A 218,968-nucleotide genomic window follows, 5' to 3' on the forward strand; every position below is an offset into this window, starting at 1 on the left:
GTTCACCGACTACATCGAGCGGGTCGAGGTGCTGAAGGGGCCGGCCGCGCTGCTGTACGGCATGTCGCCCAACAGCGGCGTGGGCGGCGTCATCAACATGGTGCCCAAGCGCTCGCTGCCCGAGGATCTGACGCGGGTGTCGGCCGATTACGCGGGGGCCTCGCAGTTCGGCGGCCGCGTCGACCTGAGCCGGCGCTTCGGCGACGATGGCGCCTGGGGCGTGCGCGTCAACGGCCTGCATCGCCAGGGCGACACGCCGCTGGACAACCTGCATTCGCGCACCGACATCGGCGCACTGTCGCTGGACTACCAGGGTGAAAAGCTGCGCGCCTCGCTCGACCTGCTGATCCAGGATGAAAAGGTCGATGCGCCCACCCGGCCGTTCCTGGTGGCGACGGGCCTGCGCGTGCCGGACGCGCCGGACGGCCGCCGCAACGCCACCCAGGCGTGGAGCTGGTGGAAGTCACAGGGCGAATCCGCGCTGCTGCGCGTCGAGTACGACATCAGCGACCGCCTGACGGTGTTCGCCGACGCGGGCGGCTCGACCACCACCATCAACCGCCTGTCCGACCAGACGCCGACCATCGTCAACGCCGCCGGCGACACGCTGGTGACGCCCAACCATTTCAAGTTCCAGGTCGACCGCGGCACCTACAACGCCGGCTTGCGCGCCAAGCTGGACACCGGCCCGGTGCGCCACGCCATCACCTTCATGGGCACGCTGTACAGCGATCGCAACCTGCAGGCCAGCGTCAACGGCACGCCGCTGTCGTCGAATATCTATGATCCGGTGGCGCGGCCCCGCCAGGACATCGCCGCCCCCGCCAGCGTGCCCAAGGTGTCGTCCTCGGACCTGACCGGCTTCGCGCTGGCCGATACCCTGAGCGTGCTGGACGAGCGCGTCCAGCTGACGCTCGGCGCGCGCCAGCAGCGGGTCGAGTCGCGCAACTTCAACCCCGTCTCCGGCGCGCGCACGCTCAGCTACGACGAAAGCGCGGTCACGCCGCTGGCCGGCCTGGTGCTCAAGCCCTGGCAGAACGTCTCGTTCTACGCCAACTACATCGAAGGCCTGAGCAAGGGCGACGTGGCGCCGGCCACCGCATCGAATGCCGGCCAGGTGTTCAAGCCCTACAAGTCCAAGCAGAAGGAAGTAGGCGTCAAGTTCGACTTCGACAGCGCCATGCTGACCCTGAGCGCCTTCGAGATCACCAAGCCCAGCGGCCAGCTGACGGCAGGCGTGTATGCCGCCGACAGCGAGCAACGCAACCGCGGCCTGGAGCTGAACCTGTCGGGCGAGCCGCTGCGCGGCCTGCGCCTGCTGGGCGGCGTGACGTTCCTGGATGCCGAGCTGACGCGCACCGGCAACCCCGCCACGCGCGGCAACCAGCCCGTGGGCGTGCCGCGCTTCACCGCCAACCTGGCCGCGGAATGGGATACCCCCTGGGTCGCCGGGCTGACGCTGACCGGCGGGGTGATCCACACCGGCAAGGAATACGTCAACCAGGCCAACACGCAGTCGGTGCCCTCGTGGACCACGTTCGACCTGGGCGCGCGCTACGTCACGCGCGTCGATGGCAAGGCAGTGACCCTGCGCGCCAATGTCGTCAACGTGTTCAACCGCGCCTATTGGTCGGGCGTGGCGTCGTACGGCACCATCTCGCAGGGCGTGCCGCGCACGCTGATGCTGTCGGCGTCGATGGATTTCTGATGGCTTCGCGGCGGGCCGCCAGGCGGCCCGCTTGCCTTGATTCGCTGGCCGCCTAGGCCGCCAGGATGCCGCGGATGCGCGCCAGGTTGTCGAGCGTGCTGCGCAGGTGGCTGGCCAATGCCTCGGCGGCCGCTTCGTTGCGCTCGCGCTCCAGCAGGTCGAGGATTTCCAGGTGCTGCTCGCAATGCTGGCGATAGCGGCTGCGGTCCTGCATCGAGCGGTACGACAGCAGCCGGCGCACGCGGTTGACGCGCTTGATGGTGTCGATGAAGAACGGGTTGCCCGAGGCCTCCACCAGCGACTCGTGGAAACGCACGCCGCGCTCGTGCAGCTGGTCGGCGCTGTCGCTGTCGATGCCGCCGTCGAGCAGGTGGCGTTCGGCGGCGCGGCAGCGCGCCAGCACGCTCTTGTCGATGCGGTAGGTGGGTTCGAGCAGGGCCGCGGGTTCCAGCGCCAGGCGCAACCGGTACGACTGCAGCAGGCTGTCGGGCGTGGTCATCATGGACGAGAATTCCCAGCCATAGCCGGGGCGCCGCTGCGCCCAGCCTTCCTGCGCCACGCGTGCCAGCAGCGCCTGGGTCTGCGCCTGCGTCAGGGCGTAGCGGGTGCGCAGCAGCGCTTCGCTGCACTGCATCGGCAGCACGCCGCGCAGCAACTCGTCGGCCAGCCGGAAATAGCTTTGCGTGACGATGTCCTCGGCTGCTGGCGGCGCCAGCTCGGCGGACGTGCGCGCCAGCGCGTCGTGGTCCCGCTGCAGGAAGTAGCCGCGGTTGGGCTTGCGCGCCACGATGCCGTGCGCTTCCAGCAGGCCGAGCGCGTCGTTGACCGGCGAGCGCGACAGGCGCAGGCGGTCGGCCAGTTTCTGCGCGCTCAGGTGCGCGCCGTCGGGCAGGCGGTCTTGCCGGATCAGCTCCAGGATCTTGCTGGCGGTATGGGTCTGCGCGCTCATGGGGGATGGAAAGTGGGCCTCAGCCCTGCGGGGCCGTCTCGGACGGCGCCAGGTTCGCGGCGCCAAGCGTATCCGCGAGGATAGCCGGAATCACGCCGCCCATCCGCAGCAAGTGCAGTTCCAATTGCGTTTCCACCGCGGCGGTGGCCTGCAGGGCCTGCTCGCGGCCATCGGCGCGCAAGAGGCGCACCGCGACCGGCTGGCGCGGCGCCAGGCGCTGCGGCGGGCAATCGATCTCGAAGCGGTCGCCCGGCTGGATGGCCAGGCTGTGCGGCGTGACGCCCGCCGGCAGGCGCAGCGGCAGGATGCCCATGCCGATCAGGTTCGAGCGGTGGATGCGTTCGAAGCTGACCGCCAGCACCGCGCGGATGCCCAGTAGGCGCTGGCCCTTGGCGGCCCAGTCGCGCGACGAACCGGTGCCGAAGCGTTCGCCCGCCAGCAGCACCACCGCGTCGCCGTCGCGGCGATAGTGTTCCGCGGCTTCCCAGATCGGCTCGATGGCGCCGCTGGGCGCGTGCAGCGTATGGCCGACCGGCGCGCCGGGGCTGAGCAGGTTGGCCAGGCTCTTGCTGTAGAAGGCGGCGCGCATCATCACCTGCCAGTTGCCGCGGCGCGAGGCGAACACGTTCAGGTCGTCGCGGTCGTCGCCCTGCGCCACCAGGAAATCGGCGATCAGGCTGTCGCGCGGAATGGCGCTGGCCGGCGACAGGTGGTCGGTGGTGACGTCGTCGCCCAGAACCAGCAGGGGATAGGCGGCATAGCGGCCCAGCTGGCTGGCGGGACCGGCGCTGGCGAACGGCGGCCGCCGCAGCGCGGTCGAGGCCGGGTCCCACGGAAAGCGCGGCGTGTCCGGCGACTGCAAGGCCTGCCAGCCGGGGTTGGCGCCGGCAATGCGGAAGGCGCGCTGGAAATCGTCGGCGCGCAGGCCCTGCGCCAGCGCCGCGTCGATCTCGTCCTCGCGCGGCCACAGCTCATGCAGATGCACCGCGCGGCCGTCCGGCGCGACCTGCACGGGCTCGCGGCTGAAGTCGCGCTCGGCGTCGCCGGCCAGCGCGAAGGCGATGACCAGCGGCGGCGACATCAGGAAGCCCAGGTCGAGATCGGGGTGGATGCGGCCGGTGAAGTTGCGGTTGCCTGACAGCACCGCGACGGGATGGACGGCGCCGGCGTCCATGCCCGCGCGCACCGCGTCCGGCAGCGATCCGGAATTGCCGATACAGGTGGTGCAGCCGTAGCCCACGATGCCGAACCCGACCGCTTCCAGGTCGTCGAGCAGTCCGGCGCGTTGCAGATAGTCGGCGGCGGCGGGCGAGCCGGGGCCGAGCGAGGTCTTGACCCAGGCTGGCACCGTCAGGCCGGCGTGGCGTGCCTTGCGCGCCAGCAGTCCGGCGGCGATCAGCAGGCGCGGGTCCGAGGTGTTGGTGCAACTGGTGATGGCGGCGATTGCGACGGCGTGGCGCGGCAGCGGCGAGGCCGCCTTGGGCGTGAAGGCCAGGCTGGCGAGGATCTCGCGCGTCTCGCCGTAGGGACGCAGGTCCTGCGGCCGAGTGGGGCCGGCCACGTGCATCCGCACCTGGTCCAGCGCGATCTCGATGACCCGGGTGTAGCGCGGCGTGGCTGTCGGATCCAGCGCCAGGCCGGCGCTGACCGCGTAGGCGCCGACCCGCGCGACGTGGGCCGCGTCGCGGCCGGTCTGGCGTAGGTAGGCAAGGGTGGCGTCGTCGATCGGGAAGTAGCCGGTGGTGGCGCCGTATTCGGGCGCCATGTTGGCGACCACGCAGCGGCTGCCGGCCGACAGCGTGGCGACGCCGGGGCCGAAGAACTCCACGAACTCGCCCGATACCTGGATCGCGCGCAGCCGCTGGGTGACGGTCAGCGCCAGGTCGGTGGCGGTGACGCCGGCCGCGAGCGCGCCGGTCAGGCGCACGCCGATCACGTCCGGGATGCGCAGCATGGTCGGCATGCCGAACATCACCGTCTGCGCTTCCAGGCCACCCACGCCCCAGCCGAGCACGCCGATGCCGTTGATCATCGGCGTGTGGCTGTCGGTGCCGATCATCATGTCCGGGTGCAGCGCGCCGTGGTCGTCGCAGACCACGGTCGCCAACTGCTCCAGGTTGATGGTGTGCATGATGCCGGTGCCGGGCGGATGGATGCGCACGTTCGACAGCGCCTTCGAGGCCCAGCGCAGGAAGCGGTAGCGCTCGGCGTTTCTGCGCAGTTCCAGGGCCAGGTTGCGCGCGGCCGCGTCGGGCTGCGCGTACGCCTGCACGGCCAGCGAGTGGTCCACCGAGACGTCCACCGGCAGCACCGGATTGAGCGCGCGCGGATCCACCCCGGCCTCGTCCAGCGCGTCGCGCATGGCGGCGATGTCGACCAGCGCCGGCGTGCTGGTGGTGTCGTGCATCAGCACGCGGCCGGGCTGGAAGGCGATCTCGGCCTCGCTGGTGCCGTCAGCCAGCCAGGCGAACAGCGCGGCCACGGCGGCATCGCGTTCGGCGCCGCGCATGTTGCGCAGCGCGTTTTCGAGCAGCAGCCGCAGCACCACGGGCAGGCGGTGGTAGTCCGGGCCGTACATGTCGGCCATGTCGATGTGGGTGTAGGCGACGCCGTCGAGCGTGAAGCCGGCGTGGCGCAGGGAGGGGGCGGGATTTTCCATGGGCGCTAGTTTTGCATATTGATTATGCAAAATGCAATCTAGAAAGACCGATAGACCCTGGAGCGAGGGTGTTATTCGGGGACGGATTCGTGGCCGTCCAGGGGCAGCTCCAGGCCACGGCGTTCGCCGCCGCGTACCCGGCTGACGGCGTGGCGCAAGGTGGCGCGGTAGTCGTCGCGCGCGCCCCGGATGGGGCGGTGGGCCGCGGCGATCAGGGCGGCGTCGCCCAGGCTCAGCGGCAGCACCAGGGGGCGGGACTGCTGGCGCGGGCGTTGTTCTGTCATGACGAATTCGCCGCCGCTGAAGTCGTGGGCGGGATCGGACAGCAGCGCCACCAGCACGAAGGGGAACGCGGCCTCGTCGCCCGCGTGCCGCAGCGCTTCGTAGCCGTCCGGCCGCAGGCGTGAGAGGACGGCCGGGGCGGCGCCCGGTCGTGCAGGGGCGGCATCCGGATCAGCCGGACAGGGGGTGTCGCGTCCCAGCCGCCGCGCCCAGGACTGCGCCAGCGGCGCCAGCCGCGCATGCAGCGCGCTCGGCAGGTCGTGCAGCGGCGGCGGCGCGGGCGGGCGCAGCGTACGGTGTTCGTCCTGTTCGCCAGTGATGTGTACGGCGGCCGGATCGTCGAAGGCCTGCGCCAGCGTGCGCGCCTGCGGCGCGCTGAACAGGGCGGGCAGCGGCGCCCAGCCCTCGGCGTCCAGATGGTCGATGATCCGGTCCCAGTCATAGCGCTCCAGCGGATGGCCGGCGGCGTTCATGGCGTTGCCGTCGGCGCGGCGGGCATGCGCCACAGGTACCACGCCGCGATGGTGCGATACGGGCTGAAGGCTTCGCCAATCGCCCGCATCTGGGCGGGCGACGGCGCCTTGTCCAGGCGCTTGAGGCGGCGGTAGCCTTCGCGCACGCCATAGTCGTCCACCGGCAGGATGTCCATGCGTTCGAGCGTGTAGATCAGCAGCATCTCCACGGTCCAGCGGCCCACGCCGCGCAGCGCCACCAGGCGTTCGATCAGGGCTTCGTCGCTCATCGCCAGCGCTTCCTCGCGCTCGGGAATGACGCCGTCGAGCGCCGCCTGCGCGATGCCGCGGATGGTGGCCAGCTTGGTCGCCGAAAAGCCGCAGGCGCGCTGGGCCTCGGGGTCGGTGTCCAGCAGCGTCCGCGGCCGCGGGAAGGTCTGGCCGGGATACAGCGCCAGCAGGCGGCCGAGGATGGCGTCGCCGGCGCGCGCGTGCAGTTGCTGGTAGGCGATGGCGCGCACCAGCGCTTCATAGGGCTCGCGCGCCGGCCGCGACGCGTGCAGGCAGGGGCCGATGGCCTGGACGTGGCGGGCCCAGTCGGCGTCGAGCGCGGCCAGGTGGCGGGCGGCGCGCTCGAACAGGACCGGCGTCGGCAGGGTTTCCGGCGCGGCGGCGGCCTTGCGGCGCCGGGCGGCGGTCGGGGTGGTATCGGGTGGCGTCATGGGAGGCGGGATTCGGTGGGCTGGGCGGGGCGGGACGCCGGCGAAGGACAGCATAACGGCTCACGCCGCCGCCGGCACTCCGTTGCTTGCGGCCGCGGCGCGCGCCCGTGACTGCGGCGGGCATGGGCCGTGCAGTATGCTTGTCGGCTTCATGGACCCCTTTCCCGCTGCCTGCAATGACTGATTTTCCGTTTGACGCCGTGCTGTTCGATTGTGATGGCGTCCTGGTCGATTCCGAGCCGATCACCGCCCGCGTCCTGACCGCGATGCTCAACGAACTGGGCTGGGCGATCACCTTCGAAGAGGCCACCCGCATCTTCACCGGCAAGGCGGTGCGCGACGAACTGCCGCTGATCCAGGCGCGCACCGGCGTGGCGCTGTCGCCCGACTGGTTCGCGCAGTTCCGCGAGCGCCGCAACGCCGCGCTGGACCGCGAGCTGCTGGAAATCCCCGGCGCGCCGGACGCGGTGCGCGCGCTGCACCGGACGCTGGACGGCCGCATTGCGGTGGCCTCGGGCGCCGACCGCCGCAAGGTCGAACTGCAACTGGCCAAGGTCGGCATCGCCGACTGTTTCGCCGAGCGCGTCTTCAGCGGCCACGAAATGCCGCGCAGCAAACCCTATCCCGATGTCTACCTGGCCGCCGCCAGCGCGCTGGGCGTGGACCCGCGCCGTTGCGCCGTGGTCGAGGACACCGTCACCGGCGCCACCGCCGGCGTGGCGGCGGGCGCCACGGTGTTCGGTTACAGCCCCGGCGACAACGGCCACAGCGGTCCCGAGGCGTTGCGCGACGTGGGCGTGGCGCATGTGTTCACCGACATGGTGCAACTGCCGGCCCTGCTGGCCGGCTGGGCCGCGACGCGCTGACGCGGGGACCGGATCAGCGGCCGGCGTACTGCTCGCCGCCGTCCAGGTCGATCACCGTGCCGCTCAGGTAGCCGGCGCGCGGCGACGCGCCGAACACCACCATGTCGGCCACCTCGGCCGCTTCCATCAGGCGGCCGAAGGGCAGGTCGTGCAGGGTTTCCTGCCAGCGCGATTCATCGCCCCAGCGGGCCTGCGCGCGTTGCTTGGCCAGCGTCAGCACGCGGTCGGTGCGGGTGCGCGACGGATTCACGCCGAACACGCGCACGCCGTGGCGCGGCCCGTCGCCGCCCAGGGCGCGCGTGAACGCGATCAGCGAGGCGTTGGCGGCCGCGCCGCAGATGTAGTCGGCGCGCGGCGCCGCGCCGGCCATGCCGATGATGTTGGCGATGACGCCGTTGCCGGCCGTGCGCATCAATGGGTAATAGTGGCGCGCCAGGTCGATGTAGCCATGCACCTTCAGGTCCCAGCCGGCGCGCCAGCGCGCGTCCTCTACCTGATCCAGCGCGCCGCCGGGCACCGCGCCGGCGTTGTTCACGAGGATGTCGATGGCGCCGGTGTGTTCGACCACGCGCGCCGCCGCGCCCGGTTGCGCCAGATCGACCGCCAGCGTGCGGGCCTGCCGGCCGGTCTGCGCGGCGATCGCGGCCGCGGCGGCTTGCAGCGCCGCGTCGTCGCGCGCCGCCAGGATCGGCTCGGCGCCTTCCCGCGCGAACGCCATGGCACAGGCCAGGCCTATCCCCTTGGACGCGCCCGTGACCAGTACGCGTTTGCCCTCCAGCTGCAGATCCATTCCAAGCTCCTCGCGATCGCGTCCGTCGTAGCGCGGACCAGGATGACGTTGTAAACCAGATGGCCGGCGCCGCGCCAGCGCCGGCCTGCTATGCTGGACGCGCACACCTGCAGGCGGGAGACGGCGATGGCGGAAATCTGGCTGGAAGTCTGGAGCACCTTGCGCAGCGAGTTCGCCGACATTCCCGATGTCGGCGAAGCCACCCGCATCGTGCTGCGGCTGGGCATGGCGGTGATCCTGGGCGGCCTGCTCGGCTACGAGCGCGAACGCATGGGCAAGGCCGCCGGGCTGCGCACCCACATGCTGGTGGCGCTGGGCGCGGCCATCTTCGTGCTGGTGCCGCTGCAGAACGGCATGGAAGTCGGCGACCTCAGCCGTGTGCTGCAGGGCGTCATCGCCGGCATCGGCTTTCTCGGCGCCGGCGCCATCATCAAGCTCAGCGACGAACGCGAGATCCGCGGCCTGACGACCTCCGCCAGCATCTGGATGACCGCCGCCATCGGCGTGGCCGCCGGCATGGGCCGCGAGGCCACGGCCGTGGCCAGCACGGCGATGGCGCTGTTCGTGCTGGCGGTGCTGCGGCGGGTCGAGGCGCGCATCGCCGGCAAGAGCGAGAAGCGGCTGATCGAGTCCGACCGTCCCTGAACCGGCCTCAGATCCAGACGTCGTTGGGCGCGCTGCGTTCGCCACCCTGATCCCCGGTATTGCGCACGCCGCGCGGCTCGATCAGCATGGCGTGCACTTCGTGTTCGGCACAGGGCTTGTGTTCGACGCCCTTGGGGATCACGGCCATCTCGCCGGGGCCCAGGTCGATGTGGCCGTCGCGCAGTTCGATGCGCAGCCGGCCTTCGAGCACGATGAACGTCTCGTCGGTATCGGCATGGGCGTGCCAGACGAATTCGCCGCGCAGCTTGACCAGCTTGAACTGGTAGTCGTTCATCTCGGCGATGACCTTGGGCGTCCAGTGTTCCTGGATCAGCGAGAGTTTGCGGGCCAGGTTGATGGCGGTGGCGGACATGCGGGGCTCCTCGGCGGAAAATGGAAAGCCCCAGCTTAGGGGCGCGCGCGCCGCCCGTCTTGTACGTTTGTGCGGCGCGCGTCAGCGCCGCAGGGTGCCGCGCCAGTGCGCCGGCGTCATGCCGAACGCCTGGGCGTGGCGCCTCGTCATGTGGCTCTGGTCGGTGAAGCCGGCCTCGGCCGCGGCGTCGGCCAGCGGCCGTCCCGCGGCGATCAGGCGCCGCGCCAGGTCGAGCCGGCGCAGCAGCGCATAGCGGTACGGGCTGGTGCCATACAGCGCACGGAAATCGCGCGACAGGCGCCAGCGGTCGATGCCGGCCGCCCGTTCCAGGTCGTCCAGCGACACCGCCATGCCGTGGGTGTCGTGGATGTACTGGCGGGCGCGTTCGCCGGCGGCGTAGTCGGGCAGGCGGGGGGCGGGCGCCTGCCCGGCCGCGGCGCATAGCGCCAGCGTCAGGTCGTAGAGCGCATCGTCTTCCCGCAGCGGATCGGCGTCGTCCTCGGCGTTGCGCAATAGCGCGGCGCAGGCGGCGCCCAGCCGCGGGTCGCTGGAGATGCCGTTGCGGATGAAGGGCAGCGGGCGGCCGCCCAGGATGCGCTGGATCAGCGCGGGCTGCACATAGGCCATGCGGTAGTGGAAGCCGGCGTCGGTGCCGGCCTGGCCGTCGTGCGCCTCGTCGGGATGCAGCACCAGCACGCCGCCCGGCAGGCTGTGCCGCAGGCCGCGGCGATAGTGGAAGCTCTGCACCCCCGCCAGGGTGCAGCCGATGGCGTAGGTGTCGTGGCGATGCAGGCCGTAGCCGCGGCCGCCGAAATACGCCTCGATGCGCTCGAACCGGTCGGCCGGCGCGCGGCGCAGGATCCAGTCGCGGGAAGCGGGGCGGGCGGACATGGCTGCCTACGGCCGGATCTGCACCAGCACGAACTCGTTGCCGTACAGGTCGATGAAGTGCGCGTACACCGTGTTGCCGTCGTCCACCGGCTCCCGGGTGAAGCGCACGCCGCGCCCGGCGAAGCGGGCGTGGTCGCGCACGACGTCGTCGGTGTAGAACACGCCCACCGGCTGGCCGCCGGTCTGGTCGCCGACGCGGTCGCGCTGGGCCTGGGTCTGGGCCTGCAGCAGCCAGACGCCCACCGACGGCTGCTCGTGCAGACGCAGGTGCACATAGCGTTGCTGCCCCACGGCCATGTCGACGAATACCTCCATGCCCAGCTTGTCCTGGTAGAAGGCGATAGCGGTGTCGTAATCGTTGACGAGCAGGACGAGACGGCCCAGCGAATGCATGTCGGGACTCTTTTGAAAGTTTTGCTTGCGGCTATGCTAACCGGTCTACGTTAATCCACTTCGCGCAGCAGCCGGAATCCGACCAGCGGATAGCGCGTTTCCACCGTATTCCAGTTGCGGTAGGCCGAGCGCACGTACAGCGCCCAGGTGTGCCAGGAGCCGCCGCGCCGCACTTTGACGTTGCCGCTGGCGGGGCCCTGCGGATCATCCTGGGGCGAATGCGCGTAGTAGTCCTCGCCATACCAGTCGGACACCCATTCCCAGGCGTTGCCGTGCATGTCATCGAGCCCGAACGCGTTCGGCGCGTAGCTGGCGACCGGCGCGGTGAAGGCATGGCCATCGCGCCGAGCGGCGGCGAACGCCTGCCATTTCGGCCACAACGGCGCGGCGTCGGCGTCGAAGGTGTTGGCCACGTCCGGCAGGGCGGCCGGATCGTCGCCGTTCTGGTAGCGGCCGCGGCCGCCGGCGCGGGCCGCGTATTCCCATTCGGCCTCGGTGGGCAGGCGGTAGACGCGGCCTTCCTCGCGGCTGAGCCAGCGCGCCATGGCGGTGGCGTCGTTCCAGCTGACGTTGACCACCGGATGCGCGTCGGTCTGGGCGAAGCCGGGGTTGCGCCACGAATAGCGGCGGTCGCGCCCCTCGAAGGCGTCGCCGCGCTCGCTGGCGTCCGGATCATAGGCGGCGTTGTAGCCATAGCCACCGGTGCCGTCCGCTTCCGATTCCGGCACATAGCCCGAGGCCTCGAGGAAGCGCCGGAACTGGCCCACGGTGACTTCCGTGCGCGCCATCAGAAAGGGGCGGGTGATGCGCACCGTATGCACCGGCGCTTCGTCGAACAGCTGCGCAAAGCGTTCCTTCGGGTATTGCGGATAGTCGCGCGCCAGCGCTTCGGGCGTCTCGTCGCTGCCCATCTGGAAGGTGCCCGCCGGCAACGGCACCAACACCATGCCCAGCGAATTCTCGATCGGTGCCGGCGGTTCGGCGGCCGCGACGGACAGGCTGGCCAGCGTAGACAGCAGGGCGAAGGCAAGGCGCATGGAATTCCTGGGAAGGGCGCGAGGGTGCCCGATAGTAGGGCCGCCGCGCGGCCGCCGCCAGTTCTGGGGAACCCGCATGGCGGGCGGTCTCAATCGTCCGGTTGTTCCCGCCAGGCGCGCGGCGAGGCGCCCAGCTTGCGGCTGAAGGCGCGCGACAGCGCCGAGGCGTTGGCGTAGCCCAGCTCGGCCGCGATCGACTTGACCGGCCGCCCTTCGCGCAGCCGCGCCTGAGCCAGCGCCAGGCGCCAGTCCGCCAGGTAGTCGGCCGGCGGCTGGCCGACCGTTTCGTGGAACGCGGCGGCGAACGCGCTGCGCGACATGCCGGCCTCGGCGGCCAGCGCGGCCAGGCTCCAGGACGCGCCGGGCGCCTGGTGCATGGCGACCAGCGCGCGCGCCAGCCGCGGGTCGGCCAGGCCGGTCATCAGCCCGGCCTGGATGCCGGCCTGTTCGGGATGGTCGATGAGCCAGCGCAACAGCTGGATCAACACCACCTCGAACAGCTTGTCGGCCAGCAGGCGCTGGCCGCAGCGCACCGATTCGGTCTCGGCGAACAGCAGCGCCAGCGCTTGCGCCAGCCCGTCGACCCGCGCCAGCGGCAGGGCGATCAACGGCGGCAGCGCGCGCACCAGCGGATTGCGCGCGCCGCCGTCGAAGTCCAGCGTGGCGCAGGTGAAGTCCGAACCGTCTTGTGGCGGGTTGTGGAAGTCGTGCCGCGCCGGCCGCGGATAGAACAGCAGCGTCGGCTCGGCCAGTTCCAGCCGCCTTGGCAGGCCGCTGCCCGGCGGATGGCGCACCTCCATGCGGCCGCGCCGCAGCACGTGCAGGAAGCCCCGGCCGGTTTCCGGCGCGAACCGGGTCAGGCCGCACATGGCGCCGCTATGGAACAGCCGGGCGCGGGCGCGGAACTGCTCCAGCAGGGAAGACAGGCGGTCGACGGGAGGCGTCATGACGGGCTTGGACGATTGGATATGTTTGATGGACGTTGAGTATCCAATGGTACTGCGGGAAGGGGAATACTGGGTGCCAGGCGCCGGCCCTCCGTGCCGGTTTCCCGCCCACTTCCCTTCATTCAAAGGAAACCATCATGTCCCGCGTTCCCCTGCTCGATACCGCCTCCGCCCCGGCCGCCAGCCAGGACCTGCTGCGCCAGATCCACGGCGCGTTCGGCGCCACGCCCAACATGTTCCGCGCGGTCGCCAATTCGCCCGCGGCGCTGGGCAGCATGTGGGCCGCGTTCGGCGCCCTGGGCGGCGGCAGCCTGTCCGCGCAGCTGGGCGAGAAGATCGCCGTGGCCGTGGCCGACAGCAACCGCTGCGAATACTGCCTGGCGGCGCATACCGCGCTGGGCCGCAAGGCCGGCGCCAGCGCCGAGGAAATGGCCGCGGCGCAGGCCGGCCGCGCCGACGATCCGCGCACCGCCGCGGCGCTGGCGTTCGCGCTCAAGCTGGTGCGCGATCGCGGCCAGGTGGGCGATGCCGATGTGGCCGCCTTGCGCCAGGCCGGTTTCGACGACGGCCAGATCGTGGAGCTGCTGGCGCACGTGGCGCTGAACCTGTTCACCAACTACGTCAACGTCGCCTTCGACGTGCCGGTGGACTTTCCCAAGGTGGCGTTGCGCGCCGCCTGAGCGGCGGTCGGGGGCGGCGCGGGCCGCCTCAGCCCGCCTTGCGGATGGTGAAGTTGATCCGCACGCTGCCCAGCGTGGGGTGGGGGCGGTCCTTCAGCGGCAGGACGCCGTGATAGCGCAGGCGGTCGACGCCGCCCCACACCACCACGTCGCCATGGAACAGCGGCACGTGCACGGCCTTGTCGCCGCGCTCGTGGCCGCCGAACAGGAACACCGCCGGCATGCCCAGCGACACCGAGACGATGGGCGCCGAGTAGTCGCGCTCGTCCTTGTCCTGGTGCAACGACAGGCGCGAACCGGGCTGGTAGCGGTTGACCAGGCAGGCATCCGGCGCGAAGCCGGGAAAGCCCGCCGCCAGCGCGGCCTCGCGCGCCAGGGTGTCGAAGGCTTCCGGCATCGCCGGCCATGGCCGCCCCGAGCGCGGATCCTCGCGGGTGTAGCGATAGCCGTGTTCGTCGCTGGTCCAGCCGAAGTCGCCGCAATTGGTCAGCGCCACCGACATGGGCAGCCCGCCGGGCGTGACCATGTGGCGAAAGGGCGCCGCCTGGCGCACCGCGTCCACGCCGGCCAGCAAGGCCCGCGCCGCCGGCAGCGCAAAGCCGCGCAGCACCACCGACTGCGCGCCGATGCGCTCGCGGCCGGTCTGCGCGGTTTCCTCGTCGTTGAACAGGTTCAGGCTGGTTCCCATGTCAGGTCGCGTCGTGGAAGATCACGCCGAGCGTATGGCGGCGGCCATCGCGCAGCGCGCTGACCCCGTGGCGCATGGCCACGCGGCGCCAGCCGCGCGCGCCGGCGACCGGGCGCTGGTTGACGGTGAAGACCAGCGCGTCGCCCTGGCGCAGCGGCAGCACTTCGGCGCGCTGCCCGGCGCTGTCGGTCTCGGTCATGACGAACTCGCCGCCGGTGAAGTCCTGGTCCGGCCGCGACAGCAGCACGGCGACCTGCAGCGGGAACACGTGTTCGCCATACAGGTCCTGGTGCAGGCAGTTGTAGTCGCCCGGCCCGTAGCGCAGGATCAGCGGCGTCGGCCGGCGCTGGCCGGCCTGGTGGCAGCGGGCCAGGAAGTCGGCATGCGCATCGGGGTAATCCACCGCGATGCCCATCAGCCGGTTCCAGCGGTTGGCGATCGGCGCCAGGCGCGGATACAGCGCGGTGCGCAGGTTGTGCAGCAGGCGCGGCAGCGGATAGGCGAAATACTTGTACTCGCCGCGGCCGAAACCGTGGCGGCTCATGACGATGCGGCTGCGGTAGCGGTGGTCGTCGTCATAGCCGGCCGCCAGCGCCTCGCATTGCGCCGGCGTCAGCAGGCCGGCGGCCACGGCGTGGCCGCGCGCGTCCAGGTCGGCGGCGATGCGGGTCCAGTCCAGGGTGTCCAGCTTGCTCATGCGGTGCGATGGGTGGGAGGGCGATAGTGTCCAGTCTAGCGCCATCGGGGCGGCGCCGAACTCCGTATGTTGCCGCCGCCTACAACAGCGACTCGATCGGCAGCAACGACACGAACCAGACCGAAAAGCGCTGCCAGACGGTGGTGCCCGGTTCGGTGTCATGGCGGAGGGTGCGGCCGTCGCGCTGTTCCAGCCAATACAGCCTGCCGTTGTCGTCCAGGCAGACGCGATAGGCATTGCGTGGGATGTCGTGCTCGAAGGCGTCGGCGATGTGGCGCGCCAGGGTGGGACTGTCGATCACGAAGCCCAGTTCGGTGTTCAGCCGCGCCGAGCGCGGATCGAAATTGAACGAGCCGACGAACACGCTGCGTCCGTCCACCGCGAAGGTCTTGGCGTGCAGGCTCGAGCCGGAGCTGCCGAACGGCCCCAGGCTCTTGTTGCGCTCCGCGCCCGTCTGGCGCTTCATCTCGAACAGCTCGACGCCGGCGGCCAGCAGGTCGTGGCGGCGCGAGGCGTAGCCCGAATGCACCACGGCCACGTCGGTGGCCTCCAGCGCGTTGGTCAGCACCCGCACCTTGACCCCGCCCTGCGCCATGCGCGCGAAGGCCTCGGTGCCGCTGGCCGTGGGCACGAAGTAGGGCGAGACCAGTTCCAGATCGGTCGTGGGCGTGCCAACGATGTCGTGCAGCTGGTGCGGCAGCATGGCCTCGGGCGGCGCGGTGCCCAGCGTCTTGCGCGGATCGTCGCTGACCATGCGCGTATCGGCCCACTCCAGCGCCAGTTCGCCGCGCAGCAGTTGCTGGATGAACGGCAACTGGCGCATCGCCTCGGCGTAGGCGGCGGCCTCGGGCGACCGCTCGACGTTGCCGGCCCTGCGTTCCAGCGCGGCCAGTTCATCCGGGCCGGCGGGCTTGAGCAGCCCGGCCACTGGATAGGCCGACTGGCTGGCCCAGTAGCGGTCGAAGTCGGCCGAGACGTCCGGCACCACGGCGCCCACCGCCAGCACGTCCAGGTCCGAGAACAGCACGCCGTTGGTCGCGCCGAAGTACTCGTCGCCGATGTTGCGGCCGCCGACGATGGTGGCCTGGTTGTCGGCGGTGAACGACTTGTTGTGCATGCGCCGGTTCAGGCGGCGAAAGTCGGTCAGGTAGCCGATCGGCTTGGGCCAGCGCACCACGAACGGGTTGTACAGGCGCACCTCGATGTTCGGATGCGCGTCCAGCGCCGCCAGCACCGTGTCCAGCCCGGCGGTGCCGTTGTCGTCCAGCAGCAGCCGCACGCGCACGCCGCGGTCGGCCGCCGCGTGCAGCGCCTCCAGCAGCATGGTGCCGGTCATGTCGTCGTGCCAGATGTAGTACTGCACGTCCAGGCTGCGCTGGGCGGCGCGCACCAGCATCATGCGCGCGGCGAAGGCGTCGTGGGCGTCGGACAGCGGGTGGATGCCCGACTTGCCCGGGTGCTGCGCCGCCAGCGGCGCGATGGCGCGGCCCAGCGCCGTATCGCGGGCCACGTCGGGCGCCAGCGCCTGCGAGGCGCCGCGCGATTCCAGGGGCGGCAGGCTGCAGCCCGTCAGGATGCCTAGGCAGAGGACGGTCATGGAAACGAATCGGGCTGTGTGCATACGCCGTATTGTGCCGAATAGTCGTCGGGCCGGGGCGCGCCGCGCGCATCGCATGGGTGATTGAATGATTTCCATATTTGAGATAAATTCCCTGATATGGAAAATTCACCCGCTCCCGATATCGACCTGGACCAACGCCTGGCCGGCCGCCTGAAGGCCTTGCGCGCCGAGCGCGGCTGGTCGCTGGACGAACTCGCGTCGCGCGCCGGCATCAGCCGCGCCACGCTGTCACGCCTGGAAAACGCCGAGGTCAGCCCCACCGCCAGCGTGCTCGGCAGGCTGTGCGGCGCCTATGGCATGACCATGTCGCGCCTGATGCGCATGGTCGAGGACGACTTCGCGCCGCGGGTGCCGGCCGCCGCGCAGGCCGTGTGGGTCGATGGCGCGACGGGCTTCCGGCGCCGCTCGGTGTCGCCGCCGTCGCAGAAGCTGGCCGGCGAAGTGCTGGCCTGCGAATTGCCGGCCGGCGCCCATATCGAATACGAACAGTCGCCGCGCGCCGGGCTGGAACACCACCTGGTGATGCTGGAAGGCGAGCTCTCCATCCGCGTCGACGGCCAGGCCCATGCGCTCGGGCCGGGCGACTGCCTGCGCTACCAGCTCTATGGCGCCAGCGCGTTCGATACCCCGCCGCACAGCGGCGCCCGCTACCTGTTGTTCATCGTCTGAGTCCGCCATGTCCATCGAAACCCCTGCATTGACCGCCGTTACCGCCGATGAGGCCCACGCCCTGCTGCCCGGCCTGGGCGACCTGCTGCATGCCTGCGTGCAGGACGGCGCCAGCGTCAGCTTCGTGCTGCCTTTCGGCCCCGAGGCGGCGCGCGCATTCTGGCTCGACAAAGTGCTGCCGCCGCTGGAAAGCGGCGGCCTGGTGCTGTGGGTGGCGATGCGCGAAGGGCGGGTGGCCGGCGCGGTGCAGCTGGACTGCGATACGCCGCCCAACCAGCCGCATCGCGCCGAGATCCGCAAGCTGCTGGTGCACCCCGATTTCCGCCGTCGCGGCATCGCCCGCGAACTGATGCAGGCGGCGGAGGCCACGGCCGTGGCCGCCGGCCGCAGCCTGATCACGCTGGATACGCGCACCGGTGACAACGCCGAGCCGCTGTATACCTCGCTGGGTTACCGCACGGTGGGGGTGATTCCGGGATTCGCCCGGGATGCGCGCGATCCGAACCGGCTGGACGGCACGACCATCATGTACAAGCCGTTGTAGCGCGGCCCGGCGGGCGCCGGGCGCGGCAGGCCGCTCAGGCGAGCGGCTTCAGGCCCACGCTGTAGGGCGGGGCGTTGCCGCGCGCGGCGGCCTTGATCTTCAGCATCGAGCCGCCCGGGGTGAATTCGAAATCCTGGAACGGCACTTCGAACCACTGGTGGAAGCTGGTGCGCGAGAACTCGGGCACCCAGACCTTGGGGCGCTTGCTGTCGCAGTGGAATTCCACCAGGGTGCAGTCGATGCCCAGCGGACGGGTGTTGCCGATGCGGTAGCTGGCGCGCAGTTCGGCGCTCTGGGTGCGGCCGGGCTGCCAGGTCAGGCCGATGGATACCATGAAGTGTTCGATCGCCTCAATGCCGCGATACATAGCTGACTCCGAATGCTGCCGGGCGCGAACGCCCGCAAGAAGCCGCCGCGATGGCGGCGGGAAATACCGCGATTATCCGCCATTCCCCGTTTTCCTGCCGGGCGCCGCGCCTGCGCGTCAGTCCGCGGCGGGCCCGTCCGCGTGGAATTTCAGCAGCGCCGCGGCCACCGCCTGCGGCGCTTCGCGCTGCGGAAAGTGGCCGACGCCGTCCAGCACCCGCCGTTCATAGCCGCCGGTGAAATACGCTTCGCGGCCTTCGGACGTGGCGGGCAGGTTGCAGCTGTCCGAGCCGCCGTGCAGCACCAGGGTCGGCAGCGCCAGCCGCGGCGCGGGCGTGAGCCGCGCGCTGTCGTCGGCGTAGGCCGGGTCGCCGGCCTCGAAGCCCCAGCGCTGGCGGTACGAATGCAGCACGACGGCGGGCCAGTCGGGGTTGTCGAAGGCGCGCGCGGCCTCGGCGAATGCCTCGGGCAAGTACCAGCCGGGCGGCGACCAGGTGTCCCACAGATAGCGGGTGAAGCCGCGGGCGTCCTCGCGCAGGGCCGCCGCGCCTCGGGGCGTGGCCATGAACCAGTGGTACCAGTAGTTGCGCGCCTGCGGCAGCGGCAGGGCCTGCGCGGGATCGTTGGTGCCGTAGCCGACCGACAGCAGCGCCAGGTGCGAGGCCACGCCGGGTTGCAGGCCGCAGGCGTTGGCGGCGGCGCGCGCGCCCCAGTCGTGGCCTACCAGCAGCGGCCGGCGCAGGCCGAGCGCGGCGATGAAGTCCAGCAGATCGCGGCCCAGCGCCGCCAGCTCGCCGCTGCGCGGCGTCGCCGCGTCCAGGAAGCGGGTCGGGCCGAAGCCGCGCAGCGCCGGGCACAGCACGCGGTAGCCTTCGTCCGCCAGGCGCTGCGCCACCGGGCGCCAGCATTCGGGGCTGTCGGGCCAGCCGTGCAGCAGCACGGCGGCGCGCTCGCCGCCGGGGTTCCATTCGAGATAGGCGATCTCCAGCCGGGGCGTGCGGAGGGTGGCGTAGACGGTCATGGTCGTGTGTCCTTGCGGTATCGGGAAAGGCCACGATAGCGGCGCCAGCAATCACGATTGGTGAATAATGTGAAGTTATTATCAATGAATCACGTATTGAGGAATCGCCCATGGACACCCCCGCGGCGCCGGCCGGCGCGGTGCTGGACCTGACCCTGCTGCGCACCTTCCTGGAGGTCGTGGACCATGGCGGCTTCGCGCTGGCGGCCGATGCGCTGGCGCTGACGCCGTCGGCGGTCAGCGGCCACATCAAGCGCCTGGAGTCGGCGGCCGGCGCCGTGCTGCTGGAGCGCACCACCCGCAGCTTCGAGCTGACCGCGGCGGGCGAGACGCTCTACGCCTACGCGCGCAATATCGTCGACCTGGAACGCGAGGCCCGCGCCCGCCTGCGCGGCGCCGGCCTGAAGGGACGGTTGCGCATCGGCTCCTCGGAAGACTTCGCCGGCGCCTGGCTGGCCGAGGTGCTGCAGGCGTTCCATCGCGCGCATCCCGGCGCGTCGATCGAATTGAAGGTGGGCGTCACGGCCGACCTGCTGCGCCAGCAGGAACGCGGCAAGCTCGACGTGGTGTTCGGCAAGCGCTGCGCGCGCGTGCACGATGACGGCGAACTACTGTGGGAAGAGGAACTGGTGTGGGCCTGGGGCGAGGACAAGCCGTGGAAGCCGGGCGAGCGCATGCCGCTGGCGGTGTTCCCGGATCCCTGCGTCTACCGCGAGGCCGCGATCGCGGCGCTGGGCAAGGCGCGGCGCGCCTGGCTGCCGGCGTTCGAAAGCGCCAGCATGGCGGGCTGCCTGGCCGCGGCGCAGGCCGGCTTCGCGGTGGCGCCGGTGGCGCGCAGCCAGTTGCGTCAGGGCCTGCGCGCGCTGTCGCGCGAGGACGGCATGCCGGCGCTGCCGAACGCGCGTTTCTATGCCTTCGCACGCTCGGCCGAACCGGCGGTGCGGGCCCTGGTCGCGGCCGTGCGCGAGACCGGACAGCGGCGCCGGTTCGCGCGCTGAGCGGCGGGCTTGGGTTATTTCAATCGCCTTGATTGAGTAAACCAAATGGACGCGTGGCGCCGCGTCCCGCACGATGGTGCCCATGTCTTATATAAGACCGACGCAGCCGCCGCCGGTCCGGGCATTTGAATCGAAGGAATCATCATGGCAAATTTCCTGCTTGCATTGGTCACCGCTGAACTTTCCCTCTTCGGCGTCGACGCCGCCGCCGCGCCCGTGGTCGCCGCCCCGGCCGAGGCGCCGTCCGCCGACACCTCGCCGCGCTTCGACAGCGAGCACTACCGCAGCGCGCTGGGCTGAGGCGCAAGGCTGTAGAAATAGGCAGGTTTCACGCAAGAACGAGCCTGTACGCTGCACCACGCGATTCTTAATATCCCTCTCACGCCCGGGGTCGATGGTTTCCGCGTGAATCCATGGACGACGGCGGGTCGCCGGCGTGTTGCCGGCGGCTGCAAGCAGAGGGAGATCGCATGAGCACCGAAAAAATCTGGTTTGTCACAGGCGCCGCGGGCGGCCTGGGTCTGGCGCTGGTCAGGATGCTGCTCGATCAGGGGTGCCACGTCGCGGCCACGGCGGACGATGTGGATGTGTTGATGGAGGCCGTGGGCGCCAAGCTCGAAGGCCGCTTCCTGCCGCTGGAAGTGGATCTGGCCGATGAAGGCAACGTGCGCCGCGCGGTCGACACCGCCATTGCCGCGTTCGGCCGCATCGACGTGGTGGTCAACCACGCGGGCCACGGCCTGTCCGGGCCGCTCGAGACGCTGTCCGACGATGCGTTGCGCGGCAGCTTCGATATCAACGTCTTCGGCGTGCTGAACGTGGTGCGCGCGGTGATGCCGCGCCTGCGCGCCCAGCGCGCGGGGCATGTGTTCAATATTTCGTCGATCCTCGGTTTCGATGGCGGCCGCGCCGGCTGGGGCGCCTACAGCGCCGCCAAGTTCGCGGTCAGCGGCCTGACCGAGGCGCTGGCGCTGGAAGCCGCGCCGCACGGCGTGCGCGTGTCGCTGGTGTATCCCGGCGCGATGCGGGCGGGGGTCGACGAGGCCGGCGGCCATCCCGAGGCGGGGCAGGCGGTGGTGGCGGGGCATCCCGCCGCCGGCGATCCGGCCAAGGCGGCGCGCGCGCTGATCCAGGCGGCCGACGGGCAGTATGCGCCGCTGCACCTGTTCCTCGGCCGCGACGCCTTCGACCAGGCGCGCGGCAAGATCCAGTCGGTGCAGCAGGAGCTGGCGCGCTGGCGCGAGATGTCGGTGTCGATCGGCTTCGTCGACGAGCGCCGCATGGCGGCCTGAGGGGCGGCGCCTACCCGGCCAGGCCCTGCGCCACCTGGTAGGCGCCCAGCAGCGCCAGGCTCACCATGAAGCATTGCTTGAAGGCGCGCGGCGACAGCCGGTCGCGCAACCATTGCCCCAGCGCCATGCCGGCCAGCGCCGGCAGCAGCATCAGCACCGAGGCGCCGGCGGCGTCGGGGGTGTAGCTGCCGTTCAGCCACAGGCCCGCCGCCAGCGCTACCGTCGACACCGTGAACGAGATGCCCATGGCCTGGATCAGGCCGTCCTTGTCCAGGCGCAGCGCCTGCAGATAGGGCACGGCGGGTATCACGAAGACGCCGGTGGCCGCGGTGACGACGCCGGTGGCCAATCCCACCACCGCGCCCAGCGCGCCCTCGCGCTGCGCGGGCACGGTGGGAGGCTTGCCGAACAGCCCCCAGGCCGCATACAGCACCAGCGCCACCCCCAGGCACACGCTGGCCCAGTGGCCGGCCGGCGCGCCCAGCCACAGCGCGCCGGCGATCGTACCGACGCACACACCCGCCTGCAGGGAGCCAGTACGGCGCAGCACCTGCATCAGGGTCGGCCAGGGCCGCGCCTGCCACAGGTTGGTGATGAGCGATGGCACGATCAGCAGCGCGGCGGCCTGGGCCGGCGCCATCACCAGGGCCAGCATGGCCATGGAGATGGTCGGCAGGCCCAGGCCCACCACGCCCTTGACCACGCCGGCCAGGATGAAGACGGCGACGGTGGTCGCGAGCAGCGCCGGCGTGCCGATGACGGACAGGTCATGCAGGTTCATGCGGCCTCGCAATGCGCGGTGAGCGGGTCGCGCGGCCGGCCGAACAGCGCATAGGCGACGTCGTCGGCGCCGCCCTGGCTGGCGGCGCGCAGCAGCCATAGGCGGCCTTCGCACAGATCGGCGGGCTGGCCGGTGCCATACAGCGCCGGACCGCCGAGCAGGGCGATGCCGAGCATGCGCTGGGCCGGCGCATGCCCTTCGCGCGCCGCCGCCCGCAGCCATGTCAGCATGGCGGGATAGTCGCCCTGCGTCTGGGCTTCCAGCGCCAGGGCGTATTTCTGCACCGGCGTGGCATAGGCCGACAGGCCGTTGTTGGCTTCGGCGCGGCCTGAGGAATGCAGCGCCAGGGCGATCAGCAAGGCGGCCGGCCAGGCCACGGCCATGCGCCGCGTGATGGATTGGTTCATGGATATTCCCCGTCATGGAAGGTCTATGGCCAGATTCTGCGCGCGACGCGTCGCAAAGCCATATCGGGATCTCGCTGAGTCTGCCTATGGAACAGCCTGAGCCTGGCGTGCTACGCTTTTCGCATGCGCTTCGACCTGACCGATCTGCGGCTTTTCCTCAACGTGCAGGAAACCGGCTCCATCACGGCGGGCGCCCGTCGTTCGCACATGACGCTGGCGTCCGCCAGCGAACGCATCCGCGGCATGGAAGAAACGCTGGGCGTGCCGCTGCTGCTGCGCGAGCACCGCGGCGTGCAGGCCACGCCGGCCGGCCGCACGCTGGCGCATCACGCGCGGCTGGTGCTGGCGCAGATGGACCGCATGCGCGGCGAGCTGGACCACTACGGCCAGGGGCTAAAGGGCCATGTGCGGGTGCTGTGCAACACCACCGCGCTCAGCGAGTACCTGCCGCAGGTGCTGGGCGAATTCCTCAAGGACCATCCGCGCGTCTCGGTCGACCTGGAAGAGCGCCTCAGCTACGAAATCGCCGATGCCTTGCGCGCCGGCACCTGCGATATCGGCGTGCTGGCCGATTCCACCGACCTGCACGGGCTGCAGGTGCTGCGCTTTCGCCATGATCCGCTGGCGCTGGTGCTGCCGCCGGGCCATCGGCTGGCGGGGCGCGAGACGGCGCTGCTGGCCGACGTGGCGGACGAGGAGTTCGTGGGGCTGGTGGAAGGCAGCGCATTGCAGGAGCACATCGCGCACCATGCGCGCCGCGGCGGCAAGGCGCTGTCGTACCGCGTGCGGCTGCGCAGCTTCGACGCCGTCTGCCGCATGGTGGGGCAGGGCGTGGGCATCGCCATCATGCCGAAGGTGGCGGCGGTGCGCTACGGCCGCGCGGCCGGTGTGCGGCGGGTCGCGCTGGTCGACGACTGGGCCGTGCGCGACCTGGTGCTGTGCGTGCGCGGCGAGCTGCCGGCCTATGCGCAGCAGCTGGTGGCCTACGCGCTGCGCGATGCGCCCAAGACCTAGCGGCCAGTGTGTGGCGCGTGCAGCCCCCCGCGCGCCCTCAGCGTTGCGCCAGCCCGGGCTTGCGCAGGTGCCCCCGCTCGAACCATGAGCCCGACGCCACGGCGGTCAGGATAATCAGGCCATACAGGCACATGGCGGCCGCGGCGATCAGGAAGAACAGCGTCAGCGATCCGGTCAGGTGCAGCGCCACGCCGCCGATGCCCGCGCCCACCGCCAGGCGCAGGAAGCCGGCCCACAGCGGCCATTTCAGGCGGCCCGCGCCCTGCGAGGCGAAGTACATCGAGAACCCGAGCGCGAAGAAGCCGTACACCGGCCCGACGATGCGCAGATAGGCGCTGCCGGCTTCCAGCATGTGGTCCTCGGCGCCGAACAGGCGCAGCCACGCTTCGGGAAACAGCGCCGCCGCCAGGCCGAGCGCCTCGGCCAGCGCGAACGCCATCGCGCCGCCCGTGAGCGCCACGCGCAGGGCGCGTTCCGGCTGGCCCGCGCCGATGTTGGAGCCGACCATCGCCACCATCGGCGCGCCCAGGCCGAACGCCAGCGGCATCATCAGGTATTCCAGCCGCACCGCGATGCCGTAGCCGGCCACCGCGGCGGTGCCGGCATAGGCGCCCACCAGCGCCGCCGTCAGCGCCACCAGGCCGTTGGTGAGCAGCGGGTTGAGCGTGGCCAGCGCGCCGACGCTGAGGATGTTGCGCATCAGGCTCAGGTGCAGGCGGCAGCGGGTCAGGCGCGCGGCGTTGCGGCCGCTCAGGCAATAGCCGCCCAGCACCAGCGTGCCGACGGCGTAGTAGGTGACCAGCGCCCAGCCGCCGCCGGCCACGCCCAGCGCCGGGAACGGGCCCCAGCCGAAGATCAGGCAAGGCGACAGCGGCACCAGCAGCAGCGCGCCGCCGCAGATCACCGCGCCGGGCACCAGCATGTTGCCGGTGCCGCGGATGACGCTGGCGAACGCGTTCATCAGCCACATCAGCACGATGCCGCCGAAGATGACGTTGGAATAGGCCAGCGCCGCCTCCAGCGCGGCACCCTCGGCGCCGAGCGCGCGGTACAGCAGCGGCCCGAAGGCCAGCAGCAGCACGCAGAACAGCAGGCCCAGCGCGGCGTTCAGCACCACCGCGTGCAGCACCAGCTGGTCGGCCTCCTGCTGCCGTCCGGCGCCCAGCGTGCGCGCCACCGCGGCGGAGATGCCGCCGCCCATGGCGCCCTGCGACATGTTCTGCATCAACATCAGCACCGGCACCACCAGCGCCACGCCCGCCAGCACCGGCGTGCCCAGCCGCGCCAGGAACCAGGTCTCGATCAGGCCGGTGGCGGACTGCGCCAGCATCATCAGGATATTGGGCCACGCCAGCCGGGCCAGCGTGGGGGCGATCGGCGCGTGCAGCATGGCCTGCAGGCGGGCATTGGCGGGGCGGGGCGCGGAAGAGGCGGACATGGCGGACGGCCGGAGGGGGAGTCCGCAAAATTTACGTGCATATGCCAATATCTGTCAAGATTGCGCTAGACTCGAACCCGGCGCGGCAGTAGCGTTATGGGCTTGCCAGCGGCCCCTTTCCTGGCCGTGCCGGCGCGCGCCGCCCTGGCGTACCTTTTTCCCCTTGCCGTCCGAAGCCATCATGCCCGACGCCGATTCCTCCGCCATTCCCCAGGACCCGCTGATCTGCAACGGCGCCGCGCTGCGCAAGGCGACCCGGCGCGTCTCGCAGCTGTACGACACGGTGCTCGCGCCCTGCGGCCTGAAAGTGTCGCAGCACTCGATCCTGGTGCACATCGCCCGCGCCGGCTCGCCGTCCATGACCGACCTGGCGCGCGCCATGGTGCTGGACCGTTCCGCGCTGGCGCACAACCTCAAGCCGCTCGAGCGCGATGGCTACGTCCACATGGCCCGCGACGAGCGCGACGGCCGCAGCCGCCGCGTGGCGCTGACCGACGCCGGCCGCGACAAGCTGGCCGAATCCAGGCGCCTGTGGAAGGACGCGCAGCGCCGCTTCGAGGCCGCATACGGCGCCGAGCGGGCCGCGGCGTTGCGGACCTCGCTGGCGGACATCTTCTCCGACGAGTTCGCGCTGGCGTTCAGCCGCGGCTAGCGCGCGCGGGCCAACACCAGCACCGCGCCTAGCACGCAGGCCATGCCGGTCAACTGGCTGGCCGACAGCGCCTCGCCCAGCAGCAGCGCGGCCAGCAGCACGGCCGAGACCGGCGCGATCGCGGTGAACAGCGCGGCGTCCGAACCGCTGACGCGCTCCGAGCCGGCGTACCACAGCACGAAGCCGCCCACGGTCGGGACCACGGCGTAGTACGCCACCGCGAGCAGCGCGTCCAGCGGCACCGGCCGCGTCCACGGCGCTTCGGCCAGGGCGGCGGGCAGGCACACCGCCAGGCCGATGGCGACCATCAGCGTCGACAGCGCCAGCGGCGGCACCGGCGCCCGCAGCCGCTTGTGCAGCAGGATGAACAAGCCCTCGCACAGCACCGCGCCCAGCACCAGCGCGTTGCCCAGCAGCGTGCCGCCATCCTGAGCCACGCCGCTTCGCGTCATCAGCCAGACGCCCGCCGCCGCCACCACGATGGCCAGCAGCGTGGCCTTGCCGGGCCGCTCGCCCAGCAGGGCGATGGCGATGCCGGCCGACACCAGCGGCAGCGTGCCCAGGATCACGCCGCCGTCCACCGCCGACGTGCGCTGCAGGCCGGCGATCAGCAGCGTGGTGTAGCCGACGCTGCCGGCGATGGCCTGCGCCGCCAGCAGCAGCCAGTCGCGCCAGGCCAGGCGCGGCAGGCGCGCGCCGGTCAGCTTCCACAGCAGGGCGAAGCAGGGCAGCGCCAGCGCGAAGCGCAACGCGGTGGCGCTGAACGGCGGCAGGCCGGCGGCGATGATCTTGCTGGCGACGACGGTGCTGCCGACCAGCGCCATCGCGGCGGCCAGGCAGCAATAGCCTTGCAGGGTACGGTTCATGAGGATGCGGCCATGATGGAGAAGGCCGCAGCGTAGGCGCGGACGGGGGCCGCGGTCTTGAACGAAATTGCGCGGCGCCGATTCAGCCGGCGGCGGCCAGCGCGTAGCGCCCGGGCGAGACGCCGTAGGCGCGCGTGAACAGCCGGGTCATGTGGCTCTGGTCGGCAAAGCCGGCGCTGGCCGCCGCGTCGGCCAGCGCCATGCCCTGGCGCAGCAGGCGGCGCGCCAGCAGCAGCCGGCGCTGCACCTGGTAGGCGTGGGGCGTCATGCCGGTGGCGCGGCTGAAACCGCGCAGCACCTGGAAGCGGCTCAGGCCGCAGGCCTGGGCCAGGTCGGCCAGCGACAGCGCGGCGGCCGGGGCGTCGTCGATCAGGCCGAGGGCATGGCGGATGGCGGCGGGGGCGCCGCTCGCCGGCACGCTCCGCGCCAGGCCGCCGGCGCGCGCCAGCACCCGCGCCAGCAGCACGTCGCGCGCCAGCGCGTCGCCGCCCGTCACGGCCAGCGCGTACAGCGCCAGCAGGTCCGCCGCCAGCGCCGGGGCGTCCATCGCCGGATGTTCGAATTCAAAACCGCGGGCGGCCGGCAGCGCGTCGGCCGCGCCCGCCACCACCGCAGGATCCAGGTACAGCATCTGCCAGGCACGTTCGCCGCCGATCGGCGCGCCGTCATGCACCTCGCCGGGATTGACCGTGATGACGTGGCCCGGGCCGGCCTCGACCTGGCCGCGGCCGCTGTGCGACACCTGCGCCCCGTGGCGGATCACGCCGATGCCGTACTGGTCGTGCGTATGCCGCGCGAAGGCCCGCCCGCTGCGCGCGGCCACGGCCTGCACGCCGGCAAGGGCGCTGCGCGACATGACGAACTGGCTGGCGGGCATGGCAGGGCTCCGGGTTGGCGGCGGGATCAGGTCCGCCCGCCGCGGCTGAAGACCTCGCGCAGCGCCGCCGCGAACAGGGCGTCGACGTTGCGGCGCAGGCCGTCGGCGCGGGTGAACAGCGAGATCGGCGGCAAGGTCCAGTCGAAAGAATACGGCACGATCGCCGCGCCGGCGATGCGCACCAGCTCGTCGGCGATGTCGGCCGGCAGGATGGACACGGCGCGGTCGCTGGCGACGATCATTTCGCCGATCAGCTTGGACGAATCGCTCTGCACCGAGGGCGTGGGCGGCGCCAGGCCGGCGCGCAGGAAGATGTCGGCCACCTGTTCGCGGATCGGGCTGTCCGGCGTGCCCAGGATCCAGTCCAGGTCGGCCAGCATGTTCCATTCCAGCCGGGCGCGGCCCAGCCGCGCCGCCAGCCGGCGGCTGGCGATCAGGCGCGGCGGCTGGTGGTACAGCACCTCGAAGTCGATCTGGCCCAGGTCCACCGACGGCGTGGCCCAGCCCACCACCACGTCCAGCGTGTGGTCGCGCAGCTGGCGCAGCAGCGCGGGGCCCTGGCCCTCGTGGATGGTGGCGGTGATGCCGCGCCCCTGCGGCATGGTGCGGGCGATGGCGGCCGACAGCATCTGCCCCGAAACGAACGGAATCACCCCGATGTGCAGGTGGGCGGCCTGGCCGGCGGCCACGGCCTCCATTTCCTGCACCAGGTGGCCCAGGTCGTGCACCAGCGCCCGGGCCCGCGCCAGCACCACCGCGCCCAGGGGGGTGGGGGTCATGCCGCGCACCGAGCGTTCGAACAGCGGCACGTCGAACATGCTTTCCAGTTCGGCCAGCGCGTTGGTCACGGCGGGCTGGCTGGTGGCCATGTGTTCGGCCACCCGCGTCAGCGAGCCGTGCTGCTCGATCTGCAGTAGCAGCATCAGGTGCCGCATCTTCAGCCGCGAGGTCAGTTTCCGGAGCACCTCATCCGGGGAAAACGGTGTCATAGACAAGGCATAAGATAAAAGTGATGTGACAATATTAAATCTGAATGAACACCTTATGCCTGCGGCCCTAGAATTTTCCCTATTCAAGACTAGGAGGCGCCGCCCCATGAATTCGCAAGCAGACCGCCAGGCCGCTCTGGACTACCACGAGTTTCCCACCCCGGGAAAGATCTCCGTCGTGGCGTCCAAGCCGCTCACCAACCAGCGTGACCTGGCCCTGGCGTATTCGCCCGGCGTGGCGGCGGCCTGCGAAGAAATCGTGACGGACCCGGCCAATGTGTTCCGCTACACCGGCCGCGGCAACCTGGTCGGCGTGATCTCCAACGGCACCGCGGTGCTGGGCCTGGGCAACATCGGCGCGCTGGCCTCCAAGCCGGTGATGGAAGGCAAGGCGGTGCTGTTCAAGAAATTCGCCGGCCTGGACGTGTTCGACATCGAGATCAACGAAACCGATCCGGACAAGCTGGTCGAGATCATCGCCGGCCTGGAGCCGACCTTCGGCGGCATCAACCTCGAAGACATCAAGGCGCCCGAGTGCTTCACGGTCGAGCGCAAGCTGCGCGAGCGCATGAAGATCCCCGTCTTCCATGACGACCAGCACGGCACCGCCATCACCGTTTCCGCCGCGTTCATCAACGGCCTGAAGGTCGTGGGCAAGCAGATCGACAAGGTCAAGGTCGTGACCTCCGGCGCCGGCGCGGCCGCGCTGGCCTGCCTGGATCTGATGGTGGACCTGGGCCTGCCGCTGGAAAACATCTGGGTCACCGACATCGAGGGCGTGGTCTATGAAGGCCGCACCGTGCTGATGGACCCGGACAAGGCGCGCTTCATGCAGAAGACCGACGCCCGCAAGCTGGCCGAGGTGATCGAGGGCGCGGATGTGTTCCTGGGCCTGTCGGCTGGCGGCGTGCTCAAGCCCGAGATGGTGGCCAAGATGGGGCCGCGCCCGCTGATCCTGGCGCTGGCCAACCCCACCCCGGAAATCCTGCCGGAAGTGGCGCACGGCGTGCGCGACGACGTCGTCATGGCGACCGGCCGTTCGGACTACCCGAACCAGGTCAACAACGTGCTGTGCTTCCCGTACATCTTCCGCGGCGCGCTGGATGTGGGCGCCACCACCATCACGCGTGAAATGGAAAAGGCGGCGGTGTATGCCATCGCCGAACTGGCCGAGGAAGAACAGAACGAAGTGGTGGCCGCCGCCTACGGCACCTACGACATCTCGTTCGGCCCCGAGTACCTGATTCCCAAGCCCTTCGATCCGCGCCTGATCGTGCGCATCGCGCCGGCGGTGGCCAAGGCCGCCATGGAAGGCGGCGTGGCCACGCGCCCGCTGGCCGACCTGGAAGCCTACGAAGAGCAGCTGCAGCAGTTCGTGTACCACTCCGGCGCCTTCATGAAGCCGCTGTTCTCCGCGGCCAAGCGCATCGTGCGCAACGGCGGCAAGTCGCGCATCGTCTTCACCGAGGGCGAAGACGAGCGCGTGCTGCGCGCGGTGCAGGTCATCGTCGACGAAGGCGTGGCGCGCCCGATCCTGGTCGGCCGTCCCGCCGTGCTGCTGTCGCGCATCGAGAAGTTCGGCCTGCGCCTGCGCCTGGGCGAGGATGTCGAGGTCACCAACCCGGAATACGACGAGCGCTTCCACCAGTACTGGACCACGTACTGGGAACTGATGTGCCGCCGCGGCATCACCAAGGAAATGGCGCGCGTCGAAATGCGCCGCCGCCTGACCTTGATCGGCGCGATGATGGTGCACCTGGGCGACGCCGACGGCATGGTCTGCGGCACGGTCGGCGCATACCACGACCACCTGCGCTTCGTCGACGAAGTGATCGGCCGCCGCCCCGGCGCCAACGTCTACGCCGCCATGAACATCCTGCTGCTCAACGAGCGCACGGTGGTGCTGGTGGACACGCACGTCAACGACGAGCCGAGCGCCGAGCAGATCGCCGAGTTCACCATCGCTGCCGCCCGCGAAGTGGGCCGCATGTTCCTGGCGCCGAAGGTGGCGCTGCTGTCGCGCTCGAACTTCGGCTCGGGCAGCTCGGCCTCGGGCGCCAAGATGCGCCGCGCGCTGGAACTGGTGCGCGAAGCCGCGCCGGAACTGGAGATCGACGGCGAGATGCACGGCGACTGCGCGCTGGACGAAGCCCTGCGCCTGCGCATCCTGCCGTCCTCGACGCTCAAGGGCGAGGCCAACCTGCTGGTGTGCCCGAATGTGGACGCCGGCAACATCGCCTACAACCTGCTCAAGACGGCGGCCGGCGGCAACGTGGCGGTCGGCCCGATCCTGCTGGGCGCCAACGCGCCGGTGCACATCCTGACCTCCAGCTCGACCGTGCGCCGCATCATCAACATGACGGCCCTGACGGTGCTGGACGCCAACCGCGTCGAAGCCTGATCGCCGCGCGGTCGCGCGCGACCGCAAGGCAAAACGCCCGCTTCATCGCATGATGAAGCGGGCGTTTTTCATTGCCGGCAAAGCCGGCCGGCGGCTCAGTTGGCGCTGGCCTTCCAGGTGCCGTCGGGCTGCTTGCAGAACCAGAACTTCCAGGTTTCGGTGGTGCTGGTGCGCGCGAAATCGCCTTCCAGCAGGCGGCAGGTGCGATCGCCCGCCGTGCTGGTCTGCAACGGCGTGATCTTGGCCGTGATCGGCGCGGCCTTGCGCTTGGGCGTGCTGGACCAGTTCACGCTCTGGCCGTCGGCGGCGCTGTTCAGCGCTTGCGCCACCGCCTCGTGGAAGGCCGGTTTGTCGGCCTTTGAGATCTGCGTGATGAGGGCGTTGTTCAACATGACGGCGGGCGCCGCCAGGACCGGCCCGGACGCGACGCCGGCGGCGAGTGCGAAAGCGATGAGACGGATGGTTTTCATTGCGGACTCCCTCGTTGTTGTCAGGGCCGGGCGGGCGGCCCATTGATGGTCAGGTCCGATGGTACGCGAAGCGTCGGCGTCTTGTCTCGATCCGCCCGCGGCCAGGGGCCGCGGCTTGCGCGCACGCAAAAAAAGCCGCCCGGCAGGGGCGGCCAAGGTACAACAAGGGGAGGGGTAAATCAGTCAGCGCGGGCTCAGTTGGCGCGGTGGTAGGCGCCCGAGAACGGCATGTCGTTGGGTTCGACGTTCGAGACCTGTCCGGCGGCCTTGGCGGCGGCCAGTTCGGCTTCCACCTGGGCGCGGGTCACGCCCGATTGGGGGGCGCCGTACACGCCCTGGAACGGCATGTCGTTGGGTTCGACGTTCGAGACCTGGCCAGCGGCCTTGGCGGCGGCGAGTTCAGCCTGCACCTGGGCGCGGGTCGGGCCTTCATACGGGGTGCCGTAGACGCCCTGGAAGGGCACGTTGTTGGGTTCGATGTTCTGCGAGGCGTAGGCGCCGGCGCTCAGGGCGGCCAGGGACATCAGCAAAGCGGTGGCAAGGGTCTTTTTCATGGTGAATCTCCGATTTCAGAAGCCGGGGAGCGAAGCGGCGGCCTATCCGTCGTAGTTCGTTGTTGTTTCCCGATGGCTCTATAGTGCGCCGGATATCACTAGGGATAAACCCGTATATCGGTAAAAGATCTTTCCATAAATGGAAGGAATAGGTAATTTCGAGCAATTAGTCGCCATCAATGGCAGCGATAGCCGGCGCAACGCCTTGCTGGGGCGCGGCGTGGAGCAGGGGGAGTGGCACGGCCGTCGTGGCGATGCCACGACGCCGGCAACAGGCGGCAGGCGACCCGGGCAGGCCGGGCGAGCGGTGGCGGGTGGGGGCGCTGGGGCCGGCGGGAGCGACGGGGCGCCCTGGAGCGGCCGGGCGGCCGCCCGCAGCCGGGGTCAGTAATGCGGCGGCAGTTCGTCGCGCAGGCTGCGGAACGGCGCCGCGCCCTCGGGCGCCTGCTGGCGCAGGTCGGCCACCTCGCGTTGCAGGCGGTCGATCTGTTGTTGCTGGCGCACGATGATCTGGTTCAGCTGTTCCAGCAGGTCGTCGGCGAAACTGGCCTTGACTTCCAGGTCCAGCAGCCGGCGTTCGATGTCTTGCGAGTTTTCCATGGGAGTATTAGAACCCATTCCCCGCGACCCGCGCGCAAGGAGATCCGATTGACCGACGCACGACGCCGCCGTGGCGTGTTGGCCCGCCCGATCCTGCACAGCCTGCTCGGCATGGCGCCGGCCGTGGCCGCCATGGCCGAATCGCAGGCGCCGCAACTGGCGCCGGTCGTGGTGAGCGGCACCCGCCTGGGCGCGCCGCCCCTGGAAACCCCGGCCTCGGTGGATATCGTCGAGGGCGCCGAGATGCGCCGCGCCCAGCCGGGCATCAACCTGTCCGAGGGCCTGGCGGGCGTGCCGGGCCTGCAGATCCAGAACCGGCAGAACTACGCGCAGGATCTGCAGCTGTCCAGCCGCGGCTTCGGCGCGCGCTCCACGTTCGGCGTGCGCGGGGTGCGGCTGTATGTGGACGGCATCCCGGCCACCATGCCCGACGGGCAGGGCCAGACCTCCAACATCGACATCGGCTCGCTCGGCCGGGTCGAGGTGCTGCGCGGCCCGTTCTCGGCGCTGTACGGCAATTCCTCGGGCGGCGTGATCCTGGCCTATACCGAGGACGGGGCGGTGCCGTCCGAAATCGGCGCGTCGGCCTGGGCCGGCAGCGACCACACCTGGCGCTACGGCGCCAAGGCCTCGGGCACGTCCGGCGACATGGACTACGTGCTCGACCTGTCGCGCATGACCACCGGCGGCTACCGCGACCACGGCGCGGCGCGCAAGAACCTGGGCAACGCCAGGCTGGGGGTGCGGCTGGACGACGCCAGCCAGTTGACGATCGTGGCCAACAGCGTCGACCTGACGGCGCAGGACCCGCTCGGCCTGACCTACGCGCAGTTCCAGGACGCGCCGCGCAGCGCCGACCTGGCCGCGCAGTACGACACCCGCAAGACCGTGCGCCAGACGCAGGGCGGACTGGTCTACGAACGCCATGTCGACGGTGCCAACACCTTGCGCCTGATGCTGTACTACGGCCAGCGCGACACCAGCCAGTTCCAGGCCATTCCGCCCGCGGCGCAGGCGGCGCCGACCCAGGCGGGCGGCGTGATCGACCTGCGGCGCCGCTATGGCGGCGCCGATCTGCGCTGGACCTCGGAGCTGGGGCCGGCGCAGCGGCCGCTGACGCTGGTCGGCGGCTTTGCCTATGACACCATGCGCGAGAACCGCAGGGGCTACCAGAACTTCACGGGCGAGGGCGCCAGCCGCCAGCTTGGCGTGCAGGGCGCGTTGCGGCGAGACGAAACCAACACGGTCTACAACGCCGATCCCTACCTGCAGGCCTCGTGGCGGGTCGCGCCGCGCTGGACGCTGGACGCCGGCCTGCGCTACAGCACGGTGGACTTCCGCTCGCGCGACCATTATGTCGCGCCCGGCAATGGCGATGACAGCGGCGACGCGCGCTACCGCCGCGCGTTGCCGGTGGCCGCGGTGCGCTACCAGCCCGATGCGCGGACCAGCCTGTATGTCTCGTACGGCCGGGGTTTCGAAACCCCGACGCTCAATGAACTGTCGTACCGGCCGGGCGGCCTGCCCGGCCTGAATTTCGCGCTGGCGCCGGCGCTCGGCACCCATGCCGAAGCCGGCGTGAAGACCGGCCTGGCCGGCGGCCAACTGACCGCCGCGGTGTTCCATGTGTCGACCGAAAACGAAATCGTCTCGGCCGGCAGCACGGGCGGCCGCGCCACGTTCCGCAACGCCGGCCGCACGCGCCGCGACGGCGTGGAGCTGGGCTGGTCCGCCGGGTTCGCCGGCCATTGGCGCGCGCAGCTGGCGTACACCTGGCTCGATGCGCGCTACCGCGACGACGGCGGCGGCGACATCCGCGCCGGCAACCGCATCCCGGGCATCGCGCGGCAGTCGGCCTACGCCTCGGTCGGCTGGGCGCCGCCGCAGGGGTGGCAGGCGGGCATCGAGGCCCGCTACCTGAGCCGCCTGTACGCCAACGATGCCAACGACGCGGTCGCGCCGGGCTATGTCGTGGCGGCGTTGTCCGCCGGCTACGTGAAACAGGCGGGGCCGTGGGAATGGCGCGCCCATGCGCGGGTCGACAACCTGTTCGACCGGCGCTACGCCGGATCGGTCATCGTCAACGAGAGCAACGGCCGCTACTACGAACCGGCGCCGGGACGCGGCGTGGGCGTGGGGCTGGGGGCGACGTATCGCTATTGAGGCAGGCGCTGGCGCGGGACGCCGCGGCGCGCGGATGCGAGGAGAGCGGGTCTGACGCCGAAATGTCGGACGGTTTGCCGGGTCGAGGCTTTAGGGGTGACCGATAAAATAGTTTTTATATTCTGATCATCCGGGAGCATCGATCGTGGCGGCAAACAAAGGGGGGCCACGCATCTGGCTCGCAGGGGTGATCGCGGCCCTGCTGCTACCGGCATTGGGGCATGCGCAAGCGGGCGTGCGTGAATGCAAGTTGCTGGACGGGGGCGACACCGTGACGTTCAGCTTGCCTCCGTCGGTCAGTTTCGAGATGGACAAGCAGCCTCCCGGGGGCAGCATTCTATATATCAGCCGTCCCTATGAGTTCAGGTACCATTGCTTCAATAGTGCCCCGGTGCCCAGGCGGGCGGCGCTTGTGATCCTCGGTGACTACGGGCCGATCAGGCAGGCCATGAGAGACGCATCGTTGAGCCTGGCGATCGTCTACGACAGTCTCTTCGAGGGGCAGTGGAACCCTGATCCATTGGCGGGAACGTACTCACCTTATTTCAGCGTCGATAAGCCGTACCAGGGGGACAGCGGCGAACGTGTGGGCCGCATCCTCCTGGTGCTGTATACGCAAAAGACAACGAAGCAGCCTTTGCGCGTGTTCCTGCCCGCCACGTTCGCGTTCAAACTGGTCGCGGACGAAGGCGCCGTGCTGGCGCCCGGCATCTTCCTCAACACCACGCCCTCGCGCTTCCAGTTCATCCCCTCCTGCATCGGCTCGGTCAATGTCGACAACACAGTCACGTTCGATACGGTGCTGACGACGGCAAGCCACAACGGCAAGTTGCCGCAAGCCAAGCCGTTCAACGTGTCGGCGGGGGTCAATAGTCCCGTTTGCCCCGGCCTGGAAGGCCTGGTGGGTCCGTCGGCATCCAGCAATCCCCTGGACGAATTCTTTTTACGAACTGCCGTCTCATTCCTGCCGCAAAGCGGTGAACGCACGGACATACTCAACGAAGAGCTTTTCCTGAAGAACGCCGATGGCCAGGAGAACGGCCTGAAAATGACCATCACCAATGCCGCGAACCAGACGGTCCGGTTCGGCCCCGTCCCGATGGACAAGTACGGCATATCCTCCTCGGGCTACCGCAACAACGCGGGCCCCGTGTTGCGCGGCACCACCTTGTCGGCGACCCAGACGTACACCGCGCATCTCGAACGGACCGGCGCCGAGCTGAAGACCGGCAAATACCGCGCGCAGGTGTTGGTCAAGGTGCAATGGTTCTGACCTGGCGCTTGAGGCTGGCGCCGCGCCCTAGCCAAGCGCCGGCTCAACGCCGGCCGCCATCCCCATAGCAGAACCCATGGTCCTCGCAGTCCGCACAGCCGGGCGCGGCGGCGGCGGGCTGGCCGGCATGCTCGAACGCGGAATACGCCAGGAACTTCTTCCAGCGCAGATTTTGCGTGTTGCGCGCCACCAGGCCGGGATAGTGGCGCGTCAGCAGCGCGGTGACGTCCTCGCGTCCGTTCAGGCCCAGGTCGCGCCACAGGTGGTCGGGGCGCAGGCAGGCTTGCGCCAGCACGCTGGTGACCCAGGCGGTGGTCGAGGCCTGGCCGCTACAGGCGTCGAGCAGCACGCGCAGCAGCCGCGTGAAATCCGCTTGCGGGCTGGCCAGGCCGCGCGCCGCGTAAGCCAGCAGTTGCGCCCGCAGGTTGGCATAGGCCGGCGCGGAGCCGGCCTGCGCGCCAGGGAACAGGTTGGCCAGCACTTCGGCCAGTTCGGTCGGCGACAGGCCGGTGCGGGCCAGGTCGCGATGCGCCAGGCTCTTGCCGATCACCGTCGCGAAAAAGCGGGTGTCGGGATGGCCGGGCACGGCCTGCTCCAGCAGGCTACAGGTCAGGGCATCGATGTCCCGGGCGGGCGGGGCGGCGGTCAGGACGGCATCCATGGCGGTTCAAGGCAAGATTTGAAGGAGTCGTTATATGCTGAAATATATAACGAAGGGGGGATGACCCTTTCTGCGATGTGTCAAAGCCGCCGGCATCGGGCGCGGCGGCGGACGGATGGGGCGGTATCATCGGCCCGCTTCCCATTACAGGTCCCCACGATGTCCCGTCTTGCCCCTCTTGCGGTTCCCCGCCGTTTCGGCGCCGTTGCGCTGGCGCTGGCCGGCCTGTTCGCCATGGCCGCGCCGCCGCTCGCCGTGGCGCACGACATCGGCGCGGCCATCGAGGCGATGCGGCTGGGCCGCTATCCGCTGCGCGAGCCCGAGCGCCGTGTCTGGGGCACTGAAAACGCCAAGGACGCCTTGCTGGTCGGCCAGCTGGAAAACCGCCTGTTCCTGTATCGCTATCTGCGGCCGGGCGGCGCGGGCTCGCCGTCCGAGCTGGCGTTCCGTTCGCGGGCGCTGGTGATCGACCCGGCGGCGTGGCGCGCCGACCGCGCGGAAAATGTCAGTGTCACGGCGCCCCGCGACGGCCAGGTCTTCTATTGGGTGACCTACACCTATCCCGATGCCGCCGAGGGCCGCGCCGATGGCTTCCTGGTGGATGCCTCCGGGGCCGTGATCCGCGTGCAAGCGGATGCCGCCCGGGTGGTGGCGACGGCCGACCAGCCCTGGGACGAGACGCGCCGCGCGCAGGCGCTGGCCACGCTCAAGCCGGCGCTGGCGGGGTATCCGAGCCGCTTGCCGGCGTGGCCCGCGGACGTGCGCTTCGAGACGCGGCCGGCGGGCGATGTGCCGGCGGCGTTTCGCGCCTTGCACCAGGCGGTGCGCGCCATCCCGCGCGCCAAGGCCGCCGAATTCGGCCGCGCGCTGGCGGACCTGCGGCGCTTCGTGCTGGAACACGACTATCGCGAGATCGACCCGGCGGGCAAGGACGCCGAGGCGCTGACCGCGTTGAACGACTATGGCTTCTGGCTGGGCGAGTCGGGCCGGGGCGGCGAGCTGGCCGAAGCGGAGCGGGTGCTGGGCGAGGTGCTGCGCCGCGACCCGGCGCGCACGCCGGCCTACCTGAACCGCGCCGATGCGCGCCTCAAGTTGCGCGACCGGCAGCGCGAACTGCGCGACTATTACGAGACGCTGGCGCGGGAGGACTTCCGCCAATACTGCTCGCGCCGCCTGGCGGCGGGCGAAGCGATGCCGGCGAACGTGGCCGCCCGTATCGGCGCTGCCCTGGACGCCAGGACGCTGGATGCCGCGGCGTGCCGGCCGCGGCTGGCGATCTTCGAGGCCATCCGCGCGGGCGACCTGGACGCGGTGCGCGCCGAACTGCGCGGCGGCCAGGATCCGAGCGGCGTCAACGAGTACGGCGTGTCGGCGCTCAGCGCCGCCACCTATGGCCGCCAGCCCGGGATGGTGCGGGCGTTGCTGGCGGCCGGCGCCAAGGTCGACGGTCCCAATCGCGGCGCGCCGCTGCTGGCCGCGGCCCTGCCGCCGTCGGGCGACAGCCGCCCGGCGGCCGAGCGCTATGCGTTGGCCGACGTCCTGATCGCCGCCGGCGCTTCGCTGGAGGCGCCCGACTCGAATGGCACGCCGCTGCTGCTGCGGCGGGTGTCGTACTCGGCCGAGGACAAGGACACGCTCGACTACCTGCTGGCCAAGGGCGCCAACCCGAACGACCGCGACAAGAGCGGCCGCTCGGTGCTGCACGCGGCCATGGGCAGCCCGTCGAAGTTTTGGTTCGCCGACAAGCTGCTGGCCAAGGGGGCGGACATCAATGCCGTCTACATCCGCATGTATTACGGCGACCAGGCCATGTGGGAAACGCCGTTGCTGGAAGCGCTGCGTGAGTCGCCCAGCGGCGAGCTCACGCCGCAGACCGTATATCCGGTGTCCGAGCGCGTGGCGTTCGCGCTGGCGCGCGGCGCCGACCCGACGGTGGGCGGCTATGGGCCGAAGGGCGGCCAGCAGCGCGCCGGCATGGACGAGGCCCTGAGCCTGGCGGCGCGGCAGATGTCGCCGGAACTGGTGGACCGCCTGGCGCAGGCCGCCGCCGGCAAGCCGCGCGCGCCGCTGACGGCGGCGCCGCTGTCGAGCCTGCTGCGGCAATGGAACGAGGTCGAGAACCGCGCCGACGCGCAAGGCAATGGCCCGCAATGGGACGGCCTGCGCGCGCGCTTGCGCGCCACCGCCGAGCGGCTGCTGGCGGCGGGGGCGCCGCTGGCCTATGACGGCAACCCCTCGGGCGTGACCCGCCGCGATGTCGCGCCGTTGTCGCTGCCCTGGCTGCCCGACGATCTGTACCTGGCCTGGTTGCAGGCGGGCGCCAATCCGTCGGATCGCAGCGACGGCGAACTGCGGCTGCGCGGCGTGGTGGACGCGGACGCCTTGCCCCTGGTCATCATGCTGCGGCTGGGCAACGATGCCAAGGCGCGCATGCTGCTGGAGCATGACGCCGGCCTGTACGCCACGCCGGCGCGCTGCGGTATGGCGGTGGCGGACATGCTGGCCTGGAAGCTGGGCGACAACGGGCCGCTGGGGCCGTCGGCCGCGCGGGCCTTGCGGCAGGTGCTGGATGGCGCGGCCAGGGCGCCGGCCTGCGACCTGGAGCAGGGCGCGCGGGTGCAGCCGTTCGTCGGGGTCAGCGCGCGTGAACTGGCGCAGCGCGCCGGCGTGACGCTGACGGTGAAGGCGCCGGACTGAGCCTCGGGCCATGTCCGCCCGGTTGCGGGCGCGGCCCGCCAAAAAAAAACAGGCGCCTCGCGGCGCCTGTCTGTCGTCATCGAATGACGGGTCTTACATGGCGTGGCCCATGTTGACGTTCATGTTGTACAGCACCCAGGCCGAACCCCCGACGATGATGGCGATGATCATCACGGTGAAGACGAACGTGGCCAGGTTGTCGCGGGCCGATTTCGAAGCGCCCATGTGCAGGAAGTACACCAGCTGCACCAGCAGCTGGAGCACGCATAGCGCCACCACGCCGATGATGGTGATGGTGTGGGACAGCGCGCCGCTCATCACCAGGCCGAACGAGCCGAAGGTGAGCAGGAGCGAGAGCACGAAACCGATGATGTAGGACTTCACGGTGCCGTGGTCGGCGGCGTGATCGTCGTGGCCGTGTGCGGCCGCAGCGGAGTGCGACATCAGAGGGCTCCCAGAAGATAGACGAAGGTGAAGACGCAGATCCAGACGATGTCCAGGAAGTGCCAGAACAGGCTCAGGCACGCCAGACGACGCTTGTTGATCGAGTCCAGGCCATGGCGGCGGATCATGTCGATCATGACGATGATCCAGATCAGGCCGAACGACACGTGCAGGCCGTGGGTACCGATCAGCGTGAAGAACGCCGACAGGTAGGCGCTGCGGCCGGGGCCCGCGCCTTCGGTGATCAGGTGATGGAATTCATAGACTTCCATCGCGATGAAGCCCGCGCCGAACAGGAACGTGATCATCAACCAGCCGATTGCGCGGCTCTTGTTGTTGGCGTGGACGTTCAGGTTGGCCATGCCGAAGGTGAAGCTCGAGAACAGCAGCAACAGGGTTTCGACCAGCACGAACTTCAGGTCGAACAGTTCCTTGCCGGTCGGGCCGCCCGCGGTGGCGTTGGACAGCACCGCGAACGTGGCGAACAGCACCGAAAAGATCAGCAAGTCGCTCATGAGGTAGACCCAGAAACCGAAAACGGTCTTGGATCCATCGTCATGGTGCGCGTGATCGTCGTGACCCGCGTGGGGGTGAGTGGCTACGGCTTGAATCATGGCTCAGGCGGCCTTCTGCATTTTTTCAAAGTGGGCGTTTTCGATGCGTTCGACTTCCGCGGCCGGGACCCAGTAGTCGACGTCGCGGTCATAGGCGCGGACGATGAACGAACCGATCATGCCGACGAAACCGACGATCGACAGCCACCAGATGTGCCAGATCAGGGCAAAGCACATGACCAGGCCGAACGCGCCGATGAAGACGCCGGCGGCGGTGTTCTTCGGCATGTGGATGTCTTCGTACTTGGCCGGGCGCTTGTAGGCCTTGCCGTTCTGCTTGTCTTCCCAGAACTGGTCCAGTTCATCGACGTGAGGAACATGGGCGAAATTGTAGAAAGGCGCGGGTGACGAGATCGACCATTCCAGGGTGCGGCCATCCCAGGGATCGCCGGTGATGTCCTGGTTCTGCTTGCGCTGGCGCACGGACACGAACACTTGCTGCAGCAGGAACCAGATGCCCAGCATGATCAGCGCGGCGCCGGCCAGCGCGACCAGCAGGTAGGGCTGCCATTCGGGGTTGTCGTAGTGGTTCAGGCGACGCGTCATGCCCTTGAAGCCCAGGATGTACAGGGGCATGAAGGCCAGGAAGAAGCCGACGAACCAGCAGTAGAACGAGTAGCGGCCCAGGCGTTCGTTCAGCTTGAAGCCGAAAGCCTTGGGGAACCAGTAGGTCATGCCGGCGATACAACCGAACACCACGCCACCGATGATGGTGTTGTGGAAGTGGGCGATCAGGAACAGGCTGTTGTGCAGCACGAACGACACGCCGGGGATGGCCAGCATCACGCCGGTCATGCCGCCGATGACGAACACCAGCATGAAGCCCAGCGTCCACAGCACCGGCGTGGTGATGCGCAGGCGGCCGCGGTAGATGGTGAACAGCCAGTTGAAGATCTTCGCGCCCGTCGGGATCGAGATGATCATTGTGGCGATGCCGAAGAACGCGTTGACGTTGGCCCCCGCGCCCATGGTGAAGAAGTGGTGCAGCCAGACCAGGAACGACAGCACGCCGATGGCGGCCGTGGCGTAGACCATGGACTTGTAGCCGAACAGGGTCTTGCGGGCGAACGTGGCAACCACTTCGGAGTACACGCCGAAGGCAGGCAGCACCAGGATGTAGACCTCGGGGTGGCCCCAGATCCAGATCAGGTTCACGTACATCATGACGTTGCCGCCCATGTCGTTCGTGAAGAAGTGCGTGCCCAGGTAACGGTCGGCGGTCAGCAGCGCCAGCGTGGCGGCCAGCACCGGGAAGGCGGCCACGATCAGGACGTTGGTGACCAGCGAGGTCCAGGTGAAGATCGGCATCTTCATCAGGGTCATGCCCGGCGCGCGCATGCGCAGGATGGTGACGATGAAGTTGATGCCGCTGAGTGTTGTACCCAGCCCGGAGATCTGCAGCGCCCAGATGTAGTAGTCGACCCCGACGCTTGGGCTGTAGTCGAGCCCGGACAGCGGCGGATAGGCGAGCCAGCCGGTCGCGGCGAATTCACCGACGAACAGCGAGATCATCATCAGCGCGACGCCGGCGCCGAACAGCCAGAAGCTCAGCGAGTTCAGGAACGGGTAGGCCACGTCGCGGGCGCCGATCTGCAGCGGCACCACGATGTTCATCAGCCCGGTGATGAAGGGCATCGCCATGAAGAAAATCATGATGACGCCGTGGGCGGTGAAGATCTGGTCGTAGTGGTGGGGCGGCAGGAAGCCGGCGGAGTCGGCCGAGGCGACGGCCAGCTGGGTACGCATCATGATGGCGTCGGCGAAGCCGCGCAGCAGCATGATCAGCGCGACGATGATGTACATCACGCCGATGCGCTTGTGGTCGACGGAGGTCAGCCATTCCGTCCAGAGGTACTTCCATTTGCCGAAGTAGGTGACGGCGCCGAAGACCGCGAGGCCTCCCAGGCACACGGCAGCCAGCGTAACCATGACGATGGGTTCATGGTACGGAATGGACTCTAGGGTGAGTTTCCCGAACATTATTGATTCAATCCTGCGATCAGATTATTCGACGTGGGGGTGCACGTGGCATCGTCGACGCCGGCCATCTTGGACATGGTGCTGCCCAGGATGTAGTCGAACATGGACGGCGGCACCGAGGCGTACTTGACGACCGGGTTGCGCTCGCTGCGCTTGGTCAGTTCCTGGTACACCGCCGGGGTCAGCGAGGCGCCTGAAGCCTTGGCTTCCTTGACCCAGTTGTCGAAACCTTCCTGCGACGTGGCGATGGCCTTGAAGCGCATGCCGGAGAAACCGGCGCCGCTGTAGTTGGCCGAGATGCCGGCGTAGGTGCCGGGCTCGCGCGCATTCAGGTGCAGCTTGGTCTCCATGCCGGCCATCGAGTAGATCTGGCTGCCCAGCTGGGGAATGAAGAACGAGTTCATCACCGAGGCCGAGGTGATCCGGAAATTGACCGGGACGTCAACCGGGAACGCGATCTCATTGACCGTGGCGATGTCGTACTCGGGGTAGATGAACAGCCACTTCCAATCCAGCGACACCACCTCGATGGTGACCGGCTTGTGCTCGGAGACGAGCGGCTTGTAGGGATCGAGCGCGTGCGTGGAGCGCCACGTGATCACGGCGAGGATCGCCACGATGATACATGGCACGGTCCAGACCACGACTTCGATCGCCGTGGAGTGGGCCCACTTGGGCTGGTAGTCGGCTTTGGTATTGGATGCGCGGTATTTCCAGGCAAACGTCAGGATCATGATGATGACCGGGATCACCACGATGAGCATCAGACCGGTTGCCGTGAACAGCAGGGTCTTTTCCTGAGCGCCAATGTCTCCCTTGGGGGAGAGGATTTCCATGTTGCAGCCGCCAAGCAGCATGACCGCGCCGACGCCGAAAATGCGCGTAAGGGTCGCAAGGAGGGGGTGTTTCACGTACAGCCTTGGAAGGATGGTGGGAAATGCTGCGGAGCAGCAGACTGGAATGCTGCTAGGCAGCAACGTCCATCCTATCGGGTTGATTTGGGTCAAGGCTGCGACGAATGGTCGCATTGCCCGGCTGGCTTTTGCCCCCAGGGCGCCCCGTTAAGGGTTTTCCCAGGCGGGAGCGGGCTTTGCTGGGAGGGTGGGGGTGCGACGATATGTCGCACCTGCACAAGACGAGATTGTTGCGATGTGTGGCATCCGCGCCAATCAGTCGACCAGCACCTCGCGTTCCGGCCCCGGTTTCTTGGCCAACTTGCGCTGCAGGGAGCGCCGGTGCATGCCCAGCAGGCGGGCGGCGGCCGAGACGTTGCCGCCGGTCTCGTGCAGGGCCTGGTGGATGTGCTCCCATTCTAGGCGGTGCAACGGCGTCATGGTGCTTTCGATCGTAACGCTTTCCGGCTTCACCAGGCCCAGGGTGCGCAGGATCATCGGCGCGGTGGCCGGCTTGGGCAGGTAGTCGTCGGCGCCGCGCTTGATGGCCTCGACCGCGGTGGCCACGCTGGCGTAGCCGGTGACCAGCAGGATGCGCATGTCGGCGCGCAGGGCGCGAAGGGGACGGATCAGGGTCAGGCCGGAGTCCTCGCCCAGGCGCAGGTCGACCAGCGCGAAGGCCGGGCGGATCTCTTCGGCCACGCGCAGCGCTTCGGCGATGCCGGTGGCGGTTCGGGTCTCGAGGCCGCGGCGCGACAGGCTGCGCTGCAGGGTGCGCACGTAGAGCTCGTCGTCGTCGATCAGCAGGCCAAGATCGGTGGGATTCAACATATCAGGTCCCGGGAGTGCCGAGAGGCAAATAGAAACGGATGCGGGTGCCGCCACCATCGGCGGCGGTCATGGTCATTTCACCGCCCATCTGCTCGACGGTGGCGTGCGACAGGGCCAGGCCGACGCCCAGGCCGCCCGGCTTGCCGCTGTTGAACAGGCTGGTGGCCGGCAGCAGCGTGTGGTCGGGGTCGAAACCGCCGCCGTAGTCGCGCACTTCGCCGCGCAGGGCGCCATAGCCGTATTCCAGGTGCAGGTCCACGCGCGGCTCGCTGGCGGCTTCGCCGGCGTCGGCCGCGTTGTTCAGCAGGGCCTGCAGCAGGTGGGCGATGGCCGGATCGACCCGCAGGCTGGCCGGCAGGGTGCCCGAGCGCTGCAGGTCGATTGTCGGCCGGATCAGGCGCCATTGCCCCACCACGCGAACCAGGTCCACGGCGGTTGGGACCGCCAGATTGCGGATGCGTTCCCGGCACAGGGCCAGCAACTGGCTGAGGGTGGCGACGTCCTGCTTGAGGTCGGGCTCCTTGACCTCGGCGGCGATCTCGTCGGCCAGCAGGGTCATGGTGGCCAGCGGGGTGTTCAGTTCGTGCGCCATCGCCGCCGCGTGGGTGGCCAGGGCGACGATGCCCTCGTTGCGGGTGAAGCGCTCGCGCAGCCGCGCCAGTTCGCGTTCGCGCGCCCGCAGGTCGGCGGCCAGGCGGGTGGTGAACACCAGCACGACCACCACGGAAATCAGGAAATTGGCGCCCAGGCCCCACAGCAGCAGGGTGTGGGTGTTGACGTCGCCGCGCAGCGGCTGACCGAAGATGGCGGCGGCGAAATAGCCGGAGATCCCCGCCAGCGCCGCGGCCAGCGCCCAGTTGCGCGGCAGCGCCAGCGCCGCCAGGGCGGTGAGGATCAGGAACATCATGCCGAACGGATTGCTCAGGCCGCCGCTCCAGCCCACCATCCAGGCCAGCACGGCCATGTCCACCAGCAGGTGCCCGAAGGCAGTGGCGTGGGACAGGTCGCGGCTGTGGCGCAGCCGCAGGCTGGCGTAGACGTTGAAGCCGATCAGCACGCCCACGCCGATCCACAGCGGCTCCAGCGGCAGGGCCAGGCCCAGCACGCTGCTGGCCACCAGGATGGTGGCGGCCTGGCCCGCGATGGCGAGCCAGCGCAGGCTGCAGAGGGTACGCAGGAAGGAAAAGGCGGAACTACCGGGCATATCCAGACACAGAGTTGCCGGTCTATCGCCGGCGGATCAGGCGTCCGGCTGCGCGGAACGCTGGCATCCGGCGCGGCGTGGGGCGCCGCGCTGCCGCCGGGCCCCGCGAGGCCGCCGGCGGCGGATGTGTGCTGGCATTGTATGAGGAATCAGGACGGGCCGCAGATTGCGGTGTGTCCCTGTTATTGCATGTCGGACATGCCGCTATGGGCCATCGCGGCGGGCGGATAGCTTTCCTGGTCGGACGCCATCTGTCCTTGCGTCTCGGCGGTCTGCAGCTCCTGCTCGACCTGGGCGCGGCTTTCCCCAAGGCCGTTCGAGGCGACGGCGGGCGGGTAGTCTTCCTGGCCGAAGGTGTACTGGCCGTCGGTCTTGGCCCGGGCGAGTTCGGCGCTCACCTGGTCGGCGGTCTTGGCGGCGGGGGCGGGGTAGCTGACGCGCCAGTCGCCGTAGAGGTCGCGCTTGTATTGCGCGGTGGGGGCGGCGGCCTGGGCCGGTTGGGCTTGCACGGCTGCGGTGGCGGTGAGGCCGGCGCAGAGCAACAGAGTGACAGTCAAGGTCTTCATGAAACGCTCCTGGCAATCAAAGCAAACGGCCTGGGGGCAGGCCGCGCCGTCGTCTCCGCTGCGGCATGGGGACGATTTCCTGGGGTGCGGGGAATGCGGCGGATGCGTTGGGAAAGGGCGCACCCGGTGTTCTTGATTCGACCGGGCGCGCGTCCTGGCGTTGCAGAAAACGCGGGTTGTTGTCCAAACAACTATTTCAAGCTTGAAATACAGGTGTCAATGCGCTTGCGATGACACGGTCCCCGTTAATCAATGCCCGTGCTTGGGGGCCGGGGCCGGGGCCGCGCCGCCCGCCAGCGGACGCGCGGTGGCCGTCACCGGCACGCGGCGCTGCTGGCCGTTGGCGTCTTCCACCAGCAGCGTCAGCGCCACCGGGTCGCCCACCGACACCTGTTTGGCCAGGTCGATCAGCATGACGTGGTAGCCGCCCGGCTTCAGTTCCACCGGCTGGCCGGCGGGCAGGTCGAGGGCGGGGATCTGGCGCATTTTCATGACGTTGTCCTGCATCGCCATTTCGTGCACCTCGACGTGCTTGGCGGCGTCGGACTCGACGCCGACCAGGCGCGCCGGAGCGGACGAGGTCAGGCGCATGAAGACGCCGGTGGCGTGCTGGCTGGGCACCGTGGCGCGGACCCAGGCGTCTTCCACCTTGAGGGTGGCGTCCTGCGCCAGGGCGGGGGCCTGGACCAGGGTCAGGGCGCCCAGGGCGAAGGCGGCGGCGAGGGATTTGAAGGCGGTCATTTTCATGGAATTTCCTTTGATCGGGGGCGGTTCAGATCACCGTGCGCAGGTCGGCGACGCATTCCTCGGCGCTTTGCTGGTGACGCAGGGCCACGCGCAGCTTGCCTTCGGCGTCGATGATGTAGGTCAACGCGGTGTGGTCCATGGTGTAGGACGAGCCGGTCGGGACCTTCTGGTAGAACACCTTGAACGACTGCGCCGCGGCGCGGGTCTGCTCGGCGTCGCCGCGCAGGCCGACGAACGCGGGGTCGAAGGCCTGCATGTAGGCCTGCAGGATCTCCGGCGTGTCGCGCTCGGGGTCGACGGTGATGAACAGCACCTGCAGCTTGGCGGCGTCCGCGCCCAGCAGGTTCTTGATCTCCAGCGCGCGGGTCAGCGCGGTGGGGCAGATGTCCGGGCATTGGGTGAAGCCGAAGAACAGCATCACGGTCTTGCCGCGGTAGTCGGCCAGCTGGCGTTGCCGGCCCTCGGTGTCTCGCAGCTGGAAATCGCCGGTGGGCATGCTGGCCAGGTCCATGCCGTTGAGCTTGGGGGCGTCGGGGCCGCAGCCGGCCAGCGGCAGCAGGGCCAGGGCCGAGAGCAGCCGGCGCCGGTGGCGGTCGGGCGCCGGCGCGGCGCCCGCGGGGGCGCGCGAAAGGGGGGAATGCATGAAAGCCTCGTCGGTTGACGGTTCGCAAGGGCGCGGCGGGGCCGCGCGGAAAAGCGGAGTCAGGCGGCGAGGGGCGGGGCGCGCGAGCCCAGCGGCGGCCCTTGGGCCGGTTGCACCGGCGCCGCCACGTGGGCCGGCGGGAAGGGCGCGGCGCGGGAGACGGCGAGCGCCAGCGGCGCGGTCTGCGCGGCGGGCGCCGGGGTGACGTGCGCCAGCAGGCCGAACGGGCATTGCGCGCCGGTGTCGGCGCTGGAGTGGCCGGCGCCGCCGCGCTTGCCGTCGGGCGAGAGCGCGATCTTGAGGGTGGCCAGGTCGCCGGCGGCCGAGCAGAAGGTCACCTCGAGCCGGCCGTCGTGCAGCGCGCGGGCGTCGGGCATGTAGCCCGTCGGCACCAGGGCGCGCAGCAGTATCGCCAGGAACGCCAGCCACAGCACGCCCCGGACGCGCGGGGCGCCGGCGGTTCGCGAGGGATGGGTCAGGGCGGACATGCAGCGATTGTAGGCCGAGCGGCCGAGGACGGCTTCAGGTGTCGGGATCGAGGCGCCGGATCAGGGCGATGTAGCGGCGCCGCGCCTGGTCGGCGGGCAGGCCGGCCAGCAGGCGCCAGGTGGCCAGCTCGACCTGTTCGCGCACGCTGGCGTCCGGCGCATCCTGCGGCGGCGCGTCGCCGCGCCGGGCCTGCTGCTCGTAGGCATACAGCCGGATGGCGACGCTGGTGGACGGCGCCTGCGGCAGGGCGCGCAACGCGATCACGGCGGCCTCGAACGCGTCTTCCAGGTCTTCGTCGGCAATCGCCAGCGTCTCGCGGTCCATCGCGTCGCCCTCGGGCTCCAGGCCGCTGGCGACGGCCAGCCGCCGCCACAAGGCGTCCTCGCTGGCCGGGTCCGACGCCCGCGCGGTGACCTTGGCGATGGTGTTGTTGCGCAGGCGCAGGGTATGGGTGGACGCGCCGCGGTAGCGGACGGGGCCATCCTGCACCTGGAAGGTCAGCGGCACCGCGATCGACCGCCCGGCCGGCTGCGGCGGGCCGACGCTGTCGACCGTGAAGGTGTTGCGCGAATAGTCCATCACGCGCGAGAACAGGTCGATCAGGCCGCCGCGGCCCTGGTAGACGCCGCCCAGGGGGCTGTCGCCTTCCTCGTGCCAGACGACGTCCTCGGCGAACAGCGGGAACAGGGTCTCGAACTGGCCCGACAGCATCGCCTCGCGGTAGTCGTCCAGGATGCGTTCGACCTCGTCGCCGCTCATGGCGGCGGCGCGGCTCGGGCGCGCGGTGGCCGGACGCTTGTCCATGAACTGCAGGATGTCGGAGGCGACCCGGTCGCGGTCGTTGTCGACGCAGATCATGTGGTAGCTGTTGTCCAGCAGCACCAGCCGGCTGTCGGGAATGGCGTCGTTCAGGAAGTGCGCCGAGCGCACCGAGGTCAGCTCGTCCTCGTGGGCGTGGATGATCAGGCTGGGGCAGCTGATGGCGTTCAGGCCGCGTTGCACCAGGCGGCGCAGGCGGTCGACCTCGCGCACACAGGCCAGCGGCACCCAGCGGTAGTGGAAATTCTCGCCGCGCTCGAACTTGGCCTTGACGATGGAGCGCACCAGCTCGTTCTTGATGCCGTAGGGCTCTTCCTCTTCGACCCGCATGCGCGCGGCCAGGCCGGGGATGCGGTAGACCAGCTTGCGCAGGCCGCGGTACCAGGGCGTGCTCCAGCCGTCGATGAAGACCGGCGCGGCCAGGCTCACCAGCTTGCCCTTGCGGTGCTGCACGCGCTTGCACAGCTCCACCGCCAGCAGCGCGCCCAGGCACATGCCGACCACATGCAGCGTGTCGTGGCGCTCGGCCACCTCGCGGTACTTGGCGGTGACGGCGTCGATCCAGTCCTCGGCGCGCACCGGCAGCAGGTCCTCGGGCGTGGTGCCGTGGCCGGGCAGCGTCAGCGTGTGCGTCTCGATGCCGGCGCGCTTGAGGATCTTGTGCAGCGAGCCCAGGTCGTACTGGGTGCCGCCCAAGCCGTGGATGAGCAGGGCGCCGGTGTTAGTCGACATCTGCCTGCTCGACTTCGCCCAGACGCCACATGCCGGCCACCACCGCCACGCTGCCGTCGAAATCCTCCAGCGGCGAGCCGCGGTCGCTGACCACGCGCCAGCCGCCGCCGGCATGCGCCATGCGGAACAGCAGCGGGGTGCGGTCCTGGGCGCCGGCGCGGCGCGCGGCCCAATGCATTGTCAGGCGCGCGCGGTCATCGGGATGGGCCAGGGCCAGCAGCGCGTCCAGGGTGGGAATGGCATCGGCCTGCATGCCGAAAGCGCCCTGGAGGTCGCCGGCCAGTTCGAGCGAGCCGTCGAACGGGTTGTAGCGGTACATCAGCTGGTGGCTGCCCGCCAGCGCCAGGTCGAAGCGGCCGCGCCACTGCACGGCGTTCTCGAGTTCCTGCGCGCGGGCGCCGCGCAGCGTGTTGACCAGCAGGATCAGCAGCGCGGTGACCACCAGGTAGACCTGGGTGGCCAGCAGCACGTGCCAGTGGTCGTTGGCCTCGACGAACGGGCCTTCGCCCTGCGCGCCCTGGTAGAGCGCCATCAGGGTCAGCGTGACGACGGCCAGGGTGCCGCCCAGCGGCCCCCACACCAGCGCGGTCAGCACCGCGAACACCAGCGGCAGGTAGGTCAGCTCGAAGGTGACGACGTACGGCAGGTTCTTGATCATGTCGCCGTCGAACGTCATGAAGGTCGTCGCGATCAGGCCGGCGTAGGCGCAGACGCCCAGCACCAGATCGCGCCGGCGCGGGCCGCCCGAGCGGCGCGGGCGAAAATGGGCCCACACCGTCAGCGCGGGCGCCAGGATCAGGATGCCCGCCAGATAGGCCGCCACCCAGGTGCGCAGCCGCACCAGGGCATGGGCTTCCTGGGTCAGCCAGAGCCAGCCGCCGCCCAGCAGGGCGGACAGGCCGGCGCCGACCACCGCGCCGGCCAGCAGCGCCGCCACCAGGCCCACGCCCCCCTCGCGCGGGGTCAGGCGTTGCACCGTCCAGGCCGCCAGCAGGCTGGACAGGCTGGCGGTGATGGCGAACACCAGCGCCGTGGCGGGCTGGCCGCGGGTGAAGCTGGTGAGCGCCAGCTGGGCGCAGAAGAAGGCGGCCAGCAGCAGCGACCAGTTGCGGCGCTGCGTCAACAGATAGGCGCCCACCGCCACGCCGGGCGGCAGCCAGACGAACACGGCATGGCTCACCGGGTCGTTGAGCAGGCGCGAGAAGACGCCGCACAGCAGGTACGGGATGGCCCATAGCAGGCAGTACAGGTTCTTTCTCGGCGCTTGGGTCATTCCCATATTGTTCCTTGCAGACGCTGTGGCACAGGGCGAGCTGGCGCTCGCGGCAATCAGCGGGTTATACACGGCCCGGCACGGTCCGCGAAAGTTGCCGGAGCATACCGCCGCCCGAAAATCTTGGTACCCTTGGACGCAGTCATTTTCTACTCCGTTCCAGGATTCAGTGCTCTCCTTGCCCGCCCAGACCTTGCCTGTTCCCGATTTTGCCGGCGTTTCCGGCGGCTTTCCGGCGCGGCCGCCGGCCCGCGGCGCGGCCCGGCTTGTCCGGCTGGCGTTGCTGACCCTGCTGCTGGCGCTGCTGGCGGCCTGCGGCACGACCAAGGTCCAGCCGGGCTACTACCGGGTGCAGTCGGGCGACACGCTGACGCAGATCGCCCGCAAGCAGGGCACCAGCGTATCGAACCTGGCGCGCTGGAACAACCTGTCCAACTCCAATTCGATTGAGGTGGGACAGATGTTGCGCGTCGTGCCGCCCGCCGGCCAGGCCGCCTCCACCCCCGCCAAGCCGCGCGCCAGCGCCTCGGGCGGCAGCCGTTCGCCGGCGCCCGCCATGGGCAAGCGGCGCACCGCGCCGCCGGGGGCGATCTCGCTGGTGTGGCCGGCGCAGGGCAAGGTGACCCGCGGCTACGACGGCTCGGGCTCCAACGGCATCGTCATCTCCAATTCCACCGGCACGCCGGTGGTGGCCGCCGCCGCCGGCACCGTCGCCTATTCGGGCAGCGGCCTGCGGGGCTACGGGCATCTGGTGATCGTCAAGCATAACGCCAGCTTCCTCAGCATCTACGCCCACAACAGCAAGCTGCTGGTCAAGGAAGGCCAGCGGGTGAGCCAGGGCCAGAAGATCGCGGAAATGGGCAACAGCGACAGCAAGCAGGTCGGGTTGTACTTCGAATTGCGCTACGACGGCCAGGCGGTCGATCCGGCCGGGTCCCTGCCCGGGAAGTAGGAGCCCCCACGCTGCGCGCACTGCGTGCGCTTGCTGCCCCCCGAGGGGGCTGCCTGGCCTTCGGGCGGCCGGGCGGCCAGGCGGCCCCCACGCTGCGCGCACTGCATGCGCTTGCTGCCCCCCGAGGGGGCTGCCCGGCCTTCGGGCGGCCGGGCGGCTATTTTTTTGTGGCGTCGTTGATGGGAGAGCGGGCGCGCGCGAGGTGGGTTTGCTGCCGCTCAAGGGGCTGCCCGGTCTTCGGGCAGCCCGGCGCCGCATCAACCGATCTGGCCGGCGTCCTGGGTCAGGGTCGAGATGAATGCCGCGGTGCGCGGGTCGCGCGGGCGGGTGAAGAGGTCGCGCGAGGCGCCCGATTCGACCACGTTGCCATCGAGCAGGAACACCGCTTCACGCGACACGCTGGCGGCCAGGCGCAGGTCGTGGGTGGCCATGAGCATGGTCATGCCCTCGGTGGCCAGCTGGCGCAGCACGTCCACCACTTCGGCCGCCAGGCCGGGGTCGAGCGCCGAGGTCGGCTCGTCGCACAGCAGCACGCGGGGGGCGGGCGCCAGGGCGCGCGCGATCGCCACGCGCTGCTGCTGGCCGCCCGACAGGTTGGCGGGCCAGGCCTCGGCCTTGTCGAGCATGTTGACCTTGCGCAGCAGTTCCTCGGCGCGCGCGCGGGCGCGGTCGGCCGGCCATTTCTGCACCGTCACCAGCCCTTCCATCACGTTGCCGATGACGGTCTGGTGCGGGAACAGCTGGAAGTTCTGGAACACCATGCCGGTCTGCATGCGCACCCGCTGCACCTGGTCGCGCGGGAGCTTTTCGCCGGGCTCGAACTCGACCCGCTCGGGGCCGATCTCGAGCGTGCCGCGGTCGGGCACCTCCAGCAGGTTGACGCAGCGCAGCAGGGTGCTCTTGCCGCTGCCGGACGGGCCGATCAAGGCGGTGACGCTGCCTTCGGCGATGGCCACGTCGACCTGCTTGAGCACCAGGTTGCCGCCAAAGGATTTCTCGATCTGTTCCAGGCGGATCATCGGTTCTTCTCGGAAAACACCGCGTGCTGGCCGAAGCGTCGCTCCAGGCGCACCTGGGCGGCGGACAGCACCGAGCTGAACACCAGGTAGATCAGCGCGGCCTCGGTGTACAGGATCAGCGGTTCATACGTGACGGCGGCGATGCGCTGGGCCGCCTGGAAGATCTCGGGCACCGTCAGCACGGCGGCGAGCGAGGTGTCCTTGACCAGGGCGATGAAGGAATTGGACAGCGGCGGCACCGCCACCCGCGCGGCCTGCGGCAGCACGGTGCGGCGCAGCGCCTGGCCGCGCGTCATGCTCAATGAATAGGCGGCTTCCCATTGGCCGCGCGAGATCGACTCGATGGCGCCGCGGATCACTTCGGAGTTGTAGGCGCCGACGTTCAGCGTGAAGCCGATCAGCGCCGCCGGCAGCGGGTCGAGCACCACGCCGACGCTGGGCAGGCCGTAGAAGATCACGAACAGCTGCACCAGCAGCGGCGTGCCACGGATCAGCCAGACGTAGAAGCGCACCAGCGCCACCAGCGGCGCCGGGCCGAATAGCCGGATCAGCGCCACCACGAAGGCCAGCGCCAGCCCCAGCGCGAACGACATCAGCGTCAGCGGGACGGTGAACACCAGCCCGGCGTGCAGCAGGGGCCAGAACGAGTCGGCCATCAGCTGCACCCAGGCCGGCACCGCCAGGGCGTCGAGCTGGGCCAGGATCCAGTCGGGCAGGACGTTGTGCAGCCAGGCGGGGAGCGTCATGGAGCGGACCGCTTATTGCTGCGCCGACAGGTCCGTGCCGAAGTACTTGACCGAGATGGTCTTGTAGGTGCCGTCGGCCTTGATGTCGGCCAGCGCCTTGTTGATGGCGGCCACCAGTTCGGGGTTGTTCTTGCGCAGCAGCACGCCGGAGTTGCTGAATTCGGCGGCCTTGTCGGTGGCGGCGATCTTGACCTTGGCGTTGGGCTTCTGCTTCTTGAAGTCCAGGAACGACAGGTTGTCGTTGACGGTGGCTTCCACCCGGCCCGAGGTCAGCAGGTCGATGGCTTCGTTGAAGCCCTGCACCGCCACCACTTCCGCGCCATGGCTCTGCGCCAGCTTGCCGAAGTTGCTGGTGAGCGTGTTGGCGGACTTTTTGCCCTTGAGGTCGGCGAACGACTTGATGCTGGTGTTGTCGTCGCGCACGATCAGCACCGCGGCCGACGAGATGTAGGGATCGGAGAAATCGTATTTGGCGCGGCGCGCGTCGGTGATGCCGACCTGGTTGATGACGGCGTCGTAGCGCTTGGCGTCGAGCCCGGCGATCAGGCCGTCCCACTTGCCTTCGACGAACTCGGCCTTGACGCCCAGGCGCTGGGCGATGGCGCGCCCAATGTCGACGTCAAAACCGGTAAGCTGGCCGGATGCATCGTGGAAAGTGAAGGGCGCGTAGGTGCCTTCGGTGCCGATCTTGAACACGCCGGCGGACTTGATCTGGTCCAGCCCCGACTGGGCATGGGCGGCGGACAGGGCGGCGACCTGGACCAGGCCGGCGATGAACAACGAGCGCAAGAGTTTCATGGCAATGCTCCACGGATGAGAGATCACTGCGAAAGGCCCGCGTCAGCCGCGTCGCCTTCCGGTGTAGCCGCACTCTAACAACGCGTCTATTTTTCCACAAAGCATAAGGAATAGTAAAAATATAGCGGCAAGTCATATGCGGCATTCGCGCCCCGGGCCGCCCGGCCCGGGGTTGATCCAGGTGCTATCCAGATGGAGACAGGCGTGCAACAACAATGGAACAGGCGGGCTTTCATGATGGCGGCGGCGGGTGTCGCGGCGTCCGCAGGCGTCATGCCGGCGTATGGCGCCAACGGTTTGCGGCGCGTGCCGGGCGGCGGCAGCATCACCGACGTGGCCGGCCTCAAGGTCGGGCACTACACCGACACGCGGCGGCCGACCGGCTGCACGGTCATCATCGCGGAAGCGGGCGCCACCGGCGGCGTGGACGTGCGCGGCGCGGCGCCGGGCACGCGCGAGACCGACCTGCTCAACCCCGTCAACATGGTGGAAAAAGTGCACGCGGTGATGCTGGCCGGCGGCAGCGCCTTCGGCCTGGAGGCGGCCACCGGCGTCATGCGCTACCTGGAGGAACGCAAGATCGGTTTCGACGTGGGCGTGGCGCACGTGCCGATCGTGCCGGCGGCCATCCTGTTCGACCTGGGCGTGGGCGACGCTTCGATCCGGCCCGATGCCGCGGCCGGCTACCAGGCCTGCAAGTCGGCCAGCGCCAAGCCGCCGCAGGAAGGCAACGTCGGCGCCGGCGCCGGCGCCACGGTCGGCAAGCTGTACGGCGCCAAGCGCGCCATGAAGGGCGGCCTGGGCAGCGCCTCGCTGACCGTGGCCGGCGTCACGGTGGGCGCGATCGTCGCGGTCAACGCGGTGGGCGACGTGGTCGATCCGGCCACCGGCCACGTGTTGGCCGGCGCCCGCACCGCCGACGGCAAGATGCTGCTGGACACGCGCGCGGCGATCCTGGCGGGCGACCTGCCGACCTCGATGCGCGAAGGCGCGGCCACCACCATCGGGCTGGTGGCGACCGACGTCAAGCTGACCAAGGCGCAGGCGCAGAAGATGGCGCAGACCGCGCACGACGGCCTGGCCCGCACCATCAACCCGATCCACACCATGCTCGACGGCGACACCGTGTTCGCGCTGGGCACGGGCGTCTCCAACAAGCCCGCCAACATGATGCTGCTGGGCGTGCTGGCGGCCGAGGCGATGGCGATCGCGGTGCAGCGCGCCATCCTGGCGGCGCGCGCGCTGGAAGGCTACCCGGCGGCGGTCGACTTCATCGCCTGAGCGGCGCTTTCTCCTGAAGAAATGGCGTGCAGGAACGCCATTTGCTGCTTCCCCCCTTGTTCGTGCTGACCCCAAGCTGTCATATCGCGCCGGCATGATGGAAAGCGTCGGCGCACCGCCTGCGCGGGAGGGGACAGCATGTACGAAGGAGAGCGCTTCAACGGGGCCACCCACCTGGCCGGCCTGGCCTTGGCGGTGGCCGCTTCGGGGGCCCTGATCGCCCGGGCCACGGAGTTGAAGGTGGACGCGCGCCAGATCGTCGCCTGCGCCGTGTTCGCGGCGTCCATGATCGCGGTCTATGCCTCGTCGGTGCTGTATCACTGCTCGCGCGGCCGCAGCAAGGCGCGTTGGGCCAAGGCCGACCACTGCGCCATCTATCTATTGATCGCGGGCACCTACACGCCGCTGGCGTTCGTGCCGCCCGAACTGGGGTGGGGCGCCGCCATGGCGGTGGCGATCTGGCTGCTGGCGCTGTACGGCATCGGCCGCGAACTGTGGTGGGCGCGCGGCGCCGCGCCGGCCCTGCCGCTGTACCTGGCGATGGGGTGGCTCGGGGTGATGTGCGCCGCGCCCATCGCCGGCGCGCTGTCGGGCGCGGGGCTGGCGTGGCTGCTGGCCGGGGCCGCGCTCTATACGGTGGGCACGGTGTTCTACGCCAACGACAAGCGCTGGCGCCATGCCCACGGCATCTGGCATCTGTTCGTCATGGGCGGGTCGGCCTGCCACTTCGTCACGGTGTTCGGCTTTTTGCGCCACGCCTGAGCGTCGGCCGTCAGCGCCAGGCCGCCAGCGGCAGCATGCCGCCGCGGTTCTTCACTTTCCGCATGACGATATGCGAACACAGGTCGCGCACCCCGGCGATCTTGCTGAGCTTGTCCTCCACGAACTGCGAGAACGCCGCCAGGTTGCGGGTGCGCACCGTCAGGATGTAGTTGGAGGCGCCCGTGACGATGCTGGCCTCGGTGATCTCGTCATACAGGGCGATGCCGGCCAGGAATTCCTCGTGCCAGCCGGCGCGGGACTGGTCCAGCGACACGTGCACGACGGCTTCCAGCTCGAATCCCAGCCGCTCGGCGTCGAGCACGGCGCGATAGCCCCGGATCAGGCCGCTTTCCTCCAGCGCCCGCACCCGCCGCAAACAGGCCGATGGCGACAGCGCCACCTGCTCGGCCAGGTCCTGGTTGCTGAGCTGGCTGTTCTCCTGCAGGCGGTAGAGGATGCGGTGGTCGATAGCGTCCAGTTGCATGGTGCAATCCAATTCGAAAAAATGGTCTATGACGCAATTTAATGCGAAATTCTAGGGTTAGCCACGCCTTGTTTTGCAACTATTCGGCTCGGGCGCGCTGCTAGTATGTAGCCAGCATATTGCCCGAAGGAGCTGTGAATGCATACCCGTGAAAGCTGTGTCGCCGCCGACCGGCAAGACCCCCTGGCGCCGCTGAAGGCGCGTTTCGACCTGCCGCCCGGTGTGCTCTATATGGACGGCAACTCGCTGGGCGTGATGCCGCGCGCCGCCGCCGCGCGCGCCGCCGAGGTCATCACCCAGGAATGGGGCACGGGCCTGATCCGCAGCTGGAACACCGCCGGCTGGTTCGAGCTGCCGTCGCGGCTGGGCGACAAGCTGGCCGGCCTGCTGGGCGCCAGGGAAGGCGAACTGGTCATCACCGACACCACCTCGCTGAACATCTTCAAAGCCCTGGCGGCCAGCCTGCGCATCCAGCAGAAGCGCCAGCCCGGGCGCCGCGTGATCCTGTCCGAACGCGACAACTTCCCCACCGACCTGTACATGATCCAGGGCATGATCGACCTGCTGCAGCAGGGCTACGAGATGCGCCTGATCGACGACGAACTGCCGCTGGACCGGGCGCTGGACGATGACGTGGCGGTGGTGCTGCTGTCGCACGTCAACTACCGCAGCGGCCAGATGCACGACATGGCCGCGGTCACGCGCCAGGCGCACGAGCGCGGCGCGCTGATCATCTGGGACCTGGCGCACGCCGCCGGCGCGGTGCCGGTTGACCTGAACGGCGCCGACGCCGACTACGCCGTGGGCTGCACCTATAAGTACCTGAACGGCGGCCCCGGCTCGCCGGCCTTCATCTGGGTGGCGCCGCGCCACATTCCCGACTTCTGGCAGCCGCTGTCGGGCTGGTGGGGCCACCAGCGCCCGTTCGACATGACGGTCGCCTACGAGCCGGCCGGCGGCATCCGCCGCTACCTGTGCGGCACCCAGCCGATCGTGTCGCTGGCCATGGTCGAATGCGGCCTGGACGTGGCGCGCGAGGCCGACATGGCCGAGGTGCGCAAGAAGTCGCTGGCGCTGGCCGACCTGTTCATCGCCCTGGTCGAGGAACGCTGCGCCGGCCATCCGCTGACGCTGGTGACGCCGCGCGACCACGCAGAACGCGGCAGCCACGTCAGCCTGCGCCACCCGAACGGCTACGAGGTCATGCAGGCGCTGATCGCGCGCGGCCTGATCGGCGACTACCGCGAACCCGAGGTGCTGCGCTTCGGCCTGACGCCGCTGTACTTCGGTTACGCCGACGTCTGGGACGCGGTCGAGATCCTCAAGGACGTGCTCGACAGCAAGGCCTGGGACAAGCCCGAGTTCAAGCAGCGCTCGGCCGTGACCTGAGCGGCGGCGCACCGGCCCAAGCGACATCCAACAAGAGAGCGCAGTACCGGAGGAGACAATGAAACAACCACAAGGCTTCGGCAGGATCGCCGAGCGGGAGCAGGGGCTCAAGCGCCGCCTGACGTCCGGCCAGATGAGCATGATCGCGATCGGCGGGGCCATCGGCACCGGCCTGTTCCTGGGCAGCAAGTTCGCGATCGGCTTTGCCGGCCCCAGCGTCATCATCAGCTACGCCATCGGCGGGCTGATCACGCTGCTGCTGATGGGCTGCCTGGCCGAGATGACGGTGGCGCATTCCACCTCGGGCTCGTTCGGCGCCTACGCCGAGCACTACATCGGTCCGCTGGCGGGCTTCCTGGTGCGCTACGCGTACTGGTCGTGCGTGGTGCTGGCGGTGGGCACCGAGGTCACCGCGGTGGCCGAGTACATGAAGTTCTGGTTCCCGTCGGTGCCCGGCTGGCAATGGGTCTGCCTGTTCTCGGCGGCGCTGATCTTCATCAACGCCATGAGCGTGAAGGCGTTCGGCACCATCGAGTACTGGTTCTCGACCATCAAGATCAGCGCCATCGTGGCGTTCATCATCCTGGGCGCCTATGTGGTCTGGGGCAACCCGCAGTACGGCGCGGCGCAGTACACGGCGCACGGCGGCTTCTTCCCCAACGGCGTGTGGGGCATGTGGATCGCGGTGGTCATCTCGATCTTCAGCTACCTGAGCGTGGAGATGATCGCGGTGGCGGCGGGCGAGGCCGAGGACCCCGAGCGCGCGGTGAAGAAGGCGTTCCGCGCCACCATCGTGCGGCTGGTGGTGTTCTACCTGCTGACGCTGGCGCTGATCCTGGCCATCGTGCCGTGGGACCAGGCTGGCAAGGGCGGCAGCCCGTTCGTGACGGTGATGGAAGCGGTGCAGGTGCCGTACGCGGCTGGCGTCATCAACTTCATCGTGCTGGTGGCGGCGCTGTCGGCCATGAACAGCCAGCTGTACATCACCACCCGCATGATGTTCAGCCTGTCGCGCGCCGGCCACGCGCCGGCGGCGCTGGGCCGGCTGACGCGCAGCGGCACGCCGCTGAATGCGCTGCTGCTGTCGACCAGCGGCATCGCCATCGCCACCGTGCTGAACGTGCTGTATCCGGAGACCTCGTTCACGCTGATGATGGCGATCTCGATGTTCGGCGCGCTGTTCACCTGGATGATGATCTTCGTCACGCACTACTTCTTCCGCCGCCGCTGGGCGCGTGAAGGCGGCGCGGCGCTGTCGTTCCGCATGCCGGGCTTTCCGCTGCTGACGCTGCTGGGCGCCGGCGCCATGCTGGCGATCCTGGTGACGACCTACTTCACCGGCGTGTTCAAGATGACGCTAGTGTTCGGCGTGCCGTTCCTGCTGGTGCTGGCGGCGCTGTACCTGCTGCTGTTCCGCAAGTCCGCCGCGGCGGTGGTGCTGGAAGCGCGCGAGCAGCGCTCCTAGGGGGGCGCCGTCGGACCCGTCCGCCGTTGCGGCTGGCGGGTTTCGGATGGCGGGGCCTGCGGCGGCGCGTTTCAGCCGGCGCGCGTGTCCACGCACTGGCGGATCGCCGCCAGCATGGCGCGGGCCCGCGCCGGCAGCGAACGCGACGCGTACACGGCGTGCATCTGCGGCGCCACGCCCTGCGCCGAGGTGGCGGTGTAGCCGGGGCACACCTGCACCAGCGTGCCGCGCGCGATCTCCGGCGCCGCCGCCCAGTCGGCCAATCGGGCGATGCCCACGCCCTGCAGCGCCAGCGCCATCAGGCCGCTGCTGGTGCTGACGCGCACCGTCGGCTCGGCATGCATGCGCACGATGCGCTTGTCGCGCCGCAAGTGCCAGTCCTTCAGCACGCGCGGGCCGGTGTGCATGATGAGCCGGTGATGCGCCAGTTCCTCGGGTTCGCGCGGCAGGCCCATGCGCGCCACGTAGTCCGGGCTGGCGCACAGCAGCCGCGCATACGGCCACAGGCGCGCGCCCAGCAGCTCGCTGGACGCCGGGAAACCGCCGCGGATGGCGAAGTCCAATCCCTCGGCGATCGGGTCGATCCCCTTGTCGGTGTAGGTGATGTCCACGGTGACGCCGGGATGCTCGGCCGCGTAGCGGCGCAGCACGGCCGGCAGCAGGGTCACGCCCAGCAGGTCGGGCGCCGAGAAGCGCAGCCGGCCCTGGTCGCCCGACGGGGTGTCGCGCAGCGCCTCGCGCGCCTCGCTTTCCAGGCGCAGCAGGCCGCGCGCCGACTCGAAATAGCTTTCTCCCTGGGGCGTCAGCACCACGCTGCTCTTGCTGCGCAACAGCAGTTGCGCGCCGACCTGGCGTTCCAGCGCCTGCACCGCGCGGGTGACGGCGCTGGGCGAAGCGCCCAGCGCCCGGGCGGCCAGCACGAAGCTCTGGCGTTCGGCGACGGCGCAGAACACCTGGTATTCCCATAGCGCGCCGCGTTCCATGGCGATTCTCCATTGCGATTATCGCAACATGATATTGCAACGCGGAACGGGCGGGCGGGCCTAGACTGCGGCCATTCCCGATTCTCCGCCAGGTTGATCGCCATGTCCGATCCCCATTATTTCGACCCCCTCACTGGCGCGCGCCATGCGCTGGATGAAGCGCGCTGGTGTTCCGACGCCCGCGCTCCATTGATGATCTCGCCGCTGCCGGGCATCTCGCCCGACGACATCGACCGCCGCGAGCGCTCGCTGTGGCGCTACCGCGCCGCGCTGCCGGCGACGATCGAGCGCCCGGTGTCGATGGGCGAGGGCTGCACGCCGATGGTGGAGCGCGGCTGGGGCGGGCTGCGGCCGCATTTCAAGCTGGAATGGTTCAACCCCACCTGCAGCTTCAAGGACCGCGGCGCGGCGGTGATGCTGTCGTGGCTGCGCCAGATCGGCATCGACGCCATCGCCGAGGACAGCTCGGGCAACGGCGGCGCCGCCATCGCGGCGTTCGGCGCGGCGGCCGGCATGGGCGTCACCATCTTCGCGCCGGCCTACACCTCGACCGCCAAGGTGGCGCAGATCCGCGCGTTCGGCGCCGACGTGCAACTGGTGGACGGGCCGCGCGAGAACGCCGAGACCGCGGCGATCGACGCGTCCGACCGGATCTTCTACGCCAGCCACAACTGGCAGCCGTTCTTCCTGCAAGGCACCAAGTCCATCGCCTACGAGATATGGGAGGACTTCGGCTTCGAGGCGCCCGACAACGTGGTGATCCCGGCGGGCGCGGGCAGCAACGTGCTGGGCTGCGCCATCGGTTTCGCCGAGCTGCTGGCGGCCGGACAGATCACGCGCCTGCCGCGCCTGTTCGTGGCCCAGCCGGAGAACTGCTCGCCGGTGGACGCCAGCTTCCACGCCGGCGTCGACACGCTGGTGCCGCGCGACGTGCTGCCGACGGTGGCTGAAGGCACGGCGATCAGGCGGCCGGTGCGCCTGCGCGAAGTGCTGCAGGCGATCCGCGCCAGCGGCGGCCAGACCGTCGCGGTGCCCGAGGCGGACATCGTCGCCGCGGTGCGCAGGCTGGCGCAGATGGGGCTTTACGCCGAACCCACCAGCGCCACCGCCGCGGCGGCGCTGGACCGGCTGCGGTCGCGCGGCGCGATCCGCGCGACCGAGCGCACCGTGGTGCTGCTGACCGGCACCGGCATCAAGGCCACGCAGTTCATGACGGATCTGTATTCGGCGGCGTGATCGGCGCGGCGTCCGCCAGCAGGTGGTCGAGCAGGCGGCGGGCGCGGGCGCTGAGGGTGTCGCGCGACTGCACGCACAGCAGCAATTGGCGCGAGGCCCAGGCGTCGGACAGCGCCACCGGCACCACCTTGAGCAACTGGCGCATGCTGTGCGCGGTGGTCTCGGGCACGATGCCCACGCCGACGCCGGCTTCGACCAGGCGGCACATGGCGTCGAAGCTGCGCAGTTGCACCCGCAGCTTGATGGGCTTGCCGACCACCAGCGCCTGCCGCGCCAGGAAGCGTTGCAGCGCGCTGCTGCGGTCGAGCCCGACGAAGTCCTCGTCCAGCACGTCGCGGAAGGCGACCTCGGCCGTGCCGGCCAGCGCGTGTCCGGCAGGCACGATCAGCACGAAGCGGTCGGCGCGATAGGCGTAGGTCTGCAGGGCGCCGGTATCGACCGTGCCCGCGACGATGCCGATGTCGGCCGAGCCGTCGGCGATGCACTCGACGATCTCGTCGCTCAGCATTTCCTGCAATTCGACGTTGATGCGCGGATGCGCCGCCAGGAACCCGCCCAGCGCCTCGGGCAGGAAGGCGGTCAGCGCATTGGTGTTGGACAGCAGGCGCACCGAGCCGCCGAATTCACCGGAGAAATCGGCCAGGTCGTCGCGCAGACGGTCGGCCTGGGCCAGCATGATGCGGGCATGGGCGGCCAGTTTCAGGCCGGCCGGGGTGGGAATGACGCCCTGGCGGCGGCGCTCCAGCAGCGGCACGCCGAGCGAGGCTTCGAGGTTGCGGATGCGGGCGCTGGCGGCGGCCAGGGCCAGGTTGGCGCGGGCGGCGCCGTGGGTGATGCTGCCCGCCTGCACCACGTGCAGGAACAGCGCCAGGTCGGTCAGGTCGAAACGCATGGCGGCGAGCCTACGCGATGCGCGCAGGCAGCCTATGCGAATCGCGCATTTTCAGCCCGGGACAGGGTCCGTACACTGCGCCGATTCGTGTTCTTGTGATGGTCCGCTCATGCATCTTGTCGCCTCCGGTTTTCCGATTCTACCCGCGCTGATCACCGCGATCACGATCGCGTTGTGGGCCTTTTCGCGCCTGCCGGAATACCTGACGGCGCTGCTGTTCTTCAGCGCCGCGATGATCTTCGCCGCCGCCCCGCGCGAGGTGGTGTTCTCCGGCTTCTCGTCGGCGGCCTTCTGGCTGGTGCTGAGCGGCTACGTGCTGGGCCTGGCGCTGAAATACACCGGCCTGGCCGACCGTATGGCGGGCGCGCTGTCGCGGCGCCTGTCGGGTTCGTATCCGAAGGTGGTGGCCGGCGTGGTGGCGCTGACCTACCTGCTGGCCTTCGTGATGCCGTCGAACATGGGCCGCATCGCGCTGCTGATGCCGATCGTGCTGGCCTATGCCGACCAGATCGGACTGGTCGCGGGGCGGCGCGGGCGCATCGGCCTGGCGCTGGCGGTGGGCTTCGGCACCTTCCAGCTGTCCACCTCGATCCTGCCGGCCAACGTGCCCAACCTGGTGATGGCCGGCAGCATCGAGACCAGCTATGGCCTGCAGCTGGGCTACCTGCCGTACCTGTGGCTGCATGCGCCGGTGCTGGGCATCCTGAAAGGCGCGGTGCTGGTGGCCTGTATCGCCGGGTTGTTCCGCGATACGCCCGAGGCCGCCCCGCCGGCGCCCGCGGCCCGGCCGCTGTCGGCGGCCGAAAAGCGCCTGGCGGTGTTGCTGGGGCTGACGCTGCTGGGCTGGGTGACGGACGGATGGCACGGCGTGTCGCCGGCCTGGATCGGGTTGGCCTCGGCCTGCCTGTGCCTCTTGCCCAAGGTGGGGTTCGTCAGCGGCGAGCAGTTCGGCAAGGAAGTGAACTTCCGCACCGCGATCTACGTCGCGGGCATCCTGGGGCTGGCCGCGATGGTGGCCGATAGCGGCCTGGGCGGCATCATCGGCCGGGCCCTGCTGGCCTGGCTGCCGCTGTCGCCCGAGGCGCCGATGCAGAGCTTCTTTTCGCTGGTGGGATTGTCGGCGGCGTTGAACTTCGTGGTCACGGCCAATGGCGTGCCGGCCCTGTACACGCCGCTGGCCGAGACGCTGGCGCAGGCCTCGGGCTTTCCGTTGATGACGGTGCTGATGGCGCAGGTGGCCGGCTACGCCACCGTCATCATGCCGTACCAGGCCTCGCCCATCGTGGTGGCGATGGGCATGGGCCAGGTGCCGGCGCGCAGCGGCCTGGCGCTGAGCCTGCTGACCGCGCTGGTGTCGTTCGTGGCGCTGGTGCCGCTGGACTACCTGTGGTTCAGGCTCCTGGGAATGCCGGGATCGTGACCAGTTCTTCCTCGGCGGGCAGGGCGTCCGGCGCCGGCGCGAACACGCGCAGGCGGTGGCCGTCGGGGTCGAGCGCCACGAAGGTGCGGCCGAAGTCCATGTTGGTGGGCGCCTGCAGGATCGGCAGGCCGCGCAGGGTCCAGTCGAGGTGGCGCTGGTTGAGCGTGTCGGCGTCGGGCACGGTGAAGGCCAGTTCGGTGCAGCCGCCGCGGCCGGCGGCGGCGGGTTCGACGGTGTGGCGCGACCACAGGCCCAGCATCAGGCCGGAATCGAGCGCGAACAGCGCGAAGGTGGGCGAGCTTTCGACGGGCGGGCGGTTCAGCAGCGCGCTGTAGAACGCCGCGCTGGCCTCGGGCTTGTCGACGTAGAAAATGACGAAGTTCTTGGCGGACATGATGCGCTCCTGGTTGAATGAGCGCCCATCTTAGAGAGGCATGCTGTCAGATTTTGTCAGTAGTCTTCATGCCGATGTCGCACCCGCCGGCGCGGCGGCGGACGCCCCGGATCAGCAGCCGTCGGACTTGGCGGTATTGAGGGCGCGCCATTCCTTGAGCAGCACGTGGCGGCGGCGCGGATAGCGTTGCCCGGGCTCGAGCGTGGCGATGCGGTCGGTGCGGAAATGGCGGAAGTCCTGGCGCAGTTCGCACCAGGCCATGACGATGCGCACGCTGTCGAAGAATCCCAGGGCGAACGGCCAGATGACGCGCTCGGAATCGGCGCCCTTGTCGTCGCGGTAGGTGATGGCGATTTTCTGTTCGCCGCGGATCGCCTGGCGGATCAGGGACAGGTCGACCCGGTCGACCACCGCCCAGCTGCTGGGGCCGACCAGCAGCGGAATGGCGTCCAGTTCGTCGCGCAGTTCCTGCGGCAGCACCGCGCTGATCTTGGCCAGCGCGTTGGCCGCGGCCTGGCCCAGCCGCGCGTCCGAGCGTCCGGCGACCCAGCGGGTGCCCAGCACCAGGGCCTCGATCTCCTCGGTGCTGAACATCAGCGGCGGCAGCATGAAGCCGGGCCGCAGCACGTAGCCGATGCCCGGCTCGCCCTCGATCTCGGCGCCCTGGGCCTGCAGCGTGGCGATGTCGCGGTAAAGCGTGCGCAGGCTGACGCCCAGGTCGGCGGCGAGCCGGTGGCCGCTGACGGGCAGGCGGTGGCAGCGCAGGGTCTGCAGCAGGTCCAGGAGGCGTTCGGTGCGGGACATGGAGGGCGGGCAAGGGCGGGATGGCGTAATGCTGCCACGAAAATGGCAGCAGCTGGAAGCCTCGGCCCACCGCCTTCGACCCCGCCACCCTCAGCCCCGCCGCCCTCAACCCGGCAGCGCCGCCAGCCAGTCGTGCACCCGCCCGGCCAGCGCCAGGCTGTTGCGGTCCATCATCAGCATGTGCGAGTTGCCGTGGATGCCCTGGTCGGGCAGCGACAGCACCGTGACGCTGGCATGGCGCGCCGCGAATTCATGCACCCGCGCCCGCATCCGCGGCCAGCGCGGGTCGGTGTCCATGTGGTCGCCCATCACGATCAGCGTGGGGGTGTCGTAATGGGCATCGGCCCCCAGGTCGGGGATGCTGGCCGGCTCCAGCGCCACCAGCGCCCGCACCCGCCGCGGCAAGGCGTGGGCGGCGCGGATGCCGAACACACCCGCCTGCGAATGGCAGACCACGATGGCCGCGCCGATCCGCTCCAGGAAAGCCTGGTAGGCGCGCAGGATGGCGGCGTCGGTGTGGACCCAGCGCGGCACCATCTGCGCGGCCAGCGCGCCGAAGGCTTCCAGCGGAAATTGCGTGTCCGGGTAGGCGCTGCCGGGGCCGGGCCGGGTGCCCGGTCGGCCGATGCGAAAGCGCGTGTAGCAGTCTTCCTGCGTCTGCACCACCGGCGCCTCGGGCCAGACGTGCGGGGCGGCGCCGGCGCGGCCGCGCTCGACCGCGTCGCACAGGTAGGCGTCCCAGCCGCGCCGCAGAAAATAGTGCAGCCAGCCCTGGCGGCCGTCGGGCGTGGTTTCCCAGGCCGCGCCGGTCATGCCGCCGCCGTGCCAGAACGCCAGTGGCGGCCGGCCGCTGGGCGGCTCCGACAGGAAATACTGGGCGTACATCTGCTCGACGCGGTAGGTGCCGTTGGGATCCAGCGCCACCGGCTGGCCGCCTTCGGCCATGACCAGTTCGCGCCGCGGCAGGCCGCCGAGCGCCAGGTCGCGGCCGCCGACGTGGAAGGCGCCCATGTCGCGCAGGCGGATCGGCGCCAGCGCCGGGCCGTCGTCCGGGGAAGCGGCCATCATTCGGCCTTGATGTGGTTGGTCTCGATGACCTGTTTCCACTTGGCCGTCTCGGTGGTGACGAAGCGGCCCAGGTCGGCGCGCGAGCCGGCGGCGGTCTCGACGCCCAGTTCGCGCATCTTGGCCGCCACCTCGGGGGCCTGCAGCGCTTGCGCGAAGGCGTCGTGCAGCGTGTCCAGCACCGCGGTCGGGGTGCCCGCCGGGGCCATCACGCCGAACCAGGGCGTGATCAGGAAGTCGGGCACGCCGGCCTCGGCGAAGGTCGGCACGTCCGGGATCGCCGGGGCGCGCGCGGCGCTGGCCACCGCCAGGGCGCGCAGCTTGCCGGCGCGGATGTTGGCCAGCGAGGCCGGCAGGTTGTCGAAGTACATGTCGACCTGGCCGCCGAGCAGGTCGGCCGCCACCTGGCCGGCGCCCTTGTACGGGATGTGGGCCAGGTCGATGCCGGCGCGCTGCTTGAGCAGTTCGGTCGCCAGGTGCGCCGAGCCGCCGACGCCGGACGACGCGGAATTGAGCTTGCCCGGATTGGCGCGGGCATACGCCAGCAGCGCCGGCAGCGTGTCGGCCGGCACCTTGGGGTTGACCACCAGCACGCTCGGCACGGTGCCGATCATGGCGACGGGGGCGAAGTCCTTGACGATGTCGTAGGGCGCCGGCTGGTACAGCGACGGCGCCACGGTGCAGCCGAACGCGCACATCAGCAGCGTCTGGCCGTCGGGCGCGGCCCGCGCCACGGCCTGCGCGCCGATGTTGCCGCCGGCGCCGGCGCGGTTCTCGACGATCAGCGGCTGGCCGAGCCGCTTGGAAAGGTTGTCGCTGAGCAGGCGCGCCAGGATGTCGGGCGTGCCGCCGGCGGGGAAGGGCACCACCAGCGTGATCGGGCGGCTGGGGAAATCGGCGGCCTGCGCGGCCAGCGGCAGGCAGGCGGCCAGCGCCAGCATGGCACGGCCGGCCCAGCGGGCCAGCACGGGGCGGATGCGCCGCGGCGCGGGAAGGTGGCGGGTGGGGCCCATGGTTGTCTCCGTGACGGATGGCCGGGTCGAAACGCCCGGTCCGTGGCGGACTGTAGCCAAGCCGGCCGCGCCTGCCCAATGCCGGTGGCGCAAGACCGCCATATCGAATTCGATATGGTTCTTTTCAGTCATTCGGTTAAGGCATAGCATGGCGCCATGAGCGACCCCCAATCCTTGCCCTACCTGCGCAGGCTCGACATGAACCTGCTGCTGACCTTCGACGTGCTGATGCGCACGCGCAGCGCCACCGCCAGTTCGCGCCTGCTGCACAAGACGCAGCCGGCCATCAGCCGCGACCTGGCGCGCCTGCGCCTGCGGCTGGAGGATCCGCTGCTGGTGGTGGTGAAGGGCCGTTTCATCCCGACCGAGCGGGCGCTGGAGCTGCACGCGGCGGTGCACGACGCGCTGGCGCAGCTAGAGACCGCGCTGCGTCCGCCCGAGACCTTCGACCCGGCGCGCGCCGAAGGCGTGGTCAACATCGGCACCGGCGCGCACAGCGAGATCCTGCTGGCCGCGCCGCTGATCGAACGGCTGCACCGCGCCGCGCCCGGCGTGACGCTGCGCTTCCAGTCGCTGCACGGTGATTTCGCGCCCGACGACCTGGAGGCCGAGCGGCTGCACATCGCCATCGGACTGTTCGGCAAGGTGCCGGCGCGCTTTCACCGCGACGCGCTGCACACCGACCGCCGCGTCTGCGTGCTGTCGGCGCGCCATCCCTGGGCCGCGCGCGGCGCGCTGACGCTGGCCGACCTGGGCGCCATCAAGTGGTTCGCGTTCGAGCAGATGTACGGCCGCGAGACGACCTTCGACCGGCTGCTCAAGCCGGGCGCCGGCCGCATGGCGTTCTCGGCCTATCTGTCGGGGTTCGGCGTGGCGCCCTACGTGCTGGTCGACACCGACTACGCCACCACCATGCCGGCCAGCGTGGCGCGGGCGCATTGCCGCCATTTCCCGCTGGCGATGCTGGAGATGCCGGCGCGGCTGCGGCGCATGGAACTGGCAATGGTGTGGGCGCGCCGCCAGCACGCCTCGCCGTTGCAGGCGTGGCTGCGCGACCAGGTGCGCGACGTGCTGCGCGAGCGCCTGGCCGCGGACGTCCAGGCTTAGCGGCTGACCGGCTTGCCGGTGGCCACGTCGATGGCCGAGCCGTCTTCCAGGCTGACGCGGTAGATCTCGCGCAGCACGTTGCCGGCGAAACCGATCTCGACGATCGACACGTCCTTGAAGGTGGTCTGGATGCCGTCGGGCAGCACGGCGTTGAACTTGGCGGACGCCTGCTTCATGGCGTCGGCCAGGCGCGCGTCGTACAGCGCCATGCTGTAGACCAGCGTGGTGTGCGGGTTGTGGGCGCGCACTTCTTTGCCGTTCTTCATCACGTTGACGCCGCTCACGCCCATGGTCTTGACCAGGTCGCGGCCGGCGTCGGCCATCTTGGCGTAGACCGGGCCGGTCACGCGCGGCAGCGGGCCGTCGCGCAGCGGCGCCAGGGCAGCGGTGGCCACGGTGTTGTAGGCCATCATGGCCTCGAAGCCCGCGCCGCTCTTGACCACGCCCAGGTCCAGCCACCACGGGTGGCCCGCGCCCTTGGCGGCTTCGGTCGGGTAGAAGTCCTTGAGGGTGACCTGCAGCGGCGCCGGCGGCTTGGGCAGCGCGCGCAGCATGCGCTGCGGCGTGGCGCTGTCGGCGCTGTGGATGTGGACCACGGTCACGTGCGGGATGTTGGACGTCTCGGCCTCGGTCTTCAGGCCCAGCGCCAGCAGGTCCTGCTTGAGCGTGCCGTTGACCTTGGCGTCCAGCACGGCGTTGACGTCCTGCGGCAGGCGGTAGACCACGCCGTAGGTCGTCTTGTGTTCACGGAAGGCGGGCTGCTCGAGCGCGCTGTTGTCGATGGGAGCGGCGGCGAAGGCGGCCGAGAGGGTGGCCAGGGACAGGCCCAGGGCGGCCAGGGGCAGGACGCGTTTGATCATGGATTTTCCTTTTATGTGTAAGACCCGCGAGAGTCCGGTCCAGTGTGGCCACGCCGGATGTACGGCGTATTGCACCAGTCCAAAGAAATCCGATAGGCGTCCGAGCCTGGCCGATAGCTGCGTCCGGTCCGCCCTATAGCAGGAAGACGGCCGCCACGATCAGCAGCCCCAGCACCAGGTTGACGCCGACCCAGCGGCGGATGCCCGCCATGGCCTGGCCGCCGCGCGGCCACTCGGAGGCGGCCACCGCCGCGCGCAGTCGCGGATAGAGCGCGGCCCGAATGTAGGCGTAGATGACAGTCATCACGAGCCCGCCCGTGGCCATCACGGTCCAGGCGCGCGGCATGAAGAAGGCGCCGCCGCTGCGCGCGGCCTGGGCCGCTTCCTGGCCGATCATGACCGCGCCGGTCGCCAGGATCAGCACGATGGCGGCCAGCACCGCGTTCAGGAAGGGGCCGAGCACCGCGGCCATCAGCCGCAGGCGCTGCGGCGGTTCCAGTTGCGCGGCCGCCGGCCGCAGGAAACAGTGGGCGAACAGCATGCCGCCGACCCAGAGGATCACGGCCAGCAGGTGGATGAGTTTCAGGGCGCTGTAGAGCATGGTGTCGGGGTTCGGGAATGGCCCGCGCCGGCGCGACGGCGGCGGCGAGGCCTGGCTGAGGGCGGTGGCCGCCGGGGAGAACGCGGCCGAGTCTGTCCCCATCATATATCCCCCTGACGCCCGGGCGGACTTCTTGACGTACGTCAGGGGTTTCCATTTAGAATGAGATTGATTGTTATTTGTAATCAAGAATCTCCGGGAGTTCACCGTGTCCAACCTCGCGCTAGCCTCTGGCGACGCCGTCCATCTGCTCTACCGCGCGCACCACGGATGGCTGCATAACTGGCTGCGGGGCAAGCTGGGCAACTCCTGCGATGCCGCCGACCTGGCGCAGGACACCTTCCTGCGGGTGCTGCGGCATCGGCACGAACTGGACGCGCTGCGCGAGCCGCGCGCCTACCTGACCACCATCGCCAAGCGCCTGGTGCTGAATCATTACCGGCGCCGCTCGCTCGAACAGGCCTACCTGGATGCCCTGGCGGCCATGCCCGAGGCCATGGCGCCGTCGCCCGAGCAGCGCCTGCTCATCCTCGAAACGCTGCAGGAAATCGACGAGATGCTGGCCGGCCTCGCGCGGCCGGCGCGGCAGGCGTTCCTGATGGCGCAGCTGGAAGGGCTCAGCCATATCGAGATCGCCGCGCGCCTGAACGTGTCGGTGCGGTCGGTGCACCGCTACATCGCCAAGGGGTACGAGCAATGCATCATGGCGGTGATGTGAGCGCGCCGTGGGGCGTGGCGGGCGAGCTGCCCGCCGTCGACCGCAAGGTCGCGGGCGAGGCGGCGCGCTGGCTGCTGCGCCTGAGCTCCGAGCGCGCCACCGATGCCGACGTCCATGCCTGCCAGCAGTGGCGCGCCAGCAAGGCCGAGCATGAACACGCCTGGCAGCGCGCGCAGCGCGTCAACCAGCGCTTCGGCCTGATCCCGGCGTCGCTCGGCATGGCGGCGCTGAACCGGCCCGAATCCGCCGGCCGGCGCGCGGCGGTGAAGACGCTGGCCGCGCTGATCGTGGCGGGGCCGGTGGGCTGGGCCGCGTGGCGCGCCAGTCCGTTCGAATGGAGCGCCGACTACCGCAGCGCCACTGGCGAACAGCGCCGGGTGGCGCTCAGCGACGGTTCCTCCATGCGCCTGAACACCGCCAGCGCGGTGGATGTGCTGTACGACGCCGACCAGCGGCTGGTGCGGCTGCGCGCCGGCGAGATCGCCGTCCACGCGGTGGCCGAGGGCGGCGCCCATCCGCGGCCCTTCGTGGTGCGCACGCGGCAGGGCGATGTCCAGGCGCAGGCGGCGCGCTTCTGCGTGCGCGAAGACGGTTCGGCCTGCCGCGTCAGCGTGCAGGAAGGCGGCGTGACGCTGCGCCGCGGCGACGCCAGCCTGGCGCTGGCGGCTGGCGAGCAGGCCTGGTTGCGCGGCGATGAAGCGCCACGCATCGAGCCGGCCGACCCGCATGCCGCCGACTGGACGCGCGGCGTGCTGCATGCCAGCGCCTGGCGCCTGGATGCCTTCGCGGCGGAGCTGGGCCGCTACCGGCCCGGCGTGCTGCGCTGTGATCCGGAAGTCGCCGGGCTGCGCATCTCGGGCGCCTTCCAGTTGCAGGATACCGACGCGGTGCTGGCGGCCTTGCCGTCCACGCTGCCGGTGCAGGTGCGCTACCGCAGCGCGTACTGGGTGACGATCATGCCGCGCGCGGGACAGGCCTGATTTGTCGTTGTTACAAAAAAGCCGGGGGCGAGCTGTCCGGTTGGCGTTGGCCGAGGGTCATGGTCAGTAGAGGCACACGAATGCCGATACCCGTTGGATCGAAAGGACGACCATGGCTCACTCCCCCGCCAGCCGCGCCCGCGGCACCCCCATGAACCGAGAGGCTCCATGCCGATTGACCCGCCTGGCCCTGGCGCTGCGCATTGCCACCGCGCTGGCTGCCCCCGCCGCCACGCTGTGGCCGGCCGCCGCCGCGCTGGCCCAGGTCGCGCCGGCCGAGCAGGCGCGCAGCTACCGCATTCCGGCCGGCCCGCTGGCCGAGAACCTGTCGCGCTTCGCCGACAACGCCGGCGTCACGGTGCTGTTCGACGCGGCGCTGGTGGGCCAGCGCCGTGGTGCCGGCCTGAACGGGGAGTATTCCGTGGCTGACGGTTTCGCCCGCCTGCTGGCCGGCAGCGGCCTGGCCGCGCGCGAGCGCAGCCCGGGCGTGTTCGTGCTGCAGGCCCTGCCGCAGGCCGGCGTGACGCAGCTGACGCCGGTCACGGTGGAAGGCGAGGGCGCGGCGGTCACGCCCGCCTGGGAAACCCGCAGCGACCGCAAGCGCCTGGACGACGCGCAGGTGCGCAGCTGGGGCGACCTGAGCAAGCGCCTGGAACCCGGCGTGAATTTCAACCGCCAGAACAACAGCATCAACATCCGCGGCCTCGACCAGGACCGCGTGCTGACGCGGGTGGACGGCATCCGCCTGCCGTGGCTCGACGACGGCGCGCGCGGCGTCAAGGGCGGCCTGGAAGCGGTGGACTTCAATTCCCTGTCGCGCCTGGACATCGTGCGCGGCGCCGACGCCAGCGCCGGCGGTTCGGGCGCCATCTCGGGCATGGCGGACCTGTACACGCTCGATCCCTCGGACCTGCTGGCCGACGGCAAGACCTTCGGCGCGCTGGCCAAGACCGACTACGACACCGCCGACAGCAGCTGGGGCGCCAACGCCGCGCTGGCCGGGCAGATCCACAGCAACACCTTCTGGCTGGTGCAGGCGGGCGTGCGCAACGGCCACGCGCTCGACAATCGCGGCGACGTCGGCGGCTACGGCCCGCGCCGCAACCAGCCGACGCCCGAGGACTACGACCAGCGCAGCTTCCTGCTCAAGCTGCAGCAGCGCGTCGAGGGCGGCCACCGCTTCGGCCTGACCGGCGAATACTTCAAGCGCAACGCCACGCAGGACAGCATGTTCGAGCAGGGGCCGGGCACCAGCTACCTGATCGGCGAAAACACCACCAAGAAGGAAACCGAGCGCCAGCGCGTGTCGCTCGATTATTCCTACAAGGCGCCCGGCGAGGGCGGCTGGATCGACAGCGCCACCGCGGTGGTGTACTGGCAGCGCATGCAGCTCGACAGCGCGCTGGATGGCGAACGCAGCCGCGACACGCGCGCCAACATCATTCCCGGCGATCCCCTCCGCTACGGCTTTCCCAGCGGCGCCTATGGCCGCAACAACTCCATCCGCCAGACCATGTTCGGCGCCAATGGCGAGCTGACCAAGCGGCTGGCGGGCAACACGGTGTCGCAGCTGTGGACCGTGGGCGGCGAGTGGTACGGCAACAAGACCGAACAGAATTCCAGCGGCTACGACAACTGCCCCACGGTGCCGCCCGGCACGCCGGCGCTGTTCGGCCCGCGTACCTGCGACATGCTGCACACCAACCAGGCCGACGTGCCGCTGTCCAAGGGCAGCCAGTGGGCGTTGTGGATGTCAGACGAATTCAGCTTCGGCGACGGCCGCTACACCGTCATGCCGGCGTTACGATACGACCACTACGAGCAGAAGCCCAAGTCCACCGAAAGCTACGCCAGCAACCGCAATGGCGGCGTGCTGCCGCCCGAGAACCGCGGCGGACGCTTTTCCCCCAAGTTGCTGACCACCTGGAAGGCGGCCGACGCGCTGAGCCTGTATGCGCAGTACGCCTATGGCTTCAAGGCGCCGAGCGCGACGCAGCTGTACACCAACTACGGCGGTCCCGGCACCTACCTGCGGGTCGGCAATCCCTACCTGAAACCCGAAACCAGCAAGGGCTGGGAACTGGGCGCCAAGCTGGGATCCGATTCGCTCGGCGGCGCGCTATCGTTCTTCGACAACCGTTACCAGAATTTCATCGACAGCAACGTGCCGCTGGACGCCAACTCGCCGCAGTGGCAGCCGGGATGGGCCGGGCAGTACCCGCTGGGCATCACCGGCAACGTCAACCGCGCCAAGGTGCGCATCTATGGCGCCGAGGCCAGCGCGCACTGGAAGTTCTCGCCGGGCTGGCGCACCTGGGGCTCGCTGGCGTGGGCGGTGGGCAAGGATGAAGGCACCGGCCAGTACCTGAACTCGGTGGCGCCGCTGAAGGCGGTGCTGGGCGTGGGCTACGGCCGCGACGTGTGGGGCGTGGACGCGATGCTGACCACCGCCCTGCGCCGCAACAAGGTCGAGTACCCGGAAGCCGGCGCCACGACGCCCAACCGCGACTTCCAGGCGCCCGGCTACGGCGTGGTGGACCTGATGGGCTACTGGCGGCCGACGGCGGTCAAGGGCCTGCAGGTGCAGGCCGGCGTCTTCAACCTGTTCGACAAGAAGTACTGGGAAGCGATCAACGTGCCGACCGCCGGCGCCACGGCCCTGCCGCGGCCGGTGGACTGGTACACGGAACCGGGACGCAGCCTGCGCGTCTCACTGACTTATCAATACTGACCCGCGCTGCCGCCGCTGCGCGACAGCGGCGGCAGTCTCGATTTTCCATTCCGGCTGGAGAGCCCGCAATGAACCAAGAAGTGAAGCACACCGATTTCGACACCCGCGCCGCCGAGCTGCGCGCGCGCAACGACGCGCTGGCGGCGAGCAAGCCCGGCCTGCGCGCCCGCAACCTGGCGCAGGAACTGGGCGTCTCCGAGGCCGAATGGGTCGCCGCCGGCTGTGGCGGCGTCAAGGCGATTGAACTGCACGGCCAGCCGCAGGAGATCTTCCGCGAATTGGGCACGCTGGGTCCGGTGATGGCCTTGACGCGCAATGACTGGTGCGTGCACGAACGCCACGGCGAATACCTGGACATCCAGGCCGACGGGCCGGTTGGCCTGGTGCTGGGGCCGGACATCGACCTGCGCGTGTTCTTCTCGAGCTGGCGCTCGGCCTGGGCGGTCGAGCAGGATGGCCGCCACAGCCTGCAGTTCTTCGACGGCGAGGGCGTGGCGGTGCACAAGGTCTATCGCACCGAGGCCACCAACGTCGCCGCGTATGACGCGCTGGTGGCCCGTTTCGCCGGCGCGTCGCGCTGGCCCGAGACCTCGCCCTATGCGCCCGCCACCGACGCGCCGCGGGTCGAGGACAGCGCGCAATGGCGCCAGGCCTGGCTCGGCATGCAGGATACGCACGAATTCTTCCCGCTGCTGCGCAAGTTCAAGGTGTCGCGCCTGGCGGCGCTGGCGGCGGCCGGCGAGGACCTGGCCCAGACGGTGCCGGTGGAATCGGTCGAGCGCATGCTGGAGTCGGCCGCGGGCAGCGGCCTGTCGATCATGTGCTTCGTCGGCAACCGGGGCATGATCCAGATCCACACGGGTCCGGTTGAACAGCTGCGCCGCACCGGTCCCTGGTATAACGTGCTGGACCCGAAGTTCAACCTGCACCTGGACACCACCGCCATCGCGTCGGCGTGGGTGGTCAACAAGCCCACCAGCGATGGCTGGGTGACGTCGCTGGAGCTGTATTCTTCCAGCGGCGACCTGATTGCGCAGTTCTTTGGCGAGCGCAAGCCGGGCAAGCCGGAACTGCCGGGTTGGCGTGAATTGATGTTGGGTCTGTGCCGCGTGCCGTTGGCCGCGTGAGGATGAAGCAATGAAGAAATGGCTGGCGATGGCGGCGGGATGGATGCTGGTGGCGTGCGCGCAGGCGGCGCCGCCGGCGCGCGTGGTGACCCTGGGCGGCAGCGTGACGGAGATCGTCTACGGCCTGGGGCAGGGTGACAGGCTGGTGGGCGACGACCAGTCCAGCCTGTACCCGGAGGCCGCGACCAAGCTGCCGCGCGTCGGCTATTACCGCGCGGTGCCGGTGGAAGGCGTGCTGGCGCTCAAGCCCGACCTGGTGCTGGCCTCCGAACAGGCCGGCCCGCCCGAGGCGCTCAAGCGCCTGGGCGAGGTCGGGGTGCGGGTGGTGAGCGTGCCGGACGCGCCGTCGGTCGATTCGCTCAAGGCGCGCATCCGCGCCGTGGCGGGCGCGCTGGACGTGGCGCCCGCCGGCGAGCGCATGGTGCAGGAGGTGACGCGCGAACTCGACAAGGCCGAGGCGCTGCCCGCCACGCGCGCGCGGGCGCTGCTGCTGATAAACCGCAATGGCGCGCCGCAGGGCGCGGGCCATGGCACCGCGGCGGCCGAGGTCATGCACCTGGCCGGGCTGGCCAACGTGCTGGACGGGCAGCAGGGCTACAAACCGCTGTCGCCCGAAGCCATCGGCGCGCTGGCGCCGGACCTGATCATCGTGACGCGCGAGTCGCTGCAGGCCAGCGGCGGCCTGGAAGGCTTCGCGCGGCTGCCCGGCATCGCCGTCACGCAGGCCGCCGCGAAGCAGCGCATCATCGTGATGGACGACCTGCTGATCCTGGGCCTGGGCCCGCGCCTGCCGCAGGCGCTGACGCAGCTCAAGCAGGAGGCCGCGCATGCCATGGCGCGCTAACCCGCCCCTGGCGCTGGTGCTCCTGGCGGTGGCGTTGGTGGCGGCGGTGCTGGCGGCCAGCGCCAGCGGCGCGGTCTCGATTCCCCTGCGCGAACTGCCGTCGCTGCTGTGGGGCACGCCTACGCCGGAACAGGCGCTGTGGCGCAACGTGCTGATCGACATCCGCCTGCCGCGGGTGCTGCTGGCGGTGGTGATGGGCGCCGGCCTGGCGATCTCGGGCGCGGCGCTGCAGGCGCTATTCCGCAATCCGCTGGCCGAGCCGGGCCTGATCGGCATTTCCGCCGGCGCCTCGCTGGGCGCCGTCATCGCCATCGTGATGACGCACGGCGGCTTCTGGTACACCGCGCCGGGCGCCTTCATCGGCAGCCTGGTCGCGACGCTGTCGGCCTACATGGTGGGCCGGCGCGTGCCGGGCGTGGCCGGGCTGCTGCTGGCGGGGGTGGCGATCACCGCCATTGCCTTCAGCCTGATCGGCCTGTTCACTTTCATGGCTTCCGACGCGCAACTGCGCGACCTGACCTTCTGGAACATGGGCAGCCTGGCCGGCGCCAGCTGGAAGCTGCTGGCCTTCCTGGGGCCGTGGGTGCTGCTGCTGTCGTTCTGGCTGATGCGCCAGTGGCGCGTGATGAACGCGCTGCTGCTGGGCGAGCGCGAGGCCCAGCACCTGGGCTATTCGCTCAAGCAGGCGCGGGCCCGGCTGGTGCTGGCCTGCACCCTGATCGTCGGGCCGCTGGTCGCCGCCAGCGGCACCATCGTGTTCGTCGGCCTGGTGGTGCCGCACCTGGTGCGCATGACGCTGGGCGCCAACCATCGCCTGCTGCTGCCCGCCTGTCTGCTGGGCGGAGGGCTGGTGATGACGCTGGCCGACTGGCTGGCGCGCATCGTGGTGATTCCGGCCGAACTGCCGATCGGCCTGGTGACCGGGCTGGTGGGCGGTCCCTTCTTCCTGTGGCTGCTGGCGCGCGGCCGGAGGCACGGTTGATGCTGGCCGCTGAAAATCTGACCCTGGCGCGCGACGGCAAGCGCATCCTGGACCGCGTGTCGCTGGCGATCCATCCCGGCGAAGTGGTGGGCCTGCTGGGCAGCAACGGCGCCGGCAAGTCGACCCTGCTGGGCGCGCTGTCGGCCGAGCTGGGCGCGGATGGCGGCAGCCTGACGCTGGACGGCCGCCCGCTGGACGCGATGCCGCCGCGCGAGCAGGCGCGCAAGCGCGCGGTGCTGCCGCAGAAGCCCGGGCTGACCTTCGACCTGGGGGTGCGCGAGGTGGTGGCGATGGGCGCCTATCCGTTTCCGGAACTGTCGCCGGCCGAGGTCGACGAACTGGCGCGGCAGGCGCTGGAATGGGCCGACGTCAGCCACCTGGATGGCCGCCGCTATCCGCAGCTGTCGGGCGGCGAGCAGCAGCGGGTGCAGTTCGCCCGGGTGCTGGTGCAATGCCGCGCGGCGCGTGCCGCGGACGAGGCCCGCTATCTGTTGCTGGACGAACCCACCGCCAGCCTGGATCCCAAGCACCAGGCCGACCTGATGCGGCGCGCGGCCCAGCTGGCGCGCGAAAGCCATACGGGCGTGCTGGTCATCCTGCACGACATGAACCTGGCGGCGCGCTGGTGCGACCGCCTGCTGCTGCTGAGCGGCGGCCAGGCGGTGGCGCTGGGCACGCCGGCCGAGGTGCTGACGCCGGCCAACCTGTTCCTGGCGTACGGCATCGAGGCGCAGGTGATGCCGCACCCGCTGCAGGCCGACCGGCTGCTGGTGCTGATGGCTTGATGCGGGCGAGCCCCGGTAAAATGGGGCATCGCGGCGGCCGTGGCCGCCTTTTCCTCATCTACCGACAGGACCCAGTGTCATGCCTACTTTCGACGTCGTCTCCGAAGTCGACAAACACGAACTCACCAACGCCATCGACCAGGCCAACCGCGAGCTCGCCACCCGTTTCGATTTCAAGGGCACGGATGCCAAGTTCGAGCTGGAAGGCTTCGTGGTGACGCAGGTCGCATCCAGCGCGTTCCAGCTCAAGCAGATGCTGGATATCCTGCGCGGCCGCCTGTCGGCGCGCGGGATCGACGTGCGCTGCCTGGATGTGGCGGATCCGCTGGAGAACCTGGGCGGGGCGCGGCAGAAGGTGACGATCAAGCAGGGCATCGAGCAGCCGGTGGCCAAGAAGCTGATCGCGGCGATCAAGAACGCCAAGCTCAAGGTCGAGAGCCAGATCAATGGCGACAAGCTGCGGATCAGTGGCAAGAAGCGGGATGATCTGCAGACGGCGATCGCGTTGTTGAAGAAGACGGATGTGGATTTGCCGTTGCAGTTCGAGAATTTTCGGGACTGATTTTTTTTTGGCGGCGGGGGCTTCGTAGGCCGCCCGTTGCGCGGGGTGTCGGGAGGGTGGGCGCCCACGATTGCGGTCCGGAGCGTTCGCTCCGGACTTCCCCTTCGTCATCTTCGTTCAGGCCTTCGGCCTTCCTTCAGATTCCCTCGGGCGCATCGAGGTTGCCCACCCTCCCGACACCCCGCGCAACGGGCTACCGGCGTCTTGGTTTGCGGCGCAGTCAGGGCGGTGGGGGGTGGAGAGGTTTGCGTTGCCCGCAGAAAACCGGCCGCCCTGCGCGGCCGGTTTTTGCATACGCGGGTTGGGGCGTCGGGGCGGTGTGCGCTGCGCGCTTGCGGGGAGTGGTCTTGCTGGCCTGATCCATCGGGTGGGCGTCGTGCCTGCACGGCGCACCGTCATTTCCTCAATACGCCGCCCACAGGTGCTGGGCCGCATAGGCGCGCCAGGGGCGCCAGGCTTCGGCGCGGGCCAGGAGTTGGGCGGGGGTGTAGGCGCGGTTTTCGAGTTTTTCCAGGGCGCGGATCAGGCCGATGTCGGAGGCGGGGAAAGCGTCGGGTTCGCGTAGTTGGCGCAGGGCGATGTATTGGGCGGTCCATTCGCCGACGCCGCGGATCTCGCGCAGGCGGGTGACGGAGGCGTCCAGGCTGTCGGCGGCTTCGAACAGGCGCGGGTCGGCCAGGGCGGCGGCGGCGACGGCGGAGAGGGTGGCGGCGCGGCTGCGGGGCATGCCCAGGGGGGCGAGGTCGGCGGGGGCGATGGCTTCGGGCAGCGGAAACAGGTGGGTCAGGTCGCCGTCGGGTTGGTCCAGGGGCTGGCCGTGGGCGGCGACGAGTTTGCCGGCGAGCTTGATGGCGGCGCCGACGGTGATCTGCTGGCCGAGGACGGCGCGCAAGGCGAGTTCGAAGCCGTCCCAGGCGCCGGGCACGCGCAGGCCTGGGCGGGCGGCGGTCAGGGCCGCCATGACCGGATCGTGGGCGAACTGGGCGGCCAGGGCGGCGGGGTCGCTGGCCAGGTCGAAGACGCGGCGCAGGCGCGCGATGAGGGCGGGCAGCGCGTGCAGTTGCGGGAAGCGGACGGTGGCTTGCAGCGCGTTGCCGGCGCCGGGTTCGACGCGGACGGTGCCCTGGGCGCCGTCCAGGCCGATGGTGCGGGTGTAGCTGTCGCCGCTGACGCGTTCGATGCCGGGGATGGCGCGGGCGCGCAGGAAGTCCAGCATGGCGGGCCAGTCGTAGGGCGGGCGGTAGCGCAGCAGCAGCTTGATCTCGCCTTGCGGGCCGGCCGAGATATCGGGCTTGCCGGAGCGCCGCAATTCCCCAGGCGGGCGGCCGAACAGGGCGTGGAAGATCTCGTTGAAACGGCGGATGCTGCCAAAGCCCGCGGCGAAGGCGATCTCGGCCATCGGCAGGTGGGTCTCGTGGATCAGCTGCTTGGCCAGCAGCACGCGGCGGGTCTGGGCCACGGCCACGGGCGAGGCGCCCAGGTGCTGGCGGAACTGGCGCCGCAACTGGCGTTCGCCCACGCCCAGGCGCGCGGCCAGCGCATCGACGCCGGCATCGTCCAGCGCGCCGAGCTCGACCAGGGCCAGGGCGCGCGCGACGCTGTCGGGCAGCTCGGGGGCCGACCCCGCGGCGGGCGCGGTCTCGGGGCGGCAACGCAGGCAGGGGTGAAAGCCCGCTTCCTGGGCGGCCGCGGCCGTGGGGTAGAAAAGGACGTTGCGCGACAGCGGCGTGCGCGCCGGGCAGACCGGGCGGCAGTAGATCCGGGTGGTCTTGACGGCGGTGAAGAAGCGGCCGTCGTAACGGGCATCGCGCACGCGGATGGCGCTGTAGCAGGCATCATGGTCGAGGTTCATGGGGCCATGCTAGCGCCGGACGCAGGCGCGATCTAGCGGTTTTCGGACACTGTTGTCACGCGCACTGCCATGTCCGGAATCCGCCAGCGCGGCGTCGCCGGCCAGCCTATATTGGACCCATTCCCACCGCATCCGGAGCCTGCCATGCCGATTCAAACTTTCACCCTGGAACGTGTTGCCACGCCCATCGGGCAGATGCTCGTGCTGACCGATGCGCAGGCCTGCCTGCGCGCGGTCGATTGGGAGGATTACGAACCCCGCATGCATGCCTTGCTGCGCCGCCAGTATGGCAAGGGCGCGGTGCGGGTCGAGGATGCCGCGCGGGCCTCGGCGGCGAGCCGCCGGCTGCAGGCGTATTTCGATGGCGAAGTCGATGCGATCGACGGGCTGGAGGTGGCGCTGGGCGGCACCGATTTCCAGCGCCAGGTGTGGCGGGCGCTGCGCGATATCGAACCGGGCGCGACGGTCAGCTATGGCGTCCTGGCCGGGCGCATCGGCCGGGCGTCGGCGGTGCGCGCCGTGGGCATGGCCAATGGGGCCAATCCGGTGGGGATCGTGGTGCCGTGCCACCGGGTGATCGGCGCCGATGCGTCGCTGACCGGCTATGGCGGCGGCCTGCATCGCAAGCGCTGGCTGCTGGACCACGAAGGCCGCTGGCGGGCGGCCACGGGCGCGCCGGTGGCGCGCGCGGCCTGATTGTTTGTCAGGGAAGCGTCGAATCCGTGCCCGTGCGGGCGCGGCGCAGGGATGCGGCCGTCAGGCGCGGATCCAGCCACGCGCGATGGGCAAGGCCATCAGCTTGCGATAGAGGGCCTGCAGCAGCGCGGTCAGCGGCGCGCCGACGCGGCGCCAGACCGGCATGACCAGCCCGGCCGCCACGGGCGCCAGCAGCAGGCCGCCGGCGATGTCGAGCGGGAAGTGCACGCCCAGGTAGACCCGCGACAGGCCGACCAGCGCCGCCAGCAGCAGCGTGGCGTAGCCCCAGCCGGCCCAGCGCCGGTCGAAGATCAGCGTGAACGCCAGCGTCGCGATGATGATGGTGTGGTTGCTGGGGAACGACGCGGTGGCCTTGTGGGCGAAGAAGGCGTGGCCCAGGCCGAGCGTGAACGGCCGGGGATGCGGCCACAGCGCGCCGCACAGGTAGCTGATGAACAGCGCCGCGCCGATGCCGGCCAGCGCCTTGAGCACCAGGTCGCGTTGCGCCTGGCCACCCCACAGCCAGAGCGCGACCAGGACGATCGGCAGCAGCTGGATCAGCCGGTTGGCGACGATCAGGCCGGCCTGGATGCGCCAGGCGGGGCTGGCGGGATCGGCGTTGATCAGAAGAAACAGGGACTGATTGAGGGGTTCCAGGAATTCCATGACTCGTCATCTGACTGAAATTATCTTGTCAGGCGGGATAGTAGACAGGTTTGCCGTCAAATCCCTTGCAAAATGCGGCGGAATCCATGGATTTACGTCTGGATGCGATTTACCCCGCCAGGCCGGCCAGGCGCTCGGCCGCGGGCGCCGGCTTGCACAGGTAGAGCGCGCATTCGGCGGCGTCCAGTTCCGAGCGCGCCAGGGCCAGCAGGGGCTGGGCCACCTCCGGCGGCATGGCGGCGGTGAACCGGTCGAGGAATCCCGCCCCGGCCGGCGAGGACGCGGGCGCGGCGTCCGCCTCGCGCAACAGGCCCAGCGCGATGCCATACAGCCAGGATGAAAACGGGCCGGAACCGCGCTCGCGCCAATGCGCGGCGGCGGCGTCGAAGCCGGCGCCGCCGTCCGTGGGGGCGCTTGCCAGATGGCGCCGCAACAATTGCGCCAGCGGCTCCGCGTGGCGGCGGATCAGGTCCTGCAACCGCGGCGCGGCGGCCCCTCGCGAGACGTCTGGTTGGCGGCAGCGGTAAAGCGAAGGCGTGGGCATGGGCGGTCTGCGAAGAAAGCACGCCGGCTTGCCGTGAGGCGCGCCGGCCAACGCCGCATTACATCGGCCGCGCCGGCTTTTGGGTATCCCTGAAATCAGGTAATTGCCGCGCTGGCCGGCTGCGGCAGCGACAGGCGCGCGCACAGCCGCGTGCGGCCGGGCACCGAGGCGATGTCCAGCGCGCCGCCGACGCGCGCGATGCGGGTGGCCATGCTGCGCACGCCGACGCTGAGATTGGCGCGGCGCACGGCGTCGACGTCGAAACCGACGCCGTCGTCCTCGATCTCCAGTTCCAGCTGGCCATGCGCCGGTTGGCGCAGCGTCACGCCGACCCGCCGGGCGCGGCTGTGCTTGACCACGTTGGTCAACGCTTCCTCGATCAGGCGCGTCAACGCCAGGCATTGCAGGGCCGAGGGCGTGCCGTCCCAGGCGCCGGGCACGTCCCAGCGCACCGCCACGCCCAGCTCGTCGAACAGCTGGGTGTAGCGGTGGCGCAGCGGCGCGATCCATTCGCGCGGGGTGGCGGGGGGCGTCATGTCGGCGCTGGCGCCGTTGTCGATGGTCTGCCGCAGGTCGTTGCGCAGCAGGTTGAGCATGGACAGGACCTGCCGGTTCCGCAGCGGCTCGCCGGCCTGCTCGACCGCCGCCGTCATGCGCACCAGCGAGCCGCCCAGGCCGTCGTGCAGGTCGCGCGCGATCTCCAGCCGGTCCTGCAGCCGGCTGTTGGCCAGCGCCAGCTCGTGCTCGCGCGCCAGCGTGGTGGCCAGCTCGGCGCGGGCGCGGCCGACCGAGATCTCCAGTTCGTGGTTGAAGCGTTCGATGCGCCGCACGCCGCGCGCATGGCGCAGGCCCAGCACGGCCGACATGCCGACCAGCACCGCCACGCTGGTGTAGGGGATGACCGAGAGGCCGCCGATGAGCTTGAGGATCAGCAGCAGGTCATGCAGGGCGGCGCCCAGGAAAATCACCAGGCAGGCGGCCAGCAGCATCTGCTCGCGGTTGCGGCTGCGCACGGCGTGGACGGCGAATTGCAGGCAGTTCAGGTAGAACAGCGCCGAGACCGTCAGCACGATGATGCGCTGCATGGTAGCCACGGCCGTATCGGGCACGCCGATGGCAGCGGCCAGCATCACGGCGACGGCGAACCACAGCGCCTTTTCCAGGCGCGGCCAGGATTGGCCGGCGAAGCGCCAGGTGAACAGGCAGAAGCAGGCGATATGCAGGGTCAGCGCGACCGTGTTGGCGCGCGCCGCCATCAGCGTGGTGCCGAACGGCCACGGGCTGACGGCCAGCACGTTGGCGCAGAACAGCACCCAGAAGAACGCGGTCAGCGCATACCAGCCATGGCTCGACTGCCGCGGCTTCATGGCCCACAGGAAGAAAAACAGCGCGCCCAGCGTGGCCGAGATCACCAGGTTGACCAGGAACAGGGTGCGGTTGCGCCACGCGCGCATCTCGTGGTCGCGCAGCAGCGCTTCGGGCTCGCCCAGGTGGACCGGCCCCAGGCCGGGCGTCTGGCCGGCCACGCCGGTAACGCGGATCCACAGGGTGTTGAGGCCGTCGCGCACCGAGGATTGCGGCAGGCGCCAGTAGCGCGGCATGTTCCAGCTGCGCGACAGCGGCTCGACCAGGCTGGCGTCGCGCCACAGCAGGTCGTCGTTCAGATGGATCTCGCCGGCCATGACGATGGACTCGACCGCCAGCGCGGCCTGGCCCGCGGGCGCGCCGCCGCAGCCATGGCGCCAGTCGATGCGGTACCAGACGGCGCCGCTGTATTGGGGCCAGCGGCTGTCCCAGTCGTCCGGCAGCGACACCGTCCGCCAGGCGGGGCCGTCGGCGGGCCGCTCGCCGCCGGGGCCGGCCTGCGCCGTGCGCACCTCCAGCACCCGCGCCACGCAGTCGGCCGCATCGGGCTGCGCCATGGCCGGCGCGGCCAGCAGCGCCAGCCAGGCCAGCCAGGCCAGCAACGCCAGCCACGTCAGTCGAGCAAGCCGCGCGAGCGCGCCGTGTGGATCGCGCGGGTGCGCGAGGAGACGGCGAGCTTGCGGTAGATGTGCTTGATGTGGCATTCGACGGTGTAGCGCGACAGGAACAGTTGCTCGGCGATTTCGCGGTTGCCCAGCCCCTCGGCCACCAGCCGCAGGATCTGCCCTTCGCGCGGGCTGAGCGTTTCGCCCGCGTCGGCGGGGGCGGCCTGGGCCGGCGCGGGCCGCATTTCCTCGATGATGCGGCGGGCCACGAACGGGTCGATCGGCGCGCCGCCGCGCAGCACGCTGCGCAGCGACAGCAGCACTTCCAGGTCGTCGCGCTCCTTGAGCACGTAGCCGGTGGCGCCGGCGCGCAGCGCGGCCAGGATGGCGTCTTCGGTGCTCCAGGCCGAGATGACCAGGATCGCCAGCGCCGGATCGGCGGCGCGCAGCTCGGCGATCAGGTCGATGCCGCTGCCGTCGGGCAGGCCCAGGTCGACCAGCGCCAGCGCGACCGATTCGTCGGCCGCGCGGCGCCGCGCCTCGGCCAGCGAGGCCGCGAACAGCAGCGCGTCGGCCGGGTAGCCCAGCTGGCCCAGCAGCCGTTCCAGCCGGCGGCAGACCAGCGGTTCGTCTTCCACCACCAGGACCGGGGCGGGCAGGGCAAGCGCGGAGACGGGCGACAGGTCGGTCATGGCGGCGGACAGGGGAGCCACGGGCGAATTTGCCCGCGTGGCATTTTGCCGGCCTCCCTCGGGGCTGGCTATCCCTGAAACTGGGTATGCGGCGGCGTCGCGGGGCGGCGCGTTCACTTGGCGATGCGCTTGCCCTGGGCGTCGATCACCGCTTCGCCGTCTTCCTTGGTGAAGGCGCCCTGTTGCGGCGCCGGCAGGATGTCCAGCACCAGTTCGGACGGGCGGCACAGGCGCGCGCCCTGCGGGGTGCTGACGAAGGGGCGGTTCAGCAGGATGGGGTGGGCCTCGATGGCGTCCAGCAGGGCGTCGTCGCTCAGCGTGGCGTCATCCAGGCCAAGCTCGGCATAGGGCGTGCCCTTCTCGCGCAGCGCGTCGCGCACGGTGATGCCGGCGCGCTTGAACAGCGCCTTCAGTTCCGCGCGCGACGGCGGCGTCTCCAGGTACAGCACGACCTGAGGCTCGATGCCGGCGTTGCGGATCATGGCCAGCGTGTTGCGCGAGGTGCCGCACTTGGGGTTGTGATAGATGGTGACGTCGGACATGGGGCCTTCCTTGCGGTGTTGCGGGGACAAGGGGGGAGCATAGTGCATTCCGGCTCGGCCCTGTCCCCATGCGCCCGGCGTCAGGCGCGCAGCTTGCGGCCCAGCCGGCGCCAGCCGATCACCACGCCGGTCAGGCTCAGCGCCGCGCCGCCCAGGCTCAGGAACACCAGCAGGATGTCCCACAGCGGCCGCCGCGCCAGCAGGCCGGTCCAGTCCCAGCTGTGCAAAAAGGCGAACAGCCAGCGGCTGGCGCGGTTGCCGCGGTCCTGCCGGCTCAGCACCTGGCCGGTGCGCGGATCCAGGTAGACCCAGCTGGCCTGCGGGTCGTCGAACACCATTCGCCACGCCGGCAGCGGCTTTTCGATATGGCCGAGCATGGCGTGCTCGTCGCGGCCGTAGTAGTAGAAGTCGTAGCGGTCCAGCACCTGCACCTCGGTCAGTTTGGCGCCGGGCACCAGCCGCGCGGCGGCGGCGCGCAGGGCGGCCGGGTCGAGCGTGACGGGCCGCGCGTCGGCCGCCGCCAGCAGTTGCGGCGCGCCCGGTCCGCTGCGGGCCAGCACCAGGTCGTGGCCGTCCACCCGTTGCCAGCGCAGTTCGCGCGGCGCCGCGGGCAAGGCGCGGATCAGCGCGGCGGGCGGCGCCTGCGGCGCGTCGGCGGCATAGGCGCCGCCGGCGTAGGCCTGCTGCGCCAATGGCGGCGCGCCGCTGCTGAACACCTTCCACGGGTTCATCGACATCAGGCCGCTGAATATCCAGGTAATGGTGATGCCGGCGAACAGCAGGCCGGCCAGGTGGTGCCAGCGCATCATGTTCTCGCGGTAGGGCGAGCGGCTGCCGCTGGCGTAGGGGCGCGAGAAGCGCCAGCGCAGGATGCCGACCACCGTGCCCGTCAGCGCCACGGCCACGCCGATCACCGACAGCCAGACGACGATGTCGTGCCACCACGGATCGAAGACGTTGCCACGGAACGGATACAGCCAGTGGATCCAGGCGCCGGCGTAATTCCACAGCCGTTCGCGGCGGGTGGCGTCCAGCACCACTTCGCCGGTGGCGGACGAGACGTACAGCCGGGTGCGGGCCGGGTCGTCCAGGTCGATGCGGTGCAGCGGCCGATGCATGTCGAGCGCGCCGGAATGGGTGTAGACGTCTTCTTCCACCTCGCCCTGGTAGTGCGCGGCGTAGTCGCCGCCGAACCACGCCGCGGCGCTGGCCGTGGCGACCGTGGCGTTGGCGCGCGGCAGCAGCGCGCCGCTGGCGGCGTCCACCACCTTGGGCGCGCGGCCGCGCCCGGCCGGCACCAGGTAGACCGGCGCGCCGCCGCGCAGCGCGGCCAGGCTCAGGCCCGCCATATCGGTCGCGCCGGCCGCCGCCAGCGCCTGGGCCGGCGTGGCGGCGACGCGGGCCGGATCGAGCGGCGCCAGGTGCGTCATGCGTTCCTGCGGCGTGAGCTTGGGATAGCCCACGTACATCATCACCACGCCCGAGATGAACCACATGGCGAAGAACAGGCACAGCACGATGCCGGCCCAGCGGTGCGTCAGGTACAGCCAGCGCTTGGCGCGGGTGGACCACGGCACGGGCGCGGGCCGGCGGCGGGGGGAGGGGATGGCGTCCATGGCAGTCCTCAGAACCGCGCCTGAAGCGTCAGTTCGAACGAGCGCGGCGCGCCCAGGTAGAACATCGGCGCGCCGGTGACGTTGGCCGCGTACACCTTGTCGGTCAGGTTGCGGACCCGGCCGGTGACGGTGAAGTGGCGGTCGATGCGGTGCGACAGCGCCGCGTCGAATACGGTGTACGACGGCGCCCAGACGGTGTTGGCGGCATCGGCATAGGCGCGGCCGACATAGCGCGCGGCCACGCTGGCGTTCCAGTCCGGCAGGAAGGCGTAGTCGATCCAGGCGTTGGCCACGCGCCGCGGCGTGTTGGTCGGCACATTGCCGTTGCGCGACACGCGGACGCCGCCGACCGTCTCGGAGAAGTCGTCGTATTGGGGATCGACGAAGGCGACGTTGGCCTGCAGCGACAGGGTGCGCGTCAGCCGCAGGCCGCCCGCCAGCTCCAGCCCGCGCGCCGACTGCTGGCCCACCGGGATGCTGACGGCCGGGTTGTTGGCGTCGGGCGCCGAGATGTTCTTGCGCGTGATCTCGTAGGCGGCGACGGTGGCCGAGCCGCGGCCGTCCCAGAACTCGAACTTGCCGCCGACTTCCTTCTGCGTGCCGGTGGTCAGTTTGTCGTTGTTGAGCACGTCGGCGAACGACGCGGTGGCCATGATGCCGGACGGGGGATCGGCGGCCGTGGCGTACTGAGCGTAGAGCGAGGCTTGCGGCGTGATGGCCCAGTTCAGCGCCAGCCGGCCGGTGGTGGGCGAATAGCTGCGCGAGGCCGAGGCCGGCGAACTGGCCGTGACCGCGCGGCGATTGGTCAGGTCCAGGTCGATGAAGTCCTTGCGCAGGGCCGACACGATGGCCACGCCGGGCAGCACCTCGGTGCGGTTTTCCAGCGTGAAGGCCAGCGTGCGGATGCGGTTGTCGCGGTCCGGATTGTGGCCGCGCGTCATGCCGGGGATGTCGTAGAAATAGCCCGGCTGGAAATCATACGGATCGACCGCGTCCACCGTGGCCGGCAGGCTGGTCGGATAGCGGGTCTGCTTGTTCACGCTCAGGTCGGCGCCGAACGACCAGCTGGTGGGCAGGCCGGCCAGCGTCGATTCGACCAGGCCTTCGACGCGGTTGCCGATCAGGCTCTGTTCGTGGCGCTGCAGCAGCGCGCCCGAGCGCAGCACGCGGCTGTTGGCGGCGTTGTAGCGGTAGGTCTCCAGGTTGCGGAAATCGCGGTCGGCGCGGTAGTAGTAGAGCGTGTTCTTGAACGTGACGCCGGGCGCGGCGCGCCATTCCGTGAGCGAGCGGGCCCACAGCACCGACTGCTCGTACAGGCCGTCGTCGACGTTGTAGTTCTTGAAACGCGTGCCGCCGCGGATCTGGCCTTCGCCGCTCACCTTGCCGTTCGCGCCCACTGTCAGCGGCGTGCCCCAGTAGGGGCGGTCGACGCGTTCGCGCTGGTACTCGAAGGCCCAGGTCTGGGTGACGTCGTCGCCCAGGTCGGACAGCAGCGAGGCCGCCACCTGGGTGGCGTTCGACCGTTCGCCGTCGACCCAGCCGTGGCTGGCGGTGGTGTTGGCGTCGATGCGCAGGTAATGGCCGCGGCCGCCCGGCGAGCCGGCCAGCTGCTGGTTGATGCCGACCGACGCCTGGCGCGTGTCGAACGATCCCAGGCGCAACTGGCCTTCGTAGAAGGTGTCGCGTTCGGCCAGCTTGGTGACGTAGTTGATGGCGCCGCCGACCGCGCCGGCGCCGAACAGGAAGGTCGAGGGGCCGCCGATGGCCTCGACCCGGTCGTAGATCCAGCTGTCGATCGGTCGCGCGGCCACCGAGTCGTATTGCACCGAGATGCCGTTGAACAGCTGCGAGACCTGCCCGCCGCTGAAGCCGCGGTAGCTGACGGCGCCGGCCATGCCGGGGGGCGCGGCGTTGTTCACGCCGGGGATGCCGCGCGCGATGTCCTGGGTGTTGAGGGCGCCGCGCGCCTCGATCTGCTGGCGCGAGATGACGGTGACGGACGCGGGCGTGTCCTTGATCCGCAGGCCGAGGCGGCTGCCGGTGCCGTCGATGCGCTCCAGGTTGATGGGGCCGTTGGGCGAGTCCTCGGCGCGCTCGCCTTCGACCCGGGTCGGGGCCAGGGTTTCGATGGCGGGTTCGGCGGTCAGCGCGAACGCGGGGTTGGCCGCGCAGGCGCCGGCCAGCAGGGATGCTGCATAGGTTTTTTTCATGGTCCAGGCCGGCGGGGGCCGGCATGCACGCTCGCGCGGGCGCCGCGGTCAGGGGCGGCGAAAAGGCGCGGGCGCGGGGTCTCCAGGGCGTCGCCGCCGGAAATGGGCGGCGCGGGCTCGGGCGCGGGCGGCGGGGCGGCCGTCCACGGGGGACGGCGTCCGCGCGCTCAGGCCGCGGGCGGGGCGCGCGGCTGGGCCGCGTGCCAGGCGTGGAGCGGGTGCGAGGCGCGGTAGAACAGCGCCGGATAGGTGACGCCGCCGCTGGCGGGCGCCGGCAGCACGGTCAGGGACGTGGGGGGCATGCCGAGATCGCCCTGCGGATTGCGGCAGAACGGGCAGTGGTTGCTGTCGCCATGATGGGCGGCGTGGTCGCCGGCCGCGTCATCGCTTTGCACCTCGATGGTCAGGGACGAGCGGCCATCGGGGGCGCAGTAGTCCACGGTGACCTGGCGGCTGGCATTGGGCAGGTGGTTGCCATGCGCCAGCGACGGAACCAGCGACGCCCACAGGATCGCGATCAGCGCGATCCAGGCGTAGCCGCGGTTCAGGAAGTGGGCAAGGTGCATGACGCAGGATTATATCGGACCCGTCCTGGCTTGCCGTCCCGCGGATACGGCACGGCACACTAGACCGAAAGATGCCGCCGCACGTCCTCGCCGTCGATGGCGGCGCGGTCGCCGCTGGCCACCACCTCGCCGCGCGACAGCACCACGAAGCGGTCGGCCAGTTCGCGGGCGAAGTCGAAGTACTGCTCGCACAGCAGGATGGCGATGTCGCCGCGCTGGCGCAGCATGTGGATGACGCGGCCGATGTCCTTGATGATGGACGGCTGGATGCCCTCGGTCGGTTCGTCCAGGATGATGAGCCTGGGCTCCGCCACCAGCGCGCGGGCGATCGCCAGCTGTTGCTGCTGGCCGCCCGACAGGTCGCCGCCGCGCCGCGCCAGCATGCTCTTGAGCACCGGGAACAGCTCGAACACTTCCTCCTTGATGCGGCGCGCGCGCGCCGCCGGCTGGGTGGCCATGCCCATCAGGATGTTCTCCTCGACCGTGAGCCGGGCGAAGATGTCGCGGCCCTGCGGCACGTAGGCCATGCCGCGCGCGGCGCGCTGGTGCGGCGCCAGGCGAGTGATGTCGGCGCCGTCGAAGGCGATGGCGCCGCGCGCCACCGGCAGCACGCCCATCACGCACTTGAGCAGCGTGGTCTTGCCGACGCCGTTGCGGCCCAGCAGCGCCAGGCATTCGCCCTGGTTCACGGCCAGCGATACACCGCGCAGGGTGTGGCTGCCGCCGTAGTACTGGTCGATGGTGTTCACGTTCAGCATGTCAGCGCCCCAGGTAGACTTCGATCACGCGCGGGTCGGCCTGCACCTTGGCCATCGGCCCCTCGGCCAGCACCGAGCCTTCATGCAGCACGGTCACCTTGCCGTCGCCGGCGATCTGGTTGACGAAATCCATGTCGTGCTCGACCACCATCAGCGAATGGCGGCCGCGCAGTTCGTTGAGCAGTTCGCCGGTGCGCTCGGTCTCGGCGTCGGTCATGCCGGCCACCGGCTCGTCCAGCAGCAGCAACTGCGGTTCCTGCATCAGCAGCATGCCGATCTCCAGCCATTGCTTCTGGCCGTGCGACAGCAGGCCGGCCGGGCGGAAGGCCTCGGGCCGCAGCCGGATCAGGTCGAGCGTCTCGCCGATGCGGTCGGTCTGCTCGCCGGTCAGGCGCGCGAACAGCGTGGGCCGCACGCGCTTGTCGGTCTTCATGGCCAGCTCCAGGTTTTCGAACACCGTGTGTTGCTCGAACACGGTGGGGCGCTGGAATTTGCGGCCGATGCCGGCGTGCGCGATCTGCGCCTCGCTCAGCGTGGTCAGGTCGATGCTCTGGCCGAAATAGGCGGTACCGGCGGTGGGCCGCGTCTTGCCGGTGATGACGTCCATCATGGTGGTCTTGCCGGCGCCGTTGGGGCCGATGATGCAGCGCAGCTCGCCGACGCCGATGTCCAACGTCAGATCGTTGAGCGCCTTGAAGCCGTCGAAGCTCACGGTGATGCCTTCCAGGTAGAGGATGGCGCCGTGGCTGGTGTCCAGGCCCTTGGGGCTGACGCGGCCGTAGCCGGCGTCGCCGCTGGGGCCGCCGTCCAGCATGGCGGATTCGGAATGGGTGCTGGTCATGCGCGTCGCTCCTGGTAGCGGGCGGCCAGGCGCCGGGCCAGGCCGACGATGCCGGTGGGCAGGAAAAGGGTCACCAGCACGAAGATCAGGCCCAGCGCGTACAGCCAGAATTCGGGCAGCACGCTGGTGAACCAGGTCTTCAAGCCGTTCACGGCGCCGGCGCCGATGATGGGGCCGATCAGCGTGCCGCGGCCGCCGGTGGCCACCCAGATCACCATCTCGATGGAGTTCTCGGTGGACATCTCGCTGGGGTTGATGATGCCGACCTGCGGCACGTACAGCGCGCCGGCGATGCCGCACAGCACGGCCGACAGCGTCCACACGAACAGCTTGAAGCCGAGCGGGTCGTAGCCGATGAAGCGCAGCCGGCTCTCGGCGTCGCGCACCGCCGTCAGCACCCGGCCCAGCTTGGACTGGGTGACGGCGCGCGCCAGCACCAGCGCGCCGGCCAGCGCCGCCAGCGTGATCCAGTACAACGCGGCGCGGGTGCCGGGCGCGGTGATGTCGAAGCCCAGGATGCGCTTGAAATCGGTGAAGCCGTTGTTGCCGCCAAAGCCCGTGTCGTTGCGGAAGAACAGCAGCATCGCCGCGAAGGTCAGCGCCTGCGTGATGATGGAGAAATACACGCCCTTGATGCGCGAGCGGAAGGCGAAGTAGCCGAACACGAAGGCCAGCGCGCCCGGCACCAGCACCACCAGCAGCATGGCGTAGGCGAAGTGGTCGGTGAACGCCCAGTACCAGGGGTAGTCCTTCCAGTCCAGGAACACCATGAAGTCCGGCAGCCGGCTCTGGTAGACGCCATCCTGGCCGATGGCGCGCATCAGGTACATGCCGTGGGCGTAGCCGCCCAGCGCGAAGAACAGGCCGTGGCCCAGCGACAGGATGCCGGCGTAGCCCCAGACCAGGTCCAGCGCCAGCGCCGCCAGGGCGTAGCACATGAACTTGCCCAGCAGCGCCACCGCGTAGGCCGAGATGTGCAGCGGATGGCCGGCGGGAAACGCCAGGTTCAGCAGCGGCGCCAGCGCCAGCAGCAGCACGCCCGCGCCCAGCGCGGCCCAGGCGCGGCCATTGAACAGCGGACGGCGCGCCAGCAGGTTGAGATCGGTCAGCGCGGTCTGCTTCATTCGACGCTCCGGCCGCGCGGGGCGAACAGGCCTTGCGGCCGCTTCTGCACGAAAAGCACGATGAGCACCAGGATGGTGATCTTGGCCATGACCGCTCCCGCGTAGGGCTCCAGGAATTTGTTGACGCCGCCCAGGCCGAGCGCGGCGATGACGGTGCCGGCCAGCTGGCCGACGCCGCCCAGCACCACCACCATGAAGGAATCGACGATGTAGCCGCGGCCCAGGTCCGGGCCCACGTTGCCCAGCTGCGACAGCGCCACGCCGGCCAGCCCGGCGATGCCCGAGCCCAGCCCGAACGCCAGCATGTCGACGCGGCCGGTGGGCACGCCGACGCAATCGGCCATGCGCCGGTTCTGCGTGATGGCGCGCACGAACAGGCCGAGCCGCGTGTGGTTCAGCAGCGCCCACACCAGGAACACCACGAACAGCGCGAAGCCGATGATGACCAGCCGGTTGTAGGTCAGCACCAGGCCGCCCAGCACGGTGACGCCGCCCGACATCCAGCTGGGGTTGCCCACTTCCACGTTCTGCGCGCCGAACAGCGTGCGCACGCCCTGCATCAGCATCAGGCTGATGCCCCAGGTGGCCAGCAGCGTTTCCAGCGGCCGGCCGTAGAGCCAGCGGATCACGGTGCGTTCCAGCGCCATGCCGACCAGCGCGGTGACCACGAAGGCCAGCGGCAGCGCCGCCGCCACGTACCAGTCGAGCCAGCCCGGCAGCCAGGCGCGGAACGCCGTCTGCACCAGGTAGGTGACGTAGGCGCCGATCATCAGCAGCTCGCCGTGCGCCATGTTGATGACGCCCATGAGGCCGAAGGTGATGGCCAGCCCCAGCGCCGCCAGCAGCAGCACGCTGCCCAGGCTGAGGCCGTAGTACAGGTTGCCGGCCCACTCGATGGTGGCCAGGTGGCGGTCGATGCGCTTGAGCGCGTTGGCGGCCGCCTCGCGCACGCCGGCGTCGGGTTCGGCGTAGACGCCGTCCTGCTGTTGCGTCAGCGCCGCCAGGGTCGGCCGGAAGGCGGCGTTGTCGGTGCGGCCGAGCAGATCCACCGCATGTCGGCGCACCGCGGGGTCGGCGCTCTTGAGTTCGAGATTGGCCTGCGCGATCTCCAGCGCGGCGCGCACGGCCGCGTCCTTTTCGGCGGCCAGCGCCTTTTCCAGCAGCGGCAGGCGCGCCGGATCGCCGGTCTGCTGCAGGCGGCGGGCCGCGGCCAGCCGTTCCTGCGGGTTGTCGGAGAACAGGCGCGAGCCGGCCAGCGCCGCCTCGATCGCGCGCCGCAGCCGGTTGTTGATGCCGATGCCGGCGGCATCGGCCGGCATCGGCAGGGCCGTGCCGGTGGCCGGATCGGTGGCCTGGCCCTTGCCGTCGCCGATCAGCACGCGGCCGTCCGGCAGCGCATACAGCTGGTCATTGCCCAGCGCCTGCAGCACCGCGGCCGCGCCCGGGCCGGGCTGCTGGCCCAGGGCGGCGATGGCTTGCAGGCGGGCGTCGGTGTCGTCGCCGGCCAGCGGCGCCAGCAGCGCCGGGTCCACGCCGGGCGTGGCCGCGTGAACGGCCAGCGCCGGCAGGGCCAGCAGCCATGCCAAGAGGAGATGACGCAGGAATTTCGCGATGACCGCATTCAGCATGGCTGCGCTTCCGGTTCCGGTTCAGAGACCTTGCTTGCTTTCGTTGCCCGGGATGTACGGGCTCCACGGTTGCGCGCGGATCGGGCCCTTGCTCTTCCAGACCACGTTGAACTGGCCGTCCGCCTTGATCTCGCCGATATAGACCGGCTTGTGCAGGTGGTGGTTGGTCTTGTCCATCTCGATCGAGAAGCCGCTCGGCGAGTTGAACTTCTGGCCGCCCATGGCCGCGATCACCTTGTCGACGTCGGTGGTCTTGGCCTGCTCGACCGCCTGCTTCCACATGTGGATGCCGATGTAGGTGGCCTCCATCGGGTCGTTGGTGACCACGGTGTTGGCGTTGGGCAGGTTCTTGGCCTTGGCGTAGGCCTTCCACTTCTTGATGAATTCTTCGTTGACCGGGTTCTTGATCGACTCGAAGTAGTTCCAGGCGGCCAGGTGGCCCACCAGCGGCTTGGCGTCGACGCCGCGCAGTTCTTCCTCGCCCACCGAGAACGCCACCACCGGCACGTCGGTGGCCTTCAGGCCGGCGTTGCCCAGTTCCTTGTAGAACGGCACGTTGGAGTCGCCGTTGATGGTGGAGATGACGGCGGTCTTGCCGCCGGCGGCGAACTTCTTGATGTTGGCGACGATGGTCTGGTAGTCGGAATGGCCGAACGGGGTGTAGACCTCGTCGATGTCGCTGTCCTTCACGCCCTTGGAGTGCAGGAAGGCGCGCAGGATCTTGTTGGTGGTGCGCGGGTACACATAGTCGGTGCCCAGCAGCACGAAGCGCTTGGCGCCGCCGCCGTCTTCGCTCATCAGGTATTCCACGGCGGGAATGGCCTGCTGGTTGGGCGCGGCGCCGGTGTAGAACACGTTCTTCTCCAGCTCCTCGCCTTCGTATTGCACCGGGTAGAACAGCAGGCCGTTCAGTTCCTTGAACACCGGCAGCACCGACTTGCGCGACACCGAGGTCCAGCAGCCGAACACCACCGCCACCTTGTCCTGCGACAGCAGCTGGCGCGACTTCTCGGCGAACAGCGGCCAGTTCGAGGCCGGGTCGACCACCACCGCTTCGAGCTTCTTGCCCATCACGCCGCCGTTGGCGTTGATCTCGTCGATGGTCATCAGGGCCACGTCCTTGAGCGACGTCTCCGAGATGGCCATGGTGCCCGACAGCGAATGCAGGATGCCGACCTTGATGGTGTCTTCGGCGGCGAACAGTTGCGGCGTCCAGCCCGACATGGCCAATAGGCTCGCGGCGGTCAATTGCTTGAGGACTAGTCTGCGTTTCATGGTGACTCCTGGATGGGAAGAAGCCGGCGGCGCCGGCGATAACGGTCTCAAAGCCTGGGACTGCATCCAACTACCTCTGCGCGCGGCCCTGCCGGAGCAAGGGCGTGACCAGGACTCAAAAGCAAAAGGCGTGCCAACCGCGGCGCGAGTACGGCGCGCTGTATTGAGCGATAGGGAAACAGGCGGTTCGGCGGCGGCGCGGCGGCCGCGTCGGCGCGGTTCAATCTGGTGCCGCGTGCACAAAACCGGTGCGGTCATTGCCCGCTGTGGGTGCGCGAACGCGGCGCGCGCGGTGGCGGCTGGCGGGGCGCCCAGGGCGGGGAAGGGGGCGCGGCGCACATGGCACGCGTATTGCTTGGGAATCCGTACTTGTATACAAGAGAGGATTCCAGCATGAATGCCGTAGCAACGCAGAAGGGCCCCATCGGTTGGACGATCGCGCAATGGCTGTCGGCCTATGACGCCGACGGGGCCACGCCCGAAACGCTGTTGCTGCCGCTGGCCGCCGCGCCGGGCGACGCCGCCGACAACGCCTGGATCACGCGGGTCGACGCGCCGGTGCTGGCGCGCCAGCTCGACGACCTGCGCCTGCTGCTGGCCGCCGCCGGCGGCGACCGCGCCCGCCTGCCGCTGTACGGCGTGCCGTTCGCCATCAAGGACAACATCGACGCGGCCGGCTGGCCGACCACGGCGGCCTGCCCCGCGTTCGCCTACACGCCGGACGAAGACGCGACCGTGGTGCGGCGCCTGCGCGCGGCCGGCGCCATCCTGATCGGCAAGACCAACCTCGACCAGTTCGCCACGGGCCTGGTCGGCACCCGCTCGCCGCACGGCGCGGTGGCCAACAGCTTCAACCCCGACTACATCAGCGGCGGCTCCAGCTCGGGGTCGGCCTCGGTGGTGGCGCGCGGGCTGGTGGCGTTTTCGCTGGGCACCGACACCGCGGGCTCGGGCCGGGTGCCGGCGGGCTTCAACAACATCGTCGGCCTCAAGCCGACCAAGGGCTGGCTCAGCACCGCGGGCGTGGTGCCGGCCTGCCGCACGCAGGACTGCGTGTCGATCTTCGCGCTGACGGTGGACGACGCCGAGCGCGTGGCCGGCATCGCCGGCGGCTATGACGAGCATGATCCCTATTCGCGCGCGCAGCCGGCCGGCGCCGCCGCGCCCTGGCCCGCCACGCCGCGGCTGGCCGTGCCCGACCGGCTGGAGTTCTTCGGCGACGCCCAGGCCGCCGCCGCGTTCGAGGCCGCGGTGCAGGCGCTCAAGGCCGGCGGCGCCGAGGTCCAGGCCATCGACTTCGCGCCGTATGCCGAGCTGGCGGCGCTGCTGTACCAGGGGCCGTGGGTGGCCGAGCGTTTCGCCGCGGTCGAGGCGCTGTGGCGCGACAAGCCCGAGGCCATCCACCCGGTGGTGCGCGGCATCGTCGAGGGCGCGGCCAACTACGACGCGCTCGACGCCTTCAAGGCCGAGTACCGCCGCGCCGAACTGACGCGCCGCATCCACCAGTCGCTGCAAGGCTTCGACGCGCTGGTGGTGCCGACCTCGCCGTCGATCTACACCATCGCGCAGTTGCAGGCCGACCCGGTGCGGCTCAATACGCAACTGGGCATCTACACCAACTTCGCCAACCTGGCCGACCTGTCGGCGCTGGCGCTGCCGGCCGGCATGCGCGGCGACGGCCTGCCGGCCGGCATCACGCTGATCGGCATGGCGTGGCAGGACCGCGCGCTGGCGCGTTTCGGCCGCCAATGGCAGGCGCAGCGCGGGCTGCCGCTGGGCGCCACGGGCCAGCCGCTGCCGCCGATGGGGCCGCCCGCCGCCGACCCGGAACTGCTGCGCGTGGCCGTGGTGGGCGCGCACCTGACCGGCATGCCCCTGAACCATCAACTGACCTCGCGCCGCGCGGTGCTGGTGGAAAAGACCCGCACCGCCGCCGACTACCGGCTCTACGCGCTGGCCAACACCACGCCGCCCAAGCCGGGCCTGGTGAAGTCCGACAGCGGCGCGCCGATCGAGGTGGAGCTGTGGGACATCCCGCTGGCGGCGTTCGGCGCCTTCGTGGCCGAGATCCCCGCGCCGCTGGGCATCGGCACGCTGACGCTGCATGACGGCCGCCAGGTCAAGGGTTTCATCTGCGAGCCGCGCGGCCTGGCCGGCGCCCGCGACATCACCGCCTTCGGCGGCTGGCGCGCCTACCTCGCCAGCCTGAACGCCACCCCCCGCTAATGCCAATCGCCCCTGGGAGCCGAACCGTGTTCGATACCGTCCTGATCGCCAACCGTGGCGAAATCGCCGTCCGCGCCATCCGTACCCTGAAACGCCTGGGCATCCGCAGCGTTGCCGTGTATTCCGATCCCGACCGCAACGCGGCCCATGTGCGCGAGGCCGACGTGGCCGTGGCGCTGGGCGGCGAGAAGGCCGTCGACAGCTATCTGCGCACCGACCTGCTGCTGGCGGCCGCGCGCGAGCATGGCGCCCAGGCCATCTACCCCGGCTATGGCTTCCTGTCGGAAAGCGCCGAGTTCGCCGAAGCGTGCGAGGCCGCCGGCATCGCCTTCGTCGGCCCCACGCCGTTGCAGATCCGCGAGTTCGGCCTGAAGCACCGTTCGCGCGAACTGGCGGCCGAAGCCGGCGTGCCGATGACCCCTGGCACGGGCCTGCTGGCCAGCCTGGGCGAGGCGCTGACGCAGGCCGAGCGCATCGGCTATCCGGTGATGCTCAAGAGCACCGCGGGCGGCGGCGGCATCGGCCTGTCGCGTTGCGACAACGAGGCCGAGCTGACGGTGGCGTTCGACAGCGTGCAGCGCATGGGCGAGCATTTCTTCCGCGACGGCGGCGCGTTCATCGAGCGCTATGTGGACAACGCCCGCCACGTCGAGGTGCAGATCTTCGGCGACGGCGCCGGCCGCGTGCTGGCGCTGGGCGAGCGCGACTGCTCGGTGCAGCGGCGCAACCAGAAGGTGATCGAGGAAACGCCCGCGCCGCACCTGCCGGCCGCGACCCGCGCGGCGCTGCTGGCGGCGGCGGTCAAGCTGGGCGAGTCGGTGGCCTACCGCTCGGCCGGCACGGTCGAATTCATCTACGATCCGGCGCGCGACAGCTTCTACTTCCTGGAGGTCAATACCCGCCTGCAGGTGGAGCACCCGGTGACCGAGGCGGTGACCGGGCTGGACCTGATCGAATGCATGCTGCGCGTGGCGGCGGGCGAACCGTTGGACCTGGCCGCGATGTCGCGCGCGCCGCAAGGCGCATCGATCGAGGTGCGGCTGTACGCCGAGGATCCGCTGCGCCAGTTCCAGCCGTCGCCCGGCGTGCTGACCGAGGTGCATTTTCCGGCCGGCGTGCGGCTCGATGGCTGGGTCGAGACGGGCACCGAGGTGCCGGCGTTCTACGACCCGATGCTGGCCAAGCTGATCGTGCACGCCGACACTCGCGAGGCCGCGCTCGACAAGCTGGCCGATGCGCTCGCGCACACCCGCCTGCACGGCATCGCCACCAACCTCGATTACCTGCGCCAGATCGTGGCCGACGCGCGCTTTCGCGCCGGGCAGCTGTCGACGCGCTTCCTGGAAGGCTTCACCTACCGGCCCGCGGCCATCGAGGTGCTGGAGGCCGGCACCTACACCAGCGTGCAGGACTACCCGGGCCGCACCGGCTATTGGGACATCGGCGTGCCGCCGTCGGGGCCGATGGACGACTACGCCTTCCGCCTGGCCAACCGTATCGTCGGCAACGCGCCCGACGCCGCCGGCATCGAGGCCACGCTGGTCGGGCCGACGCTGCGCTTTCATGGCGACGCCATCGTCGCGCTGACCGGCGCCGAGTGCGCCGCCACGCTCGATGGCGAACCGGTGCCGATGTGGCGGCCGGTCACGGTGCGCTCGGGCCAGGTGCTGGCCACGGGCCGGGCGCTGTCCGGCTGCCGCACCTACCTGGCGGTGCGCAACGGGCTGGACGTGCCGGTCTACCTGGGCAGCCGCTCGACCTTCGCGCTGGGCCAGTTCGGCGGCCATGCCGGGCGCACGCTGCGGGTCGGCGACATGCTGCCGCTGGTGCGTCCCGACCTGCCAGCCGCCAATGCCGAGCCGCCCGTGAGCGCGCCGCAGGCGGCGCCGGCCGAATTGATCCCGGCCTATGGCAACACCTGGGAGATCGGCGTGCTGTACGGCCCGCATGGCGCGCCGGACTTCTTCCGTCCCGAAGCCATCGAGGCCTTCTTCGCCGCCGACTGGGAGGTGCACTACAACTCCAACCGCCTTGGCGTGCGGCTGACGGGCCCCAAACCGACCTGGGCGCGCGAGAACGGCGGCGAGGCCGGCCTGCATCCGTCCAACATCCATGACTGCGAATACGCCATCGGCAGCATCAACTTCACCGGCGACAGCCCGGTGATCCTGACGCGTGATGGCCCGAGCCTGGGCGGTTTCGTCTGCCCGGTGACGATCGCGCGCGCCGAGCTGTGGAAGGTGGGGCAGGTCAAGCCGGGCGACCGCATCCGCTTCGTGCGCATCGACTACGCCGAGGCGGTGGCGCGCGAGGCGGCGCAGGATAGCAGCGTGGCGAGGCTGCAGGCGGTGGCGCCGCGGGCCACCGCGCCGGCCGCGCCGCCCGCCACGGCCTCCGAAACCATCATCGCCGCGCTGCCGGCGACAGGCAGCCGCCCGTCGGTGTCGTACCGCCAGGCGGGCGACGGCTACCTGCTGCTGGAGTACGGCGACAACGTGCTCGACCTGGCGCTGCGCATGCGCATCCACCTGTTGATGGAAGCGCTGGCCGCGCAGCCGATCGACGGCGTGCGCGAGCTGTCGCCGGGCGTGCGCTCGCTGCAGATCCGCTACGACAGCCGCGTGATCCTGCAGCAGGCGCTGATCGCGCGGCTGCTGGAAATCGAATCGCAACTGGCCGACGTGGCGACGCTGAAAGTGCCGACCCGCGTGGTCTACCTGCCCATGGCGTTCGAGGACTCGGCCACGCTGGGCGCAGTGCAGCGCTACCAGGAAACCGTGCGCGCCAGCGCGCCGTGGCTGCCGAACAATGTCGACTTCATCCAGCGCATCAATGGCCTGGCCAGCCGCGAGGACGTGCGCCGCATCGTGTTCGACGCCAGCTATCTCATCATGGGCCTGGGCGATGTCTACCTGGGCGCGCCGTGCGCGGTGCCGATCGACCCGCGCCACCGCCTGCTGACGTCCAAGTACAACCCGGCGCGCACCTTCACGGCCGAGGGCACGGTGGGCATCGGCGGCGTCTACATGTGCATCTACGGCATGGACTCGCCCGGCGGCTACCAGCTGGTGGGCCGCACGCTGCCGATCTGGAACAAGTTCCTGAAGAACCCGGTGTTCCAGGATGGCAAGCCGTGGCTGCTGCGCTTTTTCGACCAGGTGCGCTTCTATCCGGTGAGCGAGGCCGAGCTGGATACGCTGCGCGAGGATTTCCGCGAAGGCCGCGCCACGGTGCGGATCGAGGAGGAGGTGTTCGACTTCGCCGCGCACCAGCGCTTCCTGGCCGGCGAGGCCGATAGCATCGGCGCGTTCCAGGCGCGCCAGAAGACGGCGTTCGACGCCGAGGTGGCGCTGTGGAAGCACGAGGACGTGGCGGTGGCGCCGGTCGAGGCCGCGCCCGAAACCGAGACCGCGCTGCGCGAGGGCGAACGGCTGGTCAGCGCCGACATGTGCGGCAATGTCTGGAAGATCCCGGTGCAGGTGGGCCAGAGCGTGGCGGCCGGCGACACGCTGGTGGTGGTGGAAGCCATGAAGATGGAGCTGTCGGTGATCGCGCCGGTGTCGGGCACGGTGACGGCGATCCGCTGCGTGCCGGGCAAGCCGGTGAATGCCGGCGACGCGCTGCTGGTGCTGGCCGAGGACGCCACGTGCCCCGTGACCTGAGCCTCATGCGCGATCCGGTGCGCATCGGCCCGTCGCTGCGGCAGGCGCCGGCGCTCGCGGGGTCGCTGGCGGAGCAGGTCTACCAGCGCATCAAGGACGAGCTGTTCGACTTCCGCCTGCTGCCGGGGGATCGCTTCACGGAAGCGGAGCTGGCGTTGCGGCTGGGGGTGAGCCGCACGCCGGTGCGGCTGGGCCTGGCGCGGCTGGAGCGCGAGGGCTTCGTGCTGCCCAGTCCGCGCAGCGGCTGGCAGGTGCGGCCGTTCGATTTCGAGCGCTTCGAGGCGCTGTACGACGTGCGGGTGGTGCTGGAGCTGGCGGCGGTGGAACGGCTGTGCGCGCGTGAGCAGATGGATGAGCGCGGGCTGCTGGGGGCGCTGGCGGATGTGTGGCTGGTGCCGCCGGCGCAGCGGATCCTGGATGGGCGGATGGTGGCGGAGCTGGACGAGGCGTTTCACTGCTCACTGGTGGAGGCGGCGGGGAATGCGGAAATGGCGTTGATCCACCGGGAGGTGACGGAGAAGATCCGGATCGTGCGGAGGCTGGATTTCACCAAGGAGTTTCGGGTGGATGCGACGTATGAGGAGCATGGGGCGATCTTGCGGGCGGTGCTTGGGCGGCGGGGGGAGGCGGCGGGGGGATGTTGCGGGGGCATATTGAGATTAGCAAGGCTGAGGTTAGGAAGATTACGTTGCATATGTTGCATGTGGCTAGAGAGGGTTCTTAAGGCGCGTTGGGGCGAGGCTGCGGGGCGGGTGCGGGGCTACGATTGCGGTCCGGAGCGTTCGCTCCGGACTGCCCCATCCTCAACCTCGTCCGCCTTCGGCTCCCTACGGTTTCCGTCGGGCGCATCTACACGCCCCGCACCCGCCCCGCAGCCTCGCCCCAACGCTCGTGCGTCTCCATGCGGCGGATGGCGGGGAGAACGGTTTGCTTGGCGTTTTGCTCAGCGTCGGGGTGGGGCGGAGGAGTTTGCGGGGCCCGCCAGAAACGGCTGCGTGGGCAGCCGTTTCTGGCATACATCGTGTGGGGCGTCGGGGCGGTGGTCGCTGCGCGTGGTGGCTGCGATGGGGGGGCCCTCGCTCGGGTCAGCCTTGCAGCTGTTTGTAGACTTCTTCGGAGAGGCGTTGGAGTTCTTCGCGGCTGATGGCGCCTGAAAGGGCGTAGCCGAATTGGCCTTCGACCCAGTAGAAGACGCGGACGGGGCCTTCCTGGGTGAATTGGAAGGCGGTCTGGCCGCCGGCGGCTTCGCGGGTGACGTAGAGGGTCAGGCGTTGGCCGTCGGGGGCGCCGTACATGAAGAGGGCGACGGGGCCGCTGCCGCCGGGCAGCAGGCGGCCGCCGACGAGGTCGTAGCCGGCGTGGGTCAGGGAGGGGGCGCGCACGGGGGCGCCCAGGCGCTTGGTGAGCCAGGTGACCAGGGCCTTTTCGTTGTCGCCGCTGACTTCGACGGGGCGGCCCATGTCGGGGGCGTAGACGGCGTGGGCGATGGCGGCGCGTTGGGCGTAGCCGCCGGCGGCGCGGTCGGGGGCGGCGGTGGCCAATACGGTTTGCAGGTGGCGGGCGTCCAGGGCGCCGCGCGCCAGCCAGGCGCTGCTGGCGCTGATGGCGGCGATGGCGACGCCGGCGGCCAGGGCGCGCCAGGGCAGGCGGCGCGCGGGGGCGAGAGCGGCAGGCGCAGGGGCAGGGGTTCGTCCAGCACCGGGTCGAGCAGGGCGTGCAGGGCGCGGCGCTGGGCCTGCCAGGCGTGGACGCGGGCCAGATCCTGCGGGTGGGCGGCGAGGAAGGCGTCGACCTCGGCGTGGCGGCCGGGCGGCAGCTGGCCGTCGGCGTAGGCGTGCAGGTCGGCTTCGGTGATCGGGTTGCCGGCGGTCGGGACGGCGTGGAGGCGTTTGTCGTTCATGTCATTTCACGCGATGGAGCCGGCTGGCGGGTTCCTGGCCTTGCATCAGGGCGCCCAGCCGTTCGCGGGCGCGCGACAGGCGCGACATGACCGTGCCGATCGGCACGCCCAGCACCTGCGCGGTTTCCTGGTACGACAGGTCTTCCACGCACACCAGCAGCAGCACTTCGCGCTGCTCGGCCGGCAGGCCTTGCAGGCAGCGGTCCAGGTCGCGCACCTCCAGGTGGTCGGTCTGCGTGGCGCGCACCGGCACGTCGGGCAGGTCGCCCGCGCCGGCCTGTTCGGCCTGCCGGTGGTTGGCGCGCACGCCGTCGATGAAATGGTTATGCATGATGCCGAACATCCAGGCCCGCAGCTCGCCGCGGCGCTGCCAGCGCGAATAGCGGCTCCAGGCGCGTTCGAGCGTGTCCTGCACCAGGTCGTCGGCCCGGTGCGGGTCGCCCGTCAGCCCGCGGGCGTAGCGCCGCAGGCTGGGGATGCAAGCCAGGATCGCGGCTTCGTCGTCGGCGCGCATGGTCGGGCGTGGATGGGCGGCGCGGCCGGATCAGGGCTTGATGACGTGCCAGACGTCCTTGAAGTTGTCGCCGGTCTTGTCGCCCGGCTTGGCGTCCTTGGCATACAGGTAGACCGGCTTGCCCTTGTAGGCCCATTGCTTGGAACCGTCGTCGCGGGTGATGATGCTGAGGTCGCCCGAGGCCTTGGCGTCGGCGGCGGCGGTGACCGGGGGCCAGATCTTGGCGCACTGGTCGTTGCAGGCGCTCTTGCCGCCCGCATCCTTGTCGAAGGTGTACAGGGTCATGCCGGCGCTGTTGACCAGGACGCCGTCCTGGGTCTTGACGGCCTGGGCGTGGGCGCCGGCCGAGAACAGGGCGGCGGAGGAGAGAACCAGGGCTGCGGCGATTTGAGTACGCATGTCGTGCCTCGTAGATGGGAAAGTGGGGGACTGCCCTCTACAGACGCCGGGCGAAACGGGAATATTCCGCCGCGGGACAAAAAAAGTGGAGGGCCGGGGATGACGATCCAGCCGAGCCTCGCGCGGGCCCCTTGCGACGGGCCGCCGTCAGGCGTGGCCGCGGGGGTGCGGGGCGGGTTCGTAGCGCATTTCTATTTCCAGGGCGGTCTCCTCCACGGGGGTGAAGCCCAGCGACTCGTAGAGCCGGCGGGCGGGGTTGCCCTTCAGGACGGACAGGGTGACCGGGGCGCCTTCGTCGTCCGCCTGCCGCAGCAGGCCCGCCAGCAGGCGCCGGCCCAGCCCCTGGCCCTGGAAGGCCGGGTCGATCTGGATCTGCACGACGCGCCAGCCGGCCGGGTCGCGGAAGGTCTTGAACAGGCCGGCCGGGCGGCCGTGCAGCCAGACGATCTGGGCGTCGTCGAAGTGGTGGCGGATGCGCGCCAGGTGATGCGCGTCGTCCTGCGGCGCGCCGGCGCGGGCCAGGTGTTCGGTCATGGTCGCCTTGCGCAGCGACAGCAGGAACGGCAGGTCGTCTTCGGTGGCGGCTTGCAGCGCCAGGGAATGGGGGCTCATGGTGCGGCTTCAGGTTGCTTGAGGGGACCACGCTTGGCGCTTTTGCCGGCCTGGTGGATGAGGTTATAGAGCTGTTGCGCCGCTGGCGCCAGGGGGCGGCCCCTGCGCGAGATCAAACCCAGGCTGCGGGTGACGCGCGGATGCTCCAGCTTGATGCCCGCCAGGGTGGGGTGGCCGGCCGGCGGCATCGCTAGCTGGGGCACCGCCGCCACGCCCAGGCCGGCTTCCACCAGGCCCAGCAGGGTCATGACGTGGCTGACCTCGAAGGCGCTGACGGTGCGCTTGCCGCTCTTGGCCAGGGCGTCGTCGATCAGCAGGCGGTTGCCGCTTTCCTTGGCCACGGTCATGAAGCGTTCCTGCGACAGCTCCTCCCACGATACGCTGCGGCGCGCGGCCAGCGGATGGTCGCGGTGCACCGCCAGCACGAAGTCCTCGCGCAGCACCGCCTTGAAATCCACGTCCGGCTCCTGGGTGCCAAAAAAGCTGATGCCGAAGTCGGCGCGGCCGGTGACCACGCTGTTGAGCACGGTGTGGGCGGTCTCGTCGATGATGCGGACCCGTATCCGCGGAAAGCGCTCGGCGTAGTCGTGAATGATGGCGGGCAGGAAGTAATAGGCCACCGACGGCACGCAGGCCACGGTCACCAGCCCGCCGCGCTGCGCCGCCAGGTCGCCGATGCTGAGCACCGCGCGCTCCAGTTCGTCGATGGCGCCGCGGGCCCGCTCCAGGAAGATGCGGCCGACGTGGGTCAGGGACACCCGGCGGGTGGTGCGTTCCAGCAGGCGCGCGCCCAGCAGGTCCTCCAGCTTGTCGATGCGGCGGCTCAGCGCCGGCTGCGACAGGTTCAGGTCTTCGGCCGCGGCGCGGAAACTGGCGCGTTCGGCCACGGCCACGAAGGCCTGCAATTCCTGCAAATCGAAATTGATGCGTGCCATGCATTAATCCATCCGTAAGTTGCAATTCAAATAATAGCCGCGCCGTCGCAGAATGCACCGCATGGAAACGATCATCCCTTGCGTACTGATGCGCGGCGGCACCTCCCGCGGCCCCTTCTTCCTCAGCGACTGGCTGCCCGCCGATCCCGCCGAGCGCGACCGGCTGCTGCTGCAGGCCATGGGCTCGCCCCACGCGCTGCAGGTCGACGGCCTGGGCGGCGGCAATTCGCTGACCAGCAAGGTCGCGATCGTGTCGCGCTCGACCCGGCCGGACTGCGACATCGACTATCTGTTCGCGCAGGTCTCGGTGGACCGCGCCAGCGTCGACACCCGTCCCAACTGCGGCAACATGCTGTCGGGCGCCGCGCCCTTCGCCATCGACGAGGGCCTGATCGCCGCGGCCGACGGCGAAACCGCGGTGCGGGTGCACAATGTCAACACCGGCGCCGTGATCGAGGCGGTGGTGCAGACGCCGGGCGGCCGCCTGACCTACGAAGGCGAGGCGCGCATCGACGGCGTGCCGGGCGTGGCCGCGCCGGTGCGCCTGAACTTCCTGGACGCCTGGGGCGCGGTCACCGGCCGCCTGTTCCCCAGCGGCCAACGGCAGGAAACCGTGGACGGCGTGGCCGCCACGCTGATCGACGCGGCCATGCCGATGGTGCTGTTGCGCGCCGCCGACTTCGGCCTGCGCGGCGACGAATCGCCGGCCGAGCTGGACGCCCACCCGGCGCTGCTGGCTCGCCTGGAGCGCATCCGCCGCGAGGCCGGCGCCCGCATGGGCCTGGGCGATGTGTCGAACAGCGTCATCCCCAAGCCGGTGCTGCTGGCGCCCGGCGGCGATCCGGCCATCCTGTCCATCCGCTCGCGCTACTTCACGCCGCACGCCTGCCACCGCGCCCATGCCGCCACCGGCGCCGTCGGCGTGGCCGCGGCCTTTCTCATGCCGGGCACCGTGGCGCATGACTGCGGCGGGCCGGCGCCGCGGCCAGGCTACCGCGGCGTGCGCATCGAGCACCCGTCGGGCGGCATGGACATCGATGTCAGGCTGGACGACGCCAGCGGCGAAGTGCGGGCCGCCGGGCTGGTGCGCACCGCGCGCAAGATCATGAAGGGCCTGCTGTACGTGCCGGGGCGCTACGTGCCGGCGCGGGAGGAACGCGCGATCCGGCCGCAGCCGGCGCACGCCGCGCTGGCGGCCTAGGCCGTCGCCACGGATGCCGTACCCGCAGGCCACGCAAGGCCTGCGCCACCGAAACATGAAGGCAGCGGGGCGACCCGCTTCCGACCCCAGACACAGCGGTCCGCAGAGACCGGCCACAGAACCATCAGGAGACATGACATGGCTTTTCCCACCCGCAGCACCCTGTGCGCCGCCGCGCTTTGCCTGGTCCTGGGCAGCCCGGCCGCGCACGCCGAATTTCCCGAACGCGCCATCACCATGGTGGTGCCCACCGCCGCCGGCGGCGGCAACGACACCCTGGCCCGCGTGATCGGGCAGAAGATGGGCGAACTGCTGGGCCAGACCGTCATCGTGGTCAACAAGCCCGGCGCGCAGGGCGCCATCGCGGCCGACTACGTGGCGCGCCAGCCGGCCGACGGCTACACCCTGATGCTGGGCTACATCGGCACGCACGGCATCAACCCGGCGCTGCAGAAGCTCAACTACGATCCGGTGCGCGACTTCACAGCGATCGGCATGGTGGCCGACTCGCCCACGCTGATGGTGGTGTCCAGCAGCATCGGCGTGCAGGACGTGCCGGGCCTGCTCAAGTACGGCCAGGCCCATCCCGACGGCCTGAGCTACGCCTCGGCCGGTCCGGGCACGGCGCCGGCGGTGGCGGGCGAACTGTTCAACCGCGCCACCGGCGCGGCCATGCTGGAGATTCCCTACAAGGGCTCGGCGCCCGCCATGACGGACACGCTGGCCGGCGTCACCCAGGTCATGTTTCCCAGCCTGTTCAGCGCCTATCCGCACCTGAAGTCGGGCAAGATCCGCGCGCTGGGCGTGGCCGGCACGCGCCGCGCCAAGGTGCTGCCCGACATGCCGACGCTGGCCGAACTGGGCGTGCAGGGCGTGGACGTGGCGCAGTGGTACGCGGTGTTCGCGCCCGCCAACGCCGACCCGCAGGTGGTCGCCAGGCTGAACACCGCGCTCAATGGCGCACTGAACGACCCGGCCGTGGCCGGCAAGATCGACGACCAGGGCGCCGAGGTGCGCACCAGCACGCCGGCCGAGCTTGCCGCGTTCGTGCGCGAAGAGGCCGTCAAGTGGAAGCGGCTGGCGTCGACGATCCACGCGGCGCTGTGAACAGCGCCAGCGGCGCGGCGTCGAAATGGCGCAGGTTCGGAAACACCAGCCGCAGATCGTCCGCGCTGGCGCCGAACCAGCCGCCCAGCGCCGCGCCCAGCTGTTCCACCGCCAGCGTCGGCAGCAGCCGGCCGTTGTCGACGAAGCCCGGGCCATCCGGCGCGATGGCCGGATGCGTGCCGAGGATGCGGCCGCCATCGACGGCGCCGCCCAGCACGAAATGATGCGCGCCCCAGCCATGGTCCGAACCGTTGCCGTTCGATCCCAGCGTGCGGCCGAATTCCGAGGCGGTGAAGGTGGTGACCTGGCGCGCCACGCCCAGGCCCGCCAGGGCTTCCTGGAAGACGGCCAGCGCCTGGCCCAGTTCCTTGAGCAGGGCGGGATGGGTGTCGTTCAGGCCGGTGTGGTTGTCGTAGCCGTTCTGCGAGACGAAGAACACCTGGCGGCGCGCGCCCAGCGCCTGGCGCGCGGCGATGATGCGCGCCACGATCTTGAGCTGCTGTGCCAGCGGCGAGTCGAAATCGCCCGGCACCGCCACGCCCGACAGCGCCGCCCGCAACCGCGCATCGGCGTCGATCGACTGCGCCGCGATGCGCGACATCTCGCGCTCCATCAGGTGCTCGCGCGGTTGCGTGATCAGCTGGCGCAGCAGCGCGGTGCAGGCGCTGGATCCGTACATGTCGCGCGTCAGCAGCTCGATGCGGGTCGAGCCGTTCACGCCGACCCGGTAGCCGGCCACGTGGCGGCCCGCCAGCAGCACGGTGCTGCCGCCCGCGGTGATGCCGGTGAAGCTGCGCTGCGCGTTGATGTCGGCGTACAGGTCCGTCAGCCGTCCGGCCCAGCCGGATGAGGCGCCTTCCGGCGCCAGCGCCTGCCAGTACGACTGCTGGTCGTTGTGCGAGAACAGCTTGGGCGGCAGCGGCACGCGCGCGCCGATATATTCCGCCTTGCTGGTGGGCACCACCAGCGGGCCGACGTTCAGCACCACCGCCATCTCGCCGCGCTCGAACAGCGGCGCCAGCGGTGCCAGGGCCGGGGCCAGCGCGAATTGGGCGCCGGCGGCGGCGGGTGCCTTGCCGCGCAGCGCGGTGGCCGCCAGCGCGTCGCGCCGCAAGGCGATGTCGGTGCGCGCCGCGGCATAGGCGCGGTAGGCCGGCGCATCGAACGGCACCAGCGTGTTGAACGGATCGTTGCCGCCATACAGGAACACGCACACCAGCGCCTTGTAGTCGCCGGGCGGCGCGGATTGCGCCGCCGCCGCGCCCAGCGCCGCCAGGTTCAGCGCCAGCGGCGCGGCGGCGTGCGTGGCCCCCAGGGCGCAGGCGCGCAGCAGGAATTCGCGGCGGTCGGCCTTCATTTCTGCACCAGGTATTCGGGGCTGGCCGCCACCAGCGTGATGGCGGCGCGCACGCGGTCGCGCGGCCGTTCGCGCGGCAGGGTGTCGACGGTCTGCGCGATGGCCTGGGCCGTGGCCGCGCTGAAGGCATCGCCCGCCAGCAGCAGCACGACCCGCGCCACCAGCGCGTCGGCGTCGGCGGCCAGGGCGATCTCGGCGCTATATGGCGTCTGCAGGTCTTCCCAGCCGCGATCGACATAGATGGCCACGAAATTCAGGTAGCCGGCGATGCTGGTCTCATCGGTGATCTGCAATTCCGGCGCCACCAGGCCGCGCCGCGCCAGCTCGGTGACGGGCGGCGTGTAGCGCGGCCGGAAGAAATTGAACACGCTGGCCGAGCGCATCGGGCTCTGCGCCAGCCGGATGGTGTTGTCGGTGGTGTCGGGCATGGCCCAGGCGCCGTTGGTGGAGGTGGCGCCGAAGGCGCGCGCCCAGCCGGAGAAGCGCAGGATGGGTTCGCGCACCTTGCCCCAGCCCGGCGCGGCCAGGTCGGGCTGGCGCGCCGCGTCGTCAAGCAGGATGGCGCGCACCACCGCCTTGAGGTTGCCGCGCGCGCCGTGGCCGTCGTCGTCGAACGCGGCCGCCACGCGCCCGACATAGGCCGGGCTCGGGTTGCTGGTGACCAGCCGCTGGATCAGCTGCGTGCCGATGAACGGCCCCACGTTGGGGTGCGCGCTGATCACTTCCATCGCGCGCTGCAACGACAGATGGCCATCGGTGCCCGGCGGGATCATCGCGCCCAGGAAGCGTTTTTCGGCCAGCGAATGCAGCGCCGGGTTGAGTGCCATCGGACGGCGGTGGAACTGCACGTCGGTCTCGGGCCCGTCCAGGTGCCAGCCGGTGAAGACCTTGGCCAGTCCCTGCACGTCGGCATTGTCGTAGGTCTCCACGGGGGCGCCGTTCGCCAGTCGCGGCGTGCCGTCGCGGTTCAACTCGACCAGGCCGATGCTGAACAGCTGCATCACCTCGCGCGCATAGTTCTCGTCGGGGTGGCGACCGGTGCGCGGATCTTCCTTGCGGTTGCCGCGATAGGTCAGCATGCAGCCCATCGACAGGTTGCGGGTGACGGCGGTGAGCAGGTCCTGATAGTTGCCGAAGGCATGTTCGGCCAGCAGGTCCATGAAACTGGCGGCGCCGAACAGCGGCCAGTTGGCGGTGATCGACGTCACGCCGACCACGAAGATCTCCGACAGCGCGAACGCCACGCGCGTGCGCACCTGGTCCTCGGCGCTGATGAACTTGCGCCACAGCGTCGATTCGAGCGGCGCGTTGATGCCGTTGCCCTTGTAGGCCTCGGTGTTCTTGCCTTGCTGCAGCAGCCAGTCGAAATGGCTTTGCGAGGGCGGCAGCGCCAGTTGCGCGTCGAGCCAGCGGGCGTAGCCGTCGCGCACCACCGCGTCGATCAGCGCCGGCGTCGGGCCGAAGGTGGCCTGCGCCAGGAAGCGCGAGGCCTGGCCGGGCGTGGGGGGAGGGCGGGGGGATGAAACGGCCGGCGCCGCTTCGGACGGCGACGCGGACATGCAGGCAGCCCCGGGATCGAATGCGAGCCCTTACGGTACCGAAGCGCCGGGGGGCGCTTCAAGCCCGCCATTCGGACGAGGGACTAATCCATTTGAATGAGCCGTCGCCGCAGAAGAGCACCGGCCCGCGCTGGCGGGCCGGTCCGCGCGGACTAGACCGAACGGGTGATGCCGCCGTCGATGCGGATGTTCTGCCCGGTGATGTAGGAAGAGGCGTCGGAAGCCAGGAAGGCGATCAGGTCGGCCACTTCCTCGGCGGTGCCGTAGCGGCCCATCGGGATGCGCACGCGCCGGTCTTCCTTTTCCGGCAGGCTGTCGATGAAGCCGGGCAGCACGTTGTTCATGCGCACGTTGTGCTCGGCGTATTCGTCCGCGAACACCTTGGTGAACGCGGCCAGGCCGGCGCGGAACACGCCGGACGTGGGGAACAGCGCTTCCGGCTCGAAGGTGGCGTAGGTCGAGATGTTGACGATGGCGCCGGATTTCTGCTGCTTCATGACCGGCGCCACCAGGCGCGCGATGCGCACCACGTTGAGCAGGTAGAACTCCATGCCCAGGTGCCAGTCGTCGTCGCTGATTTCCAGCAGCGGGCCCTTGGGGCCGTGGCCGGCGCTGTTGACCACGGCGTCGATGCGGCCCCACTGCTGCAGGGTCGCGTCCACCAGCCGGGCCAGGTCCTCGGGCGAGCGGTTCGAGCCGGTCACGCCCAGGCCGCCCAGCTCGGCGGCCAGCGCCTCGCCCTTGCCGGACGAGGACAGGATCGCCACGCGGTAGCCGTCGGCCGCGAGTTTGCGCGCCGCCGCCGCGCCCATGCCGCTGCCGCCGGCGGTGATGATTGCCACTTTATCCGTGCTCATGCGTCGTTCCCCAGGGTGTCGGAAAACGGCCATTGTAGGGGCGGGCGCGGCGGCCTCGCGCAGATCCCGCGAGGCCGGCAGGGGCGATCAGTCGACCAGCTTGAGCACGCCCTTCATCAGCGCGAAATGGCCGGGGAACGAGCAGAAGTAGGTGTAGTCCTGGCCCGCGGCCAGCTTGCTGACGTCGAACGTGACCGAATCGGTCTCGCCGCCGCCGATCACCTTGGTGTGGGCGATGACGCGGGCGTCGTCCTTCTTGACGTAGTTGTTGTCCAGGCCGGCGGCCATGCCGTCGTTGACGGCGCCCTGCATGTCGACCTGCTTGGTCAGCACCCAGTTGTGGCCCATGACGTTCTTGGCCAGCGTGCCGGGGTGCTTGAGGTTCACGGTGAATTGCTTGCAGCTCTTGCTGACCGTGATTTCCTTCTTGTCGAACTGCATCTGGTCGTTGCCGGCGATATCCACCGAGCATTCGGCGGCCAGCACCGGGGCAGAGGCCAGGGCCAGGACGGCCGCGGCGCAGAGATTCTTCAACAGCATGTTCGTGCCTCCAGGGGTCGAGGGGAGTGGAACCGCGCGCTCCGCCGGGCGGAGCCTCGCGGCCGTTGCGGTATTGTCGTTCCAGTCTACGCCTCGCGGCGCAAGACCGTCCGCCAGGGGTTTGACGCAGCGCAAGCCGGCGCCAGCGGATTGTCCTGGCGCGGTCCCGGCCGGCCGCTCCGGCGGTGCCCCCGTCGCCGGCCTCGCGCTCAGCGCGTGCCCCCGTCGCCGGCCTCGCGCCAGATCACGTTGCCGACATCGTCGGCCACCAGCAGGGCGCCGCGCGTGTCCAGCGCCACGCCCACCGGCCGGCCGCGCGCCTGGCCGGCGTCATCCAGGAACCCGGTCAGCACGTCGCGCGCCTGGCCGTCCGCGCGCGCGTCGGTGAACGGCACGAAGATCACCTTGTAGCCGCTGCGCGGGTCGCGGTTCCAGGAACCGTGCTGGCCGACGAACATGCCGTGCGTGAAGGGGGCCGGCAGCGTGGCGCCGCCGGACCAGGCCAGCCCCAGCGAGGCGGTATGCGGCCCCAGCGCGTAGTCGGGCACGATCGCCTGCGCCACCAGGTCGGGGCGCGGCGGCTTTACCCGGGTGTCGACGTGCTGGCCGAAGTAGCTGTAGGGCCAGCCATAGAAACCGCCGTCGCGCACCGAGGTCATGTAGTCGGGCACCAGGTCGCTACCCAGTTCGTCGCGTTCGTTCACCGCGGTCCAGAGCGTCTTGCCGTCCGGTCCCCAGGCCATGCCCACCGGATTGCGCAGGCCGGTGGCGTACAGGCGCTTGGCGCCGCTGGCGACGTCGATTTCCCAGATGGCGGCCCGGCCTTCCTCTTCGGCCATGCCGTTTTCGCCGACGTTGCTGTTCGAGCCGACCGACGCATAGAGCTTGGCGCCGTCGGCGCTGGCGATGAGGTTCTTGGTCCAGTGATGGTTGCGGCCGGCGGGCAGGTCCGTCACCTTGACGCCGGGCGCATCGATGCGGGTCTGGCCCGCCTGGTAGGGAAACTGCAGCACCGCATCGGCGTTGGCGACGTACAGCTGGTCGCCGACCAGCGCCATGCCGAAGGGCGAGTTCAGGCCTTCCAGGAACACGCTGCGCGTCTGCGCCGCGCCGTCGGGCGTCAAGCCGCGCAGCAAGGTGATGCGGTTGGCGCTGGGCGTGCGCGCGCCGGCCCGCTTCATGACGATGCCGGCGGCCCAGTCCTTGATGCCGCCGGACGCCTCGGCCGGCTTGGGCGGCGCGTTGCTCTCGGCCACCAGCACGTCGCCGTTGGGCAGCACATAGAGCCAGCGCGGGTGGTCCAGGCCGCGGGCGTAGGCGGTCACCGCCAGGCCGCTGGCCGGGGTCGGCAGGCCGGTGTCGGCCCAGCCCACCGCCTTGGCGGTATTGACCGTGGGAATCAGCGTGGGATTGGGCGCGGGCAGCTCGGGCCGCGGCCCCATGCCGGCCTCGACCGGCAGGCGCGCGACTTCGCCGCAGGCGGCCACCAGGGCGGCGGCCACGACCAGCACCGGCAACACGTATCGAATTCGCATGGCGCGGCTCCAGTCGCGGGATGGGCAAGCCTTCATCATACGACGCGGCGGTGGCCGCTCCGCCACTGCCTAGCGCATGTCGAAGGCTTCCTGGCGCCAGTGGACGCCGCCGCGGCCCAGGCGCCGCAGCCCTTGGCGCAGCGCCGTCGCCAGGCCAGCCGGGCCACAGTACCAGACGTCGGCGACCCGGCCGGCGGCCACTTCGCCCTGTGCCAGGGAGGCGGCATCCAGTCGCTGTCCCTGCGCCGCGCTGTGCACTTGCAGCGTGATGTTGTCCAGTGCCTCGCAGCGTTGCCGCAGCACCTCGACGAACGGGTCGGCGCCGGCGTCGCGCACACAATAGTGCATCCATACGGGCGGGCGGTCGCCGGGCGCGTCGCGGGCCGCTTCCAGCCAAGCCAGGAACGGCGTGACGCCGATGCCGCCCGCGACCCACACTTGCGGGCCGGCGGCGGGATCGGCCGGGCGTTCGAAGCGGCCGTAGGGGCCTTCGACCGTGACCGGCGCGCCTTCGCGCAGCGTGGCGGCCAGGCGTCGGGTGAAGTCGCCCAGGGCCTTGATCTGGAAGGTGACGTCGTGGCGGCCGGCGTGCGGCGCGCTCGCAATGGTGAACGGATGCGCGCCTTCGCGCCGGTCGAAGGTGACGAAGGCGAACTGCCCTGCCGCGTGGCCCGGCCAGCGCGGGCCGAGTTCACAGGTGACTTCGAGGATGTCGCCGGGGCGCCGGACCAGCCCGGTGACCTTGCCGGCGACGCGCCGGCCTTGGCCGATGCGGCCGGCCAGCGACAGCAGCGCGGCCGCGGCGCCGCCCGCCATCAAAGGCAGCAGCAGCGCGCCGGTCGGGCCGCTCCAGTAATAGGCCGGCGCCAACGCCAGCGTGTGAAACGCCAGCACCAGGAAGGCCAGCGGCATGGCGCGGTGAACGATGCGCCACGCATGGTACGGAAAGCGCCGCCACAGCGTGAGGACCAGCATGGCCAGCAGGGCATAGATCGTCCATTCGCCCAGATCCTTGGCCAGCCCGCGCGAGTCTGCCAGCACGGCCAGCACCGCGTCGCGCGCGGGCCGTCCTTCGATGCCCACCAGCGCTTTCAGCGGCGTGCTGGCCAGCTTGACCAGCCAATGCGCCGCGCCCGCGCCGATGGCCAGGATGCCGGCCCATTTGTGCAGCCGGTAGATCTTGTCCATTCCGCCCAGCGGGCCTTCCAGCCAGGCCGGACGCAACGCCAGCAACATGATCAGCGACATCAGGCCGATCGACCAGACGCCCGTCAGGTACAGCGCCTGCTGGCGCAGCGCCCAGGGCCAGGCGGCGCCGGACGCCGGTTGCAGCAGGAGGGCGTCGACCGCCCAGGCGCCGGTCAGCGCGAGCAGGAAGAGACCCAGGGCGGAACGGGTTTTCATGGCGGCCGCCTCAGTCCTTGATACGGCTGCGCAACACGGCGCCGCTTTGCGCATCGACGCGCAGCTTCACGCGCTGGCCCTGCGGGTTGTCGGCCTTGACGTCGTAGCCGCGGTGATGCTCCAGCTCGATCTCGGTGATGTTGCGGTAGCCCGCGGCGGTGAGCGTGTCGTAGATCTGGCGCACGGTCAGGATCTGCGCGGCGGGCGCGGCCTGGGCGGGGGCCGCGGCGGCCGGTGCGGCTGCGGCCGGCGCAGCGGCGGGCTGGGGCGCGGTCTGCGCCAGCGCGGCGGCGCCGGCGAGGGTGGCGGCGCCGATGGCCAGGGCGGACAGGGTCTTGCGGATCGGGTTCATGCGGTTTTCTCCTGAGGGTCGAAGTCGGGCCGTGGATCGGCCATGACGTCATTATTCGGGGGGGCGCATGAACCCGTTCTGAAGCCGCCGTTCACCCGCCGTTCATGTTTGATCCGCTATAAATGAGACGCTTGTCTTCCCCTGTTTTTCCCCCGCGCGCCGGGTTACCCTGGTTGCGTTGCCCTCACGGAAACCCCATGGCCGCACGTTCGCGCATCGCAATCTGGCTGACCGGCTGCGCGCTGGTCCTGGCGCTGGCCGCCGGGCCGGGCGCGGGCGTGGCCGATGAAAGCGACCACGAGCAGGCGCGCCAGGCGCTGCAGGCCGGCAAGGTGCTGCCCCTGCGTTCGGTGCTGGACATCGTCGAGCGCGATTTTCCCGGCCAGGTGGTGAAGGTCGAGTTCGAGGAAGACGACGGCGTGTTCCTGTACGAGATCCGCCTGCTGCAGCCCGGCGGCAGCCTGGTGAAGCTGAAGATCGACGCGCGCGACGGCACCGTGCTGGGCATGAAAGGCCGCGACATCCAATTCCGGAACCGACACTGATGCGCATGCTTGTCGTCGAAGACGAACCGACCCTGGCCGCGCAACTGGCCGACGCCCTGCGCCACGCGGGCTACACCGTCGACACCGCGGCCGACGGCGCCAGCGCCCACTACATGGGCGAGGTCGAGACCTACGACGTGGTGGTGCTGGACCTGGGCCTGCCGGTGATGGACGGCCTGACCGTGCTCAAGCAATGGCGCGCCGCCGGGCGCGGCATGCCGGTGCTGATCCTGACCGCGCGCGCCAACTGGCACGAGAAGGTCGCCGGCATCGACGCCGGCGCCGACGACTATCTCACCAAGCCCTTCCACATGGAAGAGCTGCTGGCCCGCGTGCGCGCGCTGCTGCGCCGCCACAGCAGCCACGCCAGCGCGCAATGGCGCTGCGGTCCGCTGATGCTCGACACGCGGCTGGCCAGGGCCACCGTCGACGGCCTGCCGCTGAACCTGACCAGCCACGAATTCAAGGTGTTGGCGGTGCTGATGCAGCGCGCCGGCGAAGTGGTCTCGCGCGGCGAGTTGATCGAGCATATCTACGCGCAGGACCACGACCGCGATTCCAACACCATCGACGTGTTCATCGGCCGCCTGCGCAAGAAGCTGCCGCCCGACACCATCGAGACCGTGCGCGGGCTCGGCTACCGGCTCGCCTGTCCCTCATGACCACGCCGCGCGCGCCGGGTTCGCTGCGCTGGCGCCTGCTGGCCGGCACGCTCGCCTGGATCGCGGTCACCGTCGTGCTGGCCGGCTGGGGCCTGGGCAGCCTGTTCCGCCAGCACATCACCGAACAACTGCGGGCCGAACTGGCGCTGCACATGAACCAGCTGACCGCGGCGGTCAGCGTGGCGCCCGATGGCCGGCCGGCGGTGGCGTCGCCCCTGAGCGATCCGCGCCTGGAGCAGCCGCTGTCGGGGCTGTACTGGCAGATCGACCGCCTCGACGACAACGGCCGCGTGGCGGCCGCCGGCGTGGCGCGTTCGCGCTCGTTGTGGGACCAGGTGCTGGCCCTGCCCGCGGCCGACAGCGCCGACGGCGTCTATGACATCGCCGGTCCGCAGGACCATCGCCTGAGCGCGCTGACGCGCCTGCTCAAGCCCGAGGACGCCGACACGGTGACGTTGCGCCTGATCGTGGCCGCCGACCGCGCGGTGCTGGCCGAACCGATCGAACGCTTCAACCACATGCTGCGGTTGTCGCTGGGCGCGCTGGCGGCCGGGCTGGTGGCGGCGGCGGTGGTGCAGGTGGCGATCGGGCTGCGGCCGCTGGGCCGGCTGCGGCGCCAGCTGGCCGCGCAGCAGGGCGGCAACAGCCTGCACATCGACGGCCGCTTTCCCAGCGAAATCCAGCCGCTGGTGGACGACTTCAACCGCGTGCTGGCGGTCAACGCGGACATCGTGCAGCGCGCCCGCACGCAGGCCGGCAACCTGGCGCACGCCGTCAAGACGCCGCTCACCATCCTGGGCAACGCGGCCGCGCGCGAGGACGGCGCGTTCGCCCGCCTGGCGCGCGAGCAGGTGGCGATGGCGCAGCGCCAGATCGACTATCACCTGGCGCGGGCGCGGGCCGCGGCGGCGTCGGGCACGGCCGGAGGGCGCACGCCCTTGCGCGCTCCGGTGCAGGCGCTGCTGCGGGTCATGCAGCGCCTGTACGCGGCGCGCGGGCTGGAGCTGGAGATAGCGGAATTCGCCGACGGCCTGGAATTCCGCGGCGAGGAGCAGGACCTGCAGGAAATGGTGGGCAACCTGCTCGACAACGCCTGCAAATGGGCCACGCATCGCGTCCGCATCGGCGCGCGGGCATCGGCGCCGGACCGCCTGCAGATCGTGATCGACGATGACGGCCCCGGCATCGGCGAGGACGAGCGCGAACGCATCTTCGAGCGTGGCGTGCGCATGGACGAGCAGCGGCCGGGGTCGGGCCTGGGCCTGGACATCGTGCGCGACCTGGCCGGCACCTATGGCGGCCAGGTCAGCGCCGCGCAGGCGCCGCTGGGCGGCCTGCGCGTGACGCTGACGCTGCCGGCGCTGCCGACCGCGACGGGTACGCGCTAGCGCACCAGCGTCACCGGCACTTCCGCCAGTTGCACCACCTGGTTGGCGACCGAGCCGATCAGCATGCCGGCCAGTGCGCCATGGCCGCGCGTGCCCATGACGATACGCGCGCATTGATGCTGCTGCGCGTAGTTGGCGATCTCGACCGCGGCATTGCCGAATTCGACGTGGCTGGTGTAGTCGGTGCCGGTGACGTCGAGCAGCTTGCGTGCGTCGTCGGCGGCTTCCTGGCCTTCGCGCACGTAGTATTCGTCGATCATGTCCTGGGTGACCAGCCGCGACAGGCCGGCGCGGCCTTGCGGCGGCGTCTGGATGTTGAGCAGGTGGATGCGCGCGGCGCGCGCACCCTGCGCCAGCTGGCGCGCGTGCAGCACGGCGCGGTTGGCGTTGTCGGAGCCGTCGACCGGCACGAGGATATGCAGCATGGCGGCCTCCTTACTTGACCAGGGTGACGGGCAGGTCCGTCAGATGCAGGACCTTGGTGGCCACCGAGCCCATGAACAGCGCGGCCACCGATCCCAGCCCGCGAGAGCCCATGAAGATCTCGTCGGCGTCGATCTCGCCGGCCACGCGCACGATGGTGTCCGCCGTCGCGCCGGTCTCGACGCGCTGGCCGAACGGCACGCCGGCCTCGGCCAGCAGCGCGCTGGCTTCGCGCAGCGCGGCCTGGCCCTCTTCCTGGTGGTAGGCGTCAATGTCCGCCTGTGACAGGCCGCGGCCGATCTTGCCGGCCTGCAGCGGAATCTGCACCGTCAGCAGTTCGACCCGTTCGACCGGGTCGTAGTCGCGCGCCGCGAGCAATGCCCGCACGGCGTGCACGGCATGCTGCGAGCCATCCACGGGGATCAGAATGCGTTTCATCGACGTCTCCTTGTTGTCCGCGAGCCGCGGCGAAGGGCCGCAGTATCTCCACTGTACGAAATTATTCCGCGCCTTGGGCGGCGGCGGGATGCGCGGAATCAAACGAAGCGGGATCGTCCGCGCGCAGCGGCGTGCGTCCCGCGCGGGGAGGGGCCGCTGACGCAGCGGCGGCATGGCCGGCAGGCTGCGTCAGCGCCAGCGCGCCGGGGTCTGCGCCGCCTCGGCCGGCAGGCCCAGCAGCAGGGCGGCCATGCGGCCCAGCGTGGCGGCGTCGCCGGTGGTTTCCAGCGACACCGAGCCGGCGCCGTCCGGCGCCAGCAGCCCGCGCTCCTGCAGTTGATGGCGCAGGCGGCGCGCCACCGGGCCGCCGGTTTCCAGCAGCGGCACGGACGCGCCCGCCGCGGCCTGGATCGCGTCGTGCAGGAACGGGAAATGGGTGCAGCCCAGCACCAGCGCGTCGGCGCCCTGCGCCAGCAGTTCGCGCACCGGCGCCGCCACCACGCGGGCGGCGGCGGGGCCGTCGATCTCGCCGCGCTCGACCTGCAGCACCCATTCGGGGCACGGCCGGAACAGGATGCGGATCTCGGGCGCCTCGCGCTGCACCAGCGCCGCGAACTTGGGGCTGGCCAGCGTGCCGGTGGTGGCGAAGACGCCGACCACGCCGCTGCGCGTCAGGTGCGCGGCCGGCTTGATGGCCGGCTCCACGCCGATGATGACCAGGTCGGGATGGCGGGCGCGCAGCAGCGCGATGGCGGCGGCGGTGGCGGTGTTGCAGGCCACCACCATGGCCTTGGCCTGGCGCGACACGAAATAGTCGGCGATGGCCAGCGCCCGCTGCTGCACGGTTTCCTGCGTCTTCTCGCCGTAGGGCACGTGGGCGGAATCCGCCAGGTACAGCAGGTGTTCCCGCGGCAGCGTGTCGCGGATGGCGCGCAGCACGCTCAGTCCGCCGACGCCGGAGTCGTATACGCCTATGGGGTGGGGGGCATGCATGGGAGAGCAGCGAGAGCCAGGATGGCGTCCAGTGTAGCGCCCGGGGCCTGTCCACACCGCTTCTTTCCGTGTGGGCAGACCCTAGTCTTGCGGTGTCTCGCGATGCGCGCGCACTTCCTCGATCAGCCGGCGGGTCGCGCCCGACAGCGGCGCGTCGCGCCAGATCAGGGTGAGCGGCGCGCGCAGTTCCACCGGGCCGCTGACGTTGACGTACACCACGCCCTCGATGTTGACCCGGCGCAGCGAGGCCGGCACCAGCGACACGCCCAGGCCCGCCGCCACCAGGCTCAATGTGGACAGCACGCGCGGCGCCTCCTGCGCCACCCGCGGGCTGAAGCCGGCGGCGCGGCAGCCCGAGATGATGGCGTCGTACAGGCCGGGGCCGCTGTGGCGGCGGTACAGGATCAGCGATTCCTCGGCCAGCTCCGACAGCGCGATGCGCTTGCGGCTGCGCCCCTTGACCATCGGATGGTCGGCGGGAAAGGCGGCCAGCATGGTTTCCTCCAGCACGCTTTCGACCGCCACGCCGCGGTCGGCGCCGTGCGCGCCGCGGATGAAGGCGACGTCGACCCGGCCGGCGCGCACGTCCTCCATCAGTTCGCCGGTGCTGCTTTCCTCCAGCACCAGGCGCACCTGCGGCGCGCTTTCGCGAAAGCGCCGGATCACGGACGGCACGAACGGGTGGAAGGCGGCCGAGCCGGTGAAGCCGACCGTCAGCCGGCCGGCCTCGCCCAGCGACACCCGCCGCACGCCGTCGACCGCCTGGTCGACCAGCGCCAGAATGCCGCGGGCATCGGCCAGCAGCGCCCGGCCGCTTTCGGTCAGCTCCATGCCGCGCGGCAGCCGGTGGAACAGCGTGACGCCCAGCTCCTGTTCCAGCACGCGGATCTGCTGGCTGAGTGGGGGCTGGCGGATGCCCAGCCGGGCGGCCGCCTTGGTCAGGTGGGATTCCTCGGCCACCGCCAGGAAATAGCGCAACAACCGCAGATCGACGGATGCCATATGCATTGAATATGAATGTTTAACCAGTCATATATTAGACATTATCTTGGCCCCGGAGTAGGCTGCGAGCTATTCCTTCACTCCCGGCGCCGCGGCGCCGGCGCTTCGCGGACCGGCCACGGCCACACGACAATGAACGCAGCAGCACCTGATTCCCCCGACGCCGCCACGCGGCCGCCGCCCACCTGCGGGCAACTGTTCTACGGATTCCTCATGCTTGGCCTGACCGCCTTCGGCGGCGCGCTGCCGCTGGCGCGCCGCATGGTGGTCGAAAAGCACCGCTGGCTGTCCGGGGCCGAATTCACCGACCTGCTGGGGCTGTGCCAGTTCCTGCCGGGCGGCAACATCATCAACCTGTCGGTGGCGCTGGGCATGAAGTTCCGCGGCCCGCGCGGCGCCTTCGCGGCGCTGATGGGCCTGATCCTGGCGCCCTCGGCCATCGTGGTGCTGCTGGGCATGGTCTACGACCGTTTCCAGAACGATCCGCACATCCAGCATCTGTTCGCCGGCCTGGCGGCCGCGGCGGCGGGGCTGCTGATCTCGATGGCGGTCAAGATCGGCGTGCCGGTGCTCAAGCGCCGCGACTGGCTGGCCGGCGCGGTGGCCACCGCCTGTTTCATCGCCATCGCGGTGCTGCGCATTCCGCTGCTGCCGACCATGGCGGTGCTCACGCCCCTGAGCATCCTGCTGGTCTGGAGGCAACGTCGATGATCCAGACCCTGATCGCCCTCGCCATCATCTTTTCACAGCTGTCGGTGCTGGCCTTCGGCGGCGGCAACACCATCCTGCCCGAGATGCAGCGCCAGGTCGTGGAGGTGCACGGCTGGATGACGGCCGCCGATTTCTCCGCGCTGTTCGCCCTGGGGCAGGCGGCGCCGGGCCCCAACCTGATGGTGGTCACGCTGGTCGGCTGGCACGTGGCCGGCTGGGCCGGCATGCTGGTCACCACGCTGGCCAAGTTCGGGCCGTCCTCGATCATCACCATCATCGCCCTGGGGCTGTGGGAACGCTTCAAGGACCGCCCGTGGCGCGGCGTGATCCAGGCCGGCATCTTCCCGATGACGGTGGGGCTGGTGGCCGCCAGCGCCGCGCTGATCACCGAGGCCTCGGTCCACTCCTGGCTGCTGGGCTCCATCACCGCGGTGGTGGCGCTGCTGGGCAGCGCGACGCGGATCCACCCGCTATGGCTGCTGTTCGGCGGCGCGCTGGTGGGATTGCTCGCGATCGGTTAGCGTTGAGGCTCTTGCCACGCGTGGGAGCCCGTCATGACGCTGCCGGTCAAGGATCCGGATACCGACTCGACCCAGGCCGGCGTCGCGCCGCTGCCGTTTTTCCATGCGCACCGGCGCCTGGTGCTATGCGGGCTGCTGTTCGTCGCGGTGGCGGTGGGATTGTGGCGCGCCGGCCTGGCGCCGAGCCGGGCCGGCCTGCTGGGCTTCGACCTGGCCGCGCTGGTGTTCCTGCTGCTGACCGGCGCGGCCTTCGGCAAGGCGACGCCCGCCACCATGCGGGTGCGGGCGCAGCAGGTCGACGTTGGCCGCAGCGCCGTGCTCTGGAGCAGCGTGCTGCTGTCGTGCCTGGTGATGCTGGCGCTATGGACCGAAATGCGCGCCGCCGGTGGCGCCGAGGGCGTGACCGACCTGATCGCGGCGGCCGCCAGCATCGTGCTGTCGTGGCTCTACATGAACATGATCTTCGCGCTGCACTATGCGCATGGCTATTACAGCCATCGCAACGGCATGCACAAGGGCCTGGACTTCCCGGGCAAGGAAGATCCCGACTACTGGGACTTCGCCTACTTTTCGCTGGTGCTGGGCATGACGTTCCAGGTGTCCGACGTGCAGATCGTCAGCCGCCGGCTGCGGCGCACGGCGCTGATGCACAGCGTCATCGCCTTCTTCTTCAACGTCTTCATCATCGCCATCAGCGTCAACGTGGCGGCGGGACGGGCATGAAAAAGCCCGGCCGCGGGGCCGGGCTTTTTTTTGCCGCCGGGCCGCCCCAAGGCAAAAACGCCCCCTCGGGGGGCAGCGACTCGCGTAGCGGCGGAGCGTGGGGGCCTTTCTTCCAAGAGGACAGGCCGATCGCGCTCAGGCCGCGGCGGCCAGGCGCCACAGCGACGTCACTTCCTTGGAGCGCGCCGCGTACAGCGGGTCCTCGGCATCCTTGGCGCGGCCGTGGGTGGGCCGCGTGTCGATGCGTTCCACCACGCGCAGGCCGGCCTGCTCGATCATCTCCAGCAATTGCTCGCGGGTGCGCAGGCCCAGGTGTTCGGCCAGGTCCGACAGGATCAGCCAGCCCTCGCCATTGGGTGTCAGGTGCGCCGGCAGTCCGTTCAGGAAGCCGCGCAGCATGCGGCTGTCGGGGTCGTAGACCGCGTGCTCGACGGGCGAGCTGGGGCGGGCCGGCAGCCACGGCGGGTTGCAGACCGCCAGCGACACCCGGCCTTCGGGGAACAGGTCCGCCTCGACCACCTCGACCTGCTGCGCCAGGCCGAGCCGTTGGAGGTTTTCGCGGGCGCAGGCCAGCGCCCGCGGGTCCATGTCGGTGGCGATGACGCGCTTGCCGCCGCGGCGCGCCAGCACGGCCGCCAGCACGCCGGTGCCGGTGCCGATATCGAACGCCACGCTGCCGCGCGGCATCGGGGTGCGCGCCACCAGGTCGATGTACTCGCCGCGCAGCGGCGAAAACACGCCATAGTGCGGGTGGATGCGGTTGTCCAGCGCGGGAATCTCCACGCCTTTCTTGCGCCATTCGAAGGCGCCGATCAGGCCCAGCAGCTCGCGCAGCGACGCCACGTAGGGTTCGTTGGCGGGGCCGTGGGCTTCTTCGCAGGCCTGCCGCGCGTCCGGCGCGCGGCGCAGCGAAATGCCGTGGCCGGCGTCGAACGGAATCAGCAGCATGCCGAGGATGCGGGCGCGCTGCGACTGGATCTGGCGATGCTGGTTGAAGGCCTCCAGCATGTTTTCCACCGGCTTGCGCGGGCGCTTGTCGACCCGGCGCGTGATGGCCTGCAGCAACTGGCGCGCATTCTGGAAGTCGCCGCGCCACAGCAGGCCCACGCCTTCGCAAGCCAGGCGATAGGCCACGTCCGCCGTGGTGCGGTCGTCGGCCAGCACCACGCGCTTGGGCGGCGTGGCGCCGGATTCCGAGCGCCAGCGGGCGGAGTGGTGGGTCTGGTCAGGGGCCTCGCCCTCTGTCCAATGCAGTTCAGGCTGGGTCAACGGGACGCTCCGGGCAAGGCGGGCTTCAGGGGCAAGACGGTCATGAAACAGGGAAATCCAGGGGGAAAAAGAAAAAAGGCGCGGTCTGCCAATGTAGCAGCTTCGCGCCTTGGGGGGCGGCGGACGGCGCCTGGCGCCGCCCGTCGGGGCCGTATCAGTGGAACAGCACCACGGCCTTCTGCAGCGTGATCCAGATGCCCCAGGCCAGCGGGATGCCGACGCAGGCCCAGGCGAACAGCACTAGCGCCGCCGGCGTGCGGAAGGTCGAGGCGCCCACGCCGTGGGTCTCGGCCGCCGCCGCGCGTTCATGCGCCAGGGCCTTCTCGCGCGCCAGTTCCTCGTCGGTCATGAAGTACTTGGGGTTCACCGGGCGGATCGCCAGGTTGCACAGGAAGCCCAGCACCAGCATACCCGCCAGGATGTACATGGTGATGTCATACACCTGCGCCCGCGGCACGCCGATGGACAACTGGTATTCGCGGATGTAGTTCACCAGCACCGGCCCGAAGATGCCCGCGGCCGACCAGGCCGTCAGCAGGCGGCCGTGGATGGCGCCGACCATCTGCGTGCCGAACAGGTCGGCCAGGTAGGCCGGCACCGTGGCGAAGCCGCCGCCGTACATCGACAGGATGACGCAGAAGGCCGCCACGAACAGCGCCAGCGCGCCCATGTGCGCGGTCCAGGGAATCGCCGCGTACAGCGCGAAGCCCAGCACGAAGAAGATCAGGTAGGTCATCTTGCGGCCCAGCTTGTCCGACAGGCTGGCCCAGAAGAAGCGGCCGCCGATGTTGAACAGGCTCAGCAGGCCGGTGAAGCCCGCGGCGATGGCGGCGATCGAGGCCAGCTGGGCCTTGTCGAGCTGGCCAAAGCCCAGTTCCGGCTTGTTGATCAGGCCGCCGCCGAACACTTCCTGCAGCAGCGGCGAGGCCATGCCCAGGATGCCGATGCCGGCGGTCACGTTCAGGCACAGCACCAGCCAGACCAGCCAGAATTGCGGCACGCCCCAGACCCGCTTCACGTGCACGTGGCCCTTGGTGATCATGGCGTTGTTGGCGTGCTTGGCGGGGGCGGTCCAGCCCTCCGGCTTCCAGCCGGTGGGCGGCACGCGGTAGCCGAGCGCGCCCGACATCATGAAGATGAAGTACACCAGTGCCATGGTCAGGAAGGTCTGCCACACGCCCGGCGAGGTGGGCGTGGCGAAGTGGCGCATCAGCAGGTCGGCCAGCGGCGCGCCGATCATGGCGCCGCCGCCGAAGCCCATGATGGCCATGCCGGTCGCCATGCCGCGGCGGTCCGGGAACCACTTGATCAGCGTGCTGACCGGCGAGATGTAGCCCAGCCCCAGCCCGATGCCGCCGATGACGCCGGAACCGAGCCACAGCATCCACATCTGGTGCAGGTAGACGCCGAAGGCCGAGATCACCAGGCCGCCGCACCAGCACAGCGCCGACACCACGCCCGCCTTGCGCGGACCGGCGCGTTCCAGCCAGCCGCCCCACAGCGCCGCCGAGCATCCCAGCAGCACGAAGAACAGCGTGTACATCCACCCCATGGTGGAGATCTTCCAGTCGCAACTGGTGGTGAACAGCTCGGCCACCAGGCTCATGTCGGGCGGGCAGGCCAGCGGCTGGGCGCCGCCGACCGCCTTGGACAGCGGCAGCCAGAACACCGAGAAGCCATAGGCCATGCCGATGCACAGGTGGATGGCCAGGGCGGCCGGGGGTACCAGCCAGCGGGAAAAACCCGGTCCGGCGATGGTGCGTTCCTTGTCCAGGAAACCCGGCTTGGCGCCGGGCAGGTCGAGTGTTGCAGTGCTTTCCATGAGGTCTCCTCGGGGTGCGGCTTTATAGCGGCGTGGGCGGGAAAAATCCAGTCCCGCCGCTTCTTGTTGAACCCTTTGCTGCGGTAAAGCTTGCTGCGCTCGCGCACCGGCTGGCGGCGCGCGGGTCGGCCGTGGCGCGCGCGCCGGTCAGGGCACCCGCGCCAACGGGGTCAGGCGCTCGCGGTTCTGCGTGACCGCCTCCAGCACCAGGGGATGCAACTGTTGCTCGCCGGCATCGCCATCGGGCTGCCGGGCTAGGAAGTCCAGCAGCTCGTTGCGCATGCGGGGCTCCCAGAATTTGTGGATATGGTTGGCCACGCCTTCCACCGCCTCGGGGCGCAGCGGCATGGCTTCGAAGAATTGGCCGATGCGGTTGGCCATGCGGATCAGGTTGCCGATTTCCATGCGTGTCAGGTCTGCGAAGTGATGCGTTCAGGGTGGGAATACAGGGTGGCGTCGTCATTGCGCAAAAAGCCCAGCAGCGCGATGCCGGCGCTGTCGGCCAGCCGCACGGCCAGCGCGGTGGGGGCCGATACCGCCGCCAGGATGCCGACGCCGGCCGCGGCGGTCTTCTGCACCATCTCGAAACTGGCGCGGCTGGATACCAGCACCACGCCGTGCGCGGCGGACAGTCCCTGGCGCGCCAGCGCGCCGACCAGCTTGTCGAGCGCGTTGTGGCGGCCCACGTCCTCGCGCACCAGCGCCACGGCGCCGTCGGCGCCGGCCCAGCCGGCGGCATGGGTGGCGCCGGTCAGGTCATGCAGCGCCTGGCGCGCGCGCATGTCGCGCATCGCCCGCAGCACCGCGCCCACCGGCACGGGCGCGCCGGCCGGCACCGGCGCCACCGGCCGCAGCACCTCGGGCAGCGTCTCGACGCCGCACAGCCCGCAGCCGGTGCGGCCGGCCATGGCGCGGCGGCGCGATTTCAGGCGCGCCTCGCAGGCACTGGAGATTTCGAGTTGCACCACGATGCCGTCGCACTGCGGCAGCACGTCGATGCCGCGCACGTCGGCCACGCTGTCGATGATGCCTTCCGACAGCGAAAAGCCGACGGCGAAGTCCTCCAGGTCGGCGGGCGTGGCCAGCATGGTGGCGTGGCTGATGCCGTTGAACTCCAGCGCCACCGGCGTTTCCTCGGCCAGGTTGTCGCCTTCGGCGCCGGGCGCGATGGCGCCGGCCCGCACGCGGGTCACCTGGGCCGCCACGAGCTCGGGGCGGGAGGAAGGGGGAGGGGCGCTGTGGTCCATGGCGGGCTCGGCTGTCGGGTTATTTCCCCGACGTCACGGCTTCGTTCTCGCGCGAGCGCTCACGCAGCAGCTTCTGCTGGATGTCCGCGAAGCGCGACCATTGCCGCTGCCATTCCGACGGCTGGGACACGCGCGTGACCTGCACGGCCGTGACCTTGTACTCGGGGCAGTTGGTGGCCCAGTCGGAACTGTCGGTGGTGACGACGTTGGCGCCGGACTCGGGGAAGTGGAAGGTGGTGTATACCACGCCCGGTTGCACCCGGTCGGTCAGGGTCGCGCGCAGCACGGTCTCGCCCGAACGGCTCTGGATGCCGACCCAGTCGCCTTCATTCACGCCACGGTCCTCGGCGTCCTGCGGATGGATCTCCAGCACGTCTTCGCTATGCCACATGACATTGGGCGTGCGGCGGGTCTGCGCGCCCACGTTGTATTGCGACAGGATGCGGCCGGTGGTCAGGAGCAGCGGGAAGCGGCGCGTGCTGCGCTCGTCGGTCGGCACGTACTTGGTGATCATGAACTTGCCCTTGCCGCGCACGAAGGCGTCGATGTGCATGATCGGCGTGCCCTCGGGCGCGTCGTCGTTGCACGGCCATTGCAGGCTGCCCAGCTTGTCCAGCTTCTCGTAGCTGACGCCGCTGAAGGTCGGCGTCAGGCGCGCGATCTCTTCCATGATCTCGCGCGGGTGGCGGTAGTTCATGGGGTAGCCCAGCGCGTTCGACAGCGCCACGGTCACTTCCCAGTCGGACTTGCCGTTCTTCGGTTCCATCACCTTGCGCACGCGCGAGATGCGGCGCTCGGCGTTGGTGAAGGTGCCGTCCTTTTCCAGGAACGACGAACCCGGCAGGAACACGTGCGCGTACTTGGCGGTCTCGTTCAGGAACAGGTCCTGCACCACGATGCATTCCATCGCCGCCAGCGACGCCGCCACGTGCTGCGTGTTGGGGTCGGACTGCACGATGTCCTCGCCCTGGCAGTACAGGCCCTTGAAGGTGCCGCCCAGCGCGGCCTCGAACATGTTGGGAATGCGCAGGCCCGGCTCGGGTTGCAGCGTCACGCCCCAGTCCTGCTCGAACTGCGCCCGCACCGTGTTGTCGGAGATGTGGCGATAGCCTGGCAGCTCGTGCGGGAACGAACCCATGTCGCACGAGCCCTGCACGTTGTTCTGGCCGCGCAGCGGGTTCACGCCCACGCCTTCGCGGCCGACGTTGCCGGTGGCCATGGCCAGGTTGGCGATGGCCATGACGGTGGTCGACCCCTGGCTGTGCTCGGTCACGCCCAGGCCGTAATAGATCGAGCCGTTGCCGCCGGTGGCGAACAGGCGCGCCGCGCCGCGCACGGCTTGCGCCGGCACGCCCGTGATCTCGGCCATGGCTTCGGGCGAATTCTCGGGCAGCGACACGAAGTCGCGCCATTCCTGGAACGCCTTGGCCTCGCAGCGCTCGGCCACGAAGGCCTCGTCGATCAGGCCTTCGGTGGCGATCACGTGGGCCAGCGACGACAGCAGCGCGGTGTTGGTGCCGGGACGCACCTGCAGGTGGAAGTCGGCCTTGATGTGCGGCGAACTCACCAGTTCGATGCGGCGCGGGTCGATCACGATCAGCCGCGCGCCCTGGCGCAGGCGGCGCTTCAGGCGCGAGGCGAACACCGGGTGGCCGCTGGACGGGTTGGCGCCCATGACGATCACCACGTCGGTGTGCATCACCGAGTCGAAGGTCTGGGTGCCGGCGGATTCGCCCAGCGTCTGCTTCAGGCCATAGCCGGTGGGCGAATGGCAGACGCGGGCGCAGGTGTCGACGTTGTTGGTGCCGAAGGCGGCGCGCACCAGCTTCTGTACCAGCCAGGTTTCCTCGTTGGTGCAGCGCGACGAAGTGATGCCGCCGACCGCGTCGCGGCCGTACTGGCCCTGGATGCGGCGGAATTCGGACGCCGCGTAATCGATCGCCTCTTCCCACGACACTTCGCGCCAGGAGTCGGTGATGCGCTTGCGGATCATCGGCTTGAGCACGCGCTCCTTGTGGGTGGCGTAGCCCCAGGCGAAGCGGCCCTTGACGCAGGAGTGGCCGCGGTTGGCCTGGCCGTCCTTCCACGGCACCATGCGCACCACTTCCTGTCCCTTCATCTCGGCCTTGAAGCCGCAGCCCACGCCGCAATAGGCGCAGGTAGTGACCACCGAGTGCTCGGCCTGGCCCATCATGATGACGGTCTTTTCCTGCAGGGTCGAGGTCGGACAGGCCTGCACGCAGGCGCCGCAGGACACGCATTCGCTTTCCAGGAACGGCTGGTCCTGCCCCGGCGACACGCGCGATTCGAAGCCCTTGCCGGAAATGGTCAGCGCGAAGGTGCCCTGGGTTTCCTCGCAGGCGCGCACGCAGCGGTTGCAGACGATGCACTTGGAGGCGTCGTAGGTGAAGTACGGGTTGGACTCGTCCTTCTCGCTCTTGAGGTGGTTGGCGCCGTCGTAGCCGTAGCGCACGTTGCGCAGGCCCACCACGCCGGCCATGTCCTGCAGCTCGCAGTCGCCGTTGGCCGGGCAGGTCAGGCAGTCCAGCGGATGGTCGGAGATATACAGTTCCATCACGCCGCGCCGCAGGTCGTGCAGCTTGGGCGTTTCGGTGAAGACCACCATGCCGTTCTCGGCCGGCGTGGTGCACGAGGCGGGATAGCCGCGGCGGCCCTCGATCTGCACCAGGCACAGGCGGCACGAGCCGAACGGCTCCAGGCTGTCGGTGGCGCACAGCTTGGGGATGTTGATGCCGGCCTCGGCGGCCGCGCGCATCAGCGACGTGCCTTCGGCCACGGTGATTTCCTGGCCATCGATGGTCAGGGTGACGGTCTTTTCGGACACCCGCGCCGGGGTGCCCAGATCGCGGTCGCGCTTGATGACGGTTTCTAGCATGGCGGTCTCGGCTTCAGGCGGGGTGGGCGGCGGATTGCGAGGACTCGATGCCGAAGTCCTGCGGGAAGTGGTTCAGCGCGGACAGCACCGGGTAGGGCGCCATGCCCCCCAGCGCGCACAGCGATCCGCCCAGCATGGTGTCGCACAGGTCGCGCAGCAGGTGCACCTGCTGTTCGCGTCCCGGACCGCCGGCGGCGATCTTGTCCAGGGTTTCCATGCCGCGGGTCGACCCGATGCGACAGGGCGTGCACTTGCCACAGGACTCGATGGCGCAGAACTCCATGGCGTAGCGCGCCATGCGCATCATGTCGACGCTGTCGTCGAACGCCACCAGGCCGCCGTGGCCGATCATGGCCGAGATCTGGACATAGGCTTCGTAGTCCAGCGGCACGTCCCACTGCGATTCCGGCAGGTAGGCGCCCAGCGGCCCGCCGACCTGCACCGCGCGCAGCGGCCGGCCGGAGGCGCTGCCGCCGCCGAAGGTGTACAGCAGGTCGCGCAGGCTCAGGCCGAAGGCCTTTTCCACCAGCCCGCCCTGCTTGAGGTTGCCGGCCAGCTGGAACGGCAGCGTGCCGTGCGAGCGGCCCACGCCGTAGTCGCGGTAATAGGCCGCGCCCTTGGCCAGGATGATCGGCACGGTGGCCAGCGAGATCACGTTGTTGATGACGGTGGGCTTGCCGAACAGGCCGGAGATGGCCGGCAGCGGCGGCTTGGCGCGCACCACGCCGCGCTTGCCCTCGATGCTTTCCAGCAGCGAGGTTTCCTCGCCGCAGATATAGGCGCCGGCGCCCTTGCGCACTTCCAGGTCGAAGCGGCGGCCGCTGCCATGCACGTCGTCGCCCAGCCAGCCGACGCTGCGCGCCCGGGCGATGGCCGCTTCCAGCGTGGCGATGGCGTGCGGATATTCGGAACGCACGTAGATATAGCCGTAGGTCGCGCCCACCGCCAGGCCGGCGATGGTCATGCCCTCGATCAGCACGTAGGGGTCGCCTTCCATCAGCAGGCGGTCGGCGAAGGTGCCCGAATCGCCCTCGTCGGCGTTGCAGACGATGTACTTGCGGTCGGCGGGCGAGCCCAGCACGGTCTTCCACTTGATGCCGGTGGGAAAGGCCGCGCCGCCGCGCCCGCGCAGGCCGGAGGTGACCATCTCTTCGACAATGGCGGCCGGCTCCATGGCCAGCGCGCGTTTCAGGCCCTGCAGGCCGCCGTGCGCGGCGTAGTCCTGCAGCGACAGCGGATCGATCACGCCGACCCGGGCGAAAGTCAGGCGTTCCTGCTGCTTGAGATAGGGGATTTCCTCGGTCAGCCCCAGGCGCAGCGGATGTTCGCCGCCCGTCAGCCAGCCGGCGTCGAACAGCGCCGGCACGTCCTCGGGCTGCACCGGCCCGTAGGCCAGGCGGCCTTCGGGCGTGGATATCTCGACCAGCGGTTCCAGCCACAGCAGGCCGCGCGAACCGTTGCGCACCACCTGCACGGCCAGGCCGCGTTCGTCGGCGGCCAGCTCGATGGCGGCGGCCACGGCGTCGGCGTCCATGGCCAGCGCGGCCGCATCGCGCGGCACGTAGATCAGGATGGGGGTGCTCATTGGCCGGCCTCCCGTACGCGATGCAGCAGGCGGTCCAGCTTGGCGGGCGTGACGCGGGCGTGCGGCTGGCCGTCCAGCATCACCGCCGGCGACTGGGCGCACAGGCCCAGGCAGTACACCGGCTCCAGCGTGAAGTCGCCGTCGCGCGTGCTGGCGTGGAAATCACAGCCCAGCGCCTGGCGCGCGTGCTCGGCCAGCTGTTCTCCGCCCATCGCCTGGCAGGACTCGGCGCGGCACACTTCCAGCGTGTGGCGGCCGGCGGGTTCGCCGCGGAAATGGGGGTAGAAGGTGATGACGCCGTGGACTTCGGCGCGGGACAGGTTCAGGGCCTCGGCGATGGTCTGCACCGCCTCGGCCGGAATACAGCCCAGTTCATGCTGGACCGCGTGCAGCACCGGCAGCAACGGGCCGGGCTGGTCTTTCAGGCGGGCCAGGATGCGGGCGGTGGCCGCGACCGCGGGGCTGGCGGACGCCTGGGCGGCGTCCAGGGCCATGGGGCCGCCACGGGCGCCGCCCGTGGATGCCAGATCGGATTTTGCCTCGCGCTGACGCATGGCGGTCTCCTCCAGTAGTGCTGGGACCCCGTAGGGAGGGGTTCTGTTGTGATGGGACGCCAGGTCGATTTATATGCATAAAAAAACATATAAACTTCCCACGCCCCGCGTTATTTGTGTACTCTAAACAGGTAATTAATCGCCTTCAATAAGAAATAAATGACATATAAGTTCCGAATCGGCCTGCGGCCGCAATGGACCTTGGGCGGAGACGATGGCGACCCGGTGCCGCTGCAGGACATGCTGGCGCTGCTGGCCGCCATCGACGCCACCGGCAACATCGCCGGCGCCTGTCGCGCCTGTGGCTTGTCATACCGCCACGCCTGGGGCGTGCTGCGCCGTTTCGAGGGCATCTTCGCCACCCAGCTGCTGATCACCAACCGGCGCCAGGGCACGCAGCTGTCGCCGTTCGCGCAGCGCCTGCTGTGGGCCAACCGCCGCATCGAGGCGCGGCTGATGCCCACGCTCGACAGCCTGGCCTCCGAACTGCAGGAAGAACTGGCGCGGCTGTTGCCGGAAAACGACCCGCACCTGCGGCTGCACGCCAGCCACGGCTTCGCGGTGGAATCGCTGATGGAGCACATGGGCGCGCGCAAGCCCGGGCTGGAACTGCGCTACCGCACCGCGATCGAGGCGCTGGCCTCGCTCGAGCGGCACGAATGCGACCTGGCGGGCTTCCAGGTGCCGCTGGGCGACTTCGAGGCGCCCATCATGGATCGCTACGCGCAGTGGCTGCATGCCGACGAATATCTGCTGATCCACCTGGCGGTGCGCAATACCGGGCTGTTCGTGGTGGCCGGCAATCCCAAGCGCATCACCGGCATGGCCGACCTGGCGCGCCAGGACGTGCGCTTCGTCAACCGCCAGATCGGCTCCAGCACCCGCTATCTGGTCGGCCTGATGCTGCAGCGCGCCGGCGTCTCGATCAGCGAGGTGCAGGGCTACGAAACCAACGAATTCACCCACATGGCGATCGCCGCCCACATCGCCAGCGGCATGGCCGACACCGGCGTGGGCGTGGAAACCGCCGCCTGCCGCTTCGGCCTGGATTTCATCCCGCTGGTGCGCGAGCGCTATTTCTTCGCCATCCGCAAGAGCGCGCTGGAGACCCCCGCCATGCGCGATCTGCTGTCCATCATGCGCAGCGCCGATTACGTCGGTTACGTCGGTCAGCTGATCGGCTACGACGCCCGCGATACCGGCCGCCTGCAGACCCTTGAAGAGGCATTTTCCTAGGCGCGCCGCCACGGGCGCCGGGCTATGATTGTTCCCATGAGCAAAGTGATCCTCCTGGCTGATCGCCGCACCGACCGTCCGGCGCCCGTCGCGCCGCCGGCCGCGGGCCAGCCCGCGCTCGACCGGCGCGCGCGGCCGCTGCGCGACCTGCGCATCTCGGTCACCGATCGCTGCAATTTCCGCTGCACCTATTGCATGCCGCGCGAGGTGTTCGACACCAGCTACGCCTTCATGCGCCATTCCGACCTGCTGTCGTTCGAGGAAATCACGCGGCTGGCCGGCATCTTCACCCGCCTGGGCGTCGAGAAGATCCGCCTGACCGGCGGCGAGCCGCTGCTGCGCAAGCATGTGGAAAACCTGGTGGGCCTGCTGTCCGGGCTGCGCACGCCCGCTGGCCGGCCGCTCGAACTGACGCTCACCACCAACGGCAGCCTGCTCGAACGCAAGGCCGCCGTGCTCGAGAACGCGGGCCTGACGCGCGTCACCGTCAGCCTGGACGCGCTGGACGCCGCCATGTTCCAGGACATGAGCGACAGCGGTTTCACGCCCGACGACGTGCTGCGCGGCATCGACGCCGCCGCCGCGGCCGGGCTGGCGCCCGTCAAGGTCAACATGGTGGTGCGGCGCGGCCTGAACGACGCGCAGATCCTGCCGATGGCCGAGCGCTTTCGCGGCAGCGGCCACATCCTGCGCTTCATCGAATACATGGACGTGGGCAACACCAACGGCTGGAACCTGACCGAAGTGGTGCCCAGCGAGGAAGTGCTGGCCCGCATCGGCGCGGTCCATCCGCTCGAACCGATCTCCACCGACGACATGGGCCGCGTCGCCGAACGCTGGCGCTACCGCGACGGCGCCGGCGAGATCGGCGTCATTTCCAGCGTCACCCAGGCCTTCTGTGGCGGCTGTACGCGCGCGCGCCTGTCGCCGGAAGGCAAGCTGTTCCTGTGCCTGTTCGGACACGAAGGCCACGACCTGCGCGCGCCGCTGCGCGACGGCGCCAGCGACGACGAGCTGGCCGCCATCCTCACCGGCATCTGGGCCGCACGGGGCGACAACTATTCCGAACAGCGCGGCCGCAACATGGCCGACCCGGCCCGAAAAGTCGAGATGAGCTACATCGGTGGCTGACCCGGCGCCCGCTTTCGACCGGCAACGCGTGGCCGGCCTGATCCTGGCCGGCGGCCAAGGCTCGCGCATGCAGGGGCATGACAAAGGCCTGGTGCCGCTGGCCGGCGAACCGCTTGTGGCGCACGTGGCGCGGCGCCTGGCGCCGCAGGTCGGGCCGCTCATCCTCAGCGCCAACCGCAATGCCGATATCTACGCCCGCTATGGCCGGGTGGTGGCCGACGATACCGACGCACTGGGCGCTTGGCAGGGGCCGCTGGCCGGACTGGCCGCGGGCCTGGCGGCGGCCGCGCCGTGCGAGTGGCTGGTGGTGGCGCCGTGCGACACCCCGTTCCTGCCGGCCGATCTGGCCCAACGCCTGATCGCGGCCGCGCAGGCGGCGGGCGCGCCGCTGGCCTACGCGATGGCCGACGGCCAGCGCCATCCGGCCTGCATGGCGCTGCGCACGATCCTGCTGCCGGTGTTGCGCGACTACCTGGCGGCCGGCGAACGCAAGGTCGGCCTGTGGCAGTCGCGGGTGGGGGGCGTGGGCGCGCCGTTCGATAACGTACCTGGCGCGCCCGGCGCGTTCATGAACCTGAACACGCCCGAGGAACTGGCGGCGGCCGAGCGCTACGCCAGCCAGTGACGCAGGTCGTAGTAGGGCACGCGGTCGCGATCTTGCACCTGGACGTCGGCGGGCAGGCGCGCCAGGCCGGTCGACCACGGCAATGAACTGATCACCCCGGAACCCTGGTGGCCGTACGGCACCAGTTCGGCGTTGCCGTCATCGGCGGCGCGGCGCTGCACGCGCAGGAATTCCTCGCGGCTGTCCTGGCGCGGATGCTCGGTGCGCAGCGGCAGCCGGCTGACCGGCGGGAACAGTTCCTCGCGGCCCTGCATGCGGCGCACCAGCGGCGACACCAGCATGGCGAACACCGCGTAGGCCGACACCGGATTGCCCGGCAGGCTGACCACCGGCTTGTCGCCGATCATGGCCAGCGCCACCGGCTTGCCCGGCTTCATGCGCACCTTCCACAACGACAGCTCGCCGCCCAGCGCGGCCAGCGCGGGCTTGACCAGGTCGCGCTCGCCGACGGACACGCCGCCCACGCTCAGCACCAGGTCGCATTCGGCCAGCAGCGTCTTGAAGGCGCCGCGCAGGTCTTCCTCGGTGTCGCGCGCGTGCAGCACCAACGCCGGTTCCGCCGCCATGCCGCGCACCAGCGCCGCCAGCATCGGGCCGTTGGAGTTGTAGATCTGCGCCGTTTCGCGCGCGCCGCCGGGCGGCACCAGTTCGTCGCCGGTGGTCAGGATGCCCACGCGCAGGCGGCCGAACACCGGCACGCTGGCCAGGCCCTGCGAGGCCAGCAGCGCCACGTGGGCGGCCTGCAACTGCGTGCCGGCGGCCAGCAGCGGGGAGCCGGCCAGGGTGTCCTCGCCGCGCTGGCGGATGTGCTGGCCGGGGCGGGGTTCGCGCGTGATCTCGACCTGGTCGTCGGCCTCGTGCGTGTCTTCCTGCATCACCACCACGTCGGCGCCGTCGGGAATCAGGCTGCCGGTGAACAGGCGGATGGCATGGCCGGGCTTGAGCGGCTGCGGCGTGTCGCCGGCATAGCAGCGCTGCTGGATCGGCAGGCGTGCGCCCGGCTGCCAGTCGGCCAGGCGCAGCGCGTAGCCGTCCATGGCGCTGTTGTCGGCCGGCGGGATGTCCACCGTGGCGTCGAGGTCGGCCGCCAGCACGCGTCCGGGCGCCTCGTCCAGGCCGACGTGTTCGCGGCGGGCGAGGGGGGCGGCGGCGTTGGCCAGCAGGGTCTGGGCTTGGTCGAAATCCAGCATGGGCGTCAGTGGTCTTGGTCGCGGGGTTGGAGGTGCGTGGCGAAATTGCAGGGGCGCTGGCCGCTGTCGAGCTGTTCGCGGATGATGCGGTTCCAGGCGGTCTCGCAGGCGTTGTTCGAGCCCGGCAGGCAGAACAGCAGGGTCCGGTTGGCCGAGCCGGCGAAGGCGCGCGACTGGATGGTTGAGCTGCCGATTTCCTCGTAGGAGATCTGGCGGAACAGTTCACCGAAGCCGGGGATCTCGCGGTCCAGCAGCGGCAGGATGGCCTGCGGCACGTGGTCGGCGTGCGAGAAGCCGGTGCCGCCCGTGGTCAGGATGACCTGCACTTCCGGGTCGGCGATCCAGTCGCTGATGACGCGGCGGATCTGGTAGACGTTGTCCTTGGATATGTCGCGCCGCACGCACTGGTGGCCGGCCTGCGCCAGGCTGTTGGCCAGCAGGTTGCCGGACGTGTCGTCGCCGGCGCTGCGGGTGTCGCTGACCGTCAGCACGGCGCAAGCCAGCGAAACGGGGGAGGCGTCGTTCATGGAGTCTCCTTGGGGGGCGGGGTGTCGGCGTTCCAGGACTGCGTGCGGTCCTGGTCGGATTGGCGCTGTTCCACCCAGAAGCTGTCGCCGCCCGCGAGGGTTTCGCGCTTCCAGAAGGGCGCGCGGGTCTTGAGCGCGTCGATGATGAATTCACAGCCGCGGAAGGCGTCGCCGCGATGGGCGCTGGCCGCGGCCACGAACACGATCTGGGCATTGCGCGTCAGCGCGCCGACCCGGTGCACGATCACGGTGCCGTCCAGGTTCCAGCGCGCGCGGGCGGTGGCGGCGATCTCTTCGAGCTCGCGCTCGCACATGCCGGGGTAGTGTTCCAGGTAGAGCGTGTCGGTGGGCGTGTCCGGCGCGTAGTCGCGCACGTAGCCCACGAAGGTGACGATGCCGCCCACGCCCGGCCCGGCGCTGGCGCGCAGGGCGGTGGTGAGCGCGGCGCCGTCGAAGTCGGCTTCCTGCACGATGACCATGGCGCTCAGCCTCCGGTGACGGGTTCGAACACCGCCACCTCGTCGCCGGCGCGGATCGGCGCCGACGGCTTGGCGTGGGTCTGGTTGATGGCCAGCTTCAGGCGGCCGGCCGGGGCCAGCTGCGGATAGCGTTCGCCGAGCGCGGCCAGCAGCTGCGCGCCGGTGGACTCGCCGTCCAGCGGCCAGGCCTCCGAGCGCTTGCCGACCAGTTCGGCCACGCGGGCGAAGTACAGAAGATTAATCGTTGCGCCATTCACCGCTTTTGCCTCCCGCCTTGTACTTCAGGCGCACTTGTTCGATGACGATACCCTTGTCGGCCGCCTTGCACATGTCATAGATGGTCAGCGCGGCGACGCTGCACGCGGTCATGGCTTCCATTTCGACGCCGGTCTTGTAGCTGGTGCGGCAGGTGGCCAGGATGTCGATGCGGTGCGCGTCGTCGTCCAGCGCGAATTCGACGCCGACGAACGACAGCGGCAGGCTGTGGCACAGGGGGATGAGCTCGGCGCAGCGCTTGGCCGCCAGGATGGCGGCGACGCGGGCGGTGTTCAGCACTTCGCCCTTGCCCTGGCCGGGCTGCGTCAGCAGGCCGTAGGCGACGGCGTTCATGCGGACGCTGGCGGTGGCGACGGCCACGCGTTCGGTGTCGGTCTTGCCGATGACATCGACCATGCGGACCTGGCCGGCTTCATCCAGGTGACTCAAGGTGGGGACGGGCGTGGACATGGGAATCGGGATCGAGAATTGTTAATGATTGAAAAGAGCGGTCCCGGCAGGCCGTGGCGGGCCGCTGTTACGCCTATGATAGACGAGCCGCCGCCGGCCGCGCCTTGAGGAAAGATAAGCCCGCCGCGGTTCGCCTGTTCTTGTGCCCCTGCGGGGGCATTTTCGCTTTTGGCGGCCCGCTGCAAAAAGCCCCCCAATTTGCTCGAAGGACGCGATAATGGCCTTCAATTCGTACCAGGAGACGCACAATGCCCTTGCGGATGCCCAAGTTCCGGTTCACCCGCCGCTTAGGCAAGATCCTCTTGGGCGTCGTGGCCGTGGCGCTGATCCTCTGCGGCGTGGCGGCGTGGCAGGTGCCCAAGGTCCTGCATAACGTCCTGACCCAGGACGTCGCCAAGATGCTGGGGCGCGACGTCGCCGTCGGCAAGATCACCTTCAATCCCTTCACCCTGACCGTGCGCGCGCGCGATCTCGCCGTGGCGCAGCCCGGCTCGCAGACGCCGCTGTTCACGGCCTCGGAAGTGAACGTCAGCGCCGCCTGGAGCTCGCTGTTCTGGTTCGCGCCGGTGGTCGACCGCTTCACCCTGCGTTCGCCGACGCTGTCGATCGTGCGCGAGGACGTCACCCGCTTCAACTTCTCCGACGTGCAGCAGCGCGTGGCCGAGATGACGGCCCCCAAGCCCGACGAGCCGCCCAAGCCCGACGAGGGCCTGCCGCGCTTCTCGCTGAACAACATGGTGATCGAGGGCGGCGTGGTCACCCTGGACGACAAGGTCACCGGCCGCAAGCAGGTGATCGACGAGCTGGCCGTGGGCGTGCCGTTCATCTCCACCTTCGGCTACGCCACCGACATCGACGTGCAGCCGCGGCTGCACTTGCGCATCAACGGCAGCCCGTTCGACCTGACCGGCGTGGCGCGGCCCTTCGACAAGGTGCCGTCGTCGACGCTGCGGGTCGCCTTCACCGGGCTGCAGCTGGAAAAGTGGGCCGACGTCTGGCCCATGCCGCTGCCGTTCAAGCTGGAGCGCGCGCTGCTCGACTCGAACCTGCAGATCGTGTTCGAGCAGCCCAAGGACGCGCCGCCCAAGATCCGCGTGGTCGGCGACCTGGGCCTGCGCCAGTTCGATCTGCGCGACAGCGCCGGCGAAAGCCTGGCGGGCTGGAGCGCGCTGACCGTCACCCGCCTCGAACTCGAACCGATCGCGCGCCAGGTCTATGTGGGCGGCGTCGACCTGTGGGCGCCGCAGGTCTACGCGCGGCGCTACAGCAACCAGCATCTGAACTGGCAGGACGTGGCCGACAAGCTCAAGCAGCTGGGCGGCCCGGCGCCGGCGGCCAAGCCAGCCGCGACGCCCGCCGCGGGCGCAGGCGATGCCGCCAAGCCCGGCGTCGCCAAGCCGGCCGCCGCCGATCCTGCCCAGGCAGCCAAGCCCGCCGCCAGCAGCCCGGCGTCGTCGGCCAAGCCCGATTCGGCCGCCGCGTCCGTGCCCAACGGTGCCCCGGCCGCCGCCACCGCCGACACGCCGCCCAAGCCCGCCGCGCCCGCCGAATGGAAGGTGACGCTGGACGCCTTCAACATCCACGAGGGCGAGCTCTACGTCACCGACGCCATCAGCAAGCTCGACTACACCCTGACCGGCCTGGCCGTCACCGTCGAAGGCGTGGCGCTGCCGCAGGTCAAGGGCGAGCCCATCAACCTGTGGCTGACCGTGGACAACAGCACCGATGGCGGCTGGATCCGCGCCAAGGGCCCGCTGGTGCTGCAACCGCTGTCGCTGGAGCTGGCGGTCCGCATGGGCAATGTCGCGCTGGCGCCGTTCGCGCCGGCCGTGCGCAGCCTGTCGCCGATCCTGGTGCAGGACGGCCGCCTGGGGCTGACGGCGCAGGTGCATGTGCTGGACAAAAACGGCGCCATCGACGCTTCCGCCACCGGCGTGCGCGCCGAACTGGCCCAGTTCAAGGCGCGCGACGAAACCCTGAACCCCGCGCTCGACGTCGCGCTGCAGCAGCTGGTCGTCACCGCCGACCGCCTGGCCATGGGCCCGGGCGCCAGCAACTTCACGCTGGCCGCGGCCGGCATCCAGGGCGGCGGCAAGCTCGACCTGAAGGGCGCCTTCACGCCGCAGCCGCTCACGCTCAAGACCTCGGTCGACCTGTCCGGCCTGAACGTCGCGTCGTTCGCGCCGTACTTCGCTTCCAGCCTGAACGCCACCGTGCGCGCCATCACGCTGGGCGCCAAGGGCGACGCCGAATTCGTGGCCGCCAATGGCAACGCGCCGATGAAGGCCGGCTGGAAGGGCGGCGTCGAGGTCACCGACGTCGACCTGCAGGACCGCGTCAACAAGGACGACTTCCTCAACTGGAAGCGCCTGGGCCTGTCCGGCATGAATATTTCGGTGGCGGGCGAGAAGATCGTTGCCGGCCTGGGCGACATCGCGCTGGACGACTTCTACGGCCGCATCCTGCTGAACGCGCAGGGCCGCCTGAACGTCATGGACCTGGTGGCCGCGCCCGGCCAGGCCGGCGGCTCCATCACCCAGGACACGCAGACCCCCGGCCGGCGCGCCGAACCGTCGGCGCCGGCGGCCAAGGGCGGCGGCATGCCCGACATCTCGCTCAACAGCGTCACGCTGACGCGCGGCCGCATGACCTTCACCGACCGCTTCGTCAAGCCGAACTACGTGGCCGAGCTGTCCAGCATCGACGGTTCCATCACGGCGGTGTCGTCCACCAACCCGCAGCCCGCCAAGGTCAAGGTCACCGGCCGCGTCTACACCACCGCGCCCCTGTCGATCAGCGGCGTGGTGCAGCCGTTCGCCAAGTTCCTGTCGCTCGACCTGAAGGCCTCGGCCAAGGGCGTGGACCTGCCGCGCTTCAACACCTATTCGGCCAAGTACGTCGGCTATCCGATCAAGCGCGGCAAGCTCTCGGTCGACCTGGAATACAAGATCAAGGACCGCGCGCTGCTGGCCACCAACCACGTCGTGCTGAACCAGCTGACCTTCGGCGACAAGACCAACAGCCCCGACGCCACCAAGCTGCCGGTGCTGCTGGCCGTGGCCCTGCTGAAGGACTCGCGCGGCAACATCGACATCAACCTGCCGATCTCCGGGTCGCTCGACGACCCCGAGTTCTCGGTCGGCGGCATCGTCGTGCGGGTGCTGCTGAACCTGGTGGTCAAGGCCGTCACCTCGCCCTTCAGCCTGCTGGCGTCGGCGTTCGGCGGCGGCGAGGAACTGTCGTACGTGGAATTCGCGCCCGGCAGCGCCGTGCTCACCGAGGACACGCAACAGCGCATCGAGACCCTGACCAAGGCCCTGGCCGACCGCCCCGCGCTCAAGATGGACCTGAGCGGCCGGGCCGATCCCAAGACCGACCAGGACGGCCTGCGCCAGGCCTGGGTCGACGCCCAGATCCGCCTGGCCAAGGCCCGCGACGTCGCGCCGCGCGGCAAGAAGCCGAACCCGGCCGGCGTCGAGGTCTCGGGCGCCGAACGCGCCAAGTACCTGGAAAAGGTCTACGACGACACCGACATCAAGGACAAGCCGCGCAATTTCATCGGCATGGCCAAGTCCGTGCCGTCCGGACAGATGGAGGAGATGCTGCGCGCCGCGGCCCCGGTGGGCGACGAACAGTTGCGTCAACTGGCCGACGCGCGCGCGCAAGCGGTGTATGAAAAGCTGCAAGCCCAGGAAGGACTCGCGGATCGCGTGTTCATCGTTGCCCCGCAACTGGACGCCGATGGCATCAAGGACGAGGGCTTGCCCTCGCGCGTGGACTTCTCCCTGAAGTGAACCCCGGCGGTTCGCCAGGACGCGCCCGCGTCCGGCGGCCGTCCTTTGCCCGGAGATGCATGATGAAAGACCAGGACGCGCATTTCGACAGCCTGCTGCCGCCCCTCAAGCTGGACCGCCGCGGCTTCATCGCCACCACCGTCGCCGCCGGCTTCTCGCTGGCCGCCGGCCCCGCCGTGGCCCAGACCGCCATCAAGACCGACGCCAACGGCCTGACCGCCGGCAAGGTGGACATCCCCGTCGCCGACGGCAAGATGCCCGCCTACCGCGCCATGCCCGCCGGCAAGAAGAACCTGCCCACGCTGCTGGTGGTGTCCGAGATCTTCGGCGTGCACGAATACATCCAGGACGTCTGCCGCCGCCTGGCGCACCTGGGCTACCTGGCCATCGCGCCCGAGCTGTTCGCGCGCCAGGGCGACCCGTCCAAGTACACCGAGATCCCCAAGCTGCAGGCCGAGATCATCAGCAAGGTGCCCGACAGACAGGTGCAGGACGACCTCGACGCCACCGTCGCCTGGGCCGCCGGCCATGGCGGCAGCGACGACAAGCTCGGCATCCTCGGCTTCTGCTGGGGCGGCCGCCAGGTCTGGCTCTACGCCGCCCACAACCCCAAGCTCAAGGCCGGCGCCGCCTGGTACGGCCAGTTGGGCGGCGACCCGAGCGAACTCAAGCCCAAGTCGGTCCTGAGCCTGGTCAACGACCTCAAGGCCCCGGTCCTGGGCGCCTACGGCGGCAAGGACGCCGGCATCCCCCAGACCGACGTCGACAAGATGCGCATCGAACTCGCCAAGGGCCCCGCCGCCGCCAAGGCCTCCCGCATCGACGTCTACCCCGAAGCCCCTCACGCCTTCCACGCCGACTACCGGCCGAGTTACCGCAAGGCCGAGGCGGAGCAGGCTTGGCAGAGGATGCTTGACTGGTTCAAGCAGAATGGGTTGGGGGGGTGAGGCGTTACGGTTGATGTTCTTCGTAGGCCGCCCCTGGCGTCGGCCGGGCAGGCGGGGCGCGCCCACGATTGCGGTCCGGAGCGTTCGCTCCGGACTGCCCCTGCGTCATCCTCGTCCTCGCCTTCGGCGACTCCTTCGGATTCCCTTGGGCGCATCGAGGTTGCGCCCCGCCTGCCCGGCCGACGCCAGGGGCTACCGACATCTGCACATGTGAGGCCGCTCGGGCGGAGTGGGGGAGAGAGTTTGCGTCGCCCGCCAGGACCGGCTGCGCGGGCAGCCGGTCCTGGCATACGCTTTAGCGGTGCGTCGTGAGAGCGGCGCTGCGCGAGGGGGGAGGGCGCGGCACGAGGGAGATACAGGTCAAGCGCCGCGACCCTTCATGTCGCACGGGAACGTGAACGCGCGAACACGCGACGCAGTTTCAAAGCCAGTCGCCCAAAAGCCAAGCCCACAAGCCCCAAAGCCAAGTCCGCAAGCTCCAACGCCAAACCTGCCGACGCGCGCAGCGTTCATCCTGACCTGCAAGACCCCGCGTAAGCCAAAAAAGGCCGCCCGCGCGGCCGCCTTTTGGCGGGCCCCGCAAACCCCTCCCACCCCCCGTTGACGTGGCCAACCACGCCAAGCACCCCATTCGCCCCAGCAACGTGGGCACCAAGACATCATGAGCCCGGCGGGGCGGCGTCAGGCGGGGGCGGGGCGTGTAGATGCGCCCGACGGAATCCGAAGGAGTCGCCGAAGGCGAGGACGAGGATGAGGATGGGGCAGTCCGGAGCGAACGCTCCGGACCGCAATCGTAGCCCCGCCCCCGCCTGACGCCGTCCCGCCGGGCGGCTCAAGAACTCAAATCCCCCCCCAAAAAAAAGAGATCACTTCTCAGCACTCTCCCCCGGCAACCCATCACTAACCTCAGCCAACGCCGCCTTCATATCCTCATAAGAAATCACCCGCTCATTCTGAAAACTCCCCAGCACCCCCCGGCACCCGTCGACGCCCGACCGCTTCATCTCTTCCATCATCCGCGTCCCATCCCCGAGTCCCTTCTCGTAAAGCCCGTCATACCCCGCCGCCGAAAACCCATATTCCTTGGCGTACCGCTCCAGGTTCTTGCGCGAGGTCGCCTGGTGCTGCGCCAGGTCGGGTTCGGATGCCCCGCACGAGCGCGCCGCGCCGTTGGAGGCGCCCGCCGCCACCACGAAGGATTCGAACTGGGCCTGCTCGGCCGCGTCGGGCGCGGCCCAGGCCGCGGTGGCCGCGGCCATCGTAAAGGCCAGGCCGATCAGCATCTTGCGCATCGGTTTGTCTCCGCAAAGCGCCCGCGCGCGGCCATCGCGCCCGGGCATTGATCACCTTCACATTATGGCAACGATCGTGTGCCAAGCGCGCCGCGCCGCGCGTGTGGAGTCGTTTCAGACTGTGCGGGTTTCTTTCCCGATCTGTCCGGACGGCCAGCAAGCGCCGCGCGCAGGAACTATGATGAGGGCTGTGGGGCACATCCGCCCCAATGCAACACCCCAACACTGGAGATCCCCCCATGAGCATCAAAGTCGGCGATCGCGTGCCCGACGGCACCCTGACCGAATTCATCGAAACCGAAAGCGAAGGCTGCTCGCTCGGCCCCAACGCCTTCCAGGTCGCCGACCTGACGCGTGGCAAGACCATCGCCCTGTTCGCGCTGCCCGGCGCCTTCACCCCGACCTGCTCGGCCAAGCACCTGCCCGGCTACGTCGAGCAGGCCGCCGCCCTCAAGGCCAAGGGCGTGGACGAAATCTGGTGCGTGTCCGTCAACGACGCCTTCGTCATGGGCGCCTGGGGCCGCGAACAGAAGACCGACGGCAAGGTCCGCATGCTGGCCGACGGTTCCGCCCTCTGGACCAAGGCCCTGGGCCTGGAGCTGGACCTGATCCAGCGCGGCATGGGCGTGCGCTCGCAGCGCTACTCGGCCCTGATCGTCGACGGCGTGGTCAAGCACCTGAACGTCGAAGGCCCCGGCAAGTTCGAAGTCAGCGACGCCGCGACCCTGCTGTCGCAAGCCTGATTTCCCCCCGCGCAGTCCCTGTTTCATCGCTCAATGCGCGGGCCGCCCTGGCGGCCCGCGTCGCTACTCCCCGGCAGGGGTAGCCAGACGCCATGCTCGCAACCATCTCTTCTTTCTCGTCGCTGTATTTCGCGACCCTGCTGATGCTCATCGGCACCGGCCTGTTCAACACCTACATGGGGTTGAGGCTGACCGCGCAGTCCGTCAGCGAGGTCTGGATCGGCACCCTGATCGCCGGCTATTACTTCGGCCTGGTCTGCGGCGCGCGATTGGGACACAAGCTCATCATCCGCGTCGGCCACATCCGCGCCTTTGTCGCCTGTGCCGCCGTCGCCACCAGCATGATCCTGGCGCAGACGCTGGTCGACTCCATGCCGCTGTGGCTGGTGTTCCGCGTCATCTCGGGCATCGTCATGGTGACCGAATTCATGGTCATCGAAAGCTGGCTCAACGAACAAACCGAAAACCACCAGCGCGGGCGCGTGTTCTCCGTCTACATGGTGGTGTCCGGCCTGGGCACGGTGCTGGGGCAACTGGCCCTGACCGCCTATGCCACGCTCGACCTGCGGCCGCTGACCCTGGTGGCCATGTGCCTGGTGCTGTGCCTGGTGCCGATCGCCGTCACGGCCCGCTCGCACCCGCCCACGCCGCTGCCGGCCGCGCTCGATATCCGCTTCTTCATGCGGCGCGTGCCGCTGTCCATGACGGTGCTGTTCGTGGCCGGCAACCTGTCCGGCGCGTTCTACGGCCTGGCGGCCGTGTACGGCGCCAAGCACGGCCTGACGACCTCGCAGGCCGCCGTGTTCGTGGCCGCCGCCGTCACCGCCGGGCTGCTGTCGCAATGGCCCATGGGCTGGCTGTCCGACCGCATCAACCGCGCCGGCCTGATCCGCTTCAATGCGCTGCTGCTGGTGGTGCTGCCGACCGTCATGTGGGGCTGGCTGGCCTTGCCCTATTGGGCGCTGGTGGCCATGTCCTGCGTCTTCGGCATCCTGCAGTTCACCCTGTATCCGCTGGGCGCCGCCTTCGCCAACGACCACGTCGAATCCGAGCGCCGCGTCAGCCTGTCGGCGGTGCTGCTCATGACCTACGGCGTCGGCGCCTGTGTCGGCCCGATGATCGCGGGCCTCTTGATGTCGCTGGCCGGCCCCAGCATGTATTACGTCTTCATCTCGGCCTGCGCGCTGATCCTGGTGTGGCAGGTGCGCCCCACGCGCGTCACCGGCGCCCACCAGGTCGAGGAAGCGCCGGTGCATTTCGTGCCGATGCCGGACACGCTGCAAAGCTCGCCGGCCGCCGCCGTGCTCGACCCGCGGGTCGACGTGGAAAACGATATCGGCATCGAGATGGTGCAGCCGGATCCCGCGGCCGCGCCCGCCACGCCGCCGGTGGAAGGCGCCGGGGCGGTGGATCCGCCCATCGCGGCCATGACCGCCACGGCCGAGCCGGCGCGGACCGAGCCCGAGGGCGAGGATCAGGCGGCGCGGCAGCCCCGCACCGGCACCTGAGCGGCCCGGTCGGTCACCACGGGGTCATCAGCAGGATGGCCCCCAGCGCCAGCGCCAGGCCCACGCCGTTCAGGCGCGTCAGGGGCTCGCGGAACACCAGCGCCCCGACCAGCGTGCCCAGCGTGATCACGCCCATGTTCATGGACGCGAACACCAGCGCGGGATGCTCGGGCAGCGCCTGGTGGGCGCGGATGTAGGTGAGGATGTTGCCGAAATTCATCACGCCCAGCGCCACGCCGGCCGCCAGATGGCGCGGCGCCCAGGCGGCGCGGCGCCACAGCAGGTAGGCCAGCATCAGCGCGCTGGCCAGCACGAAGGCCAGTAGCAGGCCGCTGGCGAACCCCGTGCCGGCGCGCGCCACCTGCTTGAACAGGATGTCGACCACGCCATAGGCCACCCATACCGACAATGGCCATAGCCACAACGCGCGGCGTCCGGCCGCGTCGGTGTCGGGCGCCGTGGCGGTGGCTTCGGGCCGGGCGGCGGGGCGCCGCAACAGGCAGAACAGGGCGGCGAAGGCCAGCGCGATCGCGCCCAGCTTGCGGCCGCTGACCGGCTCGCCGAACAGCAGGAACGCCGCCAGCAGCGGGATGAACAGCGACAGCCGCTGCGCCGCGTCGCTGCGCACCACGCCGGCATGGCGCACGGCCAGCGCCATCGCCATGAAGCCGCTGGGCAGCAGCAGGCCCAGCGCCACCAGCACCAGCCACGGCGTCTGCGGCGTGAGCAGCGTGGCCGGGTCCGGCCGCAGCACGGCCCAGCAGAGCAGGGCGGCCACCGCGTGGTTCACCATGATGGCCTGGCGCACGTCCACCTGCCAGCGCCGCGCCAGCTTCAGCATCGCCGCCACGGCGACGCTGCAGGCGACGCTGGCCAGCAGGTAGAACGGGCCAGGCGTCAGCGTCACGCCGACAGGTCCTGGCGCGCGTGCTGATGCGTATGCTGGCCGGCGTCGATACGCATGCCCAGCCGTTGCAGCAGGCGCTGGTCGGCCTCCATGCGCGGGTTGCCGGTGGTCAGCAGCACGTCGCCGTAGAACATCGAATTGGCGCCGGCCATGAAGCACAGCGCCTGCATCGCGTCGTCCATGGCCTCGCGCCCGGCCGACAGGCGCACCATGGCGCGCGGCATGGTGATGCGCGCCACCGCGATGGTGCGCACGAACTCGAACGGATCGAGCGGCTCGACGTCGGCCAGCGGCGTGCCTTCCACCCGCATCAGGTTGTTGATCGGCACCGACTCGGGGTAGGGCTCCATGTTGGCCAGCTGCGCGATCAGGCCGGCGCGCTCCTGGCGCGATTCGCCCATGCCGACGATGCCGCCGCAGCAGACGTTGATGCCGGCGTCGCGCACGCGGTCCAGCGTGTCGAGACGGTCCTGGTAGGTGCGGGTGGTGACGATCTTGCCGTAGAACTCGGGCGAGGTGTCCAGGTTGTGGTTGTAGTAGTCCAGGCCGGCCTGCTTGAGCTGTTCTGCCTGGCCCTCGCGCAGCATGCCGAGCGTGACGCAGGTCTCCAGGCCCAGCGCCTTGACCGCGCTGACCATCTCGGCCACGGCCTCCAGGTGGTGCGGCTTGGGGCTGCGCCAGGCAGCGCCCATGCAGAAGCGTTGCGCGCCGCCGGCCTGGGCGGCGCGGGCCGCGGCCAGCACCTCGTCCAGCGGCATCAGCTTTTCCGTTTCCAGGCCGGTGTCGTAGCGCGACGACTGCGAGCAATAGCCGCAGTCCTCGGGACAGCCGCCGGTCTTGATCGACAGCAGGCTCGACAGCTGGATGCCGTTGGGGTCGAAGTGGGCGCGGTGCGTCTGCTGGGCGCGGAACACCAGGTCCATGAACGGCAGGGCGTAAAGCTCCATCACGGCGGCGCTGCTCCAGGCGGGCGCGGGCTGCGCCTTGGGCGGCTTGGGAACGGGAATGTAGGCGGTCTGCATCAACGGACTCCAGAAGGCTTGCGGGGATCTCGCCGGCCCCGGGAGCGGGGCGGCCAGATCGGCGGATCGTAAGAACCTGCGCAGGGTTTGCGCAATCTGGGGTTCGGTGCGGATTTTGGAGGGGTGTTGAGCGGGTTTTTGCCGAAAATGATGGTTTTTGGCGGCGGACGGAATCGAACGCGGTGGCATCTTCGCGCAGCGCGATGCCCCGATTATTTTGATTCAATTTGTAAATTCGCGCGGCGCGCGTCAGCCCGCGCCGGATTTGCCGCGCGAGCGTGGTTTTTCATGCCCGGTGATGCCGCGGTCGCGGGCCCAGACGATGGCCGCGCTGCGGCGGTGCACGCCGATCTTGCTGTAGATGGTGGCCACGTGATTGCGCACCGTGTTGCGCGACAGGCGCAGCTGGCGGGCGATATCGTCGTCGCCATGGCCCTGGCACAGCAGGCCCAGCACCTCGCGCTCGCGGGCGGTCAGCTGCGCCAGCTCGGCCACGTCGCGCGCCGCCGGCGCCGGGGCGCGCAATTGCGCCAGCTTCTCGATGATGCCGCGGCTGAACCACGAGGTGTCCTGCATCACGGCCTCGATCGCCGTCAGCAGCTCGGTCTCGCTGCGCTTGCGTTCGGTGATGTCCTGCATCACCAGCAGCACGCGGCGCTCGCCGCCGATCATGACCGGCTCGGCCGACGCCAGGCAGTCCAGCAGGTCGCCATCGGGCGTGGCCAGCGCGGCTTCGCGGTTGCGGATGCTCTCGCCGCGCGCCAGGCTGTCGGCCATGCCTTCGAACGGGCGCAGGCCCAGGCTGGTCAGCTCCTGGCCCGCGCCGTCCTGCGCCGACACGCCCACGGCCTGCGCGAACGCGTCATTGATATCCAACGCGCGCAGCGATTCGCCGTCGCACAGCGCCATCGGCACCGGCGCCAGCCGGAAGGCCTTGGAGAAACGCTCTTCGCTCTGTTGCAGGGCTTCCTCGGTACGCTTGCGTTTTTCCAGGTCGATGAAGGTGAACAGCATGCACGGCTCGTCCTGCATGTCGATCGGCTGGCCGGCGACGATGACGAAGCGCGGACCGCCATCCGCCAGCCGCACCACGCCTTCGCGCTGGCTGATGGTCAGGCCCGCGTTCAGCTTGGCCACCGCGTCGTCCTTGTCGTCGCCGCCGTCGAGCACATCGAGTTCGTAGGCGGACTTGCCCAGCACCGCCTCGCGTGTCAGGCCGGTCATGTCGAGGAAGCCCTGATTCACTTTCACATAGCGCAGGTCGGACAGGCGGCAGATGAGCGCCGGCGCCGGATTGGCGGCGAAGGTGCGCTCGAAGCGCTGCTCGGCGTTGAACTGGCCGGTCTGGTCATCCAGGATCAACACGCGGAAGTCCGCGCCGTCGCCTTCCAGCAGCAAGCCGCGCGCGCGGATGTTGCGCAGGAAATCGGCGTCGTCCTTGCGCGTCAGGTCCAGCAGCAGGTCGTCGAACGCCACCGCGGCGGCCAGGCGGTCCAGCGGGTACTGCCGGGCGGGCACGCGATGGTGGTTGCGGTAGGTCAGCGCATAGCGCTTGCGATAGCCGGCGGGCGTCTGCCCCAGCGCCTCCAGCGTGTCGACCCCGTGCAGCGCCAGCGCGCTGGCGTTGGCCCAGGCGACGCTGCCATCGGGCTCGAGCAGGATGATGCCTTCGTTCAAGCCTGCGATGATCCGTTGCAGGTGTTGGCGGTGGGCTTGCGGAGCGGCGTTGCTGGCGGTCACGTGGGCCTCTTGGCTTGGCTGGCACAAGCGCACAGGATGCGTTGCGCGGCGCGGCCTGTCCAGAGGATAAACGGACGAGACGGGGAAGGGGCGGCACGGCGCTTGCTGCCGCGCAAAGCAAAAAAGCTCCGGAATCCGGAGCTTTTGGCGGGCGCCTTCTGGCGCAGTGCAGGAAGACTCCTGCGGAACGACTGGTCTTGCGGCTTGCTGGGATGCACACAAGATGCTTGGCGGAGCGGACGGGACTCGAACCCGCGACCCCCGGCGTGACAGGCCGGTATTCTAACCAACTGAACTACCGCTCCGCAGCGGTTTACAACAACACTTGGCAGCACATCATCTTGTCAGGACGACTTTGCAGATCCGGTCGGCGAGCCAGCGAACTGGCGTCCCCTAGGGGATTCGAACCCCTGTACTCACCGTGAAAGGGTGATGTCCTAGGCCTCTAGACGAAGGGGACCGGAACTTGCAACTGCACAAACTACTGTACTACTTACTGCTTTACTGGTGGAGGTAAGCGGGATCGAACCGCTGACCTCTTGCATGCCATGCAAGCGCTCTCCCAGCTGAGCTATACCCCCCAGATTCCCTGCTGTTCCAACCTGTAAACAACAAGGCTTACACCCTATAAATGCAAAAAGCTCCAGGGACGGAGCTCTTGAAAGGCACTGCGTAGAGCGCTTTTGGCGGAGCGGACGGGGCTCGAACCCGCGACCCCCGGCGTGACAGGCCGGTATTCTAACCAACTGAACTACCGCTCCGCAGCGGCTTACTCAACTACTGTGTCACTTCAACTGCATTCGGTACTGAATACTTCTGTACTGCAACCAGTAAACTGGCGTCCCCTAGGGGATTCGAACCCCTGTACTCACCGTGAAAGGGTGATGTCCTAGGCCTCTAGACGAAGGGGACTTGGACTTGCTGTTTTTACTGCGAGTTTTACTGCTGTACTACTTCTTCGCTTTGGACTGGTGGAGGTAAGCGGGATCGAACCGCTGACCTCTTGCATGCCATGCAAGCGCTCTCCCAGCTGAGCTATACCCCCGTTCTTCTAATCAATTCCTGCCACGTTTTACGTTTTTTCGATCACTTTCGTGGCCGTTTTTCGTATCTCGTTGCCGGTTTTGTTTAGTGCCGTTGGCGAAGAAACGAGATTATGCACGAACTAATTTCGGCGTGCAAGTCGGTTGGGTGCAAAAACTGAAAAAGTTGCGTTGAAATCGCTTTCAAGGGGACGCATGCGTGGCCGCGGGGGCCCCGCGGCGAGGGCGCCGGCCGCGTCTGGAGCGCCGCGCGCCAGGCGCACAATGCCGGAAAATCAAAGGCTTGGACGAGTGCTATCGTGACTGTTGCGTGGACCCGGGCGGGATCCGCCATGACGCTTTGCCGGCAGGAGATTTTTTTCGCATGAGCACCCCGACTTCTTTCCCGACGCGCCCGCTGGGGCGCAGCGATATGTCGATCACGCGCATCGGCCTGGGCGCCTGGGCGATGGGCGGCAATGCCTGGGCCATCGGCTGGGGGCCGCAGGACGACGCCGATTCGATCGCCGCGATCCGCCTCGCGGTCGATCGCGGCATCAACTGGATCGACACCGCCGCCGTCTACGGCCTGGGCCACGCCGAAGCGGTGGTGGGCCGCGCGCTGGCGCAGATGAGCCCCGGTGAACGGCCCTACGTCTTCACCAAATGCGGCCTGACCTGGTCGCCCGAGCAGCCGCAGGCGACCCCGCGGCGCAACGGCGCGCCGGCCAGCATCCGCCGCGAAATCGAGGCATCGCTGCGCCGCCTGGGCGTCGAGCGCATCGATCTATACCAGATGCACTGGCCGGCCGGCGACGGCACGCCGCTGGAGGCCTATTGGCAGGAATTGCTGGACCTCAAGCGGGAGGGCAAGGTGCGCGCGGTCGGCCTGTCCAACCACAACCTGGCGCAATTGCAGGACGCCGAGGCGCTGGGACACGTGGAGTCGCTGCAGCCGCCGTTCTCGGCGATCCAGCGCGGCGCCGGCGCCGACCTGATTCCGTGGTGCGCGCAGAACGGCACCGGCGTCATCGTCTACAGCCCGATGCAATCGGGCCTGCTCAGCGGCGGCTTCTCGGTCGAGCGGGCGCAGGCCCTGCGCGCGGACGACTGGCGTTCGCGCAACGCGGAATTCCAGCCGCCCTGCCTGGCGCGCAATCTGGCCCTGGCCGAAGCGCTCAAGCCCATCGCCGAACGCCACGGCACGACCCAGGCGGCGGTCGCCATCGCCTGGACCCTGGCGTGGCCGGGCGTCACCGGAGCCATTGTCGGCATGCGCAACGTGGCGCAGGTCGACGGCGTGCTGGGCGCGGCGGAATTGGAGCTGGACGGCGATGACATGGCGCGCATCGCGGACGCGATCGAACTGACGGGCGCGGGGGTGGGGCCGCTGCTGCCGGTCGATGACAGCGGCGCGCTGCCCGCCAACCTGTTGCGCTAGGGCCCGGCCAGGAAGGCCCGGCCGCAAAGCGCCGGACCAGGCAAGGCCTGGCCCGGTTCAGGCTCAGCGGCGACGCGGGCGGCTGATGCCGAAGGCGGCGATCAGCGCCAGGCCGATCAGCGCCAGCGCCGACTTGTCGCCAAAGCGGGCATAGGGCGTCAGGCCCGCCATGCCCTGCACCGAGACCGGCAGCACGCCGGGCTGCAGCGGCGCCAGCTGGGCCGCGACATGGCCCTTGGCGTCGATGGCTGCGGTGATGCCGGTGTTGGTGGCGGTCAGCATGGGGCGCGCGGTTTCGATGGTGCGCAGGCGCCCGATCTGCAGGTGTTGGCGCAAGGCCCAGGTATCGCCGAACCAGCCCAGATTGCTGACGTTCACCAGGATGGTGGCGCCCGGTTCGCCGTTGGGGCCGGGCTGCAGCGCGGGCAGCAGGTCGGGGCCGAACAGGTCTTCGTAGCAGATGTTGAAGGCGATGTGCTGGCCGCCCACCGCGAACGGCGTCTGGCGCTCGGCGCCGCGGTCGAAATCGCCCAGCGGGATGTTCAGCATGTCGACGAACCAGTGGAAGCCCGGCGGCACGTATTCGCCCCAGGGCACCAGGTGGCGCTTGTCGTAGCGCATCGCGGTGCTGCCGCCGGTGAGCTGTTCCAGCGGCGTCTGGCCGTCGAAGCCCATGACGCTGTTGGTGTAGCGGTCGCGGCCGTCGCGCACGTCGTGCAGGGGCACGCCCATGGCGATCACGGCGTTCTGCCGCGCCGCCACCTGGCGCCAGACGTCCCACACGCGCGGGTCGAGCTGGTCCTGGAATATCGGCAGCACGGTTTCCGGCAGGATCACCATCTGCGGCGGCGGCACGCCCGGCGCCGACGGCATGGCCGCCAGTTCCAGGTGGCGGCGCAGGCTCTGGTCGAGCAGCGCCGGATCGAATTTCTGCGACTGCTCGATGTTGCCCTGGACCAGACGCACGTTCAGCGGCTCGCCGCTGGGGGCCGACCAGTCGATGCGCGACAGCGGCCAGCCGGCGGCGGCCAGCGCCAGCGCCACGCCGGCAGCCAGCGCGTGGCGGCCGTCGCGCGGCTGCTTCTGCTGGCCCGCGGGACGCCACAGGCTGGCGATGGCGGCGGCGGCGAAGGCCGACAGCAGGGCCATGCCGTGCACGCCCAGCAGCGGCGCCCAGCCGGCGATGGGGCTGTCGACCTGCGCGTAGCCGATGTTGAGCCACGGGAAACCGGTCAGCAGCACCGCGCGGATCCATTCGAAGCCGGCCCACAGCGCGCCCCAGGCCAGCGTGGCCGACAGCACGCGTCCCGGCGTGGAATCGGCCGCCAGCGGTGTGTAGCGCCGCGCCAGCGCGCCGGCCGTGGCCGGGAACAACGCCAGGAAGGCCGACAGCGCCAGGACCGCGGCCACGGCCAGCGGCGCGGCCAGGTCGCCGTAGCGGTGCAGGCTGATGAAGATCCAGTACAGCCCCAGCGCATAAGTGGCGAAGCTGAACAGCCAGCCGCGCAGCCATGCCTGGCGCGCCGACGGCGCGTACAGGGTGACGCGGGCGGCCACCGCCAGCGCCAGGATCTGCGTGATGGCCAGGGCCCAGTCCGGCAGCGGGCCGGGGGCGAAGGTGAGGGCGTGGACGGCGCCGGCCAGCGTCAGGCCGGCCGCGCCCAGCAGGAACGGACCGCGGGAGGCGCGGCTCATGCGTCGGTGTTGGGCGGGACGCCGCGCGACGGCGCGACGCGCTTGACGCGCAGCCAGATGGCGCGGCGGGCATCGCCGCGCGCCACTTCCAGTTTCAGGCCGTCGATCTCGGCGACGTCGCCGCGGCGCGGAATGCGGCCGAGCTGGCCGCCCATCCAGCCGCCGACGCTGTCGTACTCGTCGTCGGGCAGATGGCAGCCGAACACGTCATTGAAGTGCGAGATGTCGGTGGCGGCCAGCACGCGCCACTGGTTCTCGCCCTCGGGGAAGATCGAGTCTTCCTCGGTTTCGTCGAATTCGTCCTCGATGTCGCCGACGATCTGTTCCAGCACGTCTTCCATCGTGACAAGGCCGGAGATGCCGCCGTGCTCGTCGATGACGATGGCCTGGTGGTTGCGGCTGGCGCGGAACTCGTGCAGCAGCACGTTCAGGCGCTTGGATTCGGGGATGAACACGGCCGGGCGCACCAGCGTGCGCACCTCGATGCCGGGCTCCAGCATGCAGCGCAGCAGATCCTTGGCGAGCAGGATGCCGATGATGTTGTCGCGGTCGCCTTCGTAGACCGGGAACCGCGAGTGCGCGGTTTCGATCACGTTGGCCACCAGATAGGGGATGGGCTGCGTGACGTCGAGCAGGTCCATGCGCGAACGCGGGACCATGATGTCGCCGACGGTGCCTTCGGACACGGCCAGCGCGCCCTTGATCATCTTGTAGGACTCCGCGTCCAGCAGGTCGCGGTCATGCGCGGCTTCGAGAACGGCCTTGATGCCTTCACGGTCCTCGGGCTCGCGGCGCACAAGGGAAAGCAGGCGGTCTAGAAGGGATTTGGTGGCGGGTTTGGATGAGCGAGCGGGAGTCGCTTCGGGAGCAGGGTAGGGGTCAGACATCGTCCGGGAGGACAAGTTATGGAGGGGCCAGCATAACCGAATCTGGCGCTCAATTTGTAACGCCGTCCCGGAAAATGGGTCCAACCGACGCGATCTGCGCCTTGCAGGACGCCATTTTGCGCCGATTGCTCAGGGTTCACCCCAGGGCCGCGGACCAGGCCTCGAGGATCAGGCCTCGTTGTAGGGGTCGGCGATGCCCATGCGGGCCAGCGTGGCGGTCTCCAGCGCCTCCATGCGGCGGGCGTCGCGCGCCTTGATGTGGTCGTAGCCGAGCGAATGCAGCACGCCGTGCAGGGTCAGGTGGGCGGCGTGGTCGAGCAACGCCTTGCGCTGTTCGCGGGCCTCGCGCACCAGCACCGGCACGCACATCACGATGTCGCCGCGCGCCACGCCCAGCGGGTCGACGCCGTATTCGAACGTCAGCACGTTGGTGGCGTAGTCGCGCTGACGAAAATCGCGGTTCAGGCGGCGCCCCTCGGCCGCGCCCACCAGGCGCAGGCTGAGCTCGGCGGCCGTGAAGTCCACCAGTCCGTCCTCGGCCGCAGCGGCCAGCGCCCGCTCGGCCCAGCGGCGCAGGCGCCAGCGCGGCAGGCGGGGTTCCTCGACGCCGTACTGGACGGAAAGGGACAGGTCAGGCGTCATTTTCCGAGGCTCGGTCGTAGGCATCGACGATGCGGGCCACCAGCGGATGGCGCACCACGTCGCGGCTGGTGAAACGGGTGGTGGCGATGCCCTGCACCTCATCCAGCACCTTGACCGCATGCGCCAGGCCGCTTTCCTGGCCGCGCGGCAGGTCCACCTGCGACGGGTCGCCGGTGATGACGGCCTTGCTGCCGAAGCCGATGCGCGTCAGGAACATCTTCATCTGTTCCGGCGTGGTGTTCTGCGCTTCGTCCAGGATGACGAAGGCATGGTTCAGCGTGCGGCCGCGCATGTAGGCCAGCGGGGCGATCTCGATAGTCTGCTTCTCGAACAGGCGCTGCACCTTCTCGAAGCCCATCAGGTCATAGAGGGCGTCGTACAGCGGGCGCAGGTACGGATCGACCTTCTGCGCCAGGTCGCCGGGCAGGAAGCCGAGCCGTTCGCCGGCCTCGACCGCCGGGCGCGTCAGCACCAGGCGCTGCACCGTGTCGCGTTCCATCGCGTCGATGGCGCAGGCCACCGCCAGCCAGGTCTTGCCGGTGCCGGCCGGGCCCACGCCGAAGGTGATGTCGTGCTTGAGGATGTTGTTCAGGTAGTCGCGCTGGCGCGGCGTGCGCGGACGCAGGTCGCTGCGCTTGGTGCGCAGGGCGATGGCGTCGCTGTCGTCGTCCAGCGCCGGCAACGGGTCGGCTTCGCGGGCCGGCGCATCCTGCGGCTTTTCTTCCTGGCGGCCGACGCCGATCTCGACCAGCCCGAGCTGGATGTCGTCGACCGACAGGGCGCGGTGCACGGCCTGCTCATGGAAGCGGCGCAGCACGCGGCCGGCCAGTTCGGCCTGTTCGCCTTCGATGGTGACGCGGCTGCCGCGACGCGACAGCTTGACGCCCATGCCATCGGCCAACTGGCGCAGGTTCTCGTCCAGCGGGCCGCACAGGTTGGCCAGGTGGGTGTTGTCGCCGTCCAGGGTGACGACGGCGGGCATGCTGCGGCGGGCGCGGGGGCGGGATGTGGTCATTCGGTCTCTTGGGCGTCGCGGTCGATGTCGGCCACCCGGGCGCGCAACGAGTTGGTGTGCGCTTCGGTGATGATGACGTCGACCATCTGGCCGATGAGCCGCGCGGGCGCGGCGAAATTGACGATGCGGTTGTTCTCGGTGCGGCCCATCAGCTCGTTCGGGTCGCGCCGCGAGGGGCCTTCCACCAGCAGGCGCTGGCGGCTGCCGACCATATTGCGGGCGATGGTGGCGGCCTGCTCGTTGATCAGCGCCTGCAGGCGCTGCAGGCGGCGCAGCTTGACGTCCTGCGGCGTGTCGTCATGCAGGTCGGCGGCCGGCGTGCCGGGGCGGCGCGAGTAGACGAACGAGAACGAGGTGTCGAAGCCGACGTCCTCGATCAGCTTCATGGTCTTTTCGAAGTCTTCCTCGGTCTCGCCGGGGAAGCCGACGATGAAATCCGACGACAGCGTCAGGTCCGGACGCGCGGCGCGCAGGCGGCGCACCACCGACTTGAATTCCAGGGTGGTGTAGCCGCGCTTCATGGCCGCCAGCACGCGGTCGCTGCCGGCCTGCACCGGCAGGTGCAGGAACGACACCAGCTTGGGCAGGCGGGCGTAGGCGTCCACCATGCGCTGGGTCATTTCCTTGGGGTGCGAGGTGGTGTAGCGGATGCGCTCGATGCCGGGAATCTCGTGCACGTATTCCAGCAGCATGGCGAAATCGGCGATCTCGTCGCTGTCGGTCATGCGGCCGCGGTAGGCGTTGACGTTCTGGCCCAGCAGGGTGACTTCCTTGACGCCCTGGTCGGCCAGGTCGGCCACTTCGATCAGCACGTCGTCGAACGGGCGCGAGACTTCCTCGCCGCGCGTGTAGGGCACGACACAGAAGCTGCAGTACTTGCTACAGCCTTCCATGATCGAGACGAAGGCGGTGGCGCCGTCGACGCGCGGCGGCGGCATGTTGTCGAACTTTTCGATCTCCGGGAAGCTGATGTCGACCTGCGAGCGGCCCTCGGCGCGGCGGCGCTGGATCAGGTCGGGCAGGCGGTGCAGGGTCTGCGGGCCGAACACCACGTCCACGTAGGGCGCGCGCTTGACGATGGCCTCGCCTTCCTGGCTGGCCACACAGCCGCCCACGCCGATCACCAGGTTCGGGTTGGTCTTTTTCAGGTGCTGCACGCGGCCCAGGTCGGAAAAGACCTTTTCCTGGGCCTTTTCGCGCACCGAACAGGTGTTGAACAGGATGACGTCGGCTTCTTCCGGGTTGTCGGTCAGCTCCAGCCCCTGGTCGCCACGCAGCACGTCGGCCATCTTGTCCGAGTCGTACTCGTTCATCTGGCAGCCGAAGGTGCGGATGTAGAGCTTGCGGGGGGAGCCGATGGCGGCGGACGGGACGGCGGCGCCGTCGGGCGCGGCCGAGGCGCGCTTCAGGGAGGTTTCTTGCATGTTGGTCGCCGTGACGGGTGTAGATCCCGGGGGCAGAAGAGGGGAAAAGCGGGATTTTACCCCTTGCAGCAAATTTCCCACTTCAATCCGCAATGCAGGGTTACGATAGCTCGCCTTCGCCAATGACCTTTCCGAGAACAAGACTCTTTACAAACCCGGTCCGATGACGACGAATCTTCCTATTCCCCCGACTCGCACGCTTCCGGCGGGCGGCGTGGCCGCCTCAGCGGACGAGTTCCGCAACCCCTTGTCCACCACCGCGTGGGTAGTGGCGGGCCTGGCGCTGGCCGTGGTGGCGGGCGCCTGTGCGCTGTGGGTCGACCTGCCGCTGGCGATCTGGATCCGGCAGACGGTGTCCGAGGGCGTCAACGAATCGTTCGAGTGGATCGGCGAAATGGGCGAAAGCGGCCGCTACATCGGCGTGGCGCTGGCGTTCTACATCGTCGGCCTGGTCGGCCTGGCGCGCGGCTGGCGCAATCCGGTGCGCATGAGCTACGCCAGCATGGCGCGCGGCAGCCTGCTGATGCTGTCGACCATGGCGGTGGGCGGCCTGGTGGTGCTGGTGCTCAAGCGTTCGGTGGCGCGGGCGCGTCCGGAGCTGTTCTTCGACAAGGGCATCTACGGGCTGGGCGAGGCCTTTTCGCGCGCCAATCAGTTCAATTCCTTTCCCTCCAGCCATACCTACGCCGCCTTCGCGGTGGCGGTGACGCTCGGCATCCTGGCGCCGCGCTGGCGTTGGGCGTTCCTGTCGCTGGCCGTGCTGGTCGCCGTCAGTCGCCTGGTCAACCTGGATCACTATCTGTCGGACGTCATGACCGCCGCCGGCATCGCCATCGCGGTCGGCCACCTGCTGGCCCCGCGCGTGCTGTGCAGCAAGTACCAGTGGCCGCTGCGGGCGCCGTGGCGCTGGTGGAAGAAAAGCTGAGGACGCCGGCGCCAGGCGTTCCGACGAACAAAAAGGCCGCCCCGAGGGTGGCCTTTTGCATGGCGGGCCGGCTCAGGCGAAGGCCACCACCACGCGGCGGTTGGTGCGGCTTTTCTTCTCGATCTTGGTGACCGTGACCGGGCCGATCTCGCCGGTGTTGGCCACGTGCGTGCCGCCACAGGGCTGGCGGTCCACCCCGGGGATCTCGATGATGCGGATGCGCGCCGTGCCGCCGGGCGGCGCCGCGCCGACCGTGCGCACCAGGTCCGGCTGCGCCGCCAGTTCCTGCGGCGTGATGGTGTTGACGGTGACGTCGGTGCGGGCCTGGATCAGCGCGTTCAGGCGCTCCGTCAGGTCGGCCTTGTCGAGGGTCGACTCGGGCAGGTCGAAGTCGATGCGCGCCGAGTCGGGCGAAATGCTGCAGCCGGTGACGGGCGCCGGCACCAGCGAACCGAGCAGGTGCAGACAGGTGTGCAGGCGCATCAGCCGGTGGCGGCGCGGCCAGTCGAGGCGCACGGTGACGCGGTCGCCGACCTGCGGCGCCGCGGCGCCCTCGGCCAGCACGTGCAGGATGCGGCTGCGGTCGTCGGCGTAGACGGTATCGGCCAGGGCCAGCGCGCGGCCGTCGGCCAGCGTCAGCGTGCCGCTGTCGCCGGCCTGGCCGCCGCTGCGGGCGTAGCAGATGGTCTGGTCCAGCTCGACGCCGTCGGCGCGCACGGCGATGACGGTGGCTTCGCACTGCTGTTCGTAGGGCGCGTCGTCGAAGCGCTTGAGGGTGACGCTCATGGGATGTCTCCGTTTTCTTGTGGTCGGGTCAGGCCAGGGTCTTGATGCCCTGGGCGGTCTCGATGGCGGCGCGCAGGCGCGGCGGGCCGTCGGCCTGTTCGATGGCGATGAGGGCGTCCGCGCCCAGCCAGGCCAGCCCCTGGCGCAGCAGCGCGGCATGCGGATGGCTGCCGCTCAGGGCGCGCAGCGCCAACGGCTGGCGCGGCAGGCTGACGCCCGGATAGGCCGGCACGTCCCACTGGATCAGCGTCGGCAGCAGGCCGCCGCCGGCCGCCTGGCCATCCTCGCGCCAGGCGGGCAGGGCGCCATCGTCCGGCACGGTGAGCCGCCAGCGCAGGTCGCCGCGGGTCATGGGAATGGCCGGGGCGATGCGGTCCGGGTGGCGCGCCTGCCATGCGCTCAGGTCGTCGGGCGCCGAGACGCGCGCGGCCCAGTGCGCCAGGAAAGGTCCCTCGGCCAGGCGCGCCCGCATGGCCGGCTGGTCCAGCCCGAACCAGCGCGGCCGCTGCGGCGCCGGTGCGTCCGGGTCGATGGCGATCACTTCCAGGTACACGCCGTCGGCCATGCCCAGCACGCGGTTGTGGGTGCCCATGCGCGGATGCGCGCCGCCGCCCATGGGCGCGATGCCCAGCAGGTCGGCCACGTGGCGGGTGCCGCTGTCCAGGTCCGCGGCGGCGACGACGAGATGATCGAGAGCGAGTTTCATGAGGCCTATGGTAGCGAATACGGGGGCGGCCGTACCCGTACACCTGGCGGGCGGGGCGTCGGTACAGTGCGGGGAAGGGACGCCAGTGCTAGCCCGTGACGCTGATCCCGGCGGTGTCGGGTTGCCTTGCCTTGCGCACGCGTATCTCCACGTGCTGGTCCAGCGCGACCAGGGCGCGCATCAGCCGCTCCAGCGAGATGTTCTGCAACTGGTAACGGCGTATCTGGGAGACCTTGGGCTGGGTCATGCCGGTCAGGGCGGCAACCTGGGCCTGGGTGAGCTGGCGCTGGTCGATCAGATCGTTGAGCTTGATGGCGAGCTGTGCCTGGACGGTGAGGTCGGCGGCGTCTTCAAGGCCGAGGTCATACAGAACATTCAGGGTGCCGGTAGTTCGCGTCATGGTTGTCTCTTGTGGGGCCCATAGCGGGCCTGAATCTGTTTGAGCCGCCGGGAGATCAAGGCAATGTCGGGCCGCGGCGTGGAAATACCCGATTTGGACTTCTTCTGGAATGCATGCAGTACATGCACTCCGTTGCCGATGCGTATCAGGTAGACGGCGCGGAACGTATCGCCCCGATGATCGTCGACCAGTTCAAACACGCCCGGCCCGAGTCCGTGCCATGGCTTGGACGCGGCCGGCTGCCTGCCCGACTGCACGATGAACAGACTCATCCCCAAGTGTTTCTGAACGGCCAGCGGAAAGGTCTGGAAGTCCTTTTTCGAGGAGCCTTCCCAATACAGGGGACGAGGGAGTTCGATAAACATGAATATACCTGTTCGGATATAACTGTCAACCTCCATGGCGACGGCTATGGCGAAGGTATCCGCATGTAGGACGGGGCGCTATTCGTGGTGACCGAGGGGCCTGCGCAAGAATCGTCCGCGCATAAAAAAACCCGCCACGACGGACGGGTTTTCCGGAGCGGGAAACGACTCAGGCGACTTCGCCTTCCTCGCCTTCCTTCTTGACCGGCTTGACCAGGTCTTCGCGCTTGACGCCCATCCACATGGCCAGCGCGGCGGCGACGAACACCGACGAGTAGATGCCGAACCAGATGCCGATGGTCAGGGCCATGGCGAAGTAGTGCAGGGTGGGGCCGCCGAAGAACAGCATGGCCAGCACCATCATCTGGGTCGAGCCGTGGGTGATGATGGTGCGCGAGATGGTCTGGGTGATGGCGCTGTTGATGACTTCCTGCACGTCCGCCTTGCGGTACTTGCGGAAGTTCTCGCGGATCCGGTCCATGATGACCACGGATTCGTTCACCGAGTAGCCCAGCACCGCCAGCACGCCCGCCAGCACCGACAGCGAGAATTCCCACTGGAAGAAGGCGAAGAAGCCCAGGATGATGACCACGTCGTGCAGGTTGGCGATCACGCCGGCCACGGCGAACTTCCATTCGAAGCGGAAGCCCAGGTAGACCATGATGCCGATGACCACCACCAGCAGGGCCATCAGGCCGTTGTGCAGCAGTTCCTGGCCCACCTGCGGGCCGACGAACTCGACGCGGCGCAGTTCCACGCCCTGGTCGGCGGTCTTGAGCGCGGCCATGACGGTTTCGCTCTGGGTGGCCGACGTCTGGCCTTCCTGCAGCGGCAGGCGGATCATGACGTCGTGCGAAGTGCCGAAGTTCTGCACCTGGAAGTCGGTGTAGCCCAGCTTCGAGACCACGCCGCGCACGCTCTCAAGCTGCGCCGTCTGCGCGTAGTTGACTTCCATGACCGTGCCGCCGGTGAATTCGATCGACAGGTGGAAGCCGCGCGTGAGGATGAAGAAGACCGCCGCCACGAAGGTGACGAGGCTGATGATGTTCAGCACCAGCGCGTGGCGCATGAACGGGATGGTGCGGTGAATCCGGAAAAATTCCATTTTTTGCCCTGGCTATTCGGTGGCGGGCGGCGTTGCCGCCCGCGCACATGTTCAGTTGGTCTTCGGCTTCCAGACTTCGCCGATGGAGATGGACGTGAGCTTCTTTTTGCGGCCGTACCAGAGGTTGGCCAGCGCGCGCACGCCCACGACGGACGAGAACATCGAGGTCAGGATGCCCAGGCAATGGACCACCGCGAAGCCGCGGATCGGGCCGGAACCGAATGCCAGCAGGGCCAGGCCGACAATCAGCGTGGTGAGGTTGGAGTCGAGAATCGTGCCCCAGGCGCGCTCGAAGCCATGGTGGATGGCCTGCTGTGGCGACGCCCCGTTGCGCAGTTCTTCCCGTATCCGCTCGTTGATCAGCACGTTCGAGTCGATCGCCATGCCCAGTGTCAGCGCGATGGCCGCGATGCCCGGCAGCGTCAATGTGGCCTGCAGCATCGACAGCAGGGCCAGCAGCAGCAGCACGTTCAGGGTCAGGCCGACGGTCGAGAACACGCCGAACAGGTGGTAGTAGATGATGATGAAGACGGCGATCGCCAGGAAGCCGTACAGCGTCGAATGGAAGCCCTTCGAGATGTTGTCGGCGCCCAGGCTCGGGCCGATGGTGCGTTCCTCGATGATCGACATCGGCGCGGCCAGCGCGCCGGCGCGCAGCAGCAGGGCGGTGTCGGCGGCTTCCTCGGAGCTCATGCTGCCCGAGATCTGCACCTGGCCGCCGGCGATTTCGCTGCGGATGACCGGGGCCGTGACCACTTCGCCCTTGCCGTTCTCGAACAGCAGGATGGCCATGCGCTTGCCGATGTTGTCGCGGGTGACGTCGCGGAAGATGCGCGCGCCCTTGGAGTCCAGCGTCAGGTGGACGGCGGCCTGCTGGGTCTGCGAATCGCGGCCGGGCTGAGCGTCCTGCAGGTTTTCACCGGTCAGGACCACTTGGCGGCGCACCAGGATCGGGCGGCCGTCGCGGTCGGCGTAGCGCTCCAGGCCGAACGGCACGGTGCCGCCCAGCAGCGCGGCCTGCGCGGCGGGCGAGTCGTCGACCATGCGGATTTCGAGGGTGGCGGTGCGGCCCAGCAGTTCCTTGGCCTTGGCCACGTCCTGCACGCCGGGCAGCTGCACCACGATGCGGTCCGAACCCTGTTGCTGGATGACCGGTTCGGCCACGCCCAGTTCGTTGATCCGGTTGTGCAGCGTGTTGATGTTCTGCTTGAGGGCCGAGTCCTGCACGCGGGTGACCGCGGCCGGGTTCAGCGCGCCCAGCAGCAGCAGCTTGCCGTTTTCTTCGCTTTCGGTGAATTCCAGGTCGGGCAGGCGGCTGCGCAGCGTCGAGATGGCGCGGTCGCGGTCCTGCGCGCTGGCGAAGGTGGCGGCCACGCTCATGCCCGAGCGTTCGACGCCGGCCACGTTGACCTTCTGGTCGCGCAGCACCGAGCGCACGTCGGCGGCCAGCGAGTCGTAGCGGGCGGTCAGGGCGCCCTGCATGTCCACTTGCAGCAGGAAGTGCACGCCGCCGCGCAGGTCCAGGCCCAGGTACATGGGCTTGGGGGCGAACCAGCCCATCGCGCGCATCCAGGTGGGCGAGGCCGGCAGCAGGTTCAGCGCCACGGTGTAGTGCGGGTCGCCCTGGACGGTATTGAGGGATTTGTCGATGAGGTCGCGCGCCTGCAGTTGCAGGTCGGTCGACGTGAAGCGGGCGCGCACGGTGCCGAGCGTGCCGTTCTGTTCGTAGTAGACCCCTTCATTGGGGATCTTGGCGTCGGTCAGTATCTGCTCGACCCGTTCCAGCATGGCCGGATCCACCTTGATGGTGGCCTTGGCGCTGGAAACCTGGACGGCGGGCGACTCGCCGTAGAAATTGGGAAGCGTATACAGCAGGCCGATAAAGACCGCGATCAGGACCGTAATGTACTTCCAGAGGGGATAGCGGTTCATTGCCGGCTACGTCATGTAAGAGTGGAGAAAAGGCCGCCCGGGCGGCTGGCGCGACGGGCGGCGGGGCGGCTGCCGCCGGACCCGGGGCCCGGCGGCGGAGCTCCTATGGGACGCTTACAGGGCCTTGATGGTTCCCTTGGGCAGAACGGTCGACACCGACGACTTCTGCATGATGACCTCGACCGGCTTGTCGGCCAGTTCCGAGACTTCGACGGTGACGTAGCTGTCGTTCACCTTGGTGACCTTGCCCAGCATGCCGCCGGCGGTCACGACTTCGTCGCCCTTGGCCAGGGCGGCGATCAGGTTGCGGTGTTCCTTCTGGCGCTTCATCTGGGGACGGATCATCAGGAAGTAGAGGATCACGAACATCAGGATGATGGGCAGCATGCCCATCAGCGCGTTGCCTTCGGGGGCGGCCTGGGCCACGACGAGGCTGGCGGTATCGATAACGGACATGTAATTCTCCTGCGTGTAGTCTATTTGGGTTTGTTTATATCGTGCTGTCGCCGATCTTGTTCTGCGCCCATCCCCGCGCGAGCCATGGATAGGGCAAGCCGACTATTGTAGCGAGGTTATTTCCCGCCACCAGTCACGGCCTGTGCGCAGTAATGGGGGCGGATTTCCAAATAAAAAGCCCCCGGCGCTCTCGTGGTTTTCACTAGGTCGGCCGGCGCCGTCCCGCTACTCCACCCCGCGCGCCCGGTCGGCCGCGAACTGTGCGCGCCAGGCGTCGAAGCGGCCCTCGGCGATGGCTTCCCGCATTTCCTTCATGATGGTCAGGTAGAAATGCAGGTTGTGCAGCGTGTTCAGGCGCGCGCCGGTGATCTCGTTGGCGCGCTGCAGGTGGTGCAGGTAGGCGCGCGAGAAGTGGGCGCAGGTGTGGCAGGCGCAGCTCGGGTCCAGCGGACGGGTGTCGTCACGGTACTTGGCGTTGCGGATCTTGACGTCGCCGAAGCGGGTGAACAGCCAGCCGTTGCGGGCGTTGCGGGTCGGCATGACGCAGTCGAACATGTCGACGCCGCGGCTCACGCCCTCGACCAGGTCTTCCGGCGTGCCCACGCCCATCAGGTAGCGCGGCGCCTGGGCCGGCAGCTTGGGCGTGACGTGCGCCAGGATGCGCATCATGTCTTCCTTGGGCTCGCCCACCGACAGGCCGCCGATGGCGTAGCCGTGGAAACCGATGTCCTGCAGGCCGGCCAGGGACTCGTCGCGCAGCGATTCGTACATGCCGCCCTGGACGATGCCGAACAGCGCGTTGGGGTTCTCCAGCTTGTCGAATTCCTCGCGCGAGCGGCGCGCCCAGCGCAGCGACATGCGCATCGAGCGGGCCGCTTCCTCGACGGTCGCGGGGCGGCCGTCGATCTCGTAGGGCGTGCATTCGTCGAACACCATGACGATGTCCGAGTTCAGCGAGCGCTGGATGCGCATCGATTCCTCGGGCGTCAGGAACAGGCGGGCGCCGTCGATGGGCGAGGCGAACTTCACGCCTTCCTCGGTGATCTTGCGCATGCCCTGCAGGCTGAACACCTGGAAGCCGCCCGAGTCGGTCAGGATCGGCTTGTCCCACTGCATGAAGCCGTGCAGGCCGCCATGCTTTTCCATGATTTCCGTGCCCGGGCGCAGCCACAGGTGGAAGGTGTTGCCCAGCACGATCTGCGAGCCGATCTCCTTGAGCTCGTGCGGCATCATCGCCTTCACGCTGCCATAGGTGCCCACGGGCATGAAGATGGGCGTTTCCACCACGCCGTGGTTGAGCGTGATGCGGCCGCGGCGGGCGCCGCCGTCGGTGGCGAGCAGTTCGAAATTCAGTCCGGTCATGGGGCGAGGGATTCGATGAACATGGCGTCGCCGTAGCTGAAGAAGCGGTAGCGCTGGGCGACGGCGTGGGCGTAGGCGCGCCGGATCGGCTCGACGCCGGCCAGCGCCGACACCAGCATCAGCAGGGTCGACTGGGGCAGGTGGAAGTTGGTGACCAGCGCGTCGATGACGCGGTACTGGTAGCCGGGGGTGATGAACAGGCGCGTGTCGCCCTGGGCGGCGGCCAGCGGCAGGCCGGGGGCGGTGCGGCCCTCGGTCTGGGCGGCGGCCGATTCCAGGGCGCGCACGCTGGTGGTGCCGACCGCGATCACGCGGCCGCCGCGGGCGCGGGCCGCGGCGATGGCGTCCACCGTGGCCTGCGGCACGGTGAACCATTCGGCGTGCATGACGTGGTCGGCCAGGTTGTCCACGCGCACCGGCTGGAAGGTGCCGGCGCCGACGTGCAGCGTGACGAAGGCGCGCTCCACGCCCAGGGCCGCCAGGCGGTCCAGGGTCGGCTGGTCGAAGTGCAGGCCGGCGGTCGGCGCCGCCACGGCGCCCGGCTCGCGGGCGTAGACGGTCTGGTAGCGGTCGTCGTCGCCGGCGTCGGCGGTGTGCGTGATGTACGGGGGCAGCGGCGTGGCGCCGTGGGCGTCCAGCAGGTCCAGCACCGGGCCGGGGAAGCGGATGTCGAACAGTTCGCCCTCGCGGCCCAGCACCGTGGCGTCGAAGGCGTCGGCCAGCCGCAGCACCATGCCGGCGCCGGGCGACTTGCTGGCGCGCACATGCGCCAGCGCGCGGTCGCTGTCGGTGATGCGCTCGACCAGCACCTCGACCTTGCCGCCGGTGATCTTGTGGCCGGCCAGGCGCGCCTTGATGACGCGGGTGTCGTTGAACACCAGCAGGTCGCCGGGGCGCAGCAGCCCCTCCAGGTCGGCGAACTGGCGGTCATGCAGCTGGCTGGCGCCGTCCAGGTGCAGCAGGCGGCTGCCCGTGCGCTGGGCGGCGGGCGTCTGCGCGATGAGCTCGGGAGGCAGCTCGTAGTCGAAATCGGAAACGGTAAGGGGTTGCACGCGGATATCGGTATCAGGGGCGGGCGCGGCCAGGGCCGGCCGCCGGGCCGCCGGCAAGGGGCGGGCGGCAAAAAAAGCGAGCCGGACCCGACGGGTTGGCTCTGGACAGCTCGCTATTGTAAAGGGGCCGGCGAAAAGGGCGGCCGGACCGCCGCGATCGCCGTTGCCGGCCCACGGGTGGCGAAGCCCGCAAGGAGGCCGGCGCCGCAGTGTCCGCCGCCCGGTGGCGTCAGGGACGGGGTGGCGCCTTCAGCGCCCGCCGCGCCAGCCGAGCCGGCGCGAGCAGTCGGCCGCGGCGGCCGTCAGGGCCCGCAGCGGCGCGCCGTTCGGGGCGAGGTCGAAGCCGCCGTGCAGCCCCAGGCCGGTGATCGCTCCGGCCAACTGGCCCTGGGCGTCCAGCACCGGCAGCGCGGCCGAGTCGATGCCATGCAGCAGATGGCCGCTGACGCAGGCGTAGCCGCGTTCCCGCGTGGCCTGCCAGCGCGCCCGCAGCGCGGCGGCGGGGTCGGCCGGATCGATGGGTGGGGGCTTGCCGGCCGCATCCGGCGGCTGGCCGGGGCGGGATCGTCCAGCAACTGCGCGGCGTCGGCGCCCTGGCGCCGCGCCGTGTCCCATTCGGCCAGCGCGCGCGGCAGCGCCAGCGCTTCCGGCAGCCAGGCCGCGAAGACCCGCCCGGTGGCGCTGTTCAGCAGGGGCAGCACCGAGCCGACGCGCACGTTGACCGTGACCGGCAGCCGCGCGTCGCGCCACTGGACGATGGTGGGACCGTGCTGGCCCCAGACCGAGATGAAGACGGTCTGGCCGATGGCGGCGCTCAGGTCTTCCAGGCAGCCGGCCGCCAGTTTGACGAAATCCACCTCGGCCAGCGCCGCCAGCCCGGTGTGCAGGGCCTGCGGCCCCAGCCGGTAGCGGGCGCTGGCCGGATCCTGCTCGACGTAGCCGCGCCGCTCCAGCGACACCAGGTAGCGGTGCGCCTTGGCGCGCGGCATGTCCAGGCTGCGGCCCAGTTCCGACACCGACACGGCGCCGCCCAGTTCGGCCAGCCGGGTCAGGACGTCCAGGGCGATCTCGGCGGACTGGATACCGGTGCTGCTCTCTGTTGACATCAGTTCGTCTCTTATTAGAATACGTGTATCACTAAAAAATACATCAGCGTGCCGTGGCGGACAAATCCCCGTGCCGGATGACCGGCCCGGGGCGCAGGCGGACAAAGACGGAGACAAGCAATGAAGATGTCCATCTTCTCGGTGCAGGACCACTACCCCGACCAGCCTCGCAGCCTGGGTCAGCTCTACAGCCAGGTGCTGGAGCAGGCGCGCCGCGCCGAACAGCTGGGCTACGACACCTTCTGGGTGGCCGAGCACCACTTCCATGAATACGGCGCGGTGCCCAATCCGGCGGTGTTCCTGGCGGCGCTGTCGCAGCAGACGACGCGGCTGCGGCTGGGCACGGCGATCTCGATCCTGACCTTCCACAACCCGCTGACGGTGGCCGAAAACTATGCCCTGGTGGACCAGCTTTCGCAAGGCAGGCTGTCGCTGGGTGTGGGCTCGGGCTATCTGAAGCACGAGTTCGAGGGCTACGACGTCGATCCGGCCACCAAGCGCGAGCGCTTCGACGAGAACCTGATGCTGGTCGAGCGCCTGCTGGCCGGCGAGCGCATCAGCCACGAAGGCAAGTTCAACCGCATCCACGAGGTGCGCCTGAATGTGCAGCCGCTGCAGCAGCCGGTGCCCGTCTACGTGGCGATCCTGCGCCGCGAAGCCGCGTACCACGTCGGCCGCCAGGGCCGCCGCATGCTGTTCGTGCCGTACGCGGCGGTGGACAACTTCGAAGAGATCGGCCTGATGATGCAGGACTACCGCCGCGGCCTGGCCGAGGCCGGCATCGAGGACGCCAGCGGCATGGCGGCGGTGGCGCTGCACACCCACGTGGCCGAGACCGACGCGCAGGCCCGCGAGCGCGCCGCCCGCGCCTTCGACCTGTACGTGGAGACCCGCCTGTATGCGCGCAAGCAGGTCTACGACGACATCATCGCCAGCGGCCTGTCGCTGTTCGGCTCGGCCCGCACCGTGGCCGACAAGCTGGCGCGGCTGGCCGACATGGGCCTGGACCACGTCATGAGCCTGCACAACTTCGGCCTGATGCCGCAGGACCAGGTGCTGGACTCGATGCAGCGGCTGATGGCCGAGGCCCTGCCGCTGTCGGGCGTGCGCCCGGCCAACGCGGTGCCGGCCTGACCGTCCGCCCCCGGGGAGCCGCCATGAGCGCCAGCCACGACCTCAGCCCGGCCCATCTGCGCCGGGCGCTGGGGCGCTACGCCACCGGCGTCACGGTGGTGACCGCCGCCGGCGCCGACGGGCCGATCGGCCTGACCGTCAATTCCTTCGCCCCGGTCTCGCTGGAGCCGCCGCTGGTGCTCTGGAGCCTGCGCCGCGCCAGCATCCACTATGCCGACTTCACCGGCCGCGGCGGCTTCGCCATCCACGTGCTGGCGGCGCCGCAGCGCGACCTGGCGCGGGTGTTCTCGCAGCCGGTGGCCGACCGCTACGCCGGGCTGGACTGGTACGCCACCGAGGACGGCATTCCCGTGTTCGACGAATGCGCCGCCCGCTTCGAGTGCGCCACCCGCCAGGTGCTGGAGGTGGGCGACCACGCCGTGCTGATCGGCGAGGTGCGGCGCCTGCATGCCCCGGACGACCACGGCGGCGCCCTGGTTTTCCATAATGGATCCTTCCTGTCGCACCTGGGGGATCCCGTCGTATAACGCTTTCTACGCCGTAGCGGATCGGCAAGACGCATAACGATATCCGCGCCCCAAAGGAGACACCGCATGACCCCTCGTAGCACTCTGACGGCCGCGCTGGCGGCCCTGCTGGTCGCGGGCGCCGCGCCCGCGCTGGCGCAGGTGAAGATCGGCGCCACCCTGTCCACCACCGGTCCCCAGGCCTCGCTGGGCATTCCCGAACGCAACACCATCAGCCTGCTGCCCACCGAGATCGGCGGCGCCAAGGTCGAATACGTGGTGCTGGACGACGCCTCCGACACCACCCGCGCGGTCAGCAATTCGCACAAGCTGATCTCGGAAAACCAGGTCGACCTCATCATCGGCTCGACCACCACTCCCAACACCATGGCCATGCTGGACACGGTGGCCAGCGGCGCCACCCCGGTCATCACGCTGGCCTCGTCGGCGCGCCTGATCGATCCGGTGGACGACAAGCGCCGCTGGGTCTTCAAGACGCCGCACTCCGATTCGCTGATGGCCGAGGGCATCGCCCGCCACGCCGCCGCCAACGGCGTCAAGAAGCTGGCCTTCATCGGCTTCAACAACGCCCTGGGCGAGACCTTCTGGGTGGAAGTGGAAAAGGCCGCCAAGCAGCACGGCATCGAGATCGTCGGCAAGGAAAGCTTCGCGCCCACCGATACCTCGGCGGTGGCGCAGACGCTGAAGCTGGTCGGCGCCGCTCCCGACGCCGTGGTGGTGGGCGCCTCCGGCACGCCGGCGGCGATGCCGGCGCGGGCGCTGCGCGAACGCGGCTTCAAGGGCAAGATCTACTTCAACCACGGCGTGGCCAACAACGACTTCCTGCGCGTCTGCGGCCCGGCCTGCGACGGCGCCTGGGTGCCGGTGGGGCCGGTGATGGTGGCCGACCTGCTGCCGGACACCCATCCCGTCAAGGCCACGGCCCAGGCGTTCGCCAGGAAGTACGAGGCCGCCAACGGCCCGGGCAGCGTGTCGCTGTTCGCCGCCTACACCTGGGACATCGGCCTGCTGCTGCAGCAAGCCGTGCCGGTGGCGCTGAAGAAAGCCAAGCCCGGCACCCCGGAATTCCGCGCGGCCCTGCGCGACGCCCTGGAGAGCGTCAAGAACCTGCCGACCGCCACCGGCGTGGTCAACATGAGCCCGACCGACCACAACGGCCTGGACGAGCGCGCGCTGGTCATGGCCACCGTGGCCGGCGGCAAGTGGAAACTGCAGTAGCGGCTCCCTGGCGACGGCGGCCGGCGCGCGCTTTCGGCGGGCGCCGCCGCCCGTAACCGTCCCAGGTTTTGTATGCTCACGGTTTTGCAGGACGAGCAACCGGGTGGACAGGGCATGACGGGACTAGGGAAAAAGCGTGTAGGCGGGCCGCGGCAATGGCTGGCCGGTGGACTGCTGGCCCTGGCGGCCGGCACGGCCTGCGCCCAGGTGCAGGGCCTGCCGCCGAGCGTGGTCAACGCCTGGAAGGCCAGCAAACTGCCTGACAGCTCCCTGTCGCTGGTGGTGCAGGAAGTCGGCGGTCCGCGCCTGGCGACGCTGAACGCCAAGGAAGCGCGCAACCCGGCGTCGGTGATGAAGCTGGTCACCACCTGGGCGGCGCTGTCCGAACTGGGCCCCAACTACGTCTGGCGCACCGCCTTCATGACCGAGCCGGGCGCCCGGCCCGACGCCAAGGGCGTGCTGTCCGGGCCGCTCTACCTGCGCGCCGGCGGCGATCCGCAATTCCTGATGCAGGACCTGTGGGTGCTGCTGCGCGAACTGCGCCTGCGCGGCGTCAAGCAGATCAATGACCTGGTGATCGACCGCAGCATCTTCGGCCAGGTCGCCACCGACCCCGGCGCCTTCGACGGCGCCCCCGACCGCGCCTACAACGCCAGCCCCGACGCGCTGATGGTGGGCTTTGGCGCGGTGCGCATCCTGTTCACCCCCGACCCGTCCGCCAACAAGTGGGTGCCGCTGATCGACCCGCCGCTGCCCGGCCTGAAGATCGAGGGCCGGGTCGAATGGAGCGACGCGCGCTGTCCGGGCGCGCCCGTGGTCAACACCGACCCGGTCATCACCCAGCAGGGCATCACCCTGCGCGTCAGCGGCAAGGTGGCCGGTTCCTGCGGCGAATTCGACCTGTACCGGCTGGCGCTGTCGCAGACCGATTTCGCCACCGAGGTCTTCCGCCTGCTGTGGAAGGAACTGGGCGGCACCTTCAAGGGCCAGGTGCGTGCCGGCATGGTGCCAGGCGACGCCGTGGTGCTGGCCTCGCACGACTCGCCGACGCTGGCGGAGGTGATCCGCCAGATCAACAAGCGCAGCAACAACGTCATGGCGCGCACGCTGCTGCTGACCCTGGGCGCGGAAAAGGGCCGCCGGCCGGCCACCGTGGCCAGCAGCGGCGCCGTGGCCAAGGGCCTGCTGGCCAAGCAAGGCCTGGACATGCCCGAGCTGGTGATCGACAACGGCGCCGGCCTGTCGCGCGACGCCCGGGTGTCGGCCGACAGCCTGGCGTCGATGCTGACCGTGGCCTGGAATTCCCCCGTCATGCCGGAGTACATTTCATCCCTCGCGATCGCGGGGGTCGACGGCACCGTGCGGCGCCGCATGAAAGGCGACGGCACGCTCGGCATGGCCCACCTGAAAACCGGGTCGCTGCGCGACGTGCGCTCGATCGCCGGTTACGTGCTGGGCGCCAGCGGCAAGCGCTACGTGGTGGTCAGCATCGTCAACCACGAGCAGGCCGGCGCCGTGCGGGCCTTCGACGACGCCCTGATCGCCTGGCTGGCCGAGCAATAAAGGTTGACGCGGCCCCCTGCATCCACCCGGTAAACCGATTACGATTCTCGGGCGCGCGCCGTATTTCCGGCGGCGCCTGAGGCGAACAACCCTGTCTATCAATAATTCTGGAGATTTACGCACATGCCCGTGCACGAAATCCGCCATCCGCTGATCCGCCACAAGCTCGGGATCATGCGTCGCGCCGACCTCAGCACCAAGAGCTTCCGTGAACTGTCGCAGGAAGTGGGCGCGCTGCTCACGTACGAAGCGTCCAAGGACCTGCCGCTGGCGCCCGCCACCGTCGAAGGCTGGTGTGGCGCCGTGCAGGTCGAGAAGATCGCCGGCAAGAAAGTCACCGTGGTGCCCATCCTGCGCGCCGGCATCGGCATGCTGGACGGCGTGCTCAGCCTGATCCCGGGCGCCAAGGTCAGCGTGGTGGGCGTGGCCCGCAACGAAGAGACGCTGGAAGCCCACACCTACCTGGAACGCCTGGTGGGCGAACTGGACCAGCGCCTGGCGCTGATCGTCGATCCGATGCTGGCCACCGGCGGCTCCATGGTCGCCGCCATCGACCTGCTCAAGCGCGCCGGCTGCAAGGAAATCCGCGCGCTGGTGCTGGTGGCCGCGCCGGTCGGCATCGACGCGGTGCTGTCCAAGCACCCGGACGTCCACATCTATACCGCGTCCATCGACGACGGCCTGAACGAGCATGGCTACATCATGCCGGGCCTGGGCGACGCGGGCGACCGCATCTTCGGCACCACCCAGAAGACCGACTGAGGCCTTCCCCCGGGCGACGTGGCCCGGGCCCGCCGGCGGCGGCCATCTCCAGGCCGCGCCGGACGGGCGCTACGCCGCCAGTCTCTGCGGCGCGCCTTCCAGGTGTTCGCCGAACCAATGCAATGACTGCGCCAGTCCCGCTACCTCGCCCACGATCAGCAGGGCGGGGGAGCGGATGGCGTGCGCCCGCGCCAAACGCGGCAGGTCTTCCAGCGTGCCGGACAGCACCCGCTGTTCGGGCCGGCTGCCGTTCTCGATCAGCGCGAACGGGGTGGCGGCGGCGCGGCCATGGCGGATCAGCCGCTGCGTCAGCAGTTCCAGCTGGCCCACGCCCATGTAGAACGCCAGCGTCTGGCGTTCGCGCGCCAGCGCCGGCCAGTCCAGGTTGTCCTCGTCCTCGCGGCAGTGCGCCGTCACCAGGCGCACCGATTGCGCATGCTCGCGGTGCGTCAGCGGAATGCCGGCATAGGCCGCACAGGCCAGCGCCGCGGTGATACCGGGCACCACCTCATAGCGCACGTCGTGCGCGCGCAGGTGTTCCAGTTCCTCGCCGCCGCGGCCGAAGATGAAGGCGTCGCCGCCCTTCAGGCGCACCACGCGGCGGCCCAGGCGGGCGTGCTCGACCAGCAGGGCGTGGATGCGCGCCTGGGTGGCGTGATGGTCCTCGCCCGGCAGCTTGCCCACCGCGATGCGTTCGGCGTCGCGGCGCGCCAGCGACATGATGTCGTCGCTGACCAGCCGGTCGTACAGGATCACGTCGGCCTCGTTCAGCGCGCGCAGCGCCTTCAGCGTCAGCAGGCCCGGATCGCCGGGGCCGGCGCCGACCAGCACCACGCTGCCCTCGGCCGGCGCCAGCGGCTGGGCCAGGGCGGCTTGCAGCGCGGCTTCGGCGTCCTGCGGGCGCTGCTGGCGCAGCAGGCCGGCCACCGGACCGTCCAGCAGCCAGTCATAGAAGCGGCGCCGCGCGCCCAGGTCGGGGTGGCCGGCGCGGATGCGCTGGCGATAGCGTTCGGCCAGGCCGGCCAGGCGGCCCAGGCTGTGGTCGAACAGGGATTCGATGCGTTCGCGCAGGCGCCGCGCCAGCACCGGCGCCACCCCCGACGAGGAAATGGCGACGATGACCGGCGAGCGGTCGACGATGGACGGCACCTGGAACGACGACAGTTCGGGGTCGTCCACCACATTGCTGAAGATGCGGCGCGCCTGCGCGGCGTCGGAGACCGCCGCGTTGACGCCGCGGTCATCGGTGGCGGCCACCGCCAGCCACGCGCCATCGAGCCAGGCGGGGTCGAAACGGCCCGCCAGGTGGCGGATGCGGCCCGCCGCCAGCAGGTCCGCCAGCGCCGGCGTCAGTTCGGGGGCGCCAACGGCGACATCGGCATGGGCTTCGAGCAGCGCGAGCGTCTTGCGCTCGGCCACCGCGCCACCGCCCACGACCAGCACGGGCCGGTCTTTCAGATCGGCAAAAATCGGGAAAAGCTTCATCACGCAGCCTCGGGCGCACCCGGCAGAAGGTCAAACGATCATAGGGACCGGGTTTCATCCCCACAACTTCCGATTTCTTGAATCCATATAGCCACAACTTATTTGGCGAAGCCCGCTTGCGGGTTGCGCCCGCTCAACTCATGCAAGTTCCATGCCCGCACAGTGGCGCCGGCCAGCCCTGTAAAGAAGCGCATCGGGCAGCGCCCACCAGGGCGAGGACGCCCGGCGGCAGGGTTGCGGTGCGGGCAGGCCGCCGGATTCGAAGCCGCGGGGGCCGCCCGCACATCGATGGTGCGCCGCCGCATTCGTTTACGCACCAAGTTGGATCGCGAAACGCGCCGGCCATCTTCGGGCGCGGCTCCCGGCCCGGCCGCGCACAGCGCCGCGGATCGCCGCAAACCCAGTGGGCGCGCGGGGGCGCGGCGCCCGCGCAGGGCACGCCAGGCGACTTGGCACGCCGCTTGCTTAACCGTTGATGGACGGGCCGCGCGCGGTCCGACCACGCCAAGCGCCGCGATCCGCGGCAGGGAACAACGACGTTCCGCAGCGCCAACGGGTTGTTCCCGATCGGCGCGCGGGACGTTTTTTTTTGCCAGGAGCCTCGTATGACGCCAGTGAAACCCCGCCTTCCCGCCGCCACGGGTCCGGATTCGACCACCGACGCCAGCCGCCGCAAGTGGCTGGCCGGCACCGCGCGCGCCGTGGCCGGCGCCGGCCTGCTGTCGCTGGTCGACCCGCTGGTGCGCGCCGGCGCCTGGGCCGCGGGCAGCGACGCCCCCGAGAAGACCGAGGTGAAGATCGGCTTCATTCCGCTGACCGACTGCGCTTCGGTCGTCATGGCCTCGGTGCTGGGCATCGACAAGAAATACGGCGTCACCATCACGCCGTCCAAGGAGGCGTCCTGGGCTGCGGTGCGCGACAAGTTGCTCAATGGCGAACTGGACATGGCCCACGTGCTGTACGGCCTGATCTACGGCGTGCAGATGGGCGTGGGCGGGCCGAAGAAGGACATGGCCGTGCTGATGAACCTGAACCAGAACGGCCAGGCCATCACCCTGTCGAACAAGCTGCTGCAGGCCGGCGCCCGCGACGGCGAGTCGCTTGCCAAGTTGATGGCGTCCGAGAAGCGCGAATACACCTTCGCCCAGACCTTTCCCACCGGCACCCACGCCATGTGGCTGTACTACTGGCTGGCCGCGTACGGCATCGACCCGATGAAGGACGCCAAGGTCATCACCGTGCCGCCGCCGCAGATGGTGGCGAACATGCGCGTGGGCAACATGGACGGCTTCTGCGTCGGCGAACCGTGGGGCGCGCGCGCCATCCTCGACAAGATCGGCTTCACCGCCGTGACCACCCAGGCCATCTGGACCGATCATCCCGAGAAGGTGCTGGGCACCAGCGCCGACTTCGTGACGCGCAATCCGAACACCGCGCGCGCCGTGACCGCCGCCATCCTGGAGGCGGGCAAGTGGATCGACGCCTCGCCCGAGAACCGCCGCAAGACCGCCGAGACCATCGCCGCCAAGTCGTACGTCAACACCGACGCCAGCGGCATCATCGACCGCATGCTGGGCCAGTACGACGACGGCCTGGGCAAGCGCTGGACCGATGCGCACGCGATGCGCTTCTCGGGCGACGGCGCGGCCAATTTCCCCTACCTGAGCGACGGCATGTGGTTCCTGACCCAGCACAAGCGCTGGGGCCTGCTCAAGGAACATCCCGACTACCTGGCCACGGCGCGCCAGGTCAACCGCATCGACATCTACAAGCAGGCCGCGCAGGCCGCCGGCATCGCCTTGCCCGCCAGCGAGATGCGCAGTTCCAGGCTGGTCGACGGCGTGGTCTGGGATGGCAGCAACCCGGCGGCCTATGCCGACGGTTTCAAGGTCAAGGCCTGAGCGCCGCTTTGCACAGGAGAGACTCGCGATGTCTACCGTAACGAGTATGGAACGGACCTCCCCCGTGTCCGCGCCCCCCGCCGCGGCGCCACAGGCCGCGCCCTGGACCGATGCCTGGCGCGAGCGGCTGGAAGCGGCGCTGCGCGCCGTGGTCGGCCCCGTGGCCGGCTTCGCGCTGTTCGTATTGGTCTGGCAGGTGGTGGCCATGCGCATCCCCGAGATCCCCACCCCGGGCGTGACCTGGCGCGCGGCAGTGGAACTGTTCGCGGATCCGTTCTACGACAACGGCCCCAACGACAAGGGCATCGGCTGGAACCTGCTGGCCTCGCTGCAGCGGGTCGGCATCGGCTTCGGCCTGGCGGCGCTGGTGGGCATCCCGGTGGGGTTCGCCATCGGCCGCTACGCGCCGGTGCGGGCGATGTTCTCGCCCATCGTCAGCCTGCTGCGGCCGGTGTCGCCGCTGGCCTGGCTGCCGCTCGGCCTGCTGCTGTTCAAGGCCGCCAACCCGGCCGCGATCTGGGCGATCTTCATCTGTTCGATCTGGCCCATGATCATCAACACGGCGGTCGGCGTGTCGCGCGTGCCGCAGGACTACCTGAACGTGGCGCGGGTGCTGAACCTGTCGGAATGGAAGGTCACCACCAAGGTGCTGCTGCCGGCCGTGCTGCCCTACATGCTGACCGGCGTGCGGCTGTCGATCGGCACCGCCTGGCTGGTGATCGTCGCGGCCGAGATGCTGACCGGCGGCACCGGCATCGGCTTCTGGCTGTGGGACGAGTGGAACAACCTGAAGGTCGAGCACATCGTCATTGCCATTTTCGTGATCGGCATCGTCGGCCTGATCCTGGAAACGCTGCTGGTCGCGCTGGCCCGCCGCTTCACCTACACCGAGGAGTAGCGCCATGAAGAAATTCGTACGCATCGAACGCGTGGGCCAGACCTTCGCCACCCGCAAGGGCGCCTTCGTGGCGCTGCGCGACATCGACCTGACGGTGGAGCAGGGCGAGTTCATCACCCTGATCGGCCATTCCGGCTGCGGCAAGTCCACCCTGCTGAACCTGATCGCCGGCCTGACCCGTCCGACCAGCGGCGTGCTGCTGTGCGCCGAGCGCGAGATCACCGGCCCCGGCCCGGACCGCGCCGTGGTGTTCCAGAACCACTCGCTGCTGCCCTGGCTGACCTGCTTTCAGAACGTGCACCTGGCGGTGGAACGGGTCTTCGGCGCGTCGGAGAAACGGGCCCAGCTGGCCGAGCGCACCCGCGCCGCGCTCGACCTGGTGGGCCTGCTGCCGGCGCAGAACAAGCTGCCGCGCGAGATCTCGGGCGGCATGAAGCAGCGCGTCGGCATCGCCCGCGCGCTGGCCATCGAGCCGGGCGTGCTGCTGATGGACGAGCCGTTCGGCGCGCTCGACGCGCTGACCCGCGCGCACCTGCAGGACGAACTGCTCAAGATCGTCGCCAAGACCCGCACCACCACCATCATGGTCACGCACGACGTGGACGAGGCGGTGCTGCTGTCCGACCGCATCGTCATGCTGACCAACGGACCGGCCGCGACCATCGGCGAGATCCTGCCGGTGCCGCTGGCGCGGCCGCGCGACCGGGTGCGGCTGGCCAATGACCCCATCTACCTGTCGTGCCGCGCCGCGGTGGTGGACTTCCTGCACCGGCGCCACGGCAACCCCGAGCGGACCCAGGCGCCCGTAGCCCTGGCGGCGGTGCCCGATGCCGACGCCGAGCCGGCGCAGGCCGAGGGCTCGCGCGCCGTGGCCTGACGCCGGCAGACCCCGGGGCCGGCGCGGCATCGCGGCCGTCATCGTCCTGACACGTTCCGTCATGCGTGCGGTTTGCCAACCGGTGTAGTATCAAGCCAGCCGTGCGCGGACAGCGCCGGTGTGTCCTGGATTTCTGGAGTGGCTTGTGGCATTGCGAAAATTGGCATCCCTGGTTTTGGTGAGCGGCGCGCTGGGCGCGGCCGGCGTGGCGCAGGCCGGTGTCTGCGACGCGAAGTTCATGCACGAGGGCGGCGCGGTGCAACTGACCGGCTCGGGCAACATCGCCCTGGGCGCCGACCTGGCCTTCACCGAGGTTACGAAAAGCAATGGCGACAACTGCCGCGCCCGCGTGCAGGGCGTGGCCCGCTTCAGCTACGCGGGCCTGCCCCCGGGCAAGTCCAAGCTCGATTACCTGATGACCGTGAAGGGCGGCCAGGCCACCTTCCTCAAGTACGCCAGCGCCGGCGAGGCGCCGCAGCCGTCCGAGGGCCAGTTCGACCTGCGCATGCTGGGCCTGTTTGCCTACGACGGCAAGCTCAACCCGGGCCAGAAGCTGCCCGGCTCGTCGTTCCGCCTGAAGATCGGCAAGGAAGCGCCGGTCGGCGGCCAGCCCAGCACCACGGTGCGCATCGGCGAGAAGACCGTCGGCCGCGCCACCAGCATCGGCACCGCGCTGGGCCAGCAGGCCTGCCATCCGGTCACGTACACGCGCAATTCCGATCCCACCATGGCCACCTTCCAGGGGCTGACCATTCCGATTCCCGGCATGAACACCACCGTCACCGACTGGTACTGCCCGTCGGTCAATCTGGTCATGAAGCAGGACATCGACCAGGGCGGCGTGAAATCCGCCGTTGAGATTACGCAAATCAAGTAGCACACGGTAGCAAGCCGGCCGGGCCCATCGCGGAGCGGCTGGTATGATGGTTTCGTCATAGACACACACAGGAGCTCAAAACATGGCCACGAGAAAATCCGAAGACGTCGCAAAAGAAAAACTCATCGACAGTGTCAAGACCAGCCTGAATGACGCTGAAAGCCTGCTGCGCGAAGCCGCCAGCAGCACGGGCGACAAGGCCACCGAACTGCGCGAACGCGCCATGACCTCGCTCAAGCGCACCCGCGAAGCCCTGTACGAAGCCCAGGACGCGGTGTTCGAACGCGGTCGCAAGGCGGCGCGCGCCACCGACGACTACGTGCACGACAATCCCTGGCAAGCCATCGGCATCGCGGGCGTGACCGGCCTGCTGCTCGGCTTGCTGATCAGCCGCCGCTGATAAGGCAGGACTTCCGGGCGGGCGGCGCCGGCGTTTCGCCGCGTCCCCCGCCCGGCGTCCTTTTTGCCATGGGTCTACGCAAATCTGTTTTTGGCGTGGCGTCCAGCCTGGTCGGGCTGGCGCGCACGCGCCTCGAGCTGCTGGCGCTGGAAGCGGCGGGCGAGAAGGCGCGCCTGCTCAAGCTGCTGGGCATGGCGTTCGCCGCCTTGCTGTTCCTGACGCTGGCGGTGCTGGTGTTCACCATCACGGTCGCGGTGGCCTTCTGGCCGACCGAAGACCGCTATCTGGCATTGGGCCTGCTGGCGGCCTTCTATCTGGTGGTCGGCGTGGTGCTGCTGCTGGTGGTGCGCCACGGCCTGGTCTACGGTCCGGCGCCGTTCGCGGCCACGCTGGAAGAGCTCGGCCGCGACGCCGAACTGCTCGAACGCGTGCGCGACGCGCAGGACGATGACGACCGGGCGCGCCGGCGCGAGGAGGACTGAACCATGACGAAACGGTCTCCCGCCGTCGATCGCGCCGTGCGCATCGAACTGCTGCGCGCCCGCGCTGCCATCGAACGCGAGTCGCTGGCGCAGGGCATCGTGTCGGCCGGGCGCAAGCTCGAGCCGGCCGCGCTGCTCAAGAGCTTCCTGCCGGGCATGGCGTCCGGCGGCGCGTCGCGCTGGGCCATGCAGGCCATCGGCCTGGCGCGGCGCTATCCCCTCATCAGCTCGTCGCTGTCCGCCATGTTCATGCGTGGCGGCGGCAAGTCCAAGCTGCTCAAGCTGGCCGGCGGCGCGCTGGTGGGCTGGCAGCTGTTCAAGGTCTGGCGCGATTCGCGCGACGATCACGACGACGCGCGCTGATCCCGGTCTTCGCGTCCGTCCAAAAGAAAACCCCGCCGGGACACGGCGGGGTTTTTTTCATCGTGATCAGGCAGGCCGTTTTACCCTGCCCAGGAGCATGAACACCAGGATGGCCGTCCCGGCCGCGGCGCCGGCCAGAACGAGAAGCTGGAACCGAAATGCGCTTTCGTATGCCTGCAACAGCAGCGATCGCCCCGCCGTCGGCAGATGCGCCAGCGCATTCTGCAGATCGCTCATGGCCAGCCGGTTCGATGCTTGCACCAGATCCGCATCGGCCGCCAACCCACTGGGTACTGACGCCGCCAGCCCCGAGAGAATGTTGGCGGACAACATGGCCCCCACGACGGCAATGGCCATGCCGTCGCCGGCCAGCCGTACCGCGTTGAAGATGCCCGTCGCCATGCCGGCCCGTTCCTTGGGCACCACGCTCACCGCCAACCCGTCCATCAGCCCCCAGGGCAGACCGATCCCGACGCCGATCGCCAGCATCGCCAACAAACGCCCGTGGCGTGCATCACCGGACAGCGTCAACCCCAGCCAGGCGAGTCCGGCAGCCGCAATGGCGAGGCCGATGCCGGATAGCACGCCGACATTGATCCAGCGCGCCAGAAGCGCGGCGATGAACGGCACCACCAGCAGCGGCGCCGATAGCGCGATCATCATCTGGCCGGCGGCCAGTGCGCTGTATCCTTCCACGCCGATGAACCGAGCTGGCAGCACGACCAGCAGCACGATGTACGCATAGGCCGGCGCGATCGCCAGCACCTGTACCCCCGCGAACCGCGCGTTGGCGAACAATGAAAGGTCAAGCATGGGGTTGGCCTGCCGGCGTTCGATGAAGACGAAGGCGGCCAGCAGCATGGCGGCGCCCATCAGGCAACCCAGTACCGAGGCATCGCTCCAGTGCCGCTCGGGGGCAAGGATGATGCCGTACGTCAGCAGGGCCAGCCCGGTGGTAAAGCTGATGGCGCCAGGCCAGTCCAGTCCCGTGGCGCCGGGGTCGCGCGTTTCCCGGGCAAATGGCGCAATGAGCGCGGCAGCCAGCAAGGCAACCAACGCCGGCAGATAGAACACCCATTGCCATCCCAGCGTGTCGATCAGCAGTCCTGCCAGGAATGGGCCGAACGCCGCGCCGGCGCCGAACGTCGTGCCGATCAGGCTGAATACGCGCGTGCGGGCGTACCCGTCGAATTCCTGGGTCAGTGCCGCCATTGCGCCCGCGAAGGCGGCGGCCGCACCGAGGCCCTGGATGAGCCGCAGGATGTCGATCCAGAACACGGACGGCATGAGGGGAATGGCCGCCGTTATCAAAGCGAACAACAGCATGCCCGACAGCCAGGTGCGTTTGCGTCCATAGGTGTCGGCCAAACTGCCCGCCGCGAGCGTCGCGCTGCCGTAGGTCAGGATGTAGGCGTTGATGATCCAGGTCAGCTCGACTGCGCTGCCGCCCAGCGCCTGATTGATGGAGGGCACGACCACGGCGGGGCCGGCGATGCTCAACGGAATGACGGCGGCCGTCAGGCAGCCGGTCACGATCAGAGGGGCTCTGCGAACCGTCGCGTCCGGCGCGGATGCGGGGGTGGCACTCATTGGATATTCCTTAATGACAGCGGGCCGCGCGGGCCCTGCGGATTCTTGGCTGTAGCGACAAGGCCATTCGGTCTTGCCCGCTAAGAAATTGATGATAATTTCGAACTAATCGTGGAAAAATAGTCTTTGAATCAGCATTGAGATGACATTTATGTCATGAATTGGAGCGACGAATGGATGGCTACGGAGGATTGGCGATCTTTGTGCAGGTGGCCGAGTCGCGCAGTTTCGCGATCGCGGGACGGCAGTTGGGCATCTCGGCGTCGGCGGTGAGCAAGGGCGTGGCGCGGCTGGAGCACAAGCTTGGCGTGCGCCTGTTTCAGCGCAGCACCCGAAGCGTCAGCCTCACGGCCGAAGGCGCACTGTTCCTCGATCGCTCCCGGCGCATCCTTTCAGAGATCGCGGCGGCCGAGAATGAACTGGCCAGCACCAAGGCGGCCCCGCAGGGACGATTGCGGGTAAGCCTGCCGTTGGTCAGCGGATTGATGTGGCCGGTGTTGTCGGCCTTTGCGAGCCGCTATCCGCAGATCGAGCTCGATCTGGATTTCAGCGATCGCCTGGTGGACGTCGTGGAGGAAGGATTCGATGCGGTGGTGCGCACCGGAGAGCTGAGCGATTCCCGCCTGATGAGCAAACGCCTGGGTGTCAGCCGCTTTTGCTGCGTGGGCGCGCCCGACTATTTCCAGCGGCATGGCACGCCTGGACGGCCCGAGGACATCGCCCGGCATGCCTGTCTGCTGCATCGCGTTCCCAGCACCGGCATGCTGGAAAAATGGCGCTTGCGCCGCGGCGACGAGGACGCCGATGCGCGCCCTGCGGCAAGCATGACCAGCAACCACCTGGAGACCCTGCGGCATATGGCCATCCAGGGACTCGGCATCGCCTACCTGCCGGACTTCGCGGTCAACGGGGCCCTCGAGCGGGGGGAACTGGTGAGGGTGCTGGACGAATGGGCGGGTTCGCCCAGCACCTTCTGGGTACTGTGGCCGTCAAACCGGCAATTGCTGCCCCGGGTACGGGCATTCGTCGACTTCATGGCCAAACACCTGTTCCCGGCGGCATCCCCATAACGGAAGGAGCAAGGCCACCTGGCCTACAGGCCCAACTGCCCCCAGATGTCGTCCACCCGCTTCTTGACGTCGGCGTCCATGGTGATGGGCGTGCCCCATTCGCGCTGGGTCTCGCCGGGCCACTTGTTGGTGGCGTCCAGGCCCATCTTGCCGCCCAGGCCGGACACCGGCGAGGCGAAGTCCAGGTAGTCGATGGGCGTGTTCTCCACCAGCAGCGTGTCGCGCACCGGGTCCATGCGCGTGGTCATGGCCCACACCACTTCCTTCCAGTCGCGCGGGTTGATGTCTTCGTCCACCACCACGATGAATTTGGTGTACATGAACTGGCGCAGGATGCTCCACAGCCCGAACATGACGCGCTTGGCATGGCCGGCGTACTGCTTGCGGATCGACACCACCGCCAGGCGGTAGCTGCAGCCCTCGGGCGGCAGGTAGAAGTCGACGATTTCCGGCAGCTGGCGCCGCAGCAGCGGCACGAACACCTCGTTGAGCGCCACGCCCAGCACGGCGGGCTCGTCGGGCGGCTTGCCGGTGTAGGTGGAGTGATAGATCGGATTGCGGCGCATGGTGATGCGCTCGACCGTGAACACCGGGAACCAGTCCTGTTCGTTGTAGTAGCCGGTGTGGTCGCCGTAGGGGCCTTCCAGCGCCATCTCGTAGTCGCTGTTGGGCGGCGGGTTGACGCCGTCCGGCACCACCGGCGCGATGGCGCGCGGATCGGACGACGGCAGCAGGTGGCCTTCCAGCACGATCTCGGCCCAGGCCGGCACCGACAGGTTGCTGCCCAGCGCCTGCGCCACCTCGGTGCGCGAGCCGCGCAGCAGGCCGGCGAACTGGTATTCGGACAGGCTGTCCGGCACCGGCGTGACCGCGCCCAGCGTGGTGGCCGGGTCGGCGCCCAGCGCCACGGCGATGGGGAAGGGCGTGCCCGGATGGGCCAGCGCGTGGTCGCGGAAATCGAGCGCGCCGCCGCGGTGCGACAGCCAGCGCATGATGAGCTTGTTCGGCCCCAGCAGCTGCTGGCGGTAGATGCCCAGGTTCTGGCGGCGGGCGTTGGGGCCGCGCGTGATGACCAGACCCCAGGTCAAGAGCGGCGCCACGTCGCCAGGCCAGCAGGTCTGGATCGGCAGACGCGTCAGGTCCACGTCCTTGCCTTCCCAGACGATCTCCTGGCAGGCCGGACTCTTGACGTTCTTGGGGCTCATGTCCCACAGGGCCGACTTCAGCATCGACACCTTGGCCAGCGCGTCGCGAAAGCCCTTGGGCGCTTCGGGCTCGCGCAGCGAGGCCAGTAGTTCGCCGATGTCGCGCAGCGCGCTGACGTCGTCGGCGCCCATGCCGCGGGCCACGCGCGAGGGCGTGCCGAACAGGTTGGCCAGCACCGGCATCTCGGCCGGCTTGCCGTCGTGCTGGGCCTTTTCGAACAGCAGGGCGGGGCCCTCGGCGCGCAGCACGCGGTCGGAAATCTCGGTCATTTCCAGGCGCGTCGAGACCGGCGCGGCGATGCGTTTGAGCTCGCCCATGCGTTCGAGTTGAGCGAGGAAGTCTCTAAGGTCGCGGTATTTCACTACAGATCCCGGCTATTTGGTTACATCTTGGGGAGAAAGAGAGGTTAACATTGACTCCCTCTTTTTCCACGCAGGAGGTTTTATGCCCGATGCGTCAGTGGCCAGCCTGTTCAGGAACATGGCCCAAGGAGTGCACCAATATCTTGCCGAATCGCTGCGCATCTGCTCCGTCTACCTGGGCATCGCGGTGATCGTGACGGTAAGCATGGGATTCGCCCTGCCTGGTTTGCGCGACCAGGCATTGCAAGTGCACAAAGCCTTGTTGACCGCCCTCGCGCCTTCATCCATGCAGACCGGCGTCGAATCCGAAGCCGGATCCGAATTCGGCGTCGATACTTCGTCGGCGATTGCCATGGCCGTGCCCACCGCGCCGTCCAGCAATGCGACCGGCATGCTGGGGCCTGCCCGCGCCGCGCCCGCGACGCCCAAGAAGCCTGCCATGGTCGCCACCGGCCCGCAGGCCGAAGCCTTGCGCAACTACATTTCGCGCAAGTACAAGGTCGCCTATGACGCGACCGGCCCGCTCCTGAACACCGTATACAAGGTGGGCCGCGAGAAGCAGCTGGATCCGCTCCTGCTGCTGGCCGTGATCGCCATCGAGTCGCGCTACAACCCGCTGGCCGAGAGCCACGTCGGCGCGCAGGGCCTGATGCAGGTGATGACCAGCGTGCACCAGGACAAGTTCGATGCCGTGGGCAAGAATCCGCTGGACCCGGGCGCCAACATCGCCGTCGGGGCGACGATCCTGAGGGACTGCATCAACCGGCGCGGCTCGGTCGATGGCGGCCTGGCGTGTTATGTCGGCTCGACCGGGCCGGATGACAACGGCTACGGCGCCAAGGTGCAGGCCGAGCGCCGCCGCCTGGCGCTGGCGTCGGGCATCGCGTTGGCCCGGGATTGACCCTGGCCCAATGTGGTGGCCTGAGGTGGCGGCCGCCGGCCGCTTGGCGCGCCGGCTAGCGCCGGCGCCGCCCTCATTGGAATGTCACCAGGATGGTGACCTGCTGGCGGAATGCCCCCGACACCAGCGTCGTTCCCGTCTTCACCAGTTCCGCCGAGTAAGACAGATTCCTGGGGTGCAGGCTGGTGGTCAACGATTCGCTGTCATGCCAGGCGTTGAAGGTGATCGGCGTGACGCCGTTTTGCTTGATCTGCAGCGCGAGGCCATTTGGCGCCCCATCGGTGTTTTTCAGTTCTATGCCCAGGCCCAGGGACGTCAGCGCGGTGTTGCCCTCGGGTTCGAATTTGATCCGCAGGGGAACCACCATGCTGCCCAGGTCGAGGACGTTGAAACCGCCATCGCAGGCCGTGTCGAAATCCGCGACGATGGTGAACTGCTGCGGCGCGGGCAGGGGAAGATTGCTCGCGCGGTACGCCCGGCCCAGGTAGACCGAATCCGGCGTAGAGATCTTCGCGATGCAGGTCGGGACGAGGCTGATGGCCGTGGCGTTGTTCGAACCGATTTCGATGTGATTGGTGTGGATGAATCCGTAATGTATCCTGACGAGGTCGGCGTACGGGGGGAAGTAGGCCCTGACGGGTCGAGTCGGAGGCGTGACGGTGACCAGCCGCAGCCTGCCGAGCAGCAACCCGTTTGCCGTCAACGTACTGTCCGTGGCGGACTTGGGGGCGTAGCTCTCTTGGCTCAAGGGGAATCTGTCGTCCGTCGTGTTGCCCGTCGGCTCCCAGTCCGGATATCCATTGATCTGAAGGACGAGTTTCAGTCCGGCCTTGCGCAACTCGTTTATGACCGGCGTCAAGTTTGCGCCCGGCACCAGGAACGGCGTCCTGGTTGTTGAGTTGCTGACGCACACCCATGGCACGGGTGGCATAGGGGCGTCATAGACGACCGTGCCTGGCGGATTGGACTTGTCCAGCGTCAGTAGCGCTGGCGCGAATTGTCCGGGCGCGGCCTGTATCCCTTTGTCTTCGATGTAGTTGCCGGCCCGCGTCGGATCGAGCTGGCACCCCGGCCCGGCCGCATGGGCCGGCAGCGGCAGCAGGCAGGCGATGATCCATCCCGCCGCCGCCAGCGCGCCACGCCGCGGGCGGCGGATCCTTGTCGTGTTCCGCTTGAACATGATGTATTGACTCTTGAAAAAGGGAAAGGCGGCCCGGTGCCGGTTGCCGCCCCGGAAAATATAGGTGGCCCGGGCCGGCAATGGCCGCGCCGCCATAGGCTTGGCTATTGCGTCCGCCCGGCGATTTTGCATGGCAAGGATTATCTGAACGTTAAGGCTTCGTCAGACGGAAAGGCGGGCCGGCGCGCGGCCGCCCGACCAGTGTATCGGCGCGTCCCGCCCGTGGCAGGCGCCCGCGCCGATATGGCGGCCCGGTCCGAGGCGGCCGGGCCGACGGGCGCGCCTCAGCGGCCCAGCAGCCTGCCCAGGCGGGCCACGGCTTCTTCCAGCCGGTCCAGGCCGGTGGCGTAGGAAAAGCGCATGGTGTGGTGGCCATGGGCCGGGCCGAAGTCCAGGCCGGGCACGGCGGCGATGCCGGCTTCCAGCAGCAGGCGTTGCGAGAAGCTGGCGCTGTCGGTGCCGAAGTCGCTGATGTCGGCGTAGATGTAGAAGGCGCCGTCGGGCTTGACCGGCACCTTCAGGCGGAGGCGGTCGAATTCGGGCAGCAGGTAGTCGCGGCGCTGCTTGAAGGCTTCGCGGCGGTGTTCGAAAGTGCGCAAGGCGTCGGAGGTGAAGCAGGCCAGGGCGGCATGCTGCGCCAGGGTGGGGGCGCAGATGGCCAGGCTGCCGGCGATCTTCTCCACCGGGGCCACCATGTCCTCGGGCACGATCATCCAGCCCAGGCGCCAGCCGGTCATGTGGAAATACTTCGAGAAGCTGTTGATGACGATGATGTCGTCGTCCAGCGTCAGCGCGGATCGCGGCTGGCCTTCATAGGACAGGCCCAGGTAGATTTCGTCGACGATGGCGAAGCCATGGCGGGCGCGGACCTCGCCCAGCAGCCGGGCCAGCTCGCCGTGGTCGATGGAGGTGCCGGTGGGGTTGCTGGGCGAGGCCACCAGCACGCCCTGGGCGGCCTCGGTCCAATGGTGCGCCACGTCCTGGGCCGACAGCTGGAAGCGCTTGTCGGCGGAGCTGGGGATCAGGCGCGGCCGGCCGCCGGCGGCGAGTACGAAGTTGCTGTTGGCGGGGTAGGACGGGTCCGGCATCAGGACTTCGCCGCCGGGGTTGACCAGGGCGGCGCAGGCCAGGGTCAGGGCGCCGGAGGCGCCGGCCGTGACGATGACGCGCCGCGGGTTGATCGTGGCGCCGAACTGGTCGTGGTAGAACTGGGCGATCGCCTCGCGCAGCGGCATCAGGCCGGCGGGGGCGCTGTAGCCGCTCTGGCCGGCCTGGGCCGCGCGCTGCAGCGCTTCCACGACCTGGGGCGGCGCGGTAAAGTCCGGTTCGCCGATGCCCAGGCTGATGATGTCCTTGCCCGCCGCCTGCAGCGCTTGCGCCTGCTTGAACAGTTCGACGACCTGGAAGGTCAGGAATTCGTTGGTACGGGCGGCAAGGCGGGGCATCGGGCTCTCGAAGGCTACTTGAAGCGGAATAAAGGGAATTGTAGTCATGCAGCCATCACGGCGCGCTTTCCTCCTGGGCCGGCGGCCCGTCCAGACGCCCTGGGCCACTTTCCTGCAACGGCTGGGGCTGTTGTGCCAGGGGACGTTGCGCGACCTGGGCGAGACGGCGGGCCAGGGGCCGCGCGCGCTGCTGACGCCGTCGCGCGAGGGCGACGTGGTGCATGCGCGCGCGCTGTGCGCCGAATATGGCGTGGTGCTGGCGCTGGACGATGCCGACGGGCCGTTCGCGCCGGTCGATGGCCCGCTGCTGCGGATCGATCCCGGCCGCCTGGCGGGCCTGGCACGGCTGGCCGGGGCGCCGCCGCGCTGGCGCGCCCAGCCCGGCGTGCCGCTGGCGGCGCTGGCGCAGGCCGGGCTGCGGCAATTCGCGGGTCTGCCGGGCGCCATGACCCTGGCCCAATGGCTGGCCGCGCCGGCCGCCTGGCCGGCCGGGGACTGCGCGGCGTCGGGCGTGCTGGCCGTGGACCTGCTGCTGGCGGACGGTGTCGAGGAATCCCTGGGGCCGTTTGGCGCCGACGACCTGCAGCCGTTGCGGTCGGCGACGGTGCAGCGACTGGTGCCGGCGCTGTTCCAGCTGGTGAACGGGGACCTGGCCGCCGCCTGCCGTGACGGGGACGCCTGGCTGGCGCGCTACCGGCTCGACGCCCTGGCGCCGCGGGCGCCGGCGACGGTCAACCTGGCGCATCTGATGCTCGGGCAGGGCGGCACGCTGGCGTGGGTGCAGGGGGTGACGCTGGCGGACTGCCCGCCCGTCGCCGATGCCGGGGCTGCCCCCGCGCCGCAGGCCGGCGCCCTGGCGCCGCGCGATGCCGGAACGGCCGCTGCGGCGCCGAGGCAGGCCGCCGCGCTGCAGGCGCGCATCAAGGCGCTGTTCGACCCGTATGGGCGTTTTCCCGAATTCACGCCGCCGCCGAATAGCGACAGCTTGTAAGCCGGGGGTAAGATGGGCGGCGCCCGCGGCCTGGCCGGGGATGCGCGCCCCGGGGGCCGCGCAGGGAACGTTTCGCGCGCTCCGCCATCGGAATAGAATTGCCCCCTTTCGTGTTCCTCACTCTAGCCAGTAGCCGCCCCTATGGATGCCAACCTCCGCAAAGCCGCCCTTGAATACCACGAGCACGGCCGTCCCGGCAAAATCTCGGTCACGCCGACCAAGCAGCTCACCAACCAACGCGACCTGGCCCTGGCGTACTCGCCCGGCGTGGCGGCGGCCTGTGAGGAAATCGTGGCGGATCCGGCCAACGTGTTCCGCTACACCGCGCGCGGCAACCTGGTCGGCGTGATCACCAACGGCACCGCGGTGCTGGGCCTGGGCAACATCGGCGCGCTGGCCTCCAAGCCGGTGATGGAAGGCAAGGCGGTGCTGTTCAAGAAGTTCGCCGGCCTGGACGTGTTCGACATCGAGATCAACGAAACCGACCCGGACAAGCTGGTCGAGATCATCGCCGGCCTGGAAGCCACCTTCGGCGGCATCAACCTTGAAGACATCAAGGCGCCCGAGTGCTTCACGGTCGAGCGCAAGCTGCGCGAGCGCATGAAGATCCCCGTCTTCCACGACGACCAGCATGGCACCGCGATTTGCGTGTCGGCGGCCTTCATCAACGGCCTGAAGGTCGTCGGCAAGCAGATCGACAAGGTCAAAGTCGTCACGTCCGGCGCCGGCGCGGCCGCGCTGGCCTGCCTGGACCTGATGGTGGACCTGGGGCTGCCGCTGGAAAACATCTGGGTCACCGACATCGAGGGCGTGGTCTACGAAGGCCGCACCGTGCTGATGGATCCGGACAAGGCGCGCTTCATGCAGAAGACCGACGCCCGCAAGCTGGCCGAAGTGATCGACGGCGCGGACGTGTTCCTGGGCCTGTCGGCCGGCGGCGTGCTCAAGCCCGAGATGGTCGCCACCATGGGTCCGCGTCCGCTGATCCTGGCGCTGGCCAACCCGACGCCGGAAATCCTGCCCGAGCTGGCCCATTCGGTGCGCGACGACGTTGTCATGGCGACCGGCCGTTCGGATTATCCGAACCAGGTCAACAACGTGCTGTGCTTCCCGTACATCTTCCGTGGCGCGCTGGACGTGGGCGCCACGACCATCACGCGCGAGATGGAAAAGGCGGCGGTGTACGCCATCGCCGAGCTGGCCGAGGAAGAGCAGAACGAAGTGGTGGCCGCGGCCTACGGCACCTTCGATATCTCGTTCGGCCCCGAATACCTGATCCCCAAGCCGTTCGATCCGCGCCTGATCGTGCGCATCGCGCCGGCGGTGGCCAAGGCCGCCATGGAAGGCGGCGTGGCCACGCGCCCGCTGGCCGACCTGGAAGCCTACGAAGAGCAGCTGCAGCAGTTCGTGTACCACTCCGGCGCCTTCATGAAGCCGCTGTTCTCGGCCGCCAAGCGCATCGTGCGCGAAGGCGGCCCGGCCCGCATCGTGTTCGCGGAAGGCGAAGACGAGCGCGTGCTGCGCGCGGTGCAGGTGGTGGTGGACGAAGGCCTGGCCCGTCCCATCCTGGTGGGCCGTCCGTCGGTGCTGCTGACCCGCATCGAGAAGCTGGGCCTGCGCCTGCGGCTGGGTGAAGACGTCGAGGTCACCAACCCGGAATACGACGAGCGCTTCCACCAGTACTGGACCACCTACTGGGAACGCATGTGCCGCCGCGGCATCACCAAGGAAATGGCGCGCGTGGAAATGCGCCGCCGCATGACGCTGATCGGCGCGATGATGGTGCACCTGGGCGATGCCGACGGCATGGTCTGCGGTTCGGTCGGCGCGTACCACGACCACCTGCGCTTCATCGACGAAGTGATCGGCCGCCGGCCGGGCCGCAACGTCTATGCCGCCATGAACATCCTGCTGCTCAACGAGCGCACGGTGGTGCTGGTGGACACGCACGTCAACGACGAGCCCACGGCCGAGCAGATCGCCGAATTCACCATCGCGGCGGCCAAGGAAATGCAGCGCATGTTCCTGGCGCCGAAGGTGGCGCTGCTGTCGCGCTCGAACTTCGGTTCGGGCAGCTCGGCTTCCGGCGCCAAGATGCGCCGCGCGCTGGAGCTGGTGCGCGAAGCCGAGCCGGAACTGGAGATCGACGGCGAGATGCACGGCGACTGCGCGCTGGACGAGGCGCTGCGCATGCGGATCCTGCCGTCGTCGACCCTCAAGGGCCAGGCCAACCTGCTGGTGTGCCCGAACGTGGACGCCGGCAACATCGCCTACAACCTGCTCAAGACGGCGGCGGGCGGCAACGTGGCGGTCGGCCCGTTCCTGCTGGGCGCCAACGCGCCGGTGCACATCCTGACCTCCAGCTCGACCGTGCGCCGCATCGTCAACATGACCGCGATGACGGTGGTGGATGCCAATACCCCGCGTTGAAGTCACCAACGGCGGTCCGGCGTGCCCGCGCACGCCGACCGGCCTGGTCCTGACCGGAGGCGGCGCCCGCGCCGCCTATCAGGTGGGCGTGCTCAGCGCCATCATGGAGCTGCTGGACCCCGACTGGCATTCGCGTTTCAAGAATCCCTTCGACATCATCTGCGGCACCTCCGCCGGCGCCATCAACGCCGCCGCGCTGGCCTGCCGCGCCGAGCGGCCGCACCTGGGAGTTCGCCGCATCCGCCGCCTGTGGTCGTCGCTCAATACCGACATGATCTACCGGGCCGACGCGCCCGGCCTGATCCGCACCGGCGTGCGCTGGCTGGGCCTGCTGTCGCTGGGCTGGATGTATTCCGGCCTGACGCGCAAGCGGCCGCAGTCGCTGCTGGACAACAGCCCGATGCAGGAGCTGCTGGGCCGGGTGCTGGATTTCGGCCACCTGCAATCGAATCTGGAGAGCGGCGCGCTGTCGGCGCTGGCGATCACGGCCTCGGGCTACACCAGCGGCGAGCACCTGACGTTCTACCAGGCGCATGCGCCGATCGAGCCCTGGCACCGCTACCTGCGGCTGGCGATTCCCACGCCGATCACGGTCGACCACCTGATGGCCTCGTCCGCGATTCCCTTCGTCTTTCCCGCCCGCCAGATCACGGTGCACGGCAAGGGCGAATGGTGCGGCGACGGCTCCATGCGGCAACTGGCGCCGATCAGCCCGGCCATCCACCTGGGCGCGCACCGGGTGCTGGTGATCGGCACCGGGTTCCGCGATGACACCCACCCCGAGCACCGCGAGGCCGCGCCGCCATACCCTTCGCTGGCCCAGGTGGGCGGCCATGCCCTGTCCAGCATTTTCCTGGACGGCCTGTCGATGGACGTCGAGCGCCTGGAGCGGATGAACTACCTGGTCGACCACGCCGCGCCGCGGGAGGGCGACGAGGTCGCCGTGCGCCGCATCCAGGTGCTGGCGATCACCCCCAGCCGCTCCCTGGACTCCCTGGCGCTGGAACACCTGGGCGACATGCCGGCCCAGGCCCGTGCCCTTTTTCGCGTACTCGGTGTATCGTCCGACCCAAGCCGCCCCGGGGGCGGTGCGCTGATGTCCTACCTGTTGTTCGAGTCCAGCTACACCAAGCGATTGATTGAACTGGGTTATGCCGATACGATGCAGCGTAACGATGAAGTGATCGCCTTTTTCAAGGAGGCACAGGCATGACGCGCAATGCCCAATCTACCCTGCAGAAGCAGTTGAAGCGAGGTGGAGCGCTGGCCCATGACGGGCTGGACAAAAAGGCCGTGGTCGACGCCGCGCATGAGCTCGGCCTGGCACTGTTTGTGGCCAATTGCGACCCGGCCCGCAGCCGCTCCGCGGTGCTGCGCGCCATCGTCAAGGCGGTGGATTTCCCCGAGTATTTCGGCGGCAACCTCGACGCGCTGTACGACTGTCTGTGCGATACCGTGCTGGATCACAAGACCGGCGTGGTGCTGTGGCTGTACAAGCTGCATTCGGGGGATCCGGCGCTGGAGGAAGACGCCGCCCGCATCGAGTCGGTCTGCGCCGACGCCGCGGAATTCGCCCACGAGAATGGCCGCACGTTTGCGTATGTGGTGGAACACGCGGGCAAGCACCCGGACCCCGAGCCCGGCGTGGCCGCGGCGCCCTACGGCGAACACGACTGACGGCGCTGTCAGGCGGCATTGGCGGCGCTCACGCCCCCCTCGCGCCAGCCATCTGCCTGTCATGCCCCAAGCGCGGGGCGCTTCATTACCAGCCGAGCAATGCCCCAGCGGCTGAAATCAAGGCCAGGCCAGCCGTTTCCGTGCGCAGCACCCGCGGGCCGAACCTGACGGCCTGAACGCCCGCTTCGCGCGCCTGGGCCAATTCCTTGTCCGACCAGCCGCCCTCGGGGCCGACCAGCAGCGTCAGTGACGCCAGGCCGGGCGTGGCGCCGAGCAGGCCGGCCAGGTCGGTGTCGGCCTCCGGGTGGCACAGCAGGCGCAGGCCATCGGCGGGCTGCGCCAGCCAGTCGGCCAGCGCCACGGGCGCGTCGACCGCCATCAGGCGGTTGCGGCCGCATTGTTCGGCGGCCGACTGGGCGATGCGCTGCCAGTGGGCCACCCGTTTTTCGAGTCGTGGGCCGGCCAGTTGCAGCACGCTGCGCTGCGCCGCGATCGGGCTGACCCGGGCGGCGCCCAGTTCCACGGCCTTTTCCACCACCCAGTCCATCTTGTCGCCGGCGGGCAGGCCCTGCACCAGCGTGATGCGGCCGGCCAGCTCGGCTTCGCGCGGATCGAACGCGCCCAACTGGGCGAAACCGGCCTTGCCCTCGATTTCCAGCACCGCCGGGTATTCGCCGCCCTGGCCGTTGAACAGCGCCACGGTTTCCCCCGCGCGCAGCCGCAACACCCGGATGGCGTGGTGCGCCAGGGCCTCCGGCAGGGCGATGCGGGCGCCGGCGGACAGGGGAGCGTCGCAGAAGAAGCGGGGAGCGGACATGGGTGATGCGGTAATGGACGGACGGCGGACGTGGGGCCGGGCGCAGACCCGGGGCGCGGCACCGGGCAGCGGCCCGGAGACTTAGGGGCGGGCCGGTGGCCCGGTCACCTGAGCGCGTAGCCTACCACCTTGGTGCCCCAGTCGATCAGGTTGGGGGCGCTGGACGCCAGTTGCAGCGTCAGCAGGGTCAGGAAGCCGACCGTCATTTTCTTGTCCAGGCGCAGGAGGTCGTGGCGCACCTCGGCCAGGTCTTCGTGGGTGGCGAAGCGCTTGAGTTCCTCGCGAGTGGGCAGTTGCGCGACGACTTCGACGAGTCTGTCGAATTGGTCCTGGGCGGCGCGCCTGGCGATGTCGCGTTCGAGTTCAGCCCTTTCGCGGGCGTAGTCGACCCGTGACAGGGCATAGGCGTGGAGTTCGGCGCGCGCCTCGTCCTGCGAGCGCTTGAGCAGATCGGCCTCGCCCTGCAGGCGGGCTTGTTCCAGCGCCTGCGCCACCGCGATGGCGCGTTCCTCGCCCAGCGCGTTGCGCAAGGCCAGGATGCCGGCGGCGGGAATGGTGAAGCTCAACATGGCAATCATGATACGGATTCCAACAAGGGGCTGTGCCAAGCCATCATGAATGTCGGACCGGCCCGCCGCAATTGTGGCAACTACGCCATGACATTGCGGTCTCCCCCCGGGGGCCGCCACGATTTCCCCCAGGAGCATCGTCCATCTGGCGGACCCCGCCGCCTGTCGCCGGACGGGTCATCCCCAGGTGTTAAAATCGTCTGCTTCGCAACCTACTCAACTGGCCCCCATTTCCTGCGTGGGCGCGCCAGCCTCAAAGAGCCTTCCGAATGAGCAATCCGACCGCCCCTAAACTTGCCTTGGCGGATGCCATCCGCGCCCTCGCGATGGATGCCGTGCAACAAGCGAACTCCGGGCACCCGGGTGCTCCCATGGGCATGGCGGAAATCGCCCAGGCCCTCTGGATCGGCAACCTGCGCCACAACCCCAAGGATCCCGCCTGGGCCAACCGCGACCGCTTCGTGCTGTCCAACGGCCACGGCTCGATGCTGATCTACGCGCTGCTGCACCTGACCGGCTACGACCTGCCGATCGAAGAACTGAAGAATTTCCGCCAGCTGCATTCCAAGACGCCGGGCCACCCCGAAGTAGGCATCACCCCGGGCGTGGAAACCACCACCGGCCCGCTGGGCCAGGGCCTGGGCAACGCCGTCGGCATGGCGCTGGCCGAAGCGCTGCTGGCCGCCGAGTTCAACAAGCCCGGCCACGCCATCGTCGACCATCACACCTACGCCTTCACCGGCGACGGCTGCCTGATGGAAGGCATCTCGCACGAAGTGTGCTCGCTGGCCGGCACGCTCAAGCTGTCCAAGCTGGTGGTGCTGTATGACGACAACGGCATCTCGATCGACGGCCACGTCGAGCACTGGTTCGCCGACGACACCGCCAAGCGCTTCGAAGGCTACGGCTGGAACGTCATCCGCGGCATCGACGGCCACGACGCCGCCGCCGTGGACGCCGCCATCAAGGCCGCCCGCGCGCAATCGGACAAGCCCACGCTGATCGTCTGCCGCACCGTCATCGGCAAGGGTTCGCCCAACATGGCCGGCACCCACAACGTGCACGGCGCCCCGCTGGGCAAGGACGAGATCGCCGCCACCCGCGCCGCGCTGGGCTGGTCGGCCGAGCCGTTCCAGATCCCGCAGGACATCTACGACGGCTGGGACGGCCGCAAGACCGGCGCCGCCGCGCAGGCCGAATGGCAGTCGGCGTTCAACGCCTACGCCGCCGAATTCCCGGCCGAGGCCGCCGAGTTCACCCGCCGCATGAAGGGCGAGCTGCCCGCCGGCTACGCCGACCAGTTCCAGGCGTTCCTGAACGCCACGCTGGAAAAGGCCGAGACCGTCGCCACCCGCAAGGCCTCGCAGTTCGCGATCACGGCGCTGGCCGCCGCGCTGCCGGAAATGCTGGGCGGCTCGGCCGACCTGACCGGTTCCAACTTCACCGACTGGAAGGGCGTCGCCGCCGTCCGCGCGGGCGACAAGGGCATCCAGTTTGGCCGCCACATCAACTACGGCGTGCGCGAATTCGGCATGGCCGCCATCATGAACGGCGTGGCGCTGCACGGCGGCTACCTGCCGTTCGGCGGCACCTTCCTGACGTTCTCGGACTACTCGCGCAACGCCATCCGCATGGCCGCGCTGATGAAGCAGCGCGTGGTGCACGTGTTCACGCACGACTCCATCGGCCTGGGCGAAGACGGCCCGACCCACCAGTCGATCGAGCACGCCTCCAGCCTGCGCCTGATCCCCAATCTGTCGCTCTGGCGTCCCTGCGACACGGCCGAAACCGCCGTGGCCTGGAACGTCGCCGTGACGCGTCCGGCCAGCATCGGCATGGACGTGCATGACGGCGGCCCGACGGCCCTGCTGCTGTCGCGCCAGAACCTGCCGTTCGTGCCGCGCGATGCCGCCACCGTGGACGCCATCGCCCGCGGCGGCTACGTGCTGCGCGACGCCGACGGCGCCCGCGCCGTGATCATCGCCACCGGTTCCGAAGTCGCCATCGCCCTGGATGCGCAAGCCCAGCTGGCCAAGGACGGCATCGCGGTGCGCGTGGTGTCCATGCCGAGCACCGACGTGTTCGACAAGCAGGACGCCGCCTGGAAGCAATCGGTGCTGCCCAAGGGCCTGCCGCGCGTGGCCGTCGAGGCCGGCGTGACCGCCTTCTGGCACAAGTACGTGGGCCTGGAAGGCGCCGTGGTCGGCATCGACCGCTACGGCGAATCGGCCCCCGCGGGCGCGCTGTTCAAGTTCTTCGGGCTGACCGCCGACAAGGTGGCCGAGACCGTCAAGCAAGTTCTGTAAAAAAGGAGCCTAGTCATGACCATTCGCGTCGCCATCAACGGTTACGGTCGCATCGGCCGCAACATCCTGCGTGCCCACTACGAAGGTGGCAAGAAGCACGATATCGAAATCGTCGCCATCAACGACCTGGGCGATCCCAAGACCAACGCCCACCTGACCCGCTACGACACCGCCCACGGCAAGTTCCCGGGCACCGTCGAAGTCGACGGCGAGTTCATGGTCGTCAACGGCGACAAGATCCGCGTGCTGGCCAACCGCAACCCGGCCGAACTGCCGTGGGGCGAGCTGAAGGTCGACGTGGTGCTGGAATGCACGGGCTTCTTCACGACCAAGGAAAAGGCCGGCGCGCACATCAAGGGCGGCGCCAAGAAGGTCATCATCTCGGCCCCCGGCGGCAAGGACGTTGACGCCACCGTCGTCTACGGCGTCAACCACGGCGTGCTGAAGTCGACCGACACCGTCATCTCGAACGCGTCGTGCACCACCAACTGCCTGGCCCCGCTGGTCAAGCCGCTGAACGACAAGCTGGGCCTGGAAAACGGCCTGATGACGACCGTCCACGCCTACACCAACGACCAGGTCCTGACCGACGTCTACCACGAAGACCTGCGCCGCGCCCGTTCGGCCACCATGAGCATGATCCCGACCAAGACCGGCGCCGCCGCCGCGGTCGGCCTGGTGCTGCCGGAACTGAACGGCAAGCTGGACGGCTACGCCATCCGCGTCCCGACCATCAACGTGTCGATCGTCGACCTGTCCTTCGTGGCCAAGCGCGACACGACCGTCGAGGAAGTGAACAGCATCCTGAAGGCCGCCTCGGAAGGCGAACTCAAGGGCATCCTGGACTACAACACGGAACCCCTGGTCTCGGTGGACTACAACCACAACCCGGCCTCCAGCACCGTCGACGCGTCGCTGACCAAGGTCTCGGGCCGCCTGGTCAAGGTCTCGTCCTGGTACGACAACGAGTGGGGCTTCTCGAACCGCATGCTCGACACCACCGTCGCGCTGATGTCGGCCAAGTAAGCATCGCTGTCGAACCGAAGGGGACGAACAGGTTTTCCGCCACGGCGGAAAGCGGGTTCGTCCCCTTCGTTCGCCAACTCTAGGGAAAGCAAAGCATATGTCCAAGGTCAATACCCTGTCCGCGCTGGCCAAGGCCGGCGCCCTGTCCGGCAAGCGCGTGTTCATCCGCGCCGATCTGAACGTGCCGTTCGATGACGCCGGCCGCATTTCCGAAGACACCCGCATCCGCGCCTCGGTGCCCGGCATCCGCCTGGCGCTGGACGCCGGCGCCGCGGTGATGGTTACCTCGCACCTGGGCCGTCCGAAAGAAGGCGAGCTGACCGAGGCCGATTCGCTGGCCAAGGTCGGCCAGCGCCTGTCCGAGCTGCTGGGCATGCCGGTGCCGCTGGTGCAGAACTGGGTCGACGGCGTCAAGGTCGAGCCGGGCCTGGTGGTGCTGCTGGAAAACTGCCGCGTCAACGTCGGCGAGAAGAAGGACGACGAGGCGCTGTCGCGCAAGATGGCGGCGCTGTGCGACGTCTACGTCAACGACGCTTTCGGCACGGCGCACCGCGCCGAGGCCACCACGCACGGCATCGCGCGCTTCGCGCCGGTGGCCTGCGCCGGCCCGCTGCTGGAAGCCGAGCTGGACGCGCTGGGCCGCGCGCTGCATGAGCCCAAGCGCCCGCTGGTGGCGATCGTCGGCGGTTCCAAGGTGTCGACCAAGCTGTCGATCCTGCAATCGCTGGCCGACAAGGTCGACCAGCTGGTGGTCGGTGGCGGCATCGCCAACACCTTCATGCTGGCGGCCGGGCTGTCGATCGGCAAGTCGCTGGCCGAGCCGGACCAGGTGGACCAGGCGCGCGCCGTGATCGAACTGATGAAGCAGCGCGGCGCGGATGTGCCGATCCCGGTGGATGTGGTGTGCGCCAAGGCGTTCGGCGCGGACGCCGAGGCCACCGTGAAGGCGGCCGATGAGGTCGCCGCCGACGACATGATCCTGGACATCGGCCCGCAGACCGCGCAGCAGCTGGCCGAGATCCTGAAGCAGGCCGGCACCATCGTCTGGAACGGCCCGGTGGGCGTGTTCGAGTTCGACCAGTTCGCCAATGGCACCAAGGTGGTGGCGCAGGCGATCGCGGATTCCGAGGGCTTCTCGATCGCGGGCGGCGGCGACACGCTGGCGGCGATCGCCAAGTACGGCATCGGCGAGCAGGTCGGCTACATCTCGACCGGCGGCGGCGCGTTCCTGGAGTTCCTGGAAGGCAAGACGTTGCCGGCGGTGGCCGTGCTGCAAGAGCGGGCCCAGTAAGTCGCTGGCCAGGCTCGATGAAAAGCCGCTCCCTTGGGAGCGGCTTTTTCATGGGCGATTCGCGTGCGGCGGGGGCGGCCATCGCCGCCCCCGCGCCGTGGCTACTCCATCTTCGCGCCCGACAGCTTGACGATGCCGGCGTAGCGGTCGATCTCGGCGCGCATGAAGTCGCCGAAGGCGGCGGGTGTCTGGGCCGCGGGGACGATGGCGCCCATGGATTCCATGCGCTGGCGCATGGCGGGGTCGGCGGTGATGGCGTTGATGTCGCGGTTCAGGCGCGCCACGATGTCGTCGGGCGTGCCGGCGGGGGCGACGATGCCGTACCAGGCGGAGGCGTGCATGTCGCTGACGCCGGCCTCGGCGAAGGTGGGCACGTCCGGCAGGGCGGGCAGGCGCTGGCGCGAGGCGACGGCGAGGGCGCGCAGGGCGCCGGCCTGGACCTGGGCCAGCGAGCCGGTGTCGATCATCATGTCGACCTGGCCCGCAAGCAGGTCGGAGACCGCGGGGCCGCTGCCCTTGTAGGGGATGTGCAGGATGTCGACGCCGGTGCGGGCCTTGAACATGGCGCCCGCCAGGTGCTGGGACGAACCGACGCCGCCCGAGCCGTAGTTGAGCTTGCCGGGCGCGGCCTTGGCGGCGTCGACCAGCTGCTGCGCCGACTGGTAGGGCGACTGCTTGGGCACTTCGAGGATGTTGGGGATCTCGGCGACGAAGGCGACGGGCGTGAAGTCCTTGATCGGGTCGAAGCCCAGGCGCGCATACAGGTGCGGGTTGGCGGCGTTGGTCGAGCTGGTGGCGACCAGCAGGGTGTAGCCGTCGGGCTTCTCGCGCACGAAGGCGGCGGTGCCGATGTTGCCGCCGGCGCCGGCCTTGTTGTCGACGATGACGGTCTGGCCCAGGCGTTCGGTCAGGCGCTGCGCGAGCATGCGGCCCAGGGCGTCGGTGGCGCCGCCGGGGGGCCACGGCACCACCAGCTTGATGGGGCGGTCGGGGTAGGCCTGGGCCTGCGACAGGGCGGGGGCGACGGCGAGCGCGGCCAGGGCGAGCGCGCTCGCGGCGCGGCGCAGGAATGCGTGGGGCATGGAGTCTCCTGATGCGCGATCCGGCAAGCGGCCGCGTTTGTTGTGTCCAGGACTCTACGCAATCCCCCACTTGATAAAAAGGGATAAATATTTAAGGAATTTCATTCCTTTTGGGAATGGTGTGCCTTGTCCAGACGCCCTGGCGGGGCGGTTTGATGTGCCATCGGTTTTGGGGACGTAGACTGGTGTAGGCTTGGCGCTCGCCCGCGCCCCGCGGTTTCCTCTCCCGTTTCCTCCGCTTCGCCGCTCCATGAATCTACGATTTCTTCCTGGCCTGAACAATTTCCGGGGCATCACCCGGGAGTCCGCCGGCCGCGATATCGCCGCGGGGTTGAGCGTGGCCGCGGTGGCGCTGCCGGTGGGGCTGGCCTATGCGGCGATGATGGGGGTGCCGCCGGTGGCGGGGCTGTGGGCGGCGATCGCCGGCATGCTGGGCTACGCGCTGTTCGGCTCCTCGCGCACGCTGATCGTGGGGCCGGACACGGCCACCTGCACGCTGATCGCGGCGACGCTGACGAGCATGGCGCTGACCACGCCCGAGGACCGCCTGGTGGCCGCCACCGGCATCGCGCTGACGGTCGGGGTGGGCTGCCTGATCGCGCGGCTGCTGCGCCTGGGCGTGCTGGCCAACCTGCTGTCGCGGCCGGTGCTGATCGGCTACATGGCGGGGGTGGCAGTGACGCTGGCGTTGTCGCAACTGAGCGGCCTGACCGGCGTGGGGCTGCGCAACAGCGGGCTGGTGCATCCGTTCCTGGAGTTGTCGCGGCGGGTGTCGGAGATCCGCATTCCGACGCTGTGCCTGGGGCTGGCGTCGTGCCTGCTGCTGGTGGCGATCAAGCGCTGGCGGCCGACCTGGCCGGGGCCGATCATGCTGGTGGTGGGCGCCTGCCTGCTGTCGTGGCTGTTCGATTTTCCCCGCCTCGGCATTGCGGTGGTGGGCGAGGTGCCGGCGGGCCTGCCGGCGCTGCGCCTGCCGGTGCGGCTCGAAGGCGTGGACAACATCCTGCTGGGCGCGGCGGGCGTGCTGGTGGTGAGTTTTTCCAGCGGCATTGTGACGGCGCGCAGCTTTGCCGCGCGCACTGGCGAGCACGTGGATCCGAACCGCGAGCTGGTCGGCTTCGGCGCGGCCAACGTGGCCGCGGGGTTGTTCCAGGGGTTCGTGGTGACCGGGGCCGATTCGCGCACGGCGGTGGGGCTGGCGGCGGGCGGCTCGTCGCCGCTGGTCGGCGTCAGCGCGGCGGTGGCGCTGGCGCTGGTGGTGGGCCTGCTGAGCGCGCCGCTGTACTGGCTGCCGCAGGCGGTGCTGTCGGCGATCCTGCTGCTGGCGGCCGCCAGCCTGTTCGACGGCCAGGCCTTCATGCGGCTGGCGCGGATTTCGCGCATCGAGCTGGCCTTCGGCATCCTGGCGGCGGTGGGCGTGGTGGGCTTCGGCGTGCTGCAGGGCGTGGCGGTGTCGGTCGGCGCCACGCTGCTGTACGCCATGTATGTGTCGGGCAATCCGCGCGACGCGCTGCTGGGCCGGCTGCCGGGCGAGTCGGTGCTGGGCAAGATGCACCTGAACCCGCAGGCGCAGCCGGTGCCGGGCACGGTGATCTGGCTGTTCGAGTCGTCGGTGTGGTTCTTCAACGCCGATGCATTCCGGCGGCGCGCGCGCGAGATCATCGAGCAGGCTGGCGACGCCACCTGGTTCGTGCTGGACGCCGAGGCCATGACGCAGGCCGACGCCGACGCCATCGAGGCCTTGTACGAACTGCGGCGCGAGCTGCGCGACCGCGGCATGGTGCTGCTGGTGGCGGGCGGCCACGGCCAGTTCCGCATGGCGCTGGAGCGTTCAGGCCTGGCCGAACGCATCGGCCGCGACAAGATATTCCCGTCGCCCGAGCAGGCGGTCGAGGCCATCGAGCGCTGGCGCCAGGGGCCGGCGCCTGCCACTTTGTCCTGACCATGCTGGCGGACGACGCTGTCGCCGCGCCATCCGTCCATGCCGATCCGTGCAAGCGACCGGGCCGCGGGCGGTCCTCAGTCGATGATGTGATAACCGCCGTCGATGTATAGCGTCTGCCCGGTCATGCGGCGGGCGGCGTCGGTGGCGAGCCAGGCGGTGGCTTCGCCGACGTCGTCGATCGACACCAGGCTGCGCGCCGGCGCCTTGGCCTGGGCGCGGTCGAGCAGCGCGTCGAATTCGGCGATGCCCGAGGCCGCGCGGGTCTTGAGCGGCCCGGGTGAAATGGCGTGCACGCGGATGCCCTGCGGGCCGAGTTCGGCGGCCAGGTAGCGGGTGGCCGATTCCAGCGCGGCCTTTACCGGGCCCATCATGTTGTAGTGTTCGACCACCATCTGCGAGCCGTAATAGCTCATGCAGAACAGCGCGCCGCCACCGGGCATGAGCGGTTCGGCCAGCTTGGCCATGCGGATGAACGACCAGCACGACACGTCCATCGCCGTCAGGAAGCCGGCGCGCGAGCAGTCGGTGACGCGGCCATGCAGGTCGTCACGCGGGGCGAAGGCGATCGAGTGCAGCACGAAGTCCAGGCCGCCCCATTCGGCGGTGACGCGTTCGAACACGGCTTCCAGTTCACCCTCGCGCAGCAGGTCCAGCGGCATCAGCAGCGATGCGTCCACCTGGCGCGCCAGCGGCTCGACGTGCGGGCGCGCCTTGTCGTTCAGGTAGGTCACCGCCAGTTCCGCGCCCATGGCGCGGAATGCCTTGGCGCAGCCCCAGGCGATGGAGTCGGCGTTGGCGACGCCGGTGACCAGGCCGCGCTTGCCGGCAAGAGGCAGGGCGGCGTTCATCGTTGCTTCACCAGGGCCAGGGTGTGCTGGGCGATGATCAGCTCTTCATTGGTGCGCACCACGTACACGCCGATGCGGCTGTCGTCGCTGGAAATGCGCGGCCCGTGGTGCGCGTTGCGCTCGGGGTCGAGCTTGATGCCGAGCCAGCCCCAATGCTCGCTGATGGCCTGGCGGATCTCGGCCGAGTTCTCGCCGACGCCGGCGGTGAAGACGATGCCGTCGATGCCGTTCATGGCGCAGCCCAGGCCGATCATGCCCTCGGCCACGCGCCAGGCGAAGTACTTGAGCGCCAGCCTGGCCGACGGCGCGTCGCTGGCCAGCAGTTCGCGCATGTCGTTGCTGATGCCGGACAGGCCCTTCATGCCGCAGTCGTGGTACAGCACGTGTTCGATGTCGTCGTGCGACATGCCTTGTTCCATCATCCACAGCACCACGCCGGCATCCAGGCGGCCCGGCCGCGTGCCCATCGGCAGGCCCTCGAGCGCGGTGAAGCCCATGGTGCTGTCGACGCTCTTGCCCTGGTGCATGGCGCAGGCCGACACGCCCGACCCCAGGTGCGCGGCGATGATCTTGCCCATCGCGATCTCGGGCAGCGCCTGGCGCAGCCGCTGCGCGATGTACTCGTACGACAGGCCGTGAAAGCCATAGCGCCGCACGCCTTGTTGGTACAGATGTTCGGGCAGGGCGTAGCGGTCGGCCACGTCCGAATGGCTGCGATGGAAGGCGGTGTCGAAGCACGCCACCTGCGGAATCCACGGACGGCGCTCGCGGATCACGCGGATCGGCGCCAGGTTGTTGGGCTGGTGCAGCGGCGCCAGCGGCGTGAAGGTGTCGAGCTTGGCCAGGATGGCGTCGTCGATCAGCACCGGCTCGGACAGGTCGGGGCCGCCATGCACCACGCGGTGGCCCACGGCCAGCGGCGCGCCGCCCAGGTGGCCGCTGAGCCAGGTGCCGACCACTTCCTGGCCGTTGGGCACGTCGGGCGCGTGGCTGGGCGCGATGTCGCGTTCCACCAGCGTCTGGCCGGCGGCGTCGCGCACCCGCAGGCGCGGATGGCTGGTGCCGATGCCTTCGAGCTGGCCGCCCAGGCGCGGCGCCAGGGCCTGCTTGTCGTCGATGTCGTACAGGTAGAACTTGATGCTGGAACTGCCGGCGTTGATGACGAGAATGGTGTCGGACATGGAGTCGATCGCCTCTTGATGCAACGGACAAGGCGGGGCCTCGGCCCCGCCGCTTCAGGCCAGCGGACGCGCCTGCTGCGTGGCCAGGTGGTGCGCGTAGATCGCCGCTACCGCGCACGATGCCAGGCGCGAGCGCGGGCTGTCGGCGCGGCTGGTCAGGATGATCGGCACGCGCGCCCCCAGCACGATGCCGGCGGCCTCGGCATTGGCCAGGAACGTCAGGTTCTTGGCCAGCATGTTGCCGGCTTCCAGGTCGGGCACCACCAGCACCTGGGCCACGCCCGCCACCAGCGAGCGGATGCCCTTGATGCGGGCGGCGTCGGGGCTGATGGCGTTGTCCAGCGCCAACGGGCCGTCGAGCACGCCGCCGGCGATCTGGCCGCGGTCGGCCATCTTGCACAGCGCGGCGGCCTCGATGGTGCTGGGGATGCTGGGCGTGACCTGCTCCACCGCCGACAGGATCGCCACGCGCGGCTCGCCCAGGCCCAGGCCGTGGTGCAGGTCGATCACGTTGCGGATGATGTCGGCCTTGGTTTCGAGGTCGGGGAAGATGTTGATGGCCGCGTCGGTGATGAACAGCGGCTCGGCGTAGGTCGGCACTTCCATGATGAAGACATGGCTGATGCGCCGGCCGCTGCGCAGGCCGGTGGCGCGCGCCACGACTTCGTGCATCAGTTCGTCGGTGTGCAGGCTGCCCTTCATCAGCAGCGAGGCCTCGCCGCCGCGCACCAGGGCCACGGCGGTCTCGGCCGCGGCATGGCTGTGCGGCGCGTCGACGATGCGGGCGTCGCCCAGGTTCAGCTTGTGCTGCGCGGCGGTGTCGCGGATCTTGAGTTCCGGCCCCACCAGGATGGGACGCAGCAGCCCGAGGTCACGCGCTTCCAGCGCCGCCGACAGCGACGGCTCGTCGCAGGGATGGGCGATGGCGCAGGCCGCGGGCGCCAGGGTCTGGGCGCGCGCGATGAGTTTGTCGTAGTGCGTGGAGGTGGGCAGGCTCATTCCGGTTTGGCCTTGGCGGTGACGGGTTTGCGGACGCGCACGGGCGCGGCTGCTTTCTTGCGGGCGGCGGCCTTGACGGCCGCTTGCGGCGCGGACTTGGCGGCGGCGGCCGCGGCGGCGCGGCGCGGGCGGGCGGCGGGCGCCGCGGTTTCCGCCGATGGCGCGGCGCCGCGTTTTGCCGCGGCCGGCTTGCGGCCGGCGGCTTGCGCCGGGGCCGACGGTTCCAGTTTCGCGGCCGCGGCGCGCACCGCCTTGCGCGCGCTCGGCGCCGGTTCATCTTTCTGCGCGCGGCGCGCGGCGGTCTCGAAGATCTGTTCCATCTCGGCCAGGCTGGCGCGCGCGGCGGGGCTCAAGGGCTGGGCCGCCTCCAGCACGTGCTTCATGGTCTCCAGCGCCTCGCGGATGGCGGCCGGCGACGAGCCTTCAAGCAGCTTGGGCATGGTCTGCAGCACGGCGGCCGAGTCCAGCCGCATCATCATGGCCTGGTCGCGGGTGATGTCCTTGAATTCCTGCAGCGTCATGGCGTTGCCGGCCTCGGCGCGCATCTTGCGGATCAGCGCGAAGCTACGCTCGTCCAGGCCGCCCTCGGCGCCGGCCACGTACAGCAGCATGCGGATGGCCGCGACGCGCAGGCCGCCTTCCTGCAGCAGCGAACGCAGCTCGGCGGCGCGTTCTTCCATGAAGCGGCGGTGTTCTGGCGACACGCCGGGGTGGCGGCGCGGCTGGCTGTCCTTGCCGCCCAGGCCGGCCAGGTCCTGCACCAGCGGCGAGCCGTAGACGCCCATGAAGGTGCGCTCGTCGGCCGAGTCGCGCAGTTCCTGGAAGATGTTCAGGCTGGTCTCGATCAGCTTCGAGAACATTTCCTGCGCCTGCAGGAACGGGTTGTCGGCGGACACCGGCTGGCGCTGCTCGCGCACCTGCTCGGCCACTTGGGCGATGGGCGCGATCAGCGGGTTGCGGTCGGACACCAGCTCATAGGGCAGGCGTAGCGGATGCAGGCGCTGGCTCCATTCGGCCGACTGCGGCGTCACCAGGGCGCGCACCCAGGGCTGCACGAAGCTGCGGTACATGCCCAGGTTGATGTCGGAGATGCGGGCCACGGCGGCAAAGCGCAGGTCGTCGTCTTCCTTGCGCTCGACGATGGCGCGCACGTCGTCCATGCGGCGCTGCTCGAACGACAGCACGTAGTTGCCGTAGGCCAGGTCGGCGTTGGGCGTGTCCGGCGTCTTGTCGGCGATCTCGGCCTGGTAGATGCCCGGCGGCAGCACATCGATCATGTCGATGTTGGAAGTGAATTCCTGGTGTTCCTTGCGCGCCACGCTGCCGGACACGAAGATGCCCAGGTGGCCGATGCTTTCATGCACGGCGTAGACGATGGTCTGGTCGTGCGCCAGCACCTCGGCGTCGTCCTGGTACAGGTCGGGGATCCAGCCCAGCGCCTGCGGCGGCGGGGTGATGTTGTCGCCCTTGGAGCAGAACACCACGATCGGCGAGCGGATGTTGCGCAGGTCGATGCGGATGCCGTCGGACGTGACCAGCCCGGCGGTCGACAGGCGGTTGCCGACGAACAGGTTGTCGACGATGTACTGGATTTCCGGCCCGTTCAGGAAGACGTGGCCGCCCCACCATTTCTCGAAGCTCAGGTAGCGGCCGGCCTCGGTGTCGACCTTGGAATACAGGTTGTACTGCTTGGACCAGAGCGTGTTGGCGGGGTTGAGGTTCTCGAAGTTCTGCACCAGCCAGGCGCCATCGAACTTGCCGTCGCCCAGATCGCTGGTCAGGGCGGTGAGCCAGCTGCCGCCAAGCAGGCCGCCGGCGTAGCGCATCGGATTCATGCCGCGCCAGCCGGCCCAGTAGGACAGCGGCGCGCCGGCGATGATGATGGGGCCGAACAGCTCGGGACGCACGGCGGCGGTCATCATGATCTGCCAGCCGGCCTGGCAATTGGCCACCACCACCGGCTTGCCCTCGGCGTCGGGATGGCGGGCGATGATCTCTTCCAGGAAGTGGGCCTCGGCCATCATCACGTCTTCGACGGTCTGGGTCGGCACCGGCTGCGGCAGGAAGGTGGCGAAATAGCAGGGATGGCCGGCGCGTACCGCCACGCCGATCTCGCTCTCGGGCTTGAAGCCGCCGATGCCGGGGCCGTGGCCGGCGCGCGGATCGACCACCAGGAAGGGGCGCTTGATCGGATCGACCGTCACGCCTTCCGGCGGCTTGATGCGCAGCAGGCCGTAGTTGACCGGACGCGGCAGCTCGCGGCCGTCCAGCACCAGCTCGTACTCCATGCTGAGCACATTGGGGGCCCGCTTGGCCATGTGGTCATGGTACTGGTTGCCGCGCTGGCGCATCACGTCGGCGAACAGGACGCCGCGCTGCCAGGCATCCACGGCATATTCATAGGCGGCCGTCCAGGGATTGAAGGACGGGGCGGGGACGCGATCGTTGCCGGATCCGGCCATGGCGATCTCCTGTAGGTAGCTCCCGGCAGCGGGTGCTACCGGACCGGTTCCTCAAGTGGAACCAGCTGACTTGACCCCCCCATTACACCTGATTGGATGTTGCATCGCAACATGGGGACGGTTGATGCAAGTCAAACGCCCGGGACTATCCGTCCCTTCTTGATTGCCGCGTCCATGTCGGGCCTCATGCGGCGTCGTGGCAGACGGCTTCGATGCGGTTGCCCGACGGGTCCGACAGGAAGGCGGCGTAGTAATGCGGATGATAGTGCGGCCGCAGGCCCGGGGCGCCGGCATCCTGTCCGCCGTGGGCCAGGCCGGCAGCGTGGAAGGCGTCCACGGCGGCGCGGCTGGCGGCCTTGAAGCACCAGTGGCGGCGCGCCGGCGGCGTCGGCGACGCGGCGGGATCGGCCTGGATGCTCAGGTAGGTATGGCCGGCATCGCCGGGGCGGCAGCGTTCGCCATAGCCCAGGGCGTCGGCGTGGTCGTAGACCTTGGCCGCGCCCAGGGCCGCCATGACGGCGTCGTAGAACGGCCGGGCGCTGTCGAGCCCGGCGACGCTGATGGAGACGTGATCCAGCAATTGCATGGCGGCTCCGGGGCAGGGCTCAGGCGCGGGCCGCCGCGTTGTGCTCCAGCCATTTGCGGACCGAGGGACGCTGCCACTGGGTCTCGGCATAGTCGCGCAGCGGATCGGGCAGGCCGTCCAGCCACAGGCGGCGCAACGCCACCGCCAGGTCCAGGTCGGCCAGGCACCATTCGTCGAACAGGGTCGACTGGCCCGCGCCGATCAGCGCGCCGGCCACGTGGATCAGCTTGGCCGCGGCCGAATGGCCGGCGTCCGACAGCGGCTCGCCGGCGCAGTCGTAGAAGACCGTTTCGGTCGGGCGTTCCTGGCGCAGGGCGCCCAGGTCGCTGCGCAGCCAGGCCTGCAGCTGGCGGGCGCGGGCGCGCTCGCGCGGCTGGGCCGGATACAGCGCGGTACAGGCCGGCGCCGGGTGCAGGTCTTCCAGGTACTCCGCGATCGCGGTGGACTCGGTCAGATTGAAGTCGCCGTGCGTCAGGGCCGGCACGCGCGCGGTCAGGGCGCGGCATTGGTACGGCTGCATGCGCTGTTCGCCCGCGTCGAGGTCGATCATGCGGACCTCGAACGGCAGCTGTTTCTCGGTCAGCGCCACATAGGCCGACATGGCGTAGGGGCTGAGGAATTGGGAATCGACGAACAACGTAAACGGGGCGCCCAAGTGCATCTCCGGTCAGGCGGTGGATAAATGGGGTCTATGACGCAAAGCGTAACGCAATTGAAATTTCGCGTGTCGCGCCGATGCGTCAGTCGACGATGAAGAGCTTGGCGCCGACGGCGGTGGACGAGCGGTGCGGCTCGGCCTGGTCGGCCACCTGGTAGCTCATGCCCGGGGTCAGCACGAAGGTGCGGCCGTCTTCCAGCTCGGTGTGCAGCTCGCCTTCCAGGCAGAACAGGATATGGCCCTTGCTGCACCAGTGGTCGGCCAGGTAGCCGGGCGTGTATTCGACCATGCGCACGCGCAGGTCGCCGAACTGGCGGGTGCGCCAGTAGGCCTTGCCGGTGTCGCCGGGATGCTCGGTGGGTTCGACCTCGGACCAGTCGGTGGTGCCGAAGGGGATGTTGCTCATCTTCATGGTGGTGTTTCCCTTGGGGGCGGCGCGCCCCGCGCGCAGCGAAAAAGTGGAGGGCTCAGGCGGCCAGTTTCTTCTGCCAGAACATGGCGCGGCCGGTGTCCTCGTCCAGCGAGTAGCCTTCGTAACCCAGCTTGCGGTACAGGCCCTGGGCGACGTCGTTGCCTTCCAGCACTTCCAGCGTGATCTTGCAGCAGTCGAGCTGGCGGGCGCGGTCTTCCAGCGCGGCCAGCAGCTGCTTGCCCACGCCCTGGCCCTGGAAGCGCGGCGACACGGCCAGATCGTGCAGGTTCACCAGCGGGCGGCAGGCGAAGGTCGAGAAACCCTCGAGGTAGATGGCCACGCCGGCCGCGGCGCCGTCGACCCGCGCCAGCAGGGCGCGCGCCGTCGGCCGCTTGGCCAGTTCCGCGATCAGGTTGCGCTGCGCGTACTCGGGCAGGGGCGTGCTGCCGCCCATGGGGCCGCTGGCGTATTCGTTGAGCATGGCCAGCACCTGCTGGCCGTGTTCCGGGTTGTTGAAGTCGACGTCGATGATTTCCAGCACGATCGGTTCCTGTTCAGGGGCGGCCCCGCCCGTGGCGGCGGGTGGCGCGACCGTCAATTATGCGCGAAGCCGCGCGACGGGTCGAAGCGCATTGAAAAATCGCGCCATAGCCCCTATCTTCTCTCTGTTCAGGGCCGAATCCGGCGCGAGCCGCCGCCTTTGGCTGCAACCCTCACCATGGGCTGGAAAATGGAGTTCAAGGACTACTACAGCATTCTTGGGGTGGAGCGCGGCGCCTCCGAAGACGACATCCGGCGCTCCTACCGCAAACTCGCCCGCAAGTACCACCCCGACGTCAGCAAGGAAAGCGACGCCGAGGCCCGCATGCGCGACGTCAACGAAGCCTACGACGTGCTGCGCGACAAGGAAAAGCGCGAGGCCTACGACAACCTCGCCGCCGGCGTCTCGCCCGGGGGCGGATTCCAGCCGCCGCCCGGCTGGGACGAAGGGTTCGAGTTCCATCGCGGCGCCGCCTCCGGCGAGGAGGCGCAGTTCAGCGAGTTCTTCTCGTCGCTGTTCGGCGGCCGCGGCCGCCGCGCGCAGGGCGCGGGGCGCGAACAGGAATTCCGCGCCCGCGGCGACGACCACCACGCGGCCATCGAGGTCGATCTCGAGGACGCGCTGCAAGGCGCCACCCGTGACATCAGCCTGCGCTCCATGACGGTCGACGACCAGGGCCGCCCGCAGGTGCAGACGCGCACGCTCAGCGTGCGGATCCCGCCGGGCGTGCGCGAGGGCCAGTTCATCCGCCTGGCCGGGCAGGGCATGCCGGGCTATGGCGGCGGCGAGAACGGCGACCTGTACCTGGAGGTGCGCTTCAAGCCCCATGCGCGCTACCGCGCCGAGGGCCGCGACCTGTACATGACGCTGCCGGTGGCGCCCTGGGAAGCGGCGCTGGGCGCCCAGGTCAACGCCCCCACGCCGGGCGGCACGGTCGAGGTCTCGGTGCCGGCCGGGTCCGGCAACGGCCGCAAGCTGCGGCTGCGCGGCCGCGGCATTCCGGGCGACCCGCCCGGCGATCTGTACCTGGTGCTGGAGCTGGCGCTGCCGCCGGCCGACAGCGACGCGGCCAAGGCGGCCTACCGCAAGATGCAGCAAGACCTGCCGTTCAATCCGCGGCGCCACCTGGGGGTCTGATCATGAAGAAAGTCGTCATCAGCAGCGCCACCGTGGTGGGCAAATCGCAACCGCTCAGTGCCGACGACCTGGCCCGCGCCTGCGGGGCCGAGGTCGACTGGGTGGTGCAGCTGGTCGAGGTCGGCATCGTCGACGCCAGCGGCCCGGGCCCGGCGGAATGGCGCTTCTACAGCCTGGACCTGCAACGCGCGCTGGACGCGCGCCGCCTGGAGCGCGATTTCGGCGCCGGCCTCGATGCCGTGGCGCTGATCCTGGACCTGAGCCAGGAGGTGCGCCGCCTGAAGGCGCAACTGCGCGCGCTGGGCGCCGACGAATAAGGAGACAGACCATGCTGACCCTCTATCACGCGCCGCGCTCGCGTTCGTTCCGGATTCTCTGGTTGCTGGAAGAGCTGGGCGTGCCCTACGACACCGAGATGGTGTCGATTCGCCGCCGCGACGGATCCGGCCATATCGCTCCCGACTACATCGACATCCACCCGCACGGCAAGGTGCCGGCGCTGGTGCACGACGGCGTGCCGGTGTTCGAGACCCCGGCCATCGCGCTGTACCTGACCGATCTCCATCCCGAGGCCGGCCTGGGGCCCGTCGTGGGCGATCCGCAGCGCGGCCCCTACCTGACCTGGCTGTCGTATTCCACCGGCGTGTTCGAGCCGGCCATGACCGAGCGCGCCTTCAAGACGCCGCACCAGCACGGCACGATGGGCTGGGGCTCGGCCGACGAGGTCGAGCAGGTCGTGACCCGCGTGCTGCAATCGCGCCCGTATTTCCTGGGCGAGCATTTCAGCGCGGTCGACATCGTGCTGGGCGGCACCTTGCAGTTCATGATGCAGGTCAAGCTGATTCCCGAGAACCCGGTGTTCTCGGGCTATGCCGAACGGCTGGCGGCGCGTCCGGCGATGCACCGCGCGCTGCAGCGCGAGGGCGACATCGGCGAGTCCTGATTACCTGAGGCGTTCGCGCAGGTCCGCCTGCCATTGCGACGGGCGGCCCAGGTAGCGGCCCGGTTCGAGCACGCTGAAGGCGCCGTCGCGTTCCAGCGCCAGCGTCGGGAAGCCCGAGCCGCGCAGGCGCTCCAGCAGCGCGCGGCTTTGCGCGATGTGGCGATCGGTGGCGTCGCCGGCCGTGGCGTCATAGGCGGCCTGGAAAGCCGCGCCGTCCAGGCCGATATCCTCGGCCAGGCGGCGCAGTTCGGCGGGATCGGCGATGCGCAGGCCCTGCACGTAGTGCGCGCGTTGCAGGCGCTGCAGCATGTCCAGGCCACGTCCATCCAGGGCCTGGGCGGCCAGGATCGCGGTGGTGGGCGGGGCCGAATCGAACACCGCGCCGCTGTCGCGCAGCAAGCCGTCGAAGTAGTCCGGGCCGAACACCTGGCCGGTCAGGCCGGCAATGCGTTCATCGTGCGGCATGACATAGCGGCGCAGCGCGTCGGTGACCGGCTGGCGGTTGCCGCCGGTCATCATGCCGCCGCCGTGCAGCGCGATGGCCAGGCCGTCGATGCCGCGGGCGGCCTGCACCAGCGGCGCGGCGCCGTAGCACCAGCCGCACAGCGGGTCGTGGATGTAATGCAGGGTGGGAAGGGAAGAGGTAGCCATGGCGCCATGGTAGAGGCGCGTGCGCGCCGGAACTAGCCCGGCGCGGTAGCCACAGTGTTGCGCCGGCCGTGCAGATGATCCGCGCGGCCGGGGCGGGGCGTCAGCCCGCGATCTGCACGCCGATCCAGAACAGGCCGGCCGCCAGCAGCATCGAGGCGGGCAGGGTCAGGATCCAGGCCAGCAGGATGTTGCGCACCGTGCCGCCCTGCAGGCCGCTCTTGTTGGCGATCATGGTGCCGGCCACGCCGGACGACAGCACGTGGGTGGTGGACACCGGCAGGCTGAAGACGTTGGCCAGGCCGATGGCGCCGACCGCGGTCAGCTGCGCCGACATGCCCTGTGCGTAGGTCATGCCCTGCTTGCCGATCTTTTCGCCCACCGTCAGCACCACGCGGCGCCAGCCGACCATGGTGCCGGCGCCCAGCGCCAGCGCCACCGCCACGATCACCCAGAAGGGCGCGTATTCGGTGGTGGCGGTCAGGTCGGCGCGCAGGCGCTGCAGGTCGGTGCGTTCGCGCGCGGGCAGGCCTTCGATGCGCGCCACCTTCTTGGCGGTGTCGTCCAGGCACAGCAGGTAGCGGCGCACGTCGATGCGCTTGGCCGCCGACAGGTCGGCGTAGTTGCTGACGCCGTGCAGGTCGGCCTGCAGCGCGTCGATGGTGGCCAGGGTCAGTTCGGGATCGCAGCGGAAGGTGCGCGGCAGGTCCGAGGCCGAGCCGGTGCGCTTGAGCGCCAGGAAGTCGCCCAGCATGGCTTCGTTGCGCTGGTAGAACGCGCTCAGGTGGGTGGCGGCGTCGCGTGTGCGCTCGATCTGGTAGGTGGTGCTGTTGGTGTCCAGCACGAAGTTGGCCGGCACGATGCCGATCAGCACCAGCATGATCAGGCCGATGCCTTTCTGGCCGTCGTTCGAGCCGTGCACGAAGCTCACGCCCATGGCCGACAGCACCAGCACCAGGCGGTTCCAGAACGGCGGGTGCTTCTTGTTGTCGATGGCGCGGCGCTGCTCGGGCGTCTTGTGCATCTTCGACAGCGGCAGCCAGCGCTTGAGCGCCAGCAGCAGGCCGCCGGCCACCAGGAAGCCGGCCACCGGCGACACCACCAGCGAGGCGCCGATGTCGATCGCCTTGCCCCAGTTCACGCCCTCGGCCAGCGGCAGGTCGGTGATCAGCGCGTTGGCCAGGCCCACGCCCAGGATCGAGCCGATCAGCGTGTGCGAGCTGGAGGCCGGGATGCCGAAATACCAGGTGCCCAGGTTCCAGGCGATGGCCGCGGCCAGCATGGCGAACACCATGGCCAGCCCGCGCCCGGTATCGACGTTGATCAGCAGTTCCACCGGCAGCAGGTGGACGATGGCGTAGGCCACGCCGACGCCGCCCAGCAGCACGCCGAGGAAGTTGAAGATGCCGGAGAGCACCACCGCCAGGTGGGGCGGCATGGCCTTGGTGTAGATGACCGTCGCGACGGCGTTCGCCGTGTCGTGGAAGCCATTGATGAATTCGAAGGCCAGGACGAACGTCAGGGCCAATGCAAGGCTGAGGCCAACCCAGAGGTCGAGGCCGTGAAAGAGGGTGGACATGGAGGCGGGGGAGGTTCCGGCGGAGGCCAGATTATTACAGATTTGTGACCTGCCCCTGGTTGCGTCAGACAACTTTTGCCGTTCGCCGCGTCCGGCAACCGGCCCTCCCCCGCCCCGCGCCGGTCGCGCTAGAACTTCTGGTACTGGAACTCGATTTCCAGCGGTTTGCCCAGGTTGGCCGAGGTGTCGGCCTGGATCATCATGACCGCCAGCAGGCCCAGGTAGAGCAGGCACAGCCACAGGGTTTTCTTCATCGCGCGGCGTCCGGGACGGGAAGGGGTGGGTTGGGGGGCGTTCATGGACGGAAGACCTCGGCGATGCGCTGGTTCACCCGCAGCCAGCCCAGTTCGCCCAGGTGCTGCACGTCGCGCAGGGTGCCGATCTCGTAGGGCGCGTCGTACATGTCCATGCAGGTCATGGCGTAGCGCGCGCACAGCGCGTCGACCTGGCGCTGCACGGGCGTGAAGCGGTCCAGGTCCCTGAAGACCATCGGGTGCAGCGGCTGCATCACGAACAGCGCGTTGACGCCGTGGTTGCGCAGCAGCCGCATCAGCGCTTCCAGTTCGCGCAGCTCGTCCCTGCCCGTCAGCGGCTGGGGCTGGAAGGCGGTCTTGCCGCCGGCCGGCACCGCCTGCAGGTATTTGTCGAAGAACTCGTCGCGCACGGCGTAGCGGTTGCGCGTCATCTGCGCCTGTTCGGCGTCCTGCGCCTCGCGCGCCAGGGCGTCCCAGTCCACCACCCGGGCCGCCGCCGTGGGGCCGGCGGCTTCCTGCTCGGGCGCGGGGGCGGCATGCGCCGGCGTCCACAGCCCGATCAGCCGCTGGCGAAAGACGTAGGCCTGCTCGGCCGCCATCGACCACGCCACCCGGGCGTCGCCCTTGTCGCGCAGCCAGCGCGTCACCTGTTCGCGGCCCTCGGGCTGGCGCAGCAGGCGCGGCAGCAGGGGATTGGCGTGTTCGCGGAACTCATCCGGGCCCAGCCCGCCGTCGCCGTCGAACCAGCCCGGCGACACCATGATGACGACGCGCGAGGCGGACGACAGTTCGTCGGCCAGCGCCGCCAGCACCAGTTGCATGCCCAGCGACTGGAAGCCCGAATGGCCGTAGGCCATGACCGGCATGCGCAGCTCGTCGGCCAGGAAGCGGTAGGGCACGAAGCGCAGGTCGGTGCTGGTCAGCTCGGACGAGCCCAGCACCACCAGCCGGTCGCCGGTGCGCAGCGCCTGGCTCAGCCGCGACAGGTTGCGGGTCTGGTCTTCCAGGGTGTTGCCGAGGTTGTGGATATAGACGCCCGTCGCCGCTTCGGCGCAGGGGCCGGTGCGCAGGGCCAGCCAGTGCCAGGCGCCCCAACCCGCGGCCAGCGCGACGGACAAGGCCAGCGCCGCCGCCAGCGCATGCTGCCCAAGGGTGCGTGTGAACATGAGGAACCAGGAAGGCGCGGCGCGCGGATCGGGGTGAAAGAGAAGATTGTGAGCGGATGTTATCCAGCCCCCATGACCGAGACAAGGGCGCAAACCCGCGGGTGCCCGCGGATTCCCCTTTTTGCCACAGGGAGACCTGCGCCGCCGCGGGGCCGCCCGGCGGAGAATGCGATAGCATCCTTGTCTGGCGGGGTCCTGGATTTCCAGGATTGACCGCGCCCCCGGCCCGCCGGCGGCGCCCGTTCCCCCGCGCCTTCCGTCCACTCCACGCCCGAGCGCCCATGACCGCCCCTACCCGTATCGCCCGCCGCCATCCCGACGAACTGATCATCGGCCTGGTGTCGATTTCCGACCGCGCGTCGGCCGGCGCCTACCAGGACGAGGGCCTGCCGTCGCTGCGCGCCTGGCTGGGCGGCGCCCTGGCCTCGCCGTGGCAGGCGGTGGACCGGCTGATCCCCGACGAAGCCGCCCGCATCTCCGATACGCTGATCGAGCTGGTCGACACCTGTGGCTGCGACCTGGTCCTGACCACCGGCGGCACCGGCCCGGCGCGGCGCGACGTCACGCCCGAGGCCACGCTGGCGGTCGGCACCAAGGAAATGCCGGGCTTCGGCGAGCAGATGCGCCAGATCAGCCTGCGCTTCGTGCCCACCGCGATCCTGTCGCGGCAGGTCGCCGTGATCCGCGAGCGGCCGGCGCATGCGGCCCTGATCGTGAACCTGCCGGGCCAGCCCAAGGCCATCCGCGAGACCCTCGAAGGCCTGAAGGCCGACGACGGCTCGACGCTGGTGCCGGGCATCTTTGCCGCCATTCCCTATTGCATCGACCTGATCGGCGGGCCCTACGCCGAGACTCGTCCCGAGGTCATCGCCGCGTTCCGCCCCAAGTCGGCGCGCCGCCCGCAGCCGTCGCCGGACGCTGCGGTATAGTTGGCCGCCTCTTTCCATTCATTGCCAGAGAGTCCTGATATGAAGGTCCGTACCGCCTTGTCCCTTGCCGCCGTCGTGCTCGCCGTGTCGGCCTGCGCCAACGTCAAAGACGTCCGCGACCGCGATCCGGTGTTCTACGGCTCGACCCCGCGCACGGCCGAGGAATACACCAACTGCGTCGCCGCCGCCTGGAAGGACCAGGGCGTGCGCTTCGAGCGCAAGGCGGTGCGCAACGGCTTCGAGCTGATCCAGTCGGACAGCCTGGGCGTCGAGGCGGTGCTGACCACCACGACCTGGAAGGGCAAGACCGAGACCCGCCTGTCGACCCGCATCGCGCGGCGCGACCAGAGCATCATCGAACCGGCCAACCTGTGCCTGCAGCAGTGATGCCGCAACGCCGAGACATGCTGCGGCTGGGCCTGGCCGCGGCCGCGGTGTGCCTGGCCCTGCCGGTGCGCGCCAGGCAGGCGCCGGCAGCGCAACAGGGCGGCTTCATCAGCCGCAAGCTCAATGCGCCGGTGCCCGGCGGTGTCGCGGTACTGGCGCTGGGCGACGCGGCGACGGCGCCCGAGGTCACCTACCGCGACCGCCGCGTACTGGTGGTGCGCGAAGACGGCAAGCAATGGATCGCCGTGGTCGGCATCCCGCTGGCGGTCAAGCCCGGCCAGCAGGAAATCTCGGTGCGCGACGCCGCCGGCACGCGCCAGTTGCCGTTCACCGTGCGCGCCAAGGAATACGTGGCCCAGCACATCACGCTGAAGAACCCGCGTCAGGTCAACCCCGACCCGGACGACATGAAGCGCATCGAGCGCGAGATGGCCGAGCAGAGCGCCGCCAACCGCGCCTACCGCGCCGGGGTCACGCCCAGCAACCTGCTGCTCGACCGCCCGGTCAGCGGCGGCCGCCTGTCCAGCCCGTTCGGCCTGCGTCGCTTCTTCAACGGCGAAGAGCGCAATCCGCATTCCGGCCTGGATTTCGCCGTGCCCGCCGGCACGCCGATCAAGGCGCCGGCCGCGGGCGTGGTGTCGCTGGTGGGGGATTATTTCTTCAACGGCAAGACCGTCTTCCTGGACCATGGCCAGGGCTTCGTGAGCATGTTCTGCCACATGTCGGCGATCGACGTGAAGGTGGGCGACGCCGTGGCGCGGGGCGGGGTGGTGGGCAAGGTCGGCGCGACCGGCCGGGCGACCGGCCCGCACCTGCACTGGAACGTCAGCCTGAACGATGCGCGGGTCGATCCCGCGATCTTTATCGGCGCCTTCAAGCCCTGACGCCGCCGGAGCCCGCGGGCGCGGCAAAACCGCGCCGGGCGCCGGCGCCGCTTTGAAACTCAATGGCTGGGGAAAGGGCCGGGCCGCCTTCAGGCGGTGGCCGCCTGCGGCGCGGGCACGTCCTGCGGCTGCTGCAGGGAGATGCGATGCAGGACGTACTGGTGCATGCGCTCGGCGTACATCATCTGGTCCAGCATGCCGTGCAGCTGCACTTCCTGCTCGTCCAGGCAGTTGTCGTACTTGGTCTTGGCCTCGGCGTAGGTCAGGCCGGTATTGCGCAGGCTGTTGATGAACGCTTCACGCGATTGATGCAGCAGGCGCAGGCCTTCTTCCCCCTTGGCGAATCGTCTTCGCGTCAGGGAGAGCTGGTCGGCCGCTTCTTTCAATTCCTGTGTCAGATCCATCTTGCTGCTTCATGCGTGTTCCGCCGGGCCTGGCGCCGGGGGAGCGCCATTCTTTCACGAACCGGGGTCTTGCGCATTACTACGGCAGGGCGCGCGCGAG

The 218,968-nt window shown here is 69.6% G+C and carries 209 protein-coding genes, 6 tRNA genes and 2 pseudogenes (1 of these 217 only partly in view); 80 read left to right on the top strand and 137 right to left on the bottom strand.

What is annotated here, in order from left to right:
• Positions 1 to 1,708 carry the 3' portion of a TonB-dependent receptor gene (locus I6I07_RS12935; RefSeq protein WP_198486952.1) on the top strand. The gene continues 752 nt to the left of window position 1, outside the view, so only the last 1,708 of its 2,460 coding nucleotides appear in the window; its start codon lies off the left edge, out of view; the stop codon is at positions 1,706 to 1,708.
• A 52-nt stretch (positions 1,709 to 1,760) separates the two neighbouring features.
• Here the strand turns inward: I6I07_RS12935 and I6I07_RS12940 are convergent, their stop codons facing one another.
• From I6I07_RS12940 to I6I07_RS12955, 4 genes are all read right to left on the bottom strand, one after another.
• Entirely contained in the window at positions 1,761 to 2,657 is an 897-nt protein-coding gene (locus I6I07_RS12940; RefSeq protein WP_198486953.1) for a GntR family transcriptional regulator, read from the bottom strand.
• A gap of 19 nt (positions 2,658 to 2,676) precedes the next feature.
• On the bottom strand, positions 2,677 to 5,316 hold the full coding sequence (gene acnA, locus I6I07_RS12945; protein WP_198486954.1) for an aconitate hydratase AcnA: 2,640 nt from the start codon (positions 5,314 to 5,316) through the stop codon (positions 2,677 to 2,679).
• Between the two features lie 71 nt (positions 5,317 to 5,387).
• On the bottom strand, positions 5,388 to 6,104 hold the full coding sequence (locus I6I07_RS12950; RefSeq protein WP_232626075.1) for a 2OG-Fe(II) oxygenase: 717 nt from the start codon (positions 6,102 to 6,104) through the stop codon (positions 5,388 to 5,390).
• Entirely contained in the window at positions 6,068 to 6,772 is a 705-nt protein-coding gene (locus tag I6I07_RS12955; RefSeq protein WP_232626076.1) for a DNA-3-methyladenine glycosylase family protein, read from the bottom strand. Before I6I07_RS12955 ends, I6I07_RS12950 begins: the two co-directional genes overlap by 37 nt.
• 176 nt (positions 6,773 to 6,948) lie before the next feature.
• Here I6I07_RS12955 and I6I07_RS12960 point away from each other — a divergent pair, with 176 nt between their 5' ends.
• Positions 6,949 to 7,638, top strand: a complete 690-nt coding sequence (locus I6I07_RS12960; RefSeq protein WP_198486955.1) for an HAD family hydrolase — start codon at positions 6,949 to 6,951, stop codon at positions 7,636 to 7,638.
• Positions 7,639 to 7,651: 13 nt separating this feature from the next.
• Here the strand turns inward: I6I07_RS12960 and I6I07_RS12965 are convergent, their stop codons facing one another.
• Entirely contained in the window at positions 7,652 to 8,428 is a 777-nt protein-coding gene (locus I6I07_RS12965) for a short-chain dehydrogenase/reductase (RefSeq protein WP_198486956.1), read from the bottom strand.
• A gap of 126 nt (positions 8,429 to 8,554) precedes the next feature.
• Between I6I07_RS12965 and I6I07_RS12970 the strand changes: the two genes are divergently transcribed.
• Positions 8,555 to 9,073, top strand: a complete 519-nt coding sequence (locus I6I07_RS12970; protein ID WP_198486957.1) for an MgtC/SapB family protein — start codon at positions 8,555 to 8,557, stop codon at positions 9,071 to 9,073.
• 7 nt (positions 9,074 to 9,080) lie between these two features.
• Here I6I07_RS12970 and I6I07_RS12975 read toward each other — a convergent pair whose 3' ends face one another.
• The 5 genes from I6I07_RS12975 to I6I07_RS12995 all read right to left on the bottom strand — a co-directional run bounded on the left by I6I07_RS12975 (position 9,081) and on the right by I6I07_RS12995 (position 12,714).
• Entirely contained in the window at positions 9,081 to 9,446 is a 366-nt protein-coding gene (locus I6I07_RS12975; RefSeq protein ID WP_198486958.1) for a cupin domain-containing protein, read from the bottom strand.
• A gap of 81 nt (positions 9,447 to 9,527) precedes the next feature.
• Positions 9,528 to 10,337: an AraC family transcriptional regulator gene (locus tag I6I07_RS12980; protein WP_198486959.1), complete on the bottom strand. Its 810-nt coding sequence runs from the start codon at positions 10,335 to 10,337 to the stop codon at positions 9,528 to 9,530.
• A 6-nt stretch (positions 10,338 to 10,343) separates the two neighbouring features.
• Complete coding sequence (locus tag I6I07_RS12985; RefSeq protein ID WP_198486960.1) at positions 10,344 to 10,730, bottom strand: VOC family protein; 387 nt, start codon at positions 10,728 to 10,730, stop codon at positions 10,344 to 10,346.
• Between the two features lie 50 nt (positions 10,731 to 10,780).
• Positions 10,781 to 11,767 carry a formylglycine-generating enzyme family protein gene (locus tag I6I07_RS12990; protein ID WP_198486961.1) on the bottom strand — a complete coding sequence of 329 codons (987 nt, stop codon included), beginning with the start codon at positions 11,765 to 11,767 and terminating at the stop codon, positions 10,781 to 10,783.
• A gap of 89 nt (positions 11,768 to 11,856) precedes the next feature.
• Positions 11,857 to 12,714 (bottom strand): AraC family transcriptional regulator, encoded by an 858-nt coding sequence (locus tag I6I07_RS12995; RefSeq protein ID WP_198486962.1) that lies wholly within the window; start codon positions 12,712 to 12,714, stop codon positions 11,857 to 11,859.
• Positions 12,715 to 12,851: 137 nt separating this feature from the next.
• On the opposite strand from I6I07_RS12995, the gene I6I07_RS13000 reads away from it, so the two are divergent.
• Positions 12,852 to 13,394 carry a carboxymuconolactone decarboxylase family protein gene (locus I6I07_RS13000; protein WP_198486963.1) on the top strand — a complete coding sequence of 181 codons (543 nt, stop codon included), beginning with the start codon at positions 12,852 to 12,854 and terminating at the stop codon, positions 13,392 to 13,394.
• A 28-nt stretch (positions 13,395 to 13,422) separates the two neighbouring features.
• Here I6I07_RS13000 and alkB read toward each other — a convergent pair whose 3' ends face one another.
• The 3 genes from alkB to I6I07_RS13015 form a co-directional block, all read right to left on the bottom strand.
• The gene (gene alkB, locus I6I07_RS13005) at positions 13,423 to 14,082 is read right to left on the bottom strand and encodes a DNA oxidative demethylase AlkB (RefSeq protein WP_198486964.1); all 660 of its coding nucleotides are present in this window, start codon (positions 14,080 to 14,082) and stop codon (positions 13,423 to 13,425) included.
• 1 nt (position 14,083) lies between these two features.
• On the bottom strand, positions 14,084 to 14,779 hold the full coding sequence (locus I6I07_RS13010; protein WP_198486965.1) for a 2OG-Fe(II) oxygenase: 696 nt from the start codon (positions 14,777 to 14,779) through the stop codon (positions 14,084 to 14,086).
• A 79-nt stretch (positions 14,780 to 14,858) separates the two neighbouring features.
• The gene (locus tag I6I07_RS13015) at positions 14,859 to 16,376 is read right to left on the bottom strand and encodes a phospholipase D family protein (RefSeq protein ID WP_420094577.1); all 1,518 of its coding nucleotides are present in this window, start codon (positions 16,374 to 16,376) and stop codon (positions 14,859 to 14,861) included.
• A gap of 120 nt (positions 16,377 to 16,496) precedes the next feature.
• Here I6I07_RS13015 and I6I07_RS13020 point away from each other — a divergent pair, with 120 nt between their 5' ends.
• Both I6I07_RS13020 and I6I07_RS13025 read left to right on the top strand, forming a co-directional pair.
• Positions 16,497 to 17,069: a helix-turn-helix domain-containing protein gene (locus I6I07_RS13020; RefSeq protein WP_198486966.1), complete on the top strand. Its 573-nt coding sequence runs from the start codon at positions 16,497 to 16,499 to the stop codon at positions 17,067 to 17,069.
• A 7-nt stretch (positions 17,070 to 17,076) separates the two neighbouring features.
• Positions 17,077 to 17,613 (top strand): GNAT family N-acetyltransferase, encoded by a 537-nt coding sequence (locus I6I07_RS13025; RefSeq protein WP_054490383.1) that lies wholly within the window; start codon positions 17,077 to 17,079, stop codon positions 17,611 to 17,613.
• Between the two features lie 34 nt (positions 17,614 to 17,647).
• Here the strand turns inward: I6I07_RS13025 and I6I07_RS13030 are convergent, their stop codons facing one another.
• Positions 17,648 to 17,980, bottom strand: a complete 333-nt coding sequence (locus I6I07_RS13030; protein WP_006391034.1) for a hypothetical protein — start codon at positions 17,978 to 17,980, stop codon at positions 17,648 to 17,650.
• Positions 17,981 to 18,097: 117 nt separating this feature from the next.
• Positions 18,098 to 19,000: an alpha/beta fold hydrolase gene (locus I6I07_RS13035; RefSeq protein WP_198486967.1), complete on the bottom strand. Its 903-nt coding sequence runs from the start codon at positions 18,998 to 19,000 to the stop codon at positions 18,098 to 18,100.
• 110 nt (positions 19,001 to 19,110) lie between these two features.
• Here I6I07_RS13035 and I6I07_RS13040 point away from each other — a divergent pair, with 110 nt between their 5' ends.
• The 3 genes from I6I07_RS13040 to I6I07_RS13050 all read left to right on the top strand — a co-directional run bounded on the left by I6I07_RS13040 (position 19,111) and on the right by I6I07_RS13050 (position 21,290).
• Positions 19,111 to 19,998, top strand: a complete 888-nt coding sequence (locus tag I6I07_RS13040; protein ID WP_198486968.1) for a LysR family transcriptional regulator — start codon at positions 19,111 to 19,113, stop codon at positions 19,996 to 19,998.
• A gap of 144 nt (positions 19,999 to 20,142) precedes the next feature.
• Entirely contained in the window at positions 20,143 to 20,298 is a 156-nt protein-coding gene (locus I6I07_RS13045; RefSeq protein ID WP_198486969.1) for a hypothetical protein, read from the top strand.
• Positions 20,299 to 20,468: 170 nt separating this feature from the next.
• Positions 20,469 to 21,290, top strand: a complete 822-nt coding sequence (locus I6I07_RS13050) for an SDR family NAD(P)-dependent oxidoreductase (RefSeq protein ID WP_198486970.1) — start codon at positions 20,469 to 20,471, stop codon at positions 21,288 to 21,290.
• Positions 21,291 to 21,300: 10 nt separating this feature from the next.
• Here the strand turns inward: I6I07_RS13050 and I6I07_RS13055 are convergent, their stop codons facing one another.
• Positions 21,301 to 22,071 carry a sulfite exporter TauE/SafE family protein gene (locus tag I6I07_RS13055; protein WP_198486971.1) on the bottom strand — a complete coding sequence of 257 codons (771 nt, stop codon included), beginning with the start codon at positions 22,069 to 22,071 and terminating at the stop codon, positions 21,301 to 21,303.
• On the bottom strand, positions 22,068 to 22,478 hold the full coding sequence (locus I6I07_RS13060; protein ID WP_198486972.1) for a sel1 repeat family protein: 411 nt from the start codon (positions 22,476 to 22,478) through the stop codon (positions 22,068 to 22,070). Before I6I07_RS13060 ends, I6I07_RS13055 begins: the two co-directional genes overlap by 4 nt.
• Positions 22,479 to 22,601: 123 nt before the next feature.
• On the opposite strand from I6I07_RS13060, the gene I6I07_RS13065 reads away from it, so the two are divergent.
• Complete coding sequence (locus I6I07_RS13065; protein ID WP_198486973.1) at positions 22,602 to 23,492, top strand: LysR substrate-binding domain-containing protein; 891 nt, start codon at positions 22,602 to 22,604, stop codon at positions 23,490 to 23,492.
• Between the two features lie 37 nt (positions 23,493 to 23,529).
• On the opposite strand, the gene I6I07_RS13070 is transcribed toward I6I07_RS13065, so the two are convergent.
• Positions 23,530 to 24,930: an MATE family efflux transporter gene (locus tag I6I07_RS13070; RefSeq protein WP_198486974.1), complete on the bottom strand. Its 1,401-nt coding sequence runs from the start codon at positions 24,928 to 24,930 to the stop codon at positions 23,530 to 23,532.
• Positions 24,931 to 25,111: 181 nt separating this feature from the next.
• Between I6I07_RS13070 and I6I07_RS13075 the strand changes: the two genes are divergently transcribed.
• Positions 25,112 to 25,582, top strand: coding sequence for a MarR family winged helix-turn-helix transcriptional regulator (locus I6I07_RS13075; protein ID WP_198486975.1), 471 nt, complete (start codon positions 25,112 to 25,114; stop codon positions 25,580 to 25,582).
• Here the strand turns inward: I6I07_RS13075 and I6I07_RS13080 are convergent.
• From I6I07_RS13080 to I6I07_RS13090, 3 genes are all read right to left on the bottom strand, one after another.
• Positions 25,579 to 26,448 carry a DMT family transporter gene (locus tag I6I07_RS13080; RefSeq protein WP_198486976.1) on the bottom strand — a complete coding sequence of 290 codons (870 nt, stop codon included), beginning with the start codon at positions 26,446 to 26,448 and terminating at the stop codon, positions 25,579 to 25,581. The genes I6I07_RS13075 and I6I07_RS13080 overlap by 4 nt on opposite strands.
• A gap of 82 nt (positions 26,449 to 26,530) precedes the next feature.
• A complete protein-coding gene (locus tag I6I07_RS13085) occupies positions 26,531 to 27,325 on the bottom strand; it encodes an AraC family transcriptional regulator (protein WP_198486977.1) in 795 nt (264 codons plus the stop codon).
• Positions 27,326 to 27,351: 26 nt separating this feature from the next.
• Complete coding sequence (locus tag I6I07_RS13090; protein ID WP_054428653.1) at positions 27,352 to 28,314, bottom strand: LysR substrate-binding domain-containing protein; 963 nt, start codon at positions 28,312 to 28,314, stop codon at positions 27,352 to 27,354.
• Between the two features lie 106 nt (positions 28,315 to 28,420).
• Between I6I07_RS13090 and I6I07_RS13095 the strand changes: the two genes are divergently transcribed.
• The gene (locus tag I6I07_RS13095) at positions 28,421 to 30,715 is read left to right on the top strand and encodes an NADP-dependent malic enzyme (protein ID WP_180187812.1); all 2,295 of its coding nucleotides are present in this window, start codon (positions 28,421 to 28,423) and stop codon (positions 30,713 to 30,715) included.
• 95 nt (positions 30,716 to 30,810) lie between these two features.
• Here the strand turns inward: I6I07_RS13095 and I6I07_RS13100 are convergent, their stop codons facing one another.
• From I6I07_RS13100 to I6I07_RS13110, 3 genes are all read right to left on the bottom strand, one after another.
• Positions 30,811 to 31,185 carry a hypothetical protein gene (locus I6I07_RS13100; RefSeq protein WP_054428652.1) on the bottom strand — a complete coding sequence of 125 codons (375 nt, stop codon included), beginning with the start codon at positions 31,183 to 31,185 and terminating at the stop codon, positions 30,811 to 30,813.
• Between the two features lie 194 nt (positions 31,186 to 31,379).
• Positions 31,380 to 31,739: a DUF4148 domain-containing protein gene (locus I6I07_RS13105; RefSeq protein WP_054428651.1), complete on the bottom strand. Its 360-nt coding sequence runs from the start codon at positions 31,737 to 31,739 to the stop codon at positions 31,380 to 31,382.
• A 384-nt stretch (positions 31,740 to 32,123) separates the two neighbouring features.
• The gene (locus I6I07_RS13110; RefSeq protein WP_006391018.1) at positions 32,124 to 32,339 is read right to left on the bottom strand and encodes a SlyX family protein; all 216 of its coding nucleotides are present in this window, start codon (positions 32,337 to 32,339) and stop codon (positions 32,124 to 32,126) included.
• Positions 32,340 to 32,450: 111 nt separating this feature from the next.
• Between I6I07_RS13110 and I6I07_RS13115 the strand changes: the two genes are divergently transcribed.
• On the top strand, positions 32,451 to 34,502 hold the full coding sequence (locus tag I6I07_RS13115) for a TonB-dependent receptor (protein ID WP_198487519.1): 2,052 nt from the start codon (positions 32,451 to 32,453) through the stop codon (positions 34,500 to 34,502).
• A 145-nt stretch (positions 34,503 to 34,647) separates the two neighbouring features.
• Positions 34,648 to 35,775, top strand: coding sequence for a hypothetical protein (locus tag I6I07_RS13120; RefSeq protein ID WP_198486978.1), 1,128 nt, complete (start codon positions 34,648 to 34,650; stop codon positions 35,773 to 35,775).
• Between the two features lie 43 nt (positions 35,776 to 35,818).
• Here I6I07_RS13120 and I6I07_RS13125 read toward each other — a convergent pair whose 3' ends face one another.
• The gene (locus I6I07_RS13125; protein ID WP_054428649.1) at positions 35,819 to 36,436 is read right to left on the bottom strand and encodes a nitrogen fixation protein NifQ; all 618 of its coding nucleotides are present in this window, start codon (positions 36,434 to 36,436) and stop codon (positions 35,819 to 35,821) included.
• A 159-nt stretch (positions 36,437 to 36,595) separates the two neighbouring features.
• Here I6I07_RS13125 and I6I07_RS13130 point away from each other — a divergent pair, with 159 nt between their 5' ends.
• Positions 36,596 to 39,133, top strand: a complete 2,538-nt coding sequence (locus I6I07_RS13130) for an ankyrin repeat domain-containing protein (protein ID WP_332840438.1) — start codon at positions 36,596 to 36,598, stop codon at positions 39,131 to 39,133.
• Positions 39,134 to 39,226: 93 nt separating this feature from the next.
• Here the strand turns inward: I6I07_RS13130 and cyoD are convergent, their stop codons facing one another.
• The 12 genes from cyoD to I6I07_RS13190 all read right to left on the bottom strand — a co-directional run bounded on the left by cyoD (position 39,227) and on the right by I6I07_RS13190 (position 50,368).
• Positions 39,227 to 39,577 (bottom strand): cytochrome o ubiquinol oxidase subunit IV, encoded by a 351-nt coding sequence (gene cyoD, locus I6I07_RS13135; protein WP_006391013.1) that lies wholly within the window; start codon positions 39,575 to 39,577, stop codon positions 39,227 to 39,229.
• On the bottom strand, positions 39,577 to 40,191 hold the full coding sequence (gene cyoC / locus I6I07_RS13140) for a cytochrome o ubiquinol oxidase subunit III (protein ID WP_198486979.1): 615 nt from the start codon (positions 40,189 to 40,191) through the stop codon (positions 39,577 to 39,579). Before cyoC ends, cyoD begins: the two co-directional genes overlap by 1 nt.
• Before the next feature lie 3 nt (positions 40,192 to 40,194).
• Entirely contained in the window at positions 40,195 to 42,171 is a 1,977-nt protein-coding gene (gene cyoB / locus I6I07_RS13145; protein ID WP_198486980.1) for a cytochrome o ubiquinol oxidase subunit I, read from the bottom strand.
• Positions 42,171 to 43,082, bottom strand: coding sequence for a ubiquinol oxidase subunit II (gene cyoA, locus I6I07_RS13150; protein WP_006391010.1), 912 nt, complete (start codon positions 43,080 to 43,082; stop codon positions 42,171 to 42,173). Before cyoA ends, cyoB begins: the two co-directional genes overlap by 1 nt.
• Positions 43,083 to 43,340: 258 nt before the next feature.
• The gene (locus I6I07_RS13155; protein ID WP_369815877.1) at positions 43,341 to 43,895 is read right to left on the bottom strand and encodes a response regulator transcription factor; all 555 of its coding nucleotides are present in this window, start codon (positions 43,893 to 43,895) and stop codon (positions 43,341 to 43,343) included.
• A gap of 1 nt (position 43,896) precedes the next feature.
• Positions 43,897 to 45,099 carry an ATP-binding protein gene (locus I6I07_RS13160; RefSeq protein ID WP_006391008.1) on the bottom strand — a complete coding sequence of 401 codons (1,203 nt, stop codon included), beginning with the start codon at positions 45,097 to 45,099 and terminating at the stop codon, positions 43,897 to 43,899.
• Positions 45,100 to 45,281: 182 nt separating this feature from the next.
• A complete protein-coding gene (locus I6I07_RS13165; protein ID WP_198486981.1) occupies positions 45,282 to 45,665 on the bottom strand; it encodes a DUF4148 domain-containing protein in 384 nt (127 codons plus the stop codon).
• A gap of 249 nt (positions 45,666 to 45,914) precedes the next feature.
• Positions 45,915 to 46,412 (bottom strand): copper chaperone PCu(A)C, encoded by a 498-nt coding sequence (locus I6I07_RS13170; protein ID WP_198486982.1) that lies wholly within the window; start codon positions 46,410 to 46,412, stop codon positions 45,915 to 45,917.
• A gap of 25 nt (positions 46,413 to 46,437) precedes the next feature.
• A complete protein-coding gene (locus tag I6I07_RS13175) occupies positions 46,438 to 47,055 on the bottom strand; it encodes an SCO family protein (protein WP_006391005.1) in 618 nt (205 codons plus the stop codon).
• A 59-nt stretch (positions 47,056 to 47,114) separates the two neighbouring features.
• Complete coding sequence (locus I6I07_RS13180) at positions 47,115 to 47,543, bottom strand: DUF2946 domain-containing protein (protein WP_198486983.1); 429 nt, start codon at positions 47,541 to 47,543, stop codon at positions 47,115 to 47,117.
• A gap of 34 nt (positions 47,544 to 47,577) precedes the next feature.
• Positions 47,578 to 49,095, bottom strand: coding sequence for an acyl-CoA-binding protein (locus I6I07_RS13185; protein ID WP_198486984.1), 1,518 nt, complete (start codon positions 49,093 to 49,095; stop codon positions 47,578 to 47,580).
• Positions 49,085 to 50,368 (bottom strand): MASE1 domain-containing protein, encoded by a 1,284-nt coding sequence (locus tag I6I07_RS13190; RefSeq protein WP_198486985.1) that lies wholly within the window; start codon positions 50,366 to 50,368, stop codon positions 49,085 to 49,087. The genes I6I07_RS13185 and I6I07_RS13190 overlap by 11 nt, the downstream gene beginning before the upstream one ends.
• A 178-nt stretch (positions 50,369 to 50,546) precedes the next feature.
• Here I6I07_RS13190 and I6I07_RS13195 point away from each other — a divergent pair, with 178 nt between their 5' ends.
• Positions 50,547 to 51,320: a peptidoglycan DD-metalloendopeptidase family protein gene (locus I6I07_RS13195; protein WP_420094586.1), complete on the top strand. Its 774-nt coding sequence runs from the start codon at positions 50,547 to 50,549 to the stop codon at positions 51,318 to 51,320.
• Positions 51,321 to 51,577: 257 nt separating this feature from the next.
• Here the strand turns inward: I6I07_RS13195 and I6I07_RS13200 are convergent, their stop codons facing one another.
• The 3 genes from I6I07_RS13200 to I6I07_RS13210 form a co-directional block, all read right to left on the bottom strand.
• Positions 51,578 to 52,339 carry an amino acid ABC transporter ATP-binding protein gene (locus I6I07_RS13200; RefSeq protein WP_198486986.1) on the bottom strand — a complete coding sequence of 254 codons (762 nt, stop codon included), beginning with the start codon at positions 52,337 to 52,339 and terminating at the stop codon, positions 51,578 to 51,580.
• Entirely contained in the window at positions 52,336 to 53,016 is a 681-nt protein-coding gene (locus I6I07_RS13205) for an ABC transporter permease subunit (RefSeq protein ID WP_061074500.1), read from the bottom strand. Before I6I07_RS13205 ends, I6I07_RS13200 begins: the two co-directional genes overlap by 4 nt.
• Positions 53,017 to 53,097: 81 nt before the next feature.
• Positions 53,098 to 53,883: an amino acid ABC transporter substrate-binding protein gene (locus I6I07_RS13210; RefSeq protein ID WP_198486987.1), complete on the bottom strand. Its 786-nt coding sequence runs from the start codon at positions 53,881 to 53,883 to the stop codon at positions 53,098 to 53,100.
• 192 nt (positions 53,884 to 54,075) lie between these two features.
• Here I6I07_RS13210 and I6I07_RS13215 point away from each other — a divergent pair, with 192 nt between their 5' ends.
• Both I6I07_RS13215 and trhA read left to right on the top strand, forming a co-directional pair.
• Complete coding sequence (locus tag I6I07_RS13215; RefSeq protein ID WP_192579544.1) at positions 54,076 to 55,164, top strand: P1 family peptidase; 1,089 nt, start codon at positions 54,076 to 54,078, stop codon at positions 55,162 to 55,164.
• Between the two features lie 138 nt (positions 55,165 to 55,302).
• Positions 55,303 to 55,926 (top strand): PAQR family membrane homeostasis protein TrhA, encoded by a 624-nt coding sequence (gene trhA, locus I6I07_RS13220; RefSeq protein ID WP_198486988.1) that lies wholly within the window; start codon positions 55,303 to 55,305, stop codon positions 55,924 to 55,926.
• Positions 55,927 to 55,936: 10 nt separating this feature from the next.
• On the opposite strand, the gene I6I07_RS13225 is transcribed toward trhA, so the two are convergent.
• A complete protein-coding gene (locus tag I6I07_RS13225) occupies positions 55,937 to 56,410 on the bottom strand; it encodes an Lrp/AsnC family transcriptional regulator (protein WP_006390995.1) in 474 nt (157 codons plus the stop codon).
• A gap of 138 nt (positions 56,411 to 56,548) precedes the next feature.
• On the opposite strand from I6I07_RS13225, the gene kynU reads away from it, so the two are divergent.
• Both kynU and I6I07_RS13235 read left to right on the top strand, forming a co-directional pair.
• A complete protein-coding gene (gene kynU, locus I6I07_RS13230) occupies positions 56,549 to 57,799 on the top strand; it encodes a kynureninase (RefSeq protein WP_198486989.1) in 1,251 nt (416 codons plus the stop codon).
• A gap of 58 nt (positions 57,800 to 57,857) precedes the next feature.
• Positions 57,858 to 59,264, top strand: a complete 1,407-nt coding sequence (locus I6I07_RS13235; protein WP_006390993.1) for an amino acid permease — start codon at positions 57,858 to 57,860, stop codon at positions 59,262 to 59,264.
• A 71-nt stretch (positions 59,265 to 59,335) separates the two neighbouring features.
• On the opposite strand, the gene I6I07_RS13240 is transcribed toward I6I07_RS13235, so the two are convergent.
• Positions 59,336 to 60,247: a LysR family transcriptional regulator gene (locus tag I6I07_RS13240; protein ID WP_198486990.1), complete on the bottom strand. Its 912-nt coding sequence runs from the start codon at positions 60,245 to 60,247 to the stop codon at positions 59,336 to 59,338.
• Positions 60,248 to 60,349: 102 nt separating this feature from the next.
• Between I6I07_RS13240 and I6I07_RS13245 the strand changes: the two genes are divergently transcribed.
• Positions 60,350 to 61,483 carry a threonine synthase gene (locus I6I07_RS13245; protein ID WP_198486991.1) on the top strand — a complete coding sequence of 378 codons (1,134 nt, stop codon included), beginning with the start codon at positions 60,350 to 60,352 and terminating at the stop codon, positions 61,481 to 61,483.
• Here the strand turns inward: I6I07_RS13245 and I6I07_RS13250 are convergent.
• Entirely contained in the window at positions 61,455 to 62,375 is a 921-nt protein-coding gene (locus I6I07_RS13250; RefSeq protein ID WP_198486992.1) for a LysR substrate-binding domain-containing protein, read from the bottom strand. The two genes, I6I07_RS13245 and I6I07_RS13250, sit on opposite strands and share 29 nt — an antisense overlap.
• A 109-nt stretch (positions 62,376 to 62,484) precedes the next feature.
• Here I6I07_RS13250 and I6I07_RS13255 point away from each other — a divergent pair, with 109 nt between their 5' ends.
• A complete protein-coding gene (locus I6I07_RS13255; RefSeq protein WP_198486993.1) occupies positions 62,485 to 63,795 on the top strand; it encodes an SLC13 family permease in 1,311 nt (436 codons plus the stop codon).
• Here I6I07_RS13255 and I6I07_RS13260 read toward each other — a convergent pair.
• The 4 genes from I6I07_RS13260 to I6I07_RS13275 form a co-directional block, all read right to left on the bottom strand.
• Positions 63,767 to 64,189: a VOC family protein gene (locus tag I6I07_RS13260; protein WP_061073543.1), complete on the bottom strand. Its 423-nt coding sequence runs from the start codon at positions 64,187 to 64,189 to the stop codon at positions 63,767 to 63,769. The two genes, I6I07_RS13255 and I6I07_RS13260, sit on opposite strands and share 29 nt — an antisense overlap.
• A gap of 111 nt (positions 64,190 to 64,300) precedes the next feature.
• Positions 64,301 to 64,993, bottom strand: coding sequence for a helix-turn-helix transcriptional regulator (locus I6I07_RS13265; protein WP_054428629.1), 693 nt, complete (start codon positions 64,991 to 64,993; stop codon positions 64,301 to 64,303).
• 105 nt (positions 64,994 to 65,098) lie between these two features.
• Entirely contained in the window at positions 65,099 to 66,061 is a 963-nt protein-coding gene (locus I6I07_RS13270; RefSeq protein ID WP_198486994.1) for a hypothetical protein, read from the bottom strand.
• The gene (locus I6I07_RS13275; RefSeq protein ID WP_198486995.1) at positions 66,058 to 67,071 is read right to left on the bottom strand and encodes a tripartite tricarboxylate transporter substrate binding protein; all 1,014 of its coding nucleotides are present in this window, start codon (positions 67,069 to 67,071) and stop codon (positions 66,058 to 66,060) included. The genes I6I07_RS13270 and I6I07_RS13275 overlap by 4 nt, the downstream gene beginning before the upstream one ends.
• A gap of 156 nt (positions 67,072 to 67,227) precedes the next feature.
• On the opposite strand from I6I07_RS13275, the gene I6I07_RS13280 reads away from it, so the two are divergent.
• On the top strand, positions 67,228 to 68,178 hold the full coding sequence (locus I6I07_RS13280) for a LysR family transcriptional regulator (protein WP_198486996.1): 951 nt from the start codon (positions 67,228 to 67,230) through the stop codon (positions 68,176 to 68,178).
• On the opposite strand, the gene I6I07_RS13285 is transcribed toward I6I07_RS13280, so the two are convergent.
• Positions 68,175 to 69,038, bottom strand: a complete 864-nt coding sequence (locus I6I07_RS13285; protein WP_198486997.1) for a hypothetical protein — start codon at positions 69,036 to 69,038, stop codon at positions 68,175 to 68,177. The genes I6I07_RS13280 and I6I07_RS13285 overlap by 4 nt on opposite strands.
• A gap of 133 nt (positions 69,039 to 69,171) precedes the next feature.
• Complete coding sequence (locus I6I07_RS13290) at positions 69,172 to 69,639, bottom strand: CopD family protein (protein WP_198487522.1); 468 nt, start codon at positions 69,637 to 69,639, stop codon at positions 69,172 to 69,174.
• A gap of 208 nt (positions 69,640 to 69,847) precedes the next feature.
• Between I6I07_RS13290 and I6I07_RS13295 the strand changes: the two genes are divergently transcribed.
• The 8 genes from I6I07_RS13295 (at position 69,848) to I6I07_RS13330 (ending at position 78,368) form a co-directional block, all read left to right on the top strand.
• Complete coding sequence (locus tag I6I07_RS13295; protein WP_061073548.1) at positions 69,848 to 70,357, top strand: sigma-70 family RNA polymerase sigma factor; 510 nt, start codon at positions 69,848 to 69,850, stop codon at positions 70,355 to 70,357.
• Entirely contained in the window at positions 70,336 to 71,337 is a 1,002-nt protein-coding gene (locus I6I07_RS13300; protein WP_198486998.1) for a FecR domain-containing protein, read from the top strand. Before I6I07_RS13295 ends, I6I07_RS13300 begins: the two co-directional genes overlap by 22 nt.
• 112 nt (positions 71,338 to 71,449) lie before the next feature.
• Entirely contained in the window at positions 71,450 to 74,068 is a 2,619-nt protein-coding gene (locus tag I6I07_RS13305; protein WP_232626078.1) for a TonB-dependent hemoglobin/transferrin/lactoferrin family receptor, read from the top strand.
• Between the two features lie 68 nt (positions 74,069 to 74,136).
• The gene (locus I6I07_RS13310; RefSeq protein ID WP_198486999.1) at positions 74,137 to 75,195 is read left to right on the top strand and encodes a hemin-degrading factor; all 1,059 of its coding nucleotides are present in this window, start codon (positions 74,137 to 74,139) and stop codon (positions 75,193 to 75,195) included.
• Between the two features lie 10 nt (positions 75,196 to 75,205).
• Positions 75,206 to 76,039, top strand: coding sequence for a heme/hemin ABC transporter substrate-binding protein (locus tag I6I07_RS13315; RefSeq protein WP_198487000.1), 834 nt, complete (start codon positions 75,206 to 75,208; stop codon positions 76,037 to 76,039).
• Positions 76,023 to 77,021 carry a FecCD family ABC transporter permease gene (locus I6I07_RS13320; RefSeq protein ID WP_061073552.1) on the top strand — a complete coding sequence of 333 codons (999 nt, stop codon included), beginning with the start codon at positions 76,023 to 76,025 and terminating at the stop codon, positions 77,019 to 77,021. The genes I6I07_RS13315 and I6I07_RS13320 overlap by 17 nt, the downstream gene beginning before the upstream one ends.
• Complete coding sequence (locus I6I07_RS13325; RefSeq protein WP_061073553.1) at positions 77,018 to 77,806, top strand: heme ABC transporter ATP-binding protein; 789 nt, start codon at positions 77,018 to 77,020, stop codon at positions 77,804 to 77,806. Before I6I07_RS13320 ends, I6I07_RS13325 begins: the two co-directional genes overlap by 4 nt.
• 79 nt (positions 77,807 to 77,885) lie before the next feature.
• Positions 77,886 to 78,368, top strand: a complete 483-nt coding sequence (locus I6I07_RS13330; protein ID WP_006390968.1) for a YajQ family cyclic di-GMP-binding protein — start codon at positions 77,886 to 77,888, stop codon at positions 78,366 to 78,368.
• 403 nt (positions 78,369 to 78,771) lie between these two features.
• Here I6I07_RS13330 and I6I07_RS13335 read toward each other — a convergent pair whose 3' ends face one another.
• Positions 78,772 to 80,220, bottom strand: a complete 1,449-nt coding sequence (locus I6I07_RS13335) for an AlkA N-terminal domain-containing protein (protein ID WP_198487001.1) — start codon at positions 80,218 to 80,220, stop codon at positions 78,772 to 78,774.
• Positions 80,221 to 80,364: 144 nt separating this feature from the next.
• Between I6I07_RS13335 and I6I07_RS13340 the strand changes: the two genes are divergently transcribed.
• Entirely contained in the window at positions 80,365 to 80,916 is a 552-nt protein-coding gene (locus I6I07_RS13340; protein ID WP_198487002.1) for a methylated-DNA--[protein]-cysteine S-methyltransferase, read from the top strand.
• A 60-nt stretch (positions 80,917 to 80,976) separates the two neighbouring features.
• On the opposite strand, the gene I6I07_RS13345 is transcribed toward I6I07_RS13340, so the two are convergent.
• The 13 genes from I6I07_RS13345 to urtA all read right to left on the bottom strand — a co-directional run bounded on the left by I6I07_RS13345 (position 80,977) and on the right by urtA (position 95,348).
• Complete coding sequence (locus I6I07_RS13345) at positions 80,977 to 81,582, bottom strand: phosphatase PAP2 family protein (protein WP_198487003.1); 606 nt, start codon at positions 81,580 to 81,582, stop codon at positions 80,977 to 80,979.
• Positions 81,583 to 81,691: 109 nt separating this feature from the next.
• Positions 81,692 to 82,126 carry a hypothetical protein gene (locus I6I07_RS13350; RefSeq protein ID WP_198487004.1) on the bottom strand — a complete coding sequence of 145 codons (435 nt, stop codon included), beginning with the start codon at positions 82,124 to 82,126 and terminating at the stop codon, positions 81,692 to 81,694.
• A 95-nt stretch (positions 82,127 to 82,221) separates the two neighbouring features.
• The gene (locus I6I07_RS13355; RefSeq protein WP_232626118.1) at positions 82,222 to 84,048 is read right to left on the bottom strand and encodes a sensor histidine kinase; all 1,827 of its coding nucleotides are present in this window, start codon (positions 84,046 to 84,048) and stop codon (positions 82,222 to 82,224) included.
• A 56-nt stretch (positions 84,049 to 84,104) separates the two neighbouring features.
• Positions 84,105 to 84,788 (bottom strand): response regulator transcription factor, encoded by a 684-nt coding sequence (locus I6I07_RS13360; RefSeq protein ID WP_198487524.1) that lies wholly within the window; start codon positions 84,786 to 84,788, stop codon positions 84,105 to 84,107.
• 113 nt (positions 84,789 to 84,901) lie between these two features.
• Positions 84,902 to 85,330, bottom strand: a complete 429-nt coding sequence (gene arsC / locus I6I07_RS13365; protein ID WP_198487005.1) for an arsenate reductase (glutaredoxin) — start codon at positions 85,328 to 85,330, stop codon at positions 84,902 to 84,904.
• A gap of 80 nt (positions 85,331 to 85,410) precedes the next feature.
• Positions 85,411 to 86,946, bottom strand: a complete 1,536-nt coding sequence (locus tag I6I07_RS13370; RefSeq protein WP_198487006.1) for a PepSY domain-containing protein — start codon at positions 86,944 to 86,946, stop codon at positions 85,411 to 85,413.
• An 8-nt stretch (positions 86,947 to 86,954) separates the two neighbouring features.
• Positions 86,955 to 89,156: a TonB-dependent receptor gene (locus I6I07_RS13375; RefSeq protein WP_198487007.1), complete on the bottom strand. Its 2,202-nt coding sequence runs from the start codon at positions 89,154 to 89,156 to the stop codon at positions 86,955 to 86,957.
• Positions 89,157 to 89,323: 167 nt separating this feature from the next.
• Positions 89,324 to 89,722 (bottom strand): DUF2946 domain-containing protein, encoded by a 399-nt coding sequence (locus I6I07_RS13380; RefSeq protein ID WP_198487008.1) that lies wholly within the window; start codon positions 89,720 to 89,722, stop codon positions 89,324 to 89,326.
• Between the two features lie 59 nt (positions 89,723 to 89,781).
• Entirely contained in the window at positions 89,782 to 90,480 is a 699-nt protein-coding gene (gene urtE / locus I6I07_RS13385; protein ID WP_006390957.1) for an urea ABC transporter ATP-binding subunit UrtE, read from the bottom strand.
• 1 nt (position 90,481) lies between these two features.
• Positions 90,482 to 91,321 carry an urea ABC transporter ATP-binding protein UrtD gene (gene urtD, locus I6I07_RS13390; RefSeq protein WP_061073561.1) on the bottom strand — a complete coding sequence of 280 codons (840 nt, stop codon included), beginning with the start codon at positions 91,319 to 91,321 and terminating at the stop codon, positions 90,482 to 90,484.
• The gene (gene urtC / locus I6I07_RS13395) at positions 91,318 to 92,445 is read right to left on the bottom strand and encodes an urea ABC transporter permease subunit UrtC (protein ID WP_198487009.1); all 1,128 of its coding nucleotides are present in this window, start codon (positions 92,443 to 92,445) and stop codon (positions 91,318 to 91,320) included. Before urtC ends, urtD begins: the two co-directional genes overlap by 4 nt.
• A complete protein-coding gene (urtB, locus tag I6I07_RS13400) occupies positions 92,442 to 94,073 on the bottom strand; it encodes an urea ABC transporter permease subunit UrtB (RefSeq protein WP_198487010.1) in 1,632 nt (543 codons plus the stop codon). The genes urtC and urtB overlap by 4 nt, the downstream gene beginning before the upstream one ends.
• A 21-nt stretch (positions 94,074 to 94,094) precedes the next feature.
• Entirely contained in the window at positions 94,095 to 95,348 is a 1,254-nt protein-coding gene (urtA, locus tag I6I07_RS13405) for an urea ABC transporter substrate-binding protein (RefSeq protein WP_054428609.1), read from the bottom strand.
• A 393-nt stretch (positions 95,349 to 95,741) separates the two neighbouring features.
• Here urtA and atzF point away from each other — a divergent pair, with 393 nt between their 5' ends.
• From atzF to I6I07_RS13420, 3 genes and pseudogenes are all read left to right on the top strand, one after another.
• On the top strand, positions 95,742 to 97,574 hold the full coding sequence (gene atzF, locus I6I07_RS13410; protein WP_198487011.1) for an allophanate hydrolase: 1,833 nt from the start codon (positions 95,742 to 95,744) through the stop codon (positions 97,572 to 97,574).
• 26 nt (positions 97,575 to 97,600) lie between these two features.
• A complete protein-coding gene (gene uca / locus I6I07_RS13415; RefSeq protein ID WP_198487012.1) occupies positions 97,601 to 101,236 on the top strand; it encodes an urea carboxylase in 3,636 nt (1,211 codons plus the stop codon).
• 5 nt (positions 101,237 to 101,241) lie between these two features.
• Positions 101,242 to 101,960: pseudogene (locus I6I07_RS13420) on the top strand (GntR family transcriptional regulator).
• 361 nt (positions 101,961 to 102,321) lie between these two features.
• Here the strand turns inward: I6I07_RS13420 and I6I07_RS13425 are convergent.
• From I6I07_RS13425 to I6I07_RS13445, 5 genes and pseudogenes are all read right to left on the bottom strand, one after another.
• Positions 102,322 to 103,136: pseudogene (locus I6I07_RS13425) on the bottom strand (anti-sigma factor family protein).
• Position 103,137: 1 nt separating this feature from the next.
• Complete coding sequence (locus I6I07_RS13430; protein ID WP_006390948.1) at positions 103,138 to 103,650, bottom strand: RNA polymerase sigma factor; 513 nt, start codon at positions 103,648 to 103,650, stop codon at positions 103,138 to 103,140.
• A gap of 30 nt (positions 103,651 to 103,680) precedes the next feature.
• Positions 103,681 to 104,049, bottom strand: a complete 369-nt coding sequence (locus I6I07_RS13435) for a hypothetical protein (protein ID WP_054428606.1) — start codon at positions 104,047 to 104,049, stop codon at positions 103,681 to 103,683.
• Between the two features lie 147 nt (positions 104,050 to 104,196).
• On the bottom strand, positions 104,197 to 104,661 hold the full coding sequence (locus I6I07_RS13440) for a GNAT family N-acetyltransferase (RefSeq protein ID WP_198487013.1): 465 nt from the start codon (positions 104,659 to 104,661) through the stop codon (positions 104,197 to 104,199).
• Positions 104,658 to 105,596, bottom strand: coding sequence for a LysR family transcriptional regulator (locus I6I07_RS13445; protein WP_198487014.1), 939 nt, complete (start codon positions 105,594 to 105,596; stop codon positions 104,658 to 104,660). The genes I6I07_RS13440 and I6I07_RS13445 overlap by 4 nt, the downstream gene beginning before the upstream one ends.
• 61 nt (positions 105,597 to 105,657) lie before the next feature.
• On the opposite strand from I6I07_RS13445, the gene I6I07_RS13450 reads away from it, so the two are divergent.
• Both I6I07_RS13450 and I6I07_RS13455 read left to right on the top strand, forming a co-directional pair.
• Positions 105,658 to 106,797, top strand: a complete 1,140-nt coding sequence (locus I6I07_RS13450) for a 4-oxalomesaconate tautomerase (RefSeq protein WP_198487015.1) — start codon at positions 105,658 to 105,660, stop codon at positions 106,795 to 106,797.
• Positions 106,798 to 106,935: 138 nt separating this feature from the next.
• Complete coding sequence (locus I6I07_RS13455) at positions 106,936 to 107,904, top strand: Bug family tripartite tricarboxylate transporter substrate binding protein (RefSeq protein WP_061073567.1); 969 nt, start codon at positions 106,936 to 106,938, stop codon at positions 107,902 to 107,904.
• Here I6I07_RS13455 and I6I07_RS13460 read toward each other — a convergent pair.
• From I6I07_RS13460 to I6I07_RS13490, 7 genes are all read right to left on the bottom strand, one after another.
• Positions 107,861 to 109,261 (bottom strand): DUF1501 domain-containing protein, encoded by a 1,401-nt coding sequence (locus tag I6I07_RS13460; RefSeq protein ID WP_198487016.1) that lies wholly within the window; start codon positions 109,259 to 109,261, stop codon positions 107,861 to 107,863. The genes I6I07_RS13455 and I6I07_RS13460 overlap by 44 nt on opposite strands.
• A complete protein-coding gene (locus I6I07_RS13465; RefSeq protein WP_198487017.1) occupies positions 109,258 to 110,820 on the bottom strand; it encodes a DUF1800 domain-containing protein in 1,563 nt (520 codons plus the stop codon). The genes I6I07_RS13460 and I6I07_RS13465 overlap by 4 nt, the downstream gene beginning before the upstream one ends.
• Before the next feature lie 152 nt (positions 110,821 to 110,972).
• The gene (locus I6I07_RS13470) at positions 110,973 to 111,677 is read right to left on the bottom strand and encodes an SDR family oxidoreductase (RefSeq protein WP_198487018.1); all 705 of its coding nucleotides are present in this window, start codon (positions 111,675 to 111,677) and stop codon (positions 110,973 to 110,975) included.
• An 87-nt stretch (positions 111,678 to 111,764) separates the two neighbouring features.
• Positions 111,765 to 112,217, bottom strand: a complete 453-nt coding sequence (gene azu / locus I6I07_RS13475; protein WP_198487019.1) for an azurin — start codon at positions 112,215 to 112,217, stop codon at positions 111,765 to 111,767.
• Positions 112,218 to 112,426: 209 nt separating this feature from the next.
• Complete coding sequence (locus I6I07_RS13480) at positions 112,427 to 113,752, bottom strand: PQQ-dependent sugar dehydrogenase (protein WP_198487020.1); 1,326 nt, start codon at positions 113,750 to 113,752, stop codon at positions 112,427 to 112,429.
• Between the two features lie 69 nt (positions 113,753 to 113,821).
• The gene (locus I6I07_RS13485) at positions 113,822 to 115,156 is read right to left on the bottom strand and encodes a ferric reductase-like transmembrane domain-containing protein (RefSeq protein WP_198487021.1); all 1,335 of its coding nucleotides are present in this window, start codon (positions 115,154 to 115,156) and stop codon (positions 113,822 to 113,824) included.
• A 10-nt stretch (positions 115,157 to 115,166) separates the two neighbouring features.
• On the bottom strand, positions 115,167 to 115,508 hold the full coding sequence (locus I6I07_RS13490) for a PepSY domain-containing protein (RefSeq protein ID WP_198487022.1): 342 nt from the start codon (positions 115,506 to 115,508) through the stop codon (positions 115,167 to 115,169).
• A 197-nt stretch (positions 115,509 to 115,705) separates the two neighbouring features.
• Between I6I07_RS13490 and I6I07_RS13495 the strand changes: the two genes are divergently transcribed.
• From I6I07_RS13495 to I6I07_RS13505, 3 genes are read left to right on the top strand one after another with little or no spacing between them, the layout of a single operon-like run.
• Complete coding sequence (locus tag I6I07_RS13495) at positions 115,706 to 116,053, top strand: PepSY domain-containing protein (RefSeq protein ID WP_006390935.1); 348 nt, start codon at positions 115,706 to 115,708, stop codon at positions 116,051 to 116,053.
• Positions 116,053 to 116,715: a response regulator transcription factor gene (locus I6I07_RS13500; RefSeq protein ID WP_198487023.1), complete on the top strand. Its 663-nt coding sequence runs from the start codon at positions 116,053 to 116,055 to the stop codon at positions 116,713 to 116,715. The genes I6I07_RS13495 and I6I07_RS13500 overlap by 1 nt, the downstream gene beginning before the upstream one ends.
• Positions 116,712 to 118,103, top strand: coding sequence for a sensor histidine kinase (locus tag I6I07_RS13505; RefSeq protein WP_198487024.1), 1,392 nt, complete (start codon positions 116,712 to 116,714; stop codon positions 118,101 to 118,103). The genes I6I07_RS13500 and I6I07_RS13505 overlap by 4 nt, the downstream gene beginning before the upstream one ends.
• On the opposite strand, the gene I6I07_RS13510 is transcribed toward I6I07_RS13505, so the two are convergent.
• From I6I07_RS13510 to I6I07_RS13525, 4 genes are all read right to left on the bottom strand, one after another.
• Positions 118,100 to 118,528: a universal stress protein gene (locus tag I6I07_RS13510; RefSeq protein ID WP_198487025.1), complete on the bottom strand. Its 429-nt coding sequence runs from the start codon at positions 118,526 to 118,528 to the stop codon at positions 118,100 to 118,102. The two genes, I6I07_RS13505 and I6I07_RS13510, sit on opposite strands and share 4 nt — an antisense overlap.
• Before the next feature lie 10 nt (positions 118,529 to 118,538).
• The gene (locus I6I07_RS13515; RefSeq protein ID WP_061073575.1) at positions 118,539 to 118,964 is read right to left on the bottom strand and encodes a universal stress protein; all 426 of its coding nucleotides are present in this window, start codon (positions 118,962 to 118,964) and stop codon (positions 118,539 to 118,541) included.
• Between the two features lie 189 nt (positions 118,965 to 119,153).
• Positions 119,154 to 119,957, bottom strand: a complete 804-nt coding sequence (murI, locus tag I6I07_RS13520; protein ID WP_198487026.1) for a glutamate racemase — start codon at positions 119,955 to 119,957, stop codon at positions 119,154 to 119,156.
• Between the two features lie 81 nt (positions 119,958 to 120,038).
• Entirely contained in the window at positions 120,039 to 120,959 is a 921-nt protein-coding gene (locus I6I07_RS13525) for a LysR family transcriptional regulator (protein ID WP_198487027.1), read from the bottom strand.
• 132 nt (positions 120,960 to 121,091) lie between these two features.
• Here I6I07_RS13525 and I6I07_RS13530 point away from each other — a divergent pair, with 132 nt between their 5' ends.
• Genes I6I07_RS13530 through I6I07_RS13540 form a run of 3 tightly spaced genes read left to right on the top strand, consistent with a single transcriptional unit; the run spans position 121,092 to position 122,914 of the window.
• Positions 121,092 to 121,670: a chromate transporter gene (locus tag I6I07_RS13530; RefSeq protein WP_198487028.1), complete on the top strand. Its 579-nt coding sequence runs from the start codon at positions 121,092 to 121,094 to the stop codon at positions 121,668 to 121,670.
• Entirely contained in the window at positions 121,667 to 122,191 is a 525-nt protein-coding gene (locus I6I07_RS13535) for a chromate transporter (protein WP_198487029.1), read from the top strand. The genes I6I07_RS13530 and I6I07_RS13535 overlap by 4 nt, the downstream gene beginning before the upstream one ends.
• A gap of 33 nt (positions 122,192 to 122,224) precedes the next feature.
• Positions 122,225 to 122,914 (top strand): DUF1345 domain-containing protein, encoded by a 690-nt coding sequence (locus I6I07_RS13540; RefSeq protein WP_198487030.1) that lies wholly within the window; start codon positions 122,225 to 122,227, stop codon positions 122,912 to 122,914.
• Between the two features lie 135 nt (positions 122,915 to 123,049).
• On the opposite strand, the gene I6I07_RS13545 is transcribed toward I6I07_RS13540, so the two are convergent.
• The 7 genes from I6I07_RS13545 to I6I07_RS13575 form a co-directional block, all read right to left on the bottom strand.
• Complete coding sequence (locus tag I6I07_RS13545) at positions 123,050 to 124,183, bottom strand: methyltransferase (protein WP_198487031.1); 1,134 nt, start codon at positions 124,181 to 124,183, stop codon at positions 123,050 to 123,052.
• A gap of 154 nt (positions 124,184 to 124,337) precedes the next feature.
• The gene (locus tag I6I07_RS13550) at positions 124,338 to 126,005 is read right to left on the bottom strand and encodes an OFA family MFS transporter (RefSeq protein WP_198487032.1); all 1,668 of its coding nucleotides are present in this window, start codon (positions 126,003 to 126,005) and stop codon (positions 124,338 to 124,340) included.
• A 147-nt stretch (positions 126,006 to 126,152) separates the two neighbouring features.
• Positions 126,153 to 126,410: a formate dehydrogenase subunit delta gene (locus I6I07_RS13555; protein ID WP_006390923.1), complete on the bottom strand. Its 258-nt coding sequence runs from the start codon at positions 126,408 to 126,410 to the stop codon at positions 126,153 to 126,155.
• A 5-nt stretch (positions 126,411 to 126,415) separates the two neighbouring features.
• Complete coding sequence (gene fdhD, locus I6I07_RS13560) at positions 126,416 to 127,252, bottom strand: formate dehydrogenase accessory sulfurtransferase FdhD (RefSeq protein WP_198487033.1); 837 nt, start codon at positions 127,250 to 127,252, stop codon at positions 126,416 to 126,418.
• Positions 127,253 to 127,271: 19 nt separating this feature from the next.
• Complete coding sequence (fdhF, locus tag I6I07_RS13565) at positions 127,272 to 130,148, bottom strand: formate dehydrogenase subunit alpha (protein WP_198487034.1); 2,877 nt, start codon at positions 130,146 to 130,148, stop codon at positions 127,272 to 127,274.
• Positions 130,149 to 130,161: 13 nt separating this feature from the next.
• Positions 130,162 to 131,733: a formate dehydrogenase beta subunit gene (locus I6I07_RS13570; RefSeq protein ID WP_198487035.1), complete on the bottom strand. Its 1,572-nt coding sequence runs from the start codon at positions 131,731 to 131,733 to the stop codon at positions 130,162 to 130,164.
• Positions 131,730 to 132,287 carry a formate dehydrogenase subunit gamma gene (locus I6I07_RS13575; protein WP_198487036.1) on the bottom strand — a complete coding sequence of 186 codons (558 nt, stop codon included), beginning with the start codon at positions 132,285 to 132,287 and terminating at the stop codon, positions 131,730 to 131,732. The genes I6I07_RS13570 and I6I07_RS13575 overlap by 4 nt, the downstream gene beginning before the upstream one ends.
• A gap of 159 nt (positions 132,288 to 132,446) precedes the next feature.
• Between I6I07_RS13575 and I6I07_RS13580 the strand changes: the two genes are divergently transcribed.
• From I6I07_RS13580 to mobA, 3 genes are read left to right on the top strand one after another with little or no spacing between them, the layout of a single operon-like run.
• Positions 132,447 to 133,523 (top strand): substrate-binding domain-containing protein, encoded by a 1,077-nt coding sequence (locus tag I6I07_RS13580; protein ID WP_198487037.1) that lies wholly within the window; start codon positions 132,447 to 132,449, stop codon positions 133,521 to 133,523.
• Between the two features lie 36 nt (positions 133,524 to 133,559).
• Complete coding sequence (moaA, locus tag I6I07_RS13585) at positions 133,560 to 134,654, top strand: GTP 3',8-cyclase MoaA (RefSeq protein ID WP_198487038.1); 1,095 nt, start codon at positions 133,560 to 133,562, stop codon at positions 134,652 to 134,654.
• Complete coding sequence (mobA, locus tag I6I07_RS13590) at positions 134,647 to 135,279, top strand: molybdenum cofactor guanylyltransferase MobA (RefSeq protein ID WP_198487039.1); 633 nt, start codon at positions 134,647 to 134,649, stop codon at positions 135,277 to 135,279. Before moaA ends, mobA begins: the two co-directional genes overlap by 8 nt.
• On the opposite strand, the gene glp is transcribed toward mobA, so the two are convergent.
• The 5 genes from glp to moaC are packed head-to-tail and all read right to left on the bottom strand — an operon-like array spanning position 135,264 to position 138,201.
• Positions 135,264 to 136,469, bottom strand: coding sequence for a gephyrin-like molybdotransferase Glp (gene glp / locus I6I07_RS13595; protein ID WP_198487040.1), 1,206 nt, complete (start codon positions 136,467 to 136,469; stop codon positions 135,264 to 135,266). The two genes, mobA and glp, sit on opposite strands and share 16 nt — an antisense overlap.
• A gap of 5 nt (positions 136,470 to 136,474) precedes the next feature.
• Positions 136,475 to 136,996 (bottom strand): molybdenum cofactor biosynthesis protein B, encoded by a 522-nt coding sequence (moaB, locus tag I6I07_RS13600; RefSeq protein WP_061073585.1) that lies wholly within the window; start codon positions 136,994 to 136,996, stop codon positions 136,475 to 136,477.
• Positions 136,993 to 137,475 carry a molybdenum cofactor biosynthesis protein MoaE gene (locus I6I07_RS13605; protein ID WP_198487041.1) on the bottom strand — a complete coding sequence of 161 codons (483 nt, stop codon included), beginning with the start codon at positions 137,473 to 137,475 and terminating at the stop codon, positions 136,993 to 136,995. Before I6I07_RS13605 ends, moaB begins: the two co-directional genes overlap by 4 nt.
• Positions 137,476 to 137,480: 5 nt before the next feature.
• Positions 137,481 to 137,732, bottom strand: coding sequence for a MoaD/ThiS family protein (locus tag I6I07_RS13610; RefSeq protein ID WP_006390912.1), 252 nt, complete (start codon positions 137,730 to 137,732; stop codon positions 137,481 to 137,483).
• Positions 137,713 to 138,201, bottom strand: a complete 489-nt coding sequence (gene moaC / locus I6I07_RS13615; protein WP_198487042.1) for a cyclic pyranopterin monophosphate synthase MoaC — start codon at positions 138,199 to 138,201, stop codon at positions 137,713 to 137,715. Before moaC ends, I6I07_RS13610 begins: the two co-directional genes overlap by 20 nt.
• A 248-nt stretch (positions 138,202 to 138,449) precedes the next feature.
• On the opposite strand from moaC, the gene I6I07_RS13620 reads away from it, so the two are divergent.
• The gene (locus I6I07_RS13620) at positions 138,450 to 141,995 is read left to right on the top strand and encodes a DUF748 domain-containing protein (protein WP_198487043.1); all 3,546 of its coding nucleotides are present in this window, start codon (positions 138,450 to 138,452) and stop codon (positions 141,993 to 141,995) included.
• A gap of 62 nt (positions 141,996 to 142,057) precedes the next feature.
• Entirely contained in the window at positions 142,058 to 142,942 is an 885-nt protein-coding gene (locus tag I6I07_RS13625; RefSeq protein ID WP_198487526.1) for a dienelactone hydrolase family protein, read from the top strand.
• Between the two features lie 866 nt (positions 142,943 to 143,808).
• Here the strand turns inward: I6I07_RS13625 and I6I07_RS13630 are convergent.
• A complete protein-coding gene (locus I6I07_RS13630) occupies positions 143,809 to 144,234 on the bottom strand; it encodes a hypothetical protein (protein ID WP_198487044.1) in 426 nt (141 codons plus the stop codon).
• Positions 144,235 to 144,473: 239 nt separating this feature from the next.
• Here I6I07_RS13630 and I6I07_RS13635 point away from each other — a divergent pair, with 239 nt between their 5' ends.
• Both I6I07_RS13635 and I6I07_RS13640 read left to right on the top strand, forming a co-directional pair.
• Positions 144,474 to 144,977, top strand: a complete 504-nt coding sequence (locus I6I07_RS13635; protein WP_006390907.1) for a peroxiredoxin — start codon at positions 144,474 to 144,476, stop codon at positions 144,975 to 144,977.
• Positions 144,978 to 145,069: 92 nt separating this feature from the next.
• On the top strand, positions 145,070 to 146,485 hold the full coding sequence (locus I6I07_RS13640; protein WP_198487045.1) for an MFS transporter: 1,416 nt from the start codon (positions 145,070 to 145,072) through the stop codon (positions 146,483 to 146,485).
• A gap of 13 nt (positions 146,486 to 146,498) precedes the next feature.
• Here the strand turns inward: I6I07_RS13640 and I6I07_RS13645 are convergent, their stop codons facing one another.
• The 9 genes from I6I07_RS13645 to I6I07_RS13685 all read right to left on the bottom strand — a co-directional run bounded on the left by I6I07_RS13645 (position 146,499) and on the right by I6I07_RS13685 (position 151,199).
• Positions 146,499 to 147,386, bottom strand: coding sequence for an EamA/RhaT family transporter (locus tag I6I07_RS13645; protein ID WP_420094587.1), 888 nt, complete (start codon positions 147,384 to 147,386; stop codon positions 146,499 to 146,501).
• A gap of 2 nt (positions 147,387 to 147,388) precedes the next feature.
• The gene (gene bioB / locus I6I07_RS13650) at positions 147,389 to 148,414 is read right to left on the bottom strand and encodes a biotin synthase BioB (protein WP_198487046.1); all 1,026 of its coding nucleotides are present in this window, start codon (positions 148,412 to 148,414) and stop codon (positions 147,389 to 147,391) included.
• Positions 148,415 to 148,663: 249 nt separating this feature from the next.
• Positions 148,664 to 150,154, bottom strand: a complete 1,491-nt coding sequence (locus I6I07_RS13655; protein WP_198487047.1) for a helix-turn-helix transcriptional regulator — start codon at positions 150,152 to 150,154, stop codon at positions 148,664 to 148,666.
• A 228-nt stretch (positions 150,155 to 150,382) separates the two neighbouring features.
• Positions 150,383 to 150,459 (bottom strand) — tRNA-Asp (locus tag I6I07_RS13660).
• Positions 150,460 to 150,538: 79 nt separating this feature from the next.
• Positions 150,539 to 150,614: transfer RNA gene (locus I6I07_RS13665), tRNA-Glu, on the bottom strand.
• 45 nt (positions 150,615 to 150,659) lie between these two features.
• A tRNA-Ala gene (locus I6I07_RS13670) sits at positions 150,660 to 150,735 on the bottom strand.
• A gap of 103 nt (positions 150,736 to 150,838) precedes the next feature.
• Positions 150,839 to 150,915: transfer RNA gene (locus I6I07_RS13675), tRNA-Asp, on the bottom strand.
• 75 nt (positions 150,916 to 150,990) lie between these two features.
• Positions 150,991 to 151,066 (bottom strand) — tRNA-Glu (locus I6I07_RS13680).
• A 57-nt stretch (positions 151,067 to 151,123) separates the two neighbouring features.
• A tRNA-Ala gene (locus tag I6I07_RS13685) sits at positions 151,124 to 151,199 on the bottom strand.
• Positions 151,200 to 151,561: 362 nt separating this feature from the next.
• Between I6I07_RS13685 and I6I07_RS13690 the strand changes: the two genes are divergently transcribed.
• A complete protein-coding gene (locus tag I6I07_RS13690) occupies positions 151,562 to 152,617 on the top strand; it encodes an aldo/keto reductase (protein ID WP_198487048.1) in 1,056 nt (351 codons plus the stop codon).
• Positions 152,618 to 152,680: 63 nt separating this feature from the next.
• On the opposite strand, the gene lnt is transcribed toward I6I07_RS13690, so the two are convergent.
• The 5 genes from lnt to miaB form a co-directional block, all read right to left on the bottom strand.
• The gene (lnt, locus tag I6I07_RS13695; protein ID WP_198487049.1) at positions 152,681 to 154,312 is read right to left on the bottom strand and encodes an apolipoprotein N-acyltransferase; all 1,632 of its coding nucleotides are present in this window, start codon (positions 154,310 to 154,312) and stop codon (positions 152,681 to 152,683) included.
• Positions 154,309 to 155,199, bottom strand: coding sequence for an HlyC/CorC family transporter (locus I6I07_RS13700; RefSeq protein WP_198487050.1), 891 nt, complete (start codon positions 155,197 to 155,199; stop codon positions 154,309 to 154,311). The genes lnt and I6I07_RS13700 overlap by 4 nt, the downstream gene beginning before the upstream one ends.
• A 168-nt stretch (positions 155,200 to 155,367) precedes the next feature.
• Positions 155,368 to 155,841: an rRNA maturation RNase YbeY gene (gene ybeY / locus I6I07_RS13705; RefSeq protein WP_006390899.1), complete on the bottom strand. Its 474-nt coding sequence runs from the start codon at positions 155,839 to 155,841 to the stop codon at positions 155,368 to 155,370.
• A complete protein-coding gene (locus I6I07_RS13710) occupies positions 155,831 to 156,856 on the bottom strand; it encodes a PhoH family protein (protein WP_198487051.1) in 1,026 nt (341 codons plus the stop codon). Before I6I07_RS13710 ends, ybeY begins: the two co-directional genes overlap by 11 nt.
• Positions 156,853 to 158,280 (bottom strand): tRNA (N6-isopentenyl adenosine(37)-C2)-methylthiotransferase MiaB, encoded by a 1,428-nt coding sequence (miaB, locus tag I6I07_RS13715; RefSeq protein WP_198487052.1) that lies wholly within the window; start codon positions 158,278 to 158,280, stop codon positions 156,853 to 156,855. Before miaB ends, I6I07_RS13710 begins: the two co-directional genes overlap by 4 nt.
• Before the next feature lie 163 nt (positions 158,281 to 158,443).
• On the opposite strand from miaB, the gene I6I07_RS13720 reads away from it, so the two are divergent.
• The gene (locus I6I07_RS13720) at positions 158,444 to 159,205 is read left to right on the top strand and encodes a phosphatase PAP2 family protein (protein WP_198487053.1); all 762 of its coding nucleotides are present in this window, start codon (positions 158,444 to 158,446) and stop codon (positions 159,203 to 159,205) included.
• Positions 159,206 to 159,277: 72 nt separating this feature from the next.
• On the opposite strand, the gene I6I07_RS13725 is transcribed toward I6I07_RS13720, so the two are convergent.
• The 10 genes from I6I07_RS13725 to I6I07_RS31695 form a co-directional block, all read right to left on the bottom strand.
• The gene (locus tag I6I07_RS13725; protein WP_198487054.1) at positions 159,278 to 159,991 is read right to left on the bottom strand and encodes an alanyl-tRNA editing protein; all 714 of its coding nucleotides are present in this window, start codon (positions 159,989 to 159,991) and stop codon (positions 159,278 to 159,280) included.
• A 28-nt stretch (positions 159,992 to 160,019) separates the two neighbouring features.
• Positions 160,020 to 160,697, bottom strand: a complete 678-nt coding sequence (locus I6I07_RS13730) for a VOC family protein (RefSeq protein WP_198487055.1) — start codon at positions 160,695 to 160,697, stop codon at positions 160,020 to 160,022.
• Positions 160,698 to 160,785: 88 nt separating this feature from the next.
• Entirely contained in the window at positions 160,786 to 161,097 is a 312-nt protein-coding gene (locus I6I07_RS13735) for a helix-turn-helix domain-containing protein (protein WP_061073595.1), read from the bottom strand.
• A complete protein-coding gene (locus I6I07_RS13740) occupies positions 161,094 to 161,462 on the bottom strand; it encodes a type II toxin-antitoxin system RelE/ParE family toxin (RefSeq protein WP_198487056.1) in 369 nt (122 codons plus the stop codon). The genes I6I07_RS13735 and I6I07_RS13740 overlap by 4 nt, the downstream gene beginning before the upstream one ends.
• A gap of 169 nt (positions 161,463 to 161,631) precedes the next feature.
• Entirely contained in the window at positions 161,632 to 162,567 is a 936-nt protein-coding gene (secF, locus tag I6I07_RS13745) for a protein translocase subunit SecF (RefSeq protein ID WP_198487057.1), read from the bottom strand.
• 51 nt (positions 162,568 to 162,618) lie between these two features.
• On the bottom strand, positions 162,619 to 164,499 hold the full coding sequence (gene secD, locus I6I07_RS13750; RefSeq protein ID WP_198487058.1) for a protein translocase subunit SecD: 1,881 nt from the start codon (positions 164,497 to 164,499) through the stop codon (positions 162,619 to 162,621).
• A 114-nt stretch (positions 164,500 to 164,613) separates the two neighbouring features.
• Complete coding sequence (yajC, locus tag I6I07_RS13755; protein WP_013395762.1) at positions 164,614 to 164,955, bottom strand: preprotein translocase subunit YajC; 342 nt, start codon at positions 164,953 to 164,955, stop codon at positions 164,614 to 164,616.
• Positions 164,956 to 165,180: 225 nt separating this feature from the next.
• Complete coding sequence (tgt, locus tag I6I07_RS13760) at positions 165,181 to 166,317, bottom strand: tRNA guanosine(34) transglycosylase Tgt (protein WP_198487059.1); 1,137 nt, start codon at positions 166,315 to 166,317, stop codon at positions 165,181 to 165,183.
• Positions 166,314 to 167,369, bottom strand: coding sequence for a tRNA preQ1(34) S-adenosylmethionine ribosyltransferase-isomerase QueA (queA, locus tag I6I07_RS13765; protein ID WP_198487060.1), 1,056 nt, complete (start codon positions 167,367 to 167,369; stop codon positions 166,314 to 166,316). The genes tgt and queA overlap by 4 nt, the downstream gene beginning before the upstream one ends.
• A 302-nt stretch (positions 167,370 to 167,671) precedes the next feature.
• Entirely contained in the window at positions 167,672 to 168,475 is an 804-nt protein-coding gene (locus I6I07_RS31695; protein WP_232626079.1) for an IclR family transcriptional regulator, read from the bottom strand.
• A gap of 120 nt (positions 168,476 to 168,595) precedes the next feature.
• Here I6I07_RS31695 and I6I07_RS13780 point away from each other — a divergent pair, with 120 nt between their 5' ends.
• The 5 genes from I6I07_RS13780 to upp all read left to right on the top strand — a co-directional run bounded on the left by I6I07_RS13780 (position 168,596) and on the right by upp (position 173,679).
• A complete protein-coding gene (locus I6I07_RS13780) occupies positions 168,596 to 169,609 on the top strand; it encodes an LLM class flavin-dependent oxidoreductase (RefSeq protein ID WP_198487061.1) in 1,014 nt (337 codons plus the stop codon).
• A 23-nt stretch (positions 169,610 to 169,632) separates the two neighbouring features.
• The gene (locus I6I07_RS13785; protein WP_198487062.1) at positions 169,633 to 170,136 is read left to right on the top strand and encodes a flavin reductase family protein; all 504 of its coding nucleotides are present in this window, start codon (positions 169,633 to 169,635) and stop codon (positions 170,134 to 170,136) included.
• Between the two features lie 66 nt (positions 170,137 to 170,202).
• Positions 170,203 to 171,354, top strand: a complete 1,152-nt coding sequence (locus I6I07_RS13790; protein ID WP_198487063.1) for an ABC transporter substrate-binding protein — start codon at positions 170,203 to 170,205, stop codon at positions 171,352 to 171,354.
• 114 nt (positions 171,355 to 171,468) lie between these two features.
• The gene (dacB, locus tag I6I07_RS13795) at positions 171,469 to 172,917 is read left to right on the top strand and encodes a D-alanyl-D-alanine carboxypeptidase/D-alanyl-D-alanine-endopeptidase (RefSeq protein WP_198487064.1); all 1,449 of its coding nucleotides are present in this window, start codon (positions 171,469 to 171,471) and stop codon (positions 172,915 to 172,917) included.
• Positions 172,918 to 173,040: 123 nt separating this feature from the next.
• Positions 173,041 to 173,679, top strand: a complete 639-nt coding sequence (upp, locus tag I6I07_RS13800) for a uracil phosphoribosyltransferase (RefSeq protein ID WP_006386639.1) — start codon at positions 173,041 to 173,043, stop codon at positions 173,677 to 173,679.
• A gap of 69 nt (positions 173,680 to 173,748) precedes the next feature.
• Here upp and cysG read toward each other — a convergent pair whose 3' ends face one another.
• Positions 173,749 to 175,164: a siroheme synthase CysG gene (gene cysG / locus I6I07_RS13805; RefSeq protein WP_198487065.1), complete on the bottom strand. Its 1,416-nt coding sequence runs from the start codon at positions 175,162 to 175,164 to the stop codon at positions 173,749 to 173,751.
• A 605-nt stretch (positions 175,165 to 175,769) separates the two neighbouring features.
• On the opposite strand from cysG, the gene I6I07_RS13810 reads away from it, so the two are divergent.
• From I6I07_RS13810 to I6I07_RS13840, 7 genes are all read left to right on the top strand, one after another.
• Positions 175,770 to 177,065 (top strand): CmpA/NrtA family ABC transporter substrate-binding protein, encoded by a 1,296-nt coding sequence (locus I6I07_RS13810; RefSeq protein ID WP_198487066.1) that lies wholly within the window; start codon positions 175,770 to 175,772, stop codon positions 177,063 to 177,065.
• 46 nt (positions 177,066 to 177,111) lie between these two features.
• Positions 177,112 to 177,963: a nitrate ABC transporter permease gene (gene ntrB, locus I6I07_RS13815; protein WP_420094588.1), complete on the top strand. Its 852-nt coding sequence runs from the start codon at positions 177,112 to 177,114 to the stop codon at positions 177,961 to 177,963.
• Positions 177,964 to 177,967: 4 nt separating this feature from the next.
• Positions 177,968 to 178,840, top strand: coding sequence for an ABC transporter ATP-binding protein (locus I6I07_RS13820; RefSeq protein ID WP_198487068.1), 873 nt, complete (start codon positions 177,968 to 177,970; stop codon positions 178,838 to 178,840).
• 151 nt (positions 178,841 to 178,991) lie between these two features.
• Positions 178,992 to 179,717, top strand: coding sequence for a hypothetical protein (locus I6I07_RS13825; RefSeq protein WP_198487529.1), 726 nt, complete (start codon positions 178,992 to 178,994; stop codon positions 179,715 to 179,717).
• Positions 179,718 to 179,799: 82 nt separating this feature from the next.
• A complete protein-coding gene (locus I6I07_RS13830; protein ID WP_198487069.1) occupies positions 179,800 to 180,117 on the top strand; it encodes a DUF883 family protein in 318 nt (105 codons plus the stop codon).
• Between the two features lie 68 nt (positions 180,118 to 180,185).
• Entirely contained in the window at positions 180,186 to 180,599 is a 414-nt protein-coding gene (locus tag I6I07_RS13835; protein WP_035359400.1) for a phage holin family protein, read from the top strand.
• A 3-nt stretch (positions 180,600 to 180,602) separates the two neighbouring features.
• Positions 180,603 to 180,962, top strand: coding sequence for a hypothetical protein (locus I6I07_RS13840; RefSeq protein WP_198487070.1), 360 nt, complete (start codon positions 180,603 to 180,605; stop codon positions 180,960 to 180,962).
• 66 nt (positions 180,963 to 181,028) lie between these two features.
• On the opposite strand, the gene I6I07_RS13845 is transcribed toward I6I07_RS13840, so the two are convergent.
• The gene (locus I6I07_RS13845) at positions 181,029 to 182,552 is read right to left on the bottom strand and encodes an MFS transporter (RefSeq protein ID WP_232626080.1); all 1,524 of its coding nucleotides are present in this window, start codon (positions 182,550 to 182,552) and stop codon (positions 181,029 to 181,031) included.
• Positions 182,553 to 182,725: 173 nt separating this feature from the next.
• On the opposite strand from I6I07_RS13845, the gene I6I07_RS13850 reads away from it, so the two are divergent.
• The gene (locus tag I6I07_RS13850; RefSeq protein ID WP_198487071.1) at positions 182,726 to 183,622 is read left to right on the top strand and encodes a LysR family transcriptional regulator; all 897 of its coding nucleotides are present in this window, start codon (positions 182,726 to 182,728) and stop codon (positions 183,620 to 183,622) included.
• A 23-nt stretch (positions 183,623 to 183,645) separates the two neighbouring features.
• Here I6I07_RS13850 and ubiD read toward each other — a convergent pair whose 3' ends face one another.
• On the bottom strand, positions 183,646 to 185,190 hold the full coding sequence (ubiD, locus tag I6I07_RS13855; protein WP_198487072.1) for a 4-hydroxy-3-polyprenylbenzoate decarboxylase: 1,545 nt from the start codon (positions 185,188 to 185,190) through the stop codon (positions 183,646 to 183,648).
• A gap of 82 nt (positions 185,191 to 185,272) precedes the next feature.
• On the opposite strand from ubiD, the gene I6I07_RS13860 reads away from it, so the two are divergent.
• On the top strand, positions 185,273 to 186,091 hold the full coding sequence (locus I6I07_RS13860) for a lytic transglycosylase domain-containing protein (RefSeq protein ID WP_006390870.1): 819 nt from the start codon (positions 185,273 to 185,275) through the stop codon (positions 186,089 to 186,091).
• Between the two features lie 73 nt (positions 186,092 to 186,164).
• Here the strand turns inward: I6I07_RS13860 and I6I07_RS13865 are convergent, their stop codons facing one another.
• Both I6I07_RS13865 and I6I07_RS13870 read right to left on the bottom strand, forming a co-directional pair.
• Positions 186,165 to 187,403, bottom strand: a complete 1,239-nt coding sequence (locus I6I07_RS13865; protein ID WP_232626081.1) for a fimbrial protein — start codon at positions 187,401 to 187,403, stop codon at positions 186,165 to 186,167.
• A gap of 152 nt (positions 187,404 to 187,555) precedes the next feature.
• Entirely contained in the window at positions 187,556 to 188,716 is a 1,161-nt protein-coding gene (locus I6I07_RS13870) for a pyridoxal phosphate-dependent aminotransferase (RefSeq protein ID WP_198487073.1), read from the bottom strand.
• A 46-nt stretch (positions 188,717 to 188,762) separates the two neighbouring features.
• Between I6I07_RS13870 and I6I07_RS13875 the strand changes: the two genes are divergently transcribed.
• The 4 genes from I6I07_RS13875 (at position 188,763) to I6I07_RS13890 (ending at position 193,814) form a co-directional block, all read left to right on the top strand.
• The gene (locus I6I07_RS13875) at positions 188,763 to 189,707 is read left to right on the top strand and encodes an FAD-binding protein (RefSeq protein ID WP_198487074.1); all 945 of its coding nucleotides are present in this window, start codon (positions 188,763 to 188,765) and stop codon (positions 189,705 to 189,707) included.
• A 141-nt stretch (positions 189,708 to 189,848) separates the two neighbouring features.
• Positions 189,849 to 192,137 carry an NADP-dependent malic enzyme gene (locus I6I07_RS13880; RefSeq protein ID WP_198487075.1) on the top strand — a complete coding sequence of 763 codons (2,289 nt, stop codon included), beginning with the start codon at positions 189,849 to 189,851 and terminating at the stop codon, positions 192,135 to 192,137.
• Complete coding sequence (locus I6I07_RS13885) at positions 192,118 to 193,350, top strand: patatin-like phospholipase family protein (protein ID WP_232626082.1); 1,233 nt, start codon at positions 192,118 to 192,120, stop codon at positions 193,348 to 193,350. Before I6I07_RS13880 ends, I6I07_RS13885 begins: the two co-directional genes overlap by 20 nt.
• On the top strand, positions 193,347 to 193,814 hold the full coding sequence (locus I6I07_RS13890) for a barstar family protein (protein WP_006390865.1): 468 nt from the start codon (positions 193,347 to 193,349) through the stop codon (positions 193,812 to 193,814). Before I6I07_RS13885 ends, I6I07_RS13890 begins: the two co-directional genes overlap by 4 nt.
• An 85-nt stretch (positions 193,815 to 193,899) precedes the next feature.
• Here the strand turns inward: I6I07_RS13890 and I6I07_RS13895 are convergent, their stop codons facing one another.
• Positions 193,900 to 194,631 (bottom strand): 16S rRNA (uracil(1498)-N(3))-methyltransferase, encoded by a 732-nt coding sequence (locus I6I07_RS13895; protein ID WP_006390864.1) that lies wholly within the window; start codon positions 194,629 to 194,631, stop codon positions 193,900 to 193,902.
• Positions 194,632 to 194,735: 104 nt separating this feature from the next.
• The gene (locus I6I07_RS13900; RefSeq protein WP_198487076.1) at positions 194,736 to 195,209 is read right to left on the bottom strand and encodes a hypothetical protein; all 474 of its coding nucleotides are present in this window, start codon (positions 195,207 to 195,209) and stop codon (positions 194,736 to 194,738) included.
• Positions 195,210 to 195,469: 260 nt separating this feature from the next.
• Here I6I07_RS13900 and tkt point away from each other — a divergent pair, with 260 nt between their 5' ends.
• From tkt to I6I07_RS13915, 3 genes are all read left to right on the top strand, one after another.
• Complete coding sequence (gene tkt / locus I6I07_RS13905) at positions 195,470 to 197,506, top strand: transketolase (RefSeq protein ID WP_198487077.1); 2,037 nt, start codon at positions 195,470 to 195,472, stop codon at positions 197,504 to 197,506.
• A 15-nt stretch (positions 197,507 to 197,521) separates the two neighbouring features.
• On the top strand, positions 197,522 to 198,532 hold the full coding sequence (gene gap, locus I6I07_RS13910) for a type I glyceraldehyde-3-phosphate dehydrogenase (protein WP_006390861.1): 1,011 nt from the start codon (positions 197,522 to 197,524) through the stop codon (positions 198,530 to 198,532).
• 97 nt (positions 198,533 to 198,629) lie between these two features.
• Entirely contained in the window at positions 198,630 to 199,823 is a 1,194-nt protein-coding gene (locus I6I07_RS13915) for a phosphoglycerate kinase (protein ID WP_198487078.1), read from the top strand.
• Positions 199,824 to 199,924: 101 nt separating this feature from the next.
• On the opposite strand, the gene I6I07_RS13920 is transcribed toward I6I07_RS13915, so the two are convergent.
• A complete protein-coding gene (locus I6I07_RS13920) occupies positions 199,925 to 200,905 on the bottom strand; it encodes a Bug family tripartite tricarboxylate transporter substrate binding protein (protein WP_198487079.1) in 981 nt (326 codons plus the stop codon).
• Between the two features lie 250 nt (positions 200,906 to 201,155).
• Between I6I07_RS13920 and I6I07_RS13925 the strand changes: the two genes are divergently transcribed.
• Positions 201,156 to 202,847 carry a SulP family inorganic anion transporter gene (locus tag I6I07_RS13925; protein ID WP_198487080.1) on the top strand — a complete coding sequence of 564 codons (1,692 nt, stop codon included), beginning with the start codon at positions 201,156 to 201,158 and terminating at the stop codon, positions 202,845 to 202,847.
• Positions 202,848 to 202,924: 77 nt separating this feature from the next.
• On the opposite strand, the gene fabI is transcribed toward I6I07_RS13925, so the two are convergent.
• The 8 genes from fabI to I6I07_RS13965 all read right to left on the bottom strand — a co-directional run bounded on the left by fabI (position 202,925) and on the right by I6I07_RS13965 (position 210,537).
• The gene (fabI, locus tag I6I07_RS13930; RefSeq protein WP_198487081.1) at positions 202,925 to 203,698 is read right to left on the bottom strand and encodes an enoyl-ACP reductase FabI; all 774 of its coding nucleotides are present in this window, start codon (positions 203,696 to 203,698) and stop codon (positions 202,925 to 202,927) included.
• Positions 203,695 to 204,879 (bottom strand): acetate/propionate family kinase, encoded by a 1,185-nt coding sequence (locus I6I07_RS13935; RefSeq protein WP_198487082.1) that lies wholly within the window; start codon positions 204,877 to 204,879, stop codon positions 203,695 to 203,697. The genes fabI and I6I07_RS13935 overlap by 4 nt, the downstream gene beginning before the upstream one ends.
• 54 nt (positions 204,880 to 204,933) lie before the next feature.
• Positions 204,934 to 205,878 carry a phosphate acetyltransferase gene (locus I6I07_RS13940; protein WP_198487083.1) on the bottom strand — a complete coding sequence of 315 codons (945 nt, stop codon included), beginning with the start codon at positions 205,876 to 205,878 and terminating at the stop codon, positions 204,934 to 204,936.
• The gene (locus tag I6I07_RS13945) at positions 205,875 to 208,340 is read right to left on the bottom strand and encodes a DUF3141 domain-containing protein (RefSeq protein ID WP_198487084.1); all 2,466 of its coding nucleotides are present in this window, start codon (positions 208,338 to 208,340) and stop codon (positions 205,875 to 205,877) included. The genes I6I07_RS13940 and I6I07_RS13945 overlap by 4 nt, the downstream gene beginning before the upstream one ends.
• Positions 208,341 to 208,524: 184 nt before the next feature.
• A complete protein-coding gene (locus I6I07_RS13950; protein WP_061073620.1) occupies positions 208,525 to 208,926 on the bottom strand; it encodes a VOC family protein in 402 nt (133 codons plus the stop codon).
• Positions 208,927 to 208,945: 19 nt separating this feature from the next.
• The gene (yfcF, locus tag I6I07_RS13955) at positions 208,946 to 209,581 is read right to left on the bottom strand and encodes a glutathione transferase (protein WP_198487085.1); all 636 of its coding nucleotides are present in this window, start codon (positions 209,579 to 209,581) and stop codon (positions 208,946 to 208,948) included.
• A gap of 85 nt (positions 209,582 to 209,666) precedes the next feature.
• Positions 209,667 to 209,996 (bottom strand): DHCW motif cupin fold protein, encoded by a 330-nt coding sequence (locus I6I07_RS13960; protein ID WP_006390851.1) that lies wholly within the window; start codon positions 209,994 to 209,996, stop codon positions 209,667 to 209,669.
• Between the two features lie 55 nt (positions 209,997 to 210,051).
• Positions 210,052 to 210,537, bottom strand: a complete 486-nt coding sequence (locus tag I6I07_RS13965) for a GNAT family N-acetyltransferase (RefSeq protein ID WP_006390850.1) — start codon at positions 210,535 to 210,537, stop codon at positions 210,052 to 210,054.
• A gap of 189 nt (positions 210,538 to 210,726) precedes the next feature.
• On the opposite strand from I6I07_RS13965, the gene I6I07_RS13970 reads away from it, so the two are divergent.
• Genes I6I07_RS13970 through I6I07_RS13980 form a run of 3 tightly spaced genes read left to right on the top strand, consistent with a single transcriptional unit; the run spans position 210,727 to position 212,617 of the window.
• Positions 210,727 to 211,674 (top strand): DnaJ C-terminal domain-containing protein, encoded by a 948-nt coding sequence (locus tag I6I07_RS13970; RefSeq protein ID WP_198487533.1) that lies wholly within the window; start codon positions 210,727 to 210,729, stop codon positions 211,672 to 211,674.
• Between the two features lie 2 nt (positions 211,675 to 211,676).
• The gene (locus I6I07_RS13975; RefSeq protein ID WP_198487086.1) at positions 211,677 to 211,991 is read left to right on the top strand and encodes a chaperone modulator CbpM; all 315 of its coding nucleotides are present in this window, start codon (positions 211,677 to 211,679) and stop codon (positions 211,989 to 211,991) included.
• Positions 211,992 to 212,002: 11 nt separating this feature from the next.
• Positions 212,003 to 212,617: a glutathione S-transferase family protein gene (locus tag I6I07_RS13980; RefSeq protein WP_198487087.1), complete on the top strand. Its 615-nt coding sequence runs from the start codon at positions 212,003 to 212,005 to the stop codon at positions 212,615 to 212,617.
• Here I6I07_RS13980 and I6I07_RS13985 read toward each other — a convergent pair whose 3' ends face one another.
• The 4 genes from I6I07_RS13985 to I6I07_RS13995 form a co-directional block, all read right to left on the bottom strand.
• Entirely contained in the window at positions 212,618 to 213,268 is a 651-nt protein-coding gene (locus tag I6I07_RS13985) for a DsbA family protein (protein WP_198487088.1), read from the bottom strand. It abuts the gene before it with no gap.
• A gap of 100 nt (positions 213,269 to 213,368) precedes the next feature.
• A complete protein-coding gene (locus tag I6I07_RS13990) occupies positions 213,369 to 214,844 on the bottom strand; it encodes an inorganic phosphate transporter (RefSeq protein WP_198487089.1) in 1,476 nt (491 codons plus the stop codon).
• 128 nt (positions 214,845 to 214,972) lie between these two features.
• The gene (locus I6I07_RS31840) at positions 214,973 to 215,098 is read right to left on the bottom strand and encodes a hypothetical protein (protein WP_006390843.1); all 126 of its coding nucleotides are present in this window, start codon (positions 215,096 to 215,098) and stop codon (positions 214,973 to 214,975) included.
• 41 nt (positions 215,099 to 215,139) lie between these two features.
• Positions 215,140 to 216,264: a D-alanyl-lipoteichoic acid biosynthesis protein DltD gene (locus tag I6I07_RS13995; RefSeq protein WP_198487090.1), complete on the bottom strand. Its 1,125-nt coding sequence runs from the start codon at positions 216,262 to 216,264 to the stop codon at positions 215,140 to 215,142.
• Between the two features lie 281 nt (positions 216,265 to 216,545).
• Here I6I07_RS13995 and mog point away from each other — a divergent pair, with 281 nt between their 5' ends.
• The 3 genes from mog to I6I07_RS14010 are packed head-to-tail and all read left to right on the top strand — an operon-like array spanning position 216,546 to position 218,464.
• Positions 216,546 to 217,193, top strand: coding sequence for a molybdopterin adenylyltransferase (mog, locus tag I6I07_RS14000; protein ID WP_198487091.1), 648 nt, complete (start codon positions 216,546 to 216,548; stop codon positions 217,191 to 217,193).
• A gap of 39 nt (positions 217,194 to 217,232) precedes the next feature.
• Positions 217,233 to 217,580, top strand: coding sequence for a hypothetical protein (locus I6I07_RS14005; protein WP_198487092.1), 348 nt, complete (start codon positions 217,233 to 217,235; stop codon positions 217,578 to 217,580).
• The gene (locus I6I07_RS14010; protein WP_198487093.1) at positions 217,580 to 218,464 is read left to right on the top strand and encodes a peptidoglycan DD-metalloendopeptidase family protein; all 885 of its coding nucleotides are present in this window, start codon (positions 217,580 to 217,582) and stop codon (positions 218,462 to 218,464) included. Before I6I07_RS14005 ends, I6I07_RS14010 begins: the two co-directional genes overlap by 1 nt.
• Before the next feature lie 89 nt (positions 218,465 to 218,553).
• Here I6I07_RS14010 and I6I07_RS14015 read toward each other — a convergent pair whose 3' ends face one another.
• The gene (locus tag I6I07_RS14015) at positions 218,554 to 218,868 is read right to left on the bottom strand and encodes a hypothetical protein (protein ID WP_198487094.1); all 315 of its coding nucleotides are present in this window, start codon (positions 218,866 to 218,868) and stop codon (positions 218,554 to 218,556) included.
• Positions 218,869 to 218,968 lie beyond the last annotated feature (100 nt).

The sequence above is a fragment of the Achromobacter deleyi genome (assembly GCF_016127315.1).
GTDB lineage: Bacteria > Pseudomonadota > Gammaproteobacteria > Burkholderiales > Burkholderiaceae_B > Achromobacter > Achromobacter insuavis_A.

What these genes read in the sequence shown, in the direction of transcription:
- I6I07_RS14010 (WP_198487093.1), top strand. Translation starts at nt 217,580, where the DNA reads ATGCCGCAACGCCGAGACATGCTGCGGCTGGGCCTGGCCGCGGCCGCG.
- I6I07_RS13250 (WP_198486992.1), bottom strand. Translation starts at nt 62,375, where the DNA reads ATGCGTTTCGACCTGACCGACCTGGCGCTGTTCCTGCACGTGGTGCAG.
- bioB (WP_198487046.1), bottom strand. Translation starts at nt 148,414, where the DNA reads ATGCAGACCGCCTACATTCCCGTTCCCAAGCCGCCCAAGGCGCAGCCC.
- kynU (WP_198486989.1), top strand. Translation starts at nt 56,549, where the DNA reads ATGCATACCCGTGAAAGCTGTGTCGCCGCCGACCGGCAAGACCCCCTG.
- I6I07_RS13960 (WP_006390851.1), bottom strand. Translation starts at nt 209,996, where the DNA reads ATGAAGATGAGCAACATCCCCTTCGGCACCACCGACTGGTCCGAGGTC.
- I6I07_RS13625 (WP_198487526.1), top strand. Translation starts at nt 142,058, where the DNA reads ATGAAAGACCAGGACGCGCATTTCGACAGCCTGCTGCCGCCCCTCAAG.
- I6I07_RS13175 (WP_006391005.1), bottom strand. Translation starts at nt 47,055, where the DNA reads ATGCATTCCCCCCTTTCGCGCGCCCCCGCGGGCGCCGCGCCGGCGCCC.
- I6I07_RS13525 (WP_198487027.1), bottom strand. Translation starts at nt 120,959, where the DNA reads ATGGCATCCGTCGATCTGCGGTTGTTGCGCTATTTCCTGGCGGTGGCC.
- moaA (WP_198487038.1), top strand. Translation starts at nt 133,560, where the DNA reads ATGAGCAAAGTGATCCTCCTGGCTGATCGCCGCACCGACCGTCCGGCG.
- I6I07_RS13030 (WP_006391034.1), bottom strand. Translation starts at nt 17,980, where the DNA reads ATGTATCGCGGCATTGAGGCGATCGAACACTTCATGGTATCCATCGGC.
- fabI (WP_198487081.1), bottom strand. Translation starts at nt 203,698, where the DNA reads ATGAACGCCGCCCTGCCTCTTGCCGGCAAGCGCGGCCTGGTCACCGGC.
- gap (WP_006390861.1), top strand. Translation starts at nt 197,522, where the DNA reads ATGACCATTCGCGTCGCCATCAACGGTTACGGTCGCATCGGCCGCAAC.
- I6I07_RS13290 (WP_198487522.1), bottom strand. Translation starts at nt 69,639, where the DNA reads ATGCTCTACAGCGCCCTGAAACTCATCCACCTGCTGGCCGTGATCCTC.
- I6I07_RS13200 (WP_198486986.1), bottom strand. Translation starts at nt 52,339, where the DNA reads ATGATCCGCCTGGAACAGATCGAGAAATCCTTTGGCGGCAACCTGGTG.
- I6I07_RS12985 (WP_198486960.1), bottom strand. Translation starts at nt 10,730, where the DNA reads ATGCATTCGCTGGGCCGTCTCGTCCTGCTCGTCAACGATTACGACACC.
- ybeY (WP_006390899.1), bottom strand. Translation starts at nt 155,841, where the DNA reads ATGACGCCTGACCTGTCCCTTTCCGTCCAGTACGGCGTCGAGGAACCC.
- I6I07_RS13285 (WP_198486997.1), bottom strand. Translation starts at nt 69,038, where the DNA reads ATGATCAAACGCGTCCTGCCCCTGGCCGCCCTGGGCCTGTCCCTGGCC.
- urtD (WP_061073561.1), bottom strand. Translation starts at nt 91,321, where the DNA reads ATGACCAGCACCCATTCCGAATCCGCCATGCTGGACGGCGGCCCCAGC.
- I6I07_RS13180 (WP_198486983.1), bottom strand. Translation starts at nt 47,543, where the DNA reads ATGTCCGCCCTGACCCATCCCTCGCGAACCGCCGGCGCCCCGCGCGTC.
- I6I07_RS13710 (WP_198487051.1), bottom strand. Translation starts at nt 156,856, where the DNA reads ATGACCACATCCCGCCCCCGCGCCCGCCGCAGCATGCCCGCCGTCGTC.
- I6I07_RS13835 (WP_035359400.1), top strand. Translation starts at nt 180,186, where the DNA reads ATGGGTCTACGCAAATCTGTTTTTGGCGTGGCGTCCAGCCTGGTCGGG.
- I6I07_RS13950 (WP_061073620.1), bottom strand. Translation starts at nt 208,926, where the DNA reads ATGCAATTGCTGGATCACGTCTCCATCAGCGTCGCCGGGCTCGACAGC.
- I6I07_RS13515 (WP_061073575.1), bottom strand. Translation starts at nt 118,964, where the DNA reads ATGAAACGCATTCTGATCCCCGTGGATGGCTCGCAGCATGCCGTGCAC.
- I6I07_RS13735 (WP_061073595.1), bottom strand. Translation starts at nt 161,097, where the DNA reads ATGACGCGAACTACCGGCACCCTGAATGTTCTGTATGACCTCGGCCTT.
- I6I07_RS13505 (WP_198487024.1), top strand. Translation starts at nt 116,712, where the DNA reads ATGACCACGCCGCGCGCGCCGGGTTCGCTGCGCTGGCGCCTGCTGGCC.
- I6I07_RS13380 (WP_198487008.1), bottom strand. Translation starts at nt 89,722, where the DNA reads ATGCACCTTGCCCACTTCCTGAACCGCGGCTACGCCTGGATCGCGCTG.
- urtE (WP_006390957.1), bottom strand. Translation starts at nt 90,480, where the DNA reads ATGCTGAACGTGAACACCATCGACCAGTACTACGGCGGCAGCCACACC.
- I6I07_RS13580 (WP_198487037.1), top strand. Translation starts at nt 132,447, where the DNA reads ATGACATATAAGTTCCGAATCGGCCTGCGGCCGCAATGGACCTTGGGC.
- cyoC (WP_198486979.1), bottom strand. Translation starts at nt 40,191, where the DNA reads ATGATTCAAGCCGTAGCCACTCACCCCCACGCGGGTCACGACGATCAC.
- I6I07_RS13820 (WP_198487068.1), top strand. Translation starts at nt 177,968, where the DNA reads ATGAAGAAATTCGTACGCATCGAACGCGTGGGCCAGACCTTCGCCACC.
- I6I07_RS13255 (WP_198486993.1), top strand. Translation starts at nt 62,485, where the DNA reads ATGCATCTTGTCGCCTCCGGTTTTCCGATTCTACCCGCGCTGATCACC.
- fdhF (WP_198487034.1), bottom strand. Translation starts at nt 130,148, where the DNA reads ATGCTAGAAACCGTCATCAAGCGCGACCGCGATCTGGGCACCCCGGCG.
- I6I07_RS13985 (WP_198487088.1), bottom strand. Translation starts at nt 213,268, where the DNA reads ATGGCTACCTCTTCCCTTCCCACCCTGCATTACATCCACGACCCGCTG.
- I6I07_RS13485 (WP_198487021.1), bottom strand. Translation starts at nt 115,156, where the DNA reads ATGAAAACCCGTTCCGCCCTGGGTCTCTTCCTGCTCGCGCTGACCGGC.
- I6I07_RS13235 (WP_006390993.1), top strand. Translation starts at nt 57,858, where the DNA reads ATGAAACAACCACAAGGCTTCGGCAGGATCGCCGAGCGGGAGCAGGGG.
- I6I07_RS13165 (WP_198486981.1), bottom strand. Translation starts at nt 45,665, where the DNA reads ATGAAGACCTTGACTGTCACTCTGTTGCTCTGCGCCGGCCTCACCGCC.
- I6I07_RS13360 (WP_198487524.1), bottom strand. Translation starts at nt 84,788, where the DNA reads ATGACCGACCTGTCGCCCGTCTCCGCGCTTGCCCTGCCCGCCCCGGTC.
- I6I07_RS13275 (WP_198486995.1), bottom strand. Translation starts at nt 67,071, where the DNA reads ATGGGCCCCACCCGCCACCTTCCCGCGCCGCGGCGCATCCGCCCCGTG.
- I6I07_RS13110 (WP_006391018.1), bottom strand. Translation starts at nt 32,339, where the DNA reads ATGGAAAACTCGCAAGACATCGAACGCCGGCTGCTGGACCTGGAAGTC.
- I6I07_RS13190 (WP_198486985.1), bottom strand. Translation starts at nt 50,368, where the DNA reads ATGACCCAAGCGCCGAGAAAGAACCTGTACTGCCTGCTATGGGCCATC.
- I6I07_RS13215 (WP_192579544.1), top strand. Translation starts at nt 54,076, where the DNA reads ATGGAGACAGGCGTGCAACAACAATGGAACAGGCGGGCTTTCATGATG.
- I6I07_RS13935 (WP_198487082.1), bottom strand. Translation starts at nt 204,879, where the DNA reads ATGTCCGACACCATTCTCGTCATCAACGCCGGCAGTTCCAGCATCAAG.
- azu (WP_198487019.1), bottom strand. Translation starts at nt 112,217, where the DNA reads ATGCTGTTGAAGAATCTCTGCGCCGCGGCCGTCCTGGCCCTGGCCTCT.
- I6I07_RS13210 (WP_198486987.1), bottom strand. Translation starts at nt 53,883, where the DNA reads ATGAAACTCTTGCGCTCGTTGTTCATCGCCGGCCTGGTCCAGGTCGCC.
- I6I07_RS13035 (WP_198486967.1), bottom strand. Translation starts at nt 19,000, where the DNA reads ATGACCGTCTACGCCACCCTCCGCACGCCCCGGCTGGAGATCGCCTAT.
- I6I07_RS13435 (WP_054428606.1), bottom strand. Translation starts at nt 104,049, where the DNA reads ATGCGTACTCAAATCGCCGCAGCCCTGGTTCTCTCCTCCGCCGCCCTG.
- I6I07_RS12990 (WP_198486961.1), bottom strand. Translation starts at nt 11,767, where the DNA reads ATGCGCCTTGCCTTCGCCCTGCTGTCTACGCTGGCCAGCCTGTCCGTC.
- I6I07_RS13725 (WP_198487054.1), bottom strand. Translation starts at nt 159,991, where the DNA reads ATGAGCGTCACCCTCAAGCGCTTCGACGACGCGCCCTACGAACAGCAG.
- I6I07_RS13280 (WP_198486996.1), top strand. Translation starts at nt 67,228, where the DNA reads ATGAGCGACCCCCAATCCTTGCCCTACCTGCGCAGGCTCGACATGAAC.
- I6I07_RS12940 (WP_198486953.1), bottom strand. Translation starts at nt 2,657, where the DNA reads ATGAGCGCGCAGACCCATACCGCCAGCAAGATCCTGGAGCTGATCCGG.
- I6I07_RS13470 (WP_198487018.1), bottom strand. Translation starts at nt 111,677, where the DNA reads ATGAGCACGGATAAAGTGGCAATCATCACCGCCGGCGGCAGCGGCATG.
- I6I07_RS13450 (WP_198487015.1), top strand. Translation starts at nt 105,658, where the DNA reads ATGGAAACGATCATCCCTTGCGTACTGATGCGCGGCGGCACCTCCCGC.
- dacB (WP_198487064.1), top strand. Translation starts at nt 171,469, where the DNA reads ATGACGGGACTAGGGAAAAAGCGTGTAGGCGGGCCGCGGCAATGGCTG.
- I6I07_RS13480 (WP_198487020.1), bottom strand. Translation starts at nt 113,752, where the DNA reads ATGCGAATTCGATACGTGTTGCCGGTGCTGGTCGTGGCCGCCGCCCTG.
- I6I07_RS13860 (WP_006390870.1), top strand. Translation starts at nt 185,273, where the DNA reads ATGCCCGATGCGTCAGTGGCCAGCCTGTTCAGGAACATGGCCCAAGGA.
- I6I07_RS13340 (WP_198487002.1), top strand. Translation starts at nt 80,365, where the DNA reads ATGCCGATTCAAACTTTCACCCTGGAACGTGTTGCCACGCCCATCGGG.
- tgt (WP_198487059.1), bottom strand. Translation starts at nt 166,317, where the DNA reads ATGACCGGACTGAATTTCGAACTGCTCGCCACCGACGGCGGCGCCCGC.
- I6I07_RS13530 (WP_198487028.1), top strand. Translation starts at nt 121,092, where the DNA reads ATGAACGCAGCAGCACCTGATTCCCCCGACGCCGCCACGCGGCCGCCG.
- I6I07_RS13865 (WP_232626081.1), bottom strand. Translation starts at nt 187,403, where the DNA reads ATGCAAAATCGCCGGGCGGACGCAATAGCCAAGCCTATGGCGGCGCGG.
- I6I07_RS13885 (WP_232626082.1), top strand. Translation starts at nt 192,118, where the DNA reads ATGCCAATACCCCGCGTTGAAGTCACCAACGGCGGTCCGGCGTGCCCG.
- glp (WP_198487040.1), bottom strand. Translation starts at nt 136,469, where the DNA reads ATGCTGGATTTCGACCAAGCCCAGACCCTGCTGGCCAACGCCGCCGCC.
- ntrB (WP_420094588.1), top strand. Translation starts at nt 177,112, where the DNA reads ATGGAACGGACCTCCCCCGTGTCCGCGCCCCCCGCCGCGGCGCCACAG.
- I6I07_RS13570 (WP_198487035.1), bottom strand. Translation starts at nt 131,733, where the DNA reads ATGAGCACCCCCATCCTGATCTACGTGCCGCGCGATGCGGCCGCGCTG.
- I6I07_RS13050 (WP_198486970.1), top strand. Translation starts at nt 20,469, where the DNA reads ATGAGCACCGAAAAAATCTGGTTTGTCACAGGCGCCGCGGGCGGCCTG.
- I6I07_RS13720 (WP_198487053.1), top strand. Translation starts at nt 158,444, where the DNA reads ATGACGACGAATCTTCCTATTCCCCCGACTCGCACGCTTCCGGCGGGC.
- I6I07_RS13105 (WP_054428651.1), bottom strand. Translation starts at nt 31,739, where the DNA reads ATGAAAAAGACCCTTGCCACCGCTTTGCTGATGTCCCTGGCCGCCCTG.
- I6I07_RS12955 (WP_232626076.1), bottom strand. Translation starts at nt 6,772, where the DNA reads ATGACGCCACCCGATACCACCCCGACCGCCGCCCGGCGCCGCAAGGCC.
- cyoB (WP_198486980.1), bottom strand. Translation starts at nt 42,171, where the DNA reads ATGTTCGGGAAACTCACCCTAGAGTCCATTCCGTACCATGAACCCATC.
- I6I07_RS13100 (WP_054428652.1), bottom strand. Translation starts at nt 31,185, where the DNA reads ATGAAAACCATCCGTCTCATCGCTTTCGCACTCGCCGCCGGCGTCGCG.
- upp (WP_006386639.1), top strand. Translation starts at nt 173,041, where the DNA reads ATGCCCGTGCACGAAATCCGCCATCCGCTGATCCGCCACAAGCTCGGG.
- I6I07_RS13370 (WP_198487006.1), bottom strand. Translation starts at nt 86,946, where the DNA reads ATGGACGCCATCCCCTCCCCCCGCCGCCGGCCCGCGCCCGTGCCGTGG.
- I6I07_RS13055 (WP_198486971.1), bottom strand. Translation starts at nt 22,071, where the DNA reads ATGAACCTGCATGACCTGTCCGTCATCGGCACGCCGGCGCTGCTCGCG.
- I6I07_RS13090 (WP_054428653.1), bottom strand. Translation starts at nt 28,314, where the DNA reads ATGACACCGTTTTCCCCGGATGAGGTGCTCCGGAAACTGACCTCGCGG.
- I6I07_RS13245 (WP_198486991.1), top strand. Translation starts at nt 60,350, where the DNA reads ATGTCCGATCCCCATTATTTCGACCCCCTCACTGGCGCGCGCCATGCG.
- I6I07_RS13125 (WP_054428649.1), bottom strand. Translation starts at nt 36,436, where the DNA reads ATGGATGCCGTCCTGACCGCCGCCCCGCCCGCCCGGGACATCGATGCC.
- I6I07_RS13465 (WP_198487017.1), bottom strand. Translation starts at nt 110,820, where the DNA reads ATGTCCGCGTCGCCGTCCGAAGCGGCGCCGGCCGTTTCATCCCCCCGC.
- I6I07_RS13355 (WP_232626118.1), bottom strand. Translation starts at nt 84,048, where the DNA reads ATGGCGCAGCCCGATGCGGCCGACTGCGTGGCGCGGGTGCTGGAGGTG.
- atzF (WP_198487011.1), top strand. Translation starts at nt 95,742, where the DNA reads ATGAATGCCGTAGCAACGCAGAAGGGCCCCATCGGTTGGACGATCGCG.
- secF (WP_198487057.1), bottom strand. Translation starts at nt 162,567, where the DNA reads ATGGAATTTTTCCGGATTCACCGCACCATCCCGTTCATGCGCCACGCG.
- I6I07_RS13700 (WP_198487050.1), bottom strand. Translation starts at nt 155,199, where the DNA reads ATGTCTGACCCCTACCCTGCTCCCGAAGCGACTCCCGCTCGCTCATCC.
- I6I07_RS12970 (WP_198486957.1), top strand. Translation starts at nt 8,555, where the DNA reads ATGGCGGAAATCTGGCTGGAAGTCTGGAGCACCTTGCGCAGCGAGTTC.
- I6I07_RS13115 (WP_198487519.1), top strand. Translation starts at nt 32,451, where the DNA reads ATGGCGCCGGCCGTGGCCGCCATGGCCGAATCGCAGGCGCCGCAACTG.
- I6I07_RS13455 (WP_061073567.1), top strand. Translation starts at nt 106,936, where the DNA reads ATGGCTTTTCCCACCCGCAGCACCCTGTGCGCCGCCGCGCTTTGCCTG.
- moaB (WP_061073585.1), bottom strand. Translation starts at nt 136,996, where the DNA reads ATGAACGACGCCTCCCCCGTTTCGCTGGCTTGCGCCGTGCTGACGGTC.
- I6I07_RS13970 (WP_198487533.1), top strand. Translation starts at nt 210,727, where the DNA reads ATGGAGTTCAAGGACTACTACAGCATTCTTGGGGTGGAGCGCGGCGCC.
- I6I07_RS13940 (WP_198487083.1), bottom strand. Translation starts at nt 205,878, where the DNA reads ATGAGCCTGCCCACCTCCACGCACTACGACAAACTCATCGCGCGCGCC.
- I6I07_RS13575 (WP_198487036.1), bottom strand. Translation starts at nt 132,287, where the DNA reads ATGCGTCAGCGCGAGGCAAAATCCGATCTGGCATCCACGGGCGGCGCC.
- I6I07_RS13635 (WP_006390907.1), top strand. Translation starts at nt 144,474, where the DNA reads ATGAGCATCAAAGTCGGCGATCGCGTGCCCGACGGCACCCTGACCGAA.
- I6I07_RS13535 (WP_198487029.1), top strand. Translation starts at nt 121,667, where the DNA reads ATGATCCAGACCCTGATCGCCCTCGCCATCATCTTTTCACAGCTGTCG.
- I6I07_RS13315 (WP_198487000.1), top strand. Translation starts at nt 75,206, where the DNA reads ATGAAGAAATGGCTGGCGATGGCGGCGGGATGGATGCTGGTGGCGTGC.
- I6I07_RS13870 (WP_198487073.1), bottom strand. Translation starts at nt 188,716, where the DNA reads ATGCCCCGCCTTGCCGCCCGTACCAACGAATTCCTGACCTTCCAGGTC.
- I6I07_RS13740 (WP_198487056.1), bottom strand. Translation starts at nt 161,462, where the DNA reads ATGTTTATCGAACTCCCTCGTCCCCTGTATTGGGAAGGCTCCTCGAAA.
- murI (WP_198487026.1), bottom strand. Translation starts at nt 119,957, where the DNA reads ATGCATGCCCCCCACCCCATAGGCGTATACGACTCCGGCGTCGGCGGA.
- I6I07_RS13620 (WP_198487043.1), top strand. Translation starts at nt 138,450, where the DNA reads ATGCCCTTGCGGATGCCCAAGTTCCGGTTCACCCGCCGCTTAGGCAAG.
- I6I07_RS13990 (WP_198487089.1), bottom strand. Translation starts at nt 214,844, where the DNA reads ATGTCCACCCTCTTTCACGGCCTCGACCTCTGGGTTGGCCTCAGCCTT.
- I6I07_RS13780 (WP_198487061.1), top strand. Translation starts at nt 168,596, where the DNA reads ATGAAGATGTCCATCTTCTCGGTGCAGGACCACTACCCCGACCAGCCT.
- I6I07_RS13155 (WP_369815877.1), bottom strand. Translation starts at nt 43,895, where the DNA reads ATGTTGAATCCCACCGATCTTGGCCTGCTGATCGACGACGACGAGCTC.
- trhA (WP_198486988.1), top strand. Translation starts at nt 55,303, where the DNA reads ATGTACGAAGGAGAGCGCTTCAACGGGGCCACCCACCTGGCCGGCCTG.
- I6I07_RS13025 (WP_054490383.1), top strand. Translation starts at nt 17,077, where the DNA reads ATGTCCATCGAAACCCCTGCATTGACCGCCGTTACCGCCGATGAGGCC.
- I6I07_RS12960 (WP_198486955.1), top strand. Translation starts at nt 6,949, where the DNA reads ATGACTGATTTTCCGTTTGACGCCGTGCTGTTCGATTGTGATGGCGTC.
- I6I07_RS13895 (WP_006390864.1), bottom strand. Translation starts at nt 194,631, where the DNA reads ATGTCCGCTCCCCGCTTCTTCTGCGACGCTCCCCTGTCCGCCGGCGCC.
- I6I07_RS13335 (WP_198487001.1), bottom strand. Translation starts at nt 80,220, where the DNA reads ATGAACCTCGACCATGATGCCTGCTACAGCGCCATCCGCGTGCGCGAT.
- cysG (WP_198487065.1), bottom strand. Translation starts at nt 175,164, where the DNA reads ATGAAGCTTTTCCCGATTTTTGCCGATCTGAAAGACCGGCCCGTGCTG.
- I6I07_RS13840 (WP_198487070.1), top strand. Translation starts at nt 180,603, where the DNA reads ATGACGAAACGGTCTCCCGCCGTCGATCGCGCCGTGCGCATCGAACTG.
- I6I07_RS13810 (WP_198487066.1), top strand. Translation starts at nt 175,770, where the DNA reads ATGACGCCAGTGAAACCCCGCCTTCCCGCCGCCACGGGTCCGGATTCG.
- I6I07_RS13060 (WP_198486972.1), bottom strand. Translation starts at nt 22,478, where the DNA reads ATGAACCAATCCATCACGCGGCGCATGGCCGTGGCCTGGCCGGCCGCC.
- I6I07_RS14015 (WP_198487094.1), bottom strand. Translation starts at nt 218,868, where the DNA reads ATGGATCTGACACAGGAATTGAAAGAAGCGGCCGACCAGCTCTCCCTG.
- I6I07_RS13690 (WP_198487048.1), top strand. Translation starts at nt 151,562, where the DNA reads ATGAGCACCCCGACTTCTTTCCCGACGCGCCCGCTGGGGCGCAGCGAT.
- I6I07_RS13605 (WP_198487041.1), bottom strand. Translation starts at nt 137,475, where the DNA reads ATGGTCATCGTGCAGGAAGCCGACTTCGACGGCGCCGCGCTCACCACC.
- I6I07_RS13160 (WP_006391008.1), bottom strand. Translation starts at nt 45,099, where the DNA reads ATGCCCGGTAGTTCCGCCTTTTCCTTCCTGCGTACCCTCTGCAGCCTG.
- I6I07_RS13975 (WP_198487086.1), top strand. Translation starts at nt 211,677, where the DNA reads ATGAAGAAAGTCGTCATCAGCAGCGCCACCGTGGTGGGCAAATCGCAA.
- I6I07_RS13945 (WP_198487084.1), bottom strand. Translation starts at nt 208,340, where the DNA reads ATGGCCGGATCCGGCAACGATCGCGTCCCCGCCCCGTCCTTCAATCCC.
- I6I07_RS13640 (WP_198487045.1), top strand. Translation starts at nt 145,070, where the DNA reads ATGCTCGCAACCATCTCTTCTTTCTCGTCGCTGTATTTCGCGACCCTG.
- I6I07_RS13010 (WP_198486965.1), bottom strand. Translation starts at nt 14,779, where the DNA reads ATGAGCAAGCTGGACACCCTGGACTGGACCCGCATCGCCGCCGACCTG.
- I6I07_RS13260 (WP_061073543.1), bottom strand. Translation starts at nt 64,189, where the DNA reads ATGTCCGCCAAGAACTTCGTCATTTTCTACGTCGACAAGCCCGAGGCC.
- I6I07_RS13020 (WP_198486966.1), top strand. Translation starts at nt 16,497, where the DNA reads ATGGAAAATTCACCCGCTCCCGATATCGACCTGGACCAACGCCTGGCC.
- urtB (WP_198487010.1), bottom strand. Translation starts at nt 94,073, where the DNA reads ATGCTGAATGCGGTCATCGCGAAATTCCTGCGTCATCTCCTCTTGGCA.
- I6I07_RS13925 (WP_198487080.1), top strand. Translation starts at nt 201,156, where the DNA reads ATGAATCTACGATTTCTTCCTGGCCTGAACAATTTCCGGGGCATCACC.
- I6I07_RS13305 (WP_232626078.1), top strand. Translation starts at nt 71,450, where the DNA reads ATGGCTCACTCCCCCGCCAGCCGCGCCCGCGGCACCCCCATGAACCGA.
- I6I07_RS13915 (WP_198487078.1), top strand. Translation starts at nt 198,630, where the DNA reads ATGTCCAAGGTCAATACCCTGTCCGCGCTGGCCAAGGCCGGCGCCCTG.
- I6I07_RS13510 (WP_198487025.1), bottom strand. Translation starts at nt 118,528, where the DNA reads ATGCTGCATATCCTCGTGCCGGTCGACGGCTCCGACAACGCCAACCGC.
- I6I07_RS13445 (WP_198487014.1), bottom strand. Translation starts at nt 105,596, where the DNA reads ATGGCACGCATCAATTTCGATTTGCAGGAATTGCAGGCCTTCGTGGCC.
- I6I07_RS13850 (WP_198487071.1), top strand. Translation starts at nt 182,726, where the DNA reads ATGGATGGCTACGGAGGATTGGCGATCTTTGTGCAGGTGGCCGAGTCG.
- urtC (WP_198487009.1), bottom strand. Translation starts at nt 92,445, where the DNA reads ATGAAGCAGACCGCGCTGACCGATCTCAACCTGCTGGCGCGCCGTCCG.
- cyoD (WP_006391013.1), bottom strand. Translation starts at nt 39,577, where the DNA reads ATGTCGCACTCCGCTGCGGCCGCACACGGCCACGACGATCACGCCGCC.
- I6I07_RS13495 (WP_006390935.1), top strand. Translation starts at nt 115,706, where the DNA reads ATGGCCGCACGTTCGCGCATCGCAATCTGGCTGACCGGCTGCGCGCTG.
- I6I07_RS13015 (WP_420094577.1), bottom strand. Translation starts at nt 16,376, where the DNA reads ATGACCGTCCTCTGCCTAGGCATCCTGACGGGCTGCAGCCTGCCGCCC.
- I6I07_RS13265 (WP_054428629.1), bottom strand. Translation starts at nt 64,993, where the DNA reads ATGTCCCGCACCGAACGCCTCCTGGACCTGCTGCAGACCCTGCGCTGC.
- I6I07_RS13550 (WP_198487032.1), bottom strand. Translation starts at nt 126,005, where the DNA reads ATGGAAAGCACTGCAACACTCGACCTGCCCGGCGCCAAGCCGGGTTTC.
- I6I07_RS13730 (WP_198487055.1), bottom strand. Translation starts at nt 160,697, where the DNA reads ATGAAACTCGCTCTCGATCATCTCGTCGTCGCCGCCGCGGACCTGGAC.
- I6I07_RS13075 (WP_198486975.1), top strand. Translation starts at nt 25,112, where the DNA reads ATGCCCGACGCCGATTCCTCCGCCATTCCCCAGGACCCGCTGATCTGC.
- I6I07_RS13080 (WP_198486976.1), bottom strand. Translation starts at nt 26,448, where the DNA reads ATGAACCGTACCCTGCAAGGCTATTGCTGCCTGGCCGCCGCGATGGCG.
- I6I07_RS13270 (WP_198486994.1), bottom strand. Translation starts at nt 66,061, where the DNA reads ATGATGGCCGCTTCCCCGGACGACGGCCCGGCGCTGGCGCCGATCCGC.
- mog (WP_198487091.1), top strand. Translation starts at nt 216,546, where the DNA reads ATGACCGCCCCTACCCGTATCGCCCGCCGCCATCCCGACGAACTGATC.
- I6I07_RS13095 (WP_180187812.1), top strand. Translation starts at nt 28,421, where the DNA reads ATGAATTCGCAAGCAGACCGCCAGGCCGCTCTGGACTACCACGAGTTT.
- I6I07_RS13240 (WP_198486990.1), bottom strand. Translation starts at nt 60,247, where the DNA reads ATGGAACGCGGCGCGCTATGGGAATACCAGGTGTTCTGCGCCGTCGCC.
- I6I07_RS13995 (WP_198487090.1), bottom strand. Translation starts at nt 216,264, where the DNA reads ATGTTCACACGCACCCTTGGGCAGCATGCGCTGGCGGCGGCGCTGGCC.
- I6I07_RS14005 (WP_198487092.1), top strand. Translation starts at nt 217,233, where the DNA reads ATGAAGGTCCGTACCGCCTTGTCCCTTGCCGCCGTCGTGCTCGCCGTG.
- I6I07_RS13330 (WP_006390968.1), top strand. Translation starts at nt 77,886, where the DNA reads ATGCCTACTTTCGACGTCGTCTCCGAAGTCGACAAACACGAACTCACC.
- I6I07_RS13085 (WP_198486977.1), bottom strand. Translation starts at nt 27,325, where the DNA reads ATGCCCGCCAGCCAGTTCGTCATGTCGCGCAGCGCCCTTGCCGGCGTG.
- I6I07_RS13490 (WP_198487022.1), bottom strand. Translation starts at nt 115,508, where the DNA reads ATGAACCCGATCCGCAAGACCCTGTCCGCCCTGGCCATCGGCGCCGCC.
- I6I07_RS13185 (WP_198486984.1), bottom strand. Translation starts at nt 49,095, where the DNA reads ATGTCGACTAACACCGGCGCCCTGCTCATCCACGGCTTGGGCGGCACC.
- I6I07_RS13890 (WP_006390865.1), top strand. Translation starts at nt 193,347, where the DNA reads ATGACGCGCAATGCCCAATCTACCCTGCAGAAGCAGTTGAAGCGAGGT.
- I6I07_RS13000 (WP_198486963.1), top strand. Translation starts at nt 12,852, where the DNA reads ATGTCCCGCGTTCCCCTGCTCGATACCGCCTCCGCCCCGGCCGCCAGC.
- I6I07_RS13880 (WP_198487075.1), top strand. Translation starts at nt 189,849, where the DNA reads ATGGATGCCAACCTCCGCAAAGCCGCCCTTGAATACCACGAGCACGGC.
- I6I07_RS13440 (WP_198487013.1), bottom strand. Translation starts at nt 104,661, where the DNA reads ATGAGCCCCCATTCCCTGGCGCTGCAAGCCGCCACCGAAGACGACCTG.
- I6I07_RS13430 (WP_006390948.1), bottom strand. Translation starts at nt 103,650, where the DNA reads ATGCGCGCCGACGACGAAGCCGCGATCCTGGCTTGCATCCCCAGCCTG.
- I6I07_RS13350 (WP_198487004.1), bottom strand. Translation starts at nt 82,126, where the DNA reads ATGCCCACGCCTTCGCTTTACCGCTGCCGCCAACCAGACGTCTCGCGA.
- miaB (WP_198487052.1), bottom strand. Translation starts at nt 158,280, where the DNA reads ATGCAAGAAACCTCCCTGAAGCGCGCCTCGGCCGCGCCCGACGGCGCC.
- urtA (WP_054428609.1), bottom strand. Translation starts at nt 95,348, where the DNA reads ATGAAACGCAGACTAGTCCTCAAGCAATTGACCGCCGCGAGCCTATTG.
- I6I07_RS13320 (WP_061073552.1), top strand. Translation starts at nt 76,023, where the DNA reads ATGCCATGGCGCGCTAACCCGCCCCTGGCGCTGGTGCTCCTGGCGGTG.
- acnA (WP_198486954.1), bottom strand. Translation starts at nt 5,316, where the DNA reads ATGGAAAATCCCGCCCCCTCCCTGCGCCACGCCGGCTTCACGCTCGAC.
- I6I07_RS13875 (WP_198487074.1), top strand. Translation starts at nt 188,763, where the DNA reads ATGCAGCCATCACGGCGCGCTTTCCTCCTGGGCCGGCGGCCCGTCCAG.
- I6I07_RS13980 (WP_198487087.1), top strand. Translation starts at nt 212,003, where the DNA reads ATGCTGACCCTCTATCACGCGCCGCGCTCGCGTTCGTTCCGGATTCTC.
- I6I07_RS12975 (WP_198486958.1), bottom strand. Translation starts at nt 9,446, where the DNA reads ATGTCCGCCACCGCCATCAACCTGGCCCGCAAACTCTCGCTGATCCAG.
- I6I07_RS13790 (WP_198487063.1), top strand. Translation starts at nt 170,203, where the DNA reads ATGACCCCTCGTAGCACTCTGACGGCCGCGCTGGCGGCCCTGCTGGTC.
- I6I07_RS13845 (WP_232626080.1), bottom strand. Translation starts at nt 182,552, where the DNA reads ATGAGTGCCACCCCCGCATCCGCGCCGGACGCGACGGTTCGCAGAGCC.
- I6I07_RS13130 (WP_332840438.1), top strand. Translation starts at nt 36,596, where the DNA reads ATGTCCCGTCTTGCCCCTCTTGCGGTTCCCCGCCGTTTCGGCGCCGTT.
- I6I07_RS13300 (WP_198486998.1), top strand. Translation starts at nt 70,336, where the DNA reads ATGCATCATGGCGGTGATGTGAGCGCGCCGTGGGGCGTGGCGGGCGAG.
- fdhD (WP_198487033.1), bottom strand. Translation starts at nt 127,252, where the DNA reads ATGGACCACAGCGCCCCTCCCCCTTCCTCCCGCCCCGAGCTCGTGGCG.
- arsC (WP_198487005.1), bottom strand. Translation starts at nt 85,330, where the DNA reads ATGTCCGACGTCACCATCTATCACAACCCCAAGTGCGGCACCTCGCGC.
- I6I07_RS13785 (WP_198487062.1), top strand. Translation starts at nt 169,633, where the DNA reads ATGAGCGCCAGCCACGACCTCAGCCCGGCCCATCTGCGCCGGGCGCTG.
- I6I07_RS13500 (WP_198487023.1), top strand. Translation starts at nt 116,053, where the DNA reads ATGCGCATGCTTGTCGTCGAAGACGAACCGACCCTGGCCGCGCAACTG.
- I6I07_RS13555 (WP_006390923.1), bottom strand. Translation starts at nt 126,410, where the DNA reads ATGGAAATCGGCAACCTGATCCGCATGGCCAACCGCATCGGCCAATTC.
- tkt (WP_198487077.1), top strand. Translation starts at nt 195,470, where the DNA reads ATGAGCAATCCGACCGCCCCTAAACTTGCCTTGGCGGATGCCATCCGC.
- I6I07_RS31695 (WP_232626079.1), bottom strand. Translation starts at nt 168,475, where the DNA reads ATGTCAACAGAGAGCAGCACCGGTATCCAGTCCGCCGAGATCGCCCTG.
- secD (WP_198487058.1), bottom strand. Translation starts at nt 164,499, where the DNA reads ATGAACCGCTATCCCCTCTGGAAGTACATTACGGTCCTGATCGCGGTC.
- moaC (WP_198487042.1), bottom strand. Translation starts at nt 138,201, where the DNA reads ATGTCCACGCCCGTCCCCACCTTGAGTCACCTGGATGAAGCCGGCCAG.
- I6I07_RS13310 (WP_198486999.1), top strand. Translation starts at nt 74,137, where the DNA reads ATGAACCAAGAAGTGAAGCACACCGATTTCGACACCCGCGCCGCCGAG.
- I6I07_RS13070 (WP_198486974.1), bottom strand. Translation starts at nt 24,930, where the DNA reads ATGTCCGCCTCTTCCGCGCCCCGCCCCGCCAATGCCCGCCTGCAGGCC.
- I6I07_RS13375 (WP_198487007.1), bottom strand. Translation starts at nt 89,156, where the DNA reads ATGAAAAAAACCTATGCAGCATCCCTGCTGGCCGGCGCCTGCGCGGCC.
- I6I07_RS12965 (WP_198486956.1), bottom strand. Translation starts at nt 8,428, where the DNA reads ATGGATCTGCAGCTGGAGGGCAAACGCGTACTGGTCACGGGCGCGTCC.
- yajC (WP_013395762.1), bottom strand. Translation starts at nt 164,955, where the DNA reads ATGTCCGTTATCGATACCGCCAGCCTCGTCGTGGCCCAGGCCGCCCCC.
- I6I07_RS13045 (WP_198486969.1), top strand. Translation starts at nt 20,143, where the DNA reads ATGGCAAATTTCCTGCTTGCATTGGTCACCGCTGAACTTTCCCTCTTC.
- I6I07_RS13900 (WP_198487076.1), bottom strand. Translation starts at nt 195,209, where the DNA reads ATGATTGCCATGTTGAGCTTCACCATTCCCGCCGCCGGCATCCTGGCC.
- lnt (WP_198487049.1), bottom strand. Translation starts at nt 154,312, where the DNA reads ATGAGCCGCGCCTCCCGCGGTCCGTTCCTGCTGGGCGCGGCCGGCCTG.
- I6I07_RS13170 (WP_198486982.1), bottom strand. Translation starts at nt 46,412, where the DNA reads ATGAAAATGACCGCCTTCAAATCCCTCGCCGCCGCCTTCGCCCTGGGC.
- I6I07_RS13830 (WP_198487069.1), top strand. Translation starts at nt 179,800, where the DNA reads ATGGCCACGAGAAAATCCGAAGACGTCGCAAAAGAAAAACTCATCGAC.
- I6I07_RS13630 (WP_198487044.1), bottom strand. Translation starts at nt 144,234, where the DNA reads ATGCGCAAGATGCTGATCGGCCTGGCCTTTACGATGGCCGCGGCCACC.
- I6I07_RS12995 (WP_198486962.1), bottom strand. Translation starts at nt 12,714, where the DNA reads ATGACGCCTCCCGTCGACCGCCTGTCTTCCCTGCTGGAGCAGTTCCGC.
- I6I07_RS13345 (WP_198487003.1), bottom strand. Translation starts at nt 81,582, where the DNA reads ATGGAATTCCTGGAACCCCTCAATCAGTCCCTGTTTCTTCTGATCAAC.
- I6I07_RS13460 (WP_198487016.1), bottom strand. Translation starts at nt 109,261, where the DNA reads ATGAAGGCCGACCGCCGCGAATTCCTGCTGCGCGCCTGCGCCCTGGGG.
- I6I07_RS13920 (WP_198487079.1), bottom strand. Translation starts at nt 200,905, where the DNA reads ATGCCCCACGCATTCCTGCGCCGCGCCGCGAGCGCGCTCGCCCTGGCC.
- I6I07_RS12980 (WP_198486959.1), bottom strand. Translation starts at nt 10,337, where the DNA reads ATGTCCGCCCGCCCCGCTTCCCGCGACTGGATCCTGCGCCGCGCGCCG.
- I6I07_RS13225 (WP_006390995.1), bottom strand. Translation starts at nt 56,410, where the DNA reads ATGCAACTGGACGCTATCGACCACCGCATCCTCTACCGCCTGCAGGAG.
- I6I07_RS13540 (WP_198487030.1), top strand. Translation starts at nt 122,225, where the DNA reads ATGACGCTGCCGGTCAAGGATCCGGATACCGACTCGACCCAGGCCGGC.
- I6I07_RS31840 (WP_006390843.1), bottom strand. Translation starts at nt 215,098, where the DNA reads ATGAAGAAAACCCTGTGGCTGTGCCTGCTCTACCTGGGCCTGCTGGCG.
- I6I07_RS13040 (WP_198486968.1), top strand. Translation starts at nt 19,111, where the DNA reads ATGGACACCCCCGCGGCGCCGGCCGGCGCGGTGCTGGACCTGACCCTG.
- I6I07_RS13065 (WP_198486973.1), top strand. Translation starts at nt 22,602, where the DNA reads ATGCGCTTCGACCTGACCGATCTGCGGCTTTTCCTCAACGTGCAGGAA.
- alkB (WP_198486964.1), bottom strand. Translation starts at nt 14,082, where the DNA reads ATGGGAACCAGCCTGAACCTGTTCAACGACGAGGAAACCGCGCAGACC.